General features: G+C 71.1%; 193 protein-coding genes, 1 tRNA gene, 2 pseudogenes and 2 riboswitches. Of the genes and pseudogenes, 70 read left to right on the top strand and 126 right to left on the bottom strand.

The window, feature by feature from the left end; translation table 11 throughout:
- Positions 1 to 146: 146 nt before the first annotated feature.
- From ABZX75_RS16060 to ABZX75_RS16045, 4 genes are all read right to left on the bottom strand, one after another.
- Positions 147 to 1247, bottom strand: coding sequence for a branched-chain amino acid aminotransferase (locus tag ABZX75_RS16060; RefSeq protein ID WP_355410787.1), 1101 nt, complete (start codon positions 1245 to 1247; stop codon positions 147 to 149).
- Positions 1248 to 1475: 228 nt separating this feature from the next.
- A complete protein-coding gene (locus ABZX75_RS16055) occupies positions 1476 to 2516 on the bottom strand; it encodes a 3-isopropylmalate dehydrogenase (RefSeq protein WP_355410786.1) in 1041 nt (346 codons plus the stop codon).
- A 104-nt stretch (positions 2517 to 2620) separates the two neighbouring features.
- On the bottom strand, positions 2621 to 2749 hold the full coding sequence (locus ABZX75_RS16050) for a hypothetical protein (protein ID WP_355410785.1): 129 nt from the start codon (positions 2747 to 2749) through the stop codon (positions 2621 to 2623).
- 280 nt (positions 2750 to 3029) lie between these two features.
- Complete coding sequence (locus ABZX75_RS16045) at positions 3030 to 3914, bottom strand: LysR family transcriptional regulator (RefSeq protein ID WP_355410784.1); 885 nt, start codon at positions 3912 to 3914, stop codon at positions 3030 to 3032.
- Between the two features lie 101 nt (positions 3915 to 4015).
- On the opposite strand from ABZX75_RS16045, the gene ABZX75_RS16040 reads away from it, so the two are divergent.
- Positions 4016 to 5080 (top strand): NADP-dependent oxidoreductase, encoded by a 1065-nt coding sequence (locus ABZX75_RS16040; protein WP_355410783.1) that lies wholly within the window; start codon positions 4016 to 4018, stop codon positions 5078 to 5080.
- Between the two features lie 147 nt (positions 5081 to 5227).
- Entirely contained in the window at positions 5228 to 7231 is a 2004-nt protein-coding gene (locus ABZX75_RS16035; protein WP_355410782.1) for a phosphocholine-specific phospholipase C, read from the top strand.
- 7 nt (positions 7232 to 7238) lie between these two features.
- On the opposite strand, the gene ABZX75_RS16030 is transcribed toward ABZX75_RS16035, so the two are convergent.
- A complete protein-coding gene (locus ABZX75_RS16030) occupies positions 7239 to 7778 on the bottom strand; it encodes a GNAT family N-acetyltransferase (RefSeq protein ID WP_355410781.1) in 540 nt (179 codons plus the stop codon).
- Entirely contained in the window at positions 7775 to 8305 is a 531-nt protein-coding gene (locus ABZX75_RS16025; RefSeq protein WP_355410780.1) for an SMI1/KNR4 family protein, read from the bottom strand. The genes ABZX75_RS16030 and ABZX75_RS16025 overlap by 4 nt, the downstream gene beginning before the upstream one ends.
- Before the next feature lie 109 nt (positions 8306 to 8414).
- Between ABZX75_RS16025 and ABZX75_RS16020 the strand changes: the two genes are divergently transcribed.
- Positions 8415 to 9116 (top strand): nitroreductase family protein, encoded by a 702-nt coding sequence (locus tag ABZX75_RS16020; protein WP_355410779.1) that lies wholly within the window; start codon positions 8415 to 8417, stop codon positions 9114 to 9116.
- An 83-nt stretch (positions 9117 to 9199) separates the two neighbouring features.
- Here the strand turns inward: ABZX75_RS16020 and pruA are convergent, their stop codons facing one another.
- Positions 9200 to 10831 carry an L-glutamate gamma-semialdehyde dehydrogenase gene (gene pruA, locus ABZX75_RS16015; protein WP_355410778.1) on the bottom strand — a complete coding sequence of 544 codons (1632 nt, stop codon included), beginning with the start codon at positions 10829 to 10831 and terminating at the stop codon, positions 9200 to 9202.
- Positions 10832 to 10864: 33 nt separating this feature from the next.
- Positions 10865 to 11791 carry a proline dehydrogenase family protein gene (locus tag ABZX75_RS16010; RefSeq protein WP_355410777.1) on the bottom strand — a complete coding sequence of 309 codons (927 nt, stop codon included), beginning with the start codon at positions 11789 to 11791 and terminating at the stop codon, positions 10865 to 10867.
- A gap of 198 nt (positions 11792 to 11989) precedes the next feature.
- On the opposite strand from ABZX75_RS16010, the gene ABZX75_RS16005 reads away from it, so the two are divergent.
- On the top strand, positions 11990 to 13264 hold the full coding sequence (locus tag ABZX75_RS16005; protein WP_355410776.1) for a helix-turn-helix domain-containing protein: 1275 nt from the start codon (positions 11990 to 11992) through the stop codon (positions 13262 to 13264).
- A 151-nt stretch (positions 13265 to 13415) separates the two neighbouring features.
- The gene (locus ABZX75_RS16000) at positions 13416 to 14390 is read left to right on the top strand and encodes an NAD(P)-dependent alcohol dehydrogenase (protein WP_355410775.1); all 975 of its coding nucleotides are present in this window, start codon (positions 13416 to 13418) and stop codon (positions 14388 to 14390) included.
- Positions 14391 to 14592: 202 nt separating this feature from the next.
- On the opposite strand, the gene ABZX75_RS15995 is transcribed toward ABZX75_RS16000, so the two are convergent.
- Entirely contained in the window at positions 14593 to 15177 is a 585-nt protein-coding gene (locus ABZX75_RS15995; protein ID WP_355410774.1) for a TetR/AcrR family transcriptional regulator, read from the bottom strand.
- A gap of 102 nt (positions 15178 to 15279) precedes the next feature.
- Between ABZX75_RS15995 and ABZX75_RS15990 the strand changes: the two genes are divergently transcribed.
- Positions 15280 to 15543 carry a hypothetical protein gene (locus ABZX75_RS15990; protein WP_355410773.1) on the top strand — a complete coding sequence of 88 codons (264 nt, stop codon included), beginning with the start codon at positions 15280 to 15282 and terminating at the stop codon, positions 15541 to 15543.
- Between the two features lie 78 nt (positions 15544 to 15621).
- Here the strand turns inward: ABZX75_RS15990 and serA are convergent, their stop codons facing one another.
- From serA to ABZX75_RS15960, 6 genes are all read right to left on the bottom strand, one after another.
- On the bottom strand, positions 15622 to 17211 hold the full coding sequence (serA, locus tag ABZX75_RS15985; RefSeq protein WP_355410772.1) for a phosphoglycerate dehydrogenase: 1590 nt from the start codon (positions 17209 to 17211) through the stop codon (positions 15622 to 15624).
- 354 nt (positions 17212 to 17565) lie between these two features.
- Complete coding sequence (gene ilvC, locus ABZX75_RS15980; RefSeq protein WP_355410771.1) at positions 17566 to 18567, bottom strand: ketol-acid reductoisomerase; 1002 nt, start codon at positions 18565 to 18567, stop codon at positions 17566 to 17568.
- Positions 18568 to 18671: 104 nt separating this feature from the next.
- Entirely contained in the window at positions 18672 to 19196 is a 525-nt protein-coding gene (gene ilvN, locus ABZX75_RS15975; RefSeq protein WP_355410770.1) for an acetolactate synthase small subunit, read from the bottom strand.
- A gap of 32 nt (positions 19197 to 19228) precedes the next feature.
- A complete protein-coding gene (locus ABZX75_RS15970) occupies positions 19229 to 21115 on the bottom strand; it encodes an acetolactate synthase large subunit (RefSeq protein WP_355410769.1) in 1887 nt (628 codons plus the stop codon).
- Positions 21116 to 21319: 204 nt separating this feature from the next.
- Positions 21320 to 24187, bottom strand: a complete 2868-nt coding sequence (locus ABZX75_RS15965) for an EAL domain-containing protein (protein ID WP_355410768.1) — start codon at positions 24185 to 24187, stop codon at positions 21320 to 21322.
- 272 nt (positions 24188 to 24459) lie between these two features.
- Positions 24460 to 25407, bottom strand: a complete 948-nt coding sequence (locus tag ABZX75_RS15960; RefSeq protein WP_355410767.1) for a 2-hydroxyacid dehydrogenase — start codon at positions 25405 to 25407, stop codon at positions 24460 to 24462.
- Between the two features lie 73 nt (positions 25408 to 25480).
- Here ABZX75_RS15960 and ABZX75_RS15955 point away from each other — a divergent pair, with 73 nt between their 5' ends.
- The 3 genes from ABZX75_RS15955 (at position 25481) to ABZX75_RS15945 (ending at position 28115) form a co-directional block, all read left to right on the top strand.
- Positions 25481 to 26488, top strand: coding sequence for an aldo/keto reductase (locus tag ABZX75_RS15955; protein WP_355410766.1), 1008 nt, complete (start codon positions 25481 to 25483; stop codon positions 26486 to 26488).
- A 196-nt stretch (positions 26489 to 26684) separates the two neighbouring features.
- The gene (locus ABZX75_RS15950; protein ID WP_355410805.1) at positions 26685 to 27893 is read left to right on the top strand and encodes a PQQ-dependent sugar dehydrogenase; all 1209 of its coding nucleotides are present in this window, start codon (positions 26685 to 26687) and stop codon (positions 27891 to 27893) included.
- Positions 27894 to 27935: 42 nt separating this feature from the next.
- Positions 27936 to 28115: a DUF6191 domain-containing protein gene (locus ABZX75_RS15945; protein WP_355410804.1), complete on the top strand. Its 180-nt coding sequence runs from the start codon at positions 27936 to 27938 to the stop codon at positions 28113 to 28115.
- On the opposite strand, the gene ABZX75_RS15940 is transcribed toward ABZX75_RS15945, so the two are convergent.
- The 6 genes and pseudogenes from ABZX75_RS15940 to ABZX75_RS15915 form a co-directional block, all read right to left on the bottom strand.
- Positions 28078 to 31191, bottom strand: coding sequence for an AAA family ATPase (locus tag ABZX75_RS15940; protein WP_355410765.1), 3114 nt, complete (start codon positions 31189 to 31191; stop codon positions 28078 to 28080). The genes ABZX75_RS15945 and ABZX75_RS15940 overlap by 38 nt on opposite strands.
- Positions 31192 to 31223: 32 nt before the next feature.
- Entirely contained in the window at positions 31224 to 31391 is a 168-nt protein-coding gene (locus ABZX75_RS15935) for a hypothetical protein (RefSeq protein ID WP_355410764.1), read from the bottom strand.
- A gap of 158 nt (positions 31392 to 31549) precedes the next feature.
- A complete protein-coding gene (locus ABZX75_RS15930; RefSeq protein WP_355410763.1) occupies positions 31550 to 32218 on the bottom strand; it encodes a hypothetical protein in 669 nt (222 codons plus the stop codon).
- Positions 32219 to 32297: 79 nt separating this feature from the next.
- Positions 32298 to 32852: a GNAT family protein gene (locus tag ABZX75_RS15925; protein WP_355410762.1), complete on the bottom strand. Its 555-nt coding sequence runs from the start codon at positions 32850 to 32852 to the stop codon at positions 32298 to 32300.
- A 39-nt stretch (positions 32853 to 32891) separates the two neighbouring features.
- On the bottom strand, positions 32892 to 35141 hold the full coding sequence (locus tag ABZX75_RS15920; RefSeq protein WP_355410761.1) for an MMPL family transporter: 2250 nt from the start codon (positions 35139 to 35141) through the stop codon (positions 32892 to 32894).
- Positions 35142 to 35467: 326 nt separating this feature from the next.
- Positions 35468 to 35830, bottom strand: a pseudogene (locus ABZX75_RS15915) (signal peptidase I); the annotation flags it as partial.
- Positions 35831 to 35934: 104 nt separating this feature from the next.
- On the opposite strand from ABZX75_RS15915, the gene ABZX75_RS15910 reads away from it, so the two are divergent.
- Complete coding sequence (locus ABZX75_RS15910; RefSeq protein ID WP_355410803.1) at positions 35935 to 36687, top strand: GNAT family N-acetyltransferase; 753 nt, start codon at positions 35935 to 35937, stop codon at positions 36685 to 36687.
- A 644-nt stretch (positions 36688 to 37331) separates the two neighbouring features.
- Here the strand turns inward: ABZX75_RS15910 and ABZX75_RS15905 are convergent.
- Positions 37332 to 37835: pseudogene (locus ABZX75_RS15905) on the bottom strand (NAD(P)H-binding protein); the annotation flags it as partial.
- 178 nt (positions 37836 to 38013) lie between these two features.
- Between ABZX75_RS15905 and ABZX75_RS15900 the strand changes: the two are divergent.
- Both ABZX75_RS15900 and ABZX75_RS15895 read left to right on the top strand, forming a co-directional pair.
- On the top strand, positions 38014 to 38424 hold the full coding sequence (locus tag ABZX75_RS15900) for a helix-turn-helix domain-containing protein (RefSeq protein WP_355410760.1): 411 nt from the start codon (positions 38014 to 38016) through the stop codon (positions 38422 to 38424).
- A 166-nt stretch (positions 38425 to 38590) separates the two neighbouring features.
- On the top strand, positions 38591 to 39091 hold the full coding sequence (locus ABZX75_RS15895) for a DinB family protein (RefSeq protein ID WP_355410802.1): 501 nt from the start codon (positions 38591 to 38593) through the stop codon (positions 39089 to 39091).
- Positions 39092 to 39201: 110 nt separating this feature from the next.
- On the opposite strand, the gene ABZX75_RS15890 is transcribed toward ABZX75_RS15895, so the two are convergent.
- The gene (locus tag ABZX75_RS15890) at positions 39202 to 39945 is read right to left on the bottom strand and encodes a siderophore-interacting protein (RefSeq protein ID WP_355410759.1); all 744 of its coding nucleotides are present in this window, start codon (positions 39943 to 39945) and stop codon (positions 39202 to 39204) included.
- 95 nt (positions 39946 to 40040) lie between these two features.
- Here ABZX75_RS15890 and ABZX75_RS15885 point away from each other — a divergent pair, with 95 nt between their 5' ends.
- Both ABZX75_RS15885 and ABZX75_RS15880 read left to right on the top strand, forming a co-directional pair.
- Positions 40041 to 42209 (top strand): penicillin acylase family protein, encoded by a 2169-nt coding sequence (locus ABZX75_RS15885; protein ID WP_355410758.1) that lies wholly within the window; start codon positions 40041 to 40043, stop codon positions 42207 to 42209.
- On the top strand, positions 42206 to 42811 hold the full coding sequence (locus ABZX75_RS15880) for a GNAT family N-acetyltransferase (RefSeq protein ID WP_355410757.1): 606 nt from the start codon (positions 42206 to 42208) through the stop codon (positions 42809 to 42811). Before ABZX75_RS15885 ends, ABZX75_RS15880 begins: the two co-directional genes overlap by 4 nt.
- Here the strand turns inward: ABZX75_RS15880 and ABZX75_RS15875 are convergent.
- The 11 genes from ABZX75_RS15875 to ABZX75_RS15825 form a co-directional block, all read right to left on the bottom strand.
- Positions 42777 to 42995: an alpha/beta fold hydrolase gene (locus ABZX75_RS15875; protein ID WP_355410756.1), complete on the bottom strand. Its 219-nt coding sequence runs from the start codon at positions 42993 to 42995 to the stop codon at positions 42777 to 42779. The two genes, ABZX75_RS15880 and ABZX75_RS15875, sit on opposite strands and share 35 nt — an antisense overlap.
- Before the next feature lie 71 nt (positions 42996 to 43066).
- On the bottom strand, positions 43067 to 44578 hold the full coding sequence (gatB, locus tag ABZX75_RS15870; protein ID WP_355410755.1) for an Asp-tRNA(Asn)/Glu-tRNA(Gln) amidotransferase subunit GatB: 1512 nt from the start codon (positions 44576 to 44578) through the stop codon (positions 43067 to 43069).
- A 16-nt stretch (positions 44579 to 44594) separates the two neighbouring features.
- Positions 44595 to 44840 carry a hypothetical protein gene (locus ABZX75_RS15865; protein ID WP_355410754.1) on the bottom strand — a complete coding sequence of 82 codons (246 nt, stop codon included), beginning with the start codon at positions 44838 to 44840 and terminating at the stop codon, positions 44595 to 44597.
- Complete coding sequence (gene gatA / locus ABZX75_RS15860; protein ID WP_355410753.1) at positions 44837 to 46345, bottom strand: Asp-tRNA(Asn)/Glu-tRNA(Gln) amidotransferase subunit GatA; 1509 nt, start codon at positions 46343 to 46345, stop codon at positions 44837 to 44839. Before gatA ends, ABZX75_RS15865 begins: the two co-directional genes overlap by 4 nt.
- 4 nt (positions 46346 to 46349) lie before the next feature.
- Positions 46350 to 46646 carry an Asp-tRNA(Asn)/Glu-tRNA(Gln) amidotransferase subunit GatC gene (gene gatC / locus ABZX75_RS15855; RefSeq protein ID WP_007266718.1) on the bottom strand — a complete coding sequence of 99 codons (297 nt, stop codon included), beginning with the start codon at positions 46644 to 46646 and terminating at the stop codon, positions 46350 to 46352.
- A gap of 348 nt (positions 46647 to 46994) precedes the next feature.
- On the bottom strand, positions 46995 to 49175 hold the full coding sequence (locus ABZX75_RS15850; RefSeq protein WP_355410752.1) for an EAL domain-containing protein: 2181 nt from the start codon (positions 49173 to 49175) through the stop codon (positions 46995 to 46997).
- Positions 49176 to 49566: 391 nt separating this feature from the next.
- Entirely contained in the window at positions 49567 to 51765 is a 2199-nt protein-coding gene (gene ligA / locus ABZX75_RS15845) for an NAD-dependent DNA ligase LigA (RefSeq protein WP_355410751.1), read from the bottom strand.
- A 30-nt stretch (positions 51766 to 51795) separates the two neighbouring features.
- Positions 51796 to 52791, bottom strand: a complete 996-nt coding sequence (locus ABZX75_RS15840) for a methionine synthase (RefSeq protein WP_355410750.1) — start codon at positions 52789 to 52791, stop codon at positions 51796 to 51798.
- Positions 52788 to 53477 carry an SDR family oxidoreductase gene (locus ABZX75_RS15835; protein ID WP_355410749.1) on the bottom strand — a complete coding sequence of 230 codons (690 nt, stop codon included), beginning with the start codon at positions 53475 to 53477 and terminating at the stop codon, positions 52788 to 52790. Before ABZX75_RS15835 ends, ABZX75_RS15840 begins: the two co-directional genes overlap by 4 nt.
- 151 nt (positions 53478 to 53628) lie before the next feature.
- A complete protein-coding gene (locus ABZX75_RS15830; RefSeq protein WP_355410748.1) occupies positions 53629 to 53973 on the bottom strand; it encodes a DUF1330 domain-containing protein in 345 nt (114 codons plus the stop codon).
- 88 nt (positions 53974 to 54061) lie between these two features.
- Positions 54062 to 55036, bottom strand: coding sequence for a helix-turn-helix domain-containing protein (locus ABZX75_RS15825; RefSeq protein WP_355410747.1), 975 nt, complete (start codon positions 55034 to 55036; stop codon positions 54062 to 54064).
- A gap of 99 nt (positions 55037 to 55135) precedes the next feature.
- On the opposite strand from ABZX75_RS15825, the gene ABZX75_RS15820 reads away from it, so the two are divergent.
- Entirely contained in the window at positions 55136 to 56059 is a 924-nt protein-coding gene (locus ABZX75_RS15820; protein WP_355410746.1) for an NADP-dependent oxidoreductase, read from the top strand.
- Positions 56060 to 56104: 45 nt separating this feature from the next.
- Here ABZX75_RS15820 and mnmA read toward each other — a convergent pair whose 3' ends face one another.
- Complete coding sequence (gene mnmA / locus ABZX75_RS15815) at positions 56105 to 57235, bottom strand: tRNA 2-thiouridine(34) synthase MnmA (protein ID WP_355410745.1); 1131 nt, start codon at positions 57233 to 57235, stop codon at positions 56105 to 56107.
- Between the two features lie 72 nt (positions 57236 to 57307).
- Between mnmA and ABZX75_RS15810 the strand changes: the two genes are divergently transcribed.
- The gene (locus ABZX75_RS15810) at positions 57308 to 58012 is read left to right on the top strand and encodes an N-acetylmuramoyl-L-alanine amidase (protein WP_355410801.1); all 705 of its coding nucleotides are present in this window, start codon (positions 57308 to 57310) and stop codon (positions 58010 to 58012) included.
- Here the strand turns inward: ABZX75_RS15810 and ABZX75_RS15805 are convergent.
- The 11 genes from ABZX75_RS15805 to ABZX75_RS15755 all read right to left on the bottom strand — a co-directional run bounded on the left by ABZX75_RS15805 (position 58005) and on the right by ABZX75_RS15755 (position 70572).
- Positions 58005 to 59168, bottom strand: a complete 1164-nt coding sequence (locus ABZX75_RS15805; protein ID WP_355410744.1) for a cysteine desulfurase family protein — start codon at positions 59166 to 59168, stop codon at positions 58005 to 58007. The genes ABZX75_RS15810 and ABZX75_RS15805 overlap by 8 nt on opposite strands.
- Positions 59169 to 59329: 161 nt before the next feature.
- A complete protein-coding gene (locus tag ABZX75_RS15800) occupies positions 59330 to 60187 on the bottom strand; it encodes a thioesterase family protein (RefSeq protein WP_355410743.1) in 858 nt (285 codons plus the stop codon).
- Between the two features lie 59 nt (positions 60188 to 60246).
- The gene (locus ABZX75_RS15795) at positions 60247 to 60903 is read right to left on the bottom strand and encodes a trimeric intracellular cation channel family protein (protein ID WP_355410742.1); all 657 of its coding nucleotides are present in this window, start codon (positions 60901 to 60903) and stop codon (positions 60247 to 60249) included.
- A 450-nt stretch (positions 60904 to 61353) separates the two neighbouring features.
- Positions 61354 to 62457, bottom strand: a complete 1104-nt coding sequence (locus tag ABZX75_RS15790) for a dipeptide ABC transporter ATP-binding protein (protein WP_355410741.1) — start codon at positions 62455 to 62457, stop codon at positions 61354 to 61356.
- Positions 62454 to 63548 (bottom strand): ABC transporter ATP-binding protein, encoded by a 1095-nt coding sequence (locus tag ABZX75_RS15785; RefSeq protein ID WP_355410740.1) that lies wholly within the window; start codon positions 63546 to 63548, stop codon positions 62454 to 62456. Before ABZX75_RS15785 ends, ABZX75_RS15790 begins: the two co-directional genes overlap by 4 nt.
- Positions 63545 to 64543: an ABC transporter permease gene (locus ABZX75_RS15780; RefSeq protein WP_355410739.1), complete on the bottom strand. Its 999-nt coding sequence runs from the start codon at positions 64541 to 64543 to the stop codon at positions 63545 to 63547. Before ABZX75_RS15780 ends, ABZX75_RS15785 begins: the two co-directional genes overlap by 4 nt.
- Before the next feature lie 143 nt (positions 64544 to 64686).
- Positions 64687 to 66465, bottom strand: a complete 1779-nt coding sequence (locus tag ABZX75_RS15775) for an ABC transporter substrate-binding protein (RefSeq protein WP_355410738.1) — start codon at positions 66463 to 66465, stop codon at positions 64687 to 64689.
- 88 nt (positions 66466 to 66553) lie between these two features.
- A complete protein-coding gene (locus ABZX75_RS15770; protein ID WP_355410737.1) occupies positions 66554 to 67549 on the bottom strand; it encodes an ABC transporter permease in 996 nt (331 codons plus the stop codon).
- Between the two features lie 462 nt (positions 67550 to 68011).
- Positions 68012 to 68752 carry an enhanced serine sensitivity protein SseB C-terminal domain-containing protein gene (locus ABZX75_RS15765; protein ID WP_355410736.1) on the bottom strand — a complete coding sequence of 247 codons (741 nt, stop codon included), beginning with the start codon at positions 68750 to 68752 and terminating at the stop codon, positions 68012 to 68014.
- A 333-nt stretch (positions 68753 to 69085) separates the two neighbouring features.
- Positions 69086 to 69820, bottom strand: a complete 735-nt coding sequence (locus ABZX75_RS15760) for an enhanced serine sensitivity protein SseB (RefSeq protein WP_355410735.1) — start codon at positions 69818 to 69820, stop codon at positions 69086 to 69088.
- A 143-nt stretch (positions 69821 to 69963) separates the two neighbouring features.
- On the bottom strand, positions 69964 to 70572 hold the full coding sequence (locus tag ABZX75_RS15755) for an AAA family ATPase (RefSeq protein WP_355410800.1): 609 nt from the start codon (positions 70570 to 70572) through the stop codon (positions 69964 to 69966).
- Positions 70573 to 70858: 286 nt separating this feature from the next.
- Positions 70859 to 70962: riboswitch (glycine riboswitch) on the top strand.
- A 187-nt stretch (positions 70963 to 71149) separates the two neighbouring features.
- On the opposite strand from ABZX75_RS15755, the gene gcvT reads away from it, so the two are divergent.
- The 11 genes from gcvT to ABZX75_RS15700 all read left to right on the top strand — a co-directional run bounded on the left by gcvT (position 71150) and on the right by ABZX75_RS15700 (position 80940).
- Positions 71150 to 72265, top strand: a complete 1116-nt coding sequence (gcvT, locus tag ABZX75_RS15750; protein ID WP_355410734.1) for a glycine cleavage system aminomethyltransferase GcvT — start codon at positions 71150 to 71152, stop codon at positions 72263 to 72265.
- Positions 72266 to 72377: 112 nt separating this feature from the next.
- Positions 72378 to 72761 carry a glycine cleavage system protein GcvH gene (gene gcvH / locus ABZX75_RS15745; RefSeq protein ID WP_355410733.1) on the top strand — a complete coding sequence of 128 codons (384 nt, stop codon included), beginning with the start codon at positions 72378 to 72380 and terminating at the stop codon, positions 72759 to 72761.
- A 17-nt stretch (positions 72762 to 72778) separates the two neighbouring features.
- Positions 72779 to 74035, top strand: coding sequence for a serine hydroxymethyltransferase (gene glyA, locus ABZX75_RS15740; protein ID WP_355410732.1), 1257 nt, complete (start codon positions 72779 to 72781; stop codon positions 74033 to 74035).
- 405 nt (positions 74036 to 74440) lie between these two features.
- A complete protein-coding gene (locus ABZX75_RS15735) occupies positions 74441 to 75823 on the top strand; it encodes an L-serine ammonia-lyase (protein WP_355410731.1) in 1383 nt (460 codons plus the stop codon).
- 172 nt (positions 75824 to 75995) lie between these two features.
- Complete coding sequence (locus ABZX75_RS15730; RefSeq protein ID WP_355410730.1) at positions 75996 to 76403, top strand: SsgA family sporulation/cell division regulator; 408 nt, start codon at positions 75996 to 75998, stop codon at positions 76401 to 76403.
- Between the two features lie 135 nt (positions 76404 to 76538).
- Positions 76539 to 77081 (top strand): hypothetical protein, encoded by a 543-nt coding sequence (locus ABZX75_RS15725; RefSeq protein WP_355410729.1) that lies wholly within the window; start codon positions 76539 to 76541, stop codon positions 77079 to 77081.
- Positions 77082 to 77236: 155 nt separating this feature from the next.
- Positions 77237 to 77458, top strand: a riboswitch (cobalamin riboswitch).
- A gap of 28 nt (positions 77459 to 77486) precedes the next feature.
- Positions 77487 to 78182: an energy-coupling factor ABC transporter permease gene (locus tag ABZX75_RS15720; protein ID WP_355410728.1), complete on the top strand. Its 696-nt coding sequence runs from the start codon at positions 77487 to 77489 to the stop codon at positions 78180 to 78182.
- Positions 78182 to 78724 (top strand): energy-coupling factor ABC transporter substrate-binding protein, encoded by a 543-nt coding sequence (locus ABZX75_RS15715; protein ID WP_355410727.1) that lies wholly within the window; start codon positions 78182 to 78184, stop codon positions 78722 to 78724. The genes ABZX75_RS15720 and ABZX75_RS15715 overlap by 1 nt, the downstream gene beginning before the upstream one ends.
- 4 nt (positions 78725 to 78728) lie before the next feature.
- Positions 78729 to 79478: a cobalt ECF transporter T component CbiQ gene (cbiQ, locus tag ABZX75_RS15710; protein WP_355410726.1), complete on the top strand. Its 750-nt coding sequence runs from the start codon at positions 78729 to 78731 to the stop codon at positions 79476 to 79478.
- Complete coding sequence (locus tag ABZX75_RS15705) at positions 79475 to 80344, top strand: ATP-binding cassette domain-containing protein (protein ID WP_355410725.1); 870 nt, start codon at positions 79475 to 79477, stop codon at positions 80342 to 80344. The genes cbiQ and ABZX75_RS15705 overlap by 4 nt, the downstream gene beginning before the upstream one ends.
- Before the next feature lie 29 nt (positions 80345 to 80373).
- The gene (locus tag ABZX75_RS15700) at positions 80374 to 80940 is read left to right on the top strand and encodes a PadR family transcriptional regulator (RefSeq protein WP_355410724.1); all 567 of its coding nucleotides are present in this window, start codon (positions 80374 to 80376) and stop codon (positions 80938 to 80940) included.
- Positions 80941 to 80984: 44 nt separating this feature from the next.
- Here ABZX75_RS15700 and ABZX75_RS15695 read toward each other — a convergent pair whose 3' ends face one another.
- Positions 80985 to 81197, bottom strand: a complete 213-nt coding sequence (locus ABZX75_RS15695; RefSeq protein ID WP_355410723.1) for an EF-hand domain-containing protein — start codon at positions 81195 to 81197, stop codon at positions 80985 to 80987.
- A 259-nt stretch (positions 81198 to 81456) separates the two neighbouring features.
- On the opposite strand from ABZX75_RS15695, the gene ABZX75_RS15690 reads away from it, so the two are divergent.
- Positions 81457 to 82200, top strand: a complete 744-nt coding sequence (locus ABZX75_RS15690; RefSeq protein ID WP_355410722.1) for a tRNA-dependent cyclodipeptide synthase — start codon at positions 81457 to 81459, stop codon at positions 82198 to 82200.
- Positions 82181 to 83422, top strand: coding sequence for a cytochrome P450 (locus tag ABZX75_RS15685; protein ID WP_355410721.1), 1242 nt, complete (start codon positions 82181 to 82183; stop codon positions 83420 to 83422). The genes ABZX75_RS15690 and ABZX75_RS15685 overlap by 20 nt, the downstream gene beginning before the upstream one ends.
- A gap of 131 nt (positions 83423 to 83553) precedes the next feature.
- On the opposite strand, the gene ABZX75_RS15680 is transcribed toward ABZX75_RS15685, so the two are convergent.
- The 6 genes from ABZX75_RS15680 to ABZX75_RS15655 all read right to left on the bottom strand — a co-directional run bounded on the left by ABZX75_RS15680 (position 83554) and on the right by ABZX75_RS15655 (position 90241).
- Positions 83554 to 84741 (bottom strand): YncE family protein, encoded by a 1188-nt coding sequence (locus ABZX75_RS15680; protein ID WP_355410720.1) that lies wholly within the window; start codon positions 84739 to 84741, stop codon positions 83554 to 83556.
- Positions 84738 to 85520: a polysaccharide deacetylase family protein gene (locus ABZX75_RS15675; protein WP_355410719.1), complete on the bottom strand. Its 783-nt coding sequence runs from the start codon at positions 85518 to 85520 to the stop codon at positions 84738 to 84740. Before ABZX75_RS15675 ends, ABZX75_RS15680 begins: the two co-directional genes overlap by 4 nt.
- Before the next feature lie 363 nt (positions 85521 to 85883).
- Positions 85884 to 86396, bottom strand: a complete 513-nt coding sequence (locus ABZX75_RS15670; RefSeq protein ID WP_355410718.1) for an ATP-binding protein — start codon at positions 86394 to 86396, stop codon at positions 85884 to 85886.
- Between the two features lie 306 nt (positions 86397 to 86702).
- Positions 86703 to 87470 (bottom strand): enoyl-CoA hydratase-related protein, encoded by a 768-nt coding sequence (locus tag ABZX75_RS15665; RefSeq protein WP_355410717.1) that lies wholly within the window; start codon positions 87468 to 87470, stop codon positions 86703 to 86705.
- Between the two features lie 119 nt (positions 87471 to 87589).
- Entirely contained in the window at positions 87590 to 88807 is a 1218-nt protein-coding gene (locus tag ABZX75_RS15660) for an Ig-like domain-containing protein (protein WP_355410799.1), read from the bottom strand.
- Positions 88808 to 89020: 213 nt separating this feature from the next.
- On the bottom strand, positions 89021 to 90241 hold the full coding sequence (locus tag ABZX75_RS15655) for an Ig-like domain-containing protein (RefSeq protein ID WP_355410798.1): 1221 nt from the start codon (positions 90239 to 90241) through the stop codon (positions 89021 to 89023).
- Positions 90242 to 90720: 479 nt separating this feature from the next.
- Here ABZX75_RS15655 and glgX point away from each other — a divergent pair, with 479 nt between their 5' ends.
- From glgX to ABZX75_RS15640, 3 genes are all read left to right on the top strand, one after another.
- Positions 90721 to 92910, top strand: a complete 2190-nt coding sequence (gene glgX, locus ABZX75_RS15650; protein WP_355410797.1) for a glycogen debranching protein GlgX — start codon at positions 90721 to 90723, stop codon at positions 92908 to 92910.
- Positions 92911 to 92999: 89 nt separating this feature from the next.
- Entirely contained in the window at positions 93000 to 93146 is a 147-nt protein-coding gene (locus ABZX75_RS15645; RefSeq protein WP_355410716.1) for a hypothetical protein, read from the top strand.
- 61 nt (positions 93147 to 93207) lie between these two features.
- On the top strand, positions 93208 to 93930 hold the full coding sequence (locus ABZX75_RS15640; protein WP_355410715.1) for a CDP-alcohol phosphatidyltransferase family protein: 723 nt from the start codon (positions 93208 to 93210) through the stop codon (positions 93928 to 93930).
- Here the strand turns inward: ABZX75_RS15640 and ABZX75_RS15635 are convergent.
- Positions 93911 to 94411 carry an adenylyltransferase/cytidyltransferase family protein gene (locus tag ABZX75_RS15635; RefSeq protein WP_355410714.1) on the bottom strand — a complete coding sequence of 167 codons (501 nt, stop codon included), beginning with the start codon at positions 94409 to 94411 and terminating at the stop codon, positions 93911 to 93913. The genes ABZX75_RS15640 and ABZX75_RS15635 overlap by 20 nt on opposite strands.
- A 172-nt stretch (positions 94412 to 94583) precedes the next feature.
- On the opposite strand from ABZX75_RS15635, the gene ABZX75_RS15630 reads away from it, so the two are divergent.
- The 3 genes from ABZX75_RS15630 to ABZX75_RS15620 are packed head-to-tail and all read left to right on the top strand — an operon-like array spanning position 94584 to position 98760.
- Positions 94584 to 95789 (top strand): glycosyltransferase family 4 protein, encoded by a 1206-nt coding sequence (locus tag ABZX75_RS15630; protein WP_355410796.1) that lies wholly within the window; start codon positions 94584 to 94586, stop codon positions 95787 to 95789.
- On the top strand, positions 95786 to 97531 hold the full coding sequence (locus ABZX75_RS15625; RefSeq protein ID WP_355410713.1) for a lipopolysaccharide biosynthesis protein: 1746 nt from the start codon (positions 95786 to 95788) through the stop codon (positions 97529 to 97531). Before ABZX75_RS15630 ends, ABZX75_RS15625 begins: the two co-directional genes overlap by 4 nt.
- Positions 97528 to 98760, top strand: coding sequence for a hypothetical protein (locus ABZX75_RS15620; protein WP_355410712.1), 1233 nt, complete (start codon positions 97528 to 97530; stop codon positions 98758 to 98760). The genes ABZX75_RS15625 and ABZX75_RS15620 overlap by 4 nt, the downstream gene beginning before the upstream one ends.
- 254 nt (positions 98761 to 99014) lie before the next feature.
- Here the strand turns inward: ABZX75_RS15620 and ABZX75_RS15615 are convergent, their stop codons facing one another.
- Positions 99015 to 100490 (bottom strand): hypothetical protein, encoded by a 1476-nt coding sequence (locus ABZX75_RS15615; RefSeq protein WP_355410795.1) that lies wholly within the window; start codon positions 100488 to 100490, stop codon positions 99015 to 99017.
- Positions 100491 to 100689: 199 nt separating this feature from the next.
- On the opposite strand from ABZX75_RS15615, the gene ABZX75_RS15610 reads away from it, so the two are divergent.
- Both ABZX75_RS15610 and ABZX75_RS15605 read left to right on the top strand, forming a co-directional pair.
- The gene (locus tag ABZX75_RS15610) at positions 100690 to 101229 is read left to right on the top strand and encodes a WcaF family extracellular polysaccharide biosynthesis acetyltransferase (protein WP_355410711.1); all 540 of its coding nucleotides are present in this window, start codon (positions 100690 to 100692) and stop codon (positions 101227 to 101229) included.
- Positions 101226 to 102344 (top strand): glycosyltransferase, encoded by a 1119-nt coding sequence (locus ABZX75_RS15605; protein WP_355410710.1) that lies wholly within the window; start codon positions 101226 to 101228, stop codon positions 102342 to 102344. Before ABZX75_RS15610 ends, ABZX75_RS15605 begins: the two co-directional genes overlap by 4 nt.
- Before the next feature lie 17 nt (positions 102345 to 102361).
- Here the strand turns inward: ABZX75_RS15605 and ABZX75_RS15600 are convergent, their stop codons facing one another.
- The 4 genes from ABZX75_RS15600 to gmd form a co-directional block, all read right to left on the bottom strand.
- On the bottom strand, positions 102362 to 102577 hold the full coding sequence (locus ABZX75_RS15600; protein WP_355410709.1) for a DUF6458 family protein: 216 nt from the start codon (positions 102575 to 102577) through the stop codon (positions 102362 to 102364).
- Between the two features lie 151 nt (positions 102578 to 102728).
- Positions 102729 to 103409, bottom strand: coding sequence for a hypothetical protein (locus ABZX75_RS15595; RefSeq protein WP_355410708.1), 681 nt, complete (start codon positions 103407 to 103409; stop codon positions 102729 to 102731).
- A 99-nt stretch (positions 103410 to 103508) separates the two neighbouring features.
- Positions 103509 to 106292, bottom strand: a complete 2784-nt coding sequence (locus tag ABZX75_RS15590) for a DNRLRE domain-containing protein (RefSeq protein ID WP_355410707.1) — start codon at positions 106290 to 106292, stop codon at positions 103509 to 103511.
- Positions 106293 to 106538: 246 nt separating this feature from the next.
- Positions 106539 to 107552 (bottom strand): GDP-mannose 4,6-dehydratase, encoded by a 1014-nt coding sequence (gene gmd, locus ABZX75_RS15585; RefSeq protein ID WP_355410706.1) that lies wholly within the window; start codon positions 107550 to 107552, stop codon positions 106539 to 106541.
- A gap of 383 nt (positions 107553 to 107935) precedes the next feature.
- On the opposite strand from gmd, the gene ABZX75_RS15580 reads away from it, so the two are divergent.
- Positions 107936 to 108880, top strand: coding sequence for a GDP-L-fucose synthase (locus ABZX75_RS15580; RefSeq protein ID WP_355410705.1), 945 nt, complete (start codon positions 107936 to 107938; stop codon positions 108878 to 108880).
- 17 nt (positions 108881 to 108897) lie between these two features.
- On the opposite strand, the gene ABZX75_RS15575 is transcribed toward ABZX75_RS15580, so the two are convergent.
- Positions 108898 to 110343, bottom strand: coding sequence for a sugar transferase (locus ABZX75_RS15575; RefSeq protein ID WP_355410704.1), 1446 nt, complete (start codon positions 110341 to 110343; stop codon positions 108898 to 108900).
- A 410-nt stretch (positions 110344 to 110753) separates the two neighbouring features.
- On the opposite strand from ABZX75_RS15575, the gene ABZX75_RS15570 reads away from it, so the two are divergent.
- Positions 110754 to 113021: a M4 family metallopeptidase gene (locus ABZX75_RS15570; protein WP_355410703.1), complete on the top strand. Its 2268-nt coding sequence runs from the start codon at positions 110754 to 110756 to the stop codon at positions 113019 to 113021.
- A 296-nt stretch (positions 113022 to 113317) separates the two neighbouring features.
- Here the strand turns inward: ABZX75_RS15570 and ABZX75_RS15565 are convergent, their stop codons facing one another.
- The 3 genes from ABZX75_RS15565 to ABZX75_RS15555 form a co-directional block, all read right to left on the bottom strand.
- Positions 113318 to 113659 carry a hypothetical protein gene (locus tag ABZX75_RS15565; RefSeq protein WP_355410702.1) on the bottom strand — a complete coding sequence of 114 codons (342 nt, stop codon included), beginning with the start codon at positions 113657 to 113659 and terminating at the stop codon, positions 113318 to 113320.
- Positions 113660 to 113911: 252 nt separating this feature from the next.
- Positions 113912 to 116554 carry an alpha-glucan family phosphorylase gene (glgP, locus tag ABZX75_RS15560; RefSeq protein WP_355410701.1) on the bottom strand — a complete coding sequence of 881 codons (2643 nt, stop codon included), beginning with the start codon at positions 116552 to 116554 and terminating at the stop codon, positions 113912 to 113914.
- A 205-nt stretch (positions 116555 to 116759) separates the two neighbouring features.
- Positions 116760 to 117671, bottom strand: coding sequence for a hypothetical protein (locus tag ABZX75_RS15555; RefSeq protein WP_355410700.1), 912 nt, complete (start codon positions 117669 to 117671; stop codon positions 116760 to 116762).
- 539 nt (positions 117672 to 118210) lie between these two features.
- Here ABZX75_RS15555 and ABZX75_RS15550 point away from each other — a divergent pair.
- The 4 genes from ABZX75_RS15550 to glgB all read left to right on the top strand — a co-directional run bounded on the left by ABZX75_RS15550 (position 118211) and on the right by glgB (position 125890).
- A complete protein-coding gene (locus tag ABZX75_RS15550) occupies positions 118211 to 120205 on the top strand; it encodes an alpha-1,4-glucan--maltose-1-phosphate maltosyltransferase (protein WP_355410699.1) in 1995 nt (664 codons plus the stop codon).
- The gene (treS, locus tag ABZX75_RS15545) at positions 120202 to 121920 is read left to right on the top strand and encodes a maltose alpha-D-glucosyltransferase (protein ID WP_355410698.1); all 1719 of its coding nucleotides are present in this window, start codon (positions 120202 to 120204) and stop codon (positions 121918 to 121920) included. Before ABZX75_RS15550 ends, treS begins: the two co-directional genes overlap by 4 nt.
- 155 nt (positions 121921 to 122075) lie before the next feature.
- Positions 122076 to 123608: a maltokinase gene (locus ABZX75_RS15540; RefSeq protein WP_355410697.1), complete on the top strand. Its 1533-nt coding sequence runs from the start codon at positions 122076 to 122078 to the stop codon at positions 123606 to 123608.
- Positions 123605 to 125890, top strand: a complete 2286-nt coding sequence (glgB, locus tag ABZX75_RS15535) for a 1,4-alpha-glucan branching enzyme (protein WP_355410696.1) — start codon at positions 123605 to 123607, stop codon at positions 125888 to 125890. The genes ABZX75_RS15540 and glgB overlap by 4 nt, the downstream gene beginning before the upstream one ends.
- Here the strand turns inward: glgB and ABZX75_RS15530 are convergent.
- Together ABZX75_RS15530 and ABZX75_RS15525 are read right to left on the bottom strand one after the other, a co-directional pair.
- Positions 125880 to 126239 carry a thioredoxin domain-containing protein gene (locus ABZX75_RS15530; protein WP_355410695.1) on the bottom strand — a complete coding sequence of 120 codons (360 nt, stop codon included), beginning with the start codon at positions 126237 to 126239 and terminating at the stop codon, positions 125880 to 125882. The genes glgB and ABZX75_RS15530 overlap by 11 nt on opposite strands.
- Before the next feature lie 110 nt (positions 126240 to 126349).
- Entirely contained in the window at positions 126350 to 126745 is a 396-nt protein-coding gene (locus ABZX75_RS15525) for a MerR family transcriptional regulator (RefSeq protein WP_355410694.1), read from the bottom strand.
- 319 nt (positions 126746 to 127064) lie between these two features.
- On the opposite strand from ABZX75_RS15525, the gene ABZX75_RS15520 reads away from it, so the two are divergent.
- Positions 127065 to 127754, top strand: coding sequence for a helix-turn-helix transcriptional regulator (locus ABZX75_RS15520; protein WP_355410693.1), 690 nt, complete (start codon positions 127065 to 127067; stop codon positions 127752 to 127754).
- A gap of 59 nt (positions 127755 to 127813) precedes the next feature.
- Here ABZX75_RS15520 and ABZX75_RS15515 read toward each other — a convergent pair whose 3' ends face one another.
- Positions 127814 to 128839: an ATP-dependent 6-phosphofructokinase gene (locus ABZX75_RS15515; RefSeq protein ID WP_355410692.1), complete on the bottom strand. Its 1026-nt coding sequence runs from the start codon at positions 128837 to 128839 to the stop codon at positions 127814 to 127816.
- 308 nt (positions 128840 to 129147) lie between these two features.
- Between ABZX75_RS15515 and pta the strand changes: the two genes are divergently transcribed.
- From pta to pyk, 3 genes are all read left to right on the top strand, one after another.
- A complete protein-coding gene (pta, locus tag ABZX75_RS15510) occupies positions 129148 to 131328 on the top strand; it encodes a phosphate acetyltransferase (RefSeq protein ID WP_355410690.1) in 2181 nt (726 codons plus the stop codon).
- Positions 131325 to 132596, top strand: coding sequence for an acetate kinase (locus ABZX75_RS15505; protein ID WP_355410689.1), 1272 nt, complete (start codon positions 131325 to 131327; stop codon positions 132594 to 132596). The genes pta and ABZX75_RS15505 overlap by 4 nt, the downstream gene beginning before the upstream one ends.
- A 68-nt stretch (positions 132597 to 132664) precedes the next feature.
- Positions 132665 to 134095 (top strand): pyruvate kinase, encoded by a 1431-nt coding sequence (gene pyk, locus ABZX75_RS15500; protein WP_355410688.1) that lies wholly within the window; start codon positions 132665 to 132667, stop codon positions 134093 to 134095.
- 124 nt (positions 134096 to 134219) lie between these two features.
- Here the strand turns inward: pyk and ABZX75_RS15495 are convergent, their stop codons facing one another.
- The 4 genes from ABZX75_RS15495 to ABZX75_RS15480 form a co-directional block, all read right to left on the bottom strand.
- Positions 134220 to 135524, bottom strand: coding sequence for a hypothetical protein (locus tag ABZX75_RS15495; protein ID WP_355410687.1), 1305 nt, complete (start codon positions 135522 to 135524; stop codon positions 134220 to 134222).
- Positions 135514 to 136065, bottom strand: a complete 552-nt coding sequence (locus tag ABZX75_RS15490) for a DUF6114 domain-containing protein (protein WP_355410686.1) — start codon at positions 136063 to 136065, stop codon at positions 135514 to 135516. The genes ABZX75_RS15495 and ABZX75_RS15490 overlap by 11 nt, the downstream gene beginning before the upstream one ends.
- A gap of 115 nt (positions 136066 to 136180) precedes the next feature.
- A complete protein-coding gene (locus tag ABZX75_RS15485) occupies positions 136181 to 136825 on the bottom strand; it encodes a DUF6230 family protein (RefSeq protein ID WP_355410685.1) in 645 nt (214 codons plus the stop codon).
- Positions 136826 to 137414: 589 nt separating this feature from the next.
- On the bottom strand, positions 137415 to 138419 hold the full coding sequence (locus ABZX75_RS15480) for a tetratricopeptide repeat protein (RefSeq protein ID WP_355410684.1): 1005 nt from the start codon (positions 138417 to 138419) through the stop codon (positions 137415 to 137417).
- A gap of 216 nt (positions 138420 to 138635) precedes the next feature.
- Here ABZX75_RS15480 and ABZX75_RS15475 point away from each other — a divergent pair, with 216 nt between their 5' ends.
- A complete protein-coding gene (locus tag ABZX75_RS15475; protein ID WP_355410683.1) occupies positions 138636 to 139274 on the top strand; it encodes a TetR/AcrR family transcriptional regulator in 639 nt (212 codons plus the stop codon).
- 139 nt (positions 139275 to 139413) lie between these two features.
- On the opposite strand, the gene ABZX75_RS15470 is transcribed toward ABZX75_RS15475, so the two are convergent.
- From ABZX75_RS15470 to ABZX75_RS15455, 4 genes are all read right to left on the bottom strand, one after another.
- The gene (locus ABZX75_RS15470) at positions 139414 to 141114 is read right to left on the bottom strand and encodes a methylmalonyl-CoA mutase family protein (RefSeq protein WP_355410682.1); all 1701 of its coding nucleotides are present in this window, start codon (positions 141112 to 141114) and stop codon (positions 139414 to 139416) included.
- Positions 141115 to 141188: 74 nt separating this feature from the next.
- Positions 141189 to 141515 (bottom strand): DUF3817 domain-containing protein, encoded by a 327-nt coding sequence (locus tag ABZX75_RS15465; RefSeq protein WP_355410681.1) that lies wholly within the window; start codon positions 141513 to 141515, stop codon positions 141189 to 141191.
- Between the two features lie 43 nt (positions 141516 to 141558).
- On the bottom strand, positions 141559 to 142068 hold the full coding sequence (locus ABZX75_RS15460) for a MarR family transcriptional regulator (protein WP_355410680.1): 510 nt from the start codon (positions 142066 to 142068) through the stop codon (positions 141559 to 141561).
- 21 nt (positions 142069 to 142089) lie between these two features.
- Entirely contained in the window at positions 142090 to 143418 is a 1329-nt protein-coding gene (locus tag ABZX75_RS15455) for an MFS transporter (protein ID WP_355410679.1), read from the bottom strand.
- A 233-nt stretch (positions 143419 to 143651) separates the two neighbouring features.
- Here ABZX75_RS15455 and ABZX75_RS15450 point away from each other — a divergent pair, with 233 nt between their 5' ends.
- Positions 143652 to 144644, top strand: coding sequence for a DUF5937 family protein (locus tag ABZX75_RS15450; protein WP_355410678.1), 993 nt, complete (start codon positions 143652 to 143654; stop codon positions 144642 to 144644).
- Positions 144645 to 144698: 54 nt separating this feature from the next.
- Here ABZX75_RS15450 and ABZX75_RS15445 read toward each other — a convergent pair whose 3' ends face one another.
- Together ABZX75_RS15445 and ABZX75_RS15440 are read right to left on the bottom strand one after the other, a co-directional pair.
- Positions 144699 to 144995, bottom strand: coding sequence for an MTH1187 family thiamine-binding protein (locus ABZX75_RS15445; RefSeq protein WP_355410677.1), 297 nt, complete (start codon positions 144993 to 144995; stop codon positions 144699 to 144701).
- Positions 144992 to 145336 carry a DUF3817 domain-containing protein gene (locus tag ABZX75_RS15440; RefSeq protein WP_355410676.1) on the bottom strand — a complete coding sequence of 115 codons (345 nt, stop codon included), beginning with the start codon at positions 145334 to 145336 and terminating at the stop codon, positions 144992 to 144994. Before ABZX75_RS15440 ends, ABZX75_RS15445 begins: the two co-directional genes overlap by 4 nt.
- Positions 145337 to 145489: 153 nt before the next feature.
- Here ABZX75_RS15440 and ABZX75_RS15435 point away from each other — a divergent pair, with 153 nt between their 5' ends.
- The 4 genes from ABZX75_RS15435 to ABZX75_RS15420 all read left to right on the top strand — a co-directional run bounded on the left by ABZX75_RS15435 (position 145490) and on the right by ABZX75_RS15420 (position 148159).
- On the top strand, positions 145490 to 146128 hold the full coding sequence (locus ABZX75_RS15435) for an AIM24 family protein (RefSeq protein ID WP_355410675.1): 639 nt from the start codon (positions 145490 to 145492) through the stop codon (positions 146126 to 146128).
- Positions 146128 to 146778, top strand: coding sequence for an AIM24 family protein (locus ABZX75_RS15430; protein ID WP_355410673.1), 651 nt, complete (start codon positions 146128 to 146130; stop codon positions 146776 to 146778). The genes ABZX75_RS15435 and ABZX75_RS15430 overlap by 1 nt, the downstream gene beginning before the upstream one ends.
- 11 nt (positions 146779 to 146789) lie before the next feature.
- Positions 146790 to 147590: an AIM24 family protein gene (locus ABZX75_RS15425; RefSeq protein WP_355410794.1), complete on the top strand. Its 801-nt coding sequence runs from the start codon at positions 146790 to 146792 to the stop codon at positions 147588 to 147590.
- Positions 147591 to 147655: 65 nt separating this feature from the next.
- Entirely contained in the window at positions 147656 to 148159 is a 504-nt protein-coding gene (locus ABZX75_RS15420) for a MarR family transcriptional regulator (protein WP_355410793.1), read from the top strand.
- Positions 148160 to 148264: 105 nt separating this feature from the next.
- Here ABZX75_RS15420 and meaB read toward each other — a convergent pair whose 3' ends face one another.
- Together meaB and ABZX75_RS15410 are read right to left on the bottom strand one after the other, a co-directional pair.
- On the bottom strand, positions 148265 to 149224 hold the full coding sequence (gene meaB, locus ABZX75_RS15415) for a methylmalonyl Co-A mutase-associated GTPase MeaB (protein ID WP_355410672.1): 960 nt from the start codon (positions 149222 to 149224) through the stop codon (positions 148265 to 148267).
- 42 nt (positions 149225 to 149266) lie between these two features.
- A complete protein-coding gene (locus tag ABZX75_RS15410) occupies positions 149267 to 150475 on the bottom strand; it encodes an acetyl-CoA C-acetyltransferase (protein ID WP_355410671.1) in 1209 nt (402 codons plus the stop codon).
- Positions 150476 to 150609: 134 nt separating this feature from the next.
- Between ABZX75_RS15410 and mce the strand changes: the two genes are divergently transcribed.
- The 7 genes from mce to ABZX75_RS15375 all read left to right on the top strand — a co-directional run bounded on the left by mce (position 150610) and on the right by ABZX75_RS15375 (position 161001).
- Positions 150610 to 151038: a methylmalonyl-CoA epimerase gene (mce, locus tag ABZX75_RS15405; RefSeq protein WP_355410670.1), complete on the top strand. Its 429-nt coding sequence runs from the start codon at positions 150610 to 150612 to the stop codon at positions 151036 to 151038.
- A gap of 182 nt (positions 151039 to 151220) precedes the next feature.
- Positions 151221 to 155756, top strand: coding sequence for a polarized growth protein Scy (scy, locus tag ABZX75_RS15400; RefSeq protein ID WP_355410669.1), 4536 nt, complete (start codon positions 151221 to 151223; stop codon positions 155754 to 155756).
- Between the two features lie 194 nt (positions 155757 to 155950).
- Entirely contained in the window at positions 155951 to 156889 is a 939-nt protein-coding gene (locus ABZX75_RS15395) for a cellulose-binding protein (RefSeq protein WP_355410668.1), read from the top strand.
- Positions 156890 to 157002: 113 nt separating this feature from the next.
- Positions 157003 to 158058, top strand: a complete 1056-nt coding sequence (locus tag ABZX75_RS15390; protein ID WP_355410667.1) for an ABC transporter ATP-binding protein — start codon at positions 157003 to 157005, stop codon at positions 158056 to 158058.
- A 2-nt stretch (positions 158059 to 158060) separates the two neighbouring features.
- Complete coding sequence (locus ABZX75_RS15385) at positions 158061 to 158840, top strand: ABC transporter permease subunit (protein WP_355410666.1); 780 nt, start codon at positions 158061 to 158063, stop codon at positions 158838 to 158840.
- Positions 158841 to 159019: 179 nt separating this feature from the next.
- Positions 159020 to 160138, top strand: a complete 1119-nt coding sequence (locus tag ABZX75_RS15380) for an ABC transporter ATP-binding protein (RefSeq protein ID WP_355410665.1) — start codon at positions 159020 to 159022, stop codon at positions 160136 to 160138.
- Positions 160135 to 161001, top strand: coding sequence for an ABC transporter permease (locus tag ABZX75_RS15375; RefSeq protein WP_355410664.1), 867 nt, complete (start codon positions 160135 to 160137; stop codon positions 160999 to 161001). Before ABZX75_RS15380 ends, ABZX75_RS15375 begins: the two co-directional genes overlap by 4 nt.
- Positions 161002 to 161026: 25 nt before the next feature.
- On the opposite strand, the gene ABZX75_RS15370 is transcribed toward ABZX75_RS15375, so the two are convergent.
- The gene (locus ABZX75_RS15370; RefSeq protein ID WP_355410663.1) at positions 161027 to 161368 is read right to left on the bottom strand and encodes an ATP/GTP-binding protein; all 342 of its coding nucleotides are present in this window, start codon (positions 161366 to 161368) and stop codon (positions 161027 to 161029) included.
- Positions 161369 to 161611: 243 nt separating this feature from the next.
- Between ABZX75_RS15370 and ABZX75_RS15365 the strand changes: the two genes are divergently transcribed.
- Positions 161612 to 162643: an LLM class flavin-dependent oxidoreductase gene (locus ABZX75_RS15365; protein WP_355410662.1), complete on the top strand. Its 1032-nt coding sequence runs from the start codon at positions 161612 to 161614 to the stop codon at positions 162641 to 162643.
- Between the two features lie 61 nt (positions 162644 to 162704).
- Here ABZX75_RS15365 and ABZX75_RS15360 read toward each other — a convergent pair whose 3' ends face one another.
- On the bottom strand, positions 162705 to 163097 hold the full coding sequence (locus ABZX75_RS15360; RefSeq protein ID WP_243336246.1) for an SCO5389 family protein: 393 nt from the start codon (positions 163095 to 163097) through the stop codon (positions 162705 to 162707).
- Between the two features lie 220 nt (positions 163098 to 163317).
- On the opposite strand from ABZX75_RS15360, the gene nucS reads away from it, so the two are divergent.
- The gene (gene nucS, locus ABZX75_RS15355) at positions 163318 to 163989 is read left to right on the top strand and encodes an endonuclease NucS (RefSeq protein WP_355410661.1); all 672 of its coding nucleotides are present in this window, start codon (positions 163318 to 163320) and stop codon (positions 163987 to 163989) included.
- Between the two features lie 168 nt (positions 163990 to 164157).
- Here nucS and ABZX75_RS15350 read toward each other — a convergent pair whose 3' ends face one another.
- The 3 genes from ABZX75_RS15350 to ABZX75_RS15340 form a co-directional block, all read right to left on the bottom strand.
- The gene (locus ABZX75_RS15350; RefSeq protein ID WP_355410660.1) at positions 164158 to 166737 is read right to left on the bottom strand and encodes an ATP-binding protein; all 2580 of its coding nucleotides are present in this window, start codon (positions 166735 to 166737) and stop codon (positions 164158 to 164160) included.
- 184 nt (positions 166738 to 166921) lie between these two features.
- Positions 166922 to 167245, bottom strand: coding sequence for an STAS domain-containing protein (locus ABZX75_RS15345; RefSeq protein WP_355410659.1), 324 nt, complete (start codon positions 167243 to 167245; stop codon positions 166922 to 166924).
- 179 nt (positions 167246 to 167424) lie between these two features.
- Positions 167425 to 168273, bottom strand: a complete 849-nt coding sequence (locus ABZX75_RS15340; RefSeq protein ID WP_355410658.1) for a 3-hydroxyacyl-CoA dehydrogenase family protein — start codon at positions 168271 to 168273, stop codon at positions 167425 to 167427.
- A 197-nt stretch (positions 168274 to 168470) separates the two neighbouring features.
- Here ABZX75_RS15340 and ABZX75_RS15335 point away from each other — a divergent pair, with 197 nt between their 5' ends.
- The gene (locus ABZX75_RS15335) at positions 168471 to 169043 is read left to right on the top strand and encodes a cob(I)yrinic acid a,c-diamide adenosyltransferase (RefSeq protein ID WP_355410657.1); all 573 of its coding nucleotides are present in this window, start codon (positions 168471 to 168473) and stop codon (positions 169041 to 169043) included.
- A 112-nt stretch (positions 169044 to 169155) separates the two neighbouring features.
- On the opposite strand, the gene ABZX75_RS15330 is transcribed toward ABZX75_RS15335, so the two are convergent.
- Positions 169156 to 169722, bottom strand: a complete 567-nt coding sequence (locus ABZX75_RS15330; protein WP_355410656.1) for a hypothetical protein — start codon at positions 169720 to 169722, stop codon at positions 169156 to 169158.
- 169 nt (positions 169723 to 169891) lie between these two features.
- Here ABZX75_RS15330 and ABZX75_RS15325 point away from each other — a divergent pair, with 169 nt between their 5' ends.
- The 3 genes from ABZX75_RS15325 to ABZX75_RS15315 all read left to right on the top strand — a co-directional run bounded on the left by ABZX75_RS15325 (position 169892) and on the right by ABZX75_RS15315 (position 174019).
- Positions 169892 to 171088: a histidine kinase gene (locus ABZX75_RS15325; protein ID WP_355410792.1), complete on the top strand. Its 1197-nt coding sequence runs from the start codon at positions 169892 to 169894 to the stop codon at positions 171086 to 171088.
- Positions 171085 to 171738 (top strand): response regulator transcription factor, encoded by a 654-nt coding sequence (locus ABZX75_RS15320; protein ID WP_355410655.1) that lies wholly within the window; start codon positions 171085 to 171087, stop codon positions 171736 to 171738. Before ABZX75_RS15325 ends, ABZX75_RS15320 begins: the two co-directional genes overlap by 4 nt.
- A gap of 376 nt (positions 171739 to 172114) precedes the next feature.
- Positions 172115 to 174019 carry a glycoside hydrolase family 18 chitinase gene (locus tag ABZX75_RS15315; RefSeq protein WP_355410791.1) on the top strand — a complete coding sequence of 635 codons (1905 nt, stop codon included), beginning with the start codon at positions 172115 to 172117 and terminating at the stop codon, positions 174017 to 174019.
- A 120-nt stretch (positions 174020 to 174139) separates the two neighbouring features.
- On the opposite strand, the gene ABZX75_RS15310 is transcribed toward ABZX75_RS15315, so the two are convergent.
- From ABZX75_RS15310 to ABZX75_RS15190, 25 genes are all read right to left on the bottom strand, one after another.
- The gene (locus ABZX75_RS15310) at positions 174140 to 174586 is read right to left on the bottom strand and encodes a DUF2550 domain-containing protein (protein WP_355410654.1); all 447 of its coding nucleotides are present in this window, start codon (positions 174584 to 174586) and stop codon (positions 174140 to 174142) included.
- 125 nt (positions 174587 to 174711) lie between these two features.
- Positions 174712 to 175086 (bottom strand): F0F1 ATP synthase subunit epsilon, encoded by a 375-nt coding sequence (locus ABZX75_RS15305; RefSeq protein WP_355410653.1) that lies wholly within the window; start codon positions 175084 to 175086, stop codon positions 174712 to 174714.
- A 129-nt stretch (positions 175087 to 175215) separates the two neighbouring features.
- On the bottom strand, positions 175216 to 176658 hold the full coding sequence (gene atpD / locus ABZX75_RS15300; RefSeq protein ID WP_355410652.1) for a F0F1 ATP synthase subunit beta: 1443 nt from the start codon (positions 176656 to 176658) through the stop codon (positions 175216 to 175218).
- Positions 176658 to 177575 carry a F0F1 ATP synthase subunit gamma gene (locus ABZX75_RS15295; protein WP_355410651.1) on the bottom strand — a complete coding sequence of 306 codons (918 nt, stop codon included), beginning with the start codon at positions 177573 to 177575 and terminating at the stop codon, positions 176658 to 176660. The genes atpD and ABZX75_RS15295 overlap by 1 nt, the downstream gene beginning before the upstream one ends.
- A gap of 20 nt (positions 177576 to 177595) precedes the next feature.
- Positions 177596 to 179191 carry a F0F1 ATP synthase subunit alpha gene (atpA, locus tag ABZX75_RS15290; RefSeq protein ID WP_355410650.1) on the bottom strand — a complete coding sequence of 532 codons (1596 nt, stop codon included), beginning with the start codon at positions 179189 to 179191 and terminating at the stop codon, positions 177596 to 177598.
- A gap of 130 nt (positions 179192 to 179321) precedes the next feature.
- Positions 179322 to 180137 (bottom strand): F0F1 ATP synthase subunit delta, encoded by an 816-nt coding sequence (locus ABZX75_RS15285; RefSeq protein WP_355410649.1) that lies wholly within the window; start codon positions 180135 to 180137, stop codon positions 179322 to 179324.
- Positions 180134 to 180685: a F0F1 ATP synthase subunit B gene (locus tag ABZX75_RS15280; RefSeq protein ID WP_355410648.1), complete on the bottom strand. Its 552-nt coding sequence runs from the start codon at positions 180683 to 180685 to the stop codon at positions 180134 to 180136. Before ABZX75_RS15280 ends, ABZX75_RS15285 begins: the two co-directional genes overlap by 4 nt.
- A gap of 40 nt (positions 180686 to 180725) precedes the next feature.
- Entirely contained in the window at positions 180726 to 180953 is a 228-nt protein-coding gene (atpE, locus tag ABZX75_RS15275) for an ATP synthase F0 subunit C (RefSeq protein WP_030386954.1), read from the bottom strand.
- A 79-nt stretch (positions 180954 to 181032) separates the two neighbouring features.
- Entirely contained in the window at positions 181033 to 181842 is an 810-nt protein-coding gene (gene atpB, locus ABZX75_RS15270) for a F0F1 ATP synthase subunit A (RefSeq protein ID WP_355410790.1), read from the bottom strand.
- 241 nt (positions 181843 to 182083) lie between these two features.
- Positions 182084 to 182521 (bottom strand): hypothetical protein, encoded by a 438-nt coding sequence (locus ABZX75_RS15265; protein WP_355410646.1) that lies wholly within the window; start codon positions 182519 to 182521, stop codon positions 182084 to 182086.
- Between the two features lie 274 nt (positions 182522 to 182795).
- Entirely contained in the window at positions 182796 to 184130 is a 1335-nt protein-coding gene (locus tag ABZX75_RS15260) for an MraY family glycosyltransferase (protein ID WP_355410645.1), read from the bottom strand.
- A gap of 116 nt (positions 184131 to 184246) precedes the next feature.
- A complete protein-coding gene (gene glyA, locus ABZX75_RS15255) occupies positions 184247 to 185479 on the bottom strand; it encodes a serine hydroxymethyltransferase (protein ID WP_355410644.1) in 1233 nt (410 codons plus the stop codon).
- A 218-nt stretch (positions 185480 to 185697) separates the two neighbouring features.
- The gene (locus ABZX75_RS15250) at positions 185698 to 186333 is read right to left on the bottom strand and encodes a protein-tyrosine-phosphatase (protein ID WP_355410789.1); all 636 of its coding nucleotides are present in this window, start codon (positions 186331 to 186333) and stop codon (positions 185698 to 185700) included.
- Positions 186334 to 186350: 17 nt separating this feature from the next.
- Positions 186351 to 186998 (bottom strand): L-threonylcarbamoyladenylate synthase, encoded by a 648-nt coding sequence (locus ABZX75_RS15245; protein WP_355410642.1) that lies wholly within the window; start codon positions 186996 to 186998, stop codon positions 186351 to 186353.
- A gap of 49 nt (positions 186999 to 187047) precedes the next feature.
- Positions 187048 to 187893, bottom strand: coding sequence for a peptide chain release factor N(5)-glutamine methyltransferase (prmC, locus tag ABZX75_RS15240; RefSeq protein ID WP_355410641.1), 846 nt, complete (start codon positions 187891 to 187893; stop codon positions 187048 to 187050).
- Between the two features lie 46 nt (positions 187894 to 187939).
- Positions 187940 to 189019 carry a peptide chain release factor 1 gene (gene prfA, locus ABZX75_RS15235; RefSeq protein ID WP_355410640.1) on the bottom strand — a complete coding sequence of 360 codons (1080 nt, stop codon included), beginning with the start codon at positions 189017 to 189019 and terminating at the stop codon, positions 187940 to 187942.
- 117 nt (positions 189020 to 189136) lie between these two features.
- Positions 189137 to 189355, bottom strand: coding sequence for a 50S ribosomal protein L31 (gene rpmE / locus ABZX75_RS15230; protein ID WP_073911511.1), 219 nt, complete (start codon positions 189353 to 189355; stop codon positions 189137 to 189139).
- A 181-nt stretch (positions 189356 to 189536) separates the two neighbouring features.
- Complete coding sequence (locus ABZX75_RS15225; protein WP_355410639.1) at positions 189537 to 190637, bottom strand: LCP family protein; 1101 nt, start codon at positions 190635 to 190637, stop codon at positions 189537 to 189539.
- A 406-nt stretch (positions 190638 to 191043) separates the two neighbouring features.
- Positions 191044 to 193185, bottom strand: a complete 2142-nt coding sequence (rho, locus tag ABZX75_RS15220) for a transcription termination factor Rho (RefSeq protein ID WP_355410638.1) — start codon at positions 193183 to 193185, stop codon at positions 191044 to 191046.
- Between the two features lie 451 nt (positions 193186 to 193636).
- Positions 193637 to 194572, bottom strand: a complete 936-nt coding sequence (thrB, locus tag ABZX75_RS15215) for a homoserine kinase (protein ID WP_355410636.1) — start codon at positions 194570 to 194572, stop codon at positions 193637 to 193639.
- 275 nt (positions 194573 to 194847) lie between these two features.
- The gene (gene thrC, locus ABZX75_RS15210) at positions 194848 to 195918 is read right to left on the bottom strand and encodes a threonine synthase (protein ID WP_355410635.1); all 1071 of its coding nucleotides are present in this window, start codon (positions 195916 to 195918) and stop codon (positions 194848 to 194850) included.
- A 6-nt stretch (positions 195919 to 195924) separates the two neighbouring features.
- Positions 195925 to 197229: a homoserine dehydrogenase gene (locus tag ABZX75_RS15205; RefSeq protein ID WP_355410634.1), complete on the bottom strand. Its 1305-nt coding sequence runs from the start codon at positions 197227 to 197229 to the stop codon at positions 195925 to 195927.
- A gap of 157 nt (positions 197230 to 197386) precedes the next feature.
- Complete coding sequence (gene lysA, locus ABZX75_RS15200) at positions 197387 to 198778, bottom strand: diaminopimelate decarboxylase (protein WP_355410633.1); 1392 nt, start codon at positions 198776 to 198778, stop codon at positions 197387 to 197389.
- Positions 198779 to 198797: 19 nt separating this feature from the next.
- Positions 198798 to 199784, bottom strand: coding sequence for an ArgS-related anticodon-binding protein NrtL (nrtL, locus tag ABZX75_RS15195; RefSeq protein ID WP_355410632.1), 987 nt, complete (start codon positions 199782 to 199784; stop codon positions 198798 to 198800).
- Positions 199785 to 199923: 139 nt separating this feature from the next.
- Positions 199924 to 200412 carry a response regulator gene (locus ABZX75_RS15190; RefSeq protein WP_355410631.1) on the bottom strand — a complete coding sequence of 163 codons (489 nt, stop codon included), beginning with the start codon at positions 200410 to 200412 and terminating at the stop codon, positions 199924 to 199926.
- Positions 200413 to 200494: 82 nt separating this feature from the next.
- On the opposite strand from ABZX75_RS15190, the gene ABZX75_RS15185 reads away from it, so the two are divergent.
- Both ABZX75_RS15185 and ABZX75_RS15180 read left to right on the top strand, forming a co-directional pair.
- Positions 200495 to 200566 (top strand) — tRNA-Arg (locus tag ABZX75_RS15185).
- Positions 200567 to 200743: 177 nt separating this feature from the next.
- Positions 200744 to 201505 (top strand): hypothetical protein, encoded by a 762-nt coding sequence (locus tag ABZX75_RS15180; protein WP_355410630.1) that lies wholly within the window; start codon positions 200744 to 200746, stop codon positions 201503 to 201505.
- 4 nt (positions 201506 to 201509) lie between these two features.
- Here ABZX75_RS15180 and ABZX75_RS15175 read toward each other — a convergent pair whose 3' ends face one another.
- The 15 genes from ABZX75_RS15175 to ABZX75_RS15105 all read right to left on the bottom strand — a co-directional run bounded on the left by ABZX75_RS15175 (position 201510) and on the right by ABZX75_RS15105 (position 212761).
- Positions 201510 to 202961 (bottom strand): tyrosine-type recombinase/integrase, encoded by a 1452-nt coding sequence (locus ABZX75_RS15175; RefSeq protein WP_355410629.1) that lies wholly within the window; start codon positions 202959 to 202961, stop codon positions 201510 to 201512.
- On the bottom strand, positions 202958 to 203149 hold the full coding sequence (locus ABZX75_RS15170; RefSeq protein WP_128637127.1) for a helix-turn-helix domain-containing protein: 192 nt from the start codon (positions 203147 to 203149) through the stop codon (positions 202958 to 202960). Before ABZX75_RS15170 ends, ABZX75_RS15175 begins: the two co-directional genes overlap by 4 nt.
- Before the next feature lie 301 nt (positions 203150 to 203450).
- Positions 203451 to 205001: a YfjI family protein gene (locus tag ABZX75_RS15165; protein WP_355410628.1), complete on the bottom strand. Its 1551-nt coding sequence runs from the start codon at positions 204999 to 205001 to the stop codon at positions 203451 to 203453.
- Positions 204998 to 205924, bottom strand: coding sequence for a bifunctional DNA primase/polymerase (locus ABZX75_RS15160; RefSeq protein ID WP_355410627.1), 927 nt, complete (start codon positions 205922 to 205924; stop codon positions 204998 to 205000). The genes ABZX75_RS15165 and ABZX75_RS15160 overlap by 4 nt, the downstream gene beginning before the upstream one ends.
- Positions 205925 to 206009: 85 nt before the next feature.
- Positions 206010 to 206300 carry a hypothetical protein gene (locus ABZX75_RS15155; protein ID WP_355410626.1) on the bottom strand — a complete coding sequence of 97 codons (291 nt, stop codon included), beginning with the start codon at positions 206298 to 206300 and terminating at the stop codon, positions 206010 to 206012.
- Positions 206297 to 206677 carry a hypothetical protein gene (locus tag ABZX75_RS15150; RefSeq protein WP_355410625.1) on the bottom strand — a complete coding sequence of 127 codons (381 nt, stop codon included), beginning with the start codon at positions 206675 to 206677 and terminating at the stop codon, positions 206297 to 206299. The genes ABZX75_RS15155 and ABZX75_RS15150 overlap by 4 nt, the downstream gene beginning before the upstream one ends.
- Entirely contained in the window at positions 206674 to 206898 is a 225-nt protein-coding gene (locus tag ABZX75_RS15145; RefSeq protein ID WP_355410623.1) for a hypothetical protein, read from the bottom strand. The genes ABZX75_RS15150 and ABZX75_RS15145 overlap by 4 nt, the downstream gene beginning before the upstream one ends.
- Positions 206895 to 207500: a hypothetical protein gene (locus ABZX75_RS15140; protein WP_355410622.1), complete on the bottom strand. Its 606-nt coding sequence runs from the start codon at positions 207498 to 207500 to the stop codon at positions 206895 to 206897. Before ABZX75_RS15140 ends, ABZX75_RS15145 begins: the two co-directional genes overlap by 4 nt.
- A complete protein-coding gene (locus ABZX75_RS15135) occupies positions 207497 to 207700 on the bottom strand; it encodes a hypothetical protein (RefSeq protein ID WP_355410621.1) in 204 nt (67 codons plus the stop codon). The genes ABZX75_RS15140 and ABZX75_RS15135 overlap by 4 nt, the downstream gene beginning before the upstream one ends.
- A 4-nt stretch (positions 207701 to 207704) precedes the next feature.
- Positions 207705 to 207986: a hypothetical protein gene (locus tag ABZX75_RS15130; RefSeq protein ID WP_355410620.1), complete on the bottom strand. Its 282-nt coding sequence runs from the start codon at positions 207984 to 207986 to the stop codon at positions 207705 to 207707.
- Between the two features lie 140 nt (positions 207987 to 208126).
- A complete protein-coding gene (locus ABZX75_RS15125; protein ID WP_355410619.1) occupies positions 208127 to 210286 on the bottom strand; it encodes a cell division protein FtsK in 2160 nt (719 codons plus the stop codon).
- A gap of 72 nt (positions 210287 to 210358) precedes the next feature.
- The gene (locus ABZX75_RS15120; protein WP_355410618.1) at positions 210359 to 210703 is read right to left on the bottom strand and encodes an RRQRL motif-containing zinc-binding protein; all 345 of its coding nucleotides are present in this window, start codon (positions 210701 to 210703) and stop codon (positions 210359 to 210361) included.
- A complete protein-coding gene (locus ABZX75_RS15115) occupies positions 210703 to 211800 on the bottom strand; it encodes a conjugal transfer protein (protein WP_355410617.1) in 1098 nt (365 codons plus the stop codon). The genes ABZX75_RS15120 and ABZX75_RS15115 overlap by 1 nt, the downstream gene beginning before the upstream one ends.
- The gene (locus ABZX75_RS15110; RefSeq protein ID WP_355410615.1) at positions 211800 to 212444 is read right to left on the bottom strand and encodes a GGDEF domain-containing protein; all 645 of its coding nucleotides are present in this window, start codon (positions 212442 to 212444) and stop codon (positions 211800 to 211802) included. The genes ABZX75_RS15115 and ABZX75_RS15110 overlap by 1 nt, the downstream gene beginning before the upstream one ends.
- Positions 212441 to 212761, bottom strand: coding sequence for a hypothetical protein (locus tag ABZX75_RS15105; protein WP_355410614.1), 321 nt, complete (start codon positions 212759 to 212761; stop codon positions 212441 to 212443). Before ABZX75_RS15105 ends, ABZX75_RS15110 begins: the two co-directional genes overlap by 4 nt.
- 892 nt (positions 212762 to 213653) lie before the next feature.
- On the opposite strand from ABZX75_RS15105, the gene ABZX75_RS15100 reads away from it, so the two are divergent.
- Together ABZX75_RS15100 and ABZX75_RS15095 are read left to right on the top strand one after the other, a co-directional pair.
- On the top strand, positions 213654 to 214373 hold the full coding sequence (locus ABZX75_RS15100) for an XRE family transcriptional regulator (protein ID WP_355410613.1): 720 nt from the start codon (positions 213654 to 213656) through the stop codon (positions 214371 to 214373).
- Positions 214370 to 214840, top strand: a complete 471-nt coding sequence (locus tag ABZX75_RS15095; protein ID WP_355410612.1) for an NUDIX domain-containing protein — start codon at positions 214370 to 214372, stop codon at positions 214838 to 214840. Before ABZX75_RS15100 ends, ABZX75_RS15095 begins: the two co-directional genes overlap by 4 nt.
- On the opposite strand, the gene ABZX75_RS15090 is transcribed toward ABZX75_RS15095, so the two are convergent.
- Both ABZX75_RS15090 and ABZX75_RS15085 read right to left on the bottom strand, forming a co-directional pair.
- Positions 214833 to 215396 carry an HD domain-containing protein gene (locus ABZX75_RS15090; protein WP_355410611.1) on the bottom strand — a complete coding sequence of 188 codons (564 nt, stop codon included), beginning with the start codon at positions 215394 to 215396 and terminating at the stop codon, positions 214833 to 214835. The two genes, ABZX75_RS15095 and ABZX75_RS15090, sit on opposite strands and share 8 nt — an antisense overlap.
- A 28-nt stretch (positions 215397 to 215424) precedes the next feature.
- On the bottom strand, positions 215425 to 215829 hold the full coding sequence (locus ABZX75_RS15085; protein WP_355410788.1) for a GntR family transcriptional regulator: 405 nt from the start codon (positions 215827 to 215829) through the stop codon (positions 215425 to 215427).
- Between the last annotated feature and the right edge of the window lie 368 nt (positions 215830 to 216197).

Genomic DNA, 216197 nt, shown 5'->3' with positions numbered 1-216197 from the left:
CCCCATTATCACCCACAACACGCCAACCCTTATCAATTTTGGGTTTACTGTTTTTAAGAGTTGTGCTATACCTATCTACCACGGCCCGCGCCCCGGATTCGGGGCGCGGGCCTTCGTACGTACGGGAACGGCTACGGCGGAGGGGGTCAGGCGAGGCGGTGCATCCAGCCGTGGGCGTCGGCGGTGCGGCCGGTCTGGAGGTCGAGCAGGGCCTTGCGGAGCTTCATGGTGACCTCGCCCGGGTTGCCGTCGCCCTGGATCCAGTTGGCGCGCTCGGACTTGACGGTGCCGACCGGGGTGATGACGGCGGCGGTGCCGCAGGCGAAGACCTCGGTGAGGGTGCCGTTCTCGTTGTCGCGCTTCCAGTCCTCGGTGCTGATCCGGCCCTCTTCGGCGGTGTAGCCGAGGTCGCGGGCGATGGTGAGGAGGGAGTCGCGGGTGATGCCGGGAAGGAGCGAGCCGGTGAGCTCCGGCGTGACGATGCGCCGTGTTCCGTCCTCCTGCGCGTACACGAAGTACAGGTTCATGCCGCCCATCTCCTCGACCCAGCGGTGCTCGACGGCGTCGAGCCAGACCACCTGGTCGCAGCCGTGCGCGGCGGCCTGGGCCTGGGCGACGAGCGAGGCCGCGTAGTTGCCGCCGGTCTTGGCCGCGCCGGTGCCGCCCTTGACGGCGCGGACGTAGTCCTCGGAGAGCCAGACGGAGACGGGCTTGACGCCGCCGGGGAAGTACGCGCCGGCGGGCGAGGCGATGACGATGAAGAGGAACTCGTTGGCCGGCCGGACGCCGAGGCCGACCTCGGACGCGAACATGAACGGCCGCAGGTACAGGGAGGCTTCGCCCGAGTCCGGGACCCAGGCGCGGTCCTGCTTGATGAGCGCGTCGCAGGCCGCGATGAACAGGTCGGCGGGCAGCTCCGGCATGGCCATGCGGCGGGCGGAGGACTGGAAGCGCGCGGCGTTGGCCTCGGGGCGGAAGGTGGCGACGGTGCCGTCGGGCTGCTTGTAGGCCTTGAGTCCCTCGAAGATGGTCTGCGCGTAGTGCAGGGTCATGTTCGCGGGGTCCATCGACAGTGGCGCGTACGGGACCAGCTCGGCGTCGTGCCAGCCGCGGCCCTCCGTCCACTTGATCGTCACCATGTGGTCGGTGAAGTGGCGGCCGAAGCCGGGGCTGGCCAGGATCGCCTCGCGCTCCGCGTCGGACAGCGGGTTCGAGGAGGGCTTGAGCTCGATCGTGGGCGTCGTCATGAGTGCTTGTCCTTCACCGGTTGTGTATGGCGGACCGCGCTCACGGCGTACTAGGACGTCCGAGCTTCCCCGCATTCCGCGGCCTCGCGTTCGATTATCGCGCGCGTGGAGGCTTCGGAGAAACGGGGCGATTGCGGCCCAGGGAGATGGTGGCACCCGGGGCCGCACAGGAAAAGCCGCCAGGTCCCTATCGTGACCTGGCGGCTTCCTGGAGGTGGAGCTGCCGGGTCAGCCGGCTACGCGAGCGGCGAGGGCGTCGCCGATCGCGTCGGTGGAGCGGAAGGTGCCGTCGCGCTCCGCCAGGTCGGCGGAGACCGCGGCCTCGATGCGGGCGGCCTGGGCCTCGTAACCCAGGTGGCGCAGGAGGAGGGCGACGGAGAGGATCGTCGCCGTCGGGTCGGCCTTGCCGGTGCCGGCGATGTCCGGGGCCGAGCCGTGGACGGGCTCGAACATGGACGGGAAGGTGCCGGCCGGGTTGATGTTCCCGGAGGCGGCGAGGCCGATTCCGCCGGTCACGGCGGCGGCCAGGTCGGTGAGGATGTCACCGAAGAGGTTGTCCGTGACGATGACGTCGAAGCGCTCGGGCTGGGTGACGAAGAAGATCGTCGCGGCGTCGACGTGCAGGTAGTCGGTGGTGACCTCGGGGTACTCCTGGCCGACCTTGTCGAAGATGTTCTTCCACATGTGGCCCGCGTACACGAGGACGTTGTTCTTGTGGACGAGCGTGAGCTTCTTGCGGGGGCGGGCGTTGGCCCGCTCGTACGCGTCACGGACGACGCGCTCGACACCGTACGCGGTGTTGACGCTGACCTCGGTGGCCACCTCGGCGGGGGTGCCGGTGCGCAGGCTGCCGCCGTTGCCGGTGTACGGGCCTTCGGTGCCCTCGCGGACCACGACGAAGTCGATCTCCGGGCGTCCGGCCAGCGGAGTGGCCGTGTTGGGGAAGAGCTTCGACGGGCGCAGGTTGATGAAGTGGTCGAAGGCGAAGCGGAGCTTCAGCAGCAGGCCGCGCTCCAGCACGCCCGACGGGACCGACGGGTCGCCGATGGCACCCAGCAGGATCGCGTCGTGGTGCTTGAGGGCCTCGAGCTCCGCGTCCGGGAGGGTCTCACCGGTGCGGTGCCAGCGCTGGGCGCCGAGGTCGTACTCCTTGGTCTCCAGCTTCACATCCTGGGGCAGGACCGCGGTAAGGACTTTGAGTCCCTGAGCCACGACTTCCTGGCCGATGCCATCACCGGGGATCACTGCGAGATTGATGCTGGTCGACATGGCGGAACCGTACTCCCTGTCCCAGCCCTCAGACATATTGCGTCCAGCATCCGGACCAATGGGGACGCAACATGTCCGGGAGCCCCGAGGTGGCGATGGGCCTATCAGTGGCCCGCCGAGCCGCCGTTGTCGCGGCGGTCCAGGGCCCGCTGCAGGGCGGCGGCGGCGTTCTTGCGGTCGGCTTCCGCGGTGGAGGAGCGGCGGACGCGGCGGACTGCGGTGCGTGCGGTCATGGTGATCGACTCCTTGAGATCACGGCGTGGCGGGGCCACGGATGAGGGGTTCCTTCAAGGCGCCGGAAGAGGCGGGGAGCGGTGCGCCGCAGGGGTTGCCTGCCAGGGGCGCGCGCTCTCGACCGCCATTCGCCTGATCGGCGAGACGTTCGGCTCCTACAAAGCTAGGGCAGTCGGCGCTGTATGTCTCCGCAGTTACTCGGACTTCCTACTATCTGAGACGCGGAACCCCCGAAAGGGGCCCGACCGGGACCCGATCGGGACCCGTTTACGCTCCCGCTCAGCCCTTGTCGGAGCGGAGTTCCCTGATCAGCGCCCTGACGGCAAGAGTCGATGCAGATTCCGGTGTGGTGACGTACCCCACGCACCTCACCGGCCCCTCCGGGCCCAGACGGGTGATCTCGACCGCCTCGGTCGCCTCCCGCAGCGACAGTTCGGGCAGGATCGCCATCCCGAGCCCCCGGCCGACCATCGTCAGCACCATCCCGTCGTCCTCCGCCTTGACGGTGGCCCTCGGGATCCAGTCCTGGGCCCGCCACCAGTCACGGGTGTACGAGCCGCAGTTCTCGTCCCAGTCCAGCAGCGGCAGGCTCTTCGGATCCGGATGGCCGACCGGGTGGACCAGTGCGTACGCCTCCTGCGCGAGCACCCCCGTCAGCAGGCCCGGCGGTGCGTCCTCCTGACCGCCCAGCGTCGCGATGCCGAGGTCGGCACGGCCCGCCGCGACCTCCCCGGCCGTGCCCGCGCCCAGTTCGCGCACCACCCGGACCTCGGGCCGGATGCCGGGATGGCGGGCCGTGAGCCGCTCCAGGGCGGGCGGCAGCAGATGCAGGGCCGCGCTGCGGAACGCCGCGATCCGGAGCACGCCCTCGACCGCGTCCCCGCCGTCCGCCCCCCGGCCGGCGCCCCGGGCCTCCGCGCCGAGGACCTCGTACAGCCGCAGGATCCGGCGGGCGTGGCCGACGGCCCGCTCCCCCGCCGGGGTGGGCGAGGCGCCGGTCCGGCCGCGCTCGAAGAGCACCGCGCCGACCTTGCCCTCGCTGCCGCGCACCGCGTGCGAGACGGCGGACTGGGTCAGGCCGAGGCGGGCGGCCGCGGCGGAGAAGCCGCCGGCCTCGGCGACGGCGACCAGGATCCGCAGTTCCTGCGGGAGGAGCTCGGCCACGGGGGCTCTCACCTCGTTCTATGAGCGTGATTCATGGACGGACTGCTTCCATGAGCGCAACCCTCTGCCCGGCTGCGGGATTCCTTCCTAGCGTCTGGGCCATGAAGACCGACACCGCCCACCCGGCCCGCCCGTCCCACGTCTCGCGTTCCGCCGCCCGGGGCACCGCCCTGGCTGTCCACCAGGTGGCCCGGCCCGCCGGCTTTCCCGCCGCCACCGACTTCGCCTACGTGGAGTCCCCGCTCCCCGAGCCGGCCCCGGGCACCGCCCTGGTGGAGAACCTCCTGCTCTCCGTGGACCCCTACCACCGAGAGATGATGGACGGCGGCGAGGACGGCTTCGAGCTGAACACCCCGCTGGAAGGCCGCTCGGTCGGCCGGGTCGTCGCCTCCCGCGACCCGGGCCTCGCCGAGGGCGACCTCGTCTTCCACCGCGAGGGCTGGCGCACGCACGCGCTCGTCACCCTCGCCGCGGCCGGCACCCGCAAGCTCCGCTGCCACGCCGGGGTCCCGCTGGAGGCGTACCTGTCCATCCTGGGCGGCACCGGCCTGACCGCGTACGCCGCCCTGACGCGGACCGCGGCCCTCCGCGCGGGTGAGGACCTCTTCGTCTCCGCCGCGGCCGGCGGGGTGGGCACGGCGACCGGCCGCATCGCCCGGCTGCTCGGCGCCGGCCGGATCATCGGCAGCGCGGGCTCGGCGGCGAAGGTCGCCCACCTCACCGGGGCGCTCGGCTTCGACGCGGCCTTCGACTACCACGACGGCCCGGTCGGCGAGCAACTGGCGCAGGCGGCCCCCGGCGGCATCGACGTCTACGTGGACAACGTGGGCGGCGACCACCTGGAGGGCGCGATCGACGCCCTGCGCGAGTACGGGCGCGTCGCCTGGGTCGGCGCGATCTCGATGTACAACGGGGACCGCTCCCCGGCCGCGCCCCGCAACCTCTTCGAGGTCGTACACAAGTCACTGCGCCTGGAAGGGGTATTGGTTCGCAATCACACCAATCTGCAAGAGGAATTGGAGGACTTCCTCGTCCCCCATCTGCGCAGCGGCCGGATCGGTACCGACACCACCGTTGTCCAGGGTTTCGACCACACCGTGGAGGCCTTCCGGGGCATGCTCCGCGGTGACAACCTGGGCAAGATGCTCGTGCGGATCGACGGTTGACCTCCGGCCGCCCGCGAGTTCACCGAACTCTTGCCGCACGGATGTAGACCTTTGACTCCGGCGCCGCCACCCTTGCGGTCAATGTGCCGACGGGGCGCTTGAGCGGGAGGCGAGGAGCCAGCGACACCGATCAGCCGCAGAGGTTTCGTGGGAATCGGCGCCGGGCTGGTGGCGGGAGCCACCCTGCCCCCGCTCGCATCCGCGACGGCGGCCGCGGCCGCCGCGACCGGCACCCTCACCGATGTGAAGCACGTGGTGATCCTGATGCAGGAGAACCGCGGTTTCGACCACTACTTCGGCAGGCTGAAGGGTGTCCGCGGCTTCGGCGACCGCGCCGCCGGCAACCTCCCGGGCGGCTGGGGCACGTTCAACCAACCCAACTGGGGCGGCCGCCAGTATCCGTGGAAGCTCAGCTCCACCCCGCCCGCGGGGGGCGCGGACGGCGAGACCCTCGCGCAGTGCACCGGCGACCTCCCGCACAGCTGGACCTCACAGCACGCCGCCTGGAACAAGGGCCGCATGGACAACTGGGTCACCGGCGTCGGCAGCACCCGCACCCTCGGCTACATGGACCGCGCGGACATACCCTTCCACTACGGGCTCGCCGACCACTACACCGTCTGCGACGCGTACTTCTGCTCCGCGCTCAGCGCGACCGGCCCCAACCGCACCTTCCTGTGGAGCGGCAGGATCGACGCCTCCAGCAAGGACGGCGGCGAGGAGTCCGGGCTGACCTGGGAGACGTACGCGGAAGCCCTCCAGCGGGCGGGCGTGAGCTGGAAGGTCTACCAGAACGCCCAGGACAACTACGGCGACAACGGTCTGGCCTACTTCAAGAAGTTCACGGACGCGGCTCCGGGCGATCCGCTGTACGACCGCGGCATGTCCTCCGTCCCCCGCAGGACCGGCTCCACCCCCGACGACATCGCGGCCGCCCTCCGCGCCGATGCCCTCGCGGGCACGCTGCCCCAGGTCTCCTGGGTCGTGGCGAACGAGGCCTTCTGCGAGCACCCGTACGCCCCGCCCGCCGACGGCGCGCACTTCGTGGACCTGGTCTACCGCGCCCTGGCCGCGAACCCGGAGGTCTTCGACTCCACCGTCCTCTTCCTCAATTACGACGAGAACGACGGCTTCTTCGACCACGTGCCGCCGCCGGTCGCGCCGCCCGGCACTCCCGGCGAGTACCTGGACGGCATTCCGATCGGGCTCGGCTTCCGCGTCCCGATGATCGTGATGTCCCCGTGGACCCGCGGCGGCTGGGTGAGCTCGGAGGTCTTCGACCACACCTCGGTGCTGCGGTTCATGGAGAAATGGACGGCGGCCCTCGGCACCCCCGCCACCTGTCCGAACATCAGCGCCTGGCGCCGCAAGGTGACCGGCGACCTGACCGGCGTCTTCGACTTCGCGCGCCCGGTCTACGGGGTACCGGCGGGCCTGCCGTCCACCGCCGAGGTGATCGGCCAGTCGACCTGCGCCCCGCTCCCCAACCCGGTGCCGCAGGACAACGCCCTCCCGGCGCAGGAGCCCGGGACGCGCCCGGCGCGGGCCCTTCCGTACCAGGTGAACGGGAACCTGGACCGCTTCGAGTTCGGCGCGGCCGGCAAGATCCTGGCCTGGTTCTCGATGTCCAACCAGGGCGCGGAGGCGAAGCGGGCGGCGCACTTCTCGATCCACCCGCACCAGTACCGGTCCACGGCCGCCTGGCAGTACACGGTGGACGCGGGCGCCACGGCCTCCGACTACTTCAACATCGGGGCGGGCAGCGGCGCCGGCAAGTACGACATCTCGATGTACGGCCCGAACCGTTTCCTGCGCCGCTTCCTCGGCGACGCGTTGAAGGCGGGCAGGGCCGTGGAGGTGGCCGCCCGCTTCGCCGTCGAACCGGGCACGGGCAAGACGGCCGTCTACTTCAAGATGACCAACGGCTCGGCCGCCCCGGTGACCTTCACGATCCGCGCGAACGCCTATCGCACGGACGGCCCGTGGACCTACACGGTCCCGGCCGGCTCCTCGCGCGAGGACCATTTCAACGCGGTGGCGTACCACAACGGCTGGTACGACTTCACGATCCTCGCCGACAACGACGGCACCTGGTCGCGCCGCTACACGGGCCACATCGAGTCCGGCGCCCCGAGCATCTCGGGCTCCTAGCCCGCCCCTACAGCACGTCCCCGTTCCGCCAGTCGAAGTCGAGCCGCCCGGCGGGGTCCGGCAGGGCCCCGCCGGGCGGCGCCCAGACGTAGGTGCTGCCCTCCTCCTCGGGGAGGCGCTCGGGGCCGCCGGGGCCGAGGACCCCGATCCGCCCGCCCCACACCCGCCAGCCCCGGCTCAGGTACAGCCCGGCCCCCTCCTCGGACGCGGACAGCGCCCCGAGCACGTACGCCCCCGCGATGATCCGTTCCACCTCCGCCATGACCCGCCCGCCCAGCCCGCGCCGCCTGTGGCCGGCCCGTACGCCCACCGCCTCGACGTACCCGGCCCGCAGCGCCCGCCCCCCGTGCAGGACCCGGCGCTGCACGACACTCCCGTGCGCGACGAGCCGCCCGCCCTCGCGGAGCAGGACGTGCATCCCGCCGAGGGCGTGCTCGAAGTCGTCGGCGCCGAAGTCCCCGTCGAAGGCGGCGTCCAGCAGATCACGGATCTCCGCGAGCTCCCGGGCCGTCAGCTCCGAGGTGTGCGCGGTCCGCGCGTCCGTCATCGTGCCGCCCCCTGCTCCAGCCAGTCGGTGTACCAGGTGCGGAAGTCCGGACTCTCCGGCACGCAGGTGCCGAAGTCCTGGTCCAGGTGCCAGACCTGGCCGGCCAGCGGGCCGGTGAGGATCAGCCGGGAGTACATGCCGCAGCCGCGGTCGGCGAGGACGAGCGTGCCCAGGGTCAGCCCCTCTCCCTCGTCGAAGCGCCTCGCCGCGTCGAAGGGCCGGGGCTCCGCGATCGGGCAGGGGGCGGCGAGCCGGCCCGGTCGGCGGTCCTCCTGCCACTCGTCTTCCGCCGCCCCGTCCTCATCGGCGTCCGCACGCAGGTTGATCAGGGGCATCAGCCCTTGCCCGGGACCGGCGGGGCCGTCCCCGACGGCCACGACGAACGCCCGGTACTCCTCCGGCAGGCGGATCCCGTGGTCCTCCTCGAAGGCGCGCACCGCCCGCTCACCGAGCGCGGGCGCCAGTTCGTACCGCGCCGCCCTCGCGCGCAAGCGCGCCCGTACCGCGTCCGCGTCCCAGTCGGTCATGAGGGGACCGTAGCAAGGACCGCATTGCGGACGCCGGACGGCGTCCACCGGCCGGAATCGGCCGACCCGGCTCTGGTCCCGCGAGCCCCGGCGTCGGCAGACTCGGGCCATGTCGCCTGAAACCCAGCAGTGGACCCCTACCCACGGCCAGCCGTACCGCCCCGCCGCCTACCGGCCCGAGCGGATGCCCGCCCACGAATCGCTCGCGCGTTCCGCGCGGTTGCGGGCGCGGATGGACGAGCGGCGCACCGTACGCCACTTCTCCCGCGACCCGGTACCCGAGCAGGTCGTCCGGGACGCCGTCGCGTGCGCCGCCACCGCCCCCTCCGGGGCCCACCAGCAGCCGTGGACCTTCGTCCTGGTCAAGGATGCGGGCGTACGGGAGCGGATCCGCGCGGCCGCCGAGCAGGAGGAGCTGCTGTCCTACGACGGCCGCCTCGGCGACGAGTGGCTCGCGGCCCTGCGCCCCCTGGGCACGGACGCCGTGAAGACCCACCTCACGGACGCCCCGGCCCTCATCGTGGTCTTCCAGCAGCGCTACTGGCTGGGCCCGGACGGCACGAAGCGCAAGCACTACTACGTCGACGAGTCGGTCGGCATCGCCGTCGGCATGCTCCTGTCCGCCCTCCACCTGAGCGGTCTGGCGGCCCTGGTCCACACCCCGAGCCCGATGCGCTTCCTGGGCCACGTCCTGGACCGTCCGGAGAACGAGAAGGCCTTCGCGGTCATCCCGGTCGGCTATCCGGCGGACGACTGCGAGGTCCCGGACCTGGTCCGCAAGTCCCTGGACCAGGTCCTGATCGAGGTCTAGCCGCCGGCCCGGCGGGGAACTGGAACCGCCCCCGCTCCGGACTTGGGGGTACCGGAGCGGGGGCGGGGTTCGGCGGGGCGGGGTCAGCCCATGTGGGGGTACGTGTACTCCGTGGGCGCGACCAGCGTCTCCTTGATGGAGCGCGTCGAGGTCCAGCGCTGCAGGTTCGTCGCCGCGCCCGCCTTGTCGTTCGTACCCGAGGCGCGGCCGCCGCCGAAGGGCTGCTGGCCGACCACGGCGCCGGTGGACTTGTCGTTGATGTAGAAGTTGCCCGCCGCGAAGCGGAGCTTCTCCATCGCGTCCGCGGCCGCGTAACGGTCCCCCGCGATGATCGAGCCGGTCAGGGCGTACGCCGAGACGGACTCCATCTGCGCGAGCATCTCCTCGTACTTGTCGTCCTCGTACACGTGGACGGCGAGGATCGGGCCGAAGTACTCGGTCGTGAAGATCTCGTTCTCCGGGTCGGTGCAGGCGATGACGGTCGGGCGGACGAAGTAGCCCTCCGAGTCGTCGTACGTGCCGCCCGCGACGATCTCGCAGGCCGGGTCGGCGGCGGCACGGTCGATCGCGGCCTTGTTCTTCGCGAACGACCGCTCGTCGATGACGGCGCCGATGAAGTTGGTCAGGTCGCGGACGTCACCCATCGTGATGCCGTCGACCTCGGCCGCGAAGGCCTCCTTGAAGCCGTCGTTCCAGATCGAGGCCGGGACGTAGGCGCGCGAGGACGCCGAGCACTTCTGGCCCTGGTACTCGAAGGAGCCGCGGGTCAGGGCGGTCTTCAGGGTCGCGCGGTCCGCGGACGGGTGCGCGACGACGAAGTCCTTGCCGCCGGTCTCGCCGACCAGGCGCGGGTAGGACTTGTACTTCTCGATGTTGTTGCCGACCGTCTTCCACAGGTACTGGAAGGTCTTGGTCGAGCCGGTGAAGTGGATTCCGGCGAGCTCGGGGTGGTTCAGGGCCACCTCCGACACCGCGATGCCGTCGCCCGTCACCAGGTTGATGACGCCCTTGGGGAGGCCGGCCTCTTCGAGGAGCTCCATCAGGAGGACCGCGGAGTGGGTCTGCGTCGGGGACGGCTTCCAGACGACCACGTTGCCCATGAGGGCGGGGGCGGTCGGCAGGTTGCCGGCGATGGCCGTGAAGTTGAACGGCGTGATCGCGTAGACGAAGCCTTCCAGCGGGCGGTGGTCGCTGCGGTTCCACACGCCGGCGGAGTTGGCGCCGGGCTGCTCGGCCAGGATCTGGCGGGCGAAGTGGACGTTGAAGCGCCAGAAGTCGACGAGCTCGCACGGGCAGTCGATCTCGGCCTGCTGCGCGGTCTTCGACTGGCCCAGCATGGTGGAGGCGGCGAGCTTCTCGCGCCAGGGACCGGCCAGCAGTTCGGCGGCGCGCAGGATGATCGCGGCGCGGTCGTCGAAGGACATCGAGCGCCAGGCCGGGGCGGCGGCCAGGGCGGCGTCGACGGCGTCCCGGGCGTCGGCCTCGGTGGCGTTGGCGAAGGTGCCGAGCACCGACTTGTGGTCGTGCGGCTGGACCACGTCGAAGCGCTCGCCACCGCCCATCCGCTTGACGCCGTTGATCGTCATCGGGAGGTCGATCGGGTTCTCGGACAGCTGCTTGAGCTGGGCTTCGAGGCGTGCGCGCTCCGCGCTGCCGGGGGCGTACGAGTGGACCGGCTCGTTGACCGGCGCGGGGACCTGGGTCACAGCATCCATGGGTCTGGTAACTCCTTGACCTAGTTCTTGGACCTAGTTCTTGGTGATCATCGAGCGGACGAAGAAGAGGAGGTTGGCCGGCTTCTCCGCGAGGCGCCGCATGAAGTAGCCGTACCAGTCCGTTCCGTACGCGGTGTAGACACGCATCCGGTGGCCCTCGGCGGCGAGCCGCAGGTGCTCCTCGCTACGGATGCCGTACAGCATCTGGAATTCGTACTCGTCCAGTTTGCGCCCGGCCTTGCGGGCGAGCTCCTGCGCGATGGCGATCAGACGCGGGTCGTGGGACCCGATCATCGGGTAGCCCTCACCCTCCATGAGGACCTTCAGGATCCGGACGTACGCCTTGTCGATCTCGGCCTTGTCCTGGTAGGCGACCTCGGCGGGCTCCTTGTAGGCGCCCTTCACGATCCGGACGCGGCTGCCGGCGGCGGCCAGGCGGCGGGCGTCGGCCTCCGTGCGGAAGAGGTACGCCTGGATCACGCAGCCGGTCCGGGGGAAGTCCCGGCGCAGCTCCTCGTGGATGGCGAACATCGAGTCGAGGGTGGTGTGGTCCTCGGCGTCCAGCGTCACGGTGGTGCCGATGGCGGCGGCGGCCTCGACGACCGGGCGGACGTTGGCGAGCGCCAGTTCGTGGCCGTCCTCCAGCGCTTGGCCGAACATCGAGAGCTTGACCGACATCTCGACGGTCTCGCCCAGCCCCAGGACCCTCAGCCGGTCGATGAGCTGGAGGTAGGCGTCGCGGGCGGCGTGGGACTGCTCCACGGTGGTGATGTCCTCGCCCACCACGTCGAGGGTGACCTCCAGGCCCTTGCGGGTGAGGTCCTCGACGATCGGGATGACCTGGTCGACCGTCTCGCCGGGGATGAACCGGTTCACCACGGACTTGGTCACCGGGGCGGCGGAGACGATACGGCGCATCCTGTCGCTGCGCGAAGCGGCGAGGATCACGGGACCCAGCACGGGGCACCTCCAACGGGTGGCAGAAGCAGACGGACGGTCCGCACGCCGGTGCGCCGGGGCCGTAAGAGAACGCAAGTTAAACCACCGTGAAACCTAAGGACCGCTTCGATCCTGTGCCATCGACAGCTGTCACGCATCCGTGGCCCCGATCTCATACATCTGTCTGAAGAGCAGGTCCGGGGGTGGGAGAATGCCCGTGTGAAGGGCGATTACCAGGACCTGGTGGACGAGATCTCGGCGCTGCTCGGCGCCCCGGCGACGCTGGAGAACCGGGACTTCCGCCTCATCGCCTTCGGCGCACACGACAGCGACAGCGACGGCGGCGAACTCGTCCTGGACCCGGTACGGACCCGCTCGATCCTGACCCGGCAGTCGACGGCGGCCGTCCGGTCCTGGTTCGAGGGCTTCGGCATCGCCCGGGCCACCGGCCCCGTGCGGATCCCGGCGGCGCCCGAGGCCGGGGTCTTCCGGGGTCGGATCTGCCTGCCCGTGCGCTACCGGGGCATCGTGCACGGGTACGTGTGGCTCCTCGACCAGGAGCCCGGCCCCGAGCCGCGGGCGCTGGCGGCGGCCATGGAGGTGGCCGAGCGGATCGGGGTGCTGCTCGCCGAGGAGGCGAAGGCGGGGGCCGACCTGTCGCGGGAGTTCCGGGCGGTGCTCACGGCCGGGCGGGGGTGGCAGCGGGACATGGCGGTGGCCGCGCTGCGGGCCGCATTGGGCGCGGGCGGGGACGGCCTGCACGCGGCGGTGTGCGTGACGCCGTGGTCCGGGGAGGCTCCGGCGTCGGTGCCGGGCGCGGCGGCGGTGTGCGTGGTCCCGCGGGGCGGTGAGGTCACGGAGGCGGGTGGCGACCTGGCGCTGGCGGTCCTGCTCCGGCTCCGCTCGACGGACGCACTCGCCCCGGCGCTGACGGCGGCGGGCCGGCTCCTGCCGCGGGCGGCCGGGACGGCCGGCGCGGCAGGGGCCGGTACGGGCACGGGCGGCCCGGGAACCACCGGCGGCACGGGCGGCCCCGGGAGCGTGGGCGGCCCGGGAGCGGCCGGTGACGCGCGAGCCGCCGGGACGGCCGGCGTCTCCGACCCGGTCCGGGCCCTCACGGAGCTGCCGGCCGCCTGGGAGCAGGCCGCCGCGGCGGCCCGGGCGGCCGCCGCCCAGCCACGCCTCGGCCCGGTCGCCCAGTGGTCGGCGATCGGCCCGTACCGGATGCTGGCGACCCTCGCCGCCGACCCGGCGAACGACCCGGCGGCCCGCGACCTGCTGAGCCCGGCCCACCGCGAACTGGCCCGCACCGCGGAGGTGTTCCTCGACTGCGCCGGCCAGGCGGGCCGCGCGGCGGCCGCCCTGGGCATCCACCGCCAGACCCTCTACTACCGCCTCGCCCGGGTGGAGCAGCTGACGGGGCTCGACCTGGACGAGGGCGAAGACCGCCTGCTGCTGCACATGGCCCTCAAGGCAGCCCGCCTGCACGGCTGATCCGGGGCCCGCGACTCGGGGAAGGCCGGTGCGTCACCTAGGGATCGGCCCCGATGCCCGCACCCGGGTCCTTGGCCTACGGTCGCGGGGAGTGCTGGTCTTCCGGTCAGCCCGTCCACCCGCACGGGAACTCGTGCGCCACGGAGGCCCGATGAAGGCGATCGTCCAGGACCGGTACGGCTCACCTGACGTCCTGGAGCTCAGGGACGTCGACCAGCCGGTGGCCGCCGACGACGAGGTCCTGGTGCGGGTCCGCGCCGCCGGGGTCAACGCGCGCGACTGGCACCTCATGCGGGGCGACCCGTACCTGGCGCGCCTCGTACTGGGGATCGGCGGGCCGAAGATGAAGATCCGCGGCACGGATTTCGCGGGGCGGGTGGAGGCGGTCGGCAGGAACGTGACGCGGCTGCGTCCCGGCGACGAGGTCTTCGGCGAAGCCGAGGCGGCATTCGCCGAGTACGTCTGCGCCCCGGAGAACAAGGTGGAGCCGAAACCTGCCGGCCTGTCGTTCGAACAGGCGGCCGCGGTCCCGTTGGCCGGGAACACCGCCCTCATGGGCCTGCGCGACCTGGGGCGGCTGCGGCCGGGACAGCATGTCCTGGTCAATGGTGCGTCAGGTGGTGTGGGGACCTTCGCCGTACAGATCGCCAAGTCGCTCGGCGCCGAAGTGACCGGCGTGTGCAGTGCGAGAAACACCGAGCTGGTCCGGTCGCTCGGCGCGGATCACCTCATCGACTACACCCGCGAGGACTTCACCGGCAACGGGCGGCGGTACGACCTCGTGTTCGACCTGGTGGGGAACCGTTCGCTGACCGAGTGCCGCCGCGCCCTGACCCCCTCGGGGACGCTCGTACTCTCCGGCGGGGGCGTGTCCGACGGCGGCAGCCTGGTCGGGCCGATGGGTCTGCTCGTCAGGGGCCGGGCGCTGTCACCCTTCGTGCGCCAGCGGCTGCTCGTCCTCACCGCGACGCCGAGCAGGGAGAACCTGGCGGCGCTGAGGGAGCTCGCCGAGTCCGGGAAGCTCTCTCCCGCCATCGACCGGACCTACCCGTTGAGCGAGGCACCCGAGGCCATCCGCTACCTCGAAGTGGAGCACGCGCGCGCGAAGGTCGTCATCACCGTCTGAGGCCGCGCCACGCGGCTGCCGCCCAGCCGCCCGTATCCGCCCGTAGCCGCCCGTAGCCGCCCGTAGCCGCCCCGGTCAGGGTTTGCCTTGCCCACGTAGAAGCCGAGCGGGGCGCCGGAAGCCGCGTCGAGGATCACCCGGTCGCCGATCGGCCCGGCCAGGGTGACCTTGACCCCGTCGCTCCGCGCGGGCGGCGGTTGACTCAGCCGCGGGTCTCCTTGCCGGTCGCGGCCTCGGCGGCGCGCCGCATGCCCTCGGTGAGCTCCTCGGCGGTGGCCGCCGATTCGGGGTCGAAGAGCCACTGGATCATCAGGCCGTTCAACAGGGCCTGGTAGAAGGCTCCCAGGGTGCGCTCGTCACGCTCTTCGAGCGCGTCCTCCGGCGTTCCGGTGAGCATCGAGACCAGGCTCCGGCGCCCCTCGGCCTGCGAGGCCGCGAGCAGCTTCCGCAGTTCCGGCCGCTGGTCCCGGCTCAGCGCGACCTCCAGGCTCGCCGCCCAGACCGGCCCCGATCCCTCGTGCTGGGCGAGGAAGCCCTCCCAGACCGAACGGAACCGTTCCAAGGAGCCACCCTCCCCCGTCAGTCCGCTCTGGAAGAGCGCGCCCCACTCGTCCATCAGCGCCATGAACGCCTGGGTGAGCAGGGCGTCCTTCGAGCCGTAGTGATAGCCGATGGACGCCAGGTTCGTGCCCGAGACCCTGACGATGTCGCGCGCCGTCGTGCGTACGAACCCCTTCTCGACCAGGCACTTCTTCGCGCCTTCGAGTAGATCTTCCCGATGTCCCATGCCGGAACGGTAGCAAGACGGCCGTCTTAGACGGAAGTTCCACACGGCCGCCTTATACGCCTGTCATAGACAGACGTATAAGGCGCTTATACATTGCTCGCCATGACCAACGCTTCCGGAGACCCTGGGCGGGGCGGTGGCCGCGGCCACGAGCTCGGCGGGACCGCCGGCGAGCAGGTGCTGACCGTGGCCCGCGAGGCCTTCGTCCACGGCATGCAGTACGCGGCCTGGGGCGGTACGGCGCTGCTGCTCGGGGCGACTCTGCTCGCCGCGGCTCTGATGCGGGGGATCGAAGCCGCCGCCCCGCCCGCGGCGGAGCCGGCCGGGGGTCTGGGAGCCGCCCTGCACGGGGCGACGTACAACTGATCGGTGCGGGGTGTCCGGCGGAACGCGAAAGGGCCCGGAGGTCTCCCCCGGGCCCTTCGCGCGCGTCGAAGAACAGGCTCAGCCGAGGCTGACCGTACGCGCCGAGACGGCGCCGATCTCGGTGGAGATGTCCGCGAGGACGTTCACCGGAACGGCCGCGTCCACCGTGAGTACGACGAGCGCCTCGCCGCCCTCCTCGGCGCGGGCGACCTGCATGCCCGCGATGTTCAGACCGGCCTCGCCCAGCAGGCGGCCGACGGTGCCGACCACGCCCGGGCGGTCGGTGTAGCGCAGCACGATCATGTGGTCGGCCAGGGCCAGGTCCACGTCGTACTCGCCCACACCGACGATCTTCTGAAGGTGCTTCGGGCCCGCGAGCGTGCCGGAGACCGAGACCTCCTGGCCGTCCGACAGGGTGCCGCGGACGGTCACCACGTTGCGGTGGTCCGGGGACTCCGAGCTGGTGGTGAGGCGGACCTCGACACCGCGCTCCTGCGCGAACAGCGGGGCGTTGACGTAGGAGACCGTCTCGTCGACGACGTCCTCGAAGACGCCCTTGAGCGCGGAGAGTTCGAGCACCTTCACGTCGTGCTGGGTGATCTCGCCGCAGACCTCGACATCGAGGCGGACCGCGACCTCGCCCGCGAGGGCGGTGAAGATGCGGCCGAGCTTCTCGGCGAGGGGCAGGCCCGGACGCACGTCCTCGGCGATGACGCCGCCCTGGACGTTGACCGCGTCCGGCACCAGCTCGCCGGCGAGCGCGAGGCGCACCGACTTGGCGACCGAGACACCGGCCTTCTCCTGGGCCTCGTCCGTGGACGCGCCGAGGTGCGGGGTGCAGACGACCTGGTCGAGCTCGAAGAGCGGGGAGTCCGTGCAGGGCTCCTTCGCGTACACGTCGAGGCCGGCGCCGGCGACGCGGCCCTCCTTGAGGGCCGTGTACAGCGCGGCCTCGTCCACGATCCCGCCGCGCGCGGCGTTGACGATGCGGACGGACGGCTTCACCTTGTGCAGGGCCTCGTCCCCGATGAGACCGAGGGTCTCGGGGGTCTTCGGCAGGTGCACGGTGATGAAGTCGGCGGCTTCCAGGAGCTCGTCCAGCGTCAGCATCTTGACGCCCATCTGGGCGGCGCGCGCGGGCTGTACGTAGGGGTCGTAGGCCACGACCTTCATGCCGAAGGCCGACATGCGCTGGGCCACCAGGACGCCGATGCGGCCGAGGCCGACGACGCCGAGGGTCTTCTCGCTGAGCTCGACGCCCGTGTACTTGTTCCGCTTCCACTCACCGTTCTTGAGGGCGGTGTTGGCCTGCGGGATGTTGCGGGCGGTGGCGACGAGCAGGCCGCAGGCCAGCTCGGCGGCGGTCACGATGTTCGAGGTCGGCGCGTTGACGACCATCACGCCGGCCTTGGTGGCGGCGGAGACGTCGACGTTGTCCAGACCGACACCGGCGCGGGCGACGACCCGCAGTTTCTTGGCGGCGGCAATGGCCTCCGCGTCGACCTTCGTCGCGGAGCGGACGAGGATCGCGTCGACATCGACGATCGCGGGCAGCAGCTCGGCGCGGTCGGCGCCGTTGCAGTGCCGGATCTCGAAGTCGGGGCCGAGCGCCTCGACGGTGGCGGGCGACAGCTCTTCGGCGATGAGTACGACAGGTTTCGAGCTCACGTGGGTCCTCACAAGTCCAGTGCGGACGGCCGTCCCGACGGCCGCAGCGTGGAGGGGTAGCCGCGTGGAAGACGCACGACACTGTGGGCCTGACGCGTATGTGTTGAGCAGTGTAGTGGCGCTGAGGCACCGGATTTCCGCCTGTACGGAAGGATCACCCGTCCGTGGTTGGCCGGGGTGGACAAGCCGTGGTCGCGAGGGCCGCGGTCCAGGCGGTTCCGGCGCTCCCCGCGGCCCGCTTGTCCGGCCGCGGTCCGGTGATGCGCGGCGGCGGTCCGGTGGTGTGCCGCGGCGGTCCGGTGATGTGCCGCGGCGGGGCCGGGACGCACCGTCCCGGCCCCGCCGCGTACGAGATCAGCTCTCGTCGTTGTCCACCCAGCTCATGAGCTTGCGCAGCTTCTTGCCGGTGGTCTCGAGCAGGTGCTCCTCGTCGGCCTTCTTGTACTCGTTGTACTTCGGCAGACCGGCCTTGTACTCGGCCATCCAGGTGTTGGCGAACTCGCCGCTCTGGATCTCCGCGAGGACCTTCTTCATCTCGGCCTTGGTGGCGTCGGTGATGATGCGGGGACCGGTGACGTAGTCGCCCCACTCGGCGGTCTCGGAGACCGACCAGCGCATCTTCTCCAGGCCGCCCTCGTACATGAGGTCCACGATGAGCTTCAGCTCGTGCAGGCACTCGAAGTACGCGATCTCAGGCTGGTAGCCGGCCTCGGTCAGGGTCTCGAAACCGGCCTTGACCAGGGCGGAGGCGCCACCACAGAGGACGGCCTGCTCACCGAACAGGTCGGTCTCGGTCTCCTCGGTGAAGGTGGTCTTGATGACACCGGCGCGCGTGCCGCCGATACCGGCCGCGTACGAGAGGGCGAGCGCGAAGGCGTTGCCCGAGTAGTCCTGCTCGACGGCCGCGATGCACGGCACGCCGCGGCCTTCCTCGTACTGGCGGCGGACCAGGTGGCCCGGGCCCTTCGGCGCGACCAGGGCGACGTCCACGTTGGCCGGGGGCTTGATGAAGCCGTAGCGCACGTTGAAGCCGTGACCGAAGAACAGCGCGTCGCCGTCCTTGAGGTGGTCCTTGACGGACTCCTCGTAGATCTCGGCCTGCAGCGGGTCCGGGGTCAGGATCATGATGACGTCGGCCCACGCGGCGGCCTCCGACACCGAGACGACCTTCAGGCCCTGCTCCTCGGCCTTGGCCTTGGACTTCGAGCCCTCCTTCAGACCGACGAGGACGTCGACGCCGGAGTCACGCAGCGACAGCGCGTGGGCGTGGCCCTGGCTGCCGTAACCGATGACAGCGACCTTGCGGCCCTGAATGATGGACAGGTCGGCGTCGTTCTCGTAGAACAGCTCGGCCACTGGGATATCTCCTTGGTGCGCTGGTGTTGCACCCACCGTACGGCGGGGAACGGAATCTGAGTTTCTCGGTCTCGCCATGCGAACGGTGAGACGTGTCGGGCGTGTCAGGCGCTGCGGTCGAGCGCGCGCAGGCTGCGGTCCGTGATGGACCGGCCGCCACGCCCTATGGCGATCGTGCCGGACTGCACGAGCTCCTTGATGCCGAAGGGCTCCAGCATCTTGAGCATCGCGCCGAGCTTGTCGGCGCCGCCGGTCGCCTCGATGGTGACGGCCTCCGGGGAGACGTCGACCGTCTTGGCGCGGAACAGCTGGACGATCTCGACGATCTGCGAGCGGGTCTCGTTGTCGGCGCGGACCTTCACCAGGACGAGTTCGCGCTCGATGGCGTTGTGCGCCTCCAGCTCGACGATCTTGAGCACGTTGACCAGCTTGTTGAGCTGCTTGGTCACCTGCTCCAGCGGAAGGTCTTCGACATTCACCACGATGGTGATGCGGGAGATGTCGGGGTGCTCCGTGACGCCGACCGCGAGGGAGTCGATGTTGAACCCGCGGCGGGAGAACAGCGCGGCGATCCTGGCCAGGATGCCGGGCGTGTTCTCGACCAGGACGGAGAGCGTGTGCTTGGACATGTGAGTCGTTCTCTCTCTCAGGCTCTCTCGGCTCAGTCGTCTTCGTTGTCGCCGAAGTCGGGACGGACGCCCCGGGCGGCCATGACCTCGTCGTTGGAGGTGCCGGCGGCGACCATCGGCCACACCATGGCGTCCTCGTGGACGATGAAGTCGATGACGACCGTACGGTCGTTGATCGCGTTGGCCTCGGCGATGACCTTGTCCAGGTCGGCCGGGTCCTCGCAGCGCAGGGCCACACAGCCCATGGCCTCGGACAGCTTGACGAAGTCCGGGACGCGGGTGCCCTTGCGGGGCGCGGTGGACTCGCCGAGCTGGGAGCCGACGGTGTCGTGACCGGTCTCGTCGTTGTGCAGCACGGTGTTGGAGTACCGCTGGTTGTAGAACAGGGTCTGCCACTGGCGGACCATGCCCAGCGCACCGTTGTTGATGATCGCGACCTTGATCGGGATGTTGTTCAGTGCGCAGGTGACCAGTTCCTGATTGGTCATCTGGAAGCAGCCGTCACCGTCGATCGCCCAGACCGTGCGCTCGGGCATGCCGACCTTGGCGCCCATGGCGGCGGGGACCGCGTAGCCCATGGTTCCGGCGCCGCCGGAGTTCAGCCAGGTCCGGGGCTCCTCGTACTTGACGAAGTGCGAGGCCCACATCTGGTGCTGGCCGACGCCGGCCGCGTAGATGGTGCCCTGCGGTGCGAGTGCGCCGATCCGCTCGATGACCTGTTGGGGCGAGAGCATGCCGTCCTCGGGCAGGTCGTAGCCCAGCGGGTACGTGTCGCGCCAGCGGCTGAGGTCGTTCCACCAGGCGGTGTAGTCGCCGGCGTTGCCCTCGGTGTGCTCGGCCTGGACCGCCTGGATCAGGTCGGCGATGACCTCGCGGGCGTCACCGACGATCGGGACGTCGACCGCCCGGTTCTTGCCGATCTCGGCCGGGTCGATGTCCGCGTGGATGACCTTGGCGAACGGGGCGAAGCTGTCCAGCTTGCCGGTGACCCGGTCATCGAAACGGGTGCCCAGGGCGATCAGCAGGTCCGACTTCTGCAGCGCGGTGACGCCGGTGACCGAACCGTGCATGCCCGGCATGCCGACGTGCAGCGGGTGACTGTCCGGGAAGGAGCCGAGCGCCATCAGCGTGGTCGCGACCGGGACGCCGGTCAGCTCCGCCAGGACCTTCAGCTCGGCGGTCGCGCCGGACTTCATGACGCCGCCGCCGACGTACAGGACCGGGCGCTTGGCCTGGCAGATGAGCTTCGCGGCCTCGCGGATCTGCTTGGCGTGCGGCTTGGTGACCGGCCGGTAACCGGGCAGGTCCATGGTGGGCGGCCAGCTGAAGGTGGTCTTCGCCTGCAGGGCGTCCTTGGCGATGTCCACCAGGACCGGGCCCGGGCGGCCCGTCGAGGCGATGTGGAACGCCTCCGCGATCGTCCGCGGGATGTCCTCGGCCTTGGTGACCAGGAAATTGTGCTTGGTGATCGGCATCGTGATGCCGACGATGTCCGCCTCCTGGAAGGCGTCGGTGCCGATCGCCTTGGAGGAGACCTGGCCGGTGATCGCGACGAGCGGGACGGAGTCCATGTGCGCGTCGGCGATCGGGGTCACCAGGTTCGTGGCGCCGGGCCCGGAGGTGGCCATGCAGACACCGACCTTGCCGGTGGCCTGCGCGTAACCGGTCGCGGCATGGCCGGCCCCCTGCTCGTGGCGGACCAGGATGTGACGGACCTTCTTCGAGTCCATCATCGGGTCGTACGCGGGGAGGATGGCGCCGCCCGGGATGCCGAAGACGGTGTCGCACCCCACCTCTTCGAGAGAGCGGATGAGGGACTGCGCACCCGTGACGTGCTCAACGGCGGCGGACTGGTGTCCGCCGGAACGGGGCCGCGGCTGCGGATGGTGGGCCCCGGTGGCCTGCTCGGTCATCGGCATTCTCTTCTCGAAGCTGAGGGTTTTACGAGGATTCGACTCTGTGCCAGTGCAACAAAAAACCCCTCGTGCCGGGAGGCAAGCGAGGGGAGCGCGTCGGGTGCGTTGAGCGGGGACATGCTGGCCCCAGCTTCAGCCGACGCGCTTTCCAAGTACGAGAATTCGGGTGCGCATGGCACTGACCCTCCCTCCGGCGGGAGGTGGATGTCAAGTGGGTGGGACGGGCGTCTCATTATGTGAGCCTCTACGGATGGCCATCGAGCCACCGGGCGAACCACCGGCCAAGGCGGGTTGGGCGGCTCCGCCCGGTACTGGGAACGTACCGCGCACCAGCGCGCGGCGCAGCCTGTACTCGTCGAGCGGTCCGGAGAAGGCCATCCCCTGACCGTGGGTGCAGCCCATCGCGCGCAGCGCCATCACCTGCTCGGGAAGGTCCACCCCGTCGGCCACGGAGCGCATGCCCAGATCATTTGCGATCCGCAACAGGCCTGCGGTGATCTTGTGGAGGCGGGCCGACTCGACCACCCCTTCCACCAGCCCGCGGTCCAGCTTGAGCATGTCCACCGGGAGGCGGCGCAGGGCGCTGATGGCCGCGTAGCCGCTGCCGAAGCCGTCCAGGGCGATTCCCACGCCGAGGCGGTGCAGGGCCGTCAGGCGGCGCTCCAGATCATCGAAGGGCACTCTGGGGTCGGAAACGGCGAGCTCCAGAACCAGGGCGCCGGACGGCAGCCCGTGCCGGGCGAGCAGAGCCTCCACGGAGCCGAGCGGCATGGACCGGTCCAGCAGCCGCTGGGCGGTCATCCGTACGGCCACCGGTACGTCGTGCCCGGCCCGGTGCCGCTCGGCGGCCTGCCCCACGGCCTCCTCCAGCAGCCAGCGCCCGAGCTCTGCGGTGCGCGAGGCGTCCGGGCCCGTGGCGGCGGCGCCCTCGCTGTACTCGGCGACCCGGAGGAACTCCGCGGGGGTGAAGAGGATCCCCTGGGCGGAGCGCCAGCGGGCCTGCGCGGCCACGGCCGAGATCTCGCCGGTGGCCAGTGAGACCACGGGCTGGTGCAGCAGGGCGAACTCTCCGTCGTGCAGCGCGCTCCGCAGCCGCCCCGCCAGCTCGGCCTTCCGTACGACCTCGGCCTGCATCTGCGGCGCGTACAGCTCGACGCGGTCCTTGCCGCCCGCCTTGGCCCGGTACATCGCGAGATCCGCGTTGCGCATCAGGTCCGAAGGGGTGATGCCGGGGTCGGCGAAGGCCACGCCGATGCTGGCGGCGACCCGTACCTCGCTGCCGGCGATCCGGTACGGCTGGGAGAGGGTGGTGCGCAGCCGGTCGGCGATCTCGTGGACCTGGTACGCGCGGGCGCTGCGGTCGCGGCTGCCGTCGCCCACGATCAGCGCGGCGAACTCGTCGCCTCCGAGGCGGCCGGCGGTGTCCCCCGCGCGGACCGAGTCCTGGAGCCGGCGCGCGGCCTCGATGAGCAGCTCGTCGCCGGCCTGGTGGCCGATGGTGTCGTTGACCGCTTTGAAGCCGTCGAGGTCGATGAAGAGCACGGCGGTGCTGTGGTCAGCGGCCCGCCGGCCGGTGAGGGCCTGGCGGACGCGGCGTGTGAAGAGGGCCCGGTTGGGCAGGTCGGTCAGCGGGTCGTGCTCGGCGCTGTGCTGGAGCTGCGCCTGGAGCCGGACCCGCTCGGTGACGTCCCGGCTGTTGAGGATGAGCCCGCCCTGGTGGCGGTTGACGGTGGACTCCACATTGAGCCACTCGCCGCCGCCGGACATGAACCGGCATTCGATGCGGGTGGTGGGCTCCTCGGCGGGGGGTGCGGCGAGGAAGCGGCGTACCTCGTGGACCACGCGGCCGAGATCGTCGGGGTGGATCAGTGTGGCGAGCTCGGTGCCGACCAGATCCTCGGCCTCGCGGCCGTAGACCCCGGCGGCGGCGGGGCTGACGTAGCGCAGGGTGCCGTCGGGCGCGGCGATCATGATGACATCGCTGGAGCCTTGCACCAGGGAGCGGAAGTGGTTCTCCTTCTGGGCCAGTTCCTGGGTCAGCGCGATGTTGTCGAGGAGCATGATGCCCTGCCGCACGACGAGGGCGAGCACGACGGTGCAGCCGGTGATGACGACCACTTTGTCGACGCTGCGGCTTTCGATCACGTTGTAGAGGATGCCGAGGGTGCAGACGGCCGCGGCGAGGTACGGGGTGAGCGCGGGCAGCGACCGGGCGATCGGGCGGTTGCCGGCCCGCGGGCCGTGGGCGCACTCCACCGGTTCGTCGTACGGACTTATCCGGCGGGCGCCCCACGGCGCGTAGGCGAGCAGCAGGGACCCGGCGAACCAGCCCGCGTCGAGGAGCTCGCCGGAGCGGTAGGTCTCCTTCAGCAGCGGCGAGGTGAAGATGGCGTCGCAGAGGACCGTGAGCGCGAGGCCCGCGATGACCGTGTTGACGGCGGACCGGTTGGGCGCGGACCGCCTGAAGTGCAGGACCAGCACCATGGAGACGAGGGCGATGTCTAACAGCGGGTAGGCGAGGTCGAGCGCCGTTCCGGGAACACTGCCCCCGCTGTGGGACCGGGCCGTCTTGGCGAGGGCCACGCTCCACGAAAGCGTGAGCAGTGACCCGGCGATCAGCCAGGAGTCGAGGACGAGGCAGACCCAGCCCGCGCGGGTGACGGGCCGCTTGGCCAGGACGAGGAGCCCTACGATCGCCGGCGGGGCGAAGCAGACGAAGAAGAACTGCGCCGGGGACGGACTCGGCATCGGTTCGTGGATCACGACCTCGTACCACCCCCAGACCGCGTTCCCGCAGGCGGACATCAGGGACGAGAGAGCAAAGAGCACCCAGGCGAGCCGGTCACGGTTCGCATGAGTGCGCGCGTACTGGTAACAGGATCCCGCTGCGACGAGGGCTGCGGCGCTGAGGCCGAAGTCACCCATGATGTCGGCCAGTTCACTGCTGCCCCAGCCGATGCCGGCCCCTACGGCGTAACCGCCCCACACCACCGCCAGTAGCACCTGGACGGCCACACCCCGACCTCCTCCCGAGGCGGACGGCCGACTCAGGAGCGCCGGGCCCGGGGCAGTCACCGGCCCCCCTCGCTGGCTCGTTTCGGCGCACTCCGTCGTCGCCTGCGGCGGCTTCGCCGCGTCGGATCCTTCATCCATTGGCCGTGCATCGCCCGTCGCCCCCCAAAGTGTCCGATCACTCCCAGCGCCAGGCGTTCGTGGCGCAGCCCCTTCGTCCGGACGATACACCACTTTCGTCACTCAGCGACATAGATTCTCTACGCTCCGTTACCACCAAGGGAGTTGGGCCCACACAACGCATCCGCCCAACTCCGGAGCGCACACATCACAGGTCACTCGGTGATCAACACCGTGTGCTCGAGGGGTTCCCCGGCGGCGAACCGGGTGAGCTGGCGGGCCAGCAGCCGCTTCGCCCGCGGCTCGAAAGCCGAACTGCTGCCGCCCACATGGGGCGTGATCAGGACATTCGGAGCGTGCCAGAGCGGATGGCCCGCCGGCAGCGGTTCCGGGTCGGTGACGTCGAGCGCCGCGCGCAGCCGGCCCGATTCCACCTCCGCCAGCAAGGACTTCGTGTCGACGACGGGCCCGCGCGCGACGTTCACGATCAGGGCGCCGTCTTTCATGCGGCTCAGGAAGTCGGCCCCGGCCAGGCCCCGGGTGGCGTCGGTCAGTGGCGTCACCAGGATCACCACGTCTGCCTCGGGCAGGAGCCGGGGCAGGTCGGCGAGGGCGTGCACCGGCCCCCGCGCGGTGGTCCGCTCGGAGCGGGCGACGCGCGCGATCCGCCCGCATTCGAAGGGCGCGAGGCGGTCCTCGATGGCCGCGCCGATCGACCCGTAGCCGACGATCAGGACGGACTTGTCGGCCAGGGCCTCGTAGAAGCCGGAGCGCCACTCCTCGCGGTCCTGGCCGCGGACCATGCCGGGGATGCCGCGCAGGGAGGCCAGGATCAGGGTGAGGGCGAGCTCGGCGGTGCTCGCCGTGTGGACACCCGCCGCGTTGCACAGTCGTACGCCGGGACGCAGGTCGCCGATGCCGCCCATGACGTGGTCCACGCCCGAGGTCAGGGTCTGGACGACCCGCAGCGCGGGCATCGCCGCCAGCGGGCGCACGGTGACCGCCGGGGACTTCATGTACGGCGTGACGTAGAAGACGCAGTCGGCCGGATCGGCCGGGAAGGTCTCCTCGCCGTCCCACTGGCGGTATCGGAAGGAGTCGGGGAGGCCGTCGATCTCGGCGGCGGGGAAGGGGAGCCAGACGTCCGTGGTCTTCGCAGTCATGATCACGAGGCTATGCCAAGGCTTCCGGGGCGAGCCGTTAGTTTGGGGGCCGGAGCGTGAGGGGGACGCAGGGGTGGAGCGCAGGTCGATCGGGGCAGGGGCGCTGACGGTGGGTGCCATCGGGCTCGGGTGCATGCCGATGAGCTGGGCTTACGCGCCTTCGCAGCGGCGGGGCGAGGAGTCGCTGGCCGCCGTGCACACGGCTCTGGACCTGGGCTCGAATCTGCTCGACACGGCTGATGTGTACGGCCCCTACACCAATGAGCTCCTGCTCGGCCGGGTGCTGCGGGAGCGGCGGGCCGAGGCGTTCGTGTCGGCCAAGGTGGGGCTGCGGGCGGGTGACCAGCATGTGGTGGCCGACGGGCGGCCCGGGTACATGCGGCGGGCCTGCGACGCCTCGCTGCGGCGCCTGCGGACCGATGTCATAGACCTCTACCAGCTGCACCGGGTGGATCCTGATGTCCCGGTGGAGGAGACCTGGGGGGCCATGGCCGAGCTGGTGGGCGCGGGGAAGGTACGCGCGCTGGGGTTCTGCGCGCTGGGGGCGGGGGCCGGGCCGGGGGCCGGACGGGGTGGGGACCGCGCGTACGGCACGACCCTGCGGCACCTGGAACGGGCGCAGCAGGTGTTTCCGGTGAGTGCGGTGCAGGCGGAGCTGTCGGTGTGGTCGCCGCAGGCGGCGTGGCAGCTGCTGCCGTGGTGTGCGGCGCGCGGGGTGGGGCTCCTGGCGGCGATGCCGCTGGGCAGCGGGTTCCTGACGGGGACGCTCACGCCGGGTCAGGGCTTCGAGTCGCAGGACGTCCGGGCCCGGCATCCGCGGTTCACGGCGGAGGCGATGGCGGCGAACCAGGTGCTGGTGGCGGGGCTGCGGCGGGTGGCGCGGCGGCACGGGCCCGAGGTCACGGCGGCGCAGGTGGCGCTGGCGTGGGTGCTGGCGCAGGGGCCGCACGTGGTGCCGGTTCCGGGGGCCGACCGGGCGCACTGGGCGGCGGAGAACGCGCGGGCGGCGGACGTCCGGCTCACGGGCGGGGATCTGGAGGAGATAGCGGGCCTCCCGGCGGCGGTGGGCGCCTGGGACTGACCCCACAACCACTCGATCGGGTGTACGAGTGGTGGAACTTCGGGAACGGCCGCAGCTGTTGAGACTGGTGAAAGGCACGATCGGAGGACCGGAAGGGAGCGGGACGATGCGATACGGATGGACGGTCGGGCGGCGGGCCGGGCAGGGGTACGGGGCCGGGACAGGGGCTGAGGCCGGGGCCGGGGCGTATGGACCGGTGCGGTACGAGGGGCCGGGCGGGCGGCGCCGGGGCGTGCTGGCGGCGGTCGCGCTGGCCGGGTGCGGCGCCCTGCTCGCGGGGGGATGCTCGCCGGCGGGCGGCGAGGGCGCGCGGGCGGGCAGCTCGCCACCGGGTGCGGCGTCCGCAGGGGCCGGATCCCCACCCCCGTCGGGGAGACCGTCCGCCTCGCCGGAGACCTCCGGTCCGCCGGCCAAGGGCGCGGTGACGGTGACCGGCGAGGTCGCCAAGGGCCTGGAGTCGCCGTGGGGGGTGGCGCCGCTGCCCGGCGGGGACCTGCTGGTCGCCTCGCGGGACAAGGGGACGATCAGCCGGATCGCGGTGGGCTCGGGCACGGTGACGCGGATCGGCGAGGTGCCCGGGGTGGCGCCCGGCGGGGAAGGCGGGCTGATGGGCCTCGCCCTGTCGCCCGGCTTCGCCTCGGACCGGCTGGTCTATGTCTACTTCACCACCGAGTCCGACAACCGCATCGCCCGGTTGCGGTATGACGAGCAGAGACCGGCCGGGCAGCAACTGGGCGCGCCCGACACGGTGTTCAGGGGAATCCCCAAGGGCTTCGTCCACAACGGCGGCCGGATCGCCTTCGGCCCGGACAAGATGCTCTACGCCGGCACGGGCGAGACCGGTGACACCGGGCTCGCGCAGGACAAGAAGTCGCTGGGCGGCAAGATCCTGCGGATGACTCCGGACGGAGATCCGGTGCACGGCAATCCGGAGGCCGATTCCGTCGTCTACTCCTACGGGCACCGCAATGTGCAGGGGCTCGCCTGGGACAAGGACAAACGGCTGTGGGCGGCCGAGTTCGGCCAGAACACCTGGGACGAGCTGAATCTCATCGAGCCCGGCGCGAATTACGGCTGGCCGGAGGCCGAGGGGAAGGCGGGCAAGCCGGGCCTGCGGGATCCGGTGGCCGTGTGGAAGACCGATGAGGCCTCGCCGAGCGGGATCGCCTGGGCGGAGGGGTCGGTGTGGATGGCCGCCCTGAAGGGCAACCGGCTGTGGCGGATCCCGCTGGCCGGGACGGAGCCGGTGGCGGAGCCCGAGGCCTTTCTGGAAGGGCGGTACGGCCGGCTGCGCACGGTGGTGGCACTCGGCGGGGACAGGTTGCTGCTGGTCACGAGCGAGACGGATGGGCGTGGGTCGCCCGAAGCGGGCGACGACAGGATCCTGACACTGACGGTGCGATGACCGATAGGGCCCCGGCCGGGGGCGAAAGGCGCGGTGGACGCGGTGTTCAACATGATCGAGGAGCTGTTCAGTCCGGGGCGCAAGCACACGGACGAGGAGAGGAAGCGGCTGGAGCTGTCCCGGGCCGACGTCGATGACGCTGACCCGGGACGGGGTCCGATAGACCTTGCGTCCGGCAAGGTGCTCATACGACCCGTCGAGCGGCCTCCGGTCGGCGACTGACCGGCCCGGCCGGGGCGAAGAGCCGCAGCCGGTGGGCGAGGGCGGCTGCCTCGCCGCGGCCCGAGACACCCAGCTTGGCCAGGATGTTCGAGACGTGCACGCTGGCGGTCTTCGGGGAGATGAAGAGTTCCTCGGCGATCCGGCGGTTGGTGTTGCCGGCCGCGACCAGGCGCAGCACGTCCCGCTCGCGGCTCGTCAGCCCGAGCGCCTCGGCCGCGTCCGTTTCCGGTACGGGTGGGGCCGGGCGGGGGTTGAGGGCCGTGAGGGGGAGCCGGGCGCGCTGCGCGAGCAGCGCCAGGTCCTCGCGCAGCCGGCGTGAGCCGAGCCGGTCGGCGGTGGCGTGGGCCTCGCGGAGCAGGGCCGCCGCGGGCTCCCGGTCTCCGCCGGCTGCCAGCAGGGCCTCGGCGAGCCGGTGGCGGGCCCGGGCCAGCAGGTACGGGCGCTCCAGCGGGCGGACGGCCTCCTCGACGGCTGTCCAGTCGGCGACGGTGTCCCGGGCCTCGGCCCGGAGCAGCTCGGCCCGGACGTACTCGGCGTGGGCGGCCCACACCGCTGCCGGGGTGGCCAGGGAGCGGGCGGCGGTGCGCAGCACCTCCAGGGCGCGGTCCCGGCCGGCTTCGGCGGCCGGGAGGCCCCGGGCGTCCGCCTCGGCGGACGCGGCGGCGAGCAGCAGCGGCCAGGCGTAGCGGTGCTGTCCGAGCGGGAACCCGTCGGCGACCGCGGCCGTGATCTCGGCGCGGACGTCGGCGATCCGCCCCTCGCCCGCGGCCACGCCGACCGCGAGGCGGTACATCGGGATCCGGTGCTGGGGCTGGATTCCGTGGGTGCCGAAATGGGCGTGGGCGGCGGCGAGCTGGTGGGCGGCCTCGGCCAGCTCGCCGCGGGCCAGGGCCAGGTAGGACAGCCGCGCGGAGGCGGAGCCGCGCGGGGCCGCGCTCTGGCCGACGCTCAGGGTGCGCCGGGCCTGCTCCGCGGCCTCGTCCCAGCGGCCGAGGCTGTACAGGCTCTCCGCCATGTTTCCGCGGACCCAGGCCTCGGTGTCCAACAGCCTTGATCTGCCGATGAGTTCGGCGCCCTGTTCGGCCAGTTCCACGGCCTCCCGTGACCGGCCCATGCTTTCCAACTGAGAGGTGAGATTGATATGTGCACGTCCCGCAAGCATGTCGAGTCCGAGTTCGGCCGCGCGGTCCTTGACCGCGAGCATCTCGGCGATCCCGGCCTCGGGGTCGCCCGAGTCGGTGAGCAGGGAGCCCACCGTGATCCGGGCGTTGAGCTCGATGTCCTCGGCGCCGAGCATCCGCGCGTACTGCACGGCGCGCTCGGCGGCGGCGAGGTTGCCGGGGCCCGGCTTGTAGAGCATCCCCCAGCCCGCGGCCCGGACGAGGACCTCTGCGTGCACCTGGGACGGGGGCAGCCCCCTGACGAGCTCCTGCGCCTTGGCGATCTCCTCCCAGCCGTCGCCGCGGCCGAGGCTGGAGACCAGCCGGGAGCGCTCCGTCCAGAACCAGGCCGACCGCAGTGGGTCGGGGCTCTCCTCCAGCAGGCGCAGCGCGGTCTTGGTTATCTTCAGGGCGCGCTCGCGCTCCCCGCCGTAGCGGGCCGCGACGGTGGCCTCGGCCAGCAGGTCGAGGCGCCTCAGCGGGGTGGTGGCCGGGTCGCAGCCGGAGGCCGGGTACGCGTCGGTGTAGTCGGCCGGGCGCAGCGCCTCACGAATCTCCTCCGGCGCGCTCTCCCACAGGTCCAGCGCCCGCTCCAGCAGGCGCAGCTGCTCGGAGTAGGCGTGCCGGCGGCGGGCGGCGACGGAGGCGGCGAGCACGGCGGGCAGTGCCTTCACCGGGTCGTTCGCGTAGTACCAGTAGTTGGCCAGGCGGATGACCCGCTCCTCGGCGCGGACCAGGGAGTCGTCCTCCTCCATGGCTTCGGCGTAGCGGCGGTTGACGCGGGAGCGCTCGCCGGGCAGCAGGTCGTCGCTGACGGCCTCGCGGACGAGCGAGTGGCGGAACCGGTAGCCGTCGCCGTCCGCGGTGGCGAGGAGGATGTTGGCGCCGACGGCGGCCCGGAGGGCCTCGATCAGCTCGTCCTCCGTCAGTCGGGCGGCCGCGCGCAGGAGCGCGTACTCGACGGTGGATCCGCCCTCGGCCGCGATCCGCACCACGCGCTGGGCCGCCTCCGGGAGGACCTCGACGCGGACGAGGAGCAGGTCGCGCAGGGATTCGGTGAGGCCTGCGCGGCAGCCGCTCTCCCTGGATGCGACGAGTTCCTCGACGAAGAAGGCGTTGCCGTCGGAACGGTCGAAGACGGAGTCCACGAAGTCCTCGTCGGGCTGCGAGGCGAGGATGCCGGCGAGCTGGCGGCGCACCTCGGCCCGGTTGAAGCGGGACAGTTCGATGCGCTGGACGGTGCGCAGCCGGTCCAGTTCGGCGAGGAGGGGGCGCAGCGGGTGGCGGCGGTGGACGTCGTCCGCGCGGTAGGTCGCGACGACGACGAGCCGGCCGCTGGCGAGGGTGCGGAAGAGGTAGGACAGCAGGTGTCGGGTGGAGGTGTCCGCCCAGTGCAGGTCCTCCAGGACGAGGACGACGGTGCGGTCGGCGGCGAGCCGCTCCAGCATCCGGGCCGTCAGCTCGAAGAGCCGGGCGGTGCTCTCCTCGTCGTGCGGGCCGCGCGGGGTGTCGCCGAGTTCGGGGAGGATCCGGGCGAGCTCGTCGGTCTGGCCCGCGGCCGCGGCGGCCAGCTCCTCCGGAAGCAGCCGGTGCAGGGTGCGCAGAGCCGTCGAAAACGGGGCGAAGGGAAGCCCCTCCGCCCCGATCTCCACACAGCCTCCGACGGCGACCACCGCGCCGCGGCGGTCGGCCTCGCAGAGGAACTCCTCGGTGAGGCGGGTCTTGCCGACCCCGGCCTCTCCCCCGATGAGCATCGCCTGCGGCTCCTGGCCGGCGGCGCGTGTCAGCGCGTCGGTGAGCACGGCCAGTTCATCGGCTCGGCCGACGAACACCGGGCTCACAGATCTGGTCTCCACGGTGCCGAGCATCGCACAAACGTCCTGCTGGGCGGCACTCGTTATCCGTGCGCTTCTCATCACGTGCCGGTTCACACCCGTCGCGGCGCGGGCTACGCGGCACGGGTGAAGCGGCTGCGGTGTCCCCTCACCGACCCTTCGGGATCCTGGCTTCGCGAGGAGAGCCGGCTCGCCCGCTTGGCCTCCCGGACCCGGCGGTACTCGTCGGCCTCGCGGATGAGGTCGGCGCGGCGGGCGGTGGCCATCTCGTACTCGAACATCTCGTACTCCCTGGTTGCGTTTCTCGGTCACCTCGTTCGGTGTGATCCAAGATTCGCGTCCCAGGGGGTCCTGGCACATCGGGCGCATGCCGCATCTGTACGAGGCGGGGGTCCTTAGTCCAGGGCCGAAGGTCCCTGAGGGGGACTAAGGCAGCGCCTTAGACGGCGGTGGGGACCGTGGGGAGGGGAACCAGGACGTCGAAGTACATGAGGCCGAAGAGCAGTACGCCCAGGGCGCCGATCGCGACGGCGGCCCACGCGACGGAGCGGACCCAGGCCGGGAGGGTGCGGCCGGGGGTGGCGAAGGCCGGGAGGGCCAGCACGAAGACGGCGATGAGGAGGGCGAGGGTGGACAGGACCCCGTTGACGAGGGCCGTGAGGTGCCAGGAGTCGCCGTACAGAGCGGCGATCTGCTCCGCGGGCGTGGACGTCTTGCTGCCCTCGATCTGGCCGATGAGGTTCTGCCGCTCGGCGATGACGCGGGAGACCCAGCTGCCGCTGAGGGCGACGAGCCCGAGGCCGGCAGCCACGACGGCGCCGGCACCGGCGCCGACACCGGCGGACCGCTCCTCGTTCGCGGCCGCCTCGTCGTCGAAGTCGTCGTCGAGATCCTCGTCGGCGGCGTCCGTGGGTTCGGTGTCGGCGGGCCCGGCGGCATCCGCCTTGCCCTCGGCCTTGTCCTCCGCCTTGACCTGGGCGTCGGCCTCGGCCTTCTTGAGATCGGCCGGGGTGTTCGCGCCCGCCGTGTCCGCGTCCGCGGGGGTGCCGGGCTCGGCGGAGGAGTCCGACTCGGGAGCGGTCGGGGCGGGGGTCTTGGTGGTGTCCATGCGGGGCACCGTAGGCGTCGTTTCTGAGAGGTTTCTGAGAATCCGCCGGGCCGCCCGGTCCGGACGGCGCCGGGCGGGGCTAGGCAGGCTTGGCCGCGGCCCACTCGGGGGCGAGGACCGACCAGATCTCGGTGTCCCGGCGGGTGCCCCGATGGAGGTAGTTCTGCCGCAGGACGCCCTCGCGGGTCATGCCGAGGCGCTCGGCCACGGCGAGGCTCTTCGTGTTGGCGGTGGAGGCGCGCCACTCCACGCGGTGCATGCCGCGCTCGCCGAAGGCCCAGTCGACGAGGATGCGGCAGGCCTTCGTCACGAGGCCGCGGCCAACGGCGGCGGGCTCCAGCCAGCAGCCGACCTCGCAGGTGCCGGTGGTGGCGTCGAAGGTCCGGAAGAGGACCCCGCCGACAAGGGTGCCGCCGGTGCGGATGCCGTAGAGGCGCCCGCCGTCGGCGGCCGTCCGCTGCGCGTAGTTCGCGAGGAAGGCCCGCGCCGAGTCGAGGTCCGCGGCGACGTCCGCGAGGACGATGTGCTCACCGATGTACTCGCGGCCGCGGTCCATGTGCGCCAGGAACTCCTCGGCGTGCCAGATCTCCAGGGGGAACAACTGCGCGTCGTCGGCGAGGTCTATCGAGAACATGCGGCATCTTCCTTGGGGCTCGTGCGGCGGGTTGCCGGGTCACCGGGAGGCTGTCGCGGGCTCGGCGCCGTCCTCACTCGTGGCGGGGTCCGCGCCGGTCCGCTGCGCCGGAAGTTTCGCATACGGACGGTGTTCCGGGGCTTCGATGCTGATGCGGGGCAGGCGCCGGTCGAGCCAGGCGGGCAGCCACCAGTTGGCACCGCCGAGCAGGTGCATCAGGGCGGGGACGAGGAGGGTGCGCAGCACGAAGGCGTCGAGGGCCACGGCGGCCGCGAGCGCGATGCCGAACATCGCGATGAGCCGGTCGCCGCTGAGCACGAAGGCCAGGAAGACGGAGATCATGATGACGGCCGCCGAGTTGATCACGCGGCTGGTCTCGGCCAGGCCGACGCGGACGGCCCGCTTGTTGTCACCGGTCTCCAGCCACTCCTCGTACATCCGGCTGACGAGGAAGACCTGGTAGTCCATCGACAGCCCGAAGAGGACGGACACCATGATCACGGGGAGGAAGGGTTCGATCGGCCCGGCGCTGCCCAGGCCCAGCAGCTCGCTGCCCCAGCCCCACTGGAAGATCGCCACGACGACGCCGAAGGACGAGGCGACGGCCGCGACGTTCATGGCCGCCGCCTTGACCGGGATCCCGATGGAGCGGAAGGCCAGCAGCAGGAGCACGCAGCCGAGGCTGATGACCACGCCGACGAAGAGCGGCAGTTTCCCGATGATGACCTCGGCGAAGTCGTCGTAGCCGGCGGTCACCCCGCCGACGTGGACCTCCAGGGAGTTGCCGTGCCCGGCGCGCGGGATGACGTCCGCGCGGAGGGTGTCGACGAGCTCGCTCGTGGCCCGGGACTGGGGGGCGGAGTCCGGTACGACGGTCAGTACGGCGGTGTCCCCGCTGCGGTTGAAGACGGCCGGGCCGGTGGTGGCGACGCCCTTCGTCGTACGCAGCGCCTCGGCGAGGTGGTCGACGGCGAGCCGGCCGCCTGCGCCGTCGAGGCGGGCGACGACGGTGAGCGGGCCGTTCATGCCGGGTCCGAATCCGTCCGCGAGCAGGTCGTAGGCCTTGCGGGTGGTGGAGGTGGCCGGATTGTTGCCTTGGTCGGAGGTGCCCAGGTGGAGGAAGAAGGCGGGCAGGGCCAGCACCAGCATGACGGCGGTGGCGACGGCGCCGAGCAGCTTGGGACGCCGTTCCACGAAGGCCGACCAGCGGGCGGCGAAGCCGGTGGTGTGCTCGGGTCGCGGGCCCTCGGCGGCGAGGGTGCGGCGCTCGCGGCGCGAGAGGGCCAGCATGCCGATGAAGGAGAGGAGGGCGGGCAGCAGGGTGACCGAGGCGGCGACGGTCAGGACGACGGTGACGCAGGCGGCTATCGCGACGCCGTTGAGGAAGTCCAGGCGCAGCACCAGCATGCCGAGCAGTGCGATGCAGACGGTGGCGCCGGCGAAGACGACGGCCCGGCCGGTGGTGGCGACGGAGTTCTCGGCCGCGTCCTCGACCTCGAGGCCGCGCGCCAGTCCCTTGCGGTGCCGGGTGACGATGAACAGTGCGTAGTCGATGCCGACGCCCAGGCCGACGAGGGTGCCGAGCATGGGGGCGAAGTCGGCGACCGGCATGACGTGCCCGAGCAGGGTGATGCCGAAATAGGCGGTGCCCACGCTGACCAGGGCGGTCGCGATGGGCAGCAGGCTCGCGGCGAGAGATCCGAAGGCCAGGAAGAGCACCAGGGCGGCGACGGCGACGCCGATGATCTCGGCGAGGTGGGCGGTGGGAGCCTCGGTCAGGCCGATGGCGCGGCCGCCGAGTTCGACCTGAAGGCCGTCCGCCTCGGTGGCCGGGTTCTTCGCCGCGTCGACGACGGCTTTGGCCTGCGCCTTGGGTACGGAGTCGGCCGGCTGGTCGAAGGTCACCACGGCGTAGGCGGTGCGTCCGTCGGGGCTGATCCGGGCGGCGCTCTCGGGGGCTTCGCCGTAAGGGCCGCTGACCGATCCGACGCCGGGGAGTTCGGCGATGACGCGGAGGGCGCGGGTCATGCGCTCCTCGACCGCGGGGGTGCGGGCGCTCTGATGGTCCGGGGCCCGCCAGACGACGGTGTTGGTGTCACCGCCCTGGCCGTGGAAGCCCTGGCGCAGGAGGGTTTCGGCCTTGCCGGACTCCGTGCCGGGAACCTCGTAGTCCGTGGAGAACGCCGTTCCGGCGGTCGCCGCGGCCGCGGCGGTCGACCCCAGCGCGAGCAGCCAGATCAGGAGGGTGAGGAGGCGGTGGCGCATGCACCACCGTGCGATTGCTGCCAACGGACGTGCTCCCTGGTGGTCCGGATCTTTACCGGGAGACAGCCCGACGCAAAGAACGCTTGAACTCGTGAAGACCAGGCCGTCGGCCCATGGGGTCGCCCCAGGGGTTCGGCCCACATGGTCTACACCGCAACGATCTCAGCGTTTCGTGATCGTTAGTCCCTTTCGTGGGCATCGTCACAGAGCCGTGGAGCTGGTGCGGGACCTGGTCATGGAGCCGGGTGGCCGGAGGAGGGCCGGGCGCCTTGAAAGTCACCTTGAAGGTCGCCCGGACGCTCGTCACGCGGCTCTTCGAACTGGCCGTCCTGCCGGTCGTCCGGTTCATCGACCCGGTAACCGGGGATCGAGGGCCACCGGACGGTGAGGACCACGGCGTCCTCCTCCGCGTACCAGGAGTGGTCCACGCCGCGTCCCCACAGCACGTAGTCCCCCTGCTCGGCGAGGACGACGGTACGGCCCGGGAACTCCAGCCGGAAGCGCCCACTGATCAGCACCAGCAGGGCGGTGCGCTTCTCCGCGGTGGCCCACCGCTCCCGCTCGTCACCCTTCGGGTGGACGCCCCACTTGATCTCCACGTCCTCGCTGTGACGGGGATCGGAAGGGTCCTTGAAGTGGCCGAGGAGCCAGCCCCGGTCGGCGGCGGCGTCAGGGGTGGCCTTGCCGGTGTAGATGGTGGAGTCGTCGTTCACGGGGTGAGGCTAATGCAGTTGTGCGGTGGGACCGGCACTGGTGAGCTGGGCCGGTGACGGATCTTGACGAACTGCTGAAGGTACGGGCCCACTACGACGCGCAGATGCGCCGCGACGCACAGCCGGACGCGGCGCGGGCCCGCGTGGAGCGCGTGGGCGCGGTCGTACGGCAGACCGTGTCCGGGCCGGGGCTCGGGTGGAACGGCGTGCTCTGGTCCGACCTCGACGAGGAGACGGCGGACGGGGAGATCGCGGCGCAGGTGGCGTTCTTCGCGGAGCGGGAACCGTCCGGGTTCGAGTGGAAGCTGTACGACTACGACCGCCCGGCGGACCTGGGGGAACGGCTGCGGGCGGCCGGGTTCGTTCCGGAGCCGGCCGAGACGCTGATGGTGGGGCGGGTGGACGAGCTCGCGGGCCTGCCGGCGGAGCCGCCGGAGGGGATCACCCTGCGCGTGGTGACGGACGAGGCGGGCGTGGATCTGATGATGGAGGTCCACCAGCAGGCCTTCGGAACCGAGCGCCCGCAGATCCGGGAGCAGATGCTCGGCCTGCTCAGGGACGAGCCGGAGACCATCGCGGCCGTGCTGGCGATGGCCGGCGACACCCCGGTCAGCTCGGCCCGGATGGAGATGCGGCCGGGGACGTCGTTCGCGGGCCTGTGGGGCGGCGGCACGGTTCCGCGGTGGCGCGGCCGCGGCATCTACCGCCTGCTGGTCGCCCACCGGGCACGCCTGGCCGCGGGACGCGGCATCCCGTACCTCCAGGTCGACGCCTCGGACGACAGCCGCCCGATCCTGGAACGGCTGGGATTCCGCGCGCTGGGCGTGACCGTGCCGTATGTGTGGGCGGGGGCGTAGGTCCTGCCGGTCCAGCCCCGGCCCCCGGCCCCCTCGTCCCGCGCACCCGCCGGGTCAGCCGGCTCGGCCCGCGACGCACCTCCGGGCGGGCGACCGGTCGCCCCAGCGCACAGGCCGGGTCGGCCGTCGCACCACGGAGGTGTGACCGGTCGCCCCAGCACTCCGCCCGCGCAGCCGCATCAGCCGAGACGCACCGCCGGGCAGCCGGATCGCCCCCGAGGGGTGAGCGGCGGTCAGTTGGGGCGCGCCCGCCGGGGGCAGCGGGATCTCCCGCGTCGTCGTGGGGCAGGCCGCGTACGAGGCATCCGCGCCCCGGTCCCGGATGAGCTGGCGGCTTCGCCGTGTGCGGGCTGCCCCGGGTGTCACGGGGAGGGGCCGCCTGGTGGGGCTGGAGGTGGACCTGGGCCGGAGCGTGACGCGAACTCCCGGCCGCCTTCGCTGACTCCGTCCGGGCACGCCCTCGCAGGGGCCGGGGGCGCAGCCGCGTACCACCCCACCGGGCGGGCACCTCCCAGCGTCAGCCGGGGGAGTTCGAGGCGTACCACCTCCGGCCGCCCCCCGGAGGCCGTTGAGGCGCGGGCTCCGGGGCGGCGTCTCAGGAAGCGTGTGGGCTCGTTCCAGGCGGTCGGGCGGGGGCCCGATCGTCAGGCGGCGGTCACCCCCGCGTGGGTCCGGTGCAGCGTCGGGGCCACCGCCTCGTCCAGCAGCGCGCGGGCGAAGTCCCCGGGCGTGATCCGGCTGTCGGCGGCGGCCGGGGCGAGTACGTAGCCGCCCGTGGGCTCGGCCTCGTGGTCGAAGTCCCCCGCCGGGCTCACCACCAGCCAGTCCAGTGCCTGCGGCGCGGCCGCCCGCAGCGCCTCGGTGCCGGCGCCGTGGCCGACGTAGAACTCCCGCCACTCCTGCGGGTAGCCGGGGGTGTCCATCAGCAGGTCCCCGGACGCGGTGGGCAGTACGGACGCCAGCCCGACCGACACCATCCGCTTCACCCCGGCCGCCGGCAGCCCCTCCGCGAGGGCGCGGGCGACGGCCGGGAAGAATGCGCCGGGCCGTACGCCGGCGTCGTACACGGCGACGATCGCCGCGTCGTGCCCGGCCGCGAGCCGGGCCACGGCTGCCGGGTCCGTCACTTCGCCGTCGGCCCGCCCCGCCGCGGTGACCTCGTGGCCCCGGCGCCGGGCCTCCGCGACGGCCGCCCGGCCGACCCGGCCGCCCGGCCGACCCGGCCGCCCGACCCGAACACGATGATTCTGCTGCTCTTCGTTTCCATGAGCGGGAGCCTAAGGAGAGGGCTGGTTTCCGATCGGATACCGCCTTACCGTGTGGATCATGACGAAAGCGCAGGCGCAGGCGCAGGCGCAGGGCGAACAACGGACCCCGCTGGATCCCGAGATGTTCGACCCCGTCTGTCCGTCCCCGCTGGTGCCGTTCCGCGTGGGCGACAAATGGGCCACGTTGATCCTGCGGTGTCTGCAGGACGGCCCGCGCCGGTTCTCGGAGCTCAAGGTCCCGTTGCGCGGTGTGACGGCCAAATCGCTGACGCAGTCCCTGCGCAGACTGGAGCGGGACGGTTTCGTCCTGCGCGCGGAGTGCGAGGGTGCGGAGCGCCGCGTCGAGTACGCCCTGACGCCGCTCGGCCGGGGCCTGCTGGGACCGTTGGACGCGGCCTGTGTGTGGACCCGGGAGCACTGGGACGAGCTGATCGACGCGCAGGAGGCCGGCCTTTCCGGAGGCCGCTGATCCCGGGCGGCGAGGCAGCTGATCCCGGCGGCGTCGACGCGGGTGGACCGCGCACGCCGCGATCCGGGGCGATGGCCACGGCAGGGTCGCCCCCGCGCCGGCCACCCGGCAGGATCACCGCAAGGAACGCGTGGAACGCAAGAAACACAAGGAACGCAAGGAACGCATGGAACGCGTGGGACCACCCCTGACCGGCGATGAGCGCGAGACCCTCCGGGCCTACCTCGACTACCACCGGGCCACTCTCGCCTGGAAGTGCGAGGGCCTCACCGACGAGGAGCTGCGCCGCCGCTCCATGCCTCCGTCCACCCTGTCCCTGCTGGGGCTGGTGCGGCACATGGCCGAGGTCGAACGGCACTGGTTCCGCCGCACCCTGGCCGGCGAGGACCTGTCGCACGTGTGGTCGGACACGCACGACTTCCAGGCGGCCTACGACGTCTCCGGTTCCAGCCGCGCCGAGGCGTTCACCGCCTGGGAGGCGGAGGTGGCCCACGCCCGACGCATCGAGGCCGCCGCCGAGTCGCTGGAGGTGACCGCGTACGTGGCGAGTTGGAAGCAGGAGGCGTCCTTGCGCCTGGTGATGCTCCACCTGATCCACGAGTACGCCCGCCACAGCGGCCACGCCGACTTCCTCCGCGAGGCGATCGACGGCGTCACCGGCGCCTGACGCGGCGCCATGGCTCCGAGACCGCGAGCCCCTGAGCCCCCCGAGTCCTCAACCCCGAGCCAAGTTCTCCAGCGCCCCTGAGCCCGGGGATCCCCATCCGTCCCCGGGGCTCAGGCTCCGGACTCGCCCGCCCGCCAGTACCCCAGTCCGTTCACCCGCTGCTTCGGCACGGCCAGGTCCTTGCGCAGGTAGGCCGTCAGCGCCCGCGTCGTCGCCGTGTCGCAGGCCAGCCAGACGTACGCCGACGCCGGGTCCGCGACCAGCTCCGGCAGTTCGGCCTTGACCCGCTCGACCAGGGCGGTACCGCCCCGTGCGACCCGCCGGATGTCGTGCCGCCCCGCGTCCGCCCGTACCGGCAGCTGCGCGTCCGACGCGTGCTGCGTCTCGAACCAGATGGTCGCCGGGGTCTGCGGGTAGGCGTCCAGAAGGGAGTTGACGGCGGGCAGCGACGCCGGGTCGCCGATGACCAGCAGGCGTTCGGGAGTCGGGTCGGGAGCGGTGAATCCGGTGCCCTGGACGGTGGCCTCGATGGTGTCGCCGGGCTTGGCGCTTCGCGCCCAGTCGCTGGCCACACCGTCGTGCAGGGCGAATTCGAAGGAGAACGTGCCGGCGGCCGGATCGGGGTTCACCAGCGTGTAGGCCCGCTGGTGCGGCCGGCCCGCGCCCTCGAACCACACCCGTACCCACATGGTCGGGTGCAGCGAGTCCCCCGCCACCGCCAGCAGCCCGCCGTCCGTGAAGTGGACCCGGCGGTAGTGCTCGGTGACGTCGTGCGTCCCGGTCACCGTGAACGTGAAGTCCTTGCCCCGCAGGAGCTTGAGGACCACGCCCTCCCAGCCCTTACCGACAGCCATGCCCGACCCCTCCCACCGACACCCTTATAGTTAGGCGAGCCTAACCTAATGCACCTTTGGGGAAGAGTGTGAACAGCGTGAGCAGCGGGAGCAGTGTGAGCGGGAGCAGCGGGAACAGTACGGAGGCCCACGGGAATCACGAGGTCTACCGCGACGCCTGGGGCATCCCCCACCTTCGCGCGCCCGACAGCCCGGGCCTCTCCTACGCCCAGGGCCGCACCACCGCCCTCGACCGCGCCTGGCAGCTGGAGGTCGAACGGCACCGCGCCCAGGGTTCCAGCGCCGCCTTCCTCGGCCCGGAGTCCGTCGCCTGGGACCGGTTCGCCCGCCAGTGCCGCCTCACCGACACCGCCATCCGCTGCTACGAGGCCCTCGACGCGGTCACCTCCGCCTGGGTCCGCGCGTACGTCGACGGCGTCAACGACGGGCTCACCGCCGGGGCCGCCCGCGACGAGCGTTTCGCCCGCACCGGCCTCACCCCCACCCCCTGGGAGCCGTGGGTTCCGCTCGCCGTCTGGATCGCGACGCACATCCTCTTCGCCGGCTTCGCCACCAAGCTGTGGCGCGAGCGCGTCGCCCGCGCCCTCGGCGACGACGCGGTCACCCTCTTCGCCACCGACGGTCCCGGCACCGCCGGCAGCAACGGCTGGCTGGTTCCGGGTGACCGCACCACCAGCGGTGCGGCGATCATCGCGGGCGACCCGCACCGCTTCATCGAGGACCCGGGCGTCTACCAGCAGATGCGTCTCTCCTGCCCCGAGTACGACGTCCTCGGCCTGGCCGTCCCCGGCGTCCCCGGGCTCGCCCACTTCGGGCACACCGGCACCGCCGCCTGGGCGATCACCAACGCGATGGCCGACTACCAGGACCTGTACGTCGAGCAGTTGCGCGAGAACGGCTCCGGCGTCGAGGCGCTGGGCCCGGACGGCGTATGGGAGCCCGTCCACCGGCACACCGAGACGATCACCGTCGCGGGCGCCGACCCCGTCGAGGTGGAGGTCCTCGAAACCGCCCGCGGCCCCGTGATCGTCAACAGGGGCGGCGGCGCGGACGCGGGCACGAACCCCGGCGCGGCACCCGGCGCGGCCCCCGGCACGGACGCGGCCAGCACCGCCGCCGCCGCGACCACCACCACGGAGGCCCTCTCCCTCCGTTACCCGCCCCGCGTCCGCCAGGACCTCGGCTTCGCCGCCCTCCCCGCCCTCCTGCGCGCCCGCACCGTCGCCGACATCGACCGCGCCCTCGACGGCTGGGCCGAGCCCGTCAACGTCGTCCACGCCGCCGACACCGAGGGCGGCCTGCTGCACCGCGTCGCGGGCGCCGTGCCACTGCGCCACCGCACCAACCGCCTGCGGCCCGTGCCCGCGTGGGATCCGCAGTACGCCTGGCAGGGCTGGGCGGACACCCCCGCCGAGCCCGTGCAGGGTTTCGCCGTCATGGCGAACGCCCGCGGGATCGCCTCCCCTCTCGGCGTGGAGTTCGCGCCCCCGCACCGCGCCGACCGCATCCGCGAGCTGCTCAGCGGCTCCGCGGACTGGACCCCGAAGGCGATGGCCGACGTACACCGGGACACGCACCTGGCCTCGGCCGCGCCGCTGCTCGCCCTGCTGCCCGCGCTCGACGGCCTGTCCCCCGCGGCGGACGCCCTCCGGGCCCGACTGCTCGCCTGGGACCGGCACATGGCGGCCGAGAGCACCGACGCCACCGTCTTCTCCGCCTTCCGGACCGCGACCGTACGACGCCTCGCCGCCGACCCCGTCTTCGCGGACCTGGCGGGGGCGCCCACCGGCCCCGAGGTGTTCCACCCCTGGCTGTACCTGGTCCCCCGCGTCGGCTACGCCCTCGAAGGCCTGCTCACCACCTCCCTCCTCCCGGACCTCGACCGCGTCGGGCACGTCCGCGCCGCCCTGGAGGAGACGGCGGCGGGCGACGCCCCGGATGTTCCCTGGTCGGACGTCCACCGCCTGACCCCCTGGTCGGCGCTGCCGGACCCGGACGCGCAGTGGCCGGGCCTCGGCGGCGACCACGACTGCGTGAACGCCACCTCCTCCGTCCCCGGCTTCACCGACCTCACCGCCCGTGCGTCGGCGGCCCGTTATGTCTGGGACCTCGGCCGCCGCGAGGACAGCCTCTGGGCGGTCCCGCTGGGCGCGGACGGCGTCCCCGGCTCGCCCCACCACCGCGACCAGCTGCCCCTGTGGGCCGCGTGCGAACTCGTCCCCGTCGTCACCGACTGGACCCGCCTCACCAAGGAATCGATATGACCTCCACCGTCAGACAGCCCCTGTTCACCCACCTGGTGGAGGGCTTCGGCGCGGTCACCATCACCCCCGTCGACCCGGCCGCCGACGCCCCCCTGATCCACCGCTGGGTCACGCAGGAGCGGGCCCGCTTCTGGGGCATGGGCGAGGCCAGCCTCGAACTGGTCCAGGAGATCTACGAGGACGTCGACCGCCGCACGACCCACCACGCGTTCATGGTCAGCCGCGAGGGTGAGCGGGTCGCGCTGTTCCAGACGTACGACTGCGCCGAGGACCGGGTCAGCGAGTGCTACGAGGTCCAGCCCGGGGACGTCGGCGTGCACCTGCTGATCGGCCCCTGCGACGGCGTGCCCGAGCGCGGCTTCAGCGCGGCCCTGTTGACGGCCTTCATGGCGTTCGTGTTCTCCGACACCAGCGTCCGCCGTGTGATCGCCGAGCCGGACGCCCGCAACGAGAAGGCCATCGCCCGCCTGGAGCGCACCGGTTTCATGCTCGGCCCGGAGGTCGAACTCCCGGAGATCGACCTCCCCGAGGTCTACCTCCCGGCCAAGCGGGCCCGCCTCACCTTCCTCAGCGCGCCGGTACCTCAGCCAGAAACCCGCTGATCAGCGCCGCCCACTCGGCCGGGCGCTCGGCGAACGGGAGGTGCCCGGTGGGCAGTTCCACGAGTCGCGCGTCCGGCAGGGCGTCCGCCAGCTCCCGCTGGAGGGCGAGCGGCACGAGCCGGTCCTCGGTCGTCGCGACGACCAGGGCCGGTACGTCGATCCCACCCTCAAGCGCTGACGACACGAAGGGCGCCCCGCACCGGTACGGAACCGGTGCGGGGCGCCCTTGTACGGCGTATGGCGTACGGCGAAACCTCAGCCCTCGACGCCCAGGCGCTCCAGGATGAGCTCCTTGACGCGGGCCGCGTCGGCCTGGCCGCGGGTGGTCTTCATGACCGCGCCCACCAGGGCGCCGACGGCGGCGACCTTGCCGCCGCGGATCTTGTCCGCGATGGCCGCGTTGCCCGCGATGGCCTCGTCCACGGCCGCGCCGAGCGCGCCCTCGTCCGAAACGACCTTCAGGCCGCGCTTCTCCACGACCTCGTCCGGGGTGCCCTCACCGGCGAGGACGCCTTCGAGGACCTGGCGGGCCAGCTTGTCGTTCAGCTCGCCGGCCGCGACCAGCGCCGCCACCCGGGCCACCTGGACCGGGGTGATCGGCAGCTCGTCGACCACGACGCCCTGCTCGTTGGCGTTGCGGGCCAGCTCGCCCATCCACCACTTGCGCGCGGCGGCCGAATCGGCGCCCGCCTCGATCGTGGCGACGATGGCGTCCACGGCGCCCGCGTTGAGGATGGACTGCATGTCGTGCTCGGTGACGCCCCACTCCTCGCGGAGCCGGTTGCGGCGCACGCGCGGCATCTCGGGCAGGCCGCGGCGCAGCTCCTCGACCCAGTCGCGGGCCGGGGCGATGGGCACCAGGTCAGGCTCCGGGAAGTACCGGTAGTCCTCGGCGTTGTCCTTGATGCGGCCGGCCGTGGTGGAGCCGTCCTCCTCGTGGAAGTGCCGGGTCTCCTGCACGATCGAGCCGCCCGACGAGAGCACCGCCGCGTGGCGCTGGATCTCGAAGCGGGCCGCGCGCTCGACGGAGCGCAGCGAGTTGACGTTCTTCGTCTCGCTGCGGGTGCCGAAGGGGGCGTCGGGGGCGGGGCGCAGCGACAGGTTCACGTCGCAGCGCATCTGGCCCTTGTCCATGCGGGCCTCCGAGACGCTGAGCGCCTTGATGACCTCGCGCAGCTCGGCGACGTACGCCTTGGCGACCTCGGGGGCCCGCTCGCCGGCGCCCTCGATGGGCTTGGTGACGATCTCGATGAGCGGGATGCCGGCGCGGTTGTAGTCCAGCAGGGAGTGGGACGCGCCGTGGATACGGCCGGTGGCGCCGCCGACGTGCAGCGACTTGCCGGTGTCCTCCTCCATGTGGGCGCGCTCGATCTCCACGCGGAAGACCTCGCCGTCCTCCAGCTGGACGTCGAGGAAGCCGTTGAAGGCGATCGGCTCGTCGTACTGGGAGGTCTGGAAGTTCTTCGGCATGTCCGGATAGAAGTAGTTCTTCCGGGCGAAGCGGCACCACTCGGCGATCTCGCAGTTCAGCGCGAGGCCGATCTTGACGGCGGACTCGATGCCGATCGCGTTGACGACCGGGAGAGCGCCGGGCAGGCCGAGGCATACCGGGCAGGTCTGCGAGTTGGGCTCGGCGCCCAGCTCGGTCGAGCAGCCGCAGAACATCTTGGTCTTTGTGCCGAGCTCGACATGGACCTCCAGGCCCATGACGGGGTCGTACGAGGCGAGAGCGTCCTCGTACGACAGCAGTTCGATGAAGGTGGTCACGGTGAAACTTTCCCTCTCAGCCCAGCAGGACGTCGTCGTCGCCCAGGTGCTTCAGCTCGCGGTACAGGATCGCGAGGCCGGTGACGATGGCGGCGGCGGACACGACGGCGTCGACCAGCTTCAGCGTGTCGTTGTCGGTGCGGGCCTTCCTGGCCTGCTTGATCACGCTGAGGGCGCCGAAGGCGGTGGTGCCGATCGACAGGTAGGTGCCGGTCTTGGACTTCTTGAAGCCCTTGGCCTTGGACAGTGCACTGGTGCTCACAGGGACGGTGCCTCCTCAAGCAGCGGGTGACCCCAGCGTTCGATGAAGGCCGCCTCGACGGCGGCACCGACCTTGTAGAGCCGGTCGTCCTTCATCGCCGGGGCGATGATCTGCAGCCCGACCGGGAGACCGTCTTCCGGCGCCAGGCCGCAGGGGAGCGACATGGCGGCGTTGCCGGCCAGGTTGGTCGGGATGGTGCACAGGTCCGCGAGGTACATCGCCAGCGGGTCGTCGGTGCGCTCACCGATCGCGAAGGCGGTGGTCGGGGTCGTCGGGGAGACGATGACGTCGACCTGCTCGAAGGACTTCTCGAAGTCCTTGGTGATGAGCGTGCGGACCTTCTGGGCGGAACCGTAGTACGCGTCGTAGTAGCCGGAGCTGAGCGCGTACGTGCCGAGGATGATGCGGCGCTTGACCTCGTCGCCGAAGCCGGCTTCGCGGGTCAGGGCGGTGACGTCCTCGGCGGACTTGGTGCCGTCGTCGCCGACGCGCAGGCCGTAGCGCATGGCGTCGAAGCGGGCCAGGTTTGAGGAGGCCTCGGACGGCGCGATCAGGTAGTACGCGGCCATGGCGAGGTCGAAGGACGGGCAGTCCAGCTCGACGATCTCGGCGCCGAGCTCCTTGAGGAGCTCCACCGACTCGTTGAAGCGCTGGACGACGCCGGCCTGGTAGCCCTCGCCGGCGAACTGCTTGACCACACCGACGCGCATGCCGGCGACCGAGCCGTTGCGGGCGGCCTCGACGACCGGCGGGACCGGCGCGTCGATGGAGGTGGAGTCGAGCGGGTCGTGGCCGGCGATGACCTCGTGGAGGAGTGCGGCGTCCAGGACCGTACGGGCGCAGGGCCCGCCCTGGTCGAGGCTGCTGCTGAAGGCCACCATGCCGTAGCGGGAGACACCGCCGTACGTCGGCTTCACGCCCACGGTGGCCGTGACGGCGGCGGGCTGGCGGATGGAACCGCCGGTGTCCGTGCCGATGGCGAGCGGCGCCTGGAAGGCGGCGAGCGCGGCCGCGCTGCCGCCGCCGGAGCCGCCGGGGATGCGGGTGAGGTCCCACGGGTTGCCGGTGGGGCCGTAGGCGCTGTTCTCCGTCGACGACCCCATGGCGAACTCGTCCATGTTGGTCTTGCCGAGGATGACGACGCCGGCTTCCTTCAGCTTGCGCGTCAGGGTGGCGTCGTAGGGCGGGATCCAGCCTTCGAGGATCTTCGAACCGACGGTCGTCGGGACCCCGACGGTCGTGAAGATGTCCTTGAGGGCGAGCGGTACGCCGGCCAGCGGACCGAGCTTCTCGCCCTTCGCCCGCTTGGCGTCGACGGCGCGGGCCTGGGCGAGCGCACCCTCCCGGTCGACGTGGAGGAAGGCGTGGACCTTCTCGTCGGTGGCCTCGATGCGGGCGAGGTGGGCCTCGGTGACCTCGACCGCCGTGAGCTCGCCGGAAGCGATCTTCTCGGCGGTCTGGGCGGCCGTGAGTTTGATAACCCGCTCGATGTTGTTGGTGATCATGTTGTTAGTCCTCCCCCAGGATCTGCGGCACCTTGAAACGCTGCTGCTCCTGGGCGGGAGCACCGGAGAGCGCCTGCTCGGGGGTGAGCGACGGACGGACCTCGTCCGCGCGCATGACGTTCGTCAGCGGCAGCGGGTGGGAGGTCGGCGGGACGTCTTGGTCGGCGACCTCGGAAACGCGGGCGACCGCGCCGATGATGTCGTCGAGCTGTCCAGCGAAGTGGTCGAGCTCTTCGCTCTTCAGCTCCAGACGTGCCAGCCGAGCGAGGTGGGCGACCTCCTCGCGCGTGATGCCAGGCATGCAGCGATCCTCTGGGGGTGGTGAGTGTGTAGGTTTCGCTGCCAATCCTATGGGGCGGGGCCCACTCACCACGAAACGGTTAGCCGGGCAGACGCCGCGCGGGGCCTCCCGGGCGCTGCCCGGACCCGCGCCTCACTCGCCGGCGCGGCTCGAAACCGGGGCTGCGCCCGGAACCCCTACGGCGCTCCGCGCATGCACCTCACCGTCAGCGCGGCTCGGTGGGCGCCGTGCAGCGGCACATCCAGCCTCGCCGGCGATTGAGGCGCGGGGTCTGGGGCGGAGCCCCGGCAGCGGGGCCGCGCCCGGGCCGGACCGGCGGAGCCGCGCCGCAGCCGGCGCAGCCCGGGGTCAGACCGCGTCGGCCTCGGCCGCGGCCAGCTCGGCCGAGATGTCAGCCGGGCGGCGCCAGCCGCGCTCGCCGCGGGCCAGCAGCCAGGCCGTGGCCTCCTGCGGCGGCATCGCGGCGGCCACCAGCCATCCCTGCACCGCGTCGCAGCCCAGGTCCCGCAGCCGCTCCCACGTCTCGTCGTCCTCGACGCCCTCCGCCACGACGAGCAGGCCCAGCGAGTGCGCGAGGTCCACCGTGCAGCGAACGATCTCCGCGTCCTGCGCGTCCACCGCGAGGCGGCCCACGAAGGACCGGTCGATCTTCAGCTCGCTGACCGGCAGGCGGCGCAGGTGGACCAGCGAGGAGTACCCGGTGCCGAAGTCGTCCAGCGACATCTTCACGCCGTAGCCGGTGAGCCCGGCCATGGTGTCCGCCGCCCGCTGCGGGTCCTCCAGCAGGACGTGTTCCGTTATCTCCAGCTGGAGTCCGCTCGCCGGGACCCCGTGCCGGGCCAGTCTGGCGGCCACCGCTCCCGCGAAGCCGGGGGTGTGGACGTCGCGCGGCGAGACGTTGACGGCCACCGGGACCTTCAGGCCCTGGGCCCGCCACCGCGCGACCTGGGCGAGGGCCGTCTCCAGGACGTACTCCGTCAGGTGCGGCATCAGGCCGGAGGTCTCGGCGATGGCGATGAACTCGTCCGGGGACACCCGCCCGCGCTCCGGGTGCACCCACCGCACGAGCGCTTCGAGCCCGGCGACCTGGCCGTCGAAGCGGACCTTCGGCTGGTAGTGGAGTTCCACTTCGCCGGCGTCCAGGGCCCGGCGGAGGTCTCCGAGAAGGCCGAGGCGGTCGGGGGTGTTGCTGTCCCGCTTGGACTCGTACACCTCGACGCCCGTGCGGTCGCGCTTCGCCTGGTACATCGCCACATCGGCGCGCCGCAGCAGCCCCTCCGCGTCGAGCGCGTGCTCGGGGAAGACGGCGAGGCCGGCGCTGGCCTCCAGGACGAGCGTGAGGCCGTCCAGGTCGAGCGGGGAGCTCAGCTCCGCGACCAAGTGGCGGGCGACGCGCTGGGCGCTGGTGGTGGAGTCGGTGACGGGGAGCAGAACGGCGAACTCGTCTCCGCCGAGGCGGGCCGCCTCCGCGTCCTCGGGCAGTGCCTGGCGGAGCCGGTCGGCGATCTGGAGGAGCAGCCGGTCGCCCGCGAGGTGGCCGAGGGTGTCGTTGACGGCGCGGAAGCGGTCGAGGTCGATGAGCACGAGGGCTGCCCGGGTGCCCAAACGTTCAGCCTGATCCAGCGCGGTCCAGGCCCGCTCCAGCAGCCACTGCCGGTTCGGCAGCCCGGTCAGCGGATCGCGCAGCTGTTCCTCGGCGCGGGCCCGGGCGATCCACAGGGTGGAGTCCAGTGCGATGAGGGGCACGGCGAACAGCGGCAGCAGCACCGGCTGCGTGATCGCGACCGCGCAGATCAGCGGGGCGATGCCGAGCAGGGCGACGGCGACTAAGGCCTGCCGGAGCAGGGCGGTCCGGGCGACGGTGGGCAGTCCGCCGCCGCGCGGGGTCAGTGCGAACCACAGCAGGACCCGGGTGACGAGCAGGTAGGCGACGGCGACGAGGATCACCTCGGGGACGGCCTCCGGCCCCCAGGTGGTGGGGTCCCACGGCTTCTCCACGGTCGGCGCCTCACCGAAGACGGCGAGTACGAGGGCTCCCGCGCCGATGCCGAGGATGTCGGCGGAGCCGTGCAGCAGCCCCTGCCGCCAGCGGTGCCGGCGCGCGGCGCCGACCAGGGAGACCACGGCCAGCGAGACGAGTCCCGCGGGCACCCACCCGTAGAGGATGAGCACGCCGAGGGTGAGTGCGGCGCCCGACCCGGTGCCGCCCCACCAGCGGTCGCGGCCCAGCGCGACGAGGTGGCCGACGATGATGCCGGTGAGCAGGGCTAGGGCCCAGCCCACCGTGCCGCCGGGGAACAGCGCCTGGCGGCCGTTCAGCGCGGAGACGATGCCGGCCGCGAGCACCACGACGGAGAGGCCCACGACGACGAAGGGCAGCGCGGCGCGCCGCTCCGGTCCGCCCGTGCCCATGTCGAGCGGTCGGGTCTCCGGCGCCCTGGAACCCAGGACACCGAACCGGCCCGCCCGCATGGACGGGATGTCCCCGCCGAACTCAGGTGACGGGTCGGCGCTTTCGGTGGGTTTCATGCCCGTCCCTCTCACAGCCGGCGATGCCGATGTCACGCGATGGCCCCGATGTCATGCCATCACGGCTGGAATCGCACCAGGCAGCCGTGCACGACGGGCGCACCCCTCAACAGTAGGACGCGAGAGGCTCCCAAGGGCAGCGGTCGGCGGCGGTTGCCCGAATGCGACCCAGCCATCCTCATCAGTACGGTATCCGCCGAACGGGTGAGTTTGGACCAGGACCCCCCGGTCACCCCTCCGATGATCCGACAGGTCACCGCCCTGCGACCAGGCTTGTACCGGCCGTTTACCACCGGCCGCCGCGCCTGGCGTGCGCCCGCCCGTACGGCCGTACGCCACGCATCCGTTCGCCTTCGCTACTCCCCCCGAGGGCTTCCCTCAGGGGGTGTTACTACGCTTCACTCCCGCCGTCCACCGGAAGCGCGGCTTCCCGGGCCGCGTCCGGGCCCTGCTCCAGCAGTACCGCGAAACCGGCGTCGTCGAGGACGGGGAGCTTCAACTGCACGGCCTTGTCGTACTTCGAGCCCGGGTTGTCCCCGACCACGACGAAGGAGGTCTTCTTGGAAACGGAGCCGGTCACCTTGGCGCCGAGGCTCTGCAGGGCCTCCTTCGCGCCGTCCCTGGTGTGGCTCTGCAAAGTGCCGGTGACGACGACGGTGAGCCCTTCGAGCGGGCGCGGACCCTCCTCCTTGCCGGAACCTTCCTCTTCCATCCGGACACCGGCTTCACGCCACTTGCGCAGGATCTCCTGGTGCCAGTCGACGGCGAACCACTCCTTGAGGGAGGCCGCGATGATCGCACCCACCCCGTCCGTCGCCGTCAGTTCCTCCTCGGTGGCTTGTTCGATGCGCTCGATCGACCGGAACTCGCGGGCGAGTGCCTCCGCCGCGACCGGTCCGACGTGACGGATCGACAGGCCGTTGATGATGCGGGCCAATGGGCGCTGCTTGGCGGCCTCGATGTTCTTCAGCATCGCCAGGGCGTTCTTCTTCGGCTCGCCCTTCTGGTTGGCGAAGACCGTGACGATCTTCTCCTCGCCCGTCTTCGGGTCCCGCTTGGGCAGCCCGCTGTCCTGGTCGAGGACGTACGCCTTGATGGGCAGCAGCTGCTCGATGGTGAGGCTGAAAAGGTCGCCCTCGTCCAGGAGCGGGGGCTCGGCCGGCTCCAGCGGGCTGGTCAGCGCGGCCGCCGCCACCATGCCGAAGTTTTCGATGTCCAGGCTCTGACGGCCCGCCAGATAGAAGAGCCGCTCGCGCAACTGGGCGGGGCAGGTCTGCGCGTTGGGACAGCGGACGTCGATGTCCCCCTCCTTCATCGGCCGCAGCGCCGTCCCGCACGCGGGGCACTCGGACGGCATCACGAACTCGCGCTCGCTGCCGTCCCGCAGGTCCACCACCGGGCCGAGGATCTCGGGGATGACGTCGCCCGCCTTGCGCAGCACGACCGTGTCCCCGATGAGCACGCCCTTGGTCTTGACGACCTCCTGGTTGTGCAGCGTCGCGAACTCGACCTCGGAGCCGGCCACCGTCACCGGCTCCACCTGCGCGTACGGGGTCACGCGCCCGGTGCGGCCGACGCCGACCTTGATGTCGATGAGCTTGGTGTTGACCTCTTCGGGGGCGTACTTCCAGGCGATCGCCCAGCGCGGGGCGCGGGCGGTGGAGCCGAGGCGGCCCTGGAGCCCGATCTCGTCGACCTTGACGACCACGCCGTCGATCTCGTGCTCCACCGAGTGCCGGTGCTCGCCGTAGTACGCGATGAACTCGCGGACCTCCGCGAGCGAGGAGACGACCTTGGCGTGCGCGGCGGTGGGCAGGCCCCACTCGTGCAGCAGCTCGTAGGCCTGCGACTGGCGCTCGATCTGGAGGCCCTCGCGCGCGCCGACGCCGTGCACCACCATGTGCAGCGGGCGGCTCGCGGTGACCTTCGGGTCCTTCTGGCGCAGCGAGCCGGCCGCCGCGTTGCGCGGGTTGGCGAAGGGTTTGCCCTCCGCTTCGACGAGCCGGGCGTTGAGCTCCTCGAACTTCTCCATCGGGAAGTAGACCTCGCCGCGGATCTCCACGAGGGCCGGGATCCGGTCGCCCTTGAGGCGGTCCGGGATCTCCTTGATGGTGCGGACGTTGGGCGTGATGTCCTCGCCGGTACGGCCGTCGCCGCGGGTGGCGGCGCGGGTCAGCCGGCCGTGCTCGTAGGTGAGGTTGACGGCGAGGCCGTCGACCTTCAGCTCGCACAGGTAGTGGTAGTCGGAGGTGTTCACGTCCCGGGCCACCCGCTCGGCCCAGGCGGCCAGTTCCTCGTCGTCGAAGGCGTTGTCGAGGGAGAGCATCCGCTCCCGGTGCACGACGGAGGCGAAGTCCGTCTCATACGCCCCGGCCACCTTCTGGGTGGGCGAGTCGGGCGTCCGCAGCTCCGGATACTCCTCCTCCAGCGCCTCCAGCGAGCGCAGCAGCTGGTCGAACTCGGCGTCGCTGACGACCGGCTGGTCGTTCACGTAGTACCGGAAGCGGTGCTCCTCGACCTGCTCGGCCAGCAGCACGTGCTGCTCACGCACCGCCGCCGGTACTGCCGTGTCCTGCTGTTCGGCTGCCATGCCGTGTCCTCCCGTGGCCCGTCCCAACCGTCACTCAGGGTTGTCGGCGAGCGACCTCGCCGCCCTGACGCAATGCGCCTGCACCGCCCGGGCATAGGCAGGTGAAGCGCCCGCCAGACCGCACGAGGGAGTGACCACGACGGACTCCGCCAGAGTCCCCGGGGCCAGCCCCAGCCTGCGCCAAAGCTTCCTGACACCCATGACGCTACCGGCAGGGTCTGACAACGGGCCGTCGGTGCCCGGCACCACTCCGGCGAAGAGTTTCACACCGCCTTCGACGGCCTCCCCGATGGCGTCATCCTCGCGCTCGGTGAGCAAGGAGAAATCGAACGACACGCCCGTGACGCCGGCCCGCCGCAGCAGGGCGAAGGGCACCTCGGGCGCGCAGGAGTGGACGATCACCTCTCCGCCGCCGACGGAATCCATGACGGAGAACAGCTCGCGCAGCGTGCCCTCCACCACCTGCCGGTCCACGGCACGGTAGGTGCGGTAGCCGCTGGCGGACCGCACCCGCCCGAGCAGCACCGCCGTCAGGGACGGCTCGTCGAACTGCAGCACGATGTCGGCGCCGGGGATCCGCTTGCGTACGTCGGCCAGGTGCCCGCGCAGGCCTTCGGCGAGCGATCCGGCCAGGTCCCGGCAGGCGCCCGCGTCCTGGAGCATGGCCTCGCCGCCGTGCAGCTCCAGGCCGGCGGCCAGCGTCCAGGGTCCGACGGCCTGGACCTTGAGCTTGCCGGTGTAGCCCTGGGTGAATTCCTCCAGGGCGTCCAGGTCCTCGCCGAGCCAGGACCGGGCCCTCTTCGAGTCCCGCCCCGGGCGGTCGCTGATCCGCCACCCGCTGGGCTCGACGTGGGCGTACATGTCGACGAGCAGCCCCAGGGACCGGCCGAGCATGTCCGCTCCGGGCCCCCGGGCGGGCAGCTCGGGGAGGTGCGGGAACTCCTCGAAGGACCCGGTGACGGTCCTGGCGGCCTCCCGGGCGTCGCCGCCCGGAAGCGAACCGACACCGGTCGCGCCCGCGCTCATCGGCCCGGCCTGACGCTCAGGTCGTTGACCTCGGCGTCGCGGGGCAGGTCGACGGCCATCACGATCGTCGTCGCCACGGACTCGGGATCGATCCAGGCGGCAGGGTCGTACTCCTTGCCCTCCTGGGAGTGCACCTTGGCCTGCATGGGGCTGGCGGTGCGGCCGGGGTAGACGGAGGTGACCCTGATCCCGTTCTCCTTCTCCTCTTCCCTGAGGGAGTCGGCGAGGGCCTTGAGACCGTGCTTGGAGGCGGCGTACGCGCTCCAGTCCGCGTGCGCGTGGAGCCCGGCGCCGGAGTTCACGAAGACGATGCTCGCGTGGGAGGCCCGCAGGGTCGGCAGCAGCAGCCGGGTGACCTCGGCCGGGGCGATCAGGTTCACGTTGAGCTGCTGGTGCCAGGTCTTGGGGCGCAGCTCGCCGACGGGGCCGAGGTCGACGATCCCGGCGATGTGCAGGAGCGAGTCGATCCGCTCGGGGACGGCCTGCTTCGAGAAGGCCCACGAGAGCCGGTCGGGGTCGGCGAGGTCGCCGACGAGGGCCCGCGCGCCCGGGTAGCGGTCGATGAGCTGCTTGCCGCGGCCGGCGTCGCGGGCGAGGAGGACGAGGTCGTCGCCGCGGGCGTGCAGTCGGGCCGCGACGGCGGCCCCGATGCCGGACCCGGCACCGGTGATCAGGTGAGTAGCCATACCGCCCATGCTCGCACCCTGAGCCTCCGCGCACGCCCCGGCCCCGGGGCGTGCGCGCGCAGGCGGGGCTGGCCCACCTCCGGTCAGGCGAGCCGGCCGAGGTCCGGGTCGGCGCTGATCACGAAGACGGCCGGTGCCCGGTGGCCCGTCGTCAGAGCCCGGCGGCTTCGCGCAGGGCGGCGGCGGTCTTCCCGGCGTCGTAGTCCGCCGGGACGCCCTCGACCAGGATGACCTCGCCCGCGATGTAGTCGGTGCGCAGCGGGAGGATCTCCTGGTAGGCGGCGGAGGCGTACCAGGCGCGGGCCCGCTCGATGTCCGGGAAGCCGACCATGACGACCGTGCCGGGGAAGGAGCCCTCCAGGACCTCGACCTCCTTGCCGTGAACGAGGAAGCGGCCCTCGAAGGGCTCCATGGTCGCCTGGATCTCCTCGATGTAGCGCAGGATGTCCTCGTTCACGGGCTCGGGGCGTATGTGGGCGATGGCGTACGCGGTCATGGTGGTCTCCCCGTTCAATCGGCCCGTGGGTTCGGGCTGTTGATCCGATACTGCCAGGGCGCGGTGCGGGAGGCGATGACCTGAGAGGTCATGCGGGGGCGGGGAGGTGCGGCCGGAAGGTGCGGCGGTAGGCGATCGGCGAGACGCCGAGGCTGGTCCGCATGTGCTGGCGCAGCGAGTTGGCGGAACCGAAGCCGGACCGGTGGGCGACGAGGTCGACGGCCAGATCGCTGGATTCCAGCAAGTGGCGGGCGACCTCAAGGCGTTGAGCGGTGAGCCACTGCACCGGGGTCATGCCGACCTCGTCGCGGAACCGCCGCGTGAAGGTGCGCAGGCTCATCCGGGCGTGCGCGGCGAGCTCGGTGAGGGTGATCGGTTCGGCGAGGCGTTCCAGGGCCCACGCCCGGGTGGAGGTGGTGGTGGCGACGGTGGGTTCGGGGACGGGCCGGTCGATGTACTGCGCCTGGCCGCCGTCGCGCCAGGGCGGTACGACGCACAGTCGCGCGGCCCGGTTGGCGACGGCGGTGCCGTGGTCCTGGCGGACGAGGTACAGGCAGAGGTCGACGCCCGCCGCGACACCGGCCGAGGTGAGGATGTCGCCGTCGTCGACGAAGAGCACGCCCTCGTCGAGCTTGACGCGCGGGAAGGCCCGCTGGAACTCCAGCGCCTTGAGCCAGTGCGTGGTGGCGGGCCGGCCGTCGAGCAGTCCGGCCGCGGCGAGGACGTAGGAGCCGGTGCAGATGGACACCAGCCGGGTGCCGGGCCTGATCAGGGCGATGGCCTCGGCGAGGGCGGGCGTCAGCGGGGCGCCCTGCGCGAGTTCGTCCATGGCGTGGGTCGGCGGGATGACCACCGTGTCGGCGGCGGCGAGCGCCTCGGGGCCCGCGCCGACGCCGACGGTGAAGCCCGCGTCGCTGCTCACCGGCAGCCCGTCGGCGGTGCAGACGGTCACCTCGTAGAGCGGCGTCCCGGCCTCGTCGTGGGCATTGCCGAAAACCCGGGAGGGGATGCCGAGCTCGAACGGGGGGACGCCTTCGAGGGCGAGTACGGCGACACGATGCATGGCCGAATCCTGTCAGATGGTGGCCGTCCGGCCACCACCACGGCCCCCTTCCCGCCCCGAAGCTGGTCGCACAGCAGCACCGACCTCAAGGAGAAACACATGCGCGCCGTCGTCGTCAGCCAGTGGGGCGGGCCCGAGGTACTCACCGAGACCGAGCTGGACCGCCCGGAGCCGGGCCTGACCGAGATCCTCGTCCGCGTCCGCGCCGCGGGCGTCAACCCGGTGGACTGGAAGACCAGGGCCAGCGGCGCCCTCATTCCCTGGGGGCCGGTTCCGATGGTCGGCTGGGACGTCTCCGGCACCGTCGAGGCGGTCGGCGGCGGGGTGACCCTCTTCCAGCCGGGCGACGAGGTCTTCGGGATGCCGCGCTTCCCGCACCAGGCGGGCGCGTACGCCGAGTACGTGACGGCACCCGCCCGGCACTTCGTCCGCAAGCCCGCGACCCTCGACCACATCGGTGCGGCCGCCCTCCCGCTGGCCGCGCTCACCGCGTACCAGTCGCTGGTGGACACCGCCGGCCTCACCGCCGGTCAGCGGGTGCTGATCCACGCCGCCGCCGGCGGGGTCGGCCACCTCGCGGTGCAGATCGCCAAGGCGTACGGGGCCCACGTGATCGGCACGGCCCGCGCGGGCAAGCACGAGCTGCTGCGCTCGCTGGGCGCGGACGAGGTGATCGACTACCGGTCCGTCGACTTCGCGGAGGTCACCGGCGACATCGACATCGTGCTCGACTGCGTCGGCGGGGACTACGGGCGGCGCTCGCTGAAGGTGCTGAAGCCCGGCGGCCGTCTGGTGACCCTGCCGGGCCCGGACGACGTACCGGCCGACGCGGAGGGCGTCCACACCGGCTGGACGGTGGTCGAGCCGGACTACGCGGGCCTGAAGGCCATCGCCGCACTCGTCTCGGCCGGGAAGCTCCGGCCGGTGATCGACACGGTGCTGCCGCTGGAGCAGGCCGCGAAGGCCCACGAGATCGGCGAACTGGGCCGGACCACCGGCAAGATCGTCCTGACGGTGGCCTGAGTTTCCGGGCCGGGCCGGGCCGGGCCGGGTCGGCCCGGCCCGCGGCTAGACGGCGGCCGCGGCGCGCGTCGTGGTGGCGATGGTGGCGGAGCCGACCACGCGCGTGCCGTCGTACAGCACGATCGCCTGGCCCGGGGCCACGCCGCGGACCGGCTCGGTGAAGGAGACGCGCAGTTCGCCGTCCACCAGTTCGGCGAAGACCTCGGTCTCGCCGCCGTGGGCGCGCAGCTGAGCGGTGTAGGTGCCCGGGGCGGCGGCCGTGGAGCCGCACCAGCGGGGACGGATCGCGGTGAGGCCGGTGACGTCGAGGGCCCGGGCGGGGCCGACGGTGACGGTGTTGGTCACCGGGGAGATGTCGAGGACGTAGCGCGGCTTGCCGTCGGCGGCGGGGTGGCCGATCCGCAGGCCCTTGCGTTGGCCGATGGTGAAGCCGAAGGCGCCGTCGTGGGTGCCGACCTTCTCGCCGGTCTCGTCGACGATGTCGCCTTCGGCCTTGCCGAGGCGGTTCGCGAGGAAGCCCTGGGTGTCTCCGTCGGCGATGAAGCAGATGTCGTGGCTGTCGGGCTTCTTCGCGACGGCCAGACCCCGCCGCTCGGCCTCGGCGCGGATCTCTTCCTTGGTGGTGAGGGTGTCACCGAGCGGGAAGAGGGCGTGGGCGAGCTGCTTCTCGTCGAGGACGCCGAGGACGTACGACTGGTCCTTGGCCATGTCGGAGGCGCGGTGCAGCTCGCGCGAGCCGTCCTCGTTCACGACGACGGTGGCGTAGTGGCCGGTGCAGACGGCGTCGAAGCCGAGGGCCAGGGCCTTGTCGAGCAGCGCCGCGAACTTGATCTTCTCGTTGCAGCGCAGGCAGGGGTTGGGGGTGCGCCCGGCCTCGTACTCGGCGATGAAGTCCTCGACGACGTCCTCGCGGAAGCGCTCGGCGAGGTCCCAGACGTAGAACGGGATGCCGATGACGTCGGCGGCGCGGCGGGCGTCGCGGGAGTCCTCGATGGTGCAGCAGCCGCGGGCGCCGGTCCGGAAGGACTGCGGATTCGCGGAGAGCGCGAGGTGGACGCCGGTCACGTCGTGCCCGGCTTCGACCGCGCGGGCCGCGGCGACGGCGGAGTCCACGCCGCCGGACATGGCGGCCAGGACGCGAAGGGGGCGGGGGGTGCGCGGCAGGTTCTCAGTCATAGCACCGTCCAGGGTACGGGGAACCGCGCGGGGTCACAGCGCGTTATCGGGTGCAGGGGGGTGGATCACATGATGCGCAAGGGCGAGAAGCACGCGGGGGGACCCGGTAAGGCTCCGGGGAAGACCCCGGGCAGGGCTCCGGGCAGGACCCGCAGGGCCGTGCTGTTCGGGGGGCTGGGGATCTTCACGGTGGCGGCGATCGCCGGCCGGGAGGAGATCCGACGCGCCTGGTGGCTGGTGCCGGGGGTGTCCAAGCCGCGCAAGGAGGGCGACCTCGACCATGCGGGGGCGCGCTGGACCGCGGCCTCGCCGGCGAACTGGCGGCTCGCCGACCGGCCGGACGACTACCGCGTGGACCGGATCGTCGTCCATGTCACGCAGGGCGGTTTCGAGTCCTCGGTGGATGCCTTCAAGAACCCCTGGCACAAGGCGTCGGCGCACTACATAGTCCGCCAGGACGGCCACATCGAGCAGATGGTGCGCGAGCTCGACGTCGCCTTCCACGCGGGCAACCGCTCGATGAACGAGCGCAGTGTCGGCATCGAGCACGTGGGCTTCGTGGACCGCCCGCAGGACTTCACGGACGCGATGTACGCGGCCTCGGCCCGACTCGCGGGCGACATCTGCCGCCGGTACGGCATACCGGCGGACCGCGCGCACATGGTCGGCCACTCCGAGGTCCCGGGCGCCGATCACACGGACCCGGGCCGCCACTGGGACTGGGACCGGTATCTGCGCCTCGTCCGGGAAGAGCTGCGCCGGTCCGGCGCTAGCTGAGGCCCGCCGTGCGGGCGCGGTCCACCGCCGGGCCGATGGCCGCGGCCAGGGCGGCGACGTCGGCCTTGGTGGAGGTGTGGCCGAGGGAGAAGCGCAGGGTGCCGCGGGCCAGCTGGGGGTCGGTGCCGGCGGCCAGCAGGACGTGGCTCGGCTGGGCCACGCCCGCGGTGCAGGCGGAGCCGGTGGAGCACTCGATGCCCTGGGCGTCGAGCAGGAGCAGCAGGGAGTCGCCCTCGCAGCCGGGGAAGCTGAAGTGCGCGTTGGCCGGGAGCCGGTCGTCGGGGTCTCCCCCGAGGACGGCGTCCGGCGCGGCCGCGCGGACGGCGGCGATGAGCTCGTCGCGCAGGGCGCCGATCTCGGTGGCGAACCGCTCGCGCCGCTCGGCGGCGAGGACGGCGGCCACCGCGAAGGCGGCGACGGCCGGGACGTCGAGGGTGCCGGAGCGGACGTGCCGTTCCTGACCGCCGCCGTGCAGGACGGGTACGGGGCTCTGGTCGCGACCGAGGAGCAGCGCGCCGATCCCGTACGGACCGCCGATCTTGTGGCCGCTGACGGTCAGGGCGGCGAGGCCGCTGTCGCCGAAGCGGACATCGAGCTGCCCGAAGGCCTGCACGGCGTCGGAGTGCAGGGGGATCGCGAACTCCGCCGCGACGGCGGCCAGTTCGTGGACCGGCATGACGGTGCCGATCTCATTGTTGGCCCACATGACGGTGGCCAGGGCCACATCGTCGGGGTTGCGTTCGGCGGCTTCCCGGAAGGCCTCGGGGTGCACGCGCCCGTAGCGGTCCACGGGCAGGTAGTCGACCTGCGCACCCTCGTGTTCGGCGAGCCAGTGGACCGCGTCGAGCACGGCGTGGTGCTCGACGGGGCTGCAGAGGATCCGGGTCCGGGCGGGATCGGCGTCGCGGCGGGCCCAGTAGAGGCCCTTGACGGCGAGGTTGTCGGCCTCGGTGCCCCCGGCGGTGAAGACCACCTCGCTCGGGCGGGCGCCGATCGCCTCGGCGAGGGCCTCGCGGGCCTCCTCGACGGTACGGCGGGCCCGGCGGCCGGCAGCGTGCAGGGAGGACGCGTTTCCCGTGGCCGCGAACTGCGCGGTCATCGCGGCAGCGGCCTCCGGCAGCATCGGCGTGGTGGCGGCGTGGTCGAGGTAGGCCATGATCCCCCGATTCTACGAGCCCGTCGGGCGGACCCGCGCCCGCCTCGGGCGCCGGGCGGGTGCCCGTCCGGCACCCGAGGCCCGTCCGACCGTGCGGCCGGGCCCGCTGGGCGCCCCCGGGCGCCCTTCGGACGGAGTCCGGCGGGCGCCCCGCGGGTGTGTCAGGTCTGGCGCGGGGCGCGGGCCAGCTGGCGGGACTGGGCCACCAGGTGGTCCGCGGAATCCCAGACCTCGGCGTCCTCCTCCAGGAAGCCCCCGGCCAGGTTGCGGGTGGTGATGGCGACCCGGAGCGGGCCCGGCGCCGGACGGCGGCGGATGTGTGTGGTCAGTTCCACCGTCGGGGTCCAGCCCATCAGGCCGAGGTCGAAGGAGGTCGGCGGCAGCGCGTCCACCACCAGCAGCATGGACAGCGGGTCGGCGTCACGGCCGTCGGCCAGCTCGAACCAGGCCCGCATCTCCCCCTTGCCCGAGGGCGCGCCGACGGCCCATCCCGCGGTCGCCGGGTCCAGGCGCAGCCGGAGCCGGTCCACGATCGCGGAGCTGCCCGGGATCGGGGCCGGGCCGGCCTCGGTGCCGAGGCACTCCTCGTACGCGGGCATGACCGGCGGCCGGGCCGTCGTGCGCACGTCGTCCGGCAGGGCGCCGAGGTCTCCGTAGGAGGCGAGGACGCGGATCCGCTCGATCTCGGCGCCGTTCTCGTCGTACTGGAACAGCGAGGCCTGGCCGGTGGAGAGGGTGCGGCCGGCGCGTACGACCTGGGTACGGATCACGGCGGGGCCGGGTGTGGAGGAGGTCAGGTAGTGCGCGGAGACGGTGAAGGGGTCCGGATGCGGCAGGGCCGCCGACAGGGCCCGGCCGACCAGGGCCAGCAGATAGCCGCCGTTGACGGCGGTGATGATGGTCCAGTCGGCGGACAGCTCCGCGTCGTACACCCCGGGCTCGCCGGCGCGAGGGACGAGGGCGGTGTCGCGGTCGAACTCGCTGTCGCCGATGGACGCCTGGGTCGTTGCGTGTGACATAAAAACGACGGTACACCGAGGCGCTACTAAGCGGTAGCTTTCTCCCGTCACGGGCTCGCCTACGGCTCTTCGGCCACCGAGGAACGGCGGTTCCAGGCCAGCGGCGCCCGCCAGTGGTAGCGCATGGCGAGCAGCCGCAGCACGAACGTGGTGACGATCGCGAGGCCGGTGGTGAAGGCGTTCAGGACGTCCAGGCCGATGAAGACGGCGACCATCGAGGCGCCGATGACGGCGGGGACGGCGTACATCTCCCGGTCACGCAGCAGCGACGGCACCTCGTTGACGAGGACGTCGCGCAGTACGCCGCCGCCGACGGCCGTGGCCAGACCGAGCGCGGCGGACGCGGTGAGGCCGAGGCCGTACTCGTACGCCTTGGTCGTGCCCGTCACACAGAACAGCCCGAGTCCGGCCGCGTCGAAGACGTTGATGGCGCGGTTGATCCGCTGCACCTCGGGATGCAGGAAGAAGACGATCGCGGCGGCTATCAGCGGGGTGAGGAAGAAGCTGAGCTCGCCGAAGGCGGCCGGCGGGACGGCCCCGATGACGAGGTCGCGGAAGAGACCGCCGCCGAGGGCTGTCACCAGGGCGAGGACGGCGACGCCGAAGACGTCGAAGTTCTTGCGGACGGCGAGGAGCGCGCCTGCGGTGGCGAAGACGAAGATGCCGGCGAGGTCCAGGGCATGCTGGATCCCGGGCGGGAAGAGATCGTGGAGCACCGGGCCATTCTCGCCCGGCGGCGGGCCGGTTCGGCTCGCGCCGGGCTGCTCGGGGCTCCGGCCCTGCGGCTGAGCGGCTGGCAACGGGCTGCCGGGGGCTCCGGCGGCGGGCGGGTGCGGCTCCAAGACCCGGGGCTCCGCCCCGGACCCCACCGCCCCGGACCCCACCGCCCCGGACCCCACCGCCCCGAACGCCGGCGGGGCCGGCCGGTGCCCTCCGGCCGGGCCGGGTGGGGCGTACCGGCGGGCCGGGCCAGGTGGGGGTACCCGCGGGCCGGCTGGATGGGGGGTGCCTGCGGCCGGGCCAGGTGCGGGGTGCCGGCGGGCCGGCCAGGTGCGGGGTGCCTGCGGGCCGGGCCAGGTGCGGGGTGCCTGCGGGCCGGCCAGGGTTCCGCAGTCCCGGCGCCGCCCGGTGTGGGGCGGGCGGCGCCGGGGTGCGGCTTTCGGCCGCTACTCCGAAACCGTCGCCACCGCGTCCGCCGCGCCCGGCAGGGGCTGGTCGCCCGGCGCCTGGTCGGGGGCGTTCTCCGGGTGGTGGCAGGCCACCTGGTGGCCCGTCTTGAGGGCCAGCATCGGGGGCTCCTGCGTCGTGCAGATCTGCGTCGCCTTCCAGCACCGCGTGTGGAAGCGGCACCCGCTCGGCGGCGAGATCGGCGACGGCACGTCGCCCTTGAGCAGGATGCGCCCGCTCTTCGCCCCGCGCCGCCGAGGGTCGGGCACCGGCACGGCCGACATCAGCGCCGTGGTGTACGGGTGCATCGGCGCCTCGTACAGCGACTTCCGGTCGGCCAGCTCGACGATCTTGCCCAGGTACATCACCGCGATGCGGTCCGAGACGTGCCGGATGACCGACAGGTCGTGCGCGATGATCACGTAGGTGAGGCCGAGCTCCTGCTGGAGGTCGTCCAGCAGGTTGACCACCTGGGCCTGGATGGACACGTCCAGCGCGGAGACGGGCTCGTCCGCGACCACCAGCTTCGGGTTCAGCGCCAGCGCCCGCGCGATGCCGATGCGCTGGCGCTGGCCGCCCGAGAACTCGTGCGGGTAGCGGTTGTAGTGCTCGGGGTTGAGGCCCACCAGCGACAGCAGCCGCTGCACCTCCGCCTTGAGCCCGCCCTCCGGGGTGACCTTCTGGAGCTTGAACGGGGCGCTGACGATGGTGCCCACCGTGTGGCGCGGGTTCAGCGAGCCGTACGGGTCCTGGAAGATCATCTGCACGTCGCGGCGCAGCGGCCGCATGCCCGCCACGCCCAGGTGCGTGATGTCCTTGCCCTCGAACTCGATGGTGCCGCCGGTCGGTTCGAGCAGCCGGGTGATCAGGCGGCCCATGGTCGACTTGCCGCAGCCGGACTCGCCGACGATGCCGAGGGTCTCACCCTGCCGGACGTCGAAGTCGATGCCGTCGACGGCCTTGACCGCGCCGGCCTGCCGCCGCAGCAGCCCCTTGTGGATCGGGAAGTGCTTGACCAGTCCGGTCACCTTGAGCAGCGGCTTCGGCGAGTCACCGGCCTGCGCGGGAATGGCGGCCGTTTCCGTCTTCTTGATGTCGGTCACAGCTTCGGCGCAATCTCTTCGGTCCAGATCCGGTTCCGCTCTTCCTGCGGCATGTGGCAGGCGGACCAGTGGCGGGTGCCGTCCTCCGTGAGCTCGGGCCGTACCGTGCGGGTCACATTGCCCTTGGGCACGTCGGCGTACGGGCAGCGCGGGTTGAAGGCACAGCCGCTGGGGATGTTGATGAGGCTGGGCGGCGAGCCCTTGACCGGGATGAGGCGCTCGGTCTGGTCCCGGTCGATGCGCGGCATCGACCCCAGCAGGCCCCAGGTGTAGGGGTGGCGGGGCTCGTAGAAGACCTTCTCCGCCGTGCCCCGCTCGACGCACCGGCCGCCGTACATCACGAGGAGTTCGTCGGCCATCTCCGCGACCACGCCGAGGTCGTGCGTGATCATGATGACCGCGGAACCGAATTCCTTCTGCAGGTCCCGGATGAGGTCGAGGATCTGCGCCTGGACGGTGACGTCCAGCGCCGTCGTCGGCTCGTCCGCGATGAGCAGTTCGGGGTTGTTGACCAGCGCCATCGCGATCATCGCGCGCTGGCGCATACCGCCGGAGAACTCATGCGGGTAGCTGTCGACCCGCTTGTGCGGCTCCGGGATGCCGACGCGGTCCAGCAGGTCGACGGCCCGCTTGCGGGCGGCCTTCTTGTCGACCTTGTTGTGGACCCGGTACGCCTCCGCGATCTGCTTGCCGACGGTGAAGTACGGGTGCATCGCGGACAGCGGGTCCTGGAAGATCATCGCGATCTCCCGGCCGCGCAGCTTGCGCACCTCCTCCTCGGGCGAGGACAGCAGCTCCTTGCCGTCCAGCCAGATCTCGCCGGAGATCCGGGCCCGCTGGCGGCCGTACTGGCCGACGCGGTGCAGGCCCATGATGCCCAGCGAGGTGACCGACTTGCCGGAGCCCGACTCGCCCACGATGCCGAGGGTCTTGCCCTTCTCCAGCGTGAAGGAGAGTCCGTCGACGGACTTGACCAGGCCGTCCTCGGTGGGGAAGTGCACCTTGAGGTCGCGGACTTCGAGGAAGGCCGTGGAGGGCACGGTGCCGTCGACGGGCTCGTTCAGAGCTCCGGTCTTGGTCAGATCGGTCATGACAGCCTCACTCGAGGGTCGATCACCGCGTACAGGAGGTCAACGATGAGGTTCGCCGCGACGACGAAGAAGGCGGAGATCAGGGTGATGCCCAAAATGACCGGCAGGTCGTGGTCGCTGATGGCGCGTACGGCGTTGTAGCCGAGACCGTGCAGCGAGAACGTGTACTCGGTGAGCACCGCGCCGCCCATCAGGGCCCCGAGGTCCAGGCCGAGGACGGTGAGGATCGGCGTCATCGTCGAGCGCATGGCGTGCTTGCCGATGACGACGGGTTCCGTCAGGCCCTTGGCGCGGGCGGTGCGGATGTAGTCCTCATTGAGGACTTCGAGCATCGTCGCGCGGGTGAGCCGCGCGTACATCGCCGCGTAGAGGAAGGCGAGCGAGACCCACGGCAGGACCATGCCGTTGAACCACTTGCCGGGATCGTCGGCGAACGTCGCCTCGGGGCGCCCGAACCAGCCGAGCTGGTCCGAGAAGAGGGCGATGACGAGCATGCCCGTGAAGTAGATCGGGAGGGAGACGCCGGCGAGGGCGACGCCCATCGCCGAGCGGTCCAGGACGGTGCCGCGCTTGAGGGCGGAGGTGACGCCTGTGGCGACACCGCCGAAGACCCAGAGCACGACGGCGCCCGCGGCGAGCGAGAGCGTGACCGGGACCCAGTCCAGCAGCAGCGGCCACACCTCCTGCTCGGTCTTGAAGGAGTAGCCGAAGCAGGGCGCGGCGCATTGCGTGATGTCGGAGCCGTTGGCGTACGTGCGACCCGCCACCAGCCCGACGACGAACTTGCCGAACTGGACGAGGATCGGGTCGTCGAGACCCATCTTCTGCCGGATGCCCTCGATGGCGGCGGGGTCGGACTGCTTGCCGACGAAGTACAGCGCCGGATCCGTCCCGATCATCTTCGGGAAGAGGAAGAAGATTCCGAAGGTCACCAGCGAGATGACCAACAGCATGACGATGACGGCGAAGATCCGTCGGATGAGATATGCAAGCACTGCGCTCGGCCTGGCTGCGGCCCGGGGGCGCCCTCTTCTGGAGAGCGCCCCCAAGCCGCAACCGCGGCCATCACCTGCCCTTCGTGCCTAGCGGGTGTGGCACTGGAACACTGGAAGTGGAACTGAACCGGTCTGGTGAGCGGTTACTTGACGACGCCCAGGGAGGCGTAGTCATACCGGCCGTTGTAGGCGTCGGAGGTGTAGGCGTTCGTCAGCCGGCTGCTGCGCCAGGTGATCGTCTTGTCGTAGACGAAGGGCAGGTAGACCGCGGCCTCGGAGACCTTCTGGTTCATCTGCTTGTAGATCTCGCCGGCCTTGTCCGGGTCGGTCTCCGCGATGGCCTGGTCGAACAGGCTGTTGACCGCCGGGTCGTTCAGCTCGGAGAAGTTGTTGTTACCGCTCTGCAGGATGAAGCGGCCGTCGACCAGCGGCTGGGAGAAGCCCTGACCGGTCGGGAAGTCGGCGCCCCAGCCCATGATGATGATGCCGTAGCCCTTGTCCTTGACGACCTTGGGCGAACCGATGATGCCGGAGGTCTGGGCGCCGTCGAACTGGTCGACGTTGGCCTCGATGCCGACCTGCTTCAGGGCGTTCTGCAGCGAGACGGCGGTGGCGACCTCGACCGGCTTGTTGTTGCGGACCGCGATGGTGGTCTTGAAACCGTCCGGCTTGCCGCAGGCCTTGAGGTGCTCCTTGGCCTTCTCGACGTTCGGCTTGCCGTCGTTCTTCAGGACCTCGTACGGGTCGTACTTGGCGTCGGAGCCCTTGATGCCCAGCGGGAGCATGTTGGGGGCGATGTCACCACCGGCCTGCGGGCCGCCGCGGGCCGTCTGCAGGGACTTCTTGTCGGCCGCGTAGATGATGGCCTTGCGGCAGTCGATGTTGTCGAACGGCGCGACGGTCTGCGGGAAGACGGCGTACCGGATGAAGCCGGTCTGGCCGTTGTCGAGGTTGCCCTTGTGGTCCTTCAGCGCGGTGGAGCGGGCCGCCTGGCCGATGCCCGTCGCGTTGATGTCGAGGTCGAACTCGCCGTTCATCAGGCGCTTGTCCATGTCATCCGCGTTCGCCATGAACGTGACGGAGATGGTGTCCGGGAGCGCCTTGCGGATGGTGTCCGACTCGGGCTTGTAGTGCTCGTTGCGCGAGAGCTTCATGCTCTTGTTGGGCTCGTACGAGTCGATCTTGTACGGGCCGTTGGAGAAGGGCTTCAGGCCGTACTTGGCCGCGGTGTCCTTCTCCTGCTTGACCGGGCTCGCCGCCGGCATCGCCAGCATCTGCTCGAAGTCACCGTTGGGCTGCGGCAGCTTGAAGATGATGGTCTTCGCGTCCGGGGTCTCGATCGCCTTGAGGCCGAGCTTGTCCGGGCTGGGGTCCTTGTACGGGCCCGGGTACTCGCTCTTCGGGTCGAGGACCTGCATCAGGTAGACCGGGCCGCCGGAGATGACGTCCTGGGCCCAGGTGCGCTGGATGCCGTACTTCACGTCCTGGGCGGTGACGGGGGTGCCGTCCTCCCAGGTCACGTTGTCCTTGAGGGTGTACTTGTACGTCTTGCCGCCGTCACTGATCTCCGCCTTGGCGGTGGCCAGGTCGGGGACGAGCTCGGTGCTCTCGGTGCCCGGAGCGGGCTTGAAGCTGATCAGCTGGCGGGCGTAGTAGCGGGAGAAGTCCCACATGAAGCCGTAGTAGCCGCGCTGCGGGTCCCACGAGTCGGCTTCCTGGGTGCCGACGAACTTGAGCTCGCCGCCCTTCTTGTCGGACGGGTTGGCGACCTTGCCTATGCCGGCGTTGAAGCCGCTGCCGGCGCCGGCCTTCTTGTCGTCCGTCGTCTCTCCGCCGCCACAGGCGGTCGCGGTCAGCATGGCCGCGAGCACGACGGCCGTGCCAGCGGCAAGCCTGCGCTTCGACGTGCGATGGGTAGTCACGATGCTCGCAACCCTCCGTTGTAGTTCCGGTGTGTTCCGGCTCCGGGCTCGAAGCCCCGGGCCGGTGAAACGTTTGCTCCCGCGGTCGCTAGCGGGAGCCCTTCGGGTCGAGGGCGTCACGGACGCCGTCGCCGAAGAGGTTGAAGGCCAGCACGGTGATGAAGATCGCCACGCCGGGGAAGATCATGAAGAGCGGATCGTCCTCGTAGGTCCGCACGGCCGTGGAGAGCGTCTCTCCCCAGGACGGTGTGGGCGGCTTGACGCCGACTCCGAGGAAGCTCAGGGCGGCCTCGGTCAGCACGTTGGTGGGGATCATCAGCGTCGAGTAGACGGTGATCGGCGCCACCAGGTTCGGAAGAAGTTCGCGGAAGAGGATGTACATGCGGCCCGCACCGAGGCTGCGCGCGGCTTCGACGTACTCCCGTTCGCGCAGGGACAGGGTCTGCCCGCGGACGATGCGGCCGATGTACGGCCAGCCGAAGAAGCCGATGACCAGCACCAGTACGGCGATCCGCAGGCCGGATCCCTCGAAGCCCCAGAGCTCGTTGGGGATGACGGAGACCAGCGCGATGATGAAGAGCAGCTGCGGGAAGGCCAGCAGCAGGTCCATGACGCGGCTGATGGCCGCGTCGACCCAGCCGCCGAAGTAGCCGGCGATGATGCCGAAGAAGGTCCCCAGCGACACCGCCACGAAGGCGGACAGGAAGGCCACCAGCAGCGAGATGCGGGCGCCGTAGACGATCCGGCTGAAGACGTCGCGGCCGTTGACCGGCTCGACGCCCAGCAGGAAGTCCTTGCTGATGCCGCCCCAGTCGCCGGCCGGCAGGCCGAGCAGCGGGTCCAGCAGGTCCTCGTGCAACTCCTCCGGCGGGTGGCCGAAGGCCTTGACGATCAGCGGCGCGAAGATCGCGACGATGATCAGCAGGAGCACGATGACACCGCCGGCGAGGGCGACCTTGTCGCGCTTGAGCCTCAGCCAGGCGATCTGCCACGGCGAGCGTCCCTCGATCGCCTTCTGCGGGAGTTCGGGGGCGGCCACGGCTGCGGGCTCGGCCGCGCTGGTGTCGTGCAGTGGTGCCGTCATCGTGCTGGGGACCCCTCTCGGCCGACGGTGGCCGGCCCATGCCCGCCGCTGTGGCGGCTTGGTTCTATCGGCGTCACTGATGGTGCGATTGGCGCGAAACGCGCCTGAAGTGCACGGGAAGAGCTGGTGATCGTGTGGTTGACCGGCCTTCGGTGGGGGGAGTCTTCAACGGCCTCTCGATCGCCCGCCAGACCTGCCGGTGATGTGATGCGCAACCGTGATCTGCGTCGCCACCTTCCGTTATCCGAACCGTGTGCTCTGTTGAGCGGTGAAACACCGCCCGTTCGGCGCGGAACGGACATCGGTCCCAACTGCCATTTCCGGAGCGCTTCTTGGTCGGAGTCGGCTGATATGCCGAAGGCCGCACCGATCGGATTCGGTGCGGCCTTCGAGACGGATGTCTCACTATGTGAATGCCCGGGATACGCCGGGGAAGCGCCCGGGGAAGCACTCAACCAACGGTCAGTACGCCGGCGCCTGGCCCTCGCGGTCGTAGAAGGGGCGGGTCTGCGCGCGCAGCCACATCGCGACGGGATCGTGCTCGTCCGCCAGCGCGACCGTGCACACCGGGACGCCCTCGGGGACCACGCCGACCGACTGGCGCATCATCTCCCGTACGGATTCCAGCGCGGGCGCGGAGGCGTCGTACAGGTCGAGCCCCACCGCGAGGTACGGCGACCCGAGCGCGGGCTGCACCCAGGCCCGGCGCAACGACCGGACGGCGGGCGTGCGGTGGGCGTGCTGGGTCAACAGCCCGTAGAACTGCGGGAGCTCGATGGCCGGCTCGGACAGCCGCAGCGGCCCGGCCGGCATCCGGTCCAGGCCGGTCGCGATGCGGCGCAGGTCGGCCCAGGGGACGCCGAGGCCACCGCCCTGGGCGTGCGGGTTGAGCCACAGGCCCCAGCGGTCCGGGTAGAGGGCGCGGGCGACGTCCCGGCCGGTGACGACCTCGTAGCCCCGGTTCCAGCCGCTGGCGGCCAGTTCCTGCGGGGAGGTGACGCAGGGCGCGTACCCGAGGCTCTCGACCTCCATGCCGCCGTACTGGGCGTCCGGGGAGCCCGGCTGCCCCTGCCACAGCAGCATCCACAGCCGGCCCTCGGCGAGGGCGTGCAGAAGTGACTCATAGCTCTCATAGCGCCCGGGAGTCACCTGGCGCAGCATGTGCTCGACCTGCCCGGCCGCGGCCGTGCCTGACGCACTCACCCGGTACCCCTCTTCGTCCGCCCGTCGTCCACGCGTACCCGGGCCACGCGTGCGGCCGGAGACGTCACCAGCTTAGGGGGTGGCCTGCCGATCGGGCCGGATCAGGGAGCCACCTCCGGTGCCATCGGCCCTCCCCCGGCCCCGGGGGGCCGAGGGGAAGACCGCGAGGCCGGGGAGGGAGTCGGTGCGAAGACGCCGCCCGGGGCCGACCCCGATGCGGGGAGCCCGCGTGCCCGACGGCGTCGGGCACGCGGGCGGGAGTTCGCGGACCCGGCCTGCGGAAGGCGGGTCTACGAAGGTGGCCTACGGAAGGCGGGGCTACGGAAGCCGGGTCTACGGAAGGTAGAAGGGCCGCACGCGCTCGCCGATCCAGTCGGTCATCGGGTCCTGCGCGGCGTCCAGGAGGATCAACTGCACGGGCCACGGCGGCGGAACCCTGGTCATGGCCCGGCCGAGGGCCTCCATCGGCGCGTTGCGCGCCTCAGGCTCCCATCCCAGCAGCCGGACACCGATGAACAGCTGCGGCGCCCCGCCCTCGACGCTGGCGAGGCAGCGGTACCCGGCCGCGACCACGCCGCAGGCCCGGAACTCCTCGGCCGCGGCGGCCAGGAAGTCCACCGGGTCCTCCTGCCAGTCGGGCTCGTACAGCCGGACGCGGCCGCCGGTGGCCGGACCGTCGAGCCCGGCCCCGCCGGCGCGGCACAGCTCGGCGACGGCGGGCGGGGGCAGCGGGACGCCGACCGCGCCCTCGGGGTTCACCGCGATGCCGAGCTGCGGGGGCAGGCCGCGGGCGAACTCCACGGCGGGGGCGACGGCGAAGTCCATCCCGGGTCCGGCGCAGGCGAGGAACTGGGCCTCGGAGCTGTACACCGGGACGTACGCCGCCCCGCCGATGTCCATCGTGGGCAGGCTGAGGCTCGCGGCGTCGGGGCCGCCACCGCCCGGCAGCGGAACCCAGACCTGGCTGCGCCCGAGCACCTCCAGGATCCGCGCCCCCGCGTCCGGCTGCCCCAGCGCCGCCCCGAGCACCTGCTCCAGCTCATTCCCCGGCCAGCCGCTGCCTTGCATGTGCCGTTGCCTCCGTTGGTTCCGCGATGTGTCGTGCCGAGGCTAACGGGCCCCGGGCCGCGGCCCCGCTGCTGGGGCTCCGCTGCTGGGGCTCCGGCCAGACCCAGCCGGGCTCCGCCCGGACCGGCACCCGGCAGCAGCACTCAGGCGTGGAACACGATGCGGGTCACGGCGGCGGCCGAGCGGCGGTCCAGCAGGACCACCGAGGCGCAGCCCGCCGGCGGCCGGCCGGCCTCCGCGTCGCGCAGCAGGCGGGTCACCGCCCCCCGGTGCCGGGCGAAGGCGTACGCGGAGACGCGCCGGCCGCGCGCCGCCTGCCCGGACAGGGCCTCCTCGGGGCTGCTGTCCAGGAGCAGCAGGTGCAGCGCCCGGCCGCGGCGGCGCGCCGCCGCGGCGAGGAGGCCCCGTACCCAGCTCTGCGTACCGCAGTCGTGGACGACCACGGAGGCGCCGGAACGCAGGGTGCGCCACAGTCCCCGGTAGTGCGCGGCGCGGACCAGCGGCCGGTACACGGCGTACGGGAGCGCCGCCGGCATCCGGCGCTCCCAGCGCTCGCGCACGTCCTGGGAGTCGATGCCCCCGCCCGCCGCGGCCCGCTTGATCAGCGTGCTCTTGCCGCCGCCCGGCAGGCCGGACACCACCACGATGTCCCCCTCGGCGAAGGTGAGGTGCTGCGGTACGCGGATCCCCGGTCCGCGCAGGTCCCGCACCCGGGCGCGGCCTTCCTCCGGAACGGCCTCGGGCGCGCGCACACCGCACTGCGCCGGGACCCCGTCCACGGTTCCCGCCGCCGCCACTACTCCGAATCTCCGCACAGTGATCGCCTCCCCCGATTCGGGCCGCCAGGACCCTTGCCCACTGAGTGTAAAGAGACGGTAATCCCGCGGCCCCCGGTTCCGGTCCGGCCGCCCGACGCCCGCGCCGGTGTCCGCGCCGTTGTGCGCCCCGGTGTCCGTACCTCTTCCGGGCCCGCACACCCGGTCCTCACCGAGGCGTGCAATGATGTGCGCCATCTGGACCAACTGCATACCGGCCGCTTGAATCCGCGCGGGAGAGTCCCGGCACGCCGCAAGGCCGTGCCCGGGCGCCGAAGGAGCAAGTACCTCCCTTGAATCTCTCAGGCCCCGTACCGCGTGGATGAGGCAGATCTGAAAAGCGAGCCGCGCCGCCGTCCGTGGGGCGCGCGCTCCACCCAAGGTGCAAGTCGGGCTTCCCCGGTGATCGAAAGATCGGGGGAACTCCCGGCGAACCTCTCAGGTTCCGATGACAGATGGGGAGGAACGTCCTCGTCATGTCATGTCGATGCCCTGGGACCCGGGAGCCACACCCATGAGCACTGCCCCCCGTCTGACCGCCCTCGATGCGCTGCACCGTTCCCTCGGTGCGACCATGACCGATTTCGCGGGCTGGGACATGCCGCTGCGGTACGCGAGCGAGCGCGACGAGCACAACGCCGTCCGCACCAAGGCCGGTCTCTTCGACCTGTCCCACATGGGCGAGATCACGCTGACCGGCCCGGAGGCCGTCAAGGCCCTGGACTACGCGCTGGTCGGCAACATCTCCACCGTCGGCGTCGGCCGCGCCCGCTACACGCACATCTGCCAGGCCGACGGCGGCATCCTCGACGACCTGATCGTCTACCGGCTGGGCGAGACCGAGTACATGGTCGTCGCCAACGCCTCCAACGCCCAGGTCGTCCTCGACGCGCTGACCGAGCGCGCCGCCGGCTTCGACACCGAGGTCCGCGACGACCGCGACGCCTACGCGCTGCTCGCGGTGCAGGGCCCGGAGTCCCCCGGCATCCTCGCCTCGCTCACCGACGCCGACCTGGACGGTCTCAAGTACTACGCGGGCCTGCCGGGCACGGTGGCCGGGGTGCCCGCGCTGATCGCGCGTACGGGCTACACCGGCGAGGACGGCTTCGAGCTGTTCGTCGCCCCGGAGCACGCCGTGGAGCTGTGGCAGGCGCTGACCAAGGCGGGCGAGGGCGTGGGCCTGGTCCCGGCCGGTCTCTCCTGCCGCGACACGCTGCGCCTGGAGGCGGGCATGCCGCTGTACGGGCACGAGCTGAGCACCTCCCTCACCCCGTTCGACGCGGGCCTGGGCCGGGTCGTGAAGTTCGAGAAGGAGGGCGACTTCGTCGGCCGCGCCGCGCTGGAGGCCGCCGCCGAGCGCGCCGCCACCAACCCGCCGCGCAAGCTGATCGGCCTGATCGCCGAGGGCCGCCGTGTGCCGCGCGCCGGCTTCCCCGTCGTGGCCGACGGCCAGGTCATCGGCGAGGTCACCTCCGGCGCCCCGTCCCCGACGCTGGGCAAGCCGATCGCGATGGCGTACGTGGACGCGGCGCACGCCGCGCCCGGCACCTCCGGCGTCGGCGTCGACATTCGCGGTACGCATGAGCCGTACGAGGTCGTGGCCCTGCCGTTCTACAAGCGGCAGAAGTAGTCCCACAGCCGTTCCGCTCACGACCTCTGCCGTACGGGCACCCGTACGGCACCGTCTCAGTACCCAAGACCGCAGTTCGTATCCACTCCCCCGCATCCAGGAGAATCAGGCCATGAGCAACCCCCAGCAGCTGCGCTACACCAAGGAGCACGAGTGGCTGTCGGACGCCGAGGGCGGCGTCGCGACGGTCGGCATCACGGAGTTCGCGGCCACCGCGCTCGGTGACGTCGTCTACGCCCAGCTCCCCGAGGTCGGCTCCGCCGTGACCGAGGGCGAGACCTGCGGCGAGCTGGAGTCGACCAAGTCGGTCAGCGACCTGTACTCCCCCGTCACCGGTGAGGTCGTCGAGGCCAACCAGGACGTCGTGGACGACCCGTCGCTCGTGAACACGGCGCCGTTCGAGGGGGGCTGGCTGTTCAAGGTGCGCGTCGCGCAGGAGCCGAGCGATGTGCTCACCGCCGAGGAGTACGCCGCGCTCACCCACTCCGACAACTGAAACCCCAGGGGATCTCGATGTCTGTACTGAACACCCCCCTCCACGAGCTCGACCCGGACGTCGCCGCCGCCGTCGACGCCGAGCTCGTACGCCAGCAGTCGACCCTGGAAATGATCGCGTCGGAGAACTTCGCTCCGGTCGCCGTCATGGAGGCCCAGGGCTCGGTCCTGACCAACAAGTACGCCGAGGGTTACCCGGGCCGTCGCTACTACGGCGGCTGCGAGCACGTCGACGTGGTCGAGCAGATCGCGATCGACCGCGTCAAGGCGCTCTTCGGTGCCGAGCACGCGAACGTGCAGCCCCACTCGGGCGCGCAGGCCAACGCCGCCGCGATGTTCGCGCTGCTGAAGCCGGGCGACACGATCATGGGCCTGAACCTGGCCCACGGCGGTCACCTGACCCACGGCATGAAGATCAACTTCTCCGGCAAGCTCTACAACGTGGTTCCGTACCACGTCGACGAGACCGGACAGGTCGACATGGCCGAGGTCGAGCGCCTCGCCAAGGAGTCCAAGCCGCAGCTGATCGTCGCCGGCTGGTCCGCCTACCCGCGCCAGCTGGACTTCGCCGCCTTCCGGCGGATCGCGGACGAGGTCGGCGCGTACCTGATGGTCGACATGGCCCACTTCGCCGGCCTGGTCGCCGCGGGTCTGCACCCGAACCCGGTGCCGCACGCCCACGTCGTCACCACCACCACGCACAAGACCCTCGGCGGTCCGCGCGGCGGCGTCATCCTGTCGACGCAGGAGCTGGCCAAGAAGATCAACTCCGCGGTCTTCCCGGGTCAGCAGGGCGGCCCGCTGGAGCACGTCATCGCGGCCAAGGCGGTCTCCTTCAAGATCGCGGCCTCGGAGGACTTCAAGGAGCGCCAGGTGCGCACCCTGGAGGGCGCCAGGATCATCGCCGAGCGCCTGGTGCAGCCGGACGTCACCGAGGTCGGCGTCTCCGTCCTGTCGGGCGGTACGGACGTCCACCTGGTCCTCGTGGACCTGCGCAACTCCGAGCTGGACGGCCAGCAGGCCGAGGACCGCCTCCACGAGATCGGCATCACGGTCAACCGGAACGCGATCCCGAACGACCCGCGGCCGCCGATGGTGACCTCGGGCCTGCGGATCGGTACGCCGGCGCTCGCCACGCGCGGTTTCGGCGCCGAGGACTTCACCGAGGTCGCGGAGATCATCGCGGCCGCGCTGAAGCCGGCGTACGACGGGGAGAGCCTCAAGGCGCGCGTCTCCGCCCTCGCCGCGAAGTTCCCGCTGTACCCGTCGCTCTGAGCCACGGCTAGGGAGGGCCCGGCCTGGCTGTGCGCGGGGCCGGGCCTTTCTCTTGGCGCGAGGCGGGCGCCGCCCCGATCGCCGCGCGAGCACTGTCCACCGAGGGCGGGGCAGCCCACCGGGCCGATGCACCGCGCGGTGGGGAGGGGCAGCCCCTTCGCGGGTCTGCCCCTCCCCATCCGGGCCGGGACGGAGGCGCGGACGCCGCACACGGCGCACCGCGCACCGCGCACCGGAACGTGACCCGCCCCACACCCGGCCCGCCCGCAGCCCCTCTCCGCCTTGTCGGGCGGACGAATCGTTCATCTCCACGCGTTACGCTCACCTGTCGGACAAAATCCGAACAATCTGCCTCAACGCCCTCCCGCACCCTCCCACCCCACGAGCAGACAAGGGAGTCCGCCAGTGGCCATCTCCGTCTTCGATCTCTTCTCCATCGGCATCGGTCCCTCCTCCTCCCACACGGTCGGCCCGATGCGCGCGGCGCGCATGTTCGTGATGCGGCTGAAGAAAGACGGGGTCCTCGCCCAGACCGCGTCCGTCCGCGCGGAACTGTTCGGTTCCCTCGGGGCGACCGGCCACGGCCACGGCACTCCCAAGGCGGTGCTGCTGGGCCTGGAGGGTCACTCCCCGCGCACGGTGAACGTGGAGACGGCCGATGACGAGGTGGAACGCATCCGCCGGACCGGCCGCCTGCGGCTCCTCGGCACGGAGATAGGCGATGTCCACGAGATCGCCTTCGACGAGCCGAACCAGCTGATCCTCCACCGCCGGCGCTCCCTGCCGTACCACGCCAACGGCATGACGCTCTTCGCGTACGACGAGGCCGGCGCCCCGCTGCTGGAGAAGACCTACTACTCGGTCGGCGGCGGTTTCGTCGTGGACGAGGACGCGGTCGGCGAGGACCGGATCAAGCTCGACGACACCGAGCTGAAGTACCCCTTCCGCTCCGGCGACGAGATGCTCCGCCTCGCGAACGAGACCGGCCTGTCCATCTCCTCCCTGATGCTGGAGAACGAGAAGGCCTGGCGCACGGAGGAGGAGATCCGCGAGGGCCTCCTGGAGATCTGGCGCGTCATGCAGGCCTGCGTCGCGCGCGGCATGTCCACCGAGGGCATCCTCCCCGGTGGCCTGCGCGTCAAGCGCCGGGCCGCCTCCACGGCGCGCCAGCTGCGCACCGAGGGCGACCCGATGATGCACCGCAGCGAGTGGGCGACGATCTACGCCATGGCGGTCAACGAGGAGAACGCGGCGGGCGGCCGCGTCGTCACCGCGCCCACGAACGGCGCGGCGGGCGTCCTGCCGGCGGTGCTGCACTACTACATGAACTTCGTGCCGGGCGCGGACGAGGACGGCGTGGTCCGCTTCCTCCTCGCCGCGGGCGCGATCGGCATGCTGTTCAAGGAGAACGCCTCGATCTCCGGCGCCGAGGTCGGCTGCCAGGGCGAGGTCGGCTCGGCCTGCTCGATGGCGGCCGGCGCCCTCGCCGAGGTCCTGGGCGGCACCCCGGAGCAGGTCGAGAACGCGGCCGAGATCGGCATGGAACACAACCTCGGCCTCACCTGCGACCCGGTCGGCGGCCTGGTCCAGATCCCCTGCATCGAGCGCAACGGCATGGCGGCCGTCAAGGCGGTCACCGCCGCCAAGATGGCGATGCGCGGCGACGGCAGCCACAAGGTCTCCCTCGACAAGGTCATCAAGACCATGAAGGAGACGGGCGCGGATATGAAGGTCAAGTACAAGGAGACGGCCCGCGGCGGCCTCGCGGTCAACGTCATCGAGTGCTGATCCCGGACATGTGACCCGCAGGGCCCGGCGTACGCGTCGGGCCCTTCGGCATGTGGGGAAGTTCAACGGCCCTCGGCCGAGGACGTCCGGCCCGACGGGGTAGGGGCGGGCGGTGGGTCAGCTTGCCCGAGGGGCGTGTGGAATCCCCACGCCGAGAGAGAGGTACACCTCCGTGGCCGTCACCGAACACCGCGTCCTTCCGCTCCGGTTGGAGGACATACCCGCCTACATCCCGATACGCGGAGCCTTCACCTACCGGACCGACCGGCCCTACGAGGTGTCCCTCGACCTCCAGGGGGCCGGGATCCATCTGGCGCACTGGGTGTTCTCCCGCGACCTGCTGCTCGACGGGGAGACCTGTGCCAGCGGCGAGGGCGACATACAGGTCTGGCCACGACGGCAGGGCACCGAGCCGCGGATCTACCTCGCCTTCGGCAACGGCGAGCAGAACTGTGTGGTCTCCGCGCGGGCCAAGGACGTGCACGGGCTGTGCCGCCGGCTCACGACGCTCGTCCCGCGCGGCCAGGAGCGGCGGCACTACGACCTCGACGCCGAGCTGAGCGCACTGCTGGCCCGCTGAGGCGTGCCTCCCGGCCGGCGAGGTCCGCGAAACACGCCCCCGTTATCACGGCGGGCCAGTGCAACCGCGGACCGGCGCCGGGTGTCTCTACAGGTGACAACATTGTCCCCGTCTCTGGAGAATCGGGGGGACGTCATGAACCACCCACGTCGTCTACGTCGCCGGCAGATCGTGGCCCTGGCCACGGGTGCCCTGCTCACCGCCGGGCTTGCGCTCGCCGCACCGGGCTCCGCCGCCGCGAACACCGCCGCCGGCACCACTCGTGCCCAGGCCCAGACCCAGACCCCGCTCGTCGTCAATGCCCGCTGGGGCGGTCACTGCACGTTCGACCGGATCGTCATCGACCTGCAGGGATACGTCCCCGGGTACACCGTCACCCCCGTCCCGCAGCTGTACTACGACGGGTCCGGCCATCCCGTCCCGCTGGCCGGGAAGTACTTCCTGGAGATCCGCCTGAATCCCGCCGCCGCGCACACCGAGGAGGGGCAGAACGTCTACCAGGGCCCCCGGCTGCAGAAGATCTACCTGAGCAAGCTCAAGGGAATCGCCTTCACCGGCGACTACGAGGGGTACGTGACCTTCGGCGCGGCCTTCGACACCAAGCCCGCGTACTCCACCATGGTCCTGCACGCGCCCGAGCGGCTCGTCGTGGACATCGCGCACCCGAACGTCTGCTGAGAACACTCCGACGACCGGCAGGGACCGCCCGGGCCCTGCCGGTCTTCGCCATGGGGAGACCGGAGCGGGCAGCTCGCGCCCCTCGCCGGAGCGCCGGCGGGCGCGGGCGTGCTCGGCGCGCGTACGCTGCGCGGCCACGCCCGCACGCGGGTCGGTTTGTTACCGGTCCGCGCGGCCGACTAGGGTCAGCGGGCCTTGGTGTTCGGGAAACCGGTGAGAAACCGGTGCGGCCCTCGCCACTGTGATCGGGAAGTCCGGCTCCACTCCTGCGGGAAAGCCACTGGGAACGCGCGGGAAACCGTACGGCCCCGGGAAGGCGGAGCACCGGGCATCAGCACCCGTGAGCCAGGAGACCGGCCGGGGCGCGTTGTCCATCCACGAGGTGCTGGAGAGGTCTCCCTACTCATGCATATAGCCGAGGGGTTTCTACCCCCCTTGCACGCGGTCGCCTGGGGCGCCGCGTCCGCTCCCTTCGTCGTCCACGGTGTCCGCGCCCTCACCCGCGAGGTGAAGGCCAATCCGGAGAGCACGCTGCTGCTCGGGGCGTCCGGAGCGTTCACCTTCGTCCTGTCCGCGCTGAAGATTCCCTCGGTGACGGGCAGTTGCTCCCACCCCACCGGCACGGGGCTCGGGGCGATCCTGTTCCGGCCGCCGATCATGGCCGTACTCGGCACGATCACCCTCCTCTTCCAGGCGCTGCTGCTCGCGCACGGCGGGCTGACCACGCTCGGCGCCAACGTCTTCTCGATGGCCGTCGCCGGGCCCTGGGCGGGCTACGGGATCTACCGGCTGCTCCGCCGGTTCGGCCTGCCGCTGATGGTGACCGTCTTCTTCGGCGCCTTCTTCGCCGACCTGGTCACCTACTGCGTCACCAGCGTCCAGCTGGCGCTGGCCTTCCCCGACCCGGGTACGGGATTCGCGGGCGCGCTCGCCAAGTTCGGCGGGATCTTCGCGGTCACACAGATCCCGCTCGCGGTGAGCGAGGGGCTGCTCACCGTCCTCGTGATGCGGCTGCTGATGCAGTCCAGCAGGTCGGACCTGGTCCGTCTCGGGGTCGCGAAGCTCACCCAGGGCAGGACGAAGCCGGAGGCGACGGTCTGATGACGAAGAACGCGAAGATCAACACCCTGTTGCTGCTCCTGGTGGCGGCGCTGGCCGTGCTCCCGCTCGCGCTGGGGATGGGCGAGGGCAAGGAGGAGCCTTTCGCGGGCGCCGACGCCGAGGCGGAGGCGGCCATCACCGAGTTGAAGCCGGATTACGAGCCCTGGTTCTCGCCTCTGTACGAACCGCCGTCCGGCGAGATCGAGTCCGCGCTGTTCGCGCTTCAGGCGGCGCTCGGCGCGGGCGTGCTCGCGTACTACTTCGGCGTCCGCAAGGGCCGTCGCCAGGGCGCCGCCATCGCCGCCGCGGGCCTGGCGAGCCAGGACGGGGCCGCCCCCGCGGCCGGTGCCGGTCCGGCCGCTCCGGTGACCGGGCCCGGGTCCGCGCCGGATCCGGACGGGGTCGCCCCCGCGGGCCTGGCCGGCTCGGCCGCGGCGCCGACCTCCGCTCCGGCAACGGCAACCGCGCCCGCTGTCGGTCCCGCCGGTGCGGCGAAGGGGCCCGGGGCCTCCCCCGCATCGCCCACCGCGCCGGAGGCGTAGGGCGGTGCTGCCGATCGACGTGGCGGCGCACAGCAGTCGCTGGCGCCGCCGCCACCCGTTGGAGAAGGCCCTGCTGGGTCTGGGGCTGACGGTCACCGCGGTGTGCCTGCCGCCCTGGCCCGGCGGACCACTCGTCGCCGCGGCCACCCTCGCGCTGCTCCTCGGACCCGCCGGGGTGGCCGGGCGGCAGCTGTGGCGGGCCTTCCGGATCCCGCTCGGCTTCTGCTTCACCGGGGCGGCGCCGCTGCTGTTCGCCGTGGGCGGCCCGGCGGGGCTCGTCTCGCTGGCCCCCGACGGCCCCCGGCACGCGGGTGAACTGCTGCTGCGCACCTCGGCGGCCTCGCTCGGCGTGCTGCTGTTCGCCTTCACGACGCCGGTCTCGGACGTGCTGCCGAGGCTGGTCCGGGCGGGGGTCCCGGCCCCGGTGGTGGACGTGGCCCTGGTCATGTACCGGATCGGGTTCCTGCTGCTCGACTCCCTCACGCAGATCCGCCGCGCCCAGGCGGCCCGCCTGGGGCACGCGGGCCGCGCGGCGGCGTGGCGTTCCCTGGCCGGGCTCGCGGCGACCGCCTTCGTACGGGCCTTCGACCGCGCGGCCCGGCTCCAGGCGGGTCTGGCCGGGCGCGGCTACGACGGCGCGCTGCGCGTGCTCGTACCCGAGGCGGCGCTGTCCTGGCGGTTCCTGACCGGGTCCGCCGCCCTGCTGACCACGCTGGTCGCATCCACTCTCGCCCTGAAGGAGCTGTATCCGTGAGTCCGTTGGTGGAACTGGTGGGCGCGGGCTACGCGTACGAGGACGGGCCTCCGGTGCTGTCCGGCGTGGACTTCGGGATCGCGCCGGGCCGGGCCCTGGTCCTGCTGGGCCGCAACGGCAGCGGCAAGACCACGCTGATGCGGCTGCTGAGCGGGGGCCTGCGGCCGGTTTCCGGCGCGCTGCGCCTCGACGGCGCGGCGGTGACGTACGACCGGGCCGGTCTGACCCGGCTGCGGACGGCGGTGCAGCTGGTCGTGCAGGACCCGGACGACCAGCTGTTCGCGGCCTCGGTGGAACAGGACGTGTCCTTCGGGCCGTTGAACCTGGGCCTGTCCGCCGCGGAGGTACGCGCCCGGGTGGACTCGGCGCTGGCCGCGCTGGACATCACGGCGCTGCGGGACCGCCCGACCCACCTCCTCTCATACGGGCAGCGCAAGCGCGCGGCGATCGCGGGTGCGGTGGCGATGGCGCCGCGCGTGCTGATCCTCGACGAGCCGACGGCCGGGCTCGATCCGGACGGCCAGGAGCGCCTGCTGGAGGTCCTGGCGGGCCTTCGGTCGGCGGGGACCACGGTGGTGATGGCCACGCACGACGTGGACCTGGCCGTGCGGTGGGCCGACGACGCGGCGGTCCTCACCCCGGCGGGCATCCGCCTGGGCCCGGCCCACACGCTTCTCTCCGAGCCCGCGCTCCTCGCCGAAGCGGGTCTGCGCCAGGCCTGGTCCCCGGCGGTGGCGTCGCTGCTGCGGGCCCACGGCCTGCTGGGCGCACAGGCCCCCGGTCCGCGCACGGCCGAGGCCCTGTCCGCCTGGCGGCCGGTAGGCGACGGGCGGGCGGCGCGGGGGCCGGAGGCGGCCGGCCGGTGAGAGCCGCGCCGCAAACCTAGGATGGCCGCATGTCGCTCCCGCACGCCATCCTCACCGCCCTGCTCGAGAAGCCCTCGTCCGGGCTGGAGCTGACCCGGCGGTTCGACAAGTCGATCGGGTACTTCTGGTCCGCGACGCACCAGCAGATCTACCGCGAGCTCGGTCGGCTGGAGGAATCCGGCCTGATCCGGGAGCTGCCCAGCGAGGTGCCCGTACGGGGTCAGAAGAAGGAGTACGAGGTCCTGCCCGCCGGAAGCGCGGAGCTCGCCCGGTGGGTCGGCGAGAGCCAGGACCCGAAGCCGATGCGCGACCCCCTGCTGCTGCGCATCCGCGCGGCGGGGGTCGTGGGGCCGCAGGGGCTCGGGCCCGAGTTGCGGCGCCATCTGGAGCTGCACCAGCGGCAGTTGGCGCAGTACGAGGCCATCGAGGAGAAGGACTTCCCGCCGGGGCGCGACGCCGTGGAGGACCGGCTGCGCCGGCTCGTCCTGCACGGCGGGATCGCCCTGGAGACGTTCTGGCTGCACTGGCTGCGGGAGGCCCTCAGCGAGGTCGAGGACATGTCCGGCCCCGTCGGGGACGGGTCCCCCGGGGCCTGACCGCGCCCCCGGCCCCGGCGGGGGCAAGGGGCGCACGGCGGGCGCTACTTGTTCACGGAGGTCCAGAACTCGTCGAAGCTCAGCAGGCCGTCGCCGTTCACGTCCTTGGCGGCGATCACGGCGTCCGCGACCGGGCCGGTGACGAACGGGTCGCCCATGGCGGCCATGGCGCCCCGGTACTCGTCGGCCGTGACGAAGCCGTCGCCGTCCTTGTCGAACCGCTCGAAGGTCGTCTTCGCGCTGTCGATGTCCGCCACTGGGTCCACCCCTTCTTGGTGCTTGTTGACCGGCTCAGGGTAGCGGCCTCCCCACCCCTCCCCGACCTCGGGTCCCATTCGAGCGGCAGATAGAAATCCCATTACTCTTCCGTAGCGCGGAAGCGATAATTCCGGCCAATAATTCCGGCCTCCACTTGTCACGCTTCGGGATCACGGCATAACGTACCGACATTGCCGCCACACCGGGAGCGCAGGGCTCCCAGGGACAAGCGGCAACAAGGCGATCACATAGGTGACGATGACAGCTGACGCATCATTCGAAGTTTTGCCCTTCACCCGCACCTGCCGCCATATCTGGGAAGACGGCGATCATGTGCTCATCGGAGTGAGTCCTGGAAACAGCTACTTCAGCTCCGAGCGCATCACCAGTCTCGCCCGGTGGGCCACGACCCGCTTCGCGCAAGTCGACTTCGTCTACGCGGACCTTCACGTGGACCGGATGTTCGCCGCGTTCGGGTATTCCCGGGAGCATGCGGAGAAACGCGCCACGAAGGAGATCAAGGCGGTCCGGCGGCGGATTCTCAAAGGCGTGGAGGAATCAGGTCCGCCAGACGCCGAGATTCGCGTGAGAGCACTTTCAGAGTTCCAGACGAATCCCGTGTACCAGCTACTGCACCGGCGCGTGCTGCATTTCCTGGAAACCGACGACGAGTTCCGCAAGGGCTGCGAGGAGATGGCCCTTCACTTCGTCGGCTCCAAGGTGCCGGAAGGTGAATCCATCACCGACGCGCAGCTACAAGTCTGTTTCGATTACATCGCGGCCGAGCTGCCGTTCTTCGTGGACACCCCGAGCATTCTCAACGTGCCGTCCTCGGTGGCGGCCTACCACGTCAAGATGCCGCTCACCGATGTCCTCTTCGCGCGGGGCGGTGGCCTGCGCGCGACCAGGAACCAGGCCTACGCCGTCGTCCGGCCCGAGGCCGTCGCCGCGCCCCACCCCGCACCGACCGAAAGGATCACCGATGAGCGTCGAGCAGCTTGAGGGCCGGGAGAGCCGGGAGCAGCAGCCGCTCCTCGACTTCCCTCTCTCGCGGCGCGGCGACGTGCTTCCACAGGAGTGCACCTGGCTGCGCGAGAAGGCTCCGGTCGCCAAGGTCCGTACTCTCACCGGGGACCCGGCCTGGCTGGTGAGCAGCTACGCGCTGGCCAAACAGGTCCTGGAGGACGAGCGGTTCAGCCTCAAGGACACCGCGAACGCCGGAGTCCCCCGCCAGTACGCGCTGACGATCCCGCCCGAGGTCGTCAACAACATGGGCAACATCAACGGCGCCGGCCTGCGCAACGCCGTGATGAAGGCGCTCAACCCGCGCCAGCAGGGGCTCCAGGACGCGCTGCTGGCCAAGGCCGGCGAGCTCATCGACCAGATCGTCGCCGAGGGTGGACCGGCAGACCTCCGGACGGGGTTCGCCGACCCCTTCTCGGCGGCTCTGCACTGCCAGGTGCTCGGCGTGCCGTTCGAGGACTGGCGCCGGCTGATGTCGGGGCTGGACGTCGCGTTCATGACGGCGCGCGAACCGTTCGCCGACTCGGCCCTCAACTGGTACAAGGACGTCGGGTACTTCACCGAGCAGCTCGAAGCCCAGCTCGCCCTGCCTTCCGAGGAGCGTACGGGGCTTCTCGGCAGGTTCGCGGAGCTGAAGGAGGCCGACCCCGAGTCGGCGCACCTGACCGACGAGATGTTCGCGACCGTGGCCGTCTCGCTCTTCGGGGCGGGCGCGGTCTCCACGTCCGCGTTCCTGGTCCTCGCGGTCCTCGCGCTGCTCCAGAAGCCCGAGCTCATCGGCTACCTGCGCGCTCACCCCGAGCGCATGGGCAAGGCCGTGGACGAGCTGCTGCGCTGGAACCTGTCCGTCGGTGACGGCCTGCCGCGCATCGCCATGGCGGACATCCAGGTCGGTGACGTCCTGGTGCGCGAGGGTGAGCTCGTACTCGTCCTCCTGGAGGGGGCCAACTTCGACCCGGAGGTCTTCGAGAACCCGCAGGAGCTGAACCTGGAGCGCGAGAGCTCCCAGTCCCACCTCGCCTTCGGCGCGGGCCGGCACTTCTGCCCGGCCTCGGCGCTGGGCCGGGCGCACGCCGAGATCGCCCTGCGTGTGCTGGTCGAGCGGCTGCCCGAGCTGCGGCTCGCGGTGCCCGCCGAAAACCTCGTCTGGCGTACGGGCTTCATCAAGCGGCTGCCCGAGCGGCTGCCGGTGGCCTGGTAGCCCCTCGTCCGACGAGCACATGGCAGTGCCCCGGGAGCTGTGCGAGCTCCCGGGGCACGGTCATGCCCGACCGGCCGGCGCCCGGCCCCGCCGGAACCGCGCCGGGCCCCCGCCGGACCCGCGGGGTCGACCTAGCGGAAGATGCCGGTGTGGCCGAGCGAGTAGCGGCCGGGCTGCGGGTACACGGCGAGGCCGTGCGGACCGCCGCCCACGGGGATCCGGGCCAGCTGCTTGCCACTCACGGTGTCGATCGCGTAGACCTCGGAGTTGTAGCGACCCGACAGCCACAGCACCCGCCCGTCGGCCGAGACGCCGCCCATGTCGGGGCTGCCGCCGTCGGGCAATACCCACTTCTTCGTGAGCCTGTTCTCCTTGAAGTCGAAGACGGAGATGGTGCCCTCGCCCCGGTTGGGGACGTACATCTCCTTGGAGTCACGGCTGATGTACAAGCCGTGGCAGCCCTTTCCGGTCGGCAGCAGCTTCGGCGTCTCGAACGTGTCGCCGCTGAGCACCCACATGCCGTGCGCCATCATGTCCGCGACGTAGAAGGTCTTTCCGTCCGGCGAGACCTTGACGTCCTGCGGCATCGCACCCTCGAACGGCAGTTTCTGCTGCCCGATGACCTCCATCCGTTCCGTGTCCACCTTCAGGAGTTCCCCGGAGAACTCGCAGCTGACGATGAAGTACCGGCCGTCGGCGGAGAAGTCGGCGTGATTGACGCCGTAACAGCTCACCGGAACGGTTTTCACGCGGTTCATCGTGTGCGGATCGCGGAAGACGAGCTCCCTGTCCATCGAGGCCATGACGATCGCGTACCTGCCGTTGGGCGTGAAGTAGAGGTTGTACGGGTCGTGCACCTCGACGGGCTTTCCGGCCTCCCCGGTGGCCGGGTTGATCGGGGTGAGGGTGTGGCCCCGGTTGTTGTTGACCCACAGGGTCTTCATGTCCCAGGAGGGGACGACGTGCTGGGGCTGGACGCCGACCGGAATGGTGTCGATGACCTGGTACGTCTCCGGGTCGATGACGGACACCGTGTTCGAGTTGGTGTTCGGCACGTAGACGCGGGAGGGGAAGTCCTTGACCACCGGGGAGAGTTTGCCGGGCCGGTTGGCCGCGTAGATGTCGTTGGGGTCGAGGACCGGGGGCATGCCGGGCAGTCCCGGCGGAACGGCAGGCACTGCCTTGGCGGGCTCGGCCGGGCCCTTGGAGCCGAGTGACTCGGCGGGTCCCTCGCCGGCTGATCCGCAGCCGGCCAGGGCGGCGAGGACCAGACCGGCCAGCAGCACGGCGGCCTTCCGGGGAAGGCGGGTGGTCATCATGGGGTCAGCAGCTCCGTGGTGGTCACCGCGCTCAGCTTGCGGCGCGCGAGTTCTTCGAGGACGGGCGGCATCGCGTCGACCGTGTCCGCGTAGCCGAAGTGCAGGCTCACCACCGATCCGCTGCGGATCGTCCCGGTGACGGTGCGGATGACGGCCGCCGCGCCGGGCGAGGTGAAGTCGAGGGAGTCCACGTCGTATGAGAGGACGTGCGGGTAGCCCGCCCGCCGGGCCAGTGTCTGGACGAGCGGGGTCGCGTGCTGGGTCTGGGAGGGCCGGAACCAGGTGCCGATGGAACCGGTGAGGCGCTTGATCCGCTGGGCGCAGCCGGTGATCTCGGCATAGGCCTCCGCTGCGGGCATGGCGTTGATGGCGAGGTGGCGCTGGGTGTGGTTGCCGAGCTCGTGGCCACCGTCCAGGATCCGGCGGGCCATGGCCGGGTGCGCGTCGAGCCAGCTGCCGATCGCCAGTACGGTGACCCGCGCGCCCGCTCTTTCGGCCTCGGCCAGCACCGCCCGGGCGATGGCGGGTTCCCCGTTGCCGTGGAAGGTGAGGGCGACCCGGGGGCGGTCGCGCGGACCGTGGCCGATCTCGACGGGCTGCCCGGCGAACCGGCGCGGGCCGGCCGGGGCCGCCTGCGCGGGCCGGGCCGGTCGGGACGGGCCCGGAGGCGGGCCGGAGGGCGGGGCGGCGGGCCGCTCCGATCCACAGGCGGCGGTGAGGCCGACCACGGTGGCGGCACCCGCGCGCAGGGCCGCGCGGCGGCCTGGAGGTGAGAACACCTGCCCATTTAAGGGGTGGATGGCCCGGAAGGTAATGATTGACCCAATTAGCGACGTTCGCCGAAAGGGCTTCCAGGGCGGTCCGTCCGCTATGTGATCAACGATTCACGCAGAACGGTCGATAGTTATTCATTGATTGCGAGGCGAGTGGTCCAGCTCACCTAAGATTTAGCTAGAAAGTCTTATGATTTGCACACTTATGTCCGAGTAGGGAGTTTTGGCGTTCGCGCCCTCGTCTGCCATAGTCGGAATCACGGCTTCCCCATTGACCCGAGCGAAGTCGCCACGCCGAGGATCACACCCCATCGATCCTCGGCGCACCCATGAAGCCCCCGCACCGCCCACCACGGCGATCAGGGGGCTTCAGGCGTTCTGGCGGTCGGCGACCCGCATCTCGAACCAGGTGATCTTCCCGCGCGGCAACAGGTCGGCGCCCCAGCGGTCGGAGAGCTTGTCGACGAGGAACAGGCCCCGGCCGGTGGTGTCCAGCTCATGAACCGGCATCAGGCAGGGCAGCCCGCGCGAGGGGTCGCGCACCTCCACCCGGATCCAGCCGCGCCGTCGCACCATCCGTAAACCGAAGGAGCGGGCTCCGGTGTGCCGCACCGCATTGCCGACGAGCTCCGAGACCAGCAGGACCGTGTGCTCGGCGATCTGCGGCGACAGGCCCCAGAGGCGGACCACCACGCACTGGGTGAGCCGGCGAGCGGTGCTCGCCGACTCGGGCATGGACGGCAGCGTCACTTCCGCCTCGGCCGGGTTTCCATGCAACTCCAGCGCCTTGAAGCCCTGTTCGTCCTCAAGAGCCGCCGTGAGCCGTACGGCCGAAGCGCTCCCGCGCTGCCGCGGCTGTTCCACACCCTCCAGGCCCGCCATGCACCCATCATGGACGGCCGACCCGCCCGTCCGGGCCGTTCCGCAGGAAAACACCCACCGGAATCAAGTATTCCGATGAGGTGTCATGTCATATGCGCATGGCAACGAGGGCTCCTCGCTGGGGACTTGACCTGCGGTGACAGACCGCAGGGAGTCGATCACGGTGAGTGGGACGCCTTTTGCGCTTAAGGCTCTCTTAAGGCCTGGCTAATCCACCCTCAGGGAGGACCGCCCACTGACGCGGAGCTGCTCATACGCCCGTGGTCATACGGCCGTGCTCATACAGCCGTACTCATACAGCCGCGCTCATACGAACTTGGCCTTGCCCGGCCCCTCTTCGACGAAGCTGCGCATGCCGCGCTCGCGGTCCTCGGTCGCGAACAGCCCCGCGAACCAGTTCCGTTCGATGGTCAGCCCGGTGTCGATGTCGGCCTCCAGGCCGGCGTCCACGCACTCCTTGGCGGCGCGCAGCGCGATCGCGGGGCCCTGGGCCAGCTTGGCGGCCCAGGCGTGCGCCTGCTCGTACACCTCGGCGGCGGGCACGACGCGGTCGACCAGCCCCAGGGCCAGCGCCTCGTCGGCCTTCACCATGCGCCCGGTGAAGATGAGGTCCTTGGCCTTGGACGGGCCGATCAGCCGGGACAGCCGCTGGGTGCCGCCCGCACCCGGGATCAGGCCGAGCAGGATCTCGGGCTGGCCGAGCTTCGCGTTCTCGGCGGCGATCCGGTAGTCGGCGCACAGCGTGAGCTCGCAGCCGCCGCCCAGCGCATAGCCGGTGATGGCCGCGACGACGGGCTTGGGGATACGGGCCACGGCGGTGAAGGCGTCCTGGAGCGCGCGGGACCGGGCGATCATCGCCGCGTGGTCCATCGCCTGCATCTCCTTGATGTCCGCTCCGGCCGCGAACACCTTCTCACCGCCGTAGAGGATGACCGCGCGGACGTCGGCGCGGTCGGTGGCCTCCACCGCCAGCTCGCGCAGCCGGTCCTGGGTGGCGATGTCCAGGGCGTTCATGGGCGGCCGGTCCAGGCGGATGGTGCCGACGCCTTCGGAGACTTCGAGAGAGATGGTCATACAGCGGAGGTTAGTGCTCAGGGGGTCCGGGGGTCTCCCCCGGAAAGGGCACAGAACGGACGGTGGCCCGGTGCTGTGGGTCACAGCACCGGGCCACGTGGACCACCTCACGGAGGGGGCTACTTGATCCACTCCGCCCACGGCATGTTCCAGCCGTTGAGGCCGTTGTCCGGGGCGATCTGCTTGTCCTTCGAGTTCTTCACGATGACCACGTCGCCGATCAGGGACTCGTTGAAGAACCAGGCCGCGGGCTGGTTCCCGTCACCCGCGCCGCGCACGTCGCGCAGGCCGATGCAGCCGTGGCTGACGTTCGCCGAGCCGAAAGTGCCGGAGGAGGCCCAGTAGTTGCCGTGGACGAAGGTGCCCGAGTTCGACAGCCGCATGGCGTGCGGCACGTCGGAGATGTCGTACTCGCCGCCGAAGCCGACGGTCGCGCCGTTCATCCGCGTCACCTTGTACTTCTCGCTGATGACCATCTGACCGTTGTAGGTGGTCGTCGCCGGGGCGCCCGCGGTGATCGGGATGGTCTTGAGGAGCTGCCCGTCCCGGACGACCTCCATCTGCTTGGTGCCCGCGTCGACCGTGGAGACCTGGGAGCGGCCGATGGTGAAGGTGACCGTACGGGTCTGCTTGCCGTACACCCCGGGGCGGCCCTCGACTCCGTCGAGGGCGAGCTTCACGGTGACCTTGGTGCCCGCGGCCCAGTAGTTCTCGGGGCGGAAGTCGAGGCGGTCGTTGCCGAACCAGTGGCCCTCGATCGGCACGGACGGCTCGGCCGTCACGGTGATGGCCTTCTCGACGGCTTCGGGGTTGGTGATCCCGCGGGTGAAGTTGATCGAGACTGGCATGCCCACGCCGACGGTGGAACCGTCCTCGGGGGTGTAGTGGCCGATGAAGGTGTTCGTCGGGGTCAGAGTGGTGAAGGTGGTGTCCTTGGCGGACTCCCGGCCGGCTTCGTCCTTGGCGACCGCGTGCACCTTGTACTCGGTGGCGGAGGCAAGGTGCCGGGCGGGCTCCCAGCTCGCCCCGTCGTCGGTGAGCTTGCCCTCGACCGCGTTGCCCTTGGTGTCGGCGACGGTCACCGTCGTGAGCTTGCCACCGGTGCTCGTTATCTTCAGGACGCCGCTGGTGGCGACCTCCTTGGCCCCGTCGTCCGGCTTGACGCTGACCACGGCCTTGGACGCCTCGGTACCGGTCTTGCCGCTGCCGCCGCCCTCACCCTTGTCGCCGCCGCCCCCACCGGTTCCGCCGCCGCCGCAGGCGGTGGTGAACAGCAGGGCCGCCCCCAGCAGGAGGGCCGGCAGGCCGGTGCGGGCGCGGCCGCGTATCGGCTGCAGGTTCACTCGTGTTCTCCCCATGTCCCCCGCGCGCGGACAGTCGCGCGCTTGCCGACAGGTAATCACACGGGGGTATCACGAAGAGCCACGGTCTTGTCACCGTTCCGTCCCAAGTGCCGGGCCCGGCACGGGAGCGGGGCCCGGCACGGGAGCGGGGCCCGGCACGGAGGCGGCACGGTCGGGAGGCGGTACGGTCGGGAGGGCTCACGGTGCTCACACGAGGGCGGAGCCGGCGACCCAGTCGGCCCAGGACATGTTCCAGCCGCCCAGCCCGTTGTCCGGGGCCACCGTCTTGTCCTGCGAGTTCACGACCTCCACCACGTCTCCGATGAGGGTCCGGTCGAAGAACCAGCCGGCCGGGGTGTCCGAGCCACCGCCCTTGTCGTCGCGCAGGCCGACGCACCCGTGGCTCATGTTGCTGGTGCCGAAGGTGTCGGGGCTGAGCCAGTAGTTGCCGTGCAGGAAGGTCCCGGAGCTGGTGAGCCGCATGGCGTGCGGGACGTCGGGGATGTCGTACTCGCCGCCGAATCCGACGGTCTGGCCGTTCATCCGGGTGACGTCGAAGAGCTCCATCACCACCATCTTCCCGTTGTACGTCTTGGTCTTGGGGGCACCGGCGCTGATCGGCAGGGTCGAGAGCAGCCGCCCGTCCCGGCGGACCTCCATGGTGTGCTCGGCCGCGTCCACGGTGGAGATCTGGGAGCGGCCGATCGTGAAGCCGATGGTCTTGTCCTGGATGCCGTACGAGCCGGCGGCGCCCTGGACGTCGCGCAGCTTCATCTTCACGGTGACCCGGGTGCCGGCCTTCCAGTACTCCTTGGGCCGGAAGTCGAGCCGGTCGTCGCCGAACCAGTGGCCGACGACCTCGACGGCCGGGTCGGAGCTGACGGTGATGGCCCGCTCGACCTCCGCCCGGTGCTCGATGGAGCGGTTGAAGTTGAAAGAGATGATCATGCCGGTGCCGACGGTGGAGCGGTTCTCGGGCTTGAAGTAGCCGATGAACCGCTCCTCGGGCACGTAGGTGGTGAAGGTGGTGTGCCGGGCCTGGCGGCGGTTGTGCCCGTCGCGGGCGACCGCGTCCACGGTGTACTTGGCCGCCAGCGCGAGCCGGCCGGCCGACGGATCGGGGCTCCAGCTGAGCCCGTCCGCGGCGATGGAGCCGGGAACCCGCTCCTCCTGCGCGTCCTCCACCTTGGTGACCACGACCCGCTCCAGCCGGCCCTCGGGCACGGTGACCATGAGCCGTCCGTCGGCCGCCACCCCCTTGGCGTTGTCGTCGGGGGTGATCCGGATGGCCTCGTCCGGCGACCGGGGTTTGCCGGGGAGCTGGATCTCGATCGGGGATCCGCCGTCCCGGGTGCATCCGGCCAGGCCGCCCAGGAGGCCCACCCATGCCGCCACGGCGGCCAAGCCCGCCCCTGCCCGCCTCGTCAGAAGAGTCACGCCCCCTCCAACGATCGCGCCCCTCCGGGGGAAACGTGAGTGCGGCGCACGTTCCGGGGAGAACAGTGGGGGCAGAACAGTGTGAAGGACCAGACGGGGGCGGGCCCGGGCCGGGACGCCGGGGCGCACTCCCCAGGTCCTGTCCGGGCGATCTTCGCGGATCGGCCTCCGGTGTCGGGGGCCCGCGAAGATCGCCCGGTCAGGGCCTGACCCCCGACGGTACCCAGGAGCCGTGGAGGCGGGCAGTGTCGAGCGCAGCCGAACAAGAGGCGGTGGAAGCCGTCAGGAACGCCAGGGACGCCACGAGCGCGGTGGGGAGCAGCGGCGAGGCCGCGCCCGTACCGCGGACCGATGGCCCGACGGACGGTCAGGAGGGGCCGGGGGGACCGGACGGCCGGGGGAACGGTCAAGCGGACGGCCCGCCGAACGGCCTGACGAACGGGCAGGTCAACGGGCAGGTCAAGGGGCAGGTGTCCAGGGCGTCCGGACGCTCGGGACCACCGGTGTGGCCGGGGTCCGCCCACCCCCTGGGCGCCCGTTTTCACATCGGTCCGGGCGGGACGGCGGGCACCAACTTCGCCCTGTGGGCGCAGGGCGCGGAGGCGGTGGAGCTCTGCCTCTTCGACGCGCCGGGGCCCGGGGGCACCGAGGCCGTGGAGACCCGGTGCCGGCTGACCGAGCTCACGCACGAGATCTGGCACGGCTTCGTGCCGGGCGTGCGACCCGGGCAGCGGTACGGATTTCGCGTGCACGGCCGCTGGGATCCCTGGACGGGCGTCCGGAACAATCCGGCGAAGCTGCTGCTGGATCCGTACGCCCGGGCCGTGGACGGTGACTTCACGTTGCCGCCGGAGGTGTACGGGCACGTCCGCGACTGGCCCCAGCAGTACATCGCCGACACGGTGCGCGACGACCGGGACTCGGCGCCGTACGTCCCCAAGGGGGTGGTGGTCCACGATGACGACGACTGGGCGGACGACGTCCGGCCGAAGACCCCGTGGGCCGATTCGGTGATCTACGAGCTGCACGTGCGCGGCTTCACGATGCGCCATCCGGGTATTCCCGAGGAGCTGCGCGGCACGTACGCGGGGCTCGCCCACCCGGCGGCGATCGAGCACCTGGTGCAGCTGGGCGTGACGGCGGTCGAGCTGCTGCCGGTGCACCAGTTCGCGCACGAGGACCACCTGCTGCGCCGTGGGCTGCGCAACTACTGGGGCTACAACTCGGTCGGCTACTTCGCCCCGCACGCCGGATACTCCGCCTCCGGTACGGCCGGGCAGCAGGTCGGGGAGTTCAAGCGGATGGTCCGGGCCCTGCACGCGGCCGGCATCGAGGTCATCCTCGACGTGGTCTACAACCACACGGCGGAGGCGGGTGAGCTGGGCCCGACGCTGTCGCTGCGCGGCATCGACAACCGGGGCTACTACCGGCTCCAGAACGACCAGCGCCGGTACGCGGACTACACGGGTTGCGGGAACACCCTCCACGCGGGGCGCCCGCACGTGCTGCGCCTCATCACCGACTCGCTGCGGTACTGGGTGACGGAGATGGGGGTGGACGGATTCCGCTTCGACCTGGCGGCGGCGCTGGCCCGCTCGATGCACGACGTGGACATGCTCTCGCCGTTCCTGGCGGTGATCGCCCAGGACCCCGTGCTGCGGCGGGTCAAGCTGATCGCCGAGCCGTGGGACGTGGGCTCGGGGGGCTACCAGGTGGGGGCGTTCCCGCCGCTGTGGACGGAGTGGAACGACCACTACCGGGACGCCGTACGGGACTTCTGGCGGGGCGCGCTGCCCGACGTGCGGGACCTGGGCTACCGGCTGTCGGGGTCGAGCGACCTGTACGCGTGGGGCGGGCGGCGCCCGTACGCCTCGGTGAACTTCGTGACCGCGCACGACGGTTTCACCCTGCGCGACCTGGTGAGCTACGAGCGCAAGCACAACGAGGCGAACGGGGAGGAGAACCGGGACGGGACCAACGACAACCGGTCGTGGAACTGCGGCGCCGAGGGCGAGACGGACGACACGGCGATCGGGGGGCTGCGGCGGCGGCAGCTGCGCAACCTGCTGACCACGCTGCTGCTGTCGACGGGGGTGCCGATGCTGGTGGCGGGCGACGAGTTCGGGCGCACGCAGGGCGGCAACAACAATGCCTACTGCCAGGACAACGAGACGGGGTGGGTGGACTGGTCGCTGCTGGAGGATCCGGCCTGGCGGGAGCTGTTCGCCCTGACCCGGCGGCTGATCTCGCTGCGCTTCAGGCACCCGGTGCTGCGGCGGCGGGCGTTCTTTTCCGGGCGGCCGCAGGCGGTGGACGGGCTGCGGGACCTGGCCTGGTTCACGGCGGAAGGGGCGGAGATGACGGACCGGGACTGGTACGCGCCGGCCGCCGCGCTCGGCATGTACCTGTCGGGGCGGGACATTCCGGGGCGTGACGAGCGGGGCCGCCAGGTGACGGACGACAGCTTCCTGGCGCTGCTGCACGCCGGGGACGGGCCGGTGGAGTGGCTGCTGCCCGGCGCGCCGTGGGCGACGGCGTACGAACTCGTGCTGGACACCTCCCGCGAGGACCAGGCGGCCCCGCCGAACACCCGCCACCGGGCCGGCGAGCCGCTGACGGTCCCGGCCAGGTCGGTGATGCTGCTGCGGGTGGTGAGCTGACACCCGGCCGCCGCGCGGCGAACGGGACCGGCCGGACCGCCACGGGGCGGGGCGGGGCCCGGGGCCCGGCGGGGGGCCGCCGCCCGGCGGTGGCGGCTCCGCCCGCGGCCGTCACCGGGACCACGGTTCCGCCGCCGGTCGCGGCGGAGCTCGTGGCCGCCGCGCATCTGTCCGTACCGCTGCTTCCGGACGTACGGGTACATCCCGAGCGGGAACCGTCGGCCGCCCTGCGATGATGTGCCCGTCGTACGCGCGTGCGCAGGGACACGCGCGTCATCGAGGGGGTCAGGGGTACGCATGGGGAAAGTCGGGACCGCGCTGCGGGAGTTGCGCGGGGCGCAGAAGTCGGCGAAGGGCGTCTCGCTCTATTCGCGGTTCGCCAATCGGCCGACCGGGCGCTATCTGGCCGCCGGTTCCTACGCGCTGGGGCTCACCCCGAACCAGGTGACGCTGGTCAGCGCCGCGTTCAGCTTCGCCGCCGTGGCGGCGGTCGCCCTGGCCGCGCCCTCGTGGGGGCTGGGGATCGCGGTGTGGGCGGCACTCGCCCTCGGCTTCGCCTTCGACTCCGCGGACGGCCAGCTGGCCCGGCTGCGCGGGGGCGGCAGCGCGGCGGGCGAATGGCTGGACCACGTCGTCGACTGCGCCAAGCTGACCGCGCTGCACACCTGTGTACTGATCGCCTTCTACCGCTTCCCCGAGGCGTACGGGACCGGCGGGGAGGGCTGGCTGCTGGTGCCGCTGGGCTTCCAGTTCGCCGCGATCGTCACCTTCTTCGGCGGGCTGCTGACCGAGAAGCTGGCGCCCAAGCCGGCGCCGGGAAGTCCCGCCGCCGCTCCCTCGACCGTGCGCGCGGTGGCATTGCTGCCGGTGGACTACGGGGTGTTCTGCCTGGTTTTCCTGCTGCTCGGCGGCGGGGAGCTGTTCCGCTGGGCGTACGCGGGCTTCGGTGCGGTGGCCGGGCTCTTCCTGCTCGCCTTCCTCACGAAGTGGTTCCGGGAGCTCAGCGCCGTTCGGCGGTGAGGGATCCTTGCTGCGAGAGCGGTTCGGCGAGCGCGTCCAGTGCCCGGCGCAGCTGGGTGCTGGAGGTGTGCACGGTGTAGGGGAAGTAGACGACGTCGACGCCGTGCGCCGCGAAGTCACGTTCCAGCCGGTCGCCCTTGGGGGTGCCCCGCCAGTCGTCGCCCTTGAAGATGACGTCGAAGCGGACCTGCTTCCAGGTCTCCACCTTGTCCGGGACGGTCTCGACGAAGGCCGCGTCGACGTACTTCACACTGCGGACGATCTCCAGCCGCTCGACGAGCGGGATCATCGGACGGCGCCCCTTGGCGAGTTCGGCCATTTCGTCGGAAACCACTCCGGCCACCAGGTAGTCGCACTGACTGCGGGCGTGGCGGAGGATGTTGAGATGTCCGATGTGGAACAGGTCGTAGGCGCCCGGCGCATAGCCGACCCGGTACGACCCCGGGAGATCCCGCCGCGCGGGCTCGCCAAGGTCCGGCATGTCCTGCTCCATCATCTGTTACCCCCCAGAAGCCACACCCCCCGGTGTGGCGGATTAGCAGACAATAGCGTGCACGTTCCCGACCACGCGGGTGAACGAATAGGGTGACGTGCGCATCATCCAGGGGAGAAGGGGACGCTCAGTGTCCAGATCCGGTCACCGGCGCCTGCTGCTGGTCTCCACCAATTACGCTCCGGAACATGCGGGGATCGGGCCCTACGCCACTCAGATCGCGGAGCACTGGGCGGATCTCGGCCACGAGACACACGTCCTCGCCGGCATGCCGCACTACCCGGCGTGGTCGCTGGAGCCGGAGTACAAGGGGGCGCTGCGGCGCACGGAACAGCGCGCGGGGGTCACCGTACACCGGCGTGCGCACACCGTGCCGCCGCGCCAGACCGCCGTGAAGCGGGCCCTGTTCGAAGGATCGATCCTGCTGCACGGCGCCGTGGCCCCGCCCCGGATGCCGAAGCCGGACGCGGTCCTGGCCCAGATGCCCAGCCTGGCCGGCGGGGTCCTCGCCGCCCGGCTCGCGGCGCGGTGGAAGGTCCCGTACGTCCCGGTCGTCCAGGACCTCATGGGCGCCGCCGCCGCGCAGAGCGGGATCAGCGGCGGCGACAAGGCCGCCGCGATCGCCGGCCGCGCCGAGGCGTACGCCCTCAAGCGGGCCACCCTCGTCGGCGTCATCCACGAGACCTTCGTGGACCGGGTCGTCGGCATGGGCGTGGACCCGGAGAAGATCCGCCTCGTCCCCAACTGGTCCCACGTCGCGCTGCCCACCAAGCCGCGCGGCGAGACCCGGCGCCACCTCGGCTGGGCGCCCGGCCAGACGGTCGTCCTGCACTCCGGCAACATGGGCCTCAAGCAGGGACTCGAAGTCCTCGTCGGCGCCGCCCGGCTGGACCCGAACGTCCGTTTCGTCCTCATGGGGGACGGCAGCCAGCGCGCGGCTCTGGCCGATCTCGCGGCCGACGTACCGAATCTGGACATCATCCCCCCTGCCGCTGACGGCGAGTTCCCGGATATCCTCGCGGCGGCGGACGTGCTCGCGGTCACGCAGCACGCGGCCGTGCTGGACATGAGCGTGCCGTCGAAGCTCACCTCCTACTTCCAGGCGGGCCGGCCCGTCGTCGCGTCCGTCGCGGCGCAGGGCGGCACCGCCCAGGAGGTGGAACGTTCGGGCGCGGGGGTGCTCGTGGCGCCGGAGGACCCCGAGGCCCTCCTGAAGGCCGTACGGGCCCTGGCCGAGGATCCCGCGGGGGCGGATGCACTGGGAGCGGCCGGACCCCGCCACGTGGCGGCCCACCTGAGCCGTGAAGCGGGCCTGGCCCGCATCGACGCACTGATGGACGAAGCACTTGGGGGTCGTCAGCCGTGATCGAGACGAACCGGCCGGCAGCGGCCCCGGCCGAGGACGAGCCCGACCTCCTCAGGGACCAGTTCCGCCAGCTCCTGCGCTACCGGCGGCTCATCGGCGCGGGCATCGGCATCGGTCTGCTGGGCGGCGTCTACCTCGGCATCTCCACCGCCGACACCTATGTCGCGACCGCGGACGTCGTGCTGCGCGCGCCCACCGACGACCCGTTCAACCCGAGCCTCGCCCCCGACAAGGCGATCAACATCGGCTCGGAACGCCAGGTCGCGCTCAGTTCCTCCATAGCCAACGAGGCCGCGAAGAAACTCGGCGTGTCCGCGGCCGACTTCGCCGCCCTGCGCAGCGGTCTGCAGGTGACCAACCCGCCGCAGACCATGGTGCTCCGCTTCACCTACACCGCGGCCTCCCCCAAGGAGGCCGCCAAGCGCGCCAACGCGATGACCGACGCCTACCTGCTCAAGCGGCAGGAAGCCCTCGACCTCACCCGCGACCAGATGGTCAAGGGCTACAAGGCCCAGCGCGACCCGGTCGCCAAGCAGCTCGACGAGCTGTCCAAGGAGATCGCCCGGATGCCGGCCGGCGCCCCGCGCGACGCCGCCACCTCCACCAAGACCGACCTGCAGAGCGAGGTCGGCCGCTACAACGGCAGCATCACCAAGCTCGAAGCCCTCGACATGACCCCGGGCCGGGTCACCAGCCAGGCCACCCCTCCCTCCGCACCCGACGGCCCCGGCATCCCCATGTCGCTCGCGCTCGGCGCGGCCGTGGGGCTCGCGCTGGGCCTGCTCGCCGCCTGGGTCCGGCTCGTCTTCGACCCCGCGCCGCGCTCCGAGGGCGATGTGGCGCGGTCCCTGCGCGCCCCCGTACTGGGCTACCTGCCGCGGGACAAGACCGGCGGCGGGCCGCTGCTCGCCGCCGGTGAGGCCGATCCGCGGCTCGCCGAGGAGTACCGCTCGGTGGCCTTCCGCCTGGCCTACGACTCCCGCTTCGCCGACCGGCGCCGACTGCTCGTCGTCGCGCCGCGCGGCAGCAGCGAGACCGCCGCCGCGGTGGCGGTGAACCTCGCCGCCTCCTTCGCGGAGACCGGCAAGGACGTCCTGCTCATCGAGGCCGACCTGCGCACCCCGGTCCTGGCCAGCCAGCTGCCGACCGATGCGGCCGGCCGGCCGCGCTGGAGCCAGACACCGGGCGGGCCGGCCGCCGGCGGACGCTCCGGACCGCAGCACGGGGACTCCGAATGGCCCGACGGGCGCCAGCTCGTCGTGGACGCCGGTGAGTCCGGAGCCTTCGACCTGATTCCGGGCGAGCGGGCCCGCAACGTCGCCCGCGCCCTGACCTCCCCGCGCGCCACCCGGCTGATCTCCGAGGCCGACTCCCCCAACTCCACCGTCGTCGTACTCGCGCCGCCCGTGCTCTCGTACGCCGACGCCCTCGCCCTCGTCGACCGCGTCGACGGTGTCCTCGTCGTCTGCGACCCGCGCGCCGTGCACCGCACCGACCTGTCCCGGATCCGCGAACTGATCAGCGGCGCCGGCGGCACCGTGCTCGGCGCGGTGCTGCACGCGCCGCTGCCCGGCGAGAAGCGCGGCCGCGGCAAGGCGAAGAGCGCCGCGCCCGCCGCGCCCGCCCCGCAGCCTCCCGAGCCGCAGCCGATCCCGTACGAGGTGGCCGAGGCGGAGCAGCACATCCCGGGCGACGGCACCGACACGGTGGCGCTGCGCACGGTCCGCACGGGCCGGCGGTGAGCCGGCGCGGCCTCGCGGCGGTCGCGTCGGTTCTGGACCAGGCCGCCTCCAGCGCCACGAACATCCTGGTGCTGGTACTGGCCGCCCGGCTGTCCTCGGCGTCCGGCTTCGCCGACTTCTCGATGGTGTACGTGACCTTCAGCGTGCTCCTCGGACTGAACATGGCCTACGTCGGCCAGAGCGTCGTACTGGAGAAGGGCGAGGGCCTCGGGGCGGTGTGCCGCTCCTCCGTCGCCTTCACCGCAGCCGCGTCGGCCGCGGCCGGGGCGGCGCTGGCCCTCGTCGGCCTGCTGCTGCCGGGGGCCACCGGCCGGGCCTTCCTCGCACTGGGCCTCGTACTGCCGCTGGTCCTGCTCCAGGACGGGCTGCGGTACTGCTTCTCCGCGCTGCGCACGCCCGAGCGGGCGCTCGCCGCTGACGCGTTGCGGCTGGTGTGCGCGGTCACGGCGCTCGCCCTTCAGCCCGAAGGGGCTTCGGCGGGGCGGCTGGTGCTGGTGTGGGGCCTGTCCGCGCTGCCCGCGCTGGCGCTAGGACTGTGGCTGCTGCGGCCGTACGCGCGCGGGGCGCGGGTCTCCTTGCGCCCGTACCTGCTCCGGGGCCACCTCGGGCGGCGGTTCGCGGTCGAGTTCGCGGTGGGCAACGGCTCCAGCCAGCTCGCGGTGCTGGGCCTCGGCGTCTTCGCCACGCCGCTGGCCGTCGGCGCGCTGCGGGGGGCGACCACCCTCTTCGGCCCGCTGAACGTGCTGTTCAACTCCGCGAACGCCTTTGCCCCGCCGGTGCTGGGGCGGCTCCACGGCAGGCGGGCCACGGTCCGGGCGACGGCGCTGCTGGGCCTGGTGCTGGCAGCGGTCGGCGCGGGCTGGGCCACCGCCCTCCACCTGCTGCCGGACCGGCTGGGCCGGGAACTGCTGGGCGACACCTGGGAGGCGGCGTCCGCACTGCTGCCCGCGACGGGCGTCCAGTACGCCGTGATGGGCCTGGGAACCTGCGCGCTGCTCACCCTGCGGGTGCTCGCCCCGAAGGCCACGCTGTCCTTGCAAGTGGTCTTCTCGCTGCTGTCCGTGGGGCTGCTGCTGGGCGGGTACGCCGCGTGGGGGGTGGCGGGAGCCGCCTGGGGCCTGGCGGCCGGCTCCGCCCTCAAGGCCGTGGCCGCGTGGTGGCGGGTCGCCCGCCTGCGGAGCCCTGCGCCGCAGGACGACGAGACCCTGACGGCGACACCCGCGCGGTAGGCGACTCCAGCCCCGCCGGCGCTTGAGTTGCGGGGCCGGGGCCGAACCCGGACAACTCCAGCCCCGCCTGCACTTGAGGCCCGGAGTCGAGGGGGTCGAGCCCGGGGCAACTCCAGCCCCGCCGGCGCTTGAGGCGCGGGGTCGGGGGCGGAGCCCCGGCAGCGGCGGCGCACCGGCGCACGGAGACGGCGGAGCCCCGGCCGCAGGCCGGGGGCCGTCGGCTCGGGGCCGAAACCACGGCGGCGGGCGGGGCGTCAGCGCAGGGTGGTGGAACGGTCCTGGCGGTACGTCGCCACCAGCGCCAGGCAGAGCCCGGCGATCGCGACGCGCCCCGAGGCCTGGAGCAGCGGCCCGCGCAGCAGGATGAAGGAGTAGCCCGCGACCAGCGGGACCACCACCGAGATCAGGCTCCCCGGCGGAGCCCGCCGAGTGGCGCGCTTCGCGTAGCGCCGGTCGACGCGGGCGGAGGCGTACCCCATGGCCATCAGGCCCGCGCCCATGCCCAGCGGCCCGAAGTCGATCCACAGCTCCGCCCAGATCGGGGAGGAGAGGTTCGTGTTGACCGTGCCCATCCACTGGCCGACCATCACGCCCGTGTCGCGCGGCTTGCCGGGCCAGACCGCGCGGGGCACCGCGAAGAACACCGACCCGGCGAGTTGGCGCCCGTAGAAATGGCCGGGGCCGGAGTTCGAGTAGGTGATGGTGTTGGCGAACATGCCGATCTGGTCGTAGTCCTTGAGCGCCATCGGCTCCAGGAAGGACGTCGTCTCGACCGGCTTGTAGTTCTTCTCGTCGTAGCGGAAGCGGTCCGCGAACGGGAAGACGAGGAGGGCCACGACCACGGCCATCGACAGGGCCACCCGGTACATCGCGGCGCTCACCGGGAAGACGGTGAAGAGCAGCGCGAACATGACGGTCAGGAACCAGTAGCGCGGATTCGAGATCGGGTTGTTGACCACCAGGTTCAGCGCGGCGAGCGCCGACCAGGTGACGATGACGGAGACCTTGCGGCGGGCGAACTTCGAGGTGACCAGCCAGCGCGTGTAGAGGAGCAGCGCGAGCAGCGCCGGCACCGTGCCGAAGCCGCGCAGCAGGGCCTGGCCGGCCTGGCCGTCGCCGTTGGAGACGCCTGCCTCCTGGATCCCGGCGATGATCTCCTGGCGGCTGGAGAAGAAGACGGCCGGGCCGCCGAGCTTCATGACGAAGACCGCGCTGCATCCGAAGGCGAGGACCGTGAGCAGCTGGAGGCGCCGCTTGTGGGCCATGACCGGGCGCTGTTCCTTCTGGGAGCCGCCCGCGCGGCCGGCCGGCCGGTGTCGGGCGAGCAGGACTCCCACGTCGAAGGCGGTGCAGCCCAGCAGGACCAGGCCGATGGCGACGGTGAGATCGGAGCGGGGGCCGACGACGGGCGTCGGGACCTGGCCGAGGACGGCCTGGGCGAGCGGGGCCACGCCCATGGCCATGTAGACGAAGAGCCAGAAGGAGCCCTGGAGCAGCTTGCGGCGGCTGGTGAGCACCATCGCGGAGAGGCGGGCGCCCGCGTACATGGTGAGGAGGAGCTGGAGCCAGAAGGCCGCGTCGCGGACGCCGGCGCCGGACTGGACGGCGACGAACAGCGGCAGGAAGACGGTGAATCCGAGGGCGAGCGGGACGGACAGCGCGCGGGAGAGCAGGGTCCGCGGGGTGGTGACCCGGCCCCAGCGGGTCTCGTCCTCGAACGGCGGCTCCACGGGTGGGACGGAGGGCTTGCGTATGTCCGTTGCCACTGCCGCCCCCACCCCCTGTGCCTGGTCCGCGCGCAGTCTAGTCTGAGCGGTCGGCGCCCGGGGAGGCGCCGTCGGGGGCGGAGCCAAGGACAGGACTTAGGCCCTGTCGTCAAAGTCCCGCCTGGCCCGCGCTACTTTGACGACAGGACCTAGGGGGCTTCAGTTGCGTGATCTTCCTGCCTTCACGCTGGCCGGATACGACAAGGGGCGCGGGCTGCTGACGCAGGCGCTCTGGTTCGCCGTGATGAACACCTTGTTCATGGCCTGGTTCTGCCCGGCGCGGCTACGGGTCGCGCTGCTGCGGGCGTTCGGGGCGAAGATCGGCCAGGGGGTGCTGATCCGGCACAAGGTGCGCGTCCTGTGGCCGTGGAAGCTCGACGTCGGGGACCACACCTGGATCGGCGAGGGCGCCTGGCTGCTGAACCTGGAGCCGGTGACGATCGGTTCGCACGTGTGCGTCTCGCAGGAGGCCATGCTGTGCACCGGCTCGCACGACCACCGCGCCGCTGACTTCCGTTACCGCAACGCGCCGATCGTGATCGAGGACGGCGCGTGGGTGGCGGCACGGGCCACCGTGCTGGCCGGGGTGACCGTGGGCCGCTGCGCGGTCGCGGGCGCCGGCGCCGTCGTACACGAGGACCTGCCGGAGCTGACCCTGCAGACGATGGACGGGCGGCGCCGCCCGGTCGAGGAGCCCAAGTGAGAGTCCTGCACGCCGTGACGCTCCACTCCCCTTCCCATGCCTTCGGCGGGCCGGTGCGGGTCGCGCTGAATCTGGCCAAGGGGCTGCGGGCCCGGGGTCACGAGGCGCGGCTGCTGGCGCTCGGCGAGGGTTTCGACCCCTGGCCGTCCTGCGTGGAGGGCGTACCCGCCAAGCTCTTCCCGGCGCGGCGCCTGCTCCCGCTGGGCTTCAGCGGGATGACCTCGCCCGCGCTGCTGGCCTCGGCGGGGCGTCTGGTGCGGGACGCGGACGTGGTCCATGTCCACCTGGCCCGGGACCTGGTGACGCTGCCGGTGGCCCTGGCGGCGCTGCGGGCCGGCAAGCCGCTGATGCTGCAGACCCACGGGATGGTGGACCCGAGCGAGAAGCTGCTGGCCAAGGTCCTGGACGCGGTGGCGGTACGCCGGCTGCTGCGCGGCGCGGACGCGGTGCTGTACCTGACCCCGCACGAGCGGGAGGGCCTGGACGCGGTGGTCGGCGGCGCGCCGCTGGCCAACGCGGTGCGGCTCGTCAACGGCACCCCCGCGCAGGAGGAGCGCCCTGCCCCGACCGGGCCCCCGCGCATCCTGTACTCGGCGCGCCTGCAGGCCCGTAAGCGGCCGGTGGACTTCGTGGACGCGGCTCCGGCGGTGCTGGCCGTGCACCCGGAGGCGCGGTTCGTGGTGGCGGGCCCGGACGAGGGCGAGCTGGCGGCCGTGCGCACCCGCGTCGCCTCCCTCGGCCTGGCGGCCCGTTTCACGGTCCCGGGGGCCCTGTCCAGTGCGGAGGTCCTGGCGGAACTGCGCCGGGCGCACGTCTACGTACTGCCGTCGGTGGACGAGCCGTTCCCGATGTCGGTCCTGGAGGCCCTCGCCGTGGGCGTCCCCTCGGTGGTGACCCACTCCAACGGCCTGGCCCGGGACATCGCGGCGGCGGGCGCCGGCCTGGCGGTCGACCCCGGCCCCGCGGGCGTCTCGGCGGCCGTCCTGTCCCTCCTGGATCCCGCCGCCAACGCCACCGCCTCCCGGTCGGCCCGCAAGCTGGCCGCCGACTCCTTCTCCATGGACGCGGTCCTGGACACCCTGCTCCCGGTCTACGAGGGAGCCGTACGGGGCTGATTCCCGCGCCGCGGGGATCAGAGGACGTCGCGGCGCTGCTCCACCACCGGGACCGCGCCCACGGCACGGCGGCGCTTGAGGACGCTCGTGTAGACGGCGAGGCCGATGGCGCCCACCGCCATCATGATCAGGCCGACCAGGTCGAGGTCGACGCTTCGCATCTCCCAGTCCGTCGCGAAGGTGAGGATCGCCCCCACCACGATCAGGCCGATGCAGCCACCAAGGCCGGTCATAGGACTCGCCTTTCGATTGAGGACGTGGTCACGCTCTGGGCACGCGGTTACCCGCAGGCGGCATGCGAAAACGCCCCCGAGGACCGGCAGTTCCGGTCTCGGGGGCGTCGGTGTACAGCGGGAGGAGCGTCACCGGCCGCCGCGCTGCCCCCTACGCGGGCACCCAGGCGTAGCAGCCTGTGGAGGTGAACTCCGCCGTGCCCGCCGGGATCGTCGCGGTGATCTTGTCGCCCGCGTTGAGCGGGGCCTCGGGGCCCGAGGCCAGGACCGAGCCGTCCTTGCCCTTCGCCTCCCAGGTGCAGGTCGTGGCCTGCGTCAGCGCGCGGTACGTGCCCGCCGCGGGCGACTGGCGCGGGCCCTCGGCGAAGCCCTTTTCCGCCGCGGCCAGGATCGGCTTCTGCTCCGGGCACAGGTGCGTGATCGCGTCCTTCGCCCCCGTGATCTCCCCGGTGATGACGGCTCCGGTCGCCGCGTCCTTGTCGCGCTTCGCCGTGCGCTCCACCCGCTGGCAGGCCTCCTGGCCGGTCTGCAGGACGGCCGCCGGGTCCATCTTCTCCGGCACGCGCCCGCTCAGGTACTTCTTCTCCTGCTCCGTGAAGCTGCCCGTCTTCGGGGTGATCTTGGCGTCGGGCAGGACGGGGCCGGTCGGCTTCGCGTCGGGGGCGGGCGCCGTGGTGGGCGGGGCGTCCGCCGGGTCCGGCACGGGCGCGGTGGCCGGCGGCTTCGCCTTCGCGGCCCCGTCGGAGTCGGCCTTGCCGTCGCCCGAACTGCAGGCGGTCAGTGTCAGGGCGGCGGCCAGCAGGACAGCAGCCGCTGCGGAGCGTCGGTACATCAGGTGGCTCCCGTACTTACTGGGTTGCTCGATGAGAGAGGGGTGCGGGGCCCGGCCGCGAACAGCCGGGCCCCGCATTCCGTCAGACTGCTGTCTGCATTACTTGGCGCCGAAGGTGAGCACCAGCTTCGGCGCGCCGTCCGCTGCCGTCGCCTCCGCGGACCAGATCCACAGCGGGTCGGTGCCCGTGCTCGTCAGGCCCAGGCTGTAGCTGCTGCCCAGCACCGCGGAGAGCGCGGTGGTGTCCAGCGCGACGTTGTGGACCGCCGAGCCGTCCGGCGCGCCCGCGAGGGTGCCCAGTGCGGTGGTGCCGAGGGTGGGCTTGGTGTTGAAGGTGGTGCCCGCGCCGCTCCAGGTGCCGGTGACCGGGACCACGGACACGGTGTCGGCGGTGCCGGCGCCCGTCTGCGTGGTGGTCTTGATCTGGAGCGAGGCGCTCTTGAGGACCTGCCCGGCCGGGGCTGCCGGGAGGTTGAAGCGCAGGTACGTCTCGTACGCCGAGGTGCCGCGCACCGCGAGCGAGGTGGACGTGCCGTAGGCGGTGCTCGGGGCGCCCTGGTTGATGTAGGTGTCCTCGGTCGCGGTGACCTGGGAGACCGTGTCGGTCGGGGCCTTGGCCAGGTCGAAGTGGCTCTTGACCTGGGCCTGGGTGAGCACCTTCGGGTAGACGGCCGTCTCGTCGATCTGGCCGGCGAAGAAGTTGCTCGTGGGGCGGGTCGGCCAACCGGCGAGGTTGTCGCCGCCGACGTGCCAGAAGCCCGCGTACTGGCCGGAGTCCTTCACGTCCAGCGTGCCCTTGCTCTGGCCGTCGACGTAGAGGGCCATGCCGCCGGGGCCCTGGGTTGCGACCACGTGGTGCCACTTGTTGTCGTTGTACGTGTCGAACAGACCGGTGGAGATGGTCCGGGTCGAGCCGTTGTGGACGCCGAAGACCAGCCGACCGGTGTTGGTCATGTAGATGTGCTTGTCGTACGAGCTGCTGTTGCGGGTGGTGTTGTTGCCGAAGCCGATCAGCTTGCCGCCGCGCGTGGTGCCGGTCTTGAACCAGGTCTCGATGGTGTACGCGCTGCCGACCGTCTGGCGGTGGTCGCTGTGCACCTGCTGGCTGGTCCCGTTGAAGCCCATCGCGGTGCTGCCGCCGGAGACGGCGCCGGGGGTCTGGCGCAGGGCCGGGGCGTTGACCTGGACGCCGCTGGTGTTGCCGCCGTTCGAGGAGTCGGCGACGTAGGGGCTGACGGTGTCGTCGTAGCGCCAGTACAGCTCGGCGCCGTCCGCGCGGACCTGGTTCGGGTACGCGTGCACCGCGGTCGGGACCGTCACGGAGGAGGTGGCCGACAGGGCGCTGGTGTTGCCCGCGCCGTCGGTCGCGGTCACGCGGTAGGTGTACGACTGGCCGGCCTTGACGGTGGTGTCGGTCCAGGAGGCCTGCGGCCGCTCCCACTCCAGGGAACTCGCGGTGACGGAGGCGATCGGGGTGGCCGAGCCGTTGCGGTAGATCCGGTAGGTCAGCTTGCTGTCGTCCGCGTCGTAGCTGGTGCGCCAGCGGACCTGGGCCTCGCCGGGCTTGACGCTGGCGGCGCTGGCGACCGGGGTGGTCGGGGCGCCGACGTCGCCGGTGGAGGCGAAGCGGGTGAGGGCCTGCTGCGGCTTGCCGTTGATGAGCGTGAACTCACCGCCGACCCACATGTACTTGACGTCGTTCTTCTGCGCCACGGCCATGACGCGCGGGCCGATGCCCTCGCCGAGACCGTCGTTGGCGGTGGGGTGCCAGCCGAGCTTGCCCGGCCCGCGCACGAATCCGTTCACGGGCGCGGGGGCGGCGCCTTCGTGGTCGGTCGGCTGGGCGAGCAGGAAGTGCCGCTTGCCATCGGGGAACTCCAGCTCGGTCGAGCAGTCGTGCGCGTGCGAGGAGCTGTAGAGCACTCCGTCGTACGGCAGGACGAACTGCGTGGCGCCCAGGCAGCGGTCGCGCCACTTCTCGCCGAAGTCGCTGAGCCGCAGGCCGATGCGGCCGTCGAAGACACCGCCGCCGGAGCCCTCGTTGCCCGTGTAGAAGCCGGTCGCGTCGGTGGAGATGTCCTTGACGACCGAGTTCGACGGGATGTTCGTGTACGTCTTGGTGACCGCACCGGTGGTGGAGTTCACCACCGCCAGCGCGTGAGTGTTGGCGCCGTTGACGGAGAAGAAGTCACCGCCCAGCAGCACGTTCTTGCCGTCCGGGGTGACCTCGATCGCGCGGCCCGGCTCGTCGGCGTTGGCGACGAAGGGCTTGAGCGCACCGGAGGTGGCGTCGACCGCGGCGAAGCGCTCGCGGGTCTGGCCCTCGACGGTGCCGAAGTCGCCGGCCGCGTACAGCGTGTTGTCGTCGGAGAGCGCGAGCGAGCGCACGGTGGCGGGGAAGCTGGGGTGGAACGCGGCCTTGGGCGTGCACGTCGCGATGTCGATCGCGGCGACGCTGGAGACCGGGGTGCCGTTGACGGCGCCGAAGGAGCCGCCCGCATACAGGGTCTTGCCGTCCTTCGAAACGACGAGCGTGCGCACGGTGGCGATGCCCTCGCCGATGGTGAAGGCGAGCTTGCAGGACGTGGGGCTGCCCGTCGCGGCGTCGAGCGCGACGAAGTTCACGGCCTCCTGCTCGGCCCCGCTGGTGGAGCCCTCGGGCGGGCGGACGGCCGAGAAGGTACCGCCGGCGAAGACGGTGCCGTTCGTCTGGGCCATCGCCCACACGATGCCGTTCGGCTGCCAGGTCGGCAGCGCGTCGGCGGTGAACGCCACCGGCGGCGTGATGGCGGACGCCTGAGGCATCAGCACCAGGCCTATACCGGTGCCGGCGCCTGCCAGTGACAGGACGAGGGCAGCAGTCAGCCCTCTGGATCTACGCATGAGCCCCCCAGGGCAATTGCCCGGTTTGATGGCTGGAACTATCCGAACAGCCATATGTACTCGCGCAGACTAGGGCTCACACTTGGCCCGGTCACCCCACTTGACCCCATTGCGTACCAACTTGGAATCAACGGGGCTCAGCTGGAGGGCGCACTTCGGACATACGGCAGGTGTGCCCCGGTCACGCCCGCACAGAACCGCGCGAGCGTGACGGAGACACGGCAAACCTAGGGGCAATATAAGGCCTCAGCGGTCGACGCGAACGCTTACGCCCGCCAGTTGGTCCTCGACCTGGCGGATGTCGGCGTCGACCATGATCTTGGCCAGTTCGGCGACCAGGACCGTCGGCTTCCAGCCGAGCAGGTCATGGGCCTTGGAGGCGTCGCCGATGAGCGCGTCGACCTCGCTGGGGCGCTCGTACTTGGGGTCGTAGCGCACGTGCTCGTTCCAGTCGAGACCGGCGTGGGTGAAGGAGGCCTCGACGAACTCGCGGACGGTCGCGGCCACGCCGGTCGCGACGACGTAGTCGGTCGCCTCGTCCTGCTGGAGCATGCGCCACATGGCGTCCACGTACTCCGGTGCGTAGCCCCAGTCGCGGACCGCGTCGAGGTTGCCGAGGTAGAGCTTCTCCTGGAGACCGGCCTTGATACGGGCGACCGCGCGGGTGATCTTGCGGGTCACGAAGGTCTCACCACGGCGCGGGGACTCGTGGTTGAAGAGGATCCCGTTGACGGCGAACATGCCGTACGCCTCACGGTAGTTCACCGTGGTCCAGTACGCGAAGACCTTGGCGGCGCCGTACGGGCTGCGCGGGTGGAACGGGGTCCCCTCGTTCTGCGGGGGCGGGGTGGCCCCGAACATCTCGGAGGACGAGGCCTGGTAGATGCGGGTGTCGACGCCGCTGGCCCGGATGGCCTCCAGCAGCCGCAGCGCGCCGAGGCCGGTCACGTCGCCGGTGTAGAGCGGCGCGTCGAAGGACACGCGCACGTGCGACTGCGCGCCGAGGTTGTAGACCTCGTCGGGGCGTATCTCACGGAGCAGGTTCACCAGGGCGACGCCGTCGGAGAGGTCGGCGTGGTGCAGGACGAAGGACCGGTTGGGGGCTTGCGGGTCCTGGTAGATGTGGTCGATGCGCTCCGTGTTGAAGCTGGAGGACCGCCGCACGAGCCCGTGCACCGTATAGCCCTTGGAGAGCAGGAGCTCGGCGAGGTACGAGCCGTCCTGCCCGGTGACGCCGGTGATCAGTGCGGTCTTGCCCATGAAGGGTCCCCCTGGTGTTCGTCGCGGTTCGTGGTGGTTCGTCGTGGTGAGCGGGCGGTGAGCGGTGTCCGTGTCCGCGGGGCACCGGCGCGGTCCGAGGCCCGGCGACCGGATGCGTACCGTACACGCCGGGTCCGGCCGCGTTTGCGGCGGATTCCGCCGGGCGCGCCGCGCGCACGCGCACACGACCGGGGCGCGCCCGTCGCCCCCGCGGTCCCCGGTCCGCTTTCCCCCGGCGGGCATCCGGGAGCCGGGTACGCGCCGGCTCCCGCCGGGGTACGCGTCGCCCGACTGCCGGACCCCGGCCGGGGTCCGGTGCGGCCGGACCGGCGGGATCCGGGCTGACGCCACCCCCGCAGGAGCGGACTGGCATCATCGGCGGTATGACAAGTTCGCTGCCGCTCCTGCCCCCGCACGCCCGCGTCTTCGTCGCGGGACACCGCGGCCTCGTGGGGTCCGCGGTCGCCCGGCGGCTCACCGCCGACGGTCACGAGGTGCTCAGCCGGGGCCGCGCCGACCTCGACCTGCGCGACGCCGCGGCGACCGAGGCGTACCTGAAGGACGTCCGCCCGGACGCCGTCGTGCTGGCCGCCGCCAAGGTCGGCGGGATCATGGCCAACAGCACGTACCCGGTGCAGTTCCTGGAGGACAACCTCAAGATCCAGCTCAGCGTCATCGCCGGGTCGCACGCGGCCGGGGTCGGCCGTCTGCTCTTCCTCGGCTCCTCCTGCATCTACCCGAAGCTGGCTCCGCAGCCGATCCGTGAGGACGCCCTGCTGACCGGCCCGCTGGAGCCGACCAACGAGGCCTACGCCCTCGCGAAGATCGCGGGTATCGTCCAGGTCCAGTCCTACCGCAAGCAGTACGGGGCCTCGTACATCTCGGCCATGCCGACGAACCTCTACGGCCCGGGCGACAACTTCGACCTGGAGTCCTCGCACGTCCTGCCCGCCCTCATCCGGCGCTTCCACGAGGCCGCCGCCGAGGGCCGCGAGGAGGTCACCCTGTGGGGCTCCGGCACCCCGCGCCGGGAGTTCCTGCACGTGGACGACCTGGCGGCGGCCTGTGCGGTGCTGCTCGGCGGTTACGACGGTGACGAGCCCGTCAACATCGGCTGCGGCGAGGACCTGACCATCAAGGCGCTGGCCGAGACGGTCGCCGAGGTGACGGGCTTCGAGGGCCGCCTGGCCTGGGACACGTCCAAGCCGGACGGGACCCCGCGCAAGCTTCTCGACGTCAGCCGCCTGACCTCGCTCGGCTGGAAGCCCGCCATCCCGCTGCGGGACGGCATCGCGGCCACGTACCGGTGGTGGCGCGAGCAGAGCTGACCTCACCCGACGGCCCCTCAGTACGCTCCGCGACCGTCGACGACGGCGCGGAGCGTGCGGCCCATGACGTCGACGTCACTGGTGAAGGACCAGTTGTCGACGTACTGCAGATCGAGCTGAATCGTTTCGTCCCACGACAGGTCCGACCGCCCGCTGATCTGCCACAGGCCCGTCATCCCGGGCCGCACGGTGAGCCGGCGCAGCTCGACCTCGTCGTACTTCGCCACCTCCTCCGGCAGCGGCGGGCGCGGCCCGACCAGCGACATGTCGCCGGTCAGCACGTTCAGCAGCTGCGGCAGTTCGTCCATCGAGGTGCGGCGCAGCAGTCGGCCGACCCGGGTCACCCGGGGGTCGCGGCGCATCTTGAACATCAGGCCGTCGTGTTCGTTGGCCCCGGACAGCTCGGCCTTGCGGGCATCGGCGTCGGCGACCATCGTGCGGAACTTCCACATGACGAACGGGGCACCGTCGCGGCCTATGCGCCGCTGCCGGTAGAAGGCCGGGCCCGGTGAGCCGAGGCGTATCGCCAGCACGATCCCGAGGAACAGCGGCGAGAGGAACAGCAGCCCGAGCGCGGCTCCGGCGCGGTCCAGGACCGACTTGAGCAGGGTCTGGACCCCCCGGCTCACCGGCGGCGCGACCCGCAGTACGGCGAGCCCGCCGGCGGACAGGGTCTCCAGCCGCTTGACGGAGACCTCCACCAGCCCGGGAAAGACGGCGAGTTCGAGCCCGGCGTCGTGCAGGGTCCAGGCGACCCGGCGCAGCCGCTCCCCCGAGATCCGCGCGCCGGAGGCGACCAGCACCAGGTCGGCGTGGTGGCTGCGGACGGCCCCGAGCACGGCCGCGGAGTCGCCGTTGGGGGCCTGCGGCATGTCGGCGTCGAGCCGGGCCGCGACGGGCACGCCGCTGACGAGGGAGCCGACGCCGACCGGCACCACGCCGACGACGACGTACGGATGGTCGGTGCGGGCGGCGAGGCGCGCGATGAGGTCCTCGGCGGCGTCGGGCTCCCCCACCACCAGGACCCGGCTGACGGCATGGGCCTCGCGGCGGGCAGCGGAGAGGTGGCGGTAGGTCAGCTTGTGGCAGGCGACGGTGATGAGGAGGGCGGGCAGCAGCGCTCCGAGCGCGGCCAGCCGGGGCGTGCTCTCGCCGGTGACGACGCGGGCCACCGCGAGGACACCGATCAGAATCAGCCAGTCGTGCAGGACGGGCAGCACACCCCGGGACTCACCGAGCAGCCGGGCCGCGTACCGGCGGCGCAGCGCCTGTACGCCGGTCCACGCGAGAGCCGCGGCGACGGCGCAGTACGCCGGCCTGACCTGCTGCGCGGCCTCGAAGACGAGTCCCACCGGAACGGCGGCGCCGAGGAAGTCGGCGGCGATGGCGGCCGGCAGGTACCAGCGGGCTTTGTCGCCGAGCCGACGCGTGGGCGCAGCGAACTCCTGGGCCGTTCCGGCCATTCTTTGCGCAGGAAAATGGACATGCCTCATGGGCCCCCCTGGCACGTGGTCTATGACAGTGGCGCCGATCCTCGGCTTCCCCGGGCCTCGGACATCCGGCGCACCGGGAAACAGTACGACAAACGCCCGTACGACAGATGCCGTTCGACCGAACGCGGCCTCTTGTTGTCCAAGCGTTAGCAACCGGTCCCAATCGTTCCGAATGCCGGGCGATTCTTTCGCACACAAAGGTGAATGGTCCGGATACCGGATGCGTCTGCACGGACAACGAACTGTTTCCGGCCAACCTTTTGACGCGGTCCTGACATCCCACTCCGCAGGTGCCACTCTTCGACCGTTCATCGCACAGCCCTGATCTGCCCGGAGACCCACCCAGCCGTCCGGAACCCCCCTTGCAGAAGGAGTCTGCGTTGAGTCCCACCCCCCACAGGCGTGCCACCGCGGCCGGCGCGCTCATAGCCGCGGCAGCCATGCTCGCCGTCGGCATACAGACCGGCACCGCGACCGCCGACGCCACCGCGTCGCAGGCCCGCACGGCCGCCCAGCCCAACCCGGGCGCGGCCAACCTGAAACTCAGCGCCTCGGAGCGTGCGACGCTCCTCGCCGAAGCCAACTCGACCACCGCGCAGGCGGCCAGGGCGCTCGGCCTCGGCAGCGGTGAGAAGCTCGTCGTCCGCGATGTGGTCAAGGACGCGGACGGCACCACGCACACCTCGTACGAGCGGACCTACGACGGTCTGCCCGTCCTCGGCGGTGACCTGACGGTCCACGCCAAGGACGGCGTCACCAAGAGCGTCACCAAGGCGACCCACCACGAGATCAAGGTGGCGGACACCACCGCCTCGGTCACGCCGTCGGCCGCCGAGAGCCAGGCCGTCTCCGCCGCCAACGCCGAGGGCTCGAAGGAGGCCAAGGCCTCCAAGGCCGCCCGCAAGGTGATCTGGGCGGCCGAAGGCGCTCCCGTCCTCGCGTACGAGACCGTCGTCGGCGGCCTCCAGCACGACGGCACGCCCAACGAACTGCACGTGGTGACCGACGCCAAGACCGGCGCCAAGATCACCGAGTGGCAGGCGGTCGAGACCGGCACCGGCAACACGATGTACAGCGGCCAGGTGACGCTCGGGACCTCGCAGTCGGGCAGCACGTACAACCTGACCGATGCCAATCGCGGCAACCACAAGACGTACAACCTCAACCGCGGCACCTCCGGCACCGGCACGCTCTTCTCCGGCCCGGACGACACGTGGGGCAACGGCCTGCCGGCCAACCTGGAGACGGCCGCCGCCGACGCCCACTACGGCGCGCAGGTGACGTGGGACTACTACAAGAACGTGCACGGCCGCAACGGCCTGCGCAACGACGGGGTCTCCCCGTACAGCCGCGTCCACTACGGCAACAACTACGTGAACGCCTTCTGGCAGGACTCCTGCTTCTGCATGACGTACGGCGACGGCGACGGCAACGCCAAGCCGCTGACCTCCACCGACGTGGCCGCCCACGAGATGACGCACGGTCTGACCTCGGTCACCGGCAACATGACCTACTCCGGTGAGCCCGGCGGTCTGAACGAGGCGACCTCCGACATCATGGCGGCGGCCGTCGAGTTCTACGCCAACAACCCGCAGGACGTCGGCGACTACCTGGTCGGCGAGAAGATCGACATCCGCGGCAACGGCACCCCGCTGCGCTACATGGACAAGCCGAGCAAGGACGGCTCCTCCAAGGACGCGTGGTACTCGGGCATCGGCTCCATCGACGTCCACTACTCCTCGGGCCCGGCCAACCACTGGTACTACCTGGCCTCCGAGGGCTCGGGCGCCAAGGTCGTCAACGGCGTGAGCTACGACTCGCCGACCTCGGACGGCCTCCCGGTCACCGCGATCGGCCGCGACGCCGCCTCGAAGATCTGGTTCCGCGCGCTGACGGTGGGCTACTTCAAGTCGAACACCAACTACGCCGCCGCCCGTACGGCCACCCTGCAGGCCGCCGCCGACCTGTACGGCGCGGGCTCGACCACCTACAACAACACGGCCAACGCCTGGGCGGCCGTCAACGTCGGCGCCCGTGTCGTGAGCGGTGTCACGGTCACCAACCCCGGTAACCAGACCACCGTCACGGGCAGCGCGGTCAGCCTGCAGATCCAGGCCAGCAGCACCAACGCCGGTGCGCTGAGCTACGCGGCGACCGGCCTGCCGGCCGGGCTGTCGATCAACGCCTCCACCGGCCTGATCTCCGGCACCGCCACCACCGCCGGCACGTCCAACGTGACCGTCACGGTGACGGACTCCGCGAGCAAGACCGCCACGGCGTCGTTCACCTGGACCGTCGGCACCTCTCAGCCGAGCGTCTTCGAGAACACCACGGACTACCAGATCGCGGACAACTCCACCGCGGAGTCCCCGATCTCCGTATCCCGCTCCGGCAACGCGCCGAGCACCCTCAAGGTGGACGTGAACATCGTCCACACCTACGTGGGTGACCTCAAGGTCGACCTGGTCGCCCCCGACGGCAGCGTCTACAACCTGCGCAACCGCAGCGGCGGGAGCGCGGACAACATCGTCCAGACCTTCACGGTCAACGCTTCGGCCGAGGTCGCGGCCGGCGTCTGGAAACTCCGGGTCGCCGACCTCGCCAGCCTCGACACCGGCTACATCAACAGCTGGAAGCTCACCTTCTGACCACGGGTGAGTGACAACTGACCGACCACGGGGCCGCCCGGGAGGAGATCTCCCCGGGCGGCCCTGTTCCATGGGGCTTCCCTCGGCCGGTGGCCGGCGCGGACAGGCCGGGCCGGGCCCCGGTCACAGCACGAGGCCGTCTCTTTCGGATCTTGCCGGGCCCGCGCTGCCCGGCACCGCACCTCGCTGTGTTGTCGGAAGCGCCCCGGTACGTCCAGTACAAGGACGCTCCTCCGCCTTGCGATGCACGGCACCGGTCAACGCGGGCTCGGCCGACAAGATCCGAAAGAGACGACCTAGCCCGCGGGGACGAAGACCACGGAGTAGGTGCGGACGACGGTGGCCTGACCGGGCTTCACCGCGTCCATCGGGTGCCCGACGCAGCCCCTGGTCCCGTACAGCAGGGCGATGCCGCTGGTCTCGTTGACCAGGTCGGTGGCCGGAGTGCCGCCGATGCCGGGGAGGTCGATGCAGACGTGGTCGTTCGGGCGGACGAGCACCGCGGTGGCGGATTCCCCCGAGGCGTCGGTGAAGGTGTACTCGAAGCCGCCGGAGGCGGCGGTGGACAGGCCTGCGGCGGGCAGGACGAGGGCGAAGGCGGCGGCGACGGCTGCGGTCGCGGCGGTACGGGTGCGCATGCGGGGCAGCGTAGGAGCGGCCGGGGCGGTGCTGGCTGCCGAAACGGTTCGCCCGTGGGGTGGTTCCCGCAGATTCACCCGAAAGGCCCGGCGCCCCGGCGCCCGCACGGGACGTCCAGGGGTGCCGGGCCTTCGCCGTCACGCCGTCGCCGGGCCGGCCGGGACGGCCGGGGAGGGCCGGGCGGCTGGTCGGCCCGCCGCCCGTCCCCCGCCCCGAAACCCGCACCGGCACCGGCACCGGCCCCGGCAGCCTCAGCGCAGGTGTACGCCGTCCGCCGCGCCGACGTCGCTGTCCACCGGCCCCGCGACCAGCCCCAGTTCGGCCGGCGTCGCCAGCAGCGGGTGCGCGGGCAGGATGCGTACGGTGTACCCGAACGGCCCCGTGCGGTCGAGGGCGAGCGGGCCCTCGTACACCCAGCGTCCCTCCAGGTCGGGACCCGCGGCCGGCTTGAGCGGGAAGGCCCGCCCGTCCCGGATCACGTCCTGGGGGTCCACCCGGCCCGCGACGGCCTGCACTTCCACGTCCTCCGGGGTCAGCGCGTCCAGGGACACCCGTACCCGCAGCGTGAGGGTGGCCCCGAGCTCGGCGGTGCCGTTCACGGGAGCCGCCGCCAGCGCCTCCACGTGCTCGACTCCGACCCGCGGCCAGGCCGCCCGGACCCGCCCCTTCCACCAGGCGAGGTCCCGCGCCGCCTCGGCGGTCAGGGCACGGTGGGCGTGTGCGGCCGGCGTGTAGAGCCGCTCCACGTACTCCCGCACCATTCGTCCGGCGAGCACCTTCGGCCCCAGTGAGACCAGGGTGCGCCGGACCATCTCGATCCACCGCACGGGAAGCCCGCTGCGGCCGGCCCGGTCGTAGAACCGGGGCGCGACCCGGCTCTCGATCAGCTCGTAGAGGGCGTTGGCCTCCAGCTGGTCGCGCCGGTCCTCGTCCGTCCCCAGACCGTCGGCGGTCGGAATGGCCCAGCCGAAGTCGGGCTCGAACCACTCGTCCCACCACCCGTCCAGCACGGACAGGTTGAGGCAGCCGTTCAGTGCGGCCTTCATCCCGCTCGTCCCGCACGCCTCCAGCGGCCGCAGGGGGTTGTTCAGCCAGACGTCGCACCCGGGGTAGAGCTTCTGGGCCATGGCCATGCCGTAGTCGGGCAGGAAGACGATCCGGTGCCGCACCCGCGGGTCGTCCGCGAACTGCACCAGCTCCTGCACGAGCCGCTTGCCGCCGTCGTCGGCCGGGTGCGCCTTGCCCGCGACCACGATCTGCACCGGCCGGTCCGGGTCCAGCAGCAGCCCGCGCAGCCGATCCGGGTCACGCAGCATCAGAGTCAGCCGCTTGTACGAGGGCACGCGCCGGGCGAAGCCGATGGTGAGCACGTCCGGGTCCAGTACGGAGTCCACCCAGCCCAGCTCGGCCTCCGCCGCCCCGCGCTGACGCCACGAGGCCCGCAGCCTGTCGCGTACCTCCTGCACCAGCTGCTCCCGCAGCACCCGCCGCAGATCCCAGACGTCCTGGTCGGAGATGTCCGCGACCGCGTCCCAGCGCGGGGATCCGCCGACCGAGAGGGCGTCCTCGGTGCGGCCGGCGCCGATCTGCCGGATGCCGAGCCGGACGACCTCGGGGGCCACCCAGGTGGGGGCGTGCACCCCGTTGGTCACGGAGGTGATGGGCACGTCCGCCGGATCGAAGCCCGGCCACAGCCCGGCGAACATCTCCCGGCTGACCGCGCCGTGCAGGGTGGACACCCCGTTGGCCCGCTGGGCCAGGCGCAGCCCCATGACGGCCATGTTGAACACCCCGGGATCGCCTCCGGGGTAGGACTCGGCGCCCAGTTCCAGGATCCGATCGACGGGTACGCCGGCCAGTTCGCCGCCGTCACCGAAGTGCCGGGCGACCAGGGCCCGCTCGAAGCGGTCGATGCCGGCCGGGACGGGGGTGTGCGTGGTGAACACGGTCCCGGCCCGGACCGCCTCGACCGCGGCGTCGAAGCCGAGGCCGCGCTCCCGCTCCAGTTCCCTTATGCGCTCCAGCCCCAGGAAGCCGGCGTGGCCCTCGTTGGTGTGGAAGACCTCGGGGTCGGGGTGGCCGGTGAGGCCGCAGTACAGCCGGACGGCCCGGACGCCGCCGATGCCGAGGAGCATCTCCTGGAGCAGCCGGTGGTCGCTGCCGCCGCCGTAGAGGCGGTCGGTCACCTCGCGGGCCGCCGCGTCGTTGTCCTCGACGTCGGAGTCCAGGAGCAGCAGCGGCACCCGCCCGACGCGGGCCTGCCAGATGTGCGCGTGCAGGTTCCGGCCGCCGGGCAGGGTCAGGGAGACCCGGGCGGGGGTCCCGTCCTCCTGGCGCACCAGGCCGACGGGCAGTTCGTTGGGATCCAGTACGGGGTAGTGCTCCTGCTGCCAGCCGTCCCGGGAAAGCGACTGCCTGAAGTACCCGTGCCGGTACAGCAGTCCCACGCCGATGAGCGGAACGCCGAGGTCGCTGGCGGCCTTGAGGTGGTCACCGGCGAGGATCCCGAGCCCGCCGGAGTACTGCGGCAGGGCGGCGGTGATACCGAACTCGGGGGAGAAGTAGGCGATCGCGGCGGGCAGACCGCCTTCGGGCTCCTGCCCCTGGTACCACCTCCCGCCGTTCACATAGTCATCGAGGTCGGCGGAAACGGCGGCGAGCCGCCGCAGGAACCGGCGGTCGCCGGCCAGTTCCGCGAGCCGGGCGGCGGAGACGGTGCCGAGCAGGCGGACGGGGTCGCGGCCGGCGGCCTGCCAGCCCTCGGGGTCGACGGATTGGAAGAGTTCGCGGGTCTCGGCATGCCACGACCAGCGCAGATTGCGCGCGAGGTCGGCGAGCGGCAGCAGGGGGTCTGGGAGGACGGGGCGCACGGTGAACCGACGGATAGCCTTCACGTGTTCCACCTTCGCAGGGGATTACGGACGGGAGCGGTCACACCACGCTGTGCACCCGCGCTTCACCCCCGGAAGGCTAGCGGGGACGGCCCCCGCCGACCATGGCGCCCCGACCGGGCCCCCACTCCAGGGTGCCGACGGGGGCCTTGCGCGAGGTCCGCCGCGGAGCGGGCAGGGGGCGGCGCCCCGTACCGCCCGCGGCAGGTCACGTACCCGGTGGACGCGGGGCCGCCGGCCGCGTCCGACCCCCTTCCAACAGGTCGCGCAGGTACGGTCGCAGGTGCTGCGGCAGCGCCCCGGCGTCCAGCCCGCGCAGCACTGCCAGCGCCGGCTCCTCCAGGAAGCGGCTCAGCTCCAGCAGCGCGTGCAGTCCTGCTTCCAGCGCGGCCGGGTCCTCCTCCCGTACGACCGTCCGGACCAGCGCGGCGCACAGGTACCGCCCCACCTCCGGCTCCCAGGAGTCCGGCCGGTCCGAGGCCTCGTCGGCGGCGAGCTCCCGTACCCGGGGGTCGGCCGCGCGCAGGAGGCGTACGAACTCCCGTGGCCGGGGGTCGGCGTCCAGGCGGTCCCACTCGCCGAGGGCCCGCGCCCCGGCTCCGGAGAGCAGTACCCGGGCCGTGGAGGCGGGGTCCAGCCGGTTCACGGCCCGCCCGTAGAACTCCATGCGCTCCAGTACCACCCACTGCCCCTGCGGGGTGCGCAGGGTGAGCCCGGTGTGCGGGACGCCCCGCAGGCAGCGCACCACGGTCAGGGTTCCCGCCCCGGCGGGCTCCACCGGCCCGGAGATCTGGAGCCGCGCCGCCCGGGCGAGCAGCCGGCCCAGCACGGGTGACTCGGAGCGGAGCCCGGCGAGCCGGAGCAGCGCCATGTCGTCCAGGGCCGCTTCGACGGTCGCCAGCGCGTCGAGCTGAGCCTCCAGGGCGGCCGGGTCGTGCTCCCGTACGGCGGCCTCGGCCAGCGCCGACGCCACGTGCCGCTCCTCCTCCGGGGACCGCACCACGGCCGCCGCCTCCCGCGCGGCGCTCTCCCGCACCCGGGGGTCGGGCGCGCGCAGGCGGCGTATGTGGTCGGGGACGGTGAGGTCGCCGTCGCCGAGGTGTTCATGCCATGTCCCCATGCCCATAGGGCATTGTCGCCCGTACGGCGGACGGGGTGGAATCGGCCAGATTTCCGACCCGCCCTTCCGGAACGCCTGGGGTGCGCACGGCCGTGTCGGGAGCACCTCACGGGTGCGAGCGAGCGGGTTCAGGCGGTCCGACGTACCGGAAGAGCGGCACGGGAGGGACCGGTGAGGTGGGTGGGACAGGAGGCGCGCGCCCGCACCCCACGCGGTCCCCACCGCCGTGACGGAGCCCCGCGGAGGTCGGCCGAGCCCTTGGCCCGGCCCGTGCCACTACGTACGAGTAGTTAACCGAGCCCCCGGATTGGGCCGGGTGAGAGTGGGAAGGGCTCCCCGGGTACGCGTGGTACGCGACGGCGCACCCGCCCGAACCCTCCCCCGCCACCCGAGTGAACGCGGACAGGAGCGGCCATGCCCGCAGCCCAGCCGTCCACTGAGCGGCTAGAAACAGAGCGAACAGAGCGTGCACGACCAGCCGGTCATCCGGCTGAACTGTTGTCACCGAGCCCTGCGAACTGCCCCCAGGTGAGCCCATCATGATCGGTCGCATTCCCGTGCTGGACGTCCGCCCCGCCGTCGACTGCGGCGCCAGACCCGCCAAGGCGGTCGTGGACGAGGTATTCGAGATCTCCGCCACCGTGTTCCGCGAAGGGCACGACGCCGTCGCCGCCCACGTCGTGCTCCGTGACCCGAGCGGGCGGCTGCGGCCCCCCGTGCCCCTGCGGGAGCTCGCCCCCGGTACCGACCGGTGGGGGGCCCGGGTGTCCGCCGAGGTCGAGGGGAGGTGGACGTACACCGTCGAGGCGTGGAGCGATCCGATCGCCACCTGGCGGGCGCACGCGGCGATCAAGATCCCGGCCGGCATGGACATCGACCTCACGCTCGTCGAGGGCGCCGAGCTCTACGAGCGGGCCGGCACCAGGATTCCCAAGCGCGACGGCCGCGAGGCCGTGCTGACCGCCGCCGACGTGATGCGGGACGAGGACCGGCCGGTCGCCGTCCGGTACGCGGCCGCCCTCGCCCCCGAGGTGGACGCCGCGCTCGCGAGGCGCCCGTACCGGGAGCTGGTCACCGCTTCGAAGGCCCTGCCGCTGCTGGTCGAGCGCAAGCGGGCGCTCTTCGGCTCCTGGTACGAGATGTTCCCCCGCTCCGAGGGGGCCGTGGTGGAGCCCGGCGAGGCGCCCGTCAGCGGCACCTTCCGGACCGCCGCCGAGCGGCTGCCCGCGATCGCCGCCATGGGCTTCGACGTGGTCTACCTGCCGCCCATTCACCCGATCGGGAGCACCTACCGCAAGGGTCCGAACAACACTCTTTCGGCTGGCAGTTGGGACCCGGGTGTGCCGTGGGCCATCGGCTCGACGGAGGGCGGGCACGACGCCGTCCACCCGGACCTCGGCACCATCGAGGACTTCGACGCGTTCGTCGCCAGGGCCCGCGATCTGCGCATGGAGGTCGCGCTCGACTTCGCACTCCAGTGCTCCCCCGACCACCCCTGGGTGGAGAAGCACCCCGAGTGGTTCCGGCACCGGGCCGACGGGACGATCGCGTACGCCGAGAACCCGCCGAAGAAGTACCAGGACATCTACCCGGTCCACTTCGACACCGACATGCCCGGCATCATCGAGGAGACCGTCCGCATCCTGCGGCACTGGATGGACCACGGCGTCCGGATCTTCCGGGTCGACAACCCGCACACCAAGCCTGTCGTCTTCTGGCAGAAGGTGATCGCGAACATCAACAAGACCGACCCGGACGTGATCTTCCTCGCCGAGGCCTTCACCCGCCCCGCGATGATGCGCGCGCTCGCGGCCGTCGGCTTCCAGCAGTCGTACACGTACTTCACCTGGCGCAACACGAAGGCGGAGCTGACCGAGTACGTGACCGAGCTCTCGAGCACCCGCTCGGCCTCCGTCATGCGGCCGAATTTCTTCGTCAATACGCCCGACATCCTGCACGCATACCTTCAGCACGGCGGCCGCCCGGCCTTCGAGGTACGCGCGGTCCTCGCCGCCACCCTCTCCCCCACCTGGGGCGTCTACGCGGGGTACGAGCTCTGCGAGAACACCCCGGTCAAAGAGGGCAGCGAGGAGTACCTGAATTCCGAGAAATACGAATTCAGGCCACGCGACTGGGCCGCCGCCGAGCGCGAGGGCCGCACCATCGCCCCGCTGATCACCTCCCTGAACCGGATCCGCCGCCGCAATCCCGCTCTCCAGCAGCTGCGCGACATCCACTTCCACACGACCGACAACGAACAGGTGATCGCCTACTCGAAGCACGCCGGAGCCAACTCCGTACTGGTGGTCGTCAACCTCGACCCGCACCACACCCAGGAGGCGACGGTCTCGTTGGACATGCCGGTACTCGGCCTCGACTGGCACGGGTCCCTCGCGGTGCGCGACGAGCTCACCGGCGAGACCTATCACTGGGGCAGGGCGAATTACGTGCGTCTAGAGCCGGGCCGCACGCCCGCGCACGTACTGGCAGCTCTGCGACCGTCCCCGCCCACCGGAGGGTCACCCACCTCATGATGATCAACGATCCCGTCCACGACACCTTCGAGGACACCCCCGCCAAGGACCGCGATCCCGACTGGTTCAAGCGGGCGGTCTTCTACGAAGTCCTCGTCCGCTCCTTCCACGACAGCAACGGCGACGGCGTGGGGGACCTCCAGGGACTCACCGCCAAGCTGGACTACCTCCAGTGGCTCGGCGTCGACTGCCTGTGGCTGCCGCCCTTCTTCGCCTCACCCCTCCGCGACGGGGGCTACGACGTCTCCGACTACACCTCCGTACTGCCCGAATTCGGTGACCTCGCCGACTTCGTCGAATTCGTGGACGCCGCGCACCAGCGCGGCATGCGAGTGATCATCGACTTCGTCATGAACCACACGAGCGACCAGCACGAGTGGTTCCAGCAGTCGCGCAAGGACCCTGACGGTCCGTACGGCGACTACTACATGTGGGCCGACAACGACAAGCAGTACCAGGACGCCCGCATCATCTTCATCGACACCGAGACCTCGAACTGGACGTACGACCCGCTACGCAAGCAGTACTACTGGCACCGCTTCTTCTCGCACCAGCCTGACCTCAATTTCGAGAACCCGGCCGTGCAGGAGGAGATCATCTCCGCCCTCCGTTTCTGGCTCGACCTCGGCATCGACGGATTCCGGCTCGACGCCGTCCCGTACCTGTACGCCGAGGAGGGCACCAACTGCGAGAACCTGCCGCGCACGCACGCGCTGCTCAAGCGGGTGCGCGCGGAGATCGACGCGCACTACCCGGACACCGTCCTGCTCGCCGAGGCCAATCAGTGGCCGGAGGACGTCGTCGACTACTTCGGGGACTACGCCAAGGGCGGGGACGAGTGCCACATGGCGTTCCACTTCCCCGTCATGCCGCGCATCTTCATGGCCGTACGAAGAGAGTCCCGCTACCCCGTGTCCGAGATCCTGGCCAAGACCCCGGCGATCCCGGAGCGCTGCCAGTGGGGCATCTTCCTGCGCAACCACGACGAGCTCACCCTCGAAATGGTCACCGACGAAGAGCGCGACTACATGTACGCCGAGTACGCCAAGGACCCCCGGATGCGGGCCAACATCGGCATCCGCCGCCGGCTCGCCCCGCTCCTCGACAACGACCGCAACCAGACCGAGCTGTTCACCGCCCTGCTGCTGTCCCTGCCGGGTTCGCCGATCCTCTACTACGGCGACGAGATCGGCATGGGCGACAACATCTGGCTGGGCGACCGGGACGGCGTGCGCACGCCCATGCAGTGGACGCCGGACCGCAACGCCGGTTTCTCCTCCTGCGATCCGGGCAGGCTGAACCTGCCGGTCATCATGGACCCGGTCTACGGGTACCAGGTCACCAACGTCGAGGCGTCGATGGCATCGCCCTCGTCGCTGTTGCACTGGACCCGGCGGCTGATCGAGATCCGCAAGGCGAACCCCGCCTTCGGACTCGGCTCGTACACCGAACTGCCGTCGTCGAACCCGGCGGTGCTCGCGTTCCTGCGCGAGTACGGGGACGACCTGGTGCTGTGCGTGCACAACTTCTCGCGCTTCGCGCAGCCCACCGAGCTGGATCTGCGGTCGTTCAACGGGCGGGTCCCGGTGGAGCTCACGGGTGATGTGCGCTTCCCCCCGATCGGCGAGTGGCCGTACCTGCTGACCCTGGCGGGACACGGCTTCCTCTGGTTCCGGCTGCGGACCGAACAACGGACCGAGCCTCGGCCGGAGTAGCGAGCCGAGTACGGGGCGGGCCGCGCGAATGGGTCAACCGCCCGCCCCTGTACGGATCATCCTGACCCGACACTCGCACATACCGGAGAAGCAACTGCCGCACATCCGGGACACTCTGCGCATTCTGTGACGGCCCGGGGAAAGGACGCGACGCCATGTCGGAGGCTGCATCCGCCCGGAGCCGGCTGACGGCCGACCGGGCCGCAGGAATCGGCCCGCTGGAGCCGATGCTGCGGGCCTGGCTGCCCGCACAACGCTGGTTCGCGGGCAAGGGCCGCACCATCAGCAGGCTGAGAACGGTCTCGGCGGCGGAACTGCTGCCACCGGGCTCCGCACCCGGGCTGCTGCACCTGCTCCTCGATGTGGACGGGGACTGCTACCAACTACTGCTGGGCATCCGCCCGTCCCTGCCGCCCGGGCTCGCGCCCGCGCTGATCGGACACGCGCAGGAGGGCCCGTACGCGGGCAAGGCGGTCTACGAAGGGCTCGGCGACCCCAAGCTGGCGGCCCTGCTGCTGGAGCGGCTGCGCTCCCCCGGCACGCTCGGTCCGCTGCGCTTCGACCGGGACCCGCAGGCGCCGATCCCGGCGGGGCTCGCGCCCCGGCCGCTGTCCGGCGAGCAGACGAACTCCTCGCTGATCTATGGAGATTCGTTCATCCTCAAGGTGTTCCGCCGGGTCGGTCCCGGCGTCAACCCCGATCTGGAACTGCCCAGGGCCCTGGCCGCCGTGGGCTGCGCCCGTGTCCCGGCACCCGTCGCCTGGTACGAGGCCGAACTGACGGGCACCGAGTCGCTGACCCTGGGCGTACTCCAGCCCTACCTGCGCGGCTCCGACGACGGCTGGCAGCTGGCCCTGCGCAAGCTCGGCTCCGGAGGCGACTTCACCGCCGAGGCGCACGCGCTCGGCCGGGCCACCGCCGAGGTGCACAGTGCCCTGGCCCGAGCCCTGCCCACCCTCGCGCTCGGCCCGGAGCAGACCGCCCGGCTCGCCGCCGGAATGACCGCGCGACTGGCCGCCACCGCCCGGGAGGTGCCCGCGCTGCGGCCCTACGAGGCGGGGCTGCGGGGCGCCTTCGACGCGCTGGCCGCCTCGCGCGGGGCCGGAGTGGCGGCCCAGCGGATCCACGGGGACCTGCATCTGGGCCAGACCCTGCGCACCCTCGACGGAAGCTGGTCCCTGATCGACTTCGAGGGCGAGCCGGCCCGGCCGCTGGCCGACCGCCGCCGCCCCGAACCGGCGGTCCGCGACATCGCCGGGATACTGCGCTCCTTCGACTACGCCGCCCGCTCGCACCGGCCCTTCGCCCCGGCCTGGGCCGACGCGTGCCGGGTGGCCTTCTGCGAGGGCTACGCGCGCACCACCGGCCGTGATCCGCGCGAGGAACCGGTCCTGCTGCGCGCGTACGAGACCGACAAGGCGGTGTACGAGGCCCGGTACGAGTTCCGCCACCGCCCCGACTGGCTGCACGTGCCGATGGCCGCGATCCGGCGGCTCGCCTCAGGCCCGGAGAACCCCGTGTGGCGGCCCTCCGCGCCGCGCGCCGACGGTGACCTCTCCCCCGCACCCCGCAGCCACGGCCCGAACCAGGTCCAGCCCCACGGCCCCAACCACCCACAGCCGACCCACGCACAGCCGAAGCCCCAGACGAAACCCCAGACCAAGCCCCCGAGGAGGCCGCTCGCGTGAGCGCCGCACGACAGCCGTCACCGACCGTCCGCGACGAAGCCGCCACCGCCCCGGAGGCCGCTCCCGAAACCCGTACGCCCCGGGCCCGCCGGGCCGACTCCGCACACGGGGTCCGGCCCGCACCCGCCATCGAGGCGACGGAACGGGCCCGGCTGCTGGAGGGCCGCCACCACGATCCGCACGGCCTGCTGGGCGCCCACACCGAGCGGGGCGGCGTGGCCTTCCGCGTGCTGCGCCCGTTCGCCCAGGCGGTCACCGTCGTCGCCAAGGGGCTGCGCGCCGAGCTCGTCGACGAGGGTGACGGGCTGTTCTCCGGTCTCCTGCCGCTCACCGGGGTGCCGGACTACCGGCTGCTGGTGACGTACGACGGCACCGAGATCGAGACCGAGGACCCGTACCGGTTCCTGCCCGCGCTCGGCGAGCTGGACCTGTACCTGATCGGCGAAGGCCGCCACGAGCAGCTGTGGAAGGCACTCGGCGCCGAGCCGATGGAGCACCAGGGCGTGGCCGGCACCCGCTTCACGGTGTGGGCGCCGAACGCGCAGGGCGTCCGGCTGTCCGGGGACTTCTCGTACTGGGACTCCACCGCCTACCCGATGCGCTCGCTCGGCGCCACGGGCGTGTGGGAGCTGTTCCTGCCGGGCGTGGGCCCGGGGACGCTCTACAAGTACGACATCGCGCGCCCGGACGGCAGCCACACCCTGCGCGCCGACCCGATGGCCCGGTCCGCGGAGGTCCCCCCGGCCACCGCCTCCGTGGTCACCGCCTCCGGGTACGCGTGGCAGGACGCGCAGTGGATGGCGAACCGCGGCGCCCGGCCCGCGCACGAGGCCCCCTTCTCGGTGTACGAGCTGCACCTGGCGTCCTGGCGGCCGGGGCTCTCGTACCGGGAGCTGGCCGAGCAGCTTCCCGCGTACGTGAAGGAGCTCGGCTTCACGCACGTGGAGATGATGCCGGTCGCCGAGCACCCCTTCGGCGGCTCGTGGGGCTACCAGGTCACGGGCTTCTACGCCCCGACCTCGCGGATGGGCACGCCGGACGACTTCCGCTTCCTCGTGGACGCGCTGCACCAGGCCGGCATCGGCGTGATCGTCGACTGGGTGCCCGCGCACTTCCCGCGCGACGACTGGGCACTGGCCGAGTTCGACGGGCGCCCGCTGTACGAGCACCAGGACCCGCGACGGGCCGCGCACCCGGACTGGGGAACGCTGGAGTTCGACTACGGCCGCAAGGAGGTCCGCAACTTCCTCGTCGCCAACGCCGTGTACTGGTGCGAGGAGTTCCACGTGGACGGGCTGCGCGTGGACGCTGTGGCCTCGATGCTGTACCTGGACTACTCGCGCGAGGAGGGCGAGTGGTCGCCCAACGAGCACGGCGGCCGGGAGAACTGGGACGCGGTGTCCATGCTCCAGGAGATGAACGCCACCGTGTACCGGCGCTGCCCGGGCGTGGTGACGATCGCCGAGGAGTCCACCGCCTGGAACGGGGTCACCCGGGCGACGGACGCCGGCGGGCTCGGCTTCGGCATGAAGTGGAACATGGGCTGGATGCACGACACCTTGCGGTACATGTCGAAGGACTCGGTCCACCGCAAGTACCACCACCACGACATGACCTTCGGGATGATCTACGCCTTCAGCGAGAACTACGTCCTGCCCATCTCGCACGACGAGGTGGTGCACGGCAAGGGCGCGCTGGTCTCGAAGATGCCCGGGGACTGGTGGCAGCAGCGGGCCGCGCACCGGGCGTACCTCGGCTTCATGTGGGCCCACCCGGGCAAGCAACTGCTGTTCATGGGACAGGAGTTCGCCCAGGGCGGGGAGTGGAAGGAGGCACACGGGCCGGACTGGTGGCTGCTGGACACCTCCTACTCCGCGGCCGGGGACCACCGGGGCGTACGGGACCTCGTGCGCGACCTCAACCGCACCTACGCGGCGACGCCCGCCCTGTGGGAGCGGGACAGCGTGCCGGAGGGCTTCGCCTGGGTGGAGGCGGACGCGGCGGAGGACAACGTCTTCGCCTTCCTCCGGTTGGCGCAGGACGGCTCGCAACTGCTGGCGGTGTCGAACTTCTCGCCGGTGGTCCGGCACGGTTACCGGATCGGGGTCCCGGAGGAGGTCCCGCTGTGGCGGGAGGTCCTCAACACCGACCTGGAGGTCTACGGCGGCAGCGGCGTCCACCACGCGCAGCCGCTGCGCGCCGAGCCGGTGCCCGCGCAGGGCCGCCCGGCGAGCCTGCGCATGACCCTCCCGCCGCTGTCGACGATCTGGCTCAGGCCGTAGCGCCCAGGGCCCGGGCCATCTCCTCCTCCAGCTCCTGGAGCAGCTTGCGCTTGGCCCGGGCCCCGACCATCTGCCGCACGGGCTCGCCGTCGCGGAAGACGAGCAGGGTCGGCATGGACAGCACCCCGTACCGCGTGACGGTCGCGGGGTTGCGGTCGGAGTCGATCTGGACGACCTTGAGCCGGTCGGCCTCCTCGGCGGCGATCGCGGACAGCACGGGCGCGAGCTGACGGCAGGGGCCGCACCAGTCCGCCGTGAATTCCACGAGGACGGGCCGTCCCCGCTCTCCGAGCACCTCGGCCTCGAAGTCCGCGTCGGTCACATTCGCCACACCTGGTGCATGCGCCATCTCGTGTTCCCCTCTCTTGCGCTCTCGCGCTCTTGGTCTCTCGCGCCCTGGGTCTCTCGCGCTCTCGCCGGTGGCCGTGAACCCGCGCGACCGGCCCGGCCTTCACGCCGTCAGCCCGTCATCTCGCAGCGCGGCGGCGCCGCCGCTCCCCTGGCGGCCTCCTCCGCGGTGGCCAGCTGCCGCGCGACCTGCTCGCGTACGTCGGCCAGCTGGCCGATCAGGCCGTCCAGCTCGGCGAGCTTGCGCCGGTAGACGGCGAGCGAAGCCGGGCAGGAGTCACCGGCCGGATGTCCGGCCCGCAGGCAGTCCACGAACGGCCGGGTCTCCTCCAGATCGAAGCCGAAGTCCTGGAGCATGCGGATCTGGCGCAGCAGGCGCAGATCGTCCTCGTCGTACGTCCGGTAGCCGTTGCCGGCCCGCCGCGCGGGCAGCAGCCCGCGCGATTCGTAATACCTGAGGGTCCGTGTGCTGGTCCCGGCCCGCTCCGCCAGTTCGCCGATGCGCATGCCCCGACGGTAATCCTTGACGTCGGCGTCAAGGCAAGAGCGAGGGGATTCCGGGGCCCTCGCCACCCCCGTATGCGAGGGCCCCGTATGGATCACGTACGAGGAGGAGGACCGGTTCAAGGTGTGTGGAGAAGCCCCGAGGGTTGCGCCGAGGGGTGATGGCTGAAAGCGTGTGGGTGGGAATGGATCTTGCGGCGCACCGGTTACCGGACAGTCGCAGGGAAACCCGGCCAAATCGCTTAACTTCCTAGGACGTTCCTACGAGTTATGAGCTTGTTTGTTTGGTCTGTAGTCGCAAGAGCTCAGCCACTCCTACGGTGTGCCTGTGCACTCCAGCCCTCCTTTCAATGCCCCCGCCGCGCGTCGCCTGCGCGCGGCCCTGGGCATGGCGCCCGGCCACGTCGCCTATGGCCTCCGCGCGCAGTACGGCCTGCTCGTCGCGCCCGAGACCGTGATGGCCTGGGAACGTGGCGAGATCTCACCCACGTCCGCCGAGATCACTGCCCTCGCCGGCGTCCTGTGGTGTTCGCCCGGGGAACTGCTCGCCGAGCCGGTCACCCTGCGGGAACACCGGATCGCCAGGGGGCTGGCCGCCGAGGACCTGGCCCGGCGGGTCGGCCTGGAAGCGCAGTCCTACCAGAAGATGGAGGACACCGGGCGCTGGAAGGGCAACGAGCGGCAGTCCGTCGCCCTCGCCACGGCGCTGGGGCTGACGCTGGCCCAGTTCGTGACGGCGACCGGCAAGGAGGAGGAGCTCGCCGAGCTCCTGCGCGGTGCGGTGACCACGCGCTGGCAGGGGTACGTGAAGCCCCTGGCCAAGCTGCTGCCCGTGCCCAAGCCCCATCTGGAGCGGGCCCTGGAACAGCTGTACCGGGACTACCAGTCGCGGATGGTGGCCACCTTGAGCTGGGGTGGCGGCGGGGGCGAGGCCGGGCACGGGGACGCCGGGCGGGAGTTCCTCGCGCAGATCGTGGAACGGTTCTGGTACCTCGCGGGCGGTGCCACGTAGGGGCGCACCGGGCACACCGGACAACTCAGCCGGAGGGGCTGCCTGGCCGCCGGGCCGGCTCAGAAGACCGACTCGGCCTCGTACATGCGGGCGTCGGGCACGGTCTTCAGCTCGGTGACCGCCTGGGCCAGCGGGGCCATGACGATGTCGGTGCCGCGCAGGGCGGTCATGTTGCCGAAGTCGCCGCGGTGGACGGCCTCGACGGCGTGCCAGCCGAAGCGGGTCGCGAGCACGCGGTCGTACGCGGTGGGCGTGCCACCGCGCTGGACGTGGCCGAGGATGACCGGGCGGGCCTCCTTGCCCAGGCGCCGCTCCAGCTCGACCGCCAGGCGGTTGCCGATGCCGGCGAAGCGCTCGTGACCGTACTGGTCGATGGCGCCCTTCTCGTACGGCATGGAGCCCTCGGCCGGGTGCGCGCCTTCGGCGACGCAGACGACGGCGAACTTCTTACCGCGGGCGAACCGTTCTTCCACCATCTTCACCAGGGCATCCACCTCGAAGGGGCGCTCCGGCAGGCAGATCCCGTGGGCGCCGCCGGCCATGCCCGACTCCAGCGCGATCCAGCCCGCGTGCCGGCCCATGACCTCGACCACCATCATGCGCTGGTGCGACTCGGCGGTGGTCTTGAGGCGGTCGATGGCCTCGGTGGCGACCATGACGGCGGTGTCGAAGCCGAAGGTGCGGTCGGTCGAGGAGATGTCGTTGTCGATCGTCTTCGGCACGCCGACGACCGGCATCCCGGCGTCCGACAGCATCCGGGCGGCGGTCAGGGTGCCCTCGCCACCGATCGGGATGAGGGCGTCGATGCCGTAGCGCGTCGCCAATTCCTGGGCGTTCTCGGCGGCTTCGTGCAGGCGCGCGCGCTCCATGCGCGCCGAACCGAGAATGGTGCCGCCACGGGCGAGGATGCCGCTGACGGCATTGATGTCGAGGGGACGGAAGTTGCCGTCGAGGAGGCCCTTGAAGCCGTCCTCGAAACCGATGACCTCGTCCCGGTGACCGACCAGGGCACGGTGTACGACCGACCGGATGACAGCGTTGAGGCCCGGGCAGTCGCCGCCTGCGGTGAGAACTCCGATACGCATCGTGCTGTGTCTCCTGCTCCTGGTCGTACCTGGCCGTACGCGTGCGGGCGGACGGCCGTACAGATGAAGGGCGTATTGGTGAAGCCTGTCCGATTGTTCCACGGGCCGGGGGTGCGGCGCGCTTCGTGCCGCTCCCCCGGCAGGCCTTTCGGCCCCCCTGGGCAGGCCGTTTTCCCGGCGGGCGCCCTATCCACCGGCAGAGGTATTGTCAAGAGGGCAAGCCCACCCCAACTGGGTCAATCAACTCGTAGATCGCCCCCGCGAAGGTGGGGCGGCATCGACCTACAGACCATGGACGGAGAGCACGCGTGACGCGCAGCGTGTACGTGACCGGTATCGAGCGGGGAGACGGCCGGCAGGTCGTCGAGCTGGGCATCATGGAGCTCCTGACCCGCCAGACGGGCCGGGTCGGCGTCTACCGTCCACTGCTCCACGACGGACCCGACCGGCTCTTCGACCTGCTCAAGGCCCGCTACCGGATCGACCAGGACGCCGCGACGGCCTACGGCATGGAGTACCGGGAGGCTTCCGCCGTCCTGGCGGAGAAGGGTACCGACGAACTGGTGTCCCGGCTCGTCGAGCGCTACCACCGGGTGGCCCGGGATTACGAGGTCATGCTGGTCCTCGGCACGGACTACGCCGACACCAACCTGCCCGACGAGCTGGCGCTCAACGCCCGCCTGGCCAACGAGCTGGGCGCGGTGGTCGTTCCCGTCGTGGGCGGCACCAAGCATCCCGCCGACGCCGTGCGCGCCGAGGCGCGCAACGCCCACCGCGCCTACGAGAGCCTGGGCTGCCAGGTCGTCGCCATGGTCGTCAACCGGGTGGCCGCCGAGGACCGCGACGTCATAGCCGAGCGCCTGGCCGCCCGGCTCCCCGTGCCCTGCTACGTGCTGCCGGACGACAAGTCGCTCTCCGCCCCGACCGTCGCCCAGATCACCCGGGCGCTCGGCGGCGAGGTGCTCCTCGGCGACGAGGCCGGCCTCGCCCGCGACGCGCTGGACTTCGTCTTCGGCGGCGCCATGCTGCCCAACTTCCTGAACGCCCTGACGCCCGGCTGCCTGGTCGTCACCCCGGGGGACCGCTCCGACCTGGTCATCGGCGCGCTGGCCGCGCACAGCTCCGGCACGCCGCCGATCGCCGGCGTGCTGCTGACCCTGAACGAGCGCCCGGGCCCGGACATCCTGACCCTAGCGTCGAAGCTGGCGCCGGGCACGCCCGTGGTGTCGGTGGCGGGCAACAGCTTTCCGACCGCTGCCGAACTCTTCTCGCTGCAGAGCCGGTTGAATGCCGCCACTCCGCGCAAGCTGGAGACCGCGCTCGGCCTGTTCGAGCGGCACGTGGACACCGCCGAGCTGCGCGACCTGCTGTCGGTGGCCCGCTCCGAACGCGTCACGCCGATGATGTTCGAGCACGAGCTGCTGGAGCGGGCCCGCTCCGAGCGCCGCCGCGTCGTGCTGCCCGAGGGCACGGAGGAGCGCGTCCTGCGCGCCGCGGACGTGGTGCTGCGCCGCGGGGTCTGCGACCTGACCCTGCTCGGCGAGGAGCAGGCGATCCTGAAGAAGGCCGCCGACCTCGGCCTCGACATCTCGGCCGCTCAGGTCATCGACCCGGCGACCTCCCCGCTGCGGGAACGTTTCGCCGAGTACTACGCCAAGGCCCGCGCCCACAAGGGCATGACCGTCGAGCTGGCCGGCGACGTGGTCACCGACGTCAACTACTTCGGCACCCTGATGGTCCAGGAGGGCCTCGCCGACGGCATGGTCTCCGGCTCGGTGCACTCCACCGCCGCGACCATCCGCCCCGCCTTCGAGATCATCAAGACGAACACGGCCGCGCGAAGCGCGTCAGGCAGGGTGGTGGCGGGTGACGGGAGGGCGAAGCCGGAGGCGTCCATCGTCTCCTCCGTCTTCTTCATGTGCCTGGCCGACAAGGTCCTCGTCTACGGCGACTGCGCCGTCAACCCGGATCCGAACGCCGAGCAGCTCGCCGACATCGCCGTCCAGTCCGCCGCCACCGCCGCCGCCTTCGGTGTCGAGCCGCGGATCGCGATGCTCTCGTACTCGACCGGCACCTCGGGCACGGGCGCGGACGTGGACAAGGTCCGCAAGGCCACCGAGCTCGTGCGCGAGCAGCGCCCGGACCTGCTGGTCGAGGGGCCGATCCAGTACGACGCCGCCGTGGAGCCCTCGGTGGCCGCGACCAAGCTGCCCGAGTCCGAGGTGGCCGGCAGCGCGACGGTGCTGATCTTCCCCGACCTGAACACGGGCAACAACACGTACAAGGCCGTGCAGCGCTCGGCGGGCGCCGTCGCGGTCGGTCCGGTGCTCCAGGGTCTGCGCAAGCCGGTCAACGACCTCTCGCGCGGTGCGCTCGTCCAGGACATCGTCACCACCGTGGCCATCACCGCGATCCAGGCCCAGGCCCAGGCCCAGACGCCGGCCGCCGCCGTGGCCCCCGCCGCCGTGGCCCCCACCGCCTCCGCATGACCAGTCACACCACCGTCACCCCCCGCACACGAGAAGGCACCGCATCCGTGACCGCATCGCGCGTACTCGTCATCAACTCCGGCTCCTCGTCGGTCAAGTACCAACTGCTCGACATGGCGGACCGGTCCCGTCTCGCCGTCGGTTTGGTGGAGCGCATCGGCGAGGAGACCTCGCGGCTCGTGCACGAACCGCTGGTCGGCGCCGGAGCCGAGGGCGGCAAGCGGGAGCGGCTCGGCCCGATCGACGACCACGAGGCGGCGCTCCAGGCCGTCGCGGCGGAGCTCGCCGCCGACGGCCTGGGCCTGGACTCCCCCGAACTGGCCGCCGTGGGCCACCGGGTGGTGCACGGCGGGACGAGGTTCACCCGGCCGACCGTGATCGACGACGAGGTGCTGGCGGAGATCCGCAGCCTGGTGCCGCTGGCGCCGCTGCACAACCCGGCGAACGTGACCGGCATAGAGGTGGCGCGCGAGCTGCGCGGGGACATCCCGCAGATCGCCGTCTTCGACACGGCCTTCCACTCGACGATGCCGGAGTACGCGGCCCGGTACGCGATCGACGCGGAGACGGCCGACAAGTACGCCATCCGGCGGTACGGCTTCCACGGGACCTCGCACGCCTACGTCTCGCGGGCGACGGCGGAGCTGCTCGGCAAGCCGGTGGAGGACGTGAACGTGATCGTGCTGCACCTGGGCAACGGCGCGTCCGCGTCGGCCGTCCGGGGCGGTGTCTGCGTGGAGACGTCCATGGGCATGACCCCGCTGGAGGGGCTGGTCATGGGTACCCGTTCGGGCGATCTGGATCCGGCGGTCGTCTTCCACCTGGCGCGGGTGGGCGGCTTCTCGGTGGATGAGATCGATTCGCTCCTGAACAAGAAGAGCGGTCTGCTGGGGCTGTGCGGCGACAACGACATGCGCGAGGTACAGCGGCGGGCGGACGAGGGCGACGCCTCGGCGCGGCTGGCGCTCGCGTCCTACGTCCACCGGCTGAAGAAGTACATCGGCGCCTATTCGGCGGTGCTCGGGCGGGTGGACGCGGTCGCGTTCACCGCCGGAGTCGGCGAGAACGCGGCGGCCGTCCGGGAAGCTGCCGTGGACGGACTGGCCGAGCTGGGCCTGGCGCTGGACCTTGAGGCCAATGCCGCCCGCTCTCCGGAGCCTCGGATCGTCTCGGCGGAGTACGCCCGGGTGGCCGTGGCCGTGGTCCCGACGGACGAGGAACTGGAGATCGCCACCCAGGCGTACGCGCTCGTTACCGTTACCGGGTAGCAGCCGCGTCTTGGACTTTCCGCCAGACGGAATATTCCGCTACGAAACAAACCGATAGGATCCGCTCCATGCGCCGTTCCAAAATCGTCTGCACGCTGGGCCCCGCCGTCGACTCGTATGAGCAGCTGAAAGCGCTCATCGAGGCAGGCATGAACGTGGCCCGATTCAACTTCAGCCACGGATCCCAGGCAGAGCACCAGGAGCGGTACGACCGCGTCCGGCAGGTCTCCGAGGACACCGGGCGCGCCGTCGGCGTCCTTGCCGACCTCCAGGGCCCGAAGATCCGTCTGGAGACCTTCGCCGAGGGTCCCGTCGAGCTGGTGCGCGGTGACGAGTTCACCATCACCACCGAGGACGTCCCCGGTGACAAGTCCATCTGCGGCACCACGTACAAGGGTCTGCCGGGTGACGTCTCCAAGGGCGACCAGATCCTGATCAACGACGGCAACGTCGAGCTCCGGGTGACGTCGGTCGAGGGCCCCGAGGTCAAGACCATCGTCATCGAGGGCGGTGTCATCTCGGACCACAAGGGCATCAACCTGCCGGGTGCGGCCGTCAACGTCCCCGCCCTGTCGGAGAAGGACGTCGACGACCTCCGCTTCGCCCTGCGGATGGGCTGCGACATGGTCGCGCTGTCCTTCGTCCGCGACGCCGACGACGTCAAGGACGTCCACAAGGTCATGGACGAGGAGGGCCGCCGGGTCCCCGTCATCGCCAAGGTCGAGAAGCCGCAGGCCGTCGAGAACATGGCGGCCGTGGTCGACGCCTTCGACGCGGTGATGGTGGCCCGTGGCGACCTGGCCGTCGAGTACCCGCTGGAAAAGGTCCCGATGGTCCAGAAGCGGCTCATCGAGATGTGCCGCCGCAACGCCAAGCCGGTGATCGTCGCGACCCAGATGATGGAGTCGATGATCACCAACTCCCGCCCGACGCGCGCGGAGGCGTCCGACGTCGCCAACGCGATCCTCGACGGCGCGGACGCGGTCATGCTGTCGGCCGAGTCCTCGGTGGGCGCCTACCCGATCGAGACCGTCAAGACGATGTCGAAGATCGTCGCGGCGGCCGAGGAGGAGCTCCTCTCCAAGGGCCTGCAGCCGCTGGTCCCGGGCAAGAAGCCCCGTACCCAGGGCGGTTCCGTCGCCCGCGCGGCCTGCGAGATCGCGGACTTCCTGGACGCGAAGTCGCTGGTCGCCTTCACCCAGTCCGGTGACACCGCCCGCCGGCTCTCGCGCTACCGCGCGTCGCAGCCGATCCTGGCCTTCACCACCGACGCGGGCACCCGCAACCAGCTCACGCTGAGCTGGGGCGTCGAGTCGTACGTCGTCCCGCACGTGGACAACACCGACGCGATGGTGGACCTGGTGGACGCGGAGATGCTCAAGCTCAAGCGCTACAGCCAGGGCGACACCATGATCATCACCGCCGGCTCGCCCCCCGGCGTCCCGGGCACGACGAACATGGTCCGCGTCCACCACCTGGTCGGCGGCTCCCGCGACTGACCCCGCGCCCCGCGTCTGACGCCTTACCTCTGCCGCACAGAGACCGAGGGCGGCACCCCCGATGCCCCGGGGGTGCCGCCCTCGGGCGTTCTCCGCTCAGCCGCGTTCTGCCGAGATGCTGCGGCTATTCCGGCGGGCCGATGTAGTTCTTGAGGCCCGGGACCGTGAGGGTGCCGCCGAACTGGCCGGCCTGGACGACCTTCACGTCCGTGAAGAAAGCGAAGGGGACGTTCAGCGGCGGCGGGCTGTTCGGGGTGAACTCGATCGGGATCAGGCCGAAGAGGTTGCCCTTGAGGCTCTCGGTGTACATCGTCACCGTGCCGCCGCGGATCTCGGAGGTCGAACCCGGACGGGACTTCAGGTGGGCGACGTGCCCCTCCTTGCCGACCGTCTGGTAGAGGTCCTTGATGTCCAGCGAGTCCGCCGTGAACTTCAGGACCTTCTTGGTCTTGCCGCTTCCCGTCTTCACCTCGACGATGCCGTGGTAGTCCAGGCCGTAGAGGGTCAGCCGCGAACTGTCGAGGTACCAGGGCTGGTCGGGCAAGAGCGGGATGCCCTGTTCCAGTTTGGCGTCGGCCAGTGCCTGCGCGTCATGGGTCGGGCAGGGGAAGGGTTCCTTCCCGTCCGCGTCCTCGGTTCCCCCCGGCTTGTCCTTGTCGGACGTGCCGGTCTCGTCCTTCGGGGTCTTCTCGGTGTCCTTGACCTCGTCGGACAGCTCCGAGACGTCGACGCCCACCTTCTTCGCCGCCTCACGGATCGCGTCCGCGGCCGGGTCCGGCGTCTTCGCGCCACTCGGGGCGGGAGTGGCGGGCGCGGGCGCAGGGGGCGGGGTGGGGGTGGTCGGCGGTGGGGTGGCTGGCGGCGGTGGGGTGGCCGGCGGCTGCCCGCCCGGCTTGAGCCCGTCGATCAGATCCTTGAGCGCGTCGCCGACGCCCAGCGGGTCCAGCGGGTTCGTGGTCTTGGCCGGCGACGGGGACGTGCTCGCCGACGGGGTGCCGGCCGGGGCCGCCTGCTTCGCCGGGGGCTCTGCGGGCTTGCCGGCGGGCTTGGTCGGCGACGGGCTCACACCGGGCTTCGGCTTCACGGACGCGGACGCGGACGCGGACGGCGAGGGAGTCGCACTGGGCGACGTACTCGGCGAAGGCGTCTTCGAGGGCGTCGGCGACGCCGACTCCTTCGGCTCCTCGGACCGCGTCACGCACGGACCGGGCGCGAACGGGATCTCCGCGTCGTCGGCCACGGCCAGCTTCGGCGCCATGCCCATCCCGACGAACACGGCCGTCGGCATCGCCGCCAGCGCCATCGTCTTGCCGACGGGTATCTGGATCTTGTTCAGCAGCGACTTCCTGGGCGCGGCGTGCCGCGGTCCCTTGCTCTCACGGGACTCTGCGCCTGGGGCCACGCCCGGCTGCGTCTCGTCACCCCGCACTGTTCCTCCCGCCATCGGCGTGGGCAGTCGTCTCGCTCGCGTATGCCGTTTCCGGGTCGCGCTGTCCCGGGATGTGCTGGGGGTGGGGGCCCGCCATCGCCTCCGCCCTGTCCGCCCCGGCCGTCTGCTCTTCCACCGGACCGCCCGGTACCCATGCCAGCGCGAGTGCGCCGCCGATCAGGGCGAGGATGAAGCCCACGAAGAAGCCGCCGAGGTTCGACACCGGCAGGGACACCAGCGCCAGCAGGATCGCGGCGACCCCGGCGAAGACGCGGATGGTCTGCTGGAACCAGAGCGCCAGGCCCAACGTGATCAGAAGGACGCCGATGATCAGTGCGCCGGCGCCACCCGTGGTCGCCATGGCGAGGGTGACGTTGCCCAACCGGAGGTCGGCGTAGGGGAAGTAGGCGATCGGGAGACCACCGAGGAGCGTGAACAGACCGGCCCAGAAGGGCCGGTTACCGCTCCAGTCATGGAAGCGGTAGTACACCACGGTGAGCCAAGCGTCGTCTGCGGCGCGAACCGGGGCCTGGGGGTTCATGGACAACAGCTCCCTGGAAACGGTGGTACGGAGAACTCTGTGAAGCCCGGACGGGCGGAGTACGGCGGCGGCTTCCGTCTGCCGGCCGCCCGTCCGGTCACGCACTCGGACGGATTCAGTCCTTGATGTCCTGGTAGCACGGCTGATCGCCGCTCAGCAGGCGCAGCTTGAGGTCGGGCAGCTTGAAGGTGCCCGCCGTCGTCGCCCACGCCTTCTGACGGACATCCGTCAGAATCGCCTTCTTGGCGCGCTGCGAGAACAGCGCTCCGTTCGCCACCGTGCCGGGCTGCGGCTTGGTGGTGTGGCTGCCGTCGCCCACGGCGACACCGATGTCCAGGTCCCGGAACTCGGCATCGGCGTCGAGCTCGGCGACATCCAGATAGATGTTGGTCGCGACCGCCGGCGTGCCCTCGTGCCCGGTCCGCAGCTTCAGGGTGATGGGGCCGATCGGGGTCGGGGTGACCAACGACTGGCACATGTTCGTGATCTCGGCGCGGCTGAACCCGGAGATCGTGACCGGGTGCTCGACTTCCTTGCCCGTCTTGAGGTCGAGCCCCTTGGCAAGGCTGCCGTACTGGATCAGATTGTCACCGTCGAGCTTCTCGGCGCTGACCTTGAAGTCCTGGCCCGAGACGCTGAAGGACGCCGCGAGGGCACCCTGCGCCAGGCCGACACCGATCGCGGCCGTGGCCGCGACGCTCGGCACCATGACGAGCGCGAAGCGCTTCCATCTGGTCCCACCACGAACCTGAGAACTCATACTTGTTCCTCCTTCTCGGACGTACATCTCCGGTCCGGGCCGTGCCCGTCCTGGGATGGGAGAAGTGCTACGTCCTCGGGAAGGAGCGCAGGCGGCCGAGCCGCGGCCGAGCCGCGTCCCGTTTCACCGGCGATCACCCCCGAGCGACAACCACTGGGCCACGCGTTCGCGCAACCAGGAGGACAGGCTCTGCCGGTGTGGCAAAGACCCCCCTGTCCCACGGCCGGTGCCACTGCCCACCGGCCGGCTCGGTGGGGACCCTCCACCGCGGCTCCGGGTGAGCGGCTCCGCGGGAAGGACCGAGCGTCGCCGATCGTGGTGCATTCCCGGCCGGGGCACAAGGGGGTTCGTTACTGACGGGTAACGGCCCGATAACCGGGGTACGACCCCCTGCCGACGGGCAGCAACACACAGTGTCACCAGGGGCCACGACAGATCGGGGGAAGAGTGAACACACCGGACAGTTCACGGGGTTCGACTTACTGGGAGTAACAGCGGCCGCGATTGCCAAGTTTTGGCAAAGCGCGGCCCGCTGTTTATCTCCGTGTCAATAAATCGCCGGCGCTGCCACCGGCAAACGGGGCCAGGCCTAGAACAGCACCCGCGCGAGCGCCGTACGCGCCGCCGTCACCCGGGGGTCGTCCGCCCCGATGACCTCGAACAACTCCAGCAACCGCAGCCGTACGGCGTCCCGGTCGTCACCGAACGTCACGCGCACGGTGTCCACCAGGCGCGCGAAGGCGTCCTCCACGTGGCCGCCGACCAGGTCGAGGTCGGCGGCGGCGATCTGCGCCGCCGGGTCGCGCGGATTCTCGGCCGCCGCGGCGCGCACCGCCTGCGGGTCCATGTCCCGTACGCGGGTCAGCAGTTCGGCCTGGGCGAGGCCCATCTTGGCCTCCGTGTTGCCCGGGTCGTCGGCGAGTACGTTCTTGTACGCCTGCACCGCGCCGCCCAGGTCACCGGCGTCCAGCGCGACGACGGCGGCTTCGAGCAGCGCGTCGTACGGACCGGCGGCGGGCTCGGACCCGACGCCCGGGGCGGTCTGCCCCTCGGCGGCGGCGTCCACCTCGATGCCGATGATCCCGAAGCGCTCCTCGGCGACCTGGACCAGCTGGGCGAGGGTCTCGCGGATCTGCTGCTCGGGTGCCACGCCCTGGAAGAGCGGCAGCACCTGGCCCGCGACCACGGCGAAGACGGCCGGGATGCCCTGGATGCCGAACTGCTGCATCAGCAGCTGGTTGGCGTCGACGTCGATCTTCGCCAGCACGAGGCGGCCGTTGGCCTCGACGGTCAGGCGCTCCAGGAGCGGGCTGAGCTGCTTGCACGGCTCGCACCACTCGGCCCAGAAGTCGAGGACGACCGGCACCTCGGCGGAGAGCTGGAGAACATCCTGTTCGAATCCGGCCTCGTCTACGTCGAGGACGAGTGCGGACGGCGGCACGGCACGGGACGCGCCCGCACCACCCTCGCCACCTTGGCCGGCCTGCCGTGCCGCTTCGGCGCGGGCCTGCTCGGCCTTGGCCTTGGCCTCGCCGGCCGCCTTCACCGCGGCGAGGTCGACGACGCCGCTCATGGACATGTTTCTGGGCTGCATGCGTACATCCTCCCCCGTGTGCGCGCGTCGACGAAAAAGATCGCTTGAATTGGTCCTCGGCGCCGGGTCCCCACCTGACGCCCGTAGCCTTCGCGTGGTCGTCGCTCTTACGCTACGAGCCGTAGCGTAACTCCTCACGAACCCCGGCGCCCAGTGATCTGAACCACAGCGATTCGGGAGCCGGTGGTTCCGCTACTGGCGGGTATGGTCTCGGCCATGCGCAACCCGAGCCCAGGCACCCCCTCCGCGCCCGGCCGCACCGGCCGCCCCCGCAGCGCCGCCGCGGACGCCGCCATCCTCTCCGCGACCCGGGACGCGCTGGTCGACCTGGGCTGGTCGAAGCTGACGATGAGCGACGTGTCGGCGCGGGCGGGCGTCGCGAAGACCACCCTGTACCGGCGCTGGGCGGGCAAGAACGAGCTGGTCGTGGACGCGGTCGCGGAGCTCTTCGACTCCCTGGAACTCCCCGACCGGGGCTCCCTCGAAGCCGACATGGAGTACGTGATCCTGCGGTTCGCCGAGTTGCTACGGCGCCCGGAGGCCCGTACGGCCCTGATGGCCGTGATCGCCGAGTCCACCCGCGACGAGGCCCTGCGCGACCGGATCCGGTCGGCGATCGTGGACCGGCAGAAACGTCTCGTCGTACTGGGCCGCGAACGGGCCCAGGCCCGGGGGGAACTCCCGTACGAGGAGGACGAGTCCCTCGCCGACCGCACCACGGACCTGATCTTCGACGTGATCGCGGGCACGGTCGTGCACCGCGCCCTGGTGAGCTCGGAGCCGGTGGACGAGCTCTGGGTGGCCACCTTCACGGCCCTCCTGATGCGAGGGCTGCGCGGCACGGCCGAGGGCTGACGGTGCCGGGCGCCGCCGGGCGGCTCGACATCGGCGGCCGGGTGCATGCGCCGGAGCCGGGCGCCGGCCCGCCGCCGCCCGCCGCCCGGCTCCCGACTCCCGACTCCCGACTCCCGGCTCCCGGCTCCCGATCACAGCACTAGAAGCCGGGCGGCTCCGTGTAGGTGCCCCATTCGTCGCGCAGCACGTTGCAGATCTCGCCCAGCGTGGCCTCGACCCGCACCGCGTCCAGCATCGCGGGGATCATGTTCGAGCCGTCCCGGGCGGCGTCCAGCATCGCGGCCAGCGCCTCCGTCACCTTCGCGTCGTCGCGCCGGCTCTTGCGCTCGGCCAGCTCCCGCACCTGTACGGTCTCCACCTCGTGGCTGACCCGGAGGATCTCCAGGTCCCCGGTGACCGACCCGTGGTGGACGTTGACGCCGACGACCCGCTTGTCGCCCTTCTCCAGCGCCCGCTGGTACTGGAAGGCCGACTCGGCGATCTCCCCGGTGAACCAGCCGTCCTCGATGCCGCGCAGGATGCCCGAGGTGATCGGCCCGATGGGGTGCTGCCCGTTCGGGTGGGCGCGCAGCCCGCGCTCCTTGATCTGGTCGAAGATCTTCTCGGCGTCCGCCTCGATGCGGTCGGTGAGCTGCTCGACGTACCAGGAACCGCCCAGCGGGTCGGCCACATTGGCGACGCCGGTCTCCTCCATCAGCACCTGCTGGGTGCGCAGGGCGATCTCGGCCGCCTGCTCGCTCGGCAGCGCGAGGGTCTCGTCGAGGGCGTTGGTGTGCAGCGAGTTCGTGCCGCCGAGGACGGCAGCGAGGGCCTCGACGGCGGTGCGTACGACGTTGTTGTACGGCTGCTGCGCGGTCAGCGAGACCCCGGCGGTCTGGGTGTGGAAGCGCAGCCACATCGTCTTGTCGGCCTTGGCCCCGTACACCTCCTTCATCCAGCGCGCCCAGATCCGGCGGGCGGCGCGGAACTTGGCGATCTCCTCGAAGAAGTCGAGGTGCGCGTCGAAGAAGAAGGAGAGACCGGGCGCGAAGACGTCGATGTCCATCCCGCGCGAGAGGCCGAGTTCCACGTACCCGAAACCGTCGGCGAGGGTGTACGCGAGCTCCTGCGCGGCCGTCGCCCCGGCCTCGCGGATGTGGTAGCCGGAGACCGACAGCGGCTTGTACGCCGGGATGCCGTTGGCGCAGTACTCCATCAGGTCGCCGATGAGGCGCAGGTGCGGCTCGGGTTGGAAGAGCCACTCCTTCTGGGCGATGTACTCCTTGAAGATGTCCGTCTGGAGCGTGCCGTTGAGCACGGCGGGATCCACGCCCTGACGTTCGGCGGCCACGAGGTACATGCAGAAGACGGGCACGGCCGGGCCCGAGATCGTCATCGAGGTCGTGACGTCGCCGAGGGGGATGTCCTGGAACAGGATCTCCATGTCGGCGGCGGAGTCGATGGCGACCCCGCAGTGCCCGACCTCGCCGAGGGAACGGGGGTCGTCGGAGTCGCGCCCCATGAGGGTCGGCATGTCGAAGGCGACGGAGAGCCCGCCGCCGCCGGCGGCCAGGATCATCTTGTAGCGCTCATTGGTCTGCTCGGCGTTGCCGAAACCGGCGAACTGCCGGATCGTCCAGGTCCGCCCCCGGTATCCGGTGGCGTGCAGACCACGGGTGTACGGGTACTCCCCGGGCCAGCCGATGCGCTCGAATCCCTCGTACGCATCGCCGGGCCGGGGCCCGTACACCGGATCGACGGCATCGCCGGAGAGTGTGGTGAAATCCGCGTCGCGCTTGCGGGCCTTGTCGTAACGGGCCTGCCAGCGCTGGCGGCCCTCCTCGATCGCGTCAGCGTCCATACCCTTGAATTTACTAGGACGTCCTAGTAAATGTCCATGGCTGACCGCCACGGGCGCGCCCGTGGCGGCAGGGTTCACACCTTGGCCGCCTCCGGGCGGGGTTCCGCGATCAGTGCCCGCGCCTCACGGGTGACCTTCGGCTCGACGAAGAACGAGGCGAACGGGATGCAGCCCGCAGCCAGCACCCAGAGCAGCTTGCCGAACGGCCACTTCGCCTTGGAGCCGAGATCGAAGGCGAAGAGGACGTAGACGATGAACAGCACGCCGTGGATCTGGGAGATCACCATGGTGTCGCCGATGCCGAAGCCGCGGCTCGCGATGATCGCGGCGGTGAACACGAGCAGCCATACGGCGGTGATGTACGCCAGCACCCGGTACCGGGTCAGCACATTGGACTTCATGGCATCGAGCGTAACCGGACGCAACGGGCGATCTTCGGGCGGGCTACCGCTCCTCGAAGTCCCCGGCGGCCACCCGCAGCGGGCGCAGCATCGCGAAGATCTCGGCACACTCCTCCGGGTCGTACGCGCCCAGCCCGAAGTCCATCTCCATCAGGTCGCGGGTCGCCGCCTCCACCACCTCGCGGCCCTTGTCGGTGATCGAGGCGAGCGTGCCGCGGCCGTCGTTCGGGTTCGGGCGCTTGGCGACGAGCCCCGAGGTCACCAGCCGGTCCACGGTGTTCGTCACCGACGTCGGGTGGACCATGAGCCTCTCGCCGATCTTCGACATCGGCAGCTCGCCGGCCTTGGAGAAGGTGAGCAGCACCAGCGCCTCGTACCGCGCGAAGGTGAGTCCGTACGGCTTGACCACCGCGTCGACCTCGCCGAGCAGGATCTGGTGCGCCCGCATGATCGAGGTGATGGCGGCCATCGAGGGCACGGGGCCCCAGCGCTGCCGCCAGAGTTCGTCGGCGCGGGCGATGGGGTCGAAGGGCAGGCTGAGCGGCTTGGGCACGCACCAGACCCTACCGGGCGGTCATTTGACGGCGGGGTCCGTCTCACACTTCGGCCCCTTCTCCCCTTCCCCGGCTTCCCCGGCTTCCCCGGCCTCCTTCGGCTCCTGTCCCTCCTCCTCCTTCTGTGGGGCGGCGGCCCGCAGTTCGGCGAGGAGCAGCAGGACGACCACCGTGCCCAGGGCTCCGGACCCGGCGACGACCACGTGGACGGGAAGGAATTCGGCGGCGACGCCGGCCAGGGCCATGCCGACGCCCTGGAGGGTCATCAGGCCGGTGCTGAGCAGGGTCATCGCGCGGCCGCGCATCTCCTCGGGGACGGCGTCGACGTACCACTGGTCGAGGCCGGGGGTGTGGGCGTGGGCCAGACCGGCGAGCAGCAGCGCGGCGAAGACGACGGGCACGCCGGGCCGGACGGCGTACGCGAGGAGCGGCAGCAGGCCGACGGCGGCGAGCGGGGCCACGATCCGCGAGCGCGTACGGGCGGTGAGCGCGGAGCCGGCCCAGAGCTCACCGACGATGACTCCGGCGGGCATCGCGCACATCAGCAGTCCGAGGGCGGCGGTGCCCGCTCCGATGCCGTCGGCGTACGGGACGAGCAGCACCTCCGGGGCGACGACGAAGACGGGCGGCAGCCAGAACAGCAGGGTGAGCACGCGGCGCCGGCGCTCCCCCAGGACGGCGCGCAGGCCGGCCAGGGGCGCCAGGGCGCGAGAGCCCTGTCGGGCGCCCGCACGGGCGGGGCGGCTGCGGGTGCCGAGGCGCAGCAGGAGCGCCGAACCGAGGAATCCGGCGGCGGTGAGGGCGATGGCCCCGCGCGGCGCGAGGACGGTGAGCAGCAGCCCACCCAGGCCGAAGCCGGTCAGCAGGGCGCTCTGGGCGACCACGCGCAGCAGCGAGCGGCCGAGGACGAAGGCGTCCCCGGCGCCGAGGATGTCGGCGAGGGAGGCACTGCGCGTGCCCTGGAAGAGCGGCGCCACGAAAGCCATGGCGCAGCGCAGTACGAGGAGCACGGCGACCGGAGTACCCGGCCACAGCATGCCCACCGCGCAGGCCGCGCAGACGAGATCGCACCCGACGAGCACCCGCCGGGCGGGGTGGCGGTCGGCGATCCCGGCGAGCAGGGTCCCGCCGAGGGCGTACGGGAGGAAGCCGAGGGCGAAGGTGAGCGCGCTCATCAGCGGCGAGCCGGTGGCGCGGTAGACGAGGACGGTGAGCGCGATCTCGGCGACGACGATGCCGAGCACGGAGAGGAGGTGTGCGGCGAAGACCGTCCGGAACTCCTTGATCCGGAAGACGGTGCGGTAGCCGGCGGGGCTTGAGCCGGCCGTGGTCTGGGTGACGGGTGCCATGCTCGGCAGCTTGGCGAGGTTACGCTGCCGACCGTAGAGATTCGTCCCAGCCCGAATCTCCGGTCCGGATTCCCAGTTCCACAGGCTCAGATCCGAATGCGCAGGTCCGAAAGTCAGGCCCGTAGCTCAGGCCCGTAGCTCAGGCCCGGATCCCAGGCCCGGAGTCGGGTCCGGAATCGGGTCCGGAATCGGGTCCGGAATCGGGTCCGGACGGCCCTGAAAGGGGGGCGCTGATGGGGTTCCACTTCCGCTTCGGCCCCGGCGACCTGCTCCGGTGCCGGTTCTCGATCTCCCCCCGCTGGGAGACGCAGGAGGCGGTGCGGGCCCTGCTCCGGCCCGGCCGGCAGGCCTATCACCTGCCCTGGCTACGGCAGGCCCGCACCGCTGCCGAGGGGCTGGATCTGCGGCCCCTGTGGCTGCTGATGCCCCGTGCCGGGCACAATCCGGACTTCCTCAGCCCGCCGCCGATCGGTCCGTCGGTCACGTTCGAGGAGGAGCTGGCGCGGGTGCGCGGCGCCGACCCACAGGCGGCGCACGAGGATCTGCGGCGGTCGCTGATCTGCACCCCGGGCGCCCTGGAGAGCGAGATCGGGCAGCGGTTGCTCGCCGATCCGGCGCGCGCCGTAAGGGAGTTGGCCGATCTGATGGAGGCGGCCTGGCACGCGCTGATCGCCCCGTACTGGCCCCGGCTGCGGGCGCTCCTGGAGGCCGACATCGTGTTCCACTCGCGGCGGCTGGCCGCGGGCGGCCTGGAGGCCCTGTTCGACGGGCTCCATCCGGATCTGCGGTGGTACGGGGAGACGGACACCCTCACCCTCCACCGGCCGCACCACCACGACCGCTCACTCGGCGGTCAGGGGCTGCTGCTGATGCCGAGCGCGTTCGTCTGGCCGGAGGTGGTCGGCGGCTACGACCCGCCGTGGCAGCCGACGCTCGTGTACCCGGCGCGGGGCATCGGCGCCCTGTGGACGGCCTCGGCGGATCCGGCTCCGCAGGCGCTGGCCCGACTCCTGGGCCGCGCCCGGGCCGATGTGCTGTGCGCGCTGCACGAGCCCGCCTCCACCACGGCTCTCGCCCACCGCCTGGGCCTGGCCCCCTCCACGGTCTCGGCGCACCTACGGGTCCTCCATGCGGCGGGCCTGCTCATCTCGGCCCGCCACGGCCACCGGATCCTGTACGAACGCACGCCCGTGGCCATCGCCCTCACGACCGGCGCCCCGCCGTAGGCACGCGAAAGCGCCCCGGCCGGGCAGGGCGGGGGCGCTTTCGGAAGGGGAGGCTCAGCCCTCGGCGAGGTGGCGCTCCACCGTCTCGACCTTCGAGGTCATCCCGTCGCTGACGCCGGGACGGATGTCGGCCTTGAGAATGAAGGAGACCCGGGGCGCTCGCGCCTCGACGGCGGCCACCGCGCGCTTGACCACGTCCATCACCTCGTCCCACTCGCCCTCGACGGTCGTGAACATCGCGTCGGTCCGGTTCGGCAGCCCGGACTCGCGCACGACCCGGACCGCGTCGGCGACGTACTCCCCGACCTCTTCGCCGACCCCGAGCGGGGTCACGGAGAAGGCGATGATCACGCGTCGGCCGCCTCACGGGCGCGGGCCGCTATCACGCTGTCGGCCTCGTCGCGCTTGAGCAGCTTGTCGCCGTACAGGCCGCCGAAGGGCAGCAGCGCGAGCACGAAGAACAGCGCGACCTTCTTGACCGGCCACTTCGCCCGGTTCCAGACATCCAGCAGGAAGACCGCGTAGATGAGGAACAGGACCCCGTGCAGGATGCCGAGCGGCATCATCAGGTAGTCGATGTCCGAGACCCGGCTCAGCAGCGAGCCGAAGATCAGCAGGGCCGGGAACGACAGCGCCTCCGGGACGGAGATGAGGCGCAGCCGGTGCAGGGCGGAGGCGGTCTTGATGTCCACGTGGAACCTTCGGGATGGAGGCCGGGGGTCGGTTCCAGTGTCTCAGCCGCTTTGCTGGATCTTGACCCGGGTCCCTGTCCGGACCGTCCGAGTGTGGCGGATATCCGCCACTGGGCCCTGTTCGCACTCGCCCGCTGCCGATAACGTCATCCCGTGGCTCAGTTCCGACTCCAAGGCAGCAAGGTGCTCGCCGTCGACCTGACCGGGGATGCCGTGAAAGCGAAGAACGGCTCCATGGTCGCGTACGACGGCCAGATGGCCTTCAAGAAGATGTCCGGCGGCGGTGAAGGCCTCCGGGGCATGGTGACCCGGCGGCTGACCGGCGAGCAGATGACCGTGATGGAAGTGCAGGGGCACGGCACCTGCTTCTTCGCCGACCGCGCCAGCGAGATCAACCTGGTCCAGCTCCGGGGCGAGAAGCTCTACGTCGAGTCCAGCAATCTGCTGTGCACCGACGCCGGCCTGCGCACCGGCACCACCTTCACCGGTCTGCGCGGCGCCTCGACGGGCAACGGCCTGTTCACCACGACCGTCGAGGGCTCGGGCCAGGCGGCGCTCGTGTCCGACGGTCCGGCGGTGGTGCTGCGGGTCAGCGCCCAGTACCCGCTCTCCGTCGACCCGGGTGCGTACATCGCGCACACCGGCAACCTCCAGCAGTCCTTCCAGTCCGGCGTGAACTTCCGCACGCTGATCGGCGAGGGCTCCGGCGAGGCCTTCCAGATCCGCTTCGAGGGCGAGGGCCTGGTCTACGTGCAGCCCAGCGAGCGCAACACCATCGGGGGTGACGTCTGATGCCCTTCCGCGAGATCAATTCGAAGATGGTCGAGGCCCAGGTCGTCCCGGGGCAGAAGATGTACAGCCAGCGCGGGGCGATGCTCGCCTACCGCGGCGAGGTCTCCTTCACCCCGAGCCTGACCGGCGGCCAGGGCGGGGTCATGGGCATGATCGGCCGCCGGGTGGCGAACGAGCAGACCCCGCTGATGACCGTCGAAGGCAGCGGCACGGTGTTGTTCGGCAACGGCGGCTACCACATCCAGGTGATCAACCTGACCGGCGAGACGCTCTACGTCGAGGCCGACCGGCTCCTCGCCTTCGACGGCACCCTCCAGCAGGGCACGATGTTCATGGGCTCCCAGGGCGGCGTCATGGGCATGGTGCGCGGCCAGGTGACGGGCCAGGGCCTGTTCACCACCACGCTCAAGGGCCACGGCTCGGTCGCCGTGATGGCCCACGGCGGGGTCATCGAGCTTCCCGTCACCCCCCAGCGCCCGGTCCATGTCGACCCGCAGGCGTACGTCGCCCACCACGGCGAGGTCCGCAACAAGCTCTCCACCGCGCTCGGCTGGCGCGACATGGTGGGGCGCGGCTCGGGCGAGGCGTTCCAGCTGGAGCTGTCCGGCCAGGGCGCGGTGTACGTACAGGCTTCGGAGGAGAAACTGTGAACTTCGGCCCCGTGACCGGCGGCCCCGGCGGCCCGACGGTCTTCGACCCGTTCACGCTGCCCTCCGACGACAACGTGAACGCGTACACCTTCTGCGTGGAGCTCAAGGGAAACCAGTGGTTCCTGCAGAAGGGCAAGATGATCTCGTACTACGGGAGCATCGAGTTCAACGGCATCGGCAACGGCCGCTTCGACCGGCTGCTGCGCACCAGCTTCCATTCGCCGCTGCACGCGAGTGACTGGGTGGTGGCCGAGGGGCAGGGCAAGATGCTGCTCGCCGACCGGGCCTTCGACGTGAACTCGTACGACCTGGAGAACGGGAACCTGACGATCCGGTCGGGCAATCTGCTCGCGTACCAGCCCACCCTGGCGCTGAAGCAGTCGATCGTCCCGGGTTTTCTGACCCTGATCGGAACCGGCAAGTTCGTGGCCGCGTCCAACGGACCGGTGGTGTTCATGGAGCCGCCGCTGCGGGTGGACCCGCAGGCGCTGGTGGGCTGGGCGGACTGCCCCTCCCCGTGCCACCACTACGACCACGGATACATGTCGGGCGTGATGGGCGGGCTGCGCTCGCTGACCGGCATGGGCGGCGCCTCGGGGGAGGAGCACCAGTTCGAGTTCGTCGGCGCGGGGACGGTCCTGCTGCAGTCGTCGGAAATGCTGATGGCGGAGCAGGCGGTGGGCGTGGTCGGCGCGGAGCCCGGCATTCCGGGCGGCGGCGCCGGGCATCAGGCCCAGAGTTCGCCGGGACAGTCGGGCGTGCCGCGGATGCCGGGGCAGCTGGGTGATCTCCAGCGGCGCTTCGGATTGTGACTGACCCGGCCGTCCGAATCTTGTACGCAATTCAACTTTTTAGGTAGAATTCATTCATGGAGACCATGGAGACCGAGACAGCCACCCGCCCCCCGACTCCGTCCGGGGCGGCCCCCTGGCTGACCGACGCCGAACAGTGCGCCTGGCGCACCCACCTGGACGTCAGCAGGCTGCTGATGCACCAGCTGGAAAAGGATCTCCAGCCCTTCGGACTCACCAACAACGACTACGAGATCCTGGTGAACCTCTCCGAGTCCGAGGAACACCGGATGCGGATGAGCGACCTCGCGACCGCGACCCTGCAGTCCAAGAGCCGCCTGTCCCACCAGATCACGCGCATGGAAACGGCGGGCCTGGTCCAGCGCGTGAACTGCGAGTCCGACCGCCGCGGCCTGTACGCGGTCCTCACGGACGAGGGCATGGAGCTGATGCGCAGGGTCGCCCCGCACCACGTGGCGTCCGTCCGCCGGCACTTCATCGACCTGCTGACGCCGGAGGCGCTGGCCCAGCTGCGCGCCTCGCTGACACCGGTCGCGGACCACCTGCGCGACAACCGCGGCAAGGTCTGAGCCTCGGCGCGCGCCCCCGCCGGACCGGGGGCGAGGACCGCCCGGCCCCCGCGGGCGACGCGCGGGGCCCGCGGCTCGGGGCCCAGCCGCGCGGTCAGGCCCCGGTCAGGCCTCGGTCAGGGTCTCCAGCAGCGCGTCGGCGGCCGCGTACGGGTCCAGCTCACCGGCCGCCACCCGCGCGGCCAGCGCGTTCAGGTGCGCGTCGCCGTGCACGTCCGCGAGCCGGGCCCGCAGGGCCGTGATCGCGATGGTCTCCACCTCCCGCGCCGCCCGCGCCGCACGCCGCTGCGCCAGCACTCCGCGCTCGTCCATCCACGCCCGGTGCTTCTCCAGCGCCTCGACCAGCTCGTCGATGCCCTCACCCCGGGCGGCGACCGTCTTCACGATCGGCGGCCGCCAGTCACCGGCTCCCCGGGACTCCCCCAGGCCCAGCATATGGTTCAGCTCGCGGGCGGTGGCGTCAGCGCCGTCCCGGTCCGCCTTGTTCACCACGTACACGTCACCGATCTCCAGGATGCCCGCCTTGGCGGCCTGGATCCCGTCACCCATCCCGGGTGCCAGCAGCACCACCGAGGTGTCGGCCTGCGAGGCGATCTCCACCTCCGACTGCCCGACCCCGACCGTCTCGACCAGGATCACCTCGCAGCCGGCCGCGTCCAGGACCCGGATCGCCTGCGGCGCGGACCACGCCAGCCCGCCCAGGTGGCCCCGGGTGGCCATGGACCGGATGTAGACACCCGGGTCCGACGCGTGGTCCGACATCCGCACCCGGTCACCGAGCAGCGCCCCGCCCGAGAAGGGCGAGGACGGGTCGACGGCGAGGACGCCGACCCGCTTGCCCGCCTTGCGGTAGGCCGACACCAGCGCCGAGGTGGACGTGGACTTCCCGACGCCCGGGGACCCCGTCAGACCCACGACGTACGCGCCGCCCGTCAGCGGGGCCAGGGCGGCCATCACCTCGCGCAGCTGCGGGGACGCCCCCTCGACCAGTGAGATCAAGCGGGCCACGGCCCGCGGTCGGCCTTCACGGGCCTGCGCCACCAGCGTGGGGACGTCCACCGTCATACGTGCTGCGCTCCTCGGTTCTCGTACGGGTAAAGAGGGGTACTAGGCCTTGACGCGGGGCACGCGCACGATCAGCGCGTCACCCTGCCCGCCGCCACCGCACAGCCCGGCCGCGCCGACCCCGCCGCCGCGGCGCTTCAGCTCCAGCGCCAAGTGCAGCACCACGCGGGCGCCGGACATGCCGATCGGGTGTCCCAGGGCAATGGCGCCGCCGTTGACGTTCACCTTTTCCGGGGTCACCCCGAGGTCCTTCATTGACTGCACGGCCACCGCCGCGAAGGCCTCGTTGATCTCGATGAGGTCGAGGTCGGCGACGTCCAGGCCCTCCTTCTCCAGGGCGTGCCGGATCGCGTTGGAGGGCTGCGACTGGAGGGAGTTGTCGGGGCCCGCCACGTTGCCGTGGGCGCCGATCTCCGCGATCCACTCCAGGCCCAGCTCCTCGGCCCTGGCCTTGCTCATCACGACCACGGCGGCCGCGCCGTCGCTGATCTGGGAGGAGGTACCGGCGGTGATGGTGCCCTCCTTCGCGAAGGCGGGCCGCAGCTTCCCGAGGGACTCCACCGTGGTCTCCGGACGGATGCCCTCGTCCAGCGCGAAGACCACCGGTTCGCCCTTGCGCTGCGGAATCTCGACCGGGGTGATCTCGGCCTCGAAGACGCCGTTCTTCTGCGCGGCCGCGGCCCGCTGGTGCGAGGCGGCGGCGAATTCGTCCTGCGGGGCGCGGTCGATGCCCAGGCGGGCGTTGTGCTTCTCCGTGGACTCGCCCATCGCGATGCTCTCGAAGGGGTCGGTGAGGCCGTCGTGCGCCATGGCGTCGAGCATGCCGATGGCGCCGAACTTGAAGCCCTCGCGCGACTTCGGCATCAGGTGCGGGGCGTTGGTCATGGACTCCTGACCGCCCGCGACCACGATGTCGAACTCGCCGGCGCGGATCAGCTGGTCGGCCAGCGCGATCGCGTCCAGACCCGACAGGCACACCTTGTTGATGGTCAGGGCGGGCACGTTCATCGGAATGCCGGCCTTGACCGCCGCCTGGCGGGCGGGGATCTGGCCCGTGCCGGCCTGGAGGACCTGGCCCATGATCACGTACTGCACCTGGTCGCCGGAGATTCCGGCCCGGTCCAGCGCGGACTTGATGGCGAAGCCGCCGAGGTCGGCACCCGAGAAGGACTTCAGCGAGCCAAGCAGTCGCCCCATGGGCGTGCGGGCCCCGGCGACGATCACTGAAGTGGTGTTGTTCGATCCGGACATGAGGCACAGCCCCTTGGATGAGGAGTGAACGAGGGTTTACGTCAATGTACTGAGCGGTACGGCCACGGTCACCGGGCCGCCGGTGTGATCGCGCGCACGTTGCGTCACGGCCTCCTCAGCGGTCCACTGGTCCCATGCTGACAAGGATCGACCACATCGGGATCGCCTGCTTCGACCTCGACAAGACCGTCGAGTTCTACCGTGCCACGTACGGCTTCGAGGTGTTCCACTCCGAGATCAACGAGGAGCAGGGCGTCCGCGAGGCCATGTTGAAGATCAACGAGACGTCCGACGGCGGCGCCTCCTACCTCCAGCTCCTGGAGCCCACCCGCGAGGACTCGGCGGTGGGCAAGTGGCTGGCCAAGAACGGCGAGGGGGTCCACCACATCGCTTTCGGCACCGAGGACGTCCAGGGCGACTCGGAGGCCATCCGCGGCAAGGGCGTCCGCGTCCTCTACGACGAGCCCCGCACGGGCTCGATGGGCTCTTCGATCACCTTCCTCCATCCCAAGGACTGCCACGGAGTCCTCACCGAACTGGTCACGGCCAACCCACAGCACTGATGTCGCCATTCCCCGGCCGGTAGAGTGGCCATGGCTCGGCCGGGGTTCGGTGCGGAGACGGGGTCGGGGCCTGTGACCCCTGCCCCGGTATCTGACACCATTCCCCCGGGGGTGCCGTTCAGCGGGCGGACGGTGCTCATTTGGGAATGAGCTTGCGACCAGGGGACGGATGGGACCGCGCTGTGCGGGGCTACGAAAGCCAGGAGAGCCATCAGGCCGAGGCCGACCACCTCTCGCGCTTCGAAGCCGAGATGGAGCGGCTGAAGAAGGAGCGCGGGAAGGCCGTCCAGCACGCCGAGGACCTGGGATACCAGGTCGAGGTGCTGCGCGCCAAGCTCCATGAGGTACGCCGCAGCCTGGCGTCCCGGCCCGCCTACGACGGCGCGGACATGGGCTACCAGGCGGAGCAGCTGCTCCGCAATGCCCAGATCCAGGCCGACCAGATGCGCTCCGACGCCGAGCGGGAGCTGCGCGACGCCCGGGCACAGACCCAGCGCATCCTGCAGGAGCACGCCGAGCACCAGGCGCGCCTGCAGGCCGAACTGCACGCCGAGGCCGTCAACCGGCGCCAGCGCCTGGACCAGGAGCTCAACGAGCGCCGCCAGACCGTCGAGGCCCACGTCAACGAGAACGTGGCCTGGGCCGAGCAGCTGCGCGCCCGTACGGAGTCCCAGGCCCGCAGGCTCATGGACGAGTCCCGTGCCGAGGCCGAGCAGGCCCTGAACGCCGCCCGGGCCGAGGCCGCCCGGCTCGCCGAGGAGGCCCGCCGCCGGCTGACCTCCGAGGCGGAGGCCTCCCGCGCCGAGGCCGAGGCCACCCTGCTGCGCGCCCGCAAGGAGGCCGAGCGACTGCTGACCGCCGCCTCCGCGCAGGTGCAGGAGGCCAGCGAGCACGCGGAGCGGCTGCGCTCCACCACGTCCGCGGAGGCCGAGCAGACCCGCCAGCAGACCCTCGACCTCGGCCGCGCGGCCGAGTCCCGCGTGCAGGAGGCCGACAGCACACTGCGCGAGGCCCGAGCGGCGGCCGAGAAGCTGCTCGCGGAGGCCAAGGAGAGCGCCGCCCGGCAGCTGGCCTCCGCGGAGTCCGTGAACGAGCAGCGCACCCGTACCGCCAAGGAGCAGGTCGCCCGGCTGGTCGGCGAGGCCACCAAGGAGGCCGAGGCGCTCAAGGCGGAGGCCGAGCAGGCGCTGGCCGACTCCCTTGCGGAGGCCGAGCGGCTGCGGATCGAGGCGGGCGAGCAGGCCCGTACGGCCGCGGCCGAGGACACGGCGGCGCAGCTGGCGAAGGCGGCCCGCACGGCGGAGGACGTACTGAACAAGGCCTCGGAGGACGCCCGGGCCACCACCCGGGCCGCGTCCGAGGAGGCGGAGCGGATCCGCCGCGAGGCCGAGGCCGAGGCGGAACGGCTGCGCGCCCAGGCGGCGGCCACGGCCGATGAGCTCAAGGGCGCCGCGAAGGACGACACCGAGGAGTACCGGGCCCGCACCGTCGAACTCCAGGAGGAGGCCCGGCGGCTGCGCGGCGAGGCCGAGCAGCTGCGCGCGGAGGCCGTCGCCGAAGGCGAGCGGATCCGCGGCGAAGCACGCCGCGAGGCCGTCCAGCAGATCGAGGAGGCGGCCCGGACCGCCGAGGAGCTCCTCGGCAAGGCGAAGGCGGACGCGGACGAGCTGCGGAGCGGGGCGACCGCCGAGAGCGAGCGGGTCCGCGCCGAGGCCGTCGAGCGGGCGACCACGCTGCGCAAGCAGGCCGAGGAGACCCTGGAGCGGACCCGCGCCGAGGCGGAGCGGCTGCGCGCCGAGGCGGCGGAGCAGGCGGAAGCCGTCCGGGCCGAGGCGGAAGCGGCGGCCCGCGCGCGCCGCGAGGAGACCGAGCAGGCACTGGCCGCGAAGCGGGCGGAGGCCGACGAGGAGCTCGTACGGCTGCACACGGACGCCGAGGGCCGGCTCAGCACGGCCGAGCAGACGCTGCGCGACGCCCGCGCGGCGGCGGAGAACATCCGCCGGGAGACCACCGAGGAGACCGACCGGCTGCGGGCCGAGTCGGCTGAGCGGATCCGCAGCCTCCAGGCACAGTCGGAGACGGAGGCCGACCAGCTGCGCCACGACGCGGCGGACGACGCCGGCCGGGTGCGCGCGGAGGCCGAGCAGGTCGCCGTACGGCTGCGCAGCGAGGCCGAGGCCGAAGCGGAGCGGGTGCGCTCGGAGGCGCAGGAGACCGCGGACCGGCTGCGCGCGGAGGCGAAGGCCGCGGGCGAGCGGATCGCCGCGGAGGCCGCGGAGGCGCTGGCCGCCGCGCAGGAGGAGGCCGCCCGGCGCCGCCGGGAGTCCGAGGAGACCCTGGCGTCGGCCCGGACGGACGCGGAGAACGAGCGGGCGCAGGCCCGCGAGCAGAGCGAGGAACTGCTGGCGGCGGCCCGCAAGCGCTCGGAGGAGGCGCAGGCCGAGGCGGCCCGCCTGACCGAGGAGGCGGAGCGGCGCGCGTCGGAGCTGGTCACGGCGGCGGAGGCCACCGCCCAGCAGGTACGGGACTCCGTCGCCGGGCTGCACGAACAGGCCGAGGAGGAGGTCGCCGGGCTGCGCAGCGCCGCCGAGCACGCGGCGCAGCGTACGAGGACGGAGGCCGAGGAAGAGGCCCAGCGGGTCCGCGCGGACGCCCACGCGGAACGCGAGCGGGCCACCGAGGACGCCAACCGGGTCCGCAGCGAGGCACGCACCGAGACGGACGCGGCGAAGGCCCTGGCCGAGCGCACGGTCGGCGACGCGATCGCCGAGGCGGAGCAGCTGCGCAGCGACACCGCCGAGTACGCGCAGCGGGTGCGCACCGAGGCCACGGACGCCCTGGCGGCGTCCGAGCGGGACGCGGCCCGGACCCGGGCGGATGCCCGGGACGACGCGAACCGCATCCGCGGCGAGGCGGCGGAGGCGCTGGAGTCGTCCCGCGCCGAGGCCGCGCGGATCGTCGCCGAGGCGACGGCGGAGGCCGAGCGGCTCACCGCGGAGACCCTGGCGGCGAATGCGGCCCTGGTCGGCGAGGCCACCGCCGAGGCGGAGCGGATCACCGCGGAGGCGGTGGCCGCGGCCGACGCGACCCGCGCCGAGGCGGCGAACACGCTGGACGAGGCGCGCGCCGAGGCCAACCGGCTGCGGAGCGACGCCGCCGAGCAGGCCGACCGCCTCATCACCGAGGCGGCCTCCGAGGCGGACAGGCTCACCGAGGAGACCCGCGCGGCCAATGCCGCCACGGTCGGCGAGGCGACCGCGAAGGCGGAGCGGCTCACCGCGCAGGCGGCCGACACGCTCGCGGCGGCCGAGCGGGACGCCGCGAGGATCCTGGTCGACTCCCGTGCCGAGGGCGACCGGCTGATCGACGAGACCCGCGCGGCCAACGAACTCACGGTCGGCGAGGCCGCGGCGGAGGCCGAGCGGCTGCGCACGGACGCGGCGCGGACCCTGGACGACGCCCGCGCGGAGGGCGGCCGGATCATCGGCGAGGCCACCGCGGAGGCGGACCGGGTCACGGTCGCGGCGAACGAGACCCTGGCGAGTGCCGAGCGGGAGGCCGAGCAGACCCTCGACGAGGCGCGCGCCGAGGCCCACCGGCTGCGCTCCGACGCCGCCGAGCAGGCCGACCGGCTCATCACCGAGGCCGCGTCGGAGGCGGACAAGCTCACCGAGCGGACCCGCAAGGACAACGAGCGCACGGTCGGCGAGGCGGCGAACGAGGCCGAGCGGCTGCGCGCGGAGGCGACGGAGGCCCTGTCCTCGGCGCAGGAACACGCGACCCGCACCCGGTCGGAGGCCGAGCGCGTCAAGGCGGAGGCGGCGACCGCGGCGGAGCGCATGCGCGCCGAGGCCCGTACGGAGTCCGAGCGGCTGCTGGACGAAGCCCGCGAGGAGGCCAACAAGCGCCGCAGCGAGGCGGCGGAGCAGGTCGACCGGCTCATCACGGAGGCCTCGGCGGAAGCGGACAAGCTCACCGCGGACGCGCAGAAGCAGGCCCTGGCCGCCACCACGGCGGCCGAGGAGCAGGCCGACGCGATGGTCGACGCGGCCCGCAAGGAGGCCGCCCGGATCACGTCCGAGGCGACCGTCGAGGGCAACTCCCTGGTGGAGAAGGCCCGCACGGACGCGGACGGGCTGCTGGTCGGGGCGCGTAGGGACGCGTCCGCCATAAGGGAGCGGGCGGAGGAGCTGCGCGGTCGCGTCGAGGCGGAGGTCGAGGAGCTGCACGAGCGGGCCCGCCGGGAGTCGGCCGAGCAGATGAAGTCGGCCGGCGAGCGCGTGGACAAGCTCGTACGGGCGGCGACCGAGCAGAGCGTCGAGGCCGAGGCGAAGGCCAAGGCCCTGGTGTCGGACGCGAGCAGCGAGGCGGGCAAGGTGCGCATCGCCGCCGTGCGCAAGGCGGAGGCGCTCCTGAAGGAGGCCGAGCAGAAGAAGGCCGAGCTGGTACGGGAGGCCGAGGGCACGCTGGCGCAGGCCCGGTCGGAGGCCGAACGGCTCGTCGAGGAGGGCCGTCGTGAACTGGAGGTTCTGGTGCGCCGGCGCGAGGACATCCAGGCGGAGATCTCCCGTGTCCAGGACGTTCTTGAGGCGTTGGAATCATTCGAGGCGCCCTCGGGCGGCACGAAGCCCACGGTCGGCGGCCAGGGCGCGGGGGGCGTGAAGGCCGGCGCGACAGCGGGTTCCACTCGTTCGGGTGGTAAAACGTCAGAAGGCTAGTCAGTGTGAAGGATGTGTGCCCCTGATGGAGGTTCAGGCGAACGAGTGACTAGCATTCTGCCGCCTTGCCACTCAAAAGGGGTGTCATTGTCCAGATCAAACATGGAATGACTCGATGACACGCCGCCCGGGCCCCTAGGATTCCCCTTAACACCTCACGTAGCACCTCATCGGTCTCATTCGACAGGAACCCCATGAGCGACACTTCCTCCCCCTTCGGCTTCGAGCTCGTGCGGCGTGGTTACGACCGCGGTCAGGTGGACGACCGCATTACCAAGCTGGTCTCCGACCGCGACAGCGCCCTTGGACGTATCAACTCTCTGGAAAAGCGGATCGAGGAGCTGCACCTCGAGACGCAGAACGCCCAGGCCCAGGTGAACGACGCCGAGCCGTCGTACGCCGGCCTCGGCGCCCGGGTCGAGAAGATCCTGCGCCTCGCGGAGGAGGAGGCGAAGGACCTTCGTGAGGAGGCCCGTCGCGCGGCCGACCAGCACCGCGAGCTGGCCGAGTCGGCTGCCCAGCAGGTCCGCAACGACGCCGAGTCGTTCGCCGCCGACCGCAAGTCGAAGGCGGACGACGAGGGCATCCGCATCGTCGAGAAGGCCAAGGGCGACGCCGCCACCCTGCGCGCCGAGGCCCAGAAGGACGCGGCCTCCAAGCGCGAGGAGGCCGACGCGCTGTTCGAGGAGACCCGCGCCAAGGCCGCCCAGGCCGCCGCGGACTTCGAGACCAACCTCGCCAAGCGCCGCGAGCAGTCCGAGCGCGACCTCGCCTCGCGTCAGGCCAAGGCCGAGAAGCGCCTCGCGGAGATCGAGCACCGCGCGGAGCAGCTGCGCCTGGAGGCAGAGAAGCTGCGTACGGACGCGGAGCGCCGCGCCCGCCAGACCGTGGAGACCGCGCAGCGTCAGGCCGAGGACATCGTGGCCGACGCCAACGCCAAGGCCGACCGGATCCGCAGCGAGTCCGAGCGCGAGCTCGCGGCGCTCACCAACCGCCGCGACTCCATCAACGCTCAGCTCACCAACGTCCGCGAGATGCTCGCGACGCTGACCGGTGCGGCTGTCGCGGCCGCCGGCTCCCCGATCGACGACGAGCCGGTCACCCGCGGCGTCCCGGCGCAGCAGAGCCGTTGAGCACCCGCTGAAGTCCCCACGGGGAACCAGCCGGTAGCGAAACAGCGTGCCCGAGGGCCTTGTGCCACCTCGAAGAGGTGGCACAAGGCCCTCGGGCGTTCTAGCGTGGCCGCATGATCGAGCTTGAGGGCCTTACCAAACGATTCGGCGCGAAGACCGCCGTGGACCACCTCAGCTTCCAGGTCAGACCGGGGGTGGTGACCGGCTTCCTCGGCCCCAACGGGGCCGGGAAGTCCACGACCATGCGCATGATGCTCGACCTCGACAATCCGACCAGCGGTACGGTCCGGATCGACGGGAAGCACTACCGGGACCTGCCGGAGCCCTTGAAGTACATCGGTGCGCTGCTGGACGCGAAAGCCATGCACGGCGGCCGCAGCGCCTACAACAACCTTCTCTGCCTTGCCCAGTCGAACCGGATCCCGGAGAGCCGGGTCGCGGAGGTGCTGGACCTGGTCGGCCTGACGGCCGTGGCGAAGAAGAAGTCGAAAGGATTTTCGCTCGGCATGGGGCAGCGGCTGGGAATCGCCTCCGCCCTGCTCGGTGATCCGGAGATCCTGATGTTCGACGAACCCGTCAATGGTCTGGACCCGGAGGGAATTCTCTGGATCCGCAATCTTATGAAGGGCCTGGCGGCAGAGGGAAGAACGATCTTCGTCTCCTCTCATCTGATGAGTGAAATGGCCCTGACCGCCGACCATTTGGTCGTCATCGGCCAGGGAAGGCTGCTGGCCGATCTGTCCATGGCCGATTTCATCCACCAGAACTCCCGCAGTTACGTCCGGCTGCGCTCGCCTCAGCAGGAACGGCTCAAGGACGTCCTGCACGAGGCCGGGATCGACGCCATCCCCGTCCCGGCCACGGGCGCACTGGAGATCGACGGCGTGAGCCCGGAGCGGCTCGGCGAGCTCGCCGCCGAGCACCAGATCGTCCTGCACGAACTCAGCCCGCAACGGGCTTCACTGGAAGAAGCGTTCATGCGCATGACGGCGGACTCCGTCGAGTACCACGCCCACGCGCCGGGCGCCGGTCTCCCCGGCGGGCCGGTCATCCCGGGCGCACCCGGCGCCCCGGTCGTCCCCGGCATGGCCGCCGACAACCCGGCCCGGCCGGCCGACGTCCCCGCGTGGGGCGCCGGCTACGAGGCGACGCGCAAGGGCGGTGAGTGACCATGTCGGCCTTCCCCGCCATCCTCAAGTCCGAGTGGACCAAGATCCGTACGGTCGCCTCGACCAGCTGGACCCTCGCCATCGCCCTGATCGCGACCGTCGGGTTCGGTGCCGCTTTCTGCGCCGCGATCAACTCGGCCATCGATGACATGAGCGCCATCGAACGGGCCACCTTCGACCCCACCCTGGTGAGCTTCGGCGGGATGACCTTCGGCCAGCTGTCGATGATCGTCTTCGGGGTGCTGGTGGTCAGCACCGAGTACAGCTCGGGCATGATCCGCACCTCACTGGCCGCCGTACCCGGACGCGCGAGCTTCCTGTTGGGCAAGCTCACCGTGGCCACGACACTGGCCCTGCTGGTCGGACTGCTGACCAGCTTCGTGTCCTTCTTCCTCGGCCAGGCGATCCTGGGGGATCACGGCATCGGCATCGGCGAGGAGAACGTCCTGCGCGCGGTGCTCGGCGCCGGCCTCTACATGGCGCTCCTCGCCCTGTTCTCCATGGGCGTAGCTTCCATGCTGCGCAGCTCGGTCGCCGCGATCAGCATCCTGATCCCGTTCTTCCTGATCGTCTCGAACCTCCTCAGCGGATTCGAAGCGACCCGCAAGTACGGCCAGTACCTGCCCGACCAGGCGGGATCCAAGATCATGCAGGTCGTGCCGGACGCCATGGGCAGTGCCGAAACCCCCTACGGTCCCTGGGGCGGCCTCGGGCTGATGGTCCTGTGGGTGCTGGCCGCCGTACTCGGTGGCTACGTCGTGCTGAAGAAGCGCGACGCGTGACGGGCCGGGCACGCTCCGGCCTCCGTCCTGTGACCGACCTCTGAGGTACTACGGGTGATCCCCGGGTCGGACTCAGGGGCAGCTCAGGGATCCGGCCCGGGACGGAACCACAGGAGACTCGATATCCTCTTAACCCTTACGCGGGCGAAAGTCGTCCCGGCCTGGTAAGGGGCAGCAAGATGATCGAGGCAGTCGGCCTGACCAAGCGCTACGGCGCCAAGACCGCCGTCGACCAGCTGTCCTTCCAGGTCAAGCCGGGTCACGTGACCGGATTCCTGGGGCCCAACGGCTCCGGGAAATCCACCACCATGCGCATGATCCTCGGCCTCGACCGGCCCACCTCGGGGCACGTCACGATCAACGGCCTCCCCTTCCGCGAGCTGCCGAACGCCCAGCGGCACGTCGGCGCCCTGCTCGACGCCAAGGCCGTGCACGGCGGCCGCCGGGCGCGCACGCACCTGCTCTCCGTCGCCCAGCTCTCCGGGATCCCGGAGAAGCGGGTGGACGAGGTGCTGGCCGTGGTCGGCCTCCAGGACGTCGCCCGGCAGCGGACGAAGGGCTTCTCCCTCGGCATGGGCCAGCGGCTCGGCATCGCCACCGCCCTGCTCGGCGACCCGCAGGTGCTGCTGTTCGACGAGCCGGTCAACGGGCTCGACCCCGAAGGCATCCGCTGGGTCCGCAATCTCATGCGGCAGCTCGCCGCCGAGGGCCGCACCGTCCTGGTCTCCTCGCACCTCATGAGCGAGATGGCGCTGACCGCCGACCACCTGATCGTGATCGGCCGGGGACGGCTGCTGGCCGACATGGGCACCCAGGAGTTCATCACCCACAACTCGGCCGGATTCGCACGGGTGCGCGCGGCCGACACCGATCCGGATGGCTGGGACACGCTGGGCGCGGTCCTCACCAAGGCGGGCGGCCGGGTGCTCCAGGAGCCCGGAGGAGCACTGCGCGTGACCGGCCTGGAGCTTCCCCGCATCTCGGATCTCGCGCACGAGGCGGGCGTACGGCTGTGGGAGCTGTCACCGCACCGGGCCTCGCTGGAGGAGGCGTACATGCGGATGACCCAGTCCTCCGTCGAGTACACCTCCACCGAGGACCCGCGGGCCGAGCTGTGGGAGCCGCCGCCGCTGACCGTCCCGAAGTGGGAGGACGAGGCCGCGGCCCCGGAGGTCCCGCGGACGGGCTTCTACGCGCCTCCGCCGCCCGGGGCGGGCGGGCAGCAGCCCTTCCTGATGCCCAGTGAACCCGGCGAGCTCGCCGGAGCCGCCAAGAACGATCCCGAGGACCCCCGATGACCGGCCCCACGCGCACCGGCCCGACCTCGCCCGCCACCCCGCCCGGGGACCAGCCGCGGAACTACTCCTCGACGCTGCCCACACCACGGCCGCACCTGGGACACGCGCTGGCCTCGGAGTGGACGAAGCTGGTCTCGGTGCGCTCCACGCTGTGGACGCTGGGCGCCCTCGTGGTGACCGTGGTCGGCATCGGGCTGCTCTTCGTGGCGCAGACCCGGGACGGGGACTACGCGGACATGCCGTTCACCACGCCCGCGCTCTTCGGCCTGCTGATCGGGCAGCTCGCGGTGATGGTGCTGGGCGTCCTGACGATCACCTCGGAGCACGGCACCGGGCTGGTCCGCACGACCTTCACCGCCGCCCCCGACCGGCACCGGGTGCTCACCGCGAAGTACCTCGTCTTCGGCATCACCGCCTTCGTCGCCACCGCCGGCTCGGTCGCCGTGGTCGCACTGGCAGCCGCGATCGTGCACAACGGCCCGGCCGCAGGGCCGCATGCGGACGGCGAATGGCTGGGCGGACTGGCCGGCAGCTTCTACGTCACCCTGCTCGGGGTGCTCGCCCTCGCCGTCGGGGCGCTGGTGCGGCACTCGGCCGGGGCGATCGCCGTGATGCTGGGCCTCGTGACGCTGCCGCCGGTGATAGGGGCGATGCTCAGCGTCTGGGAGGCCGCCGCGCCCCTCGGACGCGGGGTCCTGGCGCACAACGCGCCGGTGGCGCTGATGCAGTTGTTCGGCATGCCGGACGGCGGCTCCCCGGGGGCGGATCCGCCCAGCGACTGGAGCCACATGCTGCTGATCCTGGTGGTGACGGGAGCCGCGGTCGCGGCCTCGTACACGGTGGTCGGACGCCGGGACGTGTGACGGACGCACCCCACTTCGCCGAGGCCTAGTACTTCGGCGCGTTCCTGGACCGCTGCACCTTCGAGGTGCGGCGGTCCTTCGCGTTCCAGCAGGCCTTGTGCCAGTGCCGCCGGTCTTCCACGCCGCCGTACTCCGGCCAGGCCACCAGGTGCGGAGTGCCGGAGGGGATCTCCTGGTCGCAGCCGGGGCAGCGGTAGCGCTTGCCCGCGGCGCTCGCGCCCGCGACGTGCCGGACCTTCCACTCCTCGCCCTGGTACTCCTCGGTGCGTTCCAGCCCGTACCGGTCCAGATGCGCGGAGCCGGAGCCCGGGTCCGCACGATCGGCTGGATTCCCGCCGCCCCTGGGGCGGTTGTGGCGCGGTGACACGTATACCTCACGGAGGGGCGGACGGCAGTGACTTTCTCCCAGACTACGCGCAGCGAGGCCGGGTACCCGCAGGGTGGCCGAGAGAGGTGGAAGGCCTTGCGAGGACTGGCCCGACAATCCCAATAACTTTCCTGTCAGCCCGTGCCTTTGGCACGTGTCAGACGTTGTTGCCGGTAACACGTTATGCATCAGGAAGCCGGTCCACCTGGGGGAGGCCGCGTCAGCCGCGAGGAGGCTAAGGCGATGCGCGTAGGAGCGTTTGTACTGGCGGCCCAGTTCCCGGGTCAGGGACAGGGCGAGGCACTGCACCGGGCGGTGCGGACCGCCGAGGTGGCCGAGGAGGCCGGGCTGGACTCGGTCTGGCTCGCCGAGCACCACTTCGTCCCGTACGGGGTCTGCCCGTCGGCGGTGACCCTGGCCGCCCTGCTGCTGGGCCGGACCCGGCGGCTACGGGTGGGCACGGCGGTGAGCGTGCTGCCGAACACGCACCCGGTGGCCCTCGGGGAACAGGCGGCGCTGCTGCACCTGACCTCGGGCGGCCGCTTCACGCTCGGGGTGGGCCGCGGCGGGCCGTGGGTCGACCTGGAGGTGTTCGGTGGCGGCCTGGAGGCGTACGAGAACGGCTTCCCGGAGGCCCTGGACCTGCTGCGGCGCTGGCTGACGGAACCGAGGGTGGGGACCGCCGGCGAGCGGTACGACTTCCGCGAGGTGGCGGTCGTACCGAGGCCTTCGGAGGCCCTGGACGGGGACGGAGCGGGCCCGGAGGTGATCGTCGCCTGCACCTCGCCGACGTCGGTACGGCTGGCAGCGGAGCGGGGGCTGCCGATGCTGCTGGGCATGCACTGCGGGGACGAGGACAAGGCGGCGATGGTCGGCCTGTGGAGCCGCACGGCGCTGGCGGCGGGCCATTCGCGGGAGCACGTGAGGGCCGTGGGCCATGTGTCCGCCGGCGTGTGCCAGCTGGCCGACCGCGCGGCTGACGCCCGCGAGGCCCTGTTGAAGTCGATGCCGGGATGGCTGAAGCAGGGTCTGGACGCACATGTGACGGTGGACGGCCGCGTGCGCGCGATGCGGGATCCCGTCGCGTACACGGAGCTGCTGTGCGAACTGCACCCGGTGGGCAGCCCGCGGCTGGCGGCGGACCGGCTGGCGGCCACGTCGGAGCGCACGGGGATCACGCGCTTCGCCCTCCTGACGGAAGGCTCCGGCGATCTCGCCGCGACGGAGGAGAACCTACGACGCCTCGGCGCCGAAGTCCTGCCCCGCCTCGGCTGAGACCTGGCTGCCGCTCCGGAAACGGAGCGGCAGCGAAGTACCGGTCGTCTCAGCAGTCCTCTTAGCAGTCCCGCATTTCCGGTGACTGGTTGAGCAGCTGGCCACGGATCGAAGTGAACTTGGCCAGCCGGTCGTCCACCGAGGAGTCCAGCGGGAAGACCGCCACTCGGTGACAGTTCTGGAATGCCAGGCGCACTCCGAAGTGCCGCTGCAGCGCACCACGTATCGCGTCACTCGCGAGAGCGCGCAGCAACTGCCCACGCGCCTGCTCGTCGGGCGGCGGCGTCTGGTTGTCGGCGAACTGTCCGCCGTCCACCTTCAGCTGGGCCACCAGTGAGCTGATCATCTCCCACGCATAGGGCAGGGAGGTCCGGACGCAGTCGACGAAAGCGGCTTCATCGACCTCGCCTCGCTCGGCCTGTTCGAGTAGGGCCGGTGAGACGTCGAGCGACATGGGTTCTCCTCTCGCGACTCCGGCTGTTTGGGTAGCCGGAGTCTTACGGGCAGGGAAGGAGGCCGCGACGCAGCGTGCACGCTCGGCAACCTCCCGCTCACCACGGTAGGCGCCCCTTGGATGCCGCACCAGGAGAATGCGCATACAACGCGCCATCGGCGAACGGGGCTTTCACGGGCGAATCGCGTGGAGGCCGGTCGGTCGAGTAGCGTTGCCGACCATGCGTCTCGTCATTGCCCGCTGCTCCGTCGACTACGCGGGCCGGCTCACCGCCCATCTGCCCTCGGCACCCCGTCTGATCCTCGTAAAGGCCGACGGAAGTGTCTCGATCCATGCCGACGACCGGGCGTACAAACCGCTCAACTGGATGTCGCCGCCGTGCACCCTCAAGGAGGGGAGCGGTGACGAAGCCGGCGTCTGGACGGTCGTCAACAAGGCGGGCGAGAAGCTCATCATCACGATGGAGGAAGTCCTGCACGACTCCTCCCACGAGCTGGGCATCGACCCCGGGCTCATCAAGGACGGCGTGGAGGCGCACCTCCAGGAACTCCTCGCGGACCGCATCGAAACGCTGGGCGAGGGCTACACGCTGATCCGGCGCGAGTACATGACGGCGATCGGCCCGGTGGACATCCTGTGCCGGGACGCGTCCGGCGTGACGGTGGCCGTGGAGATCAAGCGCCGCGGCGAGATCGACGGCGTCGAGCAGCTGACCCGCTACCTGGAACTCCTGAACCGCGACCCGCACCTCGCGCCGGTCCGGGGCGTGTTCGCGGCCCAGGAGATCAAGCCGCAGGCGAAGGTGCTGGCCACGGACCGCGGGATGGACTGCGTCGTCCTGGACTACAACGCCATGCGCGGCATCGAGGACGACAAGCTCCGCCTGTTCTGACCCTCCCCCCCAGGTCCTCCCCCCTGGCGAGCCCCTCGGAGGGCGGGCGGGTTCGCGGGTCGGGGCGGCCGGGTGTGAGGGCGGCCGGGATGCGCCGCGCGAGGGGTGGCGGCCACCACCACCGCACTTCGCACCCTCTGCCGGCGGTCCCTTGCGGGCGGCCCTGCCCTACTCTCCGCCCGGCGCCGTACCCGTGGGCACCGTGGTACCGGTGGGCCCGGAAGCGTCCGTGGGCGCCGGGGATACGGACGCCGACGGCGAGGGCTCCGGGGACGGCGACGTGGGCGGAGTGGACGACTGTGTCGGCGTCACCGGGGGCTTCGGGGACGACGGGGTGCGGGACGGTGTGCGGGACGGGGGTGCCGGGGTCCGGCCAGGGGTCGGGGCGGTGTTCTGCCCGGGGGTGCCGGGGTCCGTTGCCGGGGCCGACGTGGCGGGATCCGGAGCGGGGTCGTTCCCGCTCGTGTCCGGCACCACCGGCGGAGCCACGACCGGCGCGGTCGAGGACCCCGTCGGCCCGTTCGACGGCGATGTGGACGGCGACGACGGCGACGGTGTCGGCGGTGTCTCCGAGGAGCCCATCGCCAGGCTGACCACCGTGCCCAGTGCCACCACCGCCAGCGCACCGGCCGCGGCCAGCAGCACCGGGCGGCGGCTGGGCCTGCGCGACGGCTGAGGGGCCGCAGGGGCCACTGCCGCCGGCGCGGGCTTCGGCTCGACCGGGAAGGCGTCCTCGAACACCTCGGACAGCGTCGTCGGGGAGTCGGGACGGCGGACCACGTCCACGACCGGCCTCACAGGAGCCACAGGCGTCACCGCCGCCACCGGCTTCACGGGAGTCACGGGCTTCGCCGGGGTCACGGGGGTCACCGGCTTCACCGGCTCTGCCGGGGTCACGGGAGTCACCCGTGTCACCGCCTCGGACGCCACCGGTCCCGCCTGGACAACCGGCGTCACCCTCGTCACGGCCTCCGAACCTGCCGCCGGACCCGCCGGCGAACCCGCCGACAGCGCCACCGGGCCGGGCGCGGCACCCGGCAAGGCCGCCGCCGCCGCTGCGACCGGCGGCTCCAGCCGCAGCGGCGGCGACGCCGCCGCCCCCGCCGCCTCGGCCTCACGGTCCGAGACCAGCGCCAGCGCCCGCCGCCCGGCCACGGTGCCCCGCTTGTCCGCCAGCGCGCCCCGCAGCCCGATCGACGCCTCCAGCTCGGCCCGGGCCCGGTCCAGCCGTCCCTCGCACAGCGCGAGCACGCCCAGCTCGTGGTGGAAGTACGCCTGCTCCGCGACCTCCCCCGCCTTCCGCGCGGCCTCGGCGCCCGAGCGCAGCACCCGCTCCCACGCCTCCCAGCGCAGCGAGGCCGCGAACGCCGGAGCGGCGGTCCGTGCCAGCAGCACCGCCGCGACCACGTCCGCGCCGGCCAGGGCCGCGAGCACCGCGTCCGCCTCCGCCGCGACCCGCTCCGGGGTCACCGAGGAGTGCCCGGTCCACCAGGCGTAGTGCCGGGCGGCCGTACGGGCCTCCTCCGCGGCCGTCTCCCCGTACCCGGCCTCCTCCAGCTGTCGCGCGACTCCCCCGGCGAGCCGGTACCGCGTCCCGACCGGCGTCAGCAGCCCGCAGTCGAGCAGTTCCGCCACGGCCACGTCCGCATGGGTCTCCCCCACCAGCGCGGGCAGGTGCGAGTGGTGCGGCATCTCCCCGCCCAGCGCGCACGCGATCCGCAGGGCGGCCCGCCCCGATTCACTGAGCCGCGAGGCCAGCAGCCCGGCCGGGGCCGCGCCCTCCGCCAGGGTGGGCAGGGGGACTTCGGGGGTGTCGCGGGGGCGCTCCTGGAAGACGCCGGGCTCTTCCTCGTCGTCGTCCTCGGCGGCGCGGTTGAGTTCGTCCCGCCGGCGCAGCAGTGCGGCGGCCTGTACGAAGCGCAGCGGCAGCCCTTCGGAGGCGAACCGCAGGTCCTCCGCCCAGGCGGTCTCCGCGTCCGTCAGCGGCCGTCCGACGCCCGCCTCCAGCAGTTCGAGGCAGTCGGCCTTGCCGAGTCCGCCGAGGGAGACCTCTTCCAGGTGCGCGTCGTCGGAGGGGGCCCGGGCATCGGGGCGCGCGGCCAGCAGGTAGGCGCATTCGGGGGTGGCGCGCAGCAGTTCGTCGAGGGCGGATCCGCCCATCTCCAGGTCGTCGAGGAGGACGACGGCGCCGATGTCCCGTACGCGGGAGAGGAGCGTGATCCGGTCGGGCCGCTCCAGGGGGGCCTCGTACACGGCGGCGTAGAGCGTGTGGAGCAGTTCGGCGGGCTGCTGGTGGCCGCGCCCGGAGAGCCGTACGACGCCGTCGGGCGCGAGATCGGCACACTGGGCGGCGACCGCGTCGAGGAGGGTGGTGCGGCCCGATCCGGCGGGCCCGGTCAGCCGTACGGACCGGCCTCGGCCCAGCAGTCGTACGAGCCGTTCCCGTTCCTCCTCGCGCGTCGGCAGTGGCCGGACGCGTACGGGATGACCCGGGAGTACGGGCGGCCGTGCGGCGGCGTCCCGGGCGCTGCGGGCGGCGGCGTCGCGCTTGGGAGGGCGGCCGCCGGCCGTGCCGGGGCGAAGCGGCTCGATCTCGCTGCCGTCGACGGGGTTGACGGTGAGGGTGAAGTCACCGGCCGTCAGGGTGACGACGCGCGCCGGCCCCGAGGGCCCGCCGGGCCCAGCGGGCACGGCCGGAGGGCCCGCGGGCCGCTCCTGCGGTGCGGGCTGCCCCTGTATGCGGTCCATGACCAAGTCCCCCGATCGCGGGCCGTGCGCCTCGCCGTAGTACCACCCGGCCTTCGCACACTCCTGCTGCCGCTACTGGTCCGGTTTCCGCCCGAACCCTAGACGGTGACCGGTCTCGCCGGTACCGCGGGGGTGTCATCACCACCGGACCGTTACGTTTTTGCAGGAAACCGGAACACGACATTCACACCCGGGGCAGGGACTCCGCCTCAAGGCCGCCCTCGATCGCGAGGATGCGGTGCAGCCGGGTGGCGACGAGCAGGCGCTGCATCTGCGGCGGCACCCCGCGCAGTACGAGGCGCCGCCCGGTCCGGCCGGCCCTCCGGTGGGCGCCCATGATCACGCCGAGGCCGGTGGCGTCCCAGGAGTCGAGCCCGGTGAGGTCGAGCACCAGGTCACCGTGTCCGTCGTCGAGGGCGGTGTGGAGGACCGTACGGGCGTCCGCCGCGCTGCGCACGTCGAGGCGACCTCCGACTGCGAGTTCGGCGTGGTCGCCCCTGATGTGCATGTGTACTCCCGGCAGTACTGCGTACGCATACGTACGTGTGGTCCGACTGGTCCGTGGTCGGCAACTCTCACTGCAACTGACTGCCTCGCGGGCAGGGAAGTTGCCGACCGTGAGCGAACCGATACCAAAATCACCCCGACGGGTGATGGGCATTCGAACGGTGGCGCTCGGTCCCGGCCTCAGTGCTTGTAGAAGCCCTGTCCGCTCTTGCGGCCGATGTCACCGGCGTCCACCATCCGGCGCATCAGCTCCGGCGGTGCGAACTTCTCGTCCTGCGACTCGGTGTAGATGTTGCTGGTGGCGTGCAGCAGGATGTCGACGCCCGTGAGGTCCGCCGTGGCCAGCGGTCCCATCGCGTGGCCGAAGCCCAGCTTGCACGCGATGTCGATGTCTTCGGCGGATGCCACGCCCGACTCGTACAGTTTTGCGGCCTCGACGACCAGTGCGGAGATCAGACGCGTCGTCACGAAGCCGGCCACGTCGCGGTTGACGACGATGCACGTCTTGCCGACGGACTCGGCGAAGGCCCGGGTGGTGGCGAGGGTTTCGTCGCTCGTCTTGTAGCCGCGGACGAGCTCGCACAGCTGCATCATCGGGACGGGCGAGAAGAAATGCGCTCCGACGACCCGCTCCGGACGCTCCGTCACGGCCGCGATCTTGGTGATCGGGATGGCGGAGGTGTTGGAGGCGAGGATCGCGTCGTCCCGTACGAGCTTGTCGAGCGCACGGAAGATCTCGTGCTTGACTTCAAGCTTCTCGAAGACGGCCTCGACGACGATGTCGGCGTCCGCGACCGCGTCGAGGTCGGTGGTCGGGGTGATCCGCGCGAGCGCCGCCTCGGCGTCCTCGGCCGTCAGCTTGCCCTTGGAGACGAACTTGTCGTACGAGGCCTTGATCCCGTCCGTGCCACGGGTCAGCGCGGCGTCGGTGACATCGCGCAGTACGACGTCCCAACCCGCCTGAGCGGAGACCTGAGCGATCCCGGAACCCATCAGTCCGGCACCGATGACGGCGAGCTTCCCAGCCACTGCACACCCCTCGTTCTCAAGACAGCCCTGTCTCGTGTCTCTCCGGCGGAGACTAGCGCCCGGGCGGTGTGGTGTGACCGCGAAGTAACACGCGTCACGTCTCAGATGACGGACATCACACCGGTACGGTCCAGCAGTGCGGCGCAGGCCCGCAGTTGGTGTCGCACCCCCCGCCGGCCCCGAACTACTGTGGCCGCATGGTGAACCTCACGCGCATCTACACCCGCACCGGCGACAAGGGCACAACCGCCCTCGGCGACATGAGCCGTACGGCCAAGACGGACCTGCGGATCTCCGCGTACGCCGACGCCAACGAGGCCAACGCGGCCATCGGGACGGCGATCGCGCTCGGCGGTCTGCCGGCGGAGATCGTGAAGGTCCTGGTCCGGGTACAGAACGACCTCTTCGACGTCGGCGCGGACCTGTGCACCCCGGTCGTGGAGAACCCGCAGTACCCGCCCCTGCGGGTGGAGCAGTTCTACGTGGACAAGCTGGAGGCGGACTGCGACGCCTTCAACGAGGACCTGGAGAAGCTGCGCAGCTTCATCCTCCCCGGCGGCACCCCCGGCGCGGCCCTGCTCCACCAGGCCTGCACGGTGGTCCGGCGTGCCGAGCGCTCCACCTGGGCGGCGCTGGAGGTCCACGGCGAGGTCATGAACCCGCTGACGGCGACCTACCTCAACCGCCTCTCCGACCTCCTTTTCATCCTGGCCCGTGCGGCCAACAAGGAGGTCGGGGACGTGCTGTGGGTGCCGGGCGGCGAGCGCTAGGAGGGCCCGCCGGACCGCCGGACCGCCAGACCGGCGAACCGGCGAACCGGCGAACCGGCGAACCGGCGAACCGGCGGACCGGCGGACCGGCGGACCATGGGGCGGACCCGGCCTACGGCTTGCTCCGCGCGAGCTCGGGATCCGCGCCCGCCGGGGCCTTCTTCGGCCAGATGGTGTACGCGGCCGCGACGATCGCGTGGATGCCGAGCACTCGCAGCGCCCCGTACTGCCACGACCGCAGCGAGCTGACGTCCCCCGCACCGCCGACGTACCGGACGGCGGCCTCCAGCAGCCCCACCGCGACCGCCACCGCGAGCAGCGTGCGCAGCCACAGCTTCCACTCGTGCAGGGCGCGCGCCGTGCCGTAGCCGGCGCCCGCGGGCTTGGGTCCGCCGGCGAACCGGTGGGCGGCATGGCCGTCGAGCCACTTGATCGTGTAGTGGCCGAAGCCGACGGTGTACCCGATGTAGAGCGCGGCGAGCCCGTGCTTCCAGGAGGGCTCGGCCCCGTTCTTCAGGTCCAGGGTGGTGACGATCAGCAGGACCAGCTCCAGCACCGGCTCGCACAGCAGCACCGCGGCCCCGAGCCTCGGCATCCTCGCGAGGTAGCGCAGGGCCAGTCCGCCGGCCAGCAGTACCCAGAACCCGACCTCACAGGCGATGATCAGGGCGACGATCACAGGGCTCTCCGTTCCGCTCGGGTCGACGGGTTTCCGCTTCCTTCTCAGGCTTCCGTGCGGGAAGGCCGGATTCGTCGTCGCCGGTGACGACCTGTGACTGCATCCTTCGATGTACCGGCGGCGGCCGGGACTCGGCCGCCGCGGCGAGGTCAGCGGCCCGCAGACCCTGTTGGATGGGGCCGTGACCGCGAAGAACCTGCGCCCCCACCGCGACGACGTCCTCCTGGCCGTGGTCAGCGTGCTCGCGGGCCTGGCACTGTGGTCGCTCGGCGTCCACAGCTCCGGCAACCGGACCTTCCTCCCCGCCTGGGCGGCCCTGGTCCACCTCGTGGTCCTCGGCGCGATGGAGCTGCTGCGCCGCTCGGCGCCGAACGTGACCCTGGCCGTCGGCACCGTCGGACTGATCGCCGACCAGTTCACGGTGGGCAGCATCGCCACCGTCCTGATCTTCACCGACCTGATGTACGCCGCCGTCGTCTACGGCAAGCCTTCCATGGCCCGGCGGCTCCCGGTCACCACCGGCCTGATCACCGTCGCCGTCACCATCGCCTCGGTGGCGTGGCTGCGCACCCCGCAGGCCCTGCTGATCGGCGTGATCACCGGCATCGTCAGTTTCGCGCCGGCTCTGACCGGCGCGACCCTGCGCAACCACCGCGAAGCCGCCGTGGCCGCCCGGCTGCGTGCCGAGCAGACCGCGCTGCTGGCCGAGATGGACCGCACTCAGGCCGTCGCCGCCGAGCGCGCCCGCATGGCGCGGGAACTGCACGACATGGTGGCCAACCACCTCTCCGCCATCGCCATCCACTCCACCGCCGCGCTCTCCATCGACACGGCGGAGACCAGCCGCGACGCGCTCGGGGTGATCCGGGAGAACAGCGTCCAGGGGCTGGCGGAGATGCGGCGGCTGATCGGGCTGCTGCGGGACGCGGGGGCGGGGCGAGAAGCGGTCGCGATGCCCTCGTTGGACGGCCTGGACACCCTGCTCGAACAGGCCCGTGCCAACGGCCGGGCGAGCGGACTCGACTTCGTGCTCCACGACGGCCGGCCGCCCGGGAAGCCGGTGCCCGCCCCCGTGGAGCTGGCGGCGTACCGGATCGTCCAGGAGTCGCTGACCAACGCCCTCAAGCACGCCGTCCCGGGCACCGTCACGGTCCGCGTGGCCCACGCCGACGGCCTGCTGGAGGTGGCGGTGGACTCGCCGTACGGGGACCGGCCGGGCCCCCGCGCGCCCGGTTCGGGGGCGGGGCTGATCGGCATGCGGGAGCGGACGGAGCTGCTGGGCGGGGAGTTCAGGGCGGGCCGGGCCGGTGCGCTGTGGGAGGTGCGGGCGACGCTGCCCGCCGACGAGGGAGCGGTGAGGGCATGACCATCCGGGTGGTGGTGGCGGAGGACCAGAGCGCGGTGCGGGCCGGGCTGGTGCTCATCCTGCGCAGCGCGGGTGACATCGAGGTGGCGGGCGAGGCGGCGGACGGGGAGGAGGCGGTGCGCCTGGCCCGGGATCTTCGGCCGGATCTGGTCCTCATGGACGTGCAGATGCCGAGGCTGGACGGGGTGTCGGCGACCCGCCAGGTGGTCGCGGAGGGTCTGGCCGACGTCCTCGTCCTGACCACCTTCGATCTCGACGAGTACGTGTTCGGCGCCCTGCGGGCGGGGGCGGCGGGCTTCCTGCTGAAGAACGCGGAGGCGGCGGATCTGATCGAGGCGGTACGGACCGTCGCGCGCGGGGAGGGCCTGATCGACCCGGCGGTGACCCGGCGGCTGATCGCCGAGTTCGCGGCGCCGCGTGCGGAGCGGGCGTCCGTACCTCCGGAGACGGCCGACGCGGTGGCCTCCCTCACCCGGCGGGAGCGGGAGGTCCTGGGCGCTCTGGGCGAGGGCTTGTCGAACGGGGAGATCGCCGTGCGCCTGGAGATGGCCGAGGCGACGGTGAAGACGCACGTCAGTCGGCTGCTCGGAAAACTCGAACTGCGCAGCCGGGCCCAGGCAGCCGTACTGGCCCGGGAGCTCGCGCTCTGACCCGCGCCCAAAACCCCTCCCCGCCTACCGGCGGCGCCCTCGGCCGCAGCATGCGGTAACGGCCGACACAACCGCGTCCGGGCCGTACGGGGCCTCAGGTCAGGCCGCCGCCGGAGCCGGCACGCAGGCGTGCGGGAACGGCCGGCCCCGCCGACACCGCCGATCCGGACGTATGGGCCTCAGGGGCCTGGCCCCGACGCCGGAGCCGGGGCTGGCCAGCGGACGCTCGCCCGGTGCTCCCCGCCGACCCCGCCGGAGGCGCACCGCACCGGTCTGGACCTCTTGACGGTTGGTCCAGACCTTTCTACGCTCACCGCAACACTGTGGTGAGCGTGCCATGACAAGCGTGCTCACGGGCGGCGCAGGTCCCACCCCCATGTCGCAGTCGGCCCCACGGCTGCGGCGGACCTACGGAGGAGCACCCTTGAGCACAGCATCCCCACCCCGAACCAGGCGTACCCGGTTCTTCACGCGAGTGGCGGCGATCCTGGCCGCCATCGCCGTGCCCGTCAGCGGGCTCGTCGCGCTGGCCGGCCCCGCCCAGGCCGCCACCTCCGCGACCGCGACGTACACCAAGGTCTCCGACTGGGGCTCCGGCTTCGAGGGCAAGTGGACGGTGAAGAACACCGGCACCACCACCCTCAGCAGCTGGACCGTGGAGTGGGACTACCCGGCCGGCACCCAGGTGACCTCTGCCTGGGACGCCACCGTGACCAACTCGGGCACCCACTGGACGGCGAAGAATGTCGGCTGGAACGGCACCCTCTCCCCCGGCGCCAGCGTCAGCTTCGGTTTCAACGGCTCCGGCCCCGGCGCCCCCGGCGGCTGCAAGGTCAACGGCGCCTCCTGCGACGGCACCGGCCAGCCCGGCGACAACCCGCCCTCCGCTCCCGGCACCCCCACCGCGAGCAAGGTCACCGAGACCTCCCTGACCCTCAGCTGGCCGGCGGCCACCGACGACAAGGGCGTCAAGAACTACGACGTCCACCGCGGCGGCGCCAAGGTCGCGACGGTCACCGGCACCAGCTACTCCGACACCGGCCTGACCAAGGGCACGACCTACAGCTACACCGTCACCGCCCGCGACACCGTCGACCAGACCGGCCCGTCCTCCGGCGCGCTGTCGGTGACCACCCCGGGCGGCACCATCCCGCCCCCGGACCCGGGCGGCAAGGTCAAGCTGGGCTACTTCACCGAGTGGGGCGTCTACGGGCGCAACTACCACGTGAAGAACCTGGTCACCTCCGGCTCCGCCGCGAAGATCACCCACATCAACTACGCCTTCGGCAACGTCCAGGGCGGCAAGTGCACCATCGGTGACGCCTACGCCGACTACGACAAGGCCTACACCGCCGACCAGAGCGTCGACGGGGTCGCCGACACCTGGGACCAGCCGCTGCGCGGAAACTTCAACCAGCTGCGCAAGCTGAAGAAGCAGTACCCGAACATCAAGGTGCTGTGGTCCTTCGGCGGCTGGACCTGGTCCGGCGGCTTCGGCCAGGCCGCGGCCAGCCCGGCCGCCTTCGCCCAGTCCTGCTACGACCTGGTCGAGGACCCGCGCTGGGCCGACGTCTTCGACGGCATCGACCTCGACTGGGAGTACCCGAACGCCTGCGGCCTGACCTGCGACACCAGCGGCCCCGCCGCCCTGAAGAACATGATGCAGGCCATGCGCGCCAAGTTCGGCACGGGCAACCTGGTCACCGCCGCCATCTCCGCCGACGGCTCCAACGGCGGCAAGCTCGACGCGGCCGACTACGCGGGCGCCGCCCAGTACGTCGACTTCTACAACGTCATGACCTACGACTTCTTCGGCGCGTGGGAGGCCAAGGGCCCGACGGCCCCGCACTCCCCCCTCACCTCCTACGCGGGCATTCCGCAGGCGGGCTTCAACTCCGAGGCGGCGATCACCAAGCTCAAGGGCAAGGGCATACCCGGCTCCAAGCTCAACCTCGGCATCGGCTTCTACGGCCGCGGCTGGACCGGAGTCACCCAGGCGGCCCCCGGCGGCACCGCCACCGGGCCCGCGCAGGGCACGTACGAGCAGGGCATCGAGGACTACAAGGTCCTCAAGGGCAGCTGCCCGGCCACCGGCACCATCGCCGGCACCGCCTACGCCAAGTGCGGTACCAACTGGTGGAGCTACGACACCCCCGCCACCATCGCCGGAAAGATGACCTGGGCCAAGCAGCAGGGCCTCAAGGGAGCCTTCTTCTGGGAGTTCAGCGGCGACACCACGAACGGTGAGCTCGCGAACGCGATCCACACCGGGCTCCAGTAACCCCCACTGACTGCGCCCGGTGACAGACGAAGCCGGGGAGACGGGTCCGCCCCCGTCTCCCCGGCTTCATTCCCGTCCGAGACACCTCGGGACCTCCGAGACACCTCGGGAACAAGGAGGTCAGGCCACGTTCACTCGCTGCCCGGGCGGCGCCGCCTCCAGCCAGGCGAGGAAGCCGGTCAGCGCGTCGTCGCTCATGGCGAGCTCCAGGCGGGTCCCGCGGTGGCGGGCGCCGAGCACGACGGCGTCGGAGAGCAGGGCCAGCTCCTCCTCGCCCTCGGGGGCGCGGCGGGCGAGCACCTCGATGGCGGAGCGCTCCAGCAGCCGGCGCGGGCGCGGGGAGTAGGAGAACACGCGGAACCACTCGATCCGGTCACCACCGTAGCGGGCGACGCCGTACACCCAGCCCTTGCCGGAGATGTCCGGCTCCTCCGACACACCCCAGCGCACGCTGCAGTCGAAGGTCCCGCCGGACCGCTGGATCAGTCTCCGGCGCAGCCCGAAGACAAACAGCCCGATCACCACCAGGGCTACTACCAGGCCGCTCACAAGCAGAGCGAGGAGCATCTTCACCGACCTCCTCGCTCATCGAGTACCGCACGAAAAACGGACCTGCATCGCCTCAGCCGCGACCCGGTCTGGAAATTCCAGAACGAACCGCGGCTGAGGTTTCAAACTCGTCGGTACGGGGCTCAGTGCCCCGTCACCGCGCGCAGCCGGACATCGGCGCGAACCTCGGCGGCCCTGTCGGCCTCCGACTTCGCGCGCTCCAGTGCCCGCTCCGCCCGCTGGACGTCAATCTCGTCCGCGAGCTCGGCGATCTCGGCCAGCAGGGACAGCTTGTTGTCCGCGAACGAGATGAATCCGCCGTGCACCGCGGCGACGACGGTGTCGCCCCCGCTGGTGCGGATGGTCACCGGGCCCGATTCCAGCACACCGAGAAGCGGCTGGTGACCGGGCATGACGCCGATGTCGCCGGACGTGGTGCGGGCGACAACAAGGGTGGCCTCGCCGGACCAGACATTGCGGTCCGCCGCGACCAGCTCGACGTGCAGCTCAGCAGCCAAGGTGGCTCCTCGGGTCACCACCCGGCGGGTCAGCCGGGTGTTGGGTCAAATTCTAATGGGCGTGGGGAGAGGGACGGGACACACCCGCCCCTCTCCGTCAATCAGCTGTGCTCAGGAAAGAGCGCGGCTTCAGGAGACGCCCAGCTCCTTGGCGTTGGCCTTGAGGTCCTCAATGCCACCGCACATGAAGAACGCCTGCTCGGGGAAGTGGTCGTAGTCACCGTCGCAGATCGCGTTGAACGCGGTGATCGACTCCTCCAGCGGAACGTCCGAACCGTCGACGCCGGTGAACTGCTTGGCGACGTGCGTGTTCTGCGACAGGAAGCGCTCGACGCGACGGGCACGGTGGACAACGAGCTTGTCCTCTTCGCCCAGCTCGTCGATACCGAGGATCGCGATGATGTCCTGGAGGTCCTTGTACTTCTGCAGGATCCCCTTGACACGCATGGCGCAGGCGTAGTGGTCCGCCGCGATGTACCGCGGGTCGAGGATGCGGGACGTCGAGTCCAGCGGGTCCACGGCCGGGTAGATGCCCTTCTCGGAGATCGGACGGGAAAGAACCGTCGTCGCGTCGAGGTGGGCGAAGGTGGTGGCCGGCGCCGGGTCGGTCAGGTCGTCCGCGGGGACGTAGATCGCCTGCATCGAGGTGATCGAGTGACCGCGGGTCGACGTGATGCGCTCCTGCAGCAGACCCATCTCGTCAGCCAGGTTCGGCTGGTAACCCACCGCGGACGGCATACGGCCGAGCAGGGTGGACACCTCGGAACCGGCCTGGGTGTAACGGAAGATGTTGTCGATGAAGAAGAGCACGTCCTGCTTCTGCACATCGCGGAAGTACTCCGCCATGGTCAGACCGGCGAGCGCGACGCGCAGACGGGTGCCCGGGGGCTCGTCCATCTGGCCGAAGACGAGGGCCGTCTTGTCGATGACGCCCGACTCGCCCATCTCTTCGATGAGGTCGTTGCCCTCACGGGTACGCTCACCGACGCCCGCGAACACCGACACACCGTCGTGGTTGTTGGCGACGCGGTAGATCATTTCCTGGATCAGAACGGTCTTGCCGACACCGGCACCACCGAACAGACCGATCTTTCCACCCTTGACGTACGGGGTGAGGAGGTCGATGACCTTGACGCCGGTCTCGAACATCTCGGTCTTCGACTCGAGCTCGTCGAATCGGGGGGCCTTGCGGTGGATCGGCCAGCGCTCGGTCACCTCGGAGTTGGCCTCCGGGTAGTTGAGCACCTCACCGAGGGTGTTGAACACCTTGCCCTTGGTGAAGTCACCGACGGGGACGGTGATGCCCTCGCCGGTGTCGATCACGGCGGCCTGGCGGACCAGACCGTCGGTCGGCTGCATCGAGATGGTGCGGACCAGGCCGTCACCCAGGTGCTGGGCGACTTCGAGGGTCAGCGTCTTGAGCTTGCCGTTCTCGGCCGGGTCTGCGACCTGGACCTTGAGGGCGTTGTAGATCTCGGGCATCGCGTCGACGGGGAACTCCACGTCGACGACCGGGCCGATGACCCGGGCGACGCGGCCCGTGGCGGCGGCCGTCTCAACAGTGGTCGTCATTACTTGTCACTCCCCGCGGTCGCGTCAGCCATGGCGCTGGCGCCACCGACGATCTCGCTGATTTCCTGGGTGATTTCGGCCTGGCGGGCCGCGTTGGCAAGCCGGGAGAGGCTCTTGATGAGATCCCCGGCGTTGTCGGTCGCCGACTTCATCGCGCGGCGGCGGGCGGCGTGCTCGGAAGCGGCCGACTGCAGCAGTGCGTTGTAGATACGGCTCTCGACGTAGCGCGGCAGCAGGGCGTCGAGGACGTCCTCCGCCGACGGCTCGAAGTCGAACAGCGGAAGGATCTCGCCCTTCGTACCGTTCTCCTCCGCAGCCTGGTCGAGGCTGAGGGGCAGCATCCGGCCGTCCACCGCGTTCTGCGTCATCATCGACACGAATTCCGTGTAGACGATGTGCAGCTCGTCGACGCCGCCCTCGGCCGTGTCCGTCTGGATGGCCTCGATCAGGGGCGCCGCGACGCGCTTGGCGTCGGCGTAAGCCGGGCTGTCGGTGAAGCCGGTCCACGACTCCGCGACCTTGCGCTCGCGGAAGCCGTAGTAGGCGACACCCTTGCGGCCGACGATGTAGGCGTCGACCTCCTTGCCCTCAGCACGGAGCCGCTCGGAGAGCCGCTCCGCCTGCTTGATGGCGTTCGAGGAGTAGCCGCCGGCGAGACCGCGGTCGCTCGTGATGAGCAGGATCGCGGCACGGGTCGGCGTCTCGACCTCGGTGGTCAGGGCGTGCTTGGCGTTCGAGCCGGTCGCCACCGCGGTCACCGCACGGGTGAGCTCGGTCGCGTACGGCATCGATGCCGCCACCTTGCGCTGCGCCTTGACGATGCGCGAGGCGGCGATCATCTCCATCGCCTTGGTGATCTTCTTGGTCGCCGTGACGGCACGGATGCGACGCTTGTAGACCCGGAGCTGCGCTCCCATGAGTCAGGTCCCTTCCGTCGTCACTTGGAGACGTTGACGGCAGGCGCGTCCTCGCCCAGGAGCTTGCCGTCCGAGGTCTCGAACTGCTGCTTGAAGGCGGCGATGGCGTCCGCGATCGACGTCAGGGTGTCGTCCGACATCTTGCCGCCCTCGGCGATGGAGGTGAGGAGGTCCTTGCGCTCGCGGCGCAGGTGCTCCAGCAGCTCCGACTCGAAGCGACGGATGTCGTTGACCGGGACGTCGTCCATCTTGCCGGTGGTACCGGCCCAGACGGAGATGACCTGCTCCTCGACGGGCATCGGCTGGTACTGGCCCTGCTTGAGCAGCTCGACCATGCGCTTGCCGCGCTCCAGCGAGTTCTTCGACGCGGCGTCCAGGTCGGAACCGAAGGCGGCGAACGCCTCCAGCTCGCGGTACTGGGCGAGGTCCACGCGCAGACGGCCGGAAACCTGCTTCATGGCCTTGTGCTGGGCGGAGCCACCGACGCGGGAGACCGAGATACCGACGTTCAGCGCCGGGCGCTGGCCCGCGTTGAACAGGTCGGACTCCAGGAAGCACTGGCCGTCGGTGATGGAGATGACGTTGGTCGGGATGAACGCCGACACGTCGTTCGCCTTGGTCTCGACGATCGGCAGACCGGTCATCGAACCGGCGCCCATGTCGTCGGACAGCTTGGCGCAGCGCTCCAGCAGACGCGAGTGCAGGTAGAACACGTCACCCGGGTAGGCCTCACGGCCCGGCGGGCGGCGCAGCAGCAGCGACACGGCGCGGTAGGCGTCGGCCTGCTTCGACAGGTCGTCGAAGATGATCAGGACGTGCTTGCCGGCGTACATCCAGTGCTGGCCGATGGCGGAACCGGTGTACGGCGCCAGGTACTTGAAGCCGGCCGGGTCGGACGCCGGGGCGGCGACGATCGTCGTGTACTCGAGCGCGCCGGCCTCTTCCAGGGCGCCGCGAACGGACGCGATGGTCGAGCCCTTCTGGCCGATGGCGACGTAGATGCAGCGAACCTGCTTGTTCACGTCGCCGGAGCGCCAGTTGTCGCGCTGGTTGATGATCGTGTCGACGGCCAGAGCGGTCTTACCCGTCTGACGGTCGCCGATGATCAGCTGACGCTGGCCGCGGCCGATCGGCACCATCGCGTCGACGGCCTTGTAGCCGGTCTGCATGGGCTCGTGCACCGACTTGCGGACCATGACGCCCGGCGCCTGCAGCTCGAGGGCGCGGCGGCCCTCGGTCGCGATCTCGCCGAGGCCGTCGATCGGGTTGCCGAGCGGGTCGACAACGCGGCCGAGGTAGCCCTCGCCGACACCTACGGAGAGAACCTCACCGGTGCGCTGCACCGGCTGGCCCTCCTCGATACCGCTGAACTCGCCGAGGACGATCGCACCGATCTCGCGCTCCTCGAGGTTGAGGGCGAGACCGAGGGTGCCGTCCTCGAACTTCAGCAGCTCGTTCGCCATGGCGGAGGGCAGGCCCTCCACCTTCGCGATGCCGTCGCCGGCAACGCTGACCGTTCCGACCTCCTCGCGCGAGGCCGCGTCCGGCTGGTACGACTGGACGAAGTTCTCCAGTGCGTCCCGGATCTCCTCCGGCCGGATCGTGAGCTCCGCCATCTGGGTTCCCTGCTCTCCTTGTTGGGCCTGAAGCTTCATAGGGGTCTGGGGGCGACCCCCAGGAATCTTCTGCAAGTTCTGCACGGCCCAACCGGGCCGCTAGGAATGCTTTGGTTCTATTGGTTACTGGTCAGCCGGCCATGCGGCGGGACGCCTCTTCGAGGCGGTCCGCGATGGTGCCGTCGATGACCTCGTCGCCGACCCGCACCACGATCCCGCCGAGGACCGTGGGGTCCACGTCGAGGTTCAGGTGCATCTGGCGGCCGTAAAGCTTGGCCAGGACCGCGCCGAGACGCTGCCGCTGCACGTCGCTGAGCGGAACCGCGGTGGTCACGGTGGCGACCATGCGGTTGCGGCGCCCGGCGGCGAGCGTGGAAAGGGATTCGAGTCCCGCTTCCAGGCTACGTCCACGCGGCTGCGTGACGAGACGGATGATCAGGCGCTCGGTGACGGCGTTCGCCTTGCCGCCGAGCAGGCTGCGCAGCAGCTCGCTCTTGGCGGAGGCGGTGGCCGCCCGGTCGGTCAGCGCGGCACGCAGCTCGGTGCTCGAGGAGACGATCCGGCCGAACCGGAACACCTCGTCCTCGACGTTGTCGAGTGCGTCGCTCTGCTGGGCCGCCGTGAGGTCGGCGGTGGCCGCCAGCTCCTCCAGCGAGTCCACCAGGTCGCGGGACTGCGACCAGCGGGACCGGACCATGCCGGACACCAGGTCGAGGGTCTCCCCGCCGACCTGACCGCCGAGCAGCCGGCCGGCCAGCTCGGCCTTGGCCTCGCCGGACTGCGCCGGGTCCGTGATGACCCGACGCAGCGAGACCTCACGGTCGAGCAGCGCGGTGACGGCAGCCAGCTCACCGGCGAGCTTCGCCGCGTCGACGGACGTGTTGTCCGTCAGCGCGTCGAGACGCTCACGCGCGGAGGCCAGCGCCTCGCGGCTCGCTCCGTTCATCGGGCGGCCCCAGTCGACGCAGCCTTCTCCTCGAGCTCGCTGAGGAAACGGTCGATGGTGCGGCTCTGCCGGGCGTGGTCCTCAAGGGACTCGCCGACGAGCTTGCCGGCCAGGTCGGTGGCGAGCTTGCCCACGTCCTGACGCAGCGCCTGAGAGGCGGCCTTGCGGTCGGCCGCGATCTGGGCGTGGCCGGCAGCGATGATCTCCTCACGCTGCCGCTGGCCTTCTGCGCGCAGTTCTTCCTTGAGCGCAGTGCCCTGCTCCAGCGCTTCCTGGCGCAGGCGCGCGGCCTCGTGCCGGGCCTCGGCGAGCTGGGCCTTGTACTGCTCCAGCACGCTCTGAGCCTCGGTCTGAGCGGCTTCTGCCTTTTCGATACCGCCCTCGATGGCCTCGCGGCGCTCGTCCAGAACCTTGTTGATGTTCGGGAGGAGCTTCTTCGCGAGGAAACCGAAGACGATGACGAAGGCGATCAGACCGATGACGAGCTCGGGGATCGGCGGGACGAGGGGATTCTGAGGCTCCTCGGCCGCGAGAACCAGGAGGTTCACATCAGTGCCTTTCGTCGATACGGACTAGTCGTGGTGTTCGTCAGCTGTAGACGAACGGCATGACCAGACCGATGAGGGCGAGCGCCTCACAGAAGGCGAAGCCGAGGATCTGGTTGGCGCGGATCAGACCGGCAGCTTCGGGCTGACGGGCGAGCGCCTGGGTGCCGTTACCGAAGATGATGCCGACGCCGACGCCGGGGCCGATCGCCGCGAGGCCGTAGCCAACGGAGCTGAGGGAACCGGTGACGGCAGCAAGGGTCTGGGACATGCCAGTTCTTCCTTCTCTTTCACGGACCGGTGGGGGTTGGCCACCGGACGACTGGGGGGATTGCTGGAGCGGGCCGCGCTCAGTGGTGCTCGGCGAGCGCGCCCTGCAGGAAGCTGCACGCCAGGAGCACGAAGACGTACGCCTGCACAGCCTGGATGAAGAGCTCGAACGCGGTCATCACGATCACCATGACGAACGAGACACCGGCGTAGGCGATGCCGATCCCGTTCAGCAGGTACCAGCTGGCGATGGTGAACAGCAGCAGCAGGGTGTGACCGGCGAACATGTTCGCGAACAGTCGGACCGCGTGGGTGAAGGGGCGGACGATGACGTTCGAGAAGAACTCGATCACCATGACCATCGGCAGAACCGGGCCGAGGGTCTTGTCGTAGCCCGTGATGTTCTTGAAGCCGCCCACGAAGCCGTGGCGCTTGAAGGTCACCGACATCCACATCACGTAGATGACGAGGGCGAGGCCCGCCGGATACGCGATGACGGCGGTCACCGGGAACTGGGCGAGCGGCACGATCGACCACAGGTTCATGATCCAGACGAAGAAGAACGTCGCGACCATGAAGGGGACGTACTTCTCGCCCTCCTTCTTGCCCAGCGTCTCGTAGACGATGCCGCGGCGCACGAAGTCGTAGCCGGCTTCGGCGATCATCTGCAGCTTGCCCGGGACGACCTTCGGCTTCCGGAACGCGGCCCAGAAGAAGCCGACGATGATCACCGAGCCCAGAAGGGCCAGCAGCATCGTCTTGTTGAAGTACAGGCCGCTGTCCGCGTCACCGAAGATCGGCTTGAACAGGAACGAGTACAGGGTCGGGCCCGGGAAGCCGCAGCCAGTGCCGTCTTCGAAATGACAGTTGATATCGAAGGCGAGCGTCATGTCAGCAGCACTCACCGCAGGGCTCCTTCAGCGTGGCGCATAGGTACGGCAACCTCGTTGTGTCGGCGCGGCGCACAGCCGCGGTTCGGCACTGGACTGGTGTAACGGATGGTGGGGCGGCTATCAGGCATCGAGCCTCGCGATGGAACAGGCGTCAGCTCAGATGCCCGCGCCCGCAGTGCCGCAGTTGGCACCGGACGATAGCAGGATCTCGAACGCCCACTTATCCCGGCCCTACCCTTCACGACTTCGGCCCCGAATTATCGGGCTTGTCGCCCTTCATCGAGTCCGGTTCGACGTAAAGAATCTTGGCCTTCATGTGAGCACGAGTCTGCGCGCCGATCCACACGAGGGTGGTGGCCACAAGCGTGATCGCGAACGCCTTGGGGTGGAACAGCGTGGTGTTCTTGAACACGGCGACAAAGACGAAGAGCAGCAGGATCTGGGTCGTGTAGAGCATGAGACCCATGGCCTGAAAGAGATGCGGGAGCGATTTCGCCGTGCGCTGCAGAACGACGAATCCGATGCCCATGAAGAGAATCACCACCAGCGTCGCGACGACGGCACCGACCGCACCCTTGCCGCCGACGACCAACGCACTGATCACAGCGGCGAGAGCGCCGGCGACAGCGGTGGGTACAGCGGCTTGCAGGAGGGATCGGACGTCATCTGACCGCATGGCGGTTTGCTCCGCGTGGTGGTGGGGGCACGGGACTCGTACAGGACGAGCGTAAGCCCGGTCCGAGTGGGATCCTCGGGCCAATGGACCGTCGCACTACGGTCCTTCGGCTCCGTCGCCGGGTTTAGTGAACGGTATCACAAACTATTTGATGAGAGCTTTACCTGCCGGGTGTGCTGACTGTCACACATGAGAGGGACCCTGCGCGTGTGTGCAGGACAACAGGCCGTCTTGTCTGGTAAAGGGCATTCATGTCGGACATGCGCCGGAAGGGTCAGCGCGCGGATCCGGCCTTGCGCCGGTCGGGGAAGCGCGAACGGGCGCCGATGGCGGTCGCCCCGTTGACGCCGGAGACGCCCACCGCGATCGGCCTCGCGAGCTCCGTCTCCACGGCCGGGGCTTCCTGCGCGGCCGCCTCGGCCGCCGCCGCCGCGGCCCGCTCGGCGTGCCGGTAGCGCGGCGGCACCAGGCGCTCGGCCCACTGCGGGGCGCGCGGGGTGAACCGCGGCAGGAGCAGCAGGACCAGGCCCACCGCACTCAGCGCGGCGATCGCCAGCACGATCCACATCGAGGCGGAGTGCACCGAGTACGCCACCGCCCCGAAGGCGATCAGCCCCGACCAGAAGTACATGATCAGGACGGCGCGGCTGTGCGAGTGCCCGAGCTCCAGCAGCCGGTGGTGCAGGTGCCCGCGGTCGGCCGCGAAGGGCGACTGGCCGTTCCACGTACGCCGCACGATGGCGAGGATCAGGTCCGCCATCGGGATGGCGATGATCGTCAGCGGCAGCAGCAGGGGGATGAAGACCGGCAGCATCGCGTGCGTCGCGTTGCGCTCACCGCCCGCGAACAGCGCCATCGCGTCCGGGTCCACCTGCCCGGTGATGGAGATGGCGGCGGCGGCCAGCACCAGACCGATGAGCATCGAGCCGGAGTCGCCCATGAAGATGCGGGCGGGATGCATGTTGTGCGGCAGGAAGCCCAGGCACATGCCCATCAGGATCGCGGCGAAGAGCGTCGCGGGCGCCGCCGCCTCGATGCCGTAGCCGAACCAGATCCGGTACGCATAGAGGAAGAACGCGGCGGCGGCGATGCAGACCATGCCGGCGGCGAGGCCGTCGAGGCCGTCCACGAAGTTCACCGCGTTGATGGTGATGACGACCAGGGCCACGGTGAGCAGGTTTCCCTGCCACTGGGTGAGCGCGACCGTGCCGACGCCCGGGACCGGGATCCACAGGATCGTCAGGCCCTGCATGACCATCACACCGGCGGAGATCATCTGTGCGCCGAGCTTGATCAGGGCGTCGAGCTCGAACTTGTCGTCGAGGACGCCGATCAGCCAGATCAGTGCGGCGCCGGAGAGCAGCGCCCTGGGTTCGTTCGAGAGCTCGAAGACGCCGTTGAGGTTCTGCAGGTGGTCGGCGACCAGCAGTCCCGCGCACAGTCCGCCGAACATGGCGATGCCGCCGAGCCGTGGAGTGGGCTCGCGGTGGACGTCCCGGGCACGGATCTCCGGCATCGCCCCGACCGCGATCGCGAACTTCCGCACGGGCCCGGTCAGCAGGTAGGTCACCGCGACCGTGACGCAAAGCGTCAGCAGATATTCACGCACGGGCTGCCCCAGATGTATCGCCGGCCATCTCAGCCCCACACATTAGCTGCGATGTTCCCTCCCCCGAGGACGCGAGGGGGCGGTATCCCGGTTGCGGTACGCCCTTCTTGCCCCACTTACTCCCCGTACGGGGGAAATCCGCGCGTCATCTCGTTGACCTCCGTACGGGTTTCCGCGGCTTCCCCGTGCAGTGCGGCGGTAAACAGCGAGGCGATCCGGACCATCTCCGGTTCGCCCATGCCCTGCGTGGTCACGGCCGCCGTCCCGAGCCGGATGCCGCGCTGGTCCCCGTACGGGAGGGCGCAGGTGTCGAGCACGATCCCGGCGGCGGCGAGCCGGCCGCGCGCCGTCGGACCGTCGATGCCCAGCGGAGCCGGATCGGCGGTGACGAGGTGGGTGTCCGTGCCGCCGGTGGTGACGATGAAGCCGTGGTCCTCCAGCGCCTCCGCCAGGGCCCGGGCATTGGAGACGACCCGGTGGGCGTACGTGGTGAAGGCGGGGGCCGCGGCCTCCCCGAAGGCCACGGCCTTGGCGGCGATGGTGTGCATCTGGGCGCCGCCCTGCGTGAAGGGGAACACCGCCCGGTCGACCCGCTCGGCGAATTCGGCGCCGCACAGGATCATCCCGCCGCGCGGCCCGCGCAGCACCTTGTGCGTGGTCGCGCAGACGATGTCCGCGTACGGGACGGGGCTCGGCGCGGCCCCGCCGGCGACGAGCCCGATCGGATGGGCGGCGTCGACGATCAGATAGGCGCCGACCTCGTCCGCGATCTCGCGGAAGGCCGAGTACTCGGGGTGGCGGGGGTAGGAGATGGACCCGCAGACGATGGCTTTCGGCCGGTTCGTGCGCGCGAGCTGCTGCACCTGCTCGTAGTCGATGAGCCCGCTCTCCGCGTCCACGCCGTATCCGATGAAGTCGAACCACCGCCCGGAGAAGTTGGCGGGCGACCCGTGGGTGAGGTGCCCCCCGTACGGGAGTCCCATCGCCAGTACGGTGTCCCCCGGCCGCAGCAGCGCGGCGTACGCGGCCAGCACGGCGGAGGAGCCGGAATGCGGCTGCACATTGGCGTGTTCGGCCCCGAACAGCCGGGCGGCACGCTCGACGGCGAGGTGCTCGGCCTGGTCCGCGTACTCGCATCCGCCGTGGTAGCGGGCGCCGGGGTACCCCTCGGCGTACTTGTTGGCGAGCGGGGAGGCGAGCACGGCCAGTACGGCGGGTGAGGTGAAGTTCTCGGCGGCGATCAGCTGCAGTGTGGTGGCCTGCCGATGCCGCTCCCCTTCGAGGATGTCGGCCATCTGCGGATCCTGCCGTCGCAGGAGCTCCGCCGGCTGCTCGGTGGTGACGGTCATGGCACGACTCCCGCGCGAAGGGGGCTACCGGTACCAGCCACTGTAGGCCGGGCCCGGCCTGGACGCCCTGCGGCCCGCCGCCGGGGCCGCGCCCCATCAGCCGGGGCCGGGCGGAGTCCGGTGCCTTCGAGCCCCGCCGGCGATTGAGGCGCGAGCGCGGGCAGGTCCGGGGAGCGGTGGAAAAGGGAGGGGCGGGGATATCCCCGCGCGGCGGCGGATCAGCGGGAAGCGGTGACGCCCGTCAGGGCGGTGACCACCGGGTCCAGCGCCTGGTTGATCTCGTCGCCGATCGAGCGGAAGAACGTGATCGGCGCCCCGTACGGGTCGTACACCTCGTCCGCGTCCGGCGACGGGGCCAGCAACCAGCCCCGAAGCGCCGCGGCGGCGCGGACCAGGGAGCGCGCCCGCTCCGCCATGCCGTCGTCCAGCGGCGGCAGCGTGGCCGGATCTATGGCCCGGACCAGCCGGGTGAACTCCTTGAGCGTGAAGGTCCGCAGACCCGCCGAGTGGCCCATCGAGATGACTTGGGCCCGGTGGTCGCGCGTGGCCGTCAGCACCAGGTCGGCCCGTATGACGTGCTCGTCCAGCAGCTCCCGCCCGGTGAATCCGGTCGCGTCGGCGCCGAAGTCCGCCAGCACCGCGGCCGCGTTCGCCTCCATCGGGGCGCCCTCGTGCCCCCACGTGCCGGCGCTCTCCACGATGAGGTCCCCGGTGACGAGCCCGCCCAGGCGGTGCGACAGGGCGTGCCGTGTCAGCCGCTCCGTGATGGGAGAGCGGCACACGTTGCCGGTGCTGACGTGGAGTATGCGGAAGGCGCCTCCCCCAGCGGCCGCTGGAAGGTGCCCCGTTGCTATGCCACGCCCCTCAGGGCTCACGGGGCGACCTCGAGGTCGGGTACGACCTCCCGCAGCTGGTCCGCGGTCAGCGCGCCCTCACGCAGCAGGACGGGAACCTTCCCGGTGACATCGACGATCGACGACGGCTGGATGCCGGGCGTCGGCCCGCCGTCCAGGTACACGGAAACGGAATCCCCGAGCATCTCGCGCGCCGCGTCACAGTCCTCGGGCGCCGGGTGCCCGGTCAGGTTGGCCGAGGACACCGCCATCGGGCCGACCTCGGTCAGCAGCTCGATCGCGACGGGGTGCAGGGGCATCCGTACGGCCACGGTGCCGTGCGTGTCCCCCAGGTCCCACGCCAGCGACGGCTGGTGCTTGGCGACGAGGGTCAGCGCGCCGGGCCAGAAGGCGTCGACGAGCTCCCACGCCTGCTCGGAGAAGTCCGTGACCAGGCCGTGCAGGGTGTTCGGGGAGCCGATGAGCACGGGGGTGGGCATACCGCGGCCCCGGCCCTTGGCGGCGAGCAGGTCGTGGACGGCCTCGGGGCTGAAGGCGTCCGCGCCGATCCCGTACAGGGTGTCGGTGGGCAGCACGACGAGCTCGCCGCGGCGCACGGCGGATGCGGCTTCACGCAGGCCCGTCTTGCGGTCCGTCGCGTCGTTGCAGTCGTATCGCCGGGCCATCAGTGAGCCTCCTCGTGCAGCAGGGTGGTGGCGGTCATCGTCGCGCCGGTCACGGCAGGGCCTTGCGGGCCGTCGCGAAGCGCGGGCGGTTGTTGAGGTCCGGGTGGTCGGCCGCGTCGGCCCAGCCCCGTTCCTCGGCGAAGATCCACGGGACCTGGCCGCCCTGGGTGTCGGCGTGCTCGACGACGACGATGCCGCCGGGCCGCAGCAGCCGGTGGGCGGTGCGTTCGATGCCGCGGATGGTGTCGAGGCCGTCCTCGCCGGAGAAGAGCGCCATCTCCGGGTCGTGGTCCCGGGCCTCGGGGGCCACGTACTCCCACTCGGTGAGCGGGATGTACGGCGGATTGGAGATCACCAGGTCGACCTGGCCGTCGAGCTCCGGCAGGGCGCTCAGCGCGTCGCCCTGATGGACGGTGACCCGGGAGCCCTCGGCGTTCTTGCGGGTCCACCGCAGGGCGTCCTCGGACAGCTCGACCGCGTGCACGCGCGAGCGCGGCACCTCCTGTGCCATGGCCAGCGCGATGGCGCCGGATCCGCTGCACAGGTCGACGATCAGCGGCTCGACCACGTCCATCGCCCGGACCGCGTGTATGGCCCAGTCCACGACCGACTCGGTCTCGGGCCGGGGGACGAAGACCCCGGGCCCGACCTGGAGCTCCAGGTACCGGAAGAAGGCGCGGCCGGTGATGTGCTGGAGCGGCTCGCGGGCCTCGCGGCGGGCGACGGCCTCCCAGTAGCGGGCGTCGAAGTCCACGTCCTTGACCTGGTGCAGTTCCCCCCGTTTGACGCCGTGCACGAAGGCCGCGAGCTCCTCCGCGTCGAAGCGCGGTGAGGGCACGCCGGCGGCGGCCAGCCGCTGAGTGGCCTGGGCCACCTCGGCAAGCAGCAAGTTCACGCTGGTCCTCCGGGCTGCTGTCGTACGGGGGGTGTTGCGGGGCAGGTCAGTGTGCGGCGGCGAGCTTGGCCGCGGAGTCCGTGTCTACGCAGGCCTGGATGACCGCGTCGAGGTCGCCGTCGAGCACCTGGTCCAAGTTGTACGCCTTGAAGCCGGTGCGGTGGTCCGAGATCCGGTTTTCCGGGTAGTTGTACGTACGGATCTTCTCGGACCGGTCCACGGAGCGCACCTGGCTGCGGCGCACGTCGGAGGCCTCCTGCTCGGCGGCCTCCTGCGCTGCCGCCAGCAGGCGCGAGCGCAGGATGCGCATGGCCTGCTCCTTGTTCTGGAGCTGGCTCTTCTCGTTCTGGCAGGAGGCGACCACGCCGGTGGGCAGGTGCGTGATGCGCACGGCCGAGTCGGTGGTGTTGACGGACTGGCCGCCGGGGCCGGAGGAGCGGTAGACGTCGATGCGGAGGTCGTTCATGTTGATCTCGACCTCGACCTCCTCGGCTTCCGGAGTGACGAGCACGCCGGCGGCGGAGGTGTGGATGCGGCCCTGGGACTCGGTGGCCGGAACCCGCTGGACGCGGTGCACTCCGCCCTCGTACTTCAGGCGGGCCCACACGCCCTGGCCGGGCTCGGTGGCACCGTTGCCGCCCTTGGTGCGGACGGAGACCTGGACGTCCTTGTAGCCGCCGAGCTCGGACTCGGTGGCGTCGATGATCTCGGTCTTCCAGCCCACGCGCTCGGCGTAGCGCAGGTACATGCGCAGCAGGTCGCCGGCGAACAGCGCCGACTCGTCGCCGCCCGCGCCCGCCTTGACTTCAAGGAGCACGTCCTTGTCGTCGCTGGGGTCGCGCGGGACGAGCAGCAGGCGGAGCTTCTCGGTGAGCTCCTCGCGCTGCGCCGTCAGCTCCTTGACCTCGGCCGCGAAGTCGGGGTCGACGGCCGCGTACTCCTTGGCCGTCTCGATGTCCTCGGACGTCTGCTTCCACGCTCGGAAGGTGGCGACGATCGGAGTCAGTTCCGCGTAGCGCTTGTTCAGCTTGCGCGCGTTGGCCTGATCCGAGTGGACCGAAGGGTCGGCGAGCCTCTTCTCAAGATCGGCGTGCTCGCCGATCAGTTCCTCGACCGCCTCGAACATCGGGGGCTCCTGTGGTGAAAGTACGAATTGGGTGACGTGGCGAGACGACGACAAAGGCGCCGGTCCGGCCGCCCCCGCGTGGACAGGGAGCGGCCGGGGACCGGCGCCCGGGTCGCGCTACTTCTTGGCCGCACCCTTGCCGAAGCGGGCCTCGAAGCGGGCCACGCGGCCACCGGTGTCGAGGATCTTCTGCTTGCCCGTGTAGAACGGGTGGCACTCGGAGCAGACCTCGGCGCGGATGTTGCCCTCGGTCAGGGTGCTACGGGTGGTGAACGACGCGCCACAGGTGCAGCTGACCTGGGTCTCGACGTACTGGGGGTGGATCTCGCTCTTCAAGGTGTCTCCTAGATCGGGAGGGCGCCGGGTCGCAGGAGCCGAATTGCGCGCTGCGTGAACCGGGGCCGACAGACCAGTCTGCCAGGACCGGGCTGCCTGTCAAAATTCTGAGGACGCCTCCCTCAACGGGGAGGGGCGGGCATCTATTCCGCCGGGGTGCGGACCGGGTCCGGCAGGGGCCCTACCGGACGATCCCGCCGGCCGAGCTCTTGTCGCCCATCGACTTCGCGGTGGCCTCGGCGGGGATCGGCTGGTCCGCCAGGAGGGCGTCCCAGACCATCTTGGACTCCTTGGACAGCGGGGCGACGCGATCGGGGTCGCGCGGGTCCACGGTCACCGGCAGGGTGATCATGTGCATGTCCTGGGCGTCGATGCTCTGCAGGCCCTGGGCGAAGCCCATGAGGGACTTCACGTCGCCGAGCGCCTTGTCGGTGGTGAGCGCCTTGGTCCCCGAGTCGGCGAGGTCGAGCAGCCGCTTCGGGTTGTCGAAGACGCCGATGCCCTTGACCTGCTTGATCAAAGCCTTGATGAAGGCCTGCTGGAGCTGTATTCGGCCCAGGTCGCCGCCGTCGCCGACGGTCTTGCGGGTCCGGACGAGGCCGAGGGCCTGCTCCCCGTTGAGCTTGTTGGTGCCCTCCGCGAGGTCGAGGTGGCTGTCCTCGTCCTTGATCGGCTTGGTGGTGGTCACCTCGACGCCGCCGAGGTTGTCGATGATCTTCTTGAAGCCCGCGAAGTCCACCTCGATGTAGTGGTCCATGCGGATCCCCGACATCTTCTCGACGGTCTTGACCGCGCAGGCGGCGCCGCCGATGGTGAACGACTCGTTGAACTGCTTGCGCGGGCCGCCCGTGTCGGTCTTGCCGTTCGCGGCGGTGCAGGCCGGACGGGCGACCATGGTGTCGCGCGGGATCGATATGACGCTGGCCTTCTCGTGGCCCTCGTACAGGTGGAGGATCATCGCGGTGTCGGAGCGGGCGGAGCCGCCGTCGTCCTGGCCGTACTCGGCGTTGGCTCCCCCGCGGGAGTCCGAGCCGAGGACGAGGATGTCCATCGAGCCGTTGTCGACGTTCTGCGGGCGGTCGGCGCCCAGGGCCTGGTCGATGTCGACGGTCTTCAGGTTGCCGTTGAACTTGACGTAGAAGTAGCCGAGGCCCGCCCCGCCCAGCAGGACCACCCCGGCGGCGGTCCACGCGGCGATGGTGAGGGCCTTGCGGCGCTGCGGCGTCCTGCGTCGGCGGCCGCCTGCGGCACGTCGGCCGCGGCCCCTGCTGTCCTGGCTCATGCTCTCCTCAGTCCTGGGTCCGTCCGGTCCCGGTCCCCGGGCCCCGGTCCCCGGTCCGCCGCGGGCGGCTTTCCGCCCCGTTTCGACCCCGAGGTCCCCTGACACAGACGGGCGTACGCGCTCCAGGGTTCCACGGCCTCCCCGGCCGTCGGACCGCCGCCCGGTCGCGCGGCCACCGCGACGCACGCCGCGTGACACCGCTTCCACCTGCGGTTTCCCTGGCAGGCGCGGGCCCGCGTACGGAGCTTCACGGCGAGCGGGACTGTGTCGAAGGTCGCACCGCGGCCGCGCACGTGCCGCCGTACGCCGCCTGTCGCGTACGCCGTCCCGCGCCCGCGCCCGGCGCAAACGCGGCCGCCCCCGCCGCGGGTGCGGCGGGGGCGGCTGCGGTGATGCGCGCGGGACGTCAGTCGTCGTTCTTGCCCGACGGGGTCGTCTTCGCGATCTGCATCAGGAACTCGGCGTTCGACTTCGTCTGCTTCATCTTGTCGAGCAGCAGCTCGATCGCCTGCTGCGAGTCGAGCGCGTGCAGCACCCGGCGCAGCTTCCAGGTGATGGAGAGCTCCTCGCTGTTGAGCAGGATCTCCTCCTTGCGGGTGCCCGACGCGTCGACGTCCACCGCGGGGAAGATGCGCTTGTCGGCGAGCTTCCGGTCGAGCTTGAGCTCCATGTTGCCGGTGCCCTTGAACTCCTCGAAGATCACCTCGTCCATGCGCGAGCCGGTGTCGACCAGCGCGGTGGCCAGGATGGTCAGCGAGCCGCCGTCCTCGATGTTGCGCGCGGCACCGAAGAAGCGCTTCGGCGGATAGAGCGCGGTCGAGTCGACACCACCGGACAGGATCCGGCCGGAGGCGGGCGCCGCGAGGTTGTACGCGCGGCCCAGACGGGTGATGGAGTCCAGCAGGACGACCACGTCGTGACCCAGCTCGACGAGACGCTTGGCGCGCTCGATGGCCAGCTCGGCGACGGTGGTGTGGTCCTCGGCCGGGCGGTCGAAGGTCGAGGAGATGACCTCGCCCTTGACCGACCGCTGCATGTCGGTGACCTCTTCCGGACGCTCGTCGACCAGGACGACCATCAGGTGGCACTCGGGGTTGTTGACGGTGATCGCGTTGGCGATCGCCTGCATGATCATCGTCTTGCCGGCCTTCGGCGGCGAGACGATCAGACCACGCTGACCCTTTCCGATCGGTGCGACCAGGTCGATGATCCGGCCGGTCAGCACGCCCGGGTCGGTCTCCAGACGGAGCCGGTCCTGCGGGTACAGCGGGGTCAGCTTCTGGAACTCCGGGCGTCCGCGGCCGGATTCGGGCGCCATGCCGTTCACCGAGTCCAGACGCACGAGGGCGTTGAACTTCTCGCGGCGCTCGCCGTCCTTGGGCTGGCGCACGGCACCGGTGGTGTGGTCGCCCTTGCGCAGACCGGCCTTGCGGACCTGAGCGAGGGAGACGTACACGTCGTTGGGGCCGGGCAGGTAGCCCGAGGTCCGGATGAACGCGTAGTTGTCGAGGATGTCGAGGATGCCCGCGACGGGGATCAGGACATCGTCGTCGGCGACCTGCGGCTCGCTCGGGGCGAACTCGTCACGGCCACGGCGGCCACGGCGGTCGCGGTAGCGGCCACGACGGCCACGACGGCCGCCCTCGTCGTCGAAATCGTCCTGCGGGCCGCTATCCTGGCGGTCCTGACGACCCTGCTGGCCCTGGCCCTGGCCCTGGCCGCGGCCGCCCTGCTGGCGGTCCTGACGGTCGGCGCGGTCCTGACGGCCGCCGCCCTGACCGCCCTGGCCACCTTGTACGGCCTGGACCTGACCCTGGCCGCCCTGACCCTGGCCGCCCTGACCCTGGTCGTCGGCCTTGGCGCCACGGTCACGGCGGTCGCGCTGGCGGTCGCCGCGCTCGGCGCGGTCACCGCGGTCGGCACCCCGGTCACGGCGCTCGCGGCGGCCGCGGCCTTCGCCGTCCTGGCCCTGCGCCTGGCCGGAGACCGCCGTGGCGGCCTCGGTCCTGGTGTCGGGCTGCGCGGCGAGGGTCTCGGTCTTGACGGTCTCGGTCTTCTGCTCGACCTGCACCGCGGCGGGAGCCGAGCCCTCGGGGCTGCCGGAGGGGGCGGTGGCCCGACGGCGGCGGCGCTCGCCGACCGGGGCGTCGTCGCTGGCCGGCTGGCCCGGGATCTCGATCTGCGCCTGCGCGGCAGGCTTCTCGGCGGGCGCCTCTACGGCGGCCTCGCTCGTGCGGGCCTTGCTGGTGGCGCGTCGCTTCGGCTTGGCCTCGGCGGTGTCGGCGGCGCCGGCCGCAGCGGAGGACGCGGCCTTGGGGGCACTGCCGCCACCCGCCTGCGCCTCCTTGATGACCTCGATCAGCTGGCTCTTGCGCATGCGCGCGGTGCCCCTGATGCCGAGGCCCGACGCGACCTGCTGCAGCTCGGCCAGGACCATGCCCTCAAGGCCCGTGCCGGTGCGGCGACGCTTGGTCGCGGCGCCCGCGGCGGGGGCACTGGCGTCGACATTGGTGTCGGCAGCGCCCATCAGATCGGTGGTGTCGCTCACGAAGGGTCCTTCCCTGGAGCGGACGTCGGCCTGTCTGGCTCGGCGACCGGTTGTGCTGTCCGACAACGGTCCTGGATTAATGGACCGTGCCGGGGCGGTGGTCCGCCGGTAGAGATACGGCGGAGAGAAACGTGCACGTGCATGTACGTGGGTGGTCCGGCGAGAAGCCCCCGAGCTGAAAGCGTGGGAATGTCACGCCGATTCCGGAGCGTGCTCGAAACTGCTGGAAGTGATCAAAGCAGTCGGGGAGGCTCCCGGAAGAAAGGTGGTCCCGAATGGGGACACTGAGCACCGAGCCATGGCGGCTTCGGATGCGCACTTGAGACTAACACTACCGGATCCAACAGACATTCCCCCTCTCCATCACCGGCAATCGCGCCCTTCGGGCGCGGACGGCCTGCCCTGACCGTCCGCCCCTGACCGGCCGCGTCGTCGACGCCGCGTTTTGCTGCTACACGCCGTGGCCGCCCTGGGTTCCCAGGGGAAGGACGCTCGCGCCCGCGGCGTCGAGTGCGAGCCGATTGGCGGCCCATCCCTCGCCCGCGAGCCGCGCGACCTTGTCGGCCGCGCCGTTGTCGACCAGCGCGAGGACCGTGGGGCCCGCGCCGGAGATGACCGCGGGGATGCCGTCCGCCCGCAGTCGGCCCACGAGTGCCACGCTCTCGGGCATCGCGGGGGACCGGTACTCCTGGTGGAGGCGGTCTTCGGTGGCCGGCAGCAGGAACTCGGGACGCCTGGTCAGGGCCTCCACGAGCAGGGCCGCGCGACCCGCGTTGACCGCCGCGTCCACGTGCGGGACGGTGCGCGGCAGCAGGCCGCGCGCGGTCTCGGTCAGGACCGGCTTGGAGGGGACGAAGACCACCGGAACGATGGAATCGGCGGGCTCCATCCGGATCGCCTTGGCGCTGCCCCCGTCCATCCACGCCAGGGTGAAGCCACCGAGCAGACAGGCGGCGACGTTGTCGGGGTGGCCCTCGATCTCGGTGGCGAGCTCCAGCAGCGCCGCGTCGTCGAGCCTGGCCTCTCCGCCTATGGTCACGGCGCGGGCGGCGACGATGCCGGCGCAGATGGCGGCGGAGGAGGAGCCGAGGCCGCGCCCGTGCGGGATGCGGTTGGCGCAGACGACCTCGAGGCCGCGGGGCTGTCCGCCCAGCAGGTCGAAGGCGGTGCGCATGGAGCGTACGAGCAGGTGGCTCTCGTCCCGCGGGAGGGTGTCGGCGCCCTCGCCCGCGATGTCGATGTCCAGGCCGGAGTCGGCCACCCGGACGACGACGTCGTCGTAGAGCCCCAGGGCCAGACCGAGGGCGTCGAAGCCCGGGCCGAGGTTGGCACTGCTGGCGGGGACGCGCACCCGTACGGCGGCGGCGCGGAACGCTGGACCGGCCATCGTCCGATGACACTCCTTGTGACTGTGCGAGATCTTCGCTGGCTCGCTGCGAATGTACTGGAGAACGTACGACACCCGAAGGCCCTCGGGGCAGCACCGCGGTCATATGCGCGGTGGCGGATGTAAGTACAGCCTATCGAAGGAAGGTTCTCTCGCGACATAGGGCGCACAGGAGGCGCACGGTGCGTGTCGCGGGCTTAGGCGGCACTTTTATCGTCGTACGGGGCGAGTTGCCGGGTTCCGGAGTGCTCCGGAACCCGGCGACCCGGCGTGGATCAGATCAGGCCGAGACGGACGGCGGCCGCTTCGGCGTCCACCGGAATGGTGATCGGCTGCGGAGCGCCGGCGACCGCCCAGTCGGGGTCCTTCAGACCGTTGCCGGTGACGGTGCACACGATCTTCTGGCCGGGGTCGACCAGGCCCAGCTCGGCGGCCTTCAGCAGACCGGCCACGGAGGCGGCCGAGGCGGGCTCGACGAAGACGCCTTCCTGAGCGGCCAACAGCCGGTAGGCGGCGAGGATCTGGCGGTCCGTCACCTCGTCGATGAAGCCGCCCGACTCGTCCCGGGCGGCCAGTGCGTAGTCCCAGGAGGCGGGGTTGCCGATCCGGATCGCGGTGGCGATGGTGTGCGGCTCCTTGACGACCTCACCGCGCACGATGGGCGCGGAGCCGGAGGCCTGGAAACCCCACACGCGCGGCGTACGGGAGGCCAGGCCGTCGGCCTTGTACTCCTTGAAGCCCTTCCAGTACGCGGTGATGTTGCCGGCGTTGCCGACGGGCAGCACGTGGATGTCGGGAGCGTCACCGAGCGCGTCGACGATCTCGAACGCGGCCGTCTTCTGGCCCTCGATGCGCACCGGGTTGACGGAATTGACCAGCGCCACCGGGTAGTTGTCGGACAGCGCGCGAGCGAGGTCGAGGCAGTCGTCGAAGTTGCCGTCCACCTGAAGGATCTTGGCCCCGTGCACGAGGGCCTGGCCCATCTTGCCGAGCGCGATCTTGCCGCGGGGCACGAGCACGGCGCAGACCATCCCGGCGCGCACCGCGTAGGCGGCCGCCGAGGCCGAGGTGTTGCCGGTGGAGGCGCAGATGACGGCCTTCGCGCCCTCCTCCTTGGCCCTGGTGATCGCCATGGTCATGCCGCGGTCCTTGAAGGACCCGGTGGGGTTGGCACCCTCGACCTTGAGGTGCACCTCGCAGCCGGTGCGCTCGGAGAGCACCTGTGCGGGGACGAGGGGAGTGCCGCCTTCGCGGAGCGTGACCACGGGAGTGGAGTCCGTGACCGGCAGGCGGTCCCGGTACTCCTCGATGATGCCGCGCCACTGGTGGGTGCGATTGCTGCTCATGGGTCCTTACTCCCCTTCAACACGCATGATGCTGGCGACACCGCGGACGGTGTCCAGCTTCCGCAGCGCCTCGACGGTCCCGGAGAGGGCGGCGTCGGGTGCGCGGTGAGTGACGACGACGAGGGAGGCCTCAGTGCCGGCCCCGTCCTGTCGCCCTTGCTGTCGTACGGTATCGATCGACACGCCGTGCTCCGCGAAGGTGGTCGCCACCTGGGCGAGGACGCCCGGCTTGTCGGCCACATCGAGGCTGATGTGGTACCGGGTGACGACGTCCCCCATGGTGCTGACCGGCAGCTGGGTGTACGCGGACTCGCCCGGCCCCGTTGCCTCGGCGAGCTTGTTGCGGCAGACGGCGACGAGGTCGCCCAGGACCGCCGAGGCGGTCGGCGCACCGCCCGCGCCGGGCCCGTAGAACATGAGCTGCCCGGCGGCCTCCGCCTCGACGAAGACGGCGTTGTACGCCTCGCGGACGGAGGCGAGCGGGTGCGTGAGCGGGATCATCGCGGGATGGACGCGCGCCGTCACGGACTGGCCGTCCGCCGCCCGCTCCAGGATCGCGAGGAGCTTGATGGTGCAGCCCATGCGCTTGGCGGAGGCGAAGTCGGAGGCGCTGACCTCGGTCATGCCCTCGCGGTAGACGTCGTCGAGGCGGACCCGGGTGTGGAAGGCGATGCCGGCCAGGATCGCGGCCTTGGCGGCGGCGTCGTAGCCCTCGACGTCGGCGGTGGGGTCGGCCTCGGCGTACCCGAGGGCGGTGGCCTCGTCGAGCGCCTCCTGGTACCCCGCGCCGGTGGAGTCCATCTTGTCCAGGATGAAGTTCGTCGTGCCGTTGACGATGCCCATCACCCGGTTGATCTTGTCGCCGGCCAGGGACTCGCGCAGCGGGCGGACCAGCGGGATGGCGCCGGCGACGGCCGCCTCGTAGTACAGGTCGAGTCCGTGCTGCTCGGCCGCGGCGTGCAGTGCGGCGCCGTCCTGGGCGAGCAGCGCCTTGTTCGCCGACACCACGGAGGCGCCGTTCTCGAAGGCGGTGGTGATGAGCGTACGAGCGGGCTCGATCCCACCGATGACCTCGATGACCACGTCGATGTCGCCGCGTTTGAGGAGGGCGGTCGCATCGGTGGTGATGAGCGCGGGGTCGATGCCTTCGCGCACCTTGGCGGGCCGGCGTACGGCCACACCGGCGAGCTCGACGGGCGCGCCGATCCTCTGCGTGAGGTCGTCGGCGTGCGTCGTCATGATGCGCGCCACCTCTGAGCCGACCACTCCACAGCCCAGCAGCGCCACCTTCAGCGGACGCGTACGCATCATTCGACCTACGCCTTTCGATCTTCCATCAGTACCCGGCGCGCGGTTTGCGCGCCAGGTGTGAACAAGTCTCACTCAATGGACAGCAGTTTCCATCCTCGGTCCATTGAGTGAGACACCTATTTTGGGGGGTCCGGGGGCTCACCCAGAAATATGGGCGTCACCCGAGGTCGAGACGCAGGAGATCTTCCTCCGTCTCGCGTCGGACGATCACGCGGGCCTGACCGTCGCGCACGGCGACGACCGGCGGGCGCAGCGCGTGGTTGTAGTTGCTGGCCATGGAGCGGCAGTACGCACCGGTGGCCGGCACGGCGAGGAGGTCACCGGGGGCGAGGTCGGCGGGCAGGTAGGCGTCCTTCACGACGATGTCACCGCTCTCGCAGTGCTTGCCGACGACGCGGACGAGCATGGGCTCGGCGTCGGAGACGCGGGAGACGAGCGCGATGGAGTACTCCGCGTCGTAGAGGGCGGTGCGGATGTTGTCGGACATCCCGCCGTCGACGCTCACGTAGGTACGGAGTCCTTCGAGCCGCTTGATGGTGCCGACCTCGTAGAGCGTGAAGGCGGTCGGGCCGACGATGGCGCGCCCGGGCTCGACGGAGATGCGGGGCGCCCTGAGGCCCGCGGCCTCGCACTCCCTGGCGACGATCTCCGTGAGCGCCTTGGCGATGTCGTGCGGCTCGCTCGGGTCGTCGTCGGAGGTGTAGGCGATGCCGAGGCCGCCGCCGAGGTCGATCTCGGGCAGTTGCACCCCGTGCTCGTCGCGTACGGCGGCCAGCAGCCGCACGACCCTCTTCGCGGAGACCTCGAAGCCGGCCATGTCGAAGATCTGCGAGCCGATGTGGGAGTGGACGCCGAGCAGCTCGAGCGAGTCGTGGCCGAGCACGCGGCGTACGGCCTCGGCGGCGACCCCGTCGGCCACGGCGATCCCGAACTTCTGGTCCTCGTGGGCGGTGGCGATGAACTCGTGCGTGTGGGCCTCGACGCCGACGGTGACGCGGATCTGCACGGGCTGGCGTACGCCCAGCTCACGGGCGATGTGCGCGACGCGGGCGATCTCCTGGAACGAATCGAGGACGATGCGCCCGACGCCGGCCTCGATGGCGCGCCTGATCTCGGCTTCGGACTTGTTGTTGCCGTGGAAGGCGATGCGCGCGGCGGGCATCTCGGCGGCGAGGGCGGTAGCCAGCTCACCGCCGGAGCAGACGTCGAGATTCAGCCCTTCTTCCTTCAGCCACTTCACGACGGCCTTGGAGAGAAACGCCTTCCCGGCGTAGAAGACATCGGCTTCCTTGCCGAACGCATGCGCCCAGGCCCGGCAGCGCGCCCGAAAGTCCTCCTCGTCGAGGAAGTAGGCGGGGGTCCCGAACTCCTCGGCGAGCCGCGTCACTTCCATCCCGCCGACGGTCACGACGCCGTCGGCGGTCCGCTGGACGGTCCGGGCCCAGATCTTCTCGTCCAGCGCATTGAGGTCGGCGGCGGGCGGCGAGTAGTGCCCCTCGGGCATGACGTCGGCGTGGCGGGGTCCGGCGGGGTGCGCGGAACGGCTCATCGGAATCTCTCTTCGCAGGTCACAGGCGTGTCGGTGCGTCTATGCCGAGGAGGGACAGGCCGCCGGCCAGCACCGTCCCGGCGGCTTCGGCAAGAGCCAGCCGGGCGCGGTGGGCGGCCGAGGGTTTCTCGTCCCCCTGGGGCAGGACGCGGTGCTGGAAGTCGAGCAGCGCGTCGGCCAGCTCGACGAGATGCCTGGCGAGCCGCTCCGGCGCCCGGTGGTGCGCGGCGGCTTCGAGGGCGAGGGGGTGGTCGGCGACGGCGCGGAGCAGCGCGGGGGCGGCCTCGACGTCTCCGGGGAGGGAGGTGAGCCCGAGGTCTCCGGGGAGGGAGGTGAACCCGAGCTGAGCGGCATTGGCGGTGAGGGCGCGGCTGCGCGCACGGGCGTACCGCACGCGGAAGAACTCACTGTCCTCGCCCTGAACGAGCAGCCGGTCGCAGAAGCCGGGCGTCTCGCGGGCGGGGACGGTGAGCATGGCCCAGCGGGCGGCGTCCGCCCCGTACCGGGCCACCACATCGCCGTCGCGCTTGGCGACGGGGGCGACCCGCGCGGGCACGGTGGCGTCGAGGCCCTGGCTGCGCCGGATGCGGACGACGGCCTCGCACACGGCGCGCTCGCGAAGGCCGAGCGGCAGGTCGGCGGGCACGCCGGCGTCGACGGTGGGGCGGCGTGCCTCTACTTCCCGTACTTCCCGTACGAGCTCGGCGGCGGAAAGGGGCGGCAGCGCGAAATTGACGAAACCCGCACCGGTGATCTCAACGCGCTCGATCCCGGGTAGCCCGGCCAGCCGGCGGGCCAGCACGCGAGCGACCTCGAGGGGCGCCCGGTTCCCGGCACTCTTGGCGATCTGGAAGGCGACGGGGGTGGCGTACTCCCCCGCTCCACCGGGCCGGGTCCGCTCGACGACGACCCGCTCGGGCACGGTCGCCCCGGCGGGAAGCTCCCCGTCCTCGACGGCGCAGCGCACGGCGCGCACGACGGTACGGGAGAGGTCAGCGGGGGTCACGGAACCCAGCCTAGGGGAGAAGCCCCCGGGTCACGCGAACGGTTTCGCCATGTGAACAGGGCCGCGCCCGCGCCCGCGTCCGGGGCCGGGAATCACCGGCGCGCGACGGCGGTCGCGTAGGTGTCGCCTGGGAGGGGGCTCAGCCCCTCCCCCGCCCGGCGGGGGTCCCTTCCCGCTGGCGCCGGTCCTTGCGGTCGATCAGCCCGCGGACGACCCGTACCAGCTCGGCGGGCTCGAAGGGCTTGGCGACGAAGGCATCGACCCCGGCCGCGATCTCGGCCTCGTACTGCGTACAGGCGCTCACGATGGCCACCGGCACGTCTCTGGTCCGCGGATCGGCCCGCAACCGCGCGGCGGTCCCGAAACCGTTCAGCCGAGGCATGACCACATCAAGCGTGATCACATCGGGGCACACCCGATGGACGACGTCCAGGCACTCGGCACCATCGTTCGCGGTCACGACCTCGAAGCCCTCCAGCTCGAGATTGACCCTGATCAGCTGCCGGATGACCTTGTTGTCGTCGACAACAAGCACCCGGCCCGAGACGCCTGGCACAACTCGAGAGTAGGTCGAGCCACGCCCCCGCGTCCGGCTTTTCGCCACTTCCACCCCCTGCGGGCGACGCACCCCTCCCTCCCCCGCAAACCGGTTCCTGATCACCCCGCGAGAGCTGGTAGTGTTCAACCCGTCGCAGCAACACCAGCGACGCGCCCCCGTAGCTCAGGGGATAGAGCAACGGCCTCCGGAGCCGTGTGCGCAGGTTCGAATCCTGCCGGGGGCACTCCAGCCAGACCAGCGCGATCACGCCGCTGACCTGCTGAAGTGCCAAGCATGAAGACCTGGACCCAGTCCCATTGAGTCCAGGTCTTTGTCGTTGTTACGCACTGATCGCGATAGACCTGCGATAGAGCAGCCGGAACCAGTGACGGCCGATCAACGAGCACCTTAACGTGTCGCCATGGCACCGCAACATGACAACCCAGCTGCGCGACTTCGAGACGTGCTGCTCGCCGTACACGCCAGGTTCCCCGGCCAGCGAGACCAAGAACAGGTCCTTGCATGGACCGCGTTCGCCCAAACACTTGAGGTGGGCGAGAACACCGCGGACGGTGTACACGCCATCGCCAGTGTGATCCAGCTTCCCAGCCAAATCATCGCGGCGGTACGCGCCCTGGGCGAGGAGCAAGACGAGGAAGAGCACCTCCTCCACGGCCTCGACCTCCTTGAAGGGGCGGCAGCCGGAGTCGCCGCACGCAAGCCGCTCTACCAGGTGTTCTCCGAGATCGTCCCCGGTGGGCACATACCCCAGAGCGCGGCCGTCCACGGGCTACTCTCCGTTAGTCGCGTATTGCATCGCGCCAACCCGGTCCAGTTCTTCTCTGAAGACGACCTCGCACGGCTCGAAAGCCTGATCACCGAGATGATGAGCGAGGTCGGTACGGCTGCACTCCCCGGGCAGCTCCGAATTTTGCTCCTTTCCCACCTGCACTCCATGCTCCAAGCAGTGCACGTCGCCCGAGTGACAGGCCGCGAAGACATTGAGGCGACATTCGATGCTCTTTTCGGATCCGTCATCCGAAGACCCGAACACGTCGAGTCGATGCGCGAGGCAGGATTCGTCGACAGGTTCCGCGATTGGATCAATTCCGTCAACGGGATAATCAGCATCGGCACCGGCGCAGTCGGGCTCGGCCAACAGGTAATGCGAATGCTCGGCTGAGCAGCTAGAACTCCCAATCCAGCTCCGCTTCAATCTTCGAGTTCATAGCTGCTTCCTGTCCGTAGATGCACCCCTCATAGACACGGTGGATTACCTCGGGCGAGTTGCCCACCCGACGGGCGACTTCGGCGACCGGAACCCCAGCGTTCAGCCAGGTCGTGATGCAGGTGTGCCTGAGGTCGTACGGCCGGCCGCCGAGGATGGATTCCTGAAGGTCCGGCGGGAGAGCGTACTCGCGGGCGTCCTTCCAGACGCGCCAGTAGGTGCTGCTGCCGACCAGGCCGAGCCGCTCGTTCGTGAACAGCCTGCCGTCCTTGGCGGTGCCGAACTCTCGAAGGTGGTCACGGAGTATGGCGACCAGCGGCGGCGGGATCGGGACCGGGCGGTCCTCCTTGGCTTCGCGGGACTTCAGGCCTCGCTTGTCGTGGCGCTCGCCGCTGTCGGTCCACTGCTTCCCGGACACTGGATTCGTATCGCGGAGGGTGAGTGTCCCCCACCCCTGGTCGGGCAAGTGGCAGTCCCTCTGCTTCAGCCCCACAGCCTCGCTCGGGCGGAGCGCCGCGAAGTACATGACGGCGAAAAAGGCGACCAGTCGGCGCCCCTTCTTGCGGTCCCATGTCCCGATGTAGGAGACCGCGGCCAGCAGCTGGGCGGCCTGTGTCTTGTTCACGAGAACCCGCGGGTCCACGCGGTCCGACGCCGAGGTCTTCACCTTCTTCAGTGCCACAAGGGGGTTCTCCATCAGAAGCTTCCGCTCGATGGCGTACTTCACCGCCGTATTCAGGGCTCGGCGCCGCCGGCGTGCCGTCTCCCCTGCGGCCGGCGCACCATCCAGCTTGAACGAGAGGCGGTAGTGGACGTCTCGCAGGATCTTCGGGTCCTCCAGAGCCGAAACGAGCAGCGCTCGTTCTGACAGCCATTGGTGAGCGTCGTCGAGTTCGGCCGGCGGCTCCAGCTCGGCGTTCGCTGGCACAACGGCCCAGCGAAAAGCGAGGCGCAGTTCCTCCACCTCGGGCATCTGCTTGTCCTGCTCCACCATGGCCAGGGTCACCGCCGCGAGGCCGTCCGCGATGCCCTCACGGGTCTTGGCAGCAGCTGTGGGCCAGCGCATGGCCATGTACTCACGGCAGAACGTGAACCAGGACAGTTCCTCGCGGGCATCCTCGGGCTCTGCGACCCGCGCGGCGGCGCGGACTTCAGACTCAGGCAGGCCGTCCTTGATACGGAAGGCCTCGCCGCGCTTCATGGCCAACCACAGTTCGGACCGGCGGCTTCCAGCAAGCGCCACGGTCGCGAACGTCTTACTGCTGACCTTGCCTCCTACGATCCAGCGAAGTTGATAGGGGCGGGTCTTGCTCTGGGCCTTGGTCACATTCCACAGCCGAATGTCGAGGGAAAACTCTTCCGGGCCCGAGCCATTGATCTGCTCGGACCCGGAATCAGCGCCGTTCGTCACGCGGTTTCCTCCCGCATCTCCAGCCAACGGGTCAGCTCCGAGCGCCGGATGCGCACGGACCCGTTCGGGAGCTTGATGGACTTGGGACCTTTCTTGCACTGCCGCCAGCGGTAGAACGTGGCTCGCGGAACACCGATTTCTTCGACCACCTGCGGAATGGTCAGCATTTCGTCGCGGGGCTTGGCCACGGCGAGGCTCCTTCGGGGAGGCAAGAGGATGAGTTGAGGAGCAGAAACCCCCAGACCGCTGACAGAACTGACAGAACCTGGGTGAGAACGCGCTGACCTGCGACTTCCGGGCTCGGAGCGGCTCTGACAAAACTCGCGGAAACTCTGACAGAACCTCCGGCGGTGGGTTCTGCCACGGTCGACGGGTGGGTTCTGTCAGAGTTTCCAGAGGTTTTGTCACGACGGCCGGAGGGCCTCTCTGCGCAGGTCAGCGCGCTAGGTCGGAGGTTCTGTCAGTTGTGTCGGGCTGACCGGGGTTCTGTCAGGCGTCGCCGCGCACGAGGCGGGGGTGCGCGTCGTACTTCGGGGAGGGCGGCCGGCCGCCGCGTCCGGTACGTGGGGGCGGGGGCTGCTGGCGGATCCAGCCGTGTTCCTCCAACAGGCCCAGGGCCGGGTCGAGGTCAGCCATGGTGGGGAAGTCCCCGCGGGAGAGCTGGCGGAACAGGTCCCGTTTGGTGAAGCCGGTCAACCGAGCGTCCCCGAGGTGCGCGAGAACTTGGCGGGCAGCGTCCTGTGCGGGGGCAGCGCCCATGGCGTCGAAGACGTGCTGGGCGTGGGCGGTGAAGTAATCGCCGAGGAGGGTGGCGTCGGCCAGGGTGGCGGCCTCGATGGGGCGGGTCCATCCGCTGTCGGGGTGGGTTGCCAGGTGTAGCAGCCCTGCGATACGGGCGACGGCCCCGTCCCGCTTGCTGGCCCACTTCACGATGTCCGCGAGTGAGCCGCCCTTCCCGATCCGGGATTCGGTGACCTTCTGGTAGGCGAGCATGACTGCGTCGGCCTCGGGCGTGAGGGTGAGCACGGCCGGGTCGGTCCATTCGTGCAGGGCCATGGCCAGCCCGCCGAGCTGGCGCCTGTATGTCTCGGCCACGTCGTCCGGGATGAGTTGCGGGGTGAGGTTGCGCCTGCCAACGAGGGATTCGGGCTGTGCGTACAGGAACCGGGCCAGGAGTCCGCGGCCGTCGGCGCCTTTGATCTGGCCAATGGATTCGAGGACTTCGGGCTGTACGGCCAGGCCCATGGTGACGGCGGGGTGTTCGATGTGCTGGGACTCGCGACCCTGACGGTTGACCCGCACCATGTCCCCGGCGTGGCCCTTGAGGAAGATCTCCATGTTCGGGGTGCCGGAGTAGAGGCCCGCGATGATGCCGAAGATGCCGCCCTCGGGTGAGAGCACGGACATGCGGCCGTCCTGCTCGGCGAGGAGGGTGGCCAAGCTCTCCTGGGTGACGTCGTCCGCGACGAGTTGAGGCTTGCAGGGGACCTTGATCTCCTCGGCGGCCTGGGCCAGGGCAACGGCTTCGGCGGTCAGCTGGTCTCGCATTCCGGCCTCGGCGTTCGCGGCCTTGGCCGCTGCCTTGTCGGCGGCGGCTTTGGCGAGGCGTGCGGTGGTCTCGGCCTCGGCGCGGGCGGGGCCGGAAAGCTCCACCAATGCCTTCTCTACGGCCATGAGCGGCTCGGTCATCAGGGCGAACACGGCGCTCTTGCGGTTACCGGGATCCAGGGCGACAGCGGTGTACAGGTTGACCGGCTCACGCCAGCGTCCGCGCACGCAGACCGTGGCCCGCCCGCCAGCGGCGGTGGCGATGACGGCGAGGGCCAGGCATCCGGCCAGATCGGCGGGTGTCTGGGTCTCCTCGGCGACGGCCGCGACCATGGCTGCCAACCACGGCGGGAGCGTGTTCACGGGGAAGGCGGGCAGATCACGGCGGGCTGTGAGTGGGACAGGCTCGTCCCATGCCGGTCCGGTCACGTCCTCAGCGGTGAGGGCGTCGAATCCGGCCCACAGGTCGGCGTCGGCGGGATGGGTACTCATGCCGCATCACCGGCCGCGTTGCGGGCGCTGCGGTGGATGCCGTCGCGGATGCTGGCAGCAATCCGAGAGGGCGCGAGCCCCTTCGGCGCCGCGGCGGTGAGCGCGTCGGTGACTTCCATCTCCGTGAGGGTCCCTGCGGCGATGAGGCGGCCGAGGGCGTAGGCCGCGTTGTAGAGCGTCGTGTTCTGCGCACCGGTGACAGCGGCGGCCACCTTGGCGACCTCACCATTCAGGGCGGCCGCCGCGTACCGCTCCGCCTTGCCGATCCGGGAACGGAGAACGGACACGGGGACTGGGGCGGGTGCGGGCGGCGGGGTGAGCAGGTCACCGAGCCACGTGGGGAGGGGGGCCGGAGGCGCGTCGTGAATGATCTCGTACGAGCCGGTGCCGACGGTGCTGCCGGCCGCGACCACGTACCCGCCCCAGGCTCGCGTATCGACCTTCCACCCCAGGCGCCCTGCGCTCCCACGTAGCCGCTTTTCGGCAGGGGCGGTGAAATACAGGTGCTGCCCGCCCCGGCGAGTGCGCACCGTGTACGTCTCGGTCGGCAGCCGCTCACCGGCCCGCTCGCAGATCATGGCGAACACGTCCAGGCCATCTGTCGCCCCCGCCCAGTCCGCGGGCGCGGGTCCGTCGTCTTCCTTGGGGATGTCCAGGTCTACGACCAGGAGTCCGGCGGGGCCGGTGGCGATGCCGACGTTGTAGGGGGCCGTCTGCCAGCACGCGGTGATCTGCTCAGCGGCAAGGGTGGCGCGCTGTTCGGGGGTGCGATGGCCGTCCGTGCAGCGGCCGGTGTGGGGGCAGTTGCGTTCGGGGTGGCCTGCGGGCCGCTTGTCGCCGGGGCGGAGCGGGAAGACGGGCCAGCCGTGCTCAGCGGCGGCCAGGGCGGCGCGCAGCAGCGCCGGGGTGGGGGTTGGTGTCATGCTGGGGGTCTCCTGTTTCTGCGAAGGGACGGAGAAGCCGGGGCGGTCGCGGTCTTGTGGTGAGAGGCGGCCGCCCCGGGCATAGCTAGAGGTCGGTGAGCGCGGCGGTGGGGATCTCGTAGACGTCGATGACGTCGTTCACGCCGTCCCAACGGCCGGGGATGTGGTGGATGTAGACCACGTGCAGCGGAATGCCGTCGCGGCCGTTGAAGGCGTAGACGTTGACCGCATCCACGTTCTTGGGGCTCTTGCGGGCGCTGCGGATGTGGGACAGGGCCGCGATCACGCTGATGCGCTCGGGCTGGTACTTCAGGCCGTCGACCTGCGTGTGGAGCGTGGGGTGCTGCGCGGTGCTGAGGGCGGGGCTGGTGCTCATGTCGGCTGGTCTCCTGAGTGGTGGCGGATCCAGAGGGCGTATTCCTGGCGGACGTAGCCGCGGGGCTCGCGGGCGCTGTCCGGGTGGTCGGGGGTGTAGGGGCCGTCCGCGTAGCCGGATGGGCCGAGGCCGGCGGCGTGGTCAATCTCCATCAGGCGCTGGGCCGCTTCGGTGGCGCAGGTAGCTGCATCGCCGCTGAAGGGGTCGTCGTCCGTGAGGGCGATGCGGTCCAGGAGTGCGGCCTTGCGGAGCCAGAACTCTCGGACCTGGGTGCCGTGCAGGCAGTCGCGGGCTCCGCGCACGGTCCAGCCGATCTCGCTGATGACGCTCGGCGCGGTGGCGTATGCCGCTTCGGGTGCGGGCCAGTGGCGCCTCACGCGTCGTCCTCGGGCGTCCGGGCCGCGTCCTGCCAGGCCTTCCATTCGGCGCGGTTCACGCCGAGGCGGTGCGGGGCGAAGGCCGTCGCGGCGGCGAGGGCGAGGGTGGCGTGGACCTGCGCGGCGGTGAGGTAGTACCGCTCCAGGTCAGAGCCGGTGGTGTTGTTGTAGGACTCCTGCAGGTATTCCTCGGCCTGGAGGTAGTGCTCAGGTCCGGTCATGGGGTCTTCCCTTCGCTGGTGGGGAGCTGCGGCAGGCCGGCGTCCGTGAGGGCCTGGGAGTTGAAGCCGGGGAGGGTGGCGCGGGTGATGAGGGCGTTGGCGAGCTGTTCGGCGTAGGCCGCTCCGGAGCGGGCGACTTCGATCTGTGCTCCGGCGCGGAGCGCTTCGACGCGTTCGACGTGTGCGTGGTCCTCGCGGCGGCCGAGGGTCTGCCGCTCGTGTGCGACGGTCTCGCGGCGGTCGGTGCGCCAGTAGCGGGCGGCGAGTCCGTAGGCGACGGCGGTGGCCAGCGCCCACAGGAGGATCGGGAGGGAGAGTCCGTCGGCGTATCCGGCGACTCCGGCCAGGGCCAGTCCGCCGGATGTCGCGAACGCGGTTCCGGCGATCACGCTGTCACCGGACCGGCCGCCGGAGGCGAACGCGCCGGCCGTCGCGGCTCCGGTGGCGAGGACGACCATGAGCGCGGCGTTTCCGATGGAGTGTTCGGCGCCGTTGGCGTTCCAGATCCGGCCCAGGATGAGCACGGTCGTGGTGGCCAGGGCGGGGGCGACCTTGGGGGCGAGGTCGATGGCCCAGTGCCGGTAGGTGATGGGGTCGTTCATCCCTGGCTCCCCAGGTCCGAGACGGCCTTGATGATCGCGGTGGTGAGTTCGTTGATGGGGCCGGAGGCGCCGTCGGTGGAGGCGAGGAAGAAGCCGAACATCATGGCGACGAACGCGGAGCCGTATCCGAGGGTCTTGGAGCGGAGGAGGAAGAACAGGACCAGCCCGAGCAGGGCGACGAGCGAGACGGTGATGGCCATGGGGTTATCCCTTCGGGGCGAACGTCTTGCGCGGGGCGGGGGTGGCGTCGCGGTAGAGGTGCAGCCAGAGGTTGTAGAGGTGGCGGCCGACGCGGATGCGCTTGCCGTGGCCGTCACAGCGGCGGCAGTGCTTGCCGCGCTTGAGGCGGCCCTTACGGTCGGTCTTCATCGCGTAGCCGAAGCCACGGCACTTGCGGCAGGTGCCGAACGGCGATCCCACACACAGGCTGACGTAACCGAGAGTGATGACGAGTAGGCAGGCGCTAGCAAGGAGGGTGAGGGCCATGGGGTGCCTTCCGGGCGGGGTTTCCGGTGTTTTCGCAGGTCGACTGCTAGGTGCGAGATCGCTGATGAGGGCCGGTTCAGGGTGCTAGCGGGGGTGCTAGACCTAGCAGCACGGGCCGCTAGGTCTAGCAGCGGTACGAGTCAGCTCCCGGACCGCTTGCCATCACGGAGGGTGATGGCGGCGGTGATGTCGGCACGGGCGATACCGCGTCGAGTGGTGCCCTTGCCGGCGGCGGTGGAGCCCCAGACGTCCTGGGCGGTGATGCCGTGCGGCTTGAGGTTCGTGGTGACCGTCTCGGACTTCCAGCCGCTGTAGACCTCGGGGCGCAGGGCGGCGAGGCGGGCGGCGACCTTCTCGTTCCAGACCTTCTCCTCATCGGCCGGCACAACCTTGAGGATGTCGGCGAGGAGGTCGAAGGCTGCTTCACCGCTTTCGGGTTCCTGGCCGAGGGCGTGGCCGGTGACGTTGCCGTACTCCTCACGCATCCGGCGGGCTCGCACGACGACCTGTTCGGCGCCAAGCGCGTCCACGAACGCAGAGGCCACGATGCGCGGGTCGTCTCCTTCACCGGCCATCCAGCAGATGCCGCGGTCGGTGCGGGAGAACATCGTGGCCCGGTATCCGGCCTTGTACATCGAGGTACCCAGCACCATGTCGTTGGCGGGCTGGCCCATGACCTTGAGGCAGAACCGCAGCACCGCGTTCGCTGAGATGCCGGTGGGCAGTGACTTCGCGTCCGGGCGCTGTGTCCCGAACAGGGTCACCATGCCGAGGGCGGGGCCGCGCTTGCCGAGGTCAGTGCAGATCTCCTCGATCTCGGCGCCGTACTTGTCGTGCTCGAAGGGGACCTGGCACTCATCGAACGCGGCGACGATCGGGTGCAGCCCGAGTGACTTGTCGTTGGCCAGGTCCGGGGTCACCTTCGACTCCGGGCAGCGCGAGCGCGGCAGGGACTTGATGACCTTGGCCCGGCGACGCAGCTCGGCCCTCAGTTCCCACAGCGATTCGAGGACGTAGAGGATGTCCTCGTCGTCGTCGCCGGCCCGGTAGCGGTGGCAGACCGGTTCCAGCGCGCCGAAGTCGCCGGTGCCCTTGAAGTCGAATGCGTACAGCGCGGCGCGCGGGTCCAGTGCTGCGATGAGCAGGAACAGGCGCATCAGGAACGTCTTGCCCATGCGCGGGATGGAGCCCACGACCACGCTCGCGAACATCAGGGTCACGGAGACGTCGCCCATGCGCTGGTCGTTGCCGAAGACGACCGGCTTGAACAGGTCCACCTGCCCCGACTTCAGCAGCGGCCAGGCGGGCTTCTTGGTCTCGTTCATGGGCTTGTCGCCCACCCAGAGGATCAGTCGGCCTTCGTGCTCTGTGGGGTCGGCCGAGGGCCAGACGGAGCCGACCTTGCGGCGCAGGCCGGAGGCGAGCGGCTTGCGGGCTTCCATGATGTCTTCCGGGGTAACGCCCCAGGGAAGGTCGAGGTCTGCGCGGTAGCCGGGCCCGTCCCGGGTGATCTCCGAGGTGAACCGCAGGCCGTTCATGTCGCCGCCCTTCTTGATGGCGGCCGACAGCTTGGCGTTGCCGATGTTGTCCAGGGCTCGGAGTACGAGCGTGCCCGTGAGCTTCTGGAGCTCCGTCTTCAGCACGGCGGGCCCGATCACCGGCTGGTCCTGCGGGGCGCCCCAGAAACCGGCGGTGAGGACTGCTGCCGAGGCCAGCACCGCGAGCCAGCCGGGGGCCATGACGTACATGGTCAGCGCAAAGCCGGTACCGAAGATCAGCGCCACCACGGTCACCAGCGTCCGCAGCCGCACCCGACTGTCCCGCTGCCGGGAGAGCTTCAGGTATTCGGCGGTGTTCTCCTTGTAGACCTCAAAGGCGCGGAGGGGGGCCGCCTCGGCGTCCCACACCCACCGGTTCGTGTCTCGGACCAGCCGGGCCATGCCGCGCGGGGCGAGTAGGCCGAGCTGGAGCGCGTACCAGGGGGTTCGGATGCCGTGGAAGGCAGTGGCGTAGAACGCGTTGCTTGCGGCGCGCTGGGTGGTGGAGATGAACCCCGGCTTCGACTTCAGCCAGGTCGGGATAATCGGCAGCCGCTTGTACGTGGTGACGCTCGGGGACGGCAGGTCCGGCGAGTCGACCGGCCTCGGCCGGGGCGACTCGTCTTCGTCGTCGTCCGGGTCGGCCGGCGGAGCCGCCGGGGCGGGAGTCGGGATGGTGGGGCGCTTGGTGGTGATGTCGAAGACCTCGGCGCCGGGGCGCTCGCACTCTTCGCTCTGGCCGGTGGCGTGGACATCAGACACGGTGGTCTGCTCCCTCATGTCGAGTGGGGTGGAAGGGCCCGGACAGCGAGGTGTTCGGGCCCGCCGTGCAGGTCAGGCAGCGCGCTGGTCTTCGGGGTAGGCGCAGGGCACGCACATGCCGAGCGATGCCGGGATGACGTAGCCCGCATCCGTGCGGCACTCGGGGCAGGTCCGGCGGGCGGTGTTCGCCTTGGCGAGCGCTGCGGCCTTGCCGGGGGTCATCGGGCGGACCGGCTTGGCCAGGTCGACGCGGTACAGGTAGGCGGTCAGCGGCCCCGGCCGGCGGCGGCGGCGTTCCAGCTGGGCCACGACGTCCTGTCCGCCGGGGCGCAGGCCGGCCGCGCGGAGCTGACGGCGGGTGGCCAGCCCGTCCGGGGCGAGTCGCCAGGAGTAGACGGGTATGCCGTGCCCGGCCATCACGCGGCCGCCGCTTCAGCCGCGGCGGCGCGCTCGGCCTTGAGCGTGTCGCGCAGCAGACGCCCGTTGGCGGAGGAGGTGCGGACTGCCTTGCGGATGGCCTCGGCCGTCAGCTCACCATCGGTCCAGTTGGCCGTGACCGACCGGGCCTCATCCAGCAGCTCATCCGAATCCCGCGTCGGTCGGGGCGTGCGGGCCGACTCCGGTACCCGACCGGTCGCCCGACGCGGAGCCGACCCCACAGCCGCAACCGACTTCACCGGAGCCGGCTGGGGAACCTCGACCGGCTCGACTACCGCAACCGCCTCGGGCAGGGCCACCGGCTCGATCACGGGGATCGGGTCGGCCGACTCAAGGACGGGAACGTCGGCTGTCACGGTCGGCACCTCGGGCGTCGACTCGTACAGGTCAGACCCCAACCGATTTACGGTGATCCCTAGCGTTTCATCCTGGTTTGCGTGGGCGGTGAACATGGCGGCCAGGGCGGCATCTGCGCCACTGGTGAGCCGGTCGCGCTGAACGTCCAGCAGTCGGGCGCCCAGCGACGCGTCACCCAAGCCGACCTTCCGGGCCAGTCGCCACGACGTCTGGTCGGACCACTTCCGAACCAGCGCCCACGGGTGGTTCGCAGCACGGGCGCGGTGGTAGGCCAGGGACCGCACCACAGCGGCGGCTTCGGCTTCCGCCTCGGCGTCGCGGCCGTCCTGGTGGACCACGATCCGCCGGGCCAGGAACGCCATGCCCTCGGCCGCAACGCACATGCCCATCGGGGTCACGGCGTAGATCACGGTGCGGCCCGGGTCATCGGCGGCCATCGCCGCCATGACCGAGGCGGCCGCGGGCAGAGCCCACAAGCCCACCCGGATGATGCGCGGGGAGGACTGGCCGAGCATCGTCAGCCCGAGCAGTACCAGTGCCAGAACCGCGGTCGCCCCCTCGCCGGCCGCGACCGCGCCGAGCGCCGTGCCCTTGCCGTAGGCGCGGCTGATGTTGCTGTAAGTACCCACGCCACCGGCGACGCCGGTGGCGAGCATGGGCAGGAACGCGGCCGTCAGTACGACCCTCTGCACCACGCTCAGTGACGTGCGGGTCTTCATCACGCCGCCTCCCGACGGGTTCCGGGGCGGCCGTCGCGGCGGCCGTTGACCGTGCTCATCGCAGGGACGGTCAGCCGGTGTGCGATACGCCAGCCTCCGCCGCGCTGCTTGGCCTTGTACATCTGCTCATCCGCGCGCCGCAGCAGTAGCGACAGGTCGCCGGATCCGGTGCGGTGGTAGGCAGCGCCGATGGACGCATGGACCTCGATCGGCCGGCCGTCGAACGGCACCGGCTGGCCGAGTCGGCCGGTCAGCATGAACAGGTCCACGCGCAGCTTGTCGATGCCGTAGCCAGGGATGACGGCGGCGAACTCGTCCCCGCCCAGCCGTCCGGCAATACCGGCGTGTTCCTCGGCCCACCGGCCCAGGCGCTGCCCGGTTTCACGGATGACCGCGTCTCCGGCCGCGTGGCCGAGGGTGTCGTTGATCTCCTTGAACCGGTTGAGGTCCAAGACGAGCACTGCGCGCTGGCACTTCTGGGCCAGGTTCTTGCGGGCCCGACCCTCGAAGGCGTCCCGCGTCCACAGCCCGGTCAGCGGGTCGCGGCGGGCCGCGTCGATCCGGCGCCGCATCCACAGGCTGTGCACCGACCAGCCGGACACGAGCGGAAGGGCTGCGGACAGGGCCGTCATGGCGTGGCTCATGCCGCTTCCCCCGTCCGGGCGGAACGTCCGGCCTCGCGGGCGGCGCCCCGCAGGAAGGGAACCGTGCGGGTGAGCGCGTCGGCGTAGAGCGCGTCCCACGCGGCGATCTCGTCACCACCCTCGCCCAGTGCAGCCAGCTCGGCGATGACCTCACGGGCCACCGCCTCACGAGCCGCACGCTCCTGGGCGGTCTCCGGGGTGAGCGGGCCGCGGAACAGATCCCGGTCGAGCCCGAGGGGCAGTTCATCGAAGCCGAGCGCCAGTTCCTCGAACTCGGCGGGGTTCACGATCTCGTGGTTACCGATGTACGAACGCATGTGGATCTCTCCTGATGAGCGAAGGGAACCGGGGCGCCTCGGTCCGTGGTGAGAGGCAGCGCCCCGGGAGTGAGGCCCGAAACTTCGCGGCTCCCCTCCACCCCGCCCGTACGTGACGGGCGGGGGAGGCAACCGGCCGCAGGCTGCGAGCACTGCGGAAGGGAGAGCGAGCCGTGCGAGCAATGCCGGGCGGTGAAGCCCGGAGATGCCTCGCACGGCGGTTGAGCGGTGACGCGAGGGGCGCAGCTGGCCGTACCGGTCCAGTACGGCCAGCGCCCGTAGATGTCGGTGGATCACAGGAGCCTCCAAACCTGAGGGGCGCGGCTTCACCGGCGCACCGTTGCCACGGTGCTCGGTCCCGAGCCTGGGATCGGGTGCGTCATCGTCACTGCTCTAACGCCAGCAGGGCGGCGCGTCCCGGGTGGCACCCCGAGGGGTGTTCTCCAGAGCCAGCACGCAAGAAAAGGTGTTGCCACCGACGACTGCCCGTCGCCTGGGGACGGGGATCACGCCCCATCTCGTTTCGCTCGGACCCATCGACCACCCAGGAGCAGGTGGCTGGGTCGGCACGCTGTTGAGTTCTTAAGGAACGGACGCTGCCTTCGTACTCACCCCCTCGGGCTTTCCTCCGGGCACAAACAAATGGAGCCCTGCACCGCCAAAGCGATACATGATTGAACATGTACCTCACAGTGGCCCGCTCGGTCCGGGCTGTCAAGCCCTTCGTGATTTCCGAGCCGCTGTGGTGTGCCATCAGAGTGCCGCCAGAGGCGGGGACGAAGTCACCACGTCCCTGGACGACTTGGGACGTCCTCGGTAGCGTTCCCGGGGGCGAGTACGTCCCTGGACGTCCCTGGGGGTGAGGATGGCAAACGAGCGCTTACGGTCCGCCATGCTGTCGAACGGCGTGACGGTGGATGCCATGGCAGAGCACGTTGGGGTTGATCCAAAGACCGTCGAACGGTGGATCACGCAGGGGCGCGCGCCGTATCGGCGCCACCGGCTCACCATTGCGGCCCACCTGCGCGAAGACGAGGCGTACCTCTGGCCCGACGGGCTACCTGACGGCCAGCGCAAGGATGCGGCTGACGCCGAAGTCTTGAAGGTCTATCCACACCGGTCGTACGTCCCAGCGGATCTCTGGCTCCAGCTCTTCGGCAGAGCGGAGCGAGAGATCGGCATCCTGGTTCATGCCGGCGTGTTCCTGGCGGAGAACCCTCGCTGGACGCAGCTGCTCAGACTGAAGGCCTCCTCCGGCGTCCGCTCCCGGATACTCCTCGGTGACCCAGAAAGCCCAGAGATCCAGCGCCGCGGTAAGGAGGAGGAGATCGGGGAGGGCGTCGCGTACAAGGTCCGAGAGGTGCTGAAGCTGTACCGTCCGCTCTTCGGTGTAGCTGGTGTCGAGTTCCGCCTACACCGGTCAACCCTGCACAACTCGCTGTATAGGTCCGACGATGAGTGGCTGGTCAACACCCAGGTCTACGGGGTCAGCGCTCCGCTGGCTCCAGTACTTCACCTGAGGAAGGTGGCTGGGGCTGAGCTCGTGTCCACCTACCAGCAGAGCTTCGAGAAGGTCTGGAGCGAGGCCGTCTCCATCGAAAGGCAAGCATGAGCCGCACCGACTACTTCAACGATCCCTCAGCCCCGAAGGCCAACAGCATCGTGCCGGCGGTAACCGCCTTCGTGGTCAACGACGCAGACGAGATCCTGATGGAGCGCCGCTCCGACAACGGACGGTGGGGTATGCCCGGAGGCGTCCAGGAGATCGGCGAGAACATCGCCGCGACGGTCGTACGAGAGGTATTGGAGGAGACCGGCATCTCCGTCGAGGTGGTCGGCTTGATCGGCATCTTCACCGACCCGGGGCACGTGATCGCATTCTCGGACGGCGAGGTCCGCCAGGAGTTCTCGCTCTGCTTCCGGGCACGTCCGGTCAGCGGCGACATCAAGGTCAGCTCGGAGTCATTCGAGGTCCGATGGATCCCTCGTCCCGAAGTCGAAACACTCGACATGTCGCCTACTACAAGGCTGCGCCTCGAAGAGGGTTTCCGCGGCTCCCCTGTCCCTCGGATCAGCTGACGCTCTGCCGCGCAGCCTCGGCCCGACGCTGCTGTACGCGCTCAACACGATTCAGCAGCTCGGGTCGGGCAGCAGAGACAGCACGGAATACGACGTGATCGAGCCCGTAGCGATCAAGCACTTCTGCCAACCGGTGCCTGGGGTCAACGAGCTGCCCCGTAGGGCTGCTGGTCAAGTCGCAGTACGTGATCGCGTCCACCAGCTCAGGTTCCGCGGGCCCAAACTGCTCAAGGGTCTCGGACAATCCCAACTCGGCGGCCTCCCAGGGGGAGGATGTGTGAAAGGCCACGATGCTGCACAGGCGGGGGTCGGCTCCGACCACGTCACGGAGGTACCGAGCGCCGTCAATCATGTGCTGCCCCGTATCCACGGCGCCTTGGGCATAGCCGACGTCGTGTGCGATGGCAGCCGCAGCCAATAGTTCTGCGTCATCCCCAAGCGCTGGCGCCAGGGCCAGGGCTTGGGCATACACCCGCCGAGAGTGAGCCCACCGGTCCGGAAGGCTCTCTGCTAGCAGCGATTCGGCGAGGTCATGCGCCCACTTGGCCAGCTTCACAGTGCGTACCCTCCAAGGCCGTTTCGGTTCAAGAAGCCGGGCTGACGAAGCGCCCAACTCCCTGCCGCGCTACGACATACCCAGCCACTTCTAGTTCACGTACAGCCCGACGCACAGTCCCCCGGGCCACACCGTAGGTCTCTGCTAGCTCTGCCTCACTCGGAAGCTTGACGCCGACAGGAAGAGCACCCCCCCGGATGCGATCCAGGAGGTCCGCCATGACCCGCTCGTACGGCGCCAACCGCCCTGCCACAGCCACCTGCCGCCCGACCCCGGGAACGGTCACGATCTCGCCCGACTCCTCAAGAGCCTGCAAGGCACGCCGGACTGTCGTGCGAGCTACGCCGAACTCCCGCCCAATCTCGGCCTCCGAAGGCAGCCCGCCCGCGTAAGCCCCCTCAGCGATACGCACACGGAGTGCCTCCGAGACCACGAGATACGTTCCGCGCGGGCTGGGTCCAGACACGCGTAGCTCCTTCAGCAGCCGACCGAGCACAACTCATCTAGCTTCCCATGGGGAGCAGAATCACAAGCCGCAGGTGCTTCAGACCACCGCACGGAGCCGCAGCAGGAGGTCAGCCCCACAACTTCCCGCCGGTCGCAGGCACAGGCGGCCACGCGTCGCGACATCGACTGAGAGTTACGTAAACCCCGCACCTTCGACCATCCTTCCTGCCAAGATGATCGCCATCGCATCGACACTGGACTGCTCTGGCTTAGAACCCCACTGCCGAACCTCCCGGTGCGCGCGCCCGCAGCCGACGCCTTCACCGAGGTACCGCTCACTGACTTCACTGCTGG

It is taken from the genome of Streptomyces sp. NPDC003038, assembly GCF_040611115.1.
Classification (GTDB): domain Bacteria; phylum Actinomycetota; class Actinomycetes; order Streptomycetales; family Streptomycetaceae; genus Streptomyces.
This window is presented reverse-complemented; position numbering and strand designations above follow the sequence as displayed.

Coding starts and splice junctions, on each gene's coding strand:
- gatC (WP_007266718.1), bottom strand. CDS start 46,646: ATGCCTGGCATCACGCGCGAGGAGGTCGCCCACCTCGCTCGGCTGGCA.
- ABZX75_RS15120 (WP_355410618.1), bottom strand. CDS start 210,703: ATGGCCGGGCACGGCATACCCGTCTACTCCTGGCGACTCGCCCCGGAC.
- ABZX75_RS15420 (WP_355410793.1), top strand. CDS start 147,656: ATGGAGACCGAGACAGCCACCCGCCCCCCGACTCCGTCCGGGGCGGCC.
- ABZX75_RS15450 (WP_355410678.1), top strand. CDS start 143,652: ATGGGGTTCCACTTCCGCTTCGGCCCCGGCGACCTGCTCCGGTGCCGG.
- ABZX75_RS15465 (WP_355410681.1), bottom strand. CDS start 141,515: ATGAAGTCCAATGTGCTGACCCGGTACCGGGTGCTGGCGTACATCACC.
- ABZX75_RS16030 (WP_355410781.1), bottom strand. CDS start 7,778: ATGACGGACGCGCGGACCGCGCACACCTCGGAGCTGACGGCCCGGGAG.
- ABZX75_RS15295 (WP_355410651.1), bottom strand. CDS start 177,575: ATGGGAGCGCAGCTCCGGGTCTACAAGCGTCGCATCCGTGCCGTCACG.
- ABZX75_RS15805 (WP_355410744.1), bottom strand. CDS start 59,168: ATGGCCTACCTCGACCACGCCGCCACCACGCCGATGCTGCCGGAGGCC.
- atpD (WP_355410652.1), bottom strand. CDS start 176,658: ATGACGACCACTGTTGAGACGGCCGCCGCCACGGGCCGCGTCGCCCGG.
- prfA (WP_355410640.1), bottom strand. CDS start 189,019: ATGTTCGAGGCGGTCGAGGAACTGATCGGCGAGCACGCCGATCTTGAG.
- ABZX75_RS15265 (WP_355410646.1), bottom strand. CDS start 182,521: ATGCGGTCAGATGACGTCCGATCCCTCCTGCAAGCCGCTGTACCCACC.
- mnmA (WP_355410745.1), bottom strand. CDS start 57,235: ATGACTGAGAACCTGCCGCGCACCCCCCGCCCCCTTCGCGTCCTGGCC.
- ABZX75_RS15680 (WP_355410720.1), bottom strand. CDS start 84,741: ATGATGACCACCCGCCTTCCCCGGAAGGCCGCCGTGCTGCTGGCCGGT.
- ABZX75_RS15110 (WP_355410615.1), bottom strand. CDS start 212,444: ATGAGCCACGCCATGACGGCCCTGTCCGCAGCCCTTCCGCTCGTGTCC.
- ABZX75_RS15830 (WP_355410748.1), bottom strand. CDS start 53,973: ATGACCGCGTACGCCATCGCCCACATACGCCCCGAGCCCGTGAACGAG.
- ABZX75_RS15880 (WP_355410757.1), top strand. CDS start 42,206: ATGACCTCCACCGTCAGACAGCCCCTGTTCACCCACCTGGTGGAGGGC.
- ABZX75_RS15525 (WP_355410694.1), bottom strand. CDS start 126,745: ATGCGCATCGGCGAACTGGCGGAGCGGGCCGGGACCAGCACACGGACC.
- ABZX75_RS15935 (WP_355410764.1), bottom strand. CDS start 31,391: ATGTTCGAGTACGAGATGGCCACCGCCCGCCGCGCCGACCTCATCCGC.
- ABZX75_RS15315 (WP_355410791.1), top strand. CDS start 172,115: ATGTCGCAGTCGGCCCCACGGCTGCGGCGGACCTACGGAGGAGCACCC.
- gcvT (WP_355410734.1), top strand. CDS start 71,150: ATGAGCACTGCCCCCCGTCTGACCGCCCTCGATGCGCTGCACCGTTCC.
- ABZX75_RS15715 (WP_355410727.1), top strand. CDS start 78,182: ATGACGAAGAACGCGAAGATCAACACCCTGTTGCTGCTCCTGGTGGCG.
- ABZX75_RS15690 (WP_355410722.1), top strand. CDS start 81,457: ATGACAGCTGACGCATCATTCGAAGTTTTGCCCTTCACCCGCACCTGC.
- ligA (WP_355410751.1), bottom strand. CDS start 51,765: ATGGCAGCCGAACAGCAGGACACGGCAGTACCGGCGGCGGTGCGTGAG.
- thrB (WP_355410636.1), bottom strand. CDS start 194,572: ATGGCCGGTCCAGCGTTCCGCGCCGCCGCCGTACGGGTGCGCGTCCCC.
- ABZX75_RS16020 (WP_355410779.1), top strand. CDS start 8,415: ATGTCGCCTGAAACCCAGCAGTGGACCCCTACCCACGGCCAGCCGTAC.
- ABZX75_RS15895 (WP_355410802.1), top strand. CDS start 38,591: ATGGAACGCGTGGGACCACCCCTGACCGGCGATGAGCGCGAGACCCTC.
- glyA (WP_355410644.1), bottom strand. CDS start 185,479: ATGACCGTCACCACCGAGCAGCCGGCGGAGCTCCTGCGACGGCAGGAT.
- ABZX75_RS15990 (WP_355410773.1), top strand. CDS start 15,280: ATGACCAACGCTTCCGGAGACCCTGGGCGGGGCGGTGGCCGCGGCCAC.
- ABZX75_RS15375 (WP_355410664.1), top strand. CDS start 160,135: ATGACCGGCCCCACGCGCACCGGCCCGACCTCGCCCGCCACCCCGCCC.
- ABZX75_RS15700 (WP_355410724.1), top strand. CDS start 80,374: ATGTCGCTCCCGCACGCCATCCTCACCGCCCTGCTCGAGAAGCCCTCG.
- glyA (WP_355410732.1), top strand. CDS start 72,779: ATGTCTGTACTGAACACCCCCCTCCACGAGCTCGACCCGGACGTCGCC.
- ABZX75_RS15140 (WP_355410622.1), bottom strand. CDS start 207,500: ATGAACGACCCCATCACCTACCGGCACTGGGCCATCGACCTCGCCCCC.
- ABZX75_RS15640 (WP_355410715.1), top strand. CDS start 93,208: ATGGGGAAAGTCGGGACCGCGCTGCGGGAGTTGCGCGGGGCGCAGAAG.
- ABZX75_RS15835 (WP_355410749.1), bottom strand. CDS start 53,477: ATGGCTACTCACCTGATCACCGGTGCCGGGTCCGGCATCGGGGCCGCC.
- ABZX75_RS15670 (WP_355410718.1), bottom strand. CDS start 86,396: ATGGCGGGCCTGGAGGGTGTGGAACAGCCGCGGCAGCGCGGGAGCGCT.
- ABZX75_RS15385 (WP_355410666.1), top strand. CDS start 158,061: ATGTCGGCCTTCCCCGCCATCCTCAAGTCCGAGTGGACCAAGATCCGT.
- ABZX75_RS15760 (WP_355410735.1), bottom strand. CDS start 69,820: ATGCAAGGCAGCGGCTGGCCGGGGAATGAGCTGGAGCAGGTGCTCGGG.
- ABZX75_RS15455 (WP_355410679.1), bottom strand. CDS start 143,418: ATGGCACCCGTCACCCAGACCACGGCCGGCTCAAGCCCCGCCGGCTAC.
- pruA (WP_355410778.1), bottom strand. CDS start 10,831: ATGGATGCTGTGACCCAGGTCCCCGCGCCGGTCAACGAGCCGGTCCAC.
- ABZX75_RS15970 (WP_355410769.1), bottom strand. CDS start 21,115: ATGCCGATGACCGAGCAGGCCACCGGGGCCCACCATCCGCAGCCGCGG.
- ABZX75_RS15485 (WP_355410685.1), bottom strand. CDS start 136,825: ATGAGTTCTCAGGTTCGTGGTGGGACCAGATGGAAGCGCTTCGCGCTC.
- mce (WP_355410670.1), top strand. CDS start 150,610: ATGCTGACAAGGATCGACCACATCGGGATCGCCTGCTTCGACCTCGAC.
- thrC (WP_355410635.1), bottom strand. CDS start 195,918: ATGAGCAGCAATCGCACCCACCAGTGGCGCGGCATCATCGAGGAGTAC.
- atpA (WP_355410650.1), bottom strand. CDS start 179,191: ATGGCGGAGCTCACGATCCGGCCGGAGGAGATCCGGGACGCACTGGAG.
- ABZX75_RS15470 (WP_355410682.1), bottom strand. CDS start 141,114: ATGGACGCTGACGCGATCGAGGAGGGCCGCCAGCGCTGGCAGGCCCGT.
- ABZX75_RS15205 (WP_355410634.1), bottom strand. CDS start 197,229: ATGATGCGTACGCGTCCGCTGAAGGTGGCGCTGCTGGGCTGTGGAGTG.
- ABZX75_RS15580 (WP_355410705.1), top strand. CDS start 107,936: ATGACAAGTTCGCTGCCGCTCCTGCCCCCGCACGCCCGCGTCTTCGTC.
- ABZX75_RS15810 (WP_355410801.1), top strand. CDS start 57,308: ATGCGCAAGGGCGAGAAGCACGCGGGGGGACCCGGTAAGGCTCCGGGG.
- ABZX75_RS16055 (WP_355410786.1), bottom strand. CDS start 2,516: ATGTCGACCAGCATCAATCTCGCAGTGATCCCCGGTGATGGCATCGGC.
- ABZX75_RS15350 (WP_355410660.1), bottom strand. CDS start 166,737: ATGGACCGCATACAGGGGCAGCCCGCACCGCAGGAGCGGCCCGCGGGC.
- ABZX75_RS15590 (WP_355410707.1), bottom strand. CDS start 106,292: ATGCGTAGATCCAGAGGGCTGACTGCTGCCCTCGTCCTGTCACTGGCA.
- ABZX75_RS15180 (WP_355410630.1), top strand. CDS start 200,744: ATGGCACCGCAACATGACAACCCAGCTGCGCGACTTCGAGACGTGCTG.
- ABZX75_RS15105 (WP_355410614.1), bottom strand. CDS start 212,761: ATGCGTTCGTACATCGGTAACCACGAGATCGTGAACCCCGCCGAGTTC.
- ABZX75_RS15475 (WP_355410683.1), top strand. CDS start 138,636: ATGCGCAACCCGAGCCCAGGCACCCCCTCCGCGCCCGGCCGCACCGGC.
- ABZX75_RS15635 (WP_355410714.1), bottom strand. CDS start 94,411: ATGCCGGACCTTGGCGAGCCCGCGCGGCGGGATCTCCCGGGGTCGTAC.
- ABZX75_RS15565 (WP_355410702.1), bottom strand. CDS start 113,659: ATGCGCACCCGTACCGCCGCGACCGCAGCCGTCGCCGCCGCCTTCGCC.
- ABZX75_RS16040 (WP_355410783.1), top strand. CDS start 4,016: ATGAAGACCGACACCGCCCACCCGGCCCGCCCGTCCCACGTCTCGCGT.
- ABZX75_RS15555 (WP_355410700.1), bottom strand. CDS start 117,671: ATGGGGACATGGCATGAACACCTCGGCGACGGCGACCTCACCGTCCCC.
- ABZX75_RS15360 (WP_243336246.1), bottom strand. CDS start 163,097: ATGTCGCTCGACGTCTCACCGGCCCTACTCGAACAGGCCGAGCGAGGC.
- ABZX75_RS15245 (WP_355410642.1), bottom strand. CDS start 186,998: ATGGCCCGGCGATACGACTGCAACGACGCGACGGACCGCAAGACGGGC.
- ABZX75_RS15135 (WP_355410621.1), bottom strand. CDS start 207,700: ATGGCCATCACCGTCTCGCTCGTCGCCCTGCTCGGGCTGGTCCTGTTC.
- ABZX75_RS15930 (WP_355410763.1), bottom strand. CDS start 32,218: ATGGACACCACCAAGACCCCCGCCCCGACCGCTCCCGAGTCGGACTCC.
- ABZX75_RS16050 (WP_355410785.1), bottom strand. CDS start 2,749: ATGACCGCACGCACCGCAGTCCGCCGCGTCCGCCGCTCCTCCACCGCG.
- atpB (WP_355410790.1), bottom strand. CDS start 181,842: ATGACGCTCGCCTTCGATATCAACTGTCATTTCGAAGACGGCACTGGC.
- ABZX75_RS15095 (WP_355410612.1), top strand. CDS start 214,370: ATGAGCCGCACCGACTACTTCAACGATCCCTCAGCCCCGAAGGCCAAC.
- ABZX75_RS15145 (WP_355410623.1), bottom strand. CDS start 206,898: ATGACCGGACCTGAGCACTACCTCCAGGCCGAGGAATACCTGCAGGAG.
- ABZX75_RS15550 (WP_355410699.1), top strand. CDS start 118,211: ATGATCGGTCGCATTCCCGTGCTGGACGTCCGCCCCGCCGTCGACTGC.
- ABZX75_RS15575 (WP_355410704.1), bottom strand. CDS start 110,343: ATGGCCGGAACGGCCCAGGAGTTCGCTGCGCCCACGCGTCGGCTCGGC.
- ABZX75_RS15130 (WP_355410620.1), bottom strand. CDS start 207,986: ATGGCCCTCACCCTCCTTGCTAGCGCCTGCCTACTCGTCATCACTCTC.
- ABZX75_RS15115 (WP_355410617.1), bottom strand. CDS start 211,800: ATGAAGACCCGCACGTCACTGAGCGTGGTGCAGAGGGTCGTACTGACG.
- ABZX75_RS15890 (WP_355410759.1), bottom strand. CDS start 39,945: ATGGCTGTCGGTAAGGGCTGGGAGGGCGTGGTCCTCAAGCTCCTGCGG.
- ABZX75_RS15850 (WP_355410752.1), bottom strand. CDS start 49,175: ATGAAACCCACCGAAAGCGCCGACCCGTCACCTGAGTTCGGCGGGGAC.
- ABZX75_RS15840 (WP_355410750.1), bottom strand. CDS start 52,791: ATGAGCGCGGGCGCGACCGGTGTCGGTTCGCTTCCGGGCGGCGACGCC.
- ABZX75_RS15995 (WP_355410774.1), bottom strand. CDS start 15,177: ATGGGACATCGGGAAGATCTACTCGAAGGCGCGAAGAAGTGCCTGGTC.
- atpE (WP_030386954.1), bottom strand. CDS start 180,953: ATGTCCCAGACCCTTGCTGCCGTCACCGGTTCCCTCAGCTCCGTTGGC.
- gatA (WP_355410753.1), bottom strand. CDS start 46,345: ATGATCACCAACAACATCGAGCGGGTTATCAAACTCACGGCCGCCCAG.
- ABZX75_RS15285 (WP_355410649.1), bottom strand. CDS start 180,137: ATGAACGGAGCGAGCCGCGAGGCGCTGGCCTCCGCGCGTGAGCGTCTC.
- gmd (WP_355410706.1), bottom strand. CDS start 107,552: ATGGGCAAGACCGCACTGATCACCGGCGTCACCGGGCAGGACGGCTCG.
- ABZX75_RS15530 (WP_355410695.1), bottom strand. CDS start 126,239: ATGGCGCATGCACCAGGTGTGGCGAATGTGACCGACGCGGACTTCGAG.
- ABZX75_RS15505 (WP_355410689.1), top strand. CDS start 131,325: ATGACCAGTCACACCACCGTCACCCCCCGCACACGAGAAGGCACCGCA.
- ABZX75_RS15785 (WP_355410740.1), bottom strand. CDS start 63,548: ATGACCGATCTGACCAAGACCGGAGCTCTGAACGAGCCCGTCGACGGC.
- ABZX75_RS15310 (WP_355410654.1), bottom strand. CDS start 174,586: ATGCTCCTCGCTCTGCTTGTGAGCGGCCTGGTAGTAGCCCTGGTGGTG.
- nucS (WP_355410661.1), top strand. CDS start 163,318: ATGCGTCTCGTCATTGCCCGCTGCTCCGTCGACTACGCGGGCCGGCTC.
- ABZX75_RS15540 (WP_355410697.1), top strand. CDS start 122,076: ATGTCGGAGGCTGCATCCGCCCGGAGCCGGCTGACGGCCGACCGGGCC.
- ABZX75_RS15665 (WP_355410717.1), bottom strand. CDS start 87,470: ATGACCATCTCTCTCGAAGTCTCCGAAGGCGTCGGCACCATCCGCCTG.
- ABZX75_RS15365 (WP_355410662.1), top strand. CDS start 161,612: ATGCGCGTAGGAGCGTTTGTACTGGCGGCCCAGTTCCCGGGTCAGGGA.
- ABZX75_RS15165 (WP_355410628.1), bottom strand. CDS start 205,001: ATGAGTACCCATCCCGCCGACGCCGACCTGTGGGCCGGATTCGACGCC.
- ABZX75_RS15395 (WP_355410668.1), top strand. CDS start 155,951: ATGAGCGACACTTCCTCCCCCTTCGGCTTCGAGCTCGTGCGGCGTGGT.
- gcvH (WP_355410733.1), top strand. CDS start 72,378: ATGAGCAACCCCCAGCAGCTGCGCTACACCAAGGAGCACGAGTGGCTG.
- ABZX75_RS15410 (WP_355410671.1), bottom strand. CDS start 150,475: ATGTCCGGATCGAACAACACCACTTCAGTGATCGTCGCCGGGGCCCGC.
- pyk (WP_355410688.1), top strand. CDS start 132,665: ATGCGCCGTTCCAAAATCGTCTGCACGCTGGGCCCCGCCGTCGACTCG.
- ABZX75_RS15825 (WP_355410747.1), bottom strand. CDS start 55,036: ATGCATCGTGTCGCCGTACTCGCCCTCGAAGGCGTCCCCCCGTTCGAG.
- ABZX75_RS16025 (WP_355410780.1), bottom strand. CDS start 8,305: ATGACCGACTGGGACGCGGACGCGGTACGGGCGCGCTTGCGCGCGAGG.
- ABZX75_RS15320 (WP_355410655.1), top strand. CDS start 171,085: ATGACCATCCGGGTGGTGGTGGCGGAGGACCAGAGCGCGGTGCGGGCC.
- ABZX75_RS15380 (WP_355410665.1), top strand. CDS start 159,020: ATGATCGAGGCAGTCGGCCTGACCAAGCGCTACGGCGCCAAGACCGCC.
- ABZX75_RS15770 (WP_355410737.1), bottom strand. CDS start 67,549: ATGACGGCACCACTGCACGACACCAGCGCGGCCGAGCCCGCAGCCGTG.
- treS (WP_355410698.1), top strand. CDS start 120,202: ATGATGATCAACGATCCCGTCCACGACACCTTCGAGGACACCCCCGCC.
- ABZX75_RS15820 (WP_355410746.1), top strand. CDS start 55,136: ATGCGCGCCGTCGTCGTCAGCCAGTGGGGCGGGCCCGAGGTACTCACC.
- ABZX75_RS16000 (WP_355410775.1), top strand. CDS start 13,416: ATGAAGGCGATCGTCCAGGACCGGTACGGCTCACCTGACGTCCTGGAG.
- ABZX75_RS15595 (WP_355410708.1), bottom strand. CDS start 103,409: ATGTACCGACGCTCCGCAGCGGCTGCTGTCCTGCTGGCCGCCGCCCTG.
- ABZX75_RS15345 (WP_355410659.1), bottom strand. CDS start 167,245: ATGCACATCAGGGGCGACCACGCCGAACTCGCAGTCGGAGGTCGCCTC.
- ABZX75_RS15225 (WP_355410639.1), bottom strand. CDS start 190,637: ATGAGCCAGGACAGCAGGGGCCGCGGCCGACGTGCCGCAGGCGGCCGC.
- ABZX75_RS16060 (WP_355410787.1), bottom strand. CDS start 1,247: ATGACGACGCCCACGATCGAGCTCAAGCCCTCCTCGAACCCGCTGTCC.
- ilvN (WP_355410770.1), bottom strand. CDS start 19,196: ATGTCCAAGCACACGCTCTCCGTCCTGGTCGAGAACACGCCCGGCATC.
- lysA (WP_355410633.1), bottom strand. CDS start 198,778: ATGAGCCGTTCCGCGCACCCCGCCGGACCCCGCCACGCCGACGTCATG.
- ABZX75_RS15335 (WP_355410657.1), top strand. CDS start 168,471: ATGGTGAACCTCACGCGCATCTACACCCGCACCGGCGACAAGGGCACA.
- ABZX75_RS15430 (WP_355410673.1), top strand. CDS start 146,128: ATGCCCTTCCGCGAGATCAATTCGAAGATGGTCGAGGCCCAGGTCGTC.
- ABZX75_RS15155 (WP_355410626.1), bottom strand. CDS start 206,300: ATGAGCACCAGCCCCGCCCTCAGCACCGCGCAGCACCCCACGCTCCAC.
- ABZX75_RS15160 (WP_355410627.1), bottom strand. CDS start 205,924: ATGACACCAACCCCCACCCCGGCGCTGCTGCGCGCCGCCCTGGCCGCC.
- ABZX75_RS15925 (WP_355410762.1), bottom strand. CDS start 32,852: ATGTTCTCGATAGACCTCGCCGACGACGCGCAGTTGTTCCCCCTGGAG.
- ABZX75_RS15490 (WP_355410686.1), bottom strand. CDS start 136,065: ATGAACCCCCAGGCCCCGGTTCGCGCCGCAGACGACGCTTGGCTCACC.
- ABZX75_RS15960 (WP_355410767.1), bottom strand. CDS start 25,407: ATGACTGCGAAGACCACGGACGTCTGGCTCCCCTTCCCCGCCGCCGAG.
- ABZX75_RS15910 (WP_355410803.1), top strand. CDS start 35,935: ATGCGCCGCGACGCACAGCCGGACGCGGCGCGGGCCCGCGTGGAGCGC.
- ABZX75_RS15480 (WP_355410684.1), bottom strand. CDS start 138,419: ATGCAGCCCAGAAACATGTCCATGAGCGGCGTCGTCGACCTCGCCGCG.
- ABZX75_RS15725 (WP_355410729.1), top strand. CDS start 76,539: ATGAACCACCCACGTCGTCTACGTCGCCGGCAGATCGTGGCCCTGGCC.
- ABZX75_RS15940 (WP_355410765.1), bottom strand. CDS start 31,191: ATGAGAAGCGCACGGATAACGAGTGCCGCCCAGCAGGACGTTTGTGCG.
- ABZX75_RS15800 (WP_355410743.1), bottom strand. CDS start 60,187: ATGTCACACGCAACGACCCAGGCGTCCATCGGCGACAGCGAGTTCGAC.
- ABZX75_RS15600 (WP_355410709.1), bottom strand. CDS start 102,577: ATGACCGGCCTTGGTGGCTGCATCGGCCTGATCGTGGTGGGGGCGATC.
- ABZX75_RS15685 (WP_355410721.1), top strand. CDS start 82,181: ATGAGCGTCGAGCAGCTTGAGGGCCGGGAGAGCCGGGAGCAGCAGCCG.
- ABZX75_RS15515 (WP_355410692.1), bottom strand. CDS start 128,839: ATGCGTATCGGAGTTCTCACCGCAGGCGGCGACTGCCCGGGCCTCAAC.
- ABZX75_RS15900 (WP_355410760.1), top strand. CDS start 38,014: ATGACGAAAGCGCAGGCGCAGGCGCAGGCGCAGGGCGAACAACGGACC.
- meaB (WP_355410672.1), bottom strand. CDS start 149,224: ATGACGGTGGACGTCCCCACGCTGGTGGCGCAGGCCCGTGAAGGCCGA.
- ABZX75_RS15100 (WP_355410613.1), top strand. CDS start 213,654: ATGCTGTCGAACGGCGTGACGGTGGATGCCATGGCAGAGCACGTTGGG.
- ABZX75_RS15390 (WP_355410667.1), top strand. CDS start 157,003: ATGATCGAGCTTGAGGGCCTTACCAAACGATTCGGCGCGAAGACCGCC.
- ABZX75_RS15720 (WP_355410728.1), top strand. CDS start 77,487: ATGCATATAGCCGAGGGGTTTCTACCCCCCTTGCACGCGGTCGCCTGG.